The sequence below is a fragment of the Haliea sp. E17 genome (assembly GCF_048323675.1).
GTDB lineage: Bacteria > Pseudomonadota > Gammaproteobacteria > Pseudomonadales > Halieaceae > Mangrovimicrobium.
On record NZ_JBLWFK010000001.1, the window covers coordinates 1 to 230,686 of the forward strand.

At 62.4% G+C, this 230,686-nt stretch carries 188 protein-coding genes (1 of these 188 cut by a window edge); 91 read left to right on the forward strand and 97 right to left on the reverse strand.

The features are described 5' to 3' along the window. Nucleotides 1-666 (forward strand): pyridoxal phosphate-dependent aminotransferase (locus ACNKU3_RS00005; protein WP_418257341.1); only part of this gene is annotated, 666 nt, incomplete at its 5' end. Nucleotides 667-774: 108 nt separating this feature from the next. On the opposite strand, the gene ACNKU3_RS00010 is transcribed toward ACNKU3_RS00005, so the two are convergent. From ACNKU3_RS00010 to ACNKU3_RS00030, 5 genes are all read right to left on the reverse strand, one after another. Further along, the gene (locus ACNKU3_RS00010; RefSeq protein ID WP_418257342.1) at nt 775-2,154 is read right to left on the reverse strand and encodes an NAD-dependent succinate-semialdehyde dehydrogenase; all 1,380 of its coding nucleotides are present in this window, start codon (nt 2,152-2,154) and stop codon (nt 775-777) included. A 3-nt stretch (nt 2,155-2,157) separates the two neighbouring features. Beyond that, nucleotides 2,158-3,423, reverse strand: a complete 1,266-nt coding sequence (gene doeA / locus ACNKU3_RS00015; RefSeq protein WP_418257343.1) for an ectoine hydrolase — start codon at nt 3,421-3,423, stop codon at nt 2,158-2,160. Continuing rightward, nucleotides 3,420-4,664: an aspartate aminotransferase family protein gene (locus ACNKU3_RS00020; protein ID WP_418257344.1), complete on the reverse strand. Its 1,245-nt coding sequence runs from the start codon at nt 4,662-4,664 to the stop codon at nt 3,420-3,422. Before ACNKU3_RS00020 ends, doeA begins: the two co-directional genes overlap by 4 nt. 145 nt (nt 4,665-4,809) lie before the next feature. Then, the gene (gene doeB2 / locus ACNKU3_RS00025) at nt 4,810-5,985 is read right to left on the reverse strand and encodes a N(2)-acetyl-L-2,4-diaminobutanoate deacetylase DoeB2 (protein WP_418257345.1); all 1,176 of its coding nucleotides are present in this window, start codon (nt 5,983-5,985) and stop codon (nt 4,810-4,812) included. Between the two features lie 148 nt (nt 5,986-6,133). After that, a complete protein-coding gene (locus ACNKU3_RS00030) occupies nt 6,134-6,898 on the reverse strand; it encodes a lipase family alpha/beta hydrolase (RefSeq protein ID WP_418257346.1) in 765 nt (254 codons plus the stop codon). Nucleotides 6,899-7,187: 289 nt separating this feature from the next. On the opposite strand from ACNKU3_RS00030, the gene ACNKU3_RS00035 reads away from it, so the two are divergent. The 4 genes from ACNKU3_RS00035 to ACNKU3_RS00050 all read left to right on the forward strand — a co-directional run bounded on the left by ACNKU3_RS00035 (nt 7,188) and on the right by ACNKU3_RS00050 (nt 13,945). Next, a complete protein-coding gene (locus tag ACNKU3_RS00035) occupies nt 7,188-9,623 on the forward strand; it encodes a TonB-dependent receptor (RefSeq protein WP_418257347.1) in 2,436 nt (811 codons plus the stop codon). Nucleotides 9,624-9,640: 17 nt separating this feature from the next. Then, complete coding sequence (locus tag ACNKU3_RS00040) at nt 9,641-11,260, forward strand: AMP-binding protein (RefSeq protein ID WP_418257348.1); 1,620 nt, start codon at nt 9,641-9,643, stop codon at nt 11,258-11,260. A gap of 348 nt (nt 11,261-11,608) precedes the next feature. Further along, nucleotides 11,609-12,796, forward strand: coding sequence for an acyl-CoA dehydrogenase family protein (locus ACNKU3_RS00045; protein WP_418257349.1), 1,188 nt, complete (start codon nt 11,609-11,611; stop codon nt 12,794-12,796). A 27-nt stretch (nt 12,797-12,823) separates the two neighbouring features. Beyond that, nucleotides 12,824-13,945, forward strand: a complete 1,122-nt coding sequence (locus ACNKU3_RS00050; protein WP_418257350.1) for an acyl-CoA dehydrogenase family protein — start codon at nt 12,824-12,826, stop codon at nt 13,943-13,945. A 136-nt stretch (nt 13,946-14,081) separates the two neighbouring features. Here ACNKU3_RS00050 and ACNKU3_RS00055 read toward each other — a convergent pair whose 3' ends face one another. Genes ACNKU3_RS00055 through ACNKU3_RS00095 form a run of 9 tightly spaced genes read right to left on the reverse strand, consistent with a single transcriptional unit; the run spans nt 14,082 to nt 23,688 of the window. Then, a complete protein-coding gene (locus ACNKU3_RS00055; RefSeq protein ID WP_418257351.1) occupies nt 14,082-14,840 on the reverse strand; it encodes an SDR family NAD(P)-dependent oxidoreductase in 759 nt (252 codons plus the stop codon). A 43-nt stretch (nt 14,841-14,883) separates the two neighbouring features. Beyond that, entirely contained in the window at nt 14,884-15,696 is an 813-nt protein-coding gene (locus ACNKU3_RS00060; protein WP_418257352.1) for a ThuA domain-containing protein, read from the reverse strand. A gap of 20 nt (nt 15,697-15,716) precedes the next feature. Beyond that, nucleotides 15,717-17,105 carry an aromatic ring-hydroxylating oxygenase subunit alpha gene (locus tag ACNKU3_RS00065; RefSeq protein WP_418257353.1) on the reverse strand — a complete coding sequence of 463 codons (1,389 nt, stop codon included), beginning with the start codon at nt 17,103-17,105 and terminating at the stop codon, nt 15,717-15,719. Nucleotides 17,106-17,148: 43 nt separating this feature from the next. After that, entirely contained in the window at nt 17,149-18,291 is a 1,143-nt protein-coding gene (locus ACNKU3_RS00070) for a thiolase family protein (protein WP_418257354.1), read from the reverse strand. 1 nt (nt 18,292) lies between these two features. Then, a complete protein-coding gene (locus ACNKU3_RS00075; protein WP_418257355.1) occupies nt 18,293-18,727 on the reverse strand; it encodes a Zn-ribbon domain-containing OB-fold protein in 435 nt (144 codons plus the stop codon). Nucleotides 18,728-18,736: 9 nt separating this feature from the next. Next, nucleotides 18,737-20,131, reverse strand: a complete 1,395-nt coding sequence (gene lpdA, locus ACNKU3_RS00080) for a dihydrolipoyl dehydrogenase (RefSeq protein WP_418257356.1) — start codon at nt 20,129-20,131, stop codon at nt 18,737-18,739. A gap of 9 nt (nt 20,132-20,140) precedes the next feature. Further along, nucleotides 20,141-21,652 (reverse strand): 2-oxo acid dehydrogenase subunit E2, encoded by a 1,512-nt coding sequence (locus ACNKU3_RS00085; protein ID WP_418257357.1) that lies wholly within the window; start codon nt 21,650-21,652, stop codon nt 20,141-20,143. Nucleotides 21,653-21,654: 2 nt separating this feature from the next. Continuing rightward, a complete protein-coding gene (locus tag ACNKU3_RS00090; RefSeq protein WP_418257358.1) occupies nt 21,655-22,707 on the reverse strand; it encodes an alpha-ketoacid dehydrogenase subunit beta in 1,053 nt (350 codons plus the stop codon). 12 nt (nt 22,708-22,719) lie between these two features. Beyond that, nucleotides 22,720-23,688: a thiamine pyrophosphate-dependent dehydrogenase E1 component subunit alpha gene (locus ACNKU3_RS00095; RefSeq protein WP_418257359.1), complete on the reverse strand. Its 969-nt coding sequence runs from the start codon at nt 23,686-23,688 to the stop codon at nt 22,720-22,722. A gap of 172 nt (nt 23,689-23,860) precedes the next feature. Between ACNKU3_RS00095 and ACNKU3_RS00100 the strand changes: the two genes are divergently transcribed. From ACNKU3_RS00100 to ACNKU3_RS00110, 3 genes are all read left to right on the forward strand, one after another. Continuing rightward, nucleotides 23,861-24,541: a TetR/AcrR family transcriptional regulator gene (locus tag ACNKU3_RS00100; protein WP_418257360.1), complete on the forward strand. Its 681-nt coding sequence runs from the start codon at nt 23,861-23,863 to the stop codon at nt 24,539-24,541. A gap of 541 nt (nt 24,542-25,082) precedes the next feature. Then, nucleotides 25,083-25,883: an SDR family NAD(P)-dependent oxidoreductase gene (locus ACNKU3_RS00105; RefSeq protein WP_418257361.1), complete on the forward strand. Its 801-nt coding sequence runs from the start codon at nt 25,083-25,085 to the stop codon at nt 25,881-25,883. A 55-nt stretch (nt 25,884-25,938) separates the two neighbouring features. Continuing rightward, nucleotides 25,939-26,700, forward strand: coding sequence for an SDR family NAD(P)-dependent oxidoreductase (locus tag ACNKU3_RS00110; RefSeq protein ID WP_418257362.1), 762 nt, complete (start codon nt 25,939-25,941; stop codon nt 26,698-26,700). A gap of 306 nt (nt 26,701-27,006) precedes the next feature. On the opposite strand, the gene ACNKU3_RS00115 is transcribed toward ACNKU3_RS00110, so the two are convergent. Beyond that, nucleotides 27,007-27,468 carry a VOC family protein gene (locus ACNKU3_RS00115; RefSeq protein WP_418257363.1) on the reverse strand — a complete coding sequence of 154 codons (462 nt, stop codon included), beginning with the start codon at nt 27,466-27,468 and terminating at the stop codon, nt 27,007-27,009. Beyond that, the gene (locus ACNKU3_RS00120; protein ID WP_418257364.1) at nt 27,465-28,880 is read right to left on the reverse strand and encodes an aromatic ring-hydroxylating oxygenase subunit alpha; all 1,416 of its coding nucleotides are present in this window, start codon (nt 28,878-28,880) and stop codon (nt 27,465-27,467) included. The genes ACNKU3_RS00115 and ACNKU3_RS00120 overlap by 4 nt, the downstream gene beginning before the upstream one ends. Nucleotides 28,881-29,058: 178 nt before the next feature. On the opposite strand from ACNKU3_RS00120, the gene ACNKU3_RS00125 reads away from it, so the two are divergent. Then, nucleotides 29,059-29,466, forward strand: a complete 408-nt coding sequence (locus ACNKU3_RS00125; RefSeq protein ID WP_418257365.1) for a nuclear transport factor 2 family protein — start codon at nt 29,059-29,061, stop codon at nt 29,464-29,466. A 273-nt stretch (nt 29,467-29,739) separates the two neighbouring features. On the opposite strand, the gene ACNKU3_RS00130 is transcribed toward ACNKU3_RS00125, so the two are convergent. Next, nucleotides 29,740-30,519, reverse strand: coding sequence for an SDR family oxidoreductase (locus ACNKU3_RS00130; protein ID WP_418257366.1), 780 nt, complete (start codon nt 30,517-30,519; stop codon nt 29,740-29,742). A 247-nt stretch (nt 30,520-30,766) separates the two neighbouring features. Between ACNKU3_RS00130 and ACNKU3_RS00135 the strand changes: the two genes are divergently transcribed. From ACNKU3_RS00135 to ACNKU3_RS00150, 4 genes are read left to right on the forward strand one after another with little or no spacing between them, the layout of a single operon-like run. Beyond that, nucleotides 30,767-31,210 (forward strand): SRPBCC family protein, encoded by a 444-nt coding sequence (locus tag ACNKU3_RS00135; protein WP_418257367.1) that lies wholly within the window; start codon nt 30,767-30,769, stop codon nt 31,208-31,210. Between the two features lie 47 nt (nt 31,211-31,257). Beyond that, nucleotides 31,258-31,569 carry a putative quinol monooxygenase gene (locus ACNKU3_RS00140; protein WP_418257368.1) on the forward strand — a complete coding sequence of 104 codons (312 nt, stop codon included), beginning with the start codon at nt 31,258-31,260 and terminating at the stop codon, nt 31,567-31,569. A gap of 49 nt (nt 31,570-31,618) precedes the next feature. Next, entirely contained in the window at nt 31,619-32,791 is a 1,173-nt protein-coding gene (locus ACNKU3_RS00145; RefSeq protein ID WP_418257369.1) for an aromatic ring-hydroxylating oxygenase subunit alpha, read from the forward strand. A 53-nt stretch (nt 32,792-32,844) separates the two neighbouring features. Beyond that, nucleotides 32,845-33,156: a Rieske (2Fe-2S) protein gene (locus tag ACNKU3_RS00150; RefSeq protein WP_418257370.1), complete on the forward strand. Its 312-nt coding sequence runs from the start codon at nt 32,845-32,847 to the stop codon at nt 33,154-33,156. Between the two features lie 195 nt (nt 33,157-33,351). Here ACNKU3_RS00150 and ACNKU3_RS00155 read toward each other — a convergent pair whose 3' ends face one another. Next, nucleotides 33,352-33,981 carry a TetR/AcrR family transcriptional regulator gene (locus tag ACNKU3_RS00155; protein ID WP_418257371.1) on the reverse strand — a complete coding sequence of 210 codons (630 nt, stop codon included), beginning with the start codon at nt 33,979-33,981 and terminating at the stop codon, nt 33,352-33,354. 206 nt (nt 33,982-34,187) lie between these two features. Between ACNKU3_RS00155 and ACNKU3_RS00160 the strand changes: the two genes are divergently transcribed. Together ACNKU3_RS00160 and ACNKU3_RS00165 are read left to right on the forward strand one after the other, a co-directional pair. After that, complete coding sequence (locus ACNKU3_RS00160) at nt 34,188-36,437, forward strand: TonB-dependent receptor (RefSeq protein WP_418257372.1); 2,250 nt, start codon at nt 34,188-34,190, stop codon at nt 36,435-36,437. A gap of 183 nt (nt 36,438-36,620) precedes the next feature. Then, nucleotides 36,621-38,948: a sulfatase-like hydrolase/transferase gene (locus ACNKU3_RS00165; RefSeq protein ID WP_418257373.1), complete on the forward strand. Its 2,328-nt coding sequence runs from the start codon at nt 36,621-36,623 to the stop codon at nt 38,946-38,948. A 218-nt stretch (nt 38,949-39,166) separates the two neighbouring features. Here the strand turns inward: ACNKU3_RS00165 and ACNKU3_RS00170 are convergent, their stop codons facing one another. The 5 genes from ACNKU3_RS00170 to ACNKU3_RS00190 all read right to left on the reverse strand — a co-directional run bounded on the left by ACNKU3_RS00170 (nt 39,167) and on the right by ACNKU3_RS00190 (nt 45,515). Further along, nucleotides 39,167-40,900: an FAD-dependent oxidoreductase gene (locus tag ACNKU3_RS00170; RefSeq protein WP_418257374.1), complete on the reverse strand. Its 1,734-nt coding sequence runs from the start codon at nt 40,898-40,900 to the stop codon at nt 39,167-39,169. Between the two features lie 124 nt (nt 40,901-41,024). Then, complete coding sequence (locus ACNKU3_RS00175; RefSeq protein WP_418257375.1) at nt 41,025-42,473, reverse strand: FAD-dependent oxidoreductase; 1,449 nt, start codon at nt 42,471-42,473, stop codon at nt 41,025-41,027. 20 nt (nt 42,474-42,493) lie between these two features. Further along, nucleotides 42,494-42,937 carry a nuclear transport factor 2 family protein gene (locus ACNKU3_RS00180; RefSeq protein WP_418257376.1) on the reverse strand — a complete coding sequence of 148 codons (444 nt, stop codon included), beginning with the start codon at nt 42,935-42,937 and terminating at the stop codon, nt 42,494-42,496. Nucleotides 42,938-42,972: 35 nt separating this feature from the next. Then, on the reverse strand, nt 42,973-43,566 hold the full coding sequence (locus ACNKU3_RS00185) for a carboxymuconolactone decarboxylase family protein (protein ID WP_418257377.1): 594 nt from the start codon (nt 43,564-43,566) through the stop codon (nt 42,973-42,975). After that, nucleotides 43,563-45,515, reverse strand: coding sequence for a PQQ-binding-like beta-propeller repeat protein (locus ACNKU3_RS00190; protein WP_418257378.1), 1,953 nt, complete (start codon nt 45,513-45,515; stop codon nt 43,563-43,565). The genes ACNKU3_RS00185 and ACNKU3_RS00190 overlap by 4 nt, the downstream gene beginning before the upstream one ends. Nucleotides 45,516-46,179: 664 nt before the next feature. Here ACNKU3_RS00190 and ACNKU3_RS00195 point away from each other — a divergent pair. The 3 genes from ACNKU3_RS00195 to ACNKU3_RS00205 are packed head-to-tail and all read left to right on the forward strand — an operon-like array spanning nt 46,180 to nt 48,348. Continuing rightward, nucleotides 46,180-46,950, forward strand: a complete 771-nt coding sequence (locus ACNKU3_RS00195) for an SDR family NAD(P)-dependent oxidoreductase (protein ID WP_418257379.1) — start codon at nt 46,180-46,182, stop codon at nt 46,948-46,950. A gap of 12 nt (nt 46,951-46,962) precedes the next feature. Beyond that, complete coding sequence (locus ACNKU3_RS00200; protein ID WP_418257380.1) at nt 46,963-47,328, forward strand: EthD domain-containing protein; 366 nt, start codon at nt 46,963-46,965, stop codon at nt 47,326-47,328. A gap of 6 nt (nt 47,329-47,334) precedes the next feature. After that, on the forward strand, nt 47,335-48,348 hold the full coding sequence (locus tag ACNKU3_RS00205) for an NADP-dependent oxidoreductase (protein ID WP_418257381.1): 1,014 nt from the start codon (nt 47,335-47,337) through the stop codon (nt 48,346-48,348). A gap of 117 nt (nt 48,349-48,465) precedes the next feature. On the opposite strand, the gene ACNKU3_RS00210 is transcribed toward ACNKU3_RS00205, so the two are convergent. From ACNKU3_RS00210 to ACNKU3_RS00225, 4 genes are all read right to left on the reverse strand, one after another. Then, nucleotides 48,466-49,917, reverse strand: a complete 1,452-nt coding sequence (locus ACNKU3_RS00210; protein WP_418257382.1) for a WS/DGAT/MGAT family O-acyltransferase — start codon at nt 49,915-49,917, stop codon at nt 48,466-48,468. Nucleotides 49,918-49,936: 19 nt separating this feature from the next. Further along, nucleotides 49,937-50,356: a nuclear transport factor 2 family protein gene (locus tag ACNKU3_RS00215; RefSeq protein ID WP_418257383.1), complete on the reverse strand. Its 420-nt coding sequence runs from the start codon at nt 50,354-50,356 to the stop codon at nt 49,937-49,939. A gap of 52 nt (nt 50,357-50,408) precedes the next feature. After that, nucleotides 50,409-51,740 carry an aromatic ring-hydroxylating oxygenase subunit alpha gene (locus tag ACNKU3_RS00220; RefSeq protein ID WP_418257384.1) on the reverse strand — a complete coding sequence of 444 codons (1,332 nt, stop codon included), beginning with the start codon at nt 51,738-51,740 and terminating at the stop codon, nt 50,409-50,411. Between the two features lie 185 nt (nt 51,741-51,925). Continuing rightward, nucleotides 51,926-52,693 carry an SDR family NAD(P)-dependent oxidoreductase gene (locus ACNKU3_RS00225; protein ID WP_418257385.1) on the reverse strand — a complete coding sequence of 256 codons (768 nt, stop codon included), beginning with the start codon at nt 52,691-52,693 and terminating at the stop codon, nt 51,926-51,928. Between the two features lie 143 nt (nt 52,694-52,836). Here ACNKU3_RS00225 and ACNKU3_RS00230 point away from each other — a divergent pair, with 143 nt between their 5' ends. After that, nucleotides 52,837-55,026, forward strand: coding sequence for a TonB-dependent receptor (locus ACNKU3_RS00230; RefSeq protein WP_418257386.1), 2,190 nt, complete (start codon nt 52,837-52,839; stop codon nt 55,024-55,026). 108 nt (nt 55,027-55,134) lie between these two features. Here the strand turns inward: ACNKU3_RS00230 and ACNKU3_RS00235 are convergent, their stop codons facing one another. The 3 genes from ACNKU3_RS00235 to ACNKU3_RS00245 all read right to left on the reverse strand — a co-directional run bounded on the left by ACNKU3_RS00235 (nt 55,135) and on the right by ACNKU3_RS00245 (nt 60,342). Beyond that, nucleotides 55,135-56,544 carry a DUF1254 domain-containing protein gene (locus ACNKU3_RS00235; protein WP_418257387.1) on the reverse strand — a complete coding sequence of 470 codons (1,410 nt, stop codon included), beginning with the start codon at nt 56,542-56,544 and terminating at the stop codon, nt 55,135-55,137. After that, a complete protein-coding gene (locus ACNKU3_RS00240; protein ID WP_418257388.1) occupies nt 56,535-57,995 on the reverse strand; it encodes a DUF1254 domain-containing protein in 1,461 nt (486 codons plus the stop codon). Before ACNKU3_RS00240 ends, ACNKU3_RS00235 begins: the two co-directional genes overlap by 10 nt. 82 nt (nt 57,996-58,077) lie before the next feature. Beyond that, nucleotides 58,078-60,342 carry a TonB-dependent receptor gene (locus tag ACNKU3_RS00245; RefSeq protein WP_418257389.1) on the reverse strand — a complete coding sequence of 755 codons (2,265 nt, stop codon included), beginning with the start codon at nt 60,340-60,342 and terminating at the stop codon, nt 58,078-58,080. A 228-nt stretch (nt 60,343-60,570) separates the two neighbouring features. On the opposite strand from ACNKU3_RS00245, the gene ACNKU3_RS00250 reads away from it, so the two are divergent. Beyond that, nucleotides 60,571-61,182 (forward strand): TetR/AcrR family transcriptional regulator, encoded by a 612-nt coding sequence (locus ACNKU3_RS00250; RefSeq protein WP_418257390.1) that lies wholly within the window; start codon nt 60,571-60,573, stop codon nt 61,180-61,182. Between the two features lie 14 nt (nt 61,183-61,196). Here the strand turns inward: ACNKU3_RS00250 and ACNKU3_RS00255 are convergent, their stop codons facing one another. Both ACNKU3_RS00255 and ACNKU3_RS00260 read right to left on the reverse strand, forming a co-directional pair. Beyond that, nucleotides 61,197-62,546 carry an aromatic ring-hydroxylating oxygenase subunit alpha gene (locus ACNKU3_RS00255; RefSeq protein ID WP_418257391.1) on the reverse strand — a complete coding sequence of 450 codons (1,350 nt, stop codon included), beginning with the start codon at nt 62,544-62,546 and terminating at the stop codon, nt 61,197-61,199. A 39-nt stretch (nt 62,547-62,585) separates the two neighbouring features. Next, nucleotides 62,586-63,032 (reverse strand): nuclear transport factor 2 family protein, encoded by a 447-nt coding sequence (locus ACNKU3_RS00260; RefSeq protein WP_418257392.1) that lies wholly within the window; start codon nt 63,030-63,032, stop codon nt 62,586-62,588. 249 nt (nt 63,033-63,281) lie between these two features. On the opposite strand from ACNKU3_RS00260, the gene ACNKU3_RS00265 reads away from it, so the two are divergent. From ACNKU3_RS00265 to ACNKU3_RS00285, 5 genes are all read left to right on the forward strand, one after another. Next, nucleotides 63,282-64,133, forward strand: a complete 852-nt coding sequence (locus tag ACNKU3_RS00265; protein ID WP_418257393.1) for a hypothetical protein — start codon at nt 63,282-63,284, stop codon at nt 64,131-64,133. Then, complete coding sequence (locus ACNKU3_RS00270; protein WP_418257394.1) at nt 64,130-65,314, forward strand: hypothetical protein; 1,185 nt, start codon at nt 64,130-64,132, stop codon at nt 65,312-65,314. The genes ACNKU3_RS00265 and ACNKU3_RS00270 overlap by 4 nt, the downstream gene beginning before the upstream one ends. 222 nt (nt 65,315-65,536) lie before the next feature. Further along, a complete protein-coding gene (locus tag ACNKU3_RS00275; protein WP_418257395.1) occupies nt 65,537-68,035 on the forward strand; it encodes a TonB-dependent receptor in 2,499 nt (832 codons plus the stop codon). Nucleotides 68,036-68,184: 149 nt separating this feature from the next. Continuing rightward, complete coding sequence (locus ACNKU3_RS00280) at nt 68,185-68,712, forward strand: tyrosine-protein phosphatase (protein ID WP_418257396.1); 528 nt, start codon at nt 68,185-68,187, stop codon at nt 68,710-68,712. A 103-nt stretch (nt 68,713-68,815) separates the two neighbouring features. Beyond that, complete coding sequence (locus tag ACNKU3_RS00285) at nt 68,816-69,703, forward strand: tyrosine-protein phosphatase (RefSeq protein ID WP_418257397.1); 888 nt, start codon at nt 68,816-68,818, stop codon at nt 69,701-69,703. Between the two features lie 101 nt (nt 69,704-69,804). On the opposite strand, the gene ACNKU3_RS00290 is transcribed toward ACNKU3_RS00285, so the two are convergent. The 4 genes from ACNKU3_RS00290 to ACNKU3_RS00305 all read right to left on the reverse strand — a co-directional run bounded on the left by ACNKU3_RS00290 (nt 69,805) and on the right by ACNKU3_RS00305 (nt 75,295). Beyond that, nucleotides 69,805-71,013 (reverse strand): cytochrome P450, encoded by a 1,209-nt coding sequence (locus tag ACNKU3_RS00290; protein WP_418257398.1) that lies wholly within the window; start codon nt 71,011-71,013, stop codon nt 69,805-69,807. 151 nt (nt 71,014-71,164) lie between these two features. Continuing rightward, entirely contained in the window at nt 71,165-73,372 is a 2,208-nt protein-coding gene (locus ACNKU3_RS00295) for a TonB-dependent receptor (RefSeq protein WP_418257399.1), read from the reverse strand. Between the two features lie 144 nt (nt 73,373-73,516). Then, entirely contained in the window at nt 73,517-74,740 is a 1,224-nt protein-coding gene (locus tag ACNKU3_RS00300) for a cytochrome P450 (RefSeq protein WP_418257400.1), read from the reverse strand. A 6-nt stretch (nt 74,741-74,746) separates the two neighbouring features. Beyond that, on the reverse strand, nt 74,747-75,295 hold the full coding sequence (locus ACNKU3_RS00305; protein WP_418257401.1) for a nuclear transport factor 2 family protein: 549 nt from the start codon (nt 75,293-75,295) through the stop codon (nt 74,747-74,749). Between the two features lie 140 nt (nt 75,296-75,435). On the opposite strand from ACNKU3_RS00305, the gene ACNKU3_RS00310 reads away from it, so the two are divergent. The 5 genes from ACNKU3_RS00310 to ACNKU3_RS00330 all read left to right on the forward strand — a co-directional run bounded on the left by ACNKU3_RS00310 (nt 75,436) and on the right by ACNKU3_RS00330 (nt 80,214). After that, a complete protein-coding gene (locus ACNKU3_RS00310) occupies nt 75,436-76,503 on the forward strand; it encodes a helix-turn-helix domain-containing protein (protein ID WP_418257402.1) in 1,068 nt (355 codons plus the stop codon). A gap of 238 nt (nt 76,504-76,741) precedes the next feature. Further along, nucleotides 76,742-77,959 carry a cytochrome P450 gene (locus ACNKU3_RS00315; RefSeq protein ID WP_418257403.1) on the forward strand — a complete coding sequence of 406 codons (1,218 nt, stop codon included), beginning with the start codon at nt 76,742-76,744 and terminating at the stop codon, nt 77,957-77,959. Between the two features lie 26 nt (nt 77,960-77,985). Further along, nucleotides 77,986-78,822, forward strand: a complete 837-nt coding sequence (locus ACNKU3_RS00320) for a sugar phosphate isomerase/epimerase family protein (protein ID WP_418257404.1) — start codon at nt 77,986-77,988, stop codon at nt 78,820-78,822. 1 nt (nt 78,823) lies between these two features. Next, a complete protein-coding gene (locus ACNKU3_RS00325; protein ID WP_418257405.1) occupies nt 78,824-79,693 on the forward strand; it encodes an SDR family NAD(P)-dependent oxidoreductase in 870 nt (289 codons plus the stop codon). After that, complete coding sequence (locus ACNKU3_RS00330; protein WP_418257406.1) at nt 79,690-80,214, forward strand: VOC family protein; 525 nt, start codon at nt 79,690-79,692, stop codon at nt 80,212-80,214. The genes ACNKU3_RS00325 and ACNKU3_RS00330 overlap by 4 nt, the downstream gene beginning before the upstream one ends. 57 nt (nt 80,215-80,271) lie before the next feature. Here ACNKU3_RS00330 and ACNKU3_RS00335 read toward each other — a convergent pair whose 3' ends face one another. Continuing rightward, on the reverse strand, nt 80,272-81,084 hold the full coding sequence (locus ACNKU3_RS00335; protein WP_418257407.1) for an SDR family oxidoreductase: 813 nt from the start codon (nt 81,082-81,084) through the stop codon (nt 80,272-80,274). A gap of 42 nt (nt 81,085-81,126) precedes the next feature. Beyond that, nucleotides 81,127-82,380 (reverse strand): UDP-N-acetylglucosamine 1-carboxyvinyltransferase, encoded by a 1,254-nt coding sequence (gene murA, locus ACNKU3_RS00340; protein WP_418257408.1) that lies wholly within the window; start codon nt 82,378-82,380, stop codon nt 81,127-81,129. A 170-nt stretch (nt 82,381-82,550) separates the two neighbouring features. Here murA and ACNKU3_RS00345 point away from each other — a divergent pair, with 170 nt between their 5' ends. Beyond that, on the forward strand, nt 82,551-84,257 hold the full coding sequence (locus ACNKU3_RS00345; protein WP_418257409.1) for a glycoside hydrolase family 3 protein: 1,707 nt from the start codon (nt 82,551-82,553) through the stop codon (nt 84,255-84,257). Between the two features lie 7 nt (nt 84,258-84,264). Here the strand turns inward: ACNKU3_RS00345 and ACNKU3_RS00350 are convergent, their stop codons facing one another. Beyond that, complete coding sequence (locus ACNKU3_RS00350; protein ID WP_418257410.1) at nt 84,265-85,200, reverse strand: diacylglycerol/lipid kinase family protein; 936 nt, start codon at nt 85,198-85,200, stop codon at nt 84,265-84,267. Nucleotides 85,201-85,258: 58 nt separating this feature from the next. Continuing rightward, nucleotides 85,259-85,876 carry a DUF4136 domain-containing protein gene (locus ACNKU3_RS00355; protein WP_418257411.1) on the reverse strand — a complete coding sequence of 206 codons (618 nt, stop codon included), beginning with the start codon at nt 85,874-85,876 and terminating at the stop codon, nt 85,259-85,261. Nucleotides 85,877-86,071: 195 nt separating this feature from the next. Here ACNKU3_RS00355 and ACNKU3_RS00360 point away from each other — a divergent pair, with 195 nt between their 5' ends. The 5 genes from ACNKU3_RS00360 to ACNKU3_RS00380 are packed head-to-tail and all read left to right on the forward strand — an operon-like array spanning nt 86,072 to nt 91,276. Continuing rightward, complete coding sequence (locus ACNKU3_RS00360) at nt 86,072-86,857, forward strand: outer membrane lipoprotein-sorting protein (RefSeq protein ID WP_418257412.1); 786 nt, start codon at nt 86,072-86,074, stop codon at nt 86,855-86,857. Further along, nucleotides 86,854-88,086 carry an ABC transporter permease gene (locus ACNKU3_RS00365; RefSeq protein WP_418257413.1) on the forward strand — a complete coding sequence of 411 codons (1,233 nt, stop codon included), beginning with the start codon at nt 86,854-86,856 and terminating at the stop codon, nt 88,084-88,086. The genes ACNKU3_RS00360 and ACNKU3_RS00365 overlap by 4 nt, the downstream gene beginning before the upstream one ends. Next, on the forward strand, nt 88,083-89,315 hold the full coding sequence (locus ACNKU3_RS00370) for an ABC transporter permease (protein ID WP_418257414.1): 1,233 nt from the start codon (nt 88,083-88,085) through the stop codon (nt 89,313-89,315). The genes ACNKU3_RS00365 and ACNKU3_RS00370 overlap by 4 nt, the downstream gene beginning before the upstream one ends. Nucleotides 89,316-89,327: 12 nt before the next feature. Then, complete coding sequence (locus ACNKU3_RS00375; protein WP_418257415.1) at nt 89,328-90,035, forward strand: ABC transporter ATP-binding protein; 708 nt, start codon at nt 89,328-89,330, stop codon at nt 90,033-90,035. Continuing rightward, a complete protein-coding gene (locus tag ACNKU3_RS00380) occupies nt 90,035-91,276 on the forward strand; it encodes a hypothetical protein (RefSeq protein ID WP_418257416.1) in 1,242 nt (413 codons plus the stop codon). The genes ACNKU3_RS00375 and ACNKU3_RS00380 overlap by 1 nt, the downstream gene beginning before the upstream one ends. A gap of 18 nt (nt 91,277-91,294) precedes the next feature. On the opposite strand, the gene ACNKU3_RS00385 is transcribed toward ACNKU3_RS00380, so the two are convergent. Then, nucleotides 91,295-91,927, reverse strand: a complete 633-nt coding sequence (locus tag ACNKU3_RS00385) for a glutathione S-transferase family protein (protein ID WP_418257417.1) — start codon at nt 91,925-91,927, stop codon at nt 91,295-91,297. Nucleotides 91,928-92,113: 186 nt separating this feature from the next. On the opposite strand from ACNKU3_RS00385, the gene ACNKU3_RS00390 reads away from it, so the two are divergent. From ACNKU3_RS00390 to ACNKU3_RS00400, 3 genes are all read left to right on the forward strand, one after another. Beyond that, nucleotides 92,114-92,536, forward strand: a complete 423-nt coding sequence (locus ACNKU3_RS00390; protein ID WP_418257418.1) for a c-type cytochrome — start codon at nt 92,114-92,116, stop codon at nt 92,534-92,536. A 119-nt stretch (nt 92,537-92,655) separates the two neighbouring features. Further along, nucleotides 92,656-93,774, forward strand: a complete 1,119-nt coding sequence (locus tag ACNKU3_RS00395) for an efflux RND transporter periplasmic adaptor subunit (protein WP_418257419.1) — start codon at nt 92,656-92,658, stop codon at nt 93,772-93,774. A 13-nt stretch (nt 93,775-93,787) separates the two neighbouring features. Next, nucleotides 93,788-96,937, forward strand: a complete 3,150-nt coding sequence (locus ACNKU3_RS00400) for an efflux RND transporter permease subunit (RefSeq protein ID WP_418257420.1) — start codon at nt 93,788-93,790, stop codon at nt 96,935-96,937. Nucleotides 96,938-97,427: 490 nt separating this feature from the next. Here the strand turns inward: ACNKU3_RS00400 and rep are convergent, their stop codons facing one another. Beyond that, a complete protein-coding gene (gene rep / locus ACNKU3_RS00405) occupies nt 97,428-99,425 on the reverse strand; it encodes a DNA helicase Rep (RefSeq protein WP_418257421.1) in 1,998 nt (665 codons plus the stop codon). A 277-nt stretch (nt 99,426-99,702) separates the two neighbouring features. Here rep and ACNKU3_RS00410 point away from each other — a divergent pair, with 277 nt between their 5' ends. The 3 genes from ACNKU3_RS00410 (at nt 99,703) to ACNKU3_RS00420 (ending at nt 103,183) form a co-directional block, all read left to right on the forward strand. Continuing rightward, on the forward strand, nt 99,703-101,052 hold the full coding sequence (locus tag ACNKU3_RS00410; protein ID WP_418257422.1) for a malonyl-CoA decarboxylase: 1,350 nt from the start codon (nt 99,703-99,705) through the stop codon (nt 101,050-101,052). A gap of 76 nt (nt 101,053-101,128) precedes the next feature. Continuing rightward, nucleotides 101,129-101,674 carry a PadR family transcriptional regulator gene (locus tag ACNKU3_RS00415; RefSeq protein ID WP_418257423.1) on the forward strand — a complete coding sequence of 182 codons (546 nt, stop codon included), beginning with the start codon at nt 101,129-101,131 and terminating at the stop codon, nt 101,672-101,674. A gap of 216 nt (nt 101,675-101,890) precedes the next feature. Then, nucleotides 101,891-103,183, forward strand: coding sequence for a UDP-glucose dehydrogenase family protein (locus tag ACNKU3_RS00420; protein WP_418257950.1), 1,293 nt, complete (start codon nt 101,891-101,893; stop codon nt 103,181-103,183). Between the two features lie 19 nt (nt 103,184-103,202). On the opposite strand, the gene ACNKU3_RS00425 is transcribed toward ACNKU3_RS00420, so the two are convergent. Beyond that, on the reverse strand, nt 103,203-103,847 hold the full coding sequence (locus ACNKU3_RS00425) for a cistern family PEP-CTERM protein (protein ID WP_418257424.1): 645 nt from the start codon (nt 103,845-103,847) through the stop codon (nt 103,203-103,205). Between the two features lie 357 nt (nt 103,848-104,204). Here ACNKU3_RS00425 and ACNKU3_RS00430 point away from each other — a divergent pair, with 357 nt between their 5' ends. From ACNKU3_RS00430 to ACNKU3_RS00490, 13 genes are all read left to right on the forward strand, one after another. Further along, entirely contained in the window at nt 104,205-104,483 is a 279-nt protein-coding gene (locus tag ACNKU3_RS00430; RefSeq protein ID WP_418257425.1) for a hypothetical protein, read from the forward strand. Nucleotides 104,484-104,588: 105 nt separating this feature from the next. Continuing rightward, nucleotides 104,589-106,679, forward strand: a complete 2,091-nt coding sequence (gene prsK, locus ACNKU3_RS00435) for an XrtA/PEP-CTERM system histidine kinase PrsK (protein WP_418257426.1) — start codon at nt 104,589-104,591, stop codon at nt 106,677-106,679. Then, nucleotides 106,669-108,024: a PEP-CTERM-box response regulator transcription factor gene (gene prsR / locus ACNKU3_RS00440; protein ID WP_418257427.1), complete on the forward strand. Its 1,356-nt coding sequence runs from the start codon at nt 106,669-106,671 to the stop codon at nt 108,022-108,024. Before prsK ends, prsR begins: the two co-directional genes overlap by 11 nt. A gap of 426 nt (nt 108,025-108,450) precedes the next feature. Further along, on the forward strand, nt 108,451-109,017 hold the full coding sequence (locus ACNKU3_RS00445; protein ID WP_418257428.1) for a polysaccharide biosynthesis/export family protein: 567 nt from the start codon (nt 108,451-108,453) through the stop codon (nt 109,015-109,017). A gap of 5 nt (nt 109,018-109,022) precedes the next feature. Beyond that, nucleotides 109,023-110,279 carry a hypothetical protein gene (locus ACNKU3_RS00450; RefSeq protein WP_418257429.1) on the forward strand — a complete coding sequence of 419 codons (1,257 nt, stop codon included), beginning with the start codon at nt 109,023-109,025 and terminating at the stop codon, nt 110,277-110,279. A 76-nt stretch (nt 110,280-110,355) separates the two neighbouring features. Then, nucleotides 110,356-112,128 (forward strand): GumC family protein, encoded by a 1,773-nt coding sequence (locus ACNKU3_RS00455; protein ID WP_418257430.1) that lies wholly within the window; start codon nt 110,356-110,358, stop codon nt 112,126-112,128. 20 nt (nt 112,129-112,148) lie between these two features. After that, complete coding sequence (locus ACNKU3_RS00460; protein WP_418257431.1) at nt 112,149-112,952, forward strand: CpsD/CapB family tyrosine-protein kinase; 804 nt, start codon at nt 112,149-112,151, stop codon at nt 112,950-112,952. 17 nt (nt 112,953-112,969) lie between these two features. Next, a complete protein-coding gene (locus ACNKU3_RS00465) occupies nt 112,970-113,890 on the forward strand; it encodes an ExeA family protein (protein ID WP_418257432.1) in 921 nt (306 codons plus the stop codon). Then, nucleotides 113,887-114,636 (forward strand): WecB/TagA/CpsF family glycosyltransferase, encoded by a 750-nt coding sequence (locus ACNKU3_RS00470; RefSeq protein ID WP_418257433.1) that lies wholly within the window; start codon nt 113,887-113,889, stop codon nt 114,634-114,636. Before ACNKU3_RS00465 ends, ACNKU3_RS00470 begins: the two co-directional genes overlap by 4 nt. 452 nt (nt 114,637-115,088) lie before the next feature. Beyond that, nucleotides 115,089-116,324: an O-antigen ligase family protein gene (locus ACNKU3_RS00475; protein WP_418257434.1), complete on the forward strand. Its 1,236-nt coding sequence runs from the start codon at nt 115,089-115,091 to the stop codon at nt 116,322-116,324. Continuing rightward, a complete protein-coding gene (locus ACNKU3_RS00480) occupies nt 116,321-117,970 on the forward strand; it encodes a hypothetical protein (protein ID WP_418257435.1) in 1,650 nt (549 codons plus the stop codon). The genes ACNKU3_RS00475 and ACNKU3_RS00480 overlap by 4 nt, the downstream gene beginning before the upstream one ends. After that, a complete protein-coding gene (locus tag ACNKU3_RS00485) occupies nt 117,967-119,070 on the forward strand; it encodes a glycosyltransferase family 4 protein (protein WP_418257436.1) in 1,104 nt (367 codons plus the stop codon). Before ACNKU3_RS00480 ends, ACNKU3_RS00485 begins: the two co-directional genes overlap by 4 nt. Continuing rightward, complete coding sequence (locus tag ACNKU3_RS00490; RefSeq protein WP_418257437.1) at nt 119,067-119,993, forward strand: sulfotransferase family protein; 927 nt, start codon at nt 119,067-119,069, stop codon at nt 119,991-119,993. The genes ACNKU3_RS00485 and ACNKU3_RS00490 overlap by 4 nt, the downstream gene beginning before the upstream one ends. An 87-nt stretch (nt 119,994-120,080) precedes the next feature. On the opposite strand, the gene ACNKU3_RS00495 is transcribed toward ACNKU3_RS00490, so the two are convergent. The 4 genes from ACNKU3_RS00495 to ACNKU3_RS00510 are packed head-to-tail and all read right to left on the reverse strand — an operon-like array spanning nt 120,081 to nt 124,379. After that, a complete protein-coding gene (locus ACNKU3_RS00495; RefSeq protein WP_418257438.1) occupies nt 120,081-121,061 on the reverse strand; it encodes a sulfotransferase family protein in 981 nt (326 codons plus the stop codon). Beyond that, on the reverse strand, nt 121,058-122,392 hold the full coding sequence (locus ACNKU3_RS00500) for a lipopolysaccharide biosynthesis protein (RefSeq protein ID WP_418257439.1): 1,335 nt from the start codon (nt 122,390-122,392) through the stop codon (nt 121,058-121,060). The genes ACNKU3_RS00495 and ACNKU3_RS00500 overlap by 4 nt, the downstream gene beginning before the upstream one ends. A 27-nt stretch (nt 122,393-122,419) precedes the next feature. Then, nucleotides 122,420-123,157 (reverse strand): glycosyltransferase family 2 protein, encoded by a 738-nt coding sequence (locus ACNKU3_RS00505; RefSeq protein ID WP_418257440.1) that lies wholly within the window; start codon nt 123,155-123,157, stop codon nt 122,420-122,422. Nucleotides 123,158-123,203: 46 nt separating this feature from the next. After that, nucleotides 123,204-124,379 (reverse strand): glycosyltransferase family 4 protein, encoded by a 1,176-nt coding sequence (locus ACNKU3_RS00510; RefSeq protein WP_418257441.1) that lies wholly within the window; start codon nt 124,377-124,379, stop codon nt 123,204-123,206. A gap of 244 nt (nt 124,380-124,623) precedes the next feature. On the opposite strand from ACNKU3_RS00510, the gene gmd reads away from it, so the two are divergent. From gmd to ACNKU3_RS00550, 8 genes are all read left to right on the forward strand, one after another. Next, a complete protein-coding gene (gmd, locus tag ACNKU3_RS00515) occupies nt 124,624-125,754 on the forward strand; it encodes a GDP-mannose 4,6-dehydratase (protein ID WP_418257442.1) in 1,131 nt (376 codons plus the stop codon). A gap of 4 nt (nt 125,755-125,758) precedes the next feature. Next, nucleotides 125,759-126,721 carry a GDP-L-fucose synthase gene (gene fcl, locus ACNKU3_RS00520; RefSeq protein WP_418257443.1) on the forward strand — a complete coding sequence of 321 codons (963 nt, stop codon included), beginning with the start codon at nt 125,759-125,761 and terminating at the stop codon, nt 126,719-126,721. Nucleotides 126,722-126,911: 190 nt separating this feature from the next. After that, a complete protein-coding gene (xrtD, locus tag ACNKU3_RS00525; RefSeq protein ID WP_418257444.1) occupies nt 126,912-128,552 on the forward strand; it encodes a VPLPA-CTERM-specific exosortase XrtD in 1,641 nt (546 codons plus the stop codon). Nucleotides 128,553-128,554: 2 nt separating this feature from the next. Continuing rightward, nucleotides 128,555-130,174 (forward strand): glycosyltransferase family 4 protein, encoded by a 1,620-nt coding sequence (locus ACNKU3_RS00530; protein WP_418257445.1) that lies wholly within the window; start codon nt 128,555-128,557, stop codon nt 130,172-130,174. A 30-nt stretch (nt 130,175-130,204) separates the two neighbouring features. Further along, nucleotides 130,205-132,586 (forward strand): tetratricopeptide repeat protein, encoded by a 2,382-nt coding sequence (locus tag ACNKU3_RS00535; RefSeq protein ID WP_418257446.1) that lies wholly within the window; start codon nt 130,205-130,207, stop codon nt 132,584-132,586. Between the two features lie 691 nt (nt 132,587-133,277). Next, nucleotides 133,278-133,826 (forward strand): VPLPA-CTERM sorting domain-containing protein, encoded by a 549-nt coding sequence (locus tag ACNKU3_RS00540; RefSeq protein WP_418257447.1) that lies wholly within the window; start codon nt 133,278-133,280, stop codon nt 133,824-133,826. Between the two features lie 325 nt (nt 133,827-134,151). After that, nucleotides 134,152-135,177: a class I SAM-dependent methyltransferase gene (locus ACNKU3_RS00545; RefSeq protein ID WP_418257448.1), complete on the forward strand. Its 1,026-nt coding sequence runs from the start codon at nt 134,152-134,154 to the stop codon at nt 135,175-135,177. A gap of 6 nt (nt 135,178-135,183) precedes the next feature. Further along, nucleotides 135,184-136,773 (forward strand): tetratricopeptide repeat-containing sulfotransferase family protein, encoded by a 1,590-nt coding sequence (locus tag ACNKU3_RS00550; protein ID WP_418257449.1) that lies wholly within the window; start codon nt 135,184-135,186, stop codon nt 136,771-136,773. 167 nt (nt 136,774-136,940) lie between these two features. Here ACNKU3_RS00550 and ACNKU3_RS00555 read toward each other — a convergent pair whose 3' ends face one another. After that, entirely contained in the window at nt 136,941-137,534 is a 594-nt protein-coding gene (locus ACNKU3_RS00555) for a hypothetical protein (RefSeq protein WP_418257450.1), read from the reverse strand. 335 nt (nt 137,535-137,869) lie between these two features. Next, entirely contained in the window at nt 137,870-139,105 is a 1,236-nt protein-coding gene (locus ACNKU3_RS00560) for an HD-GYP domain-containing protein (RefSeq protein ID WP_418257451.1), read from the reverse strand. A 303-nt stretch (nt 139,106-139,408) separates the two neighbouring features. Here ACNKU3_RS00560 and ACNKU3_RS00565 point away from each other — a divergent pair, with 303 nt between their 5' ends. Next, nucleotides 139,409-141,223, forward strand: a complete 1,815-nt coding sequence (locus tag ACNKU3_RS00565; RefSeq protein ID WP_418257452.1) for an AAA family ATPase — start codon at nt 139,409-139,411, stop codon at nt 141,221-141,223. Then, the gene (locus tag ACNKU3_RS00570; RefSeq protein WP_418257453.1) at nt 141,223-142,110 is read left to right on the forward strand and encodes a general secretion pathway protein GspB; all 888 of its coding nucleotides are present in this window, start codon (nt 141,223-141,225) and stop codon (nt 142,108-142,110) included. Before ACNKU3_RS00565 ends, ACNKU3_RS00570 begins: the two co-directional genes overlap by 1 nt. Nucleotides 142,111-142,188: 78 nt before the next feature. On the opposite strand, the gene ppx is transcribed toward ACNKU3_RS00570, so the two are convergent. Further along, a complete protein-coding gene (gene ppx / locus ACNKU3_RS00575) occupies nt 142,189-143,694 on the reverse strand; it encodes an exopolyphosphatase (protein WP_418257454.1) in 1,506 nt (501 codons plus the stop codon). A 222-nt stretch (nt 143,695-143,916) separates the two neighbouring features. Between ppx and ACNKU3_RS00580 the strand changes: the two genes are divergently transcribed. Continuing rightward, nucleotides 143,917-145,071, forward strand: coding sequence for an acyl-CoA dehydrogenase family protein (locus tag ACNKU3_RS00580; protein WP_418257455.1), 1,155 nt, complete (start codon nt 143,917-143,919; stop codon nt 145,069-145,071). A 442-nt stretch (nt 145,072-145,513) separates the two neighbouring features. Here ACNKU3_RS00580 and alr read toward each other — a convergent pair whose 3' ends face one another. The 7 genes from alr to ACNKU3_RS00615 form a co-directional block, all read right to left on the reverse strand. Then, nucleotides 145,514-146,599, reverse strand: coding sequence for an alanine racemase (gene alr, locus ACNKU3_RS00585; protein ID WP_418257456.1), 1,086 nt, complete (start codon nt 146,597-146,599; stop codon nt 145,514-145,516). An 11-nt stretch (nt 146,600-146,610) separates the two neighbouring features. Next, complete coding sequence (locus ACNKU3_RS00590) at nt 146,611-147,468, reverse strand: aminotransferase class IV (protein WP_418257457.1); 858 nt, start codon at nt 147,466-147,468, stop codon at nt 146,611-146,613. 76 nt (nt 147,469-147,544) lie between these two features. Then, nucleotides 147,545-148,378 carry a DUF4392 domain-containing protein gene (locus tag ACNKU3_RS00595; protein WP_418257458.1) on the reverse strand — a complete coding sequence of 278 codons (834 nt, stop codon included), beginning with the start codon at nt 148,376-148,378 and terminating at the stop codon, nt 147,545-147,547. Next, on the reverse strand, nt 148,375-149,313 hold the full coding sequence (locus tag ACNKU3_RS00600; RefSeq protein WP_418257459.1) for a biotin-dependent carboxyltransferase family protein: 939 nt from the start codon (nt 149,311-149,313) through the stop codon (nt 148,375-148,377). The genes ACNKU3_RS00595 and ACNKU3_RS00600 overlap by 4 nt, the downstream gene beginning before the upstream one ends. Next, complete coding sequence (pxpB, locus tag ACNKU3_RS00605) at nt 149,310-149,987, reverse strand: 5-oxoprolinase subunit PxpB (RefSeq protein WP_418257460.1); 678 nt, start codon at nt 149,985-149,987, stop codon at nt 149,310-149,312. The genes ACNKU3_RS00600 and pxpB overlap by 4 nt, the downstream gene beginning before the upstream one ends. 6 nt (nt 149,988-149,993) lie before the next feature. Beyond that, nucleotides 149,994-150,725, reverse strand: coding sequence for a 5-oxoprolinase subunit PxpA (locus ACNKU3_RS00610; RefSeq protein WP_418257461.1), 732 nt, complete (start codon nt 150,723-150,725; stop codon nt 149,994-149,996). A gap of 24 nt (nt 150,726-150,749) precedes the next feature. Next, complete coding sequence (locus tag ACNKU3_RS00615) at nt 150,750-151,535, reverse strand: putative hydro-lyase (RefSeq protein WP_418257462.1); 786 nt, start codon at nt 151,533-151,535, stop codon at nt 150,750-150,752. Between the two features lie 197 nt (nt 151,536-151,732). Here ACNKU3_RS00615 and ACNKU3_RS00620 point away from each other — a divergent pair, with 197 nt between their 5' ends. Next, on the forward strand, nt 151,733-153,226 hold the full coding sequence (locus ACNKU3_RS00620; RefSeq protein WP_418257463.1) for an AMP-binding protein: 1,494 nt from the start codon (nt 151,733-151,735) through the stop codon (nt 153,224-153,226). Between the two features lie 60 nt (nt 153,227-153,286). On the opposite strand, the gene ACNKU3_RS00625 is transcribed toward ACNKU3_RS00620, so the two are convergent. The 3 genes from ACNKU3_RS00625 to ACNKU3_RS00635 all read right to left on the reverse strand — a co-directional run bounded on the left by ACNKU3_RS00625 (nt 153,287) and on the right by ACNKU3_RS00635 (nt 158,552). After that, nucleotides 153,287-154,315 carry a ketopantoate reductase family protein gene (locus ACNKU3_RS00625; RefSeq protein WP_418257464.1) on the reverse strand — a complete coding sequence of 343 codons (1,029 nt, stop codon included), beginning with the start codon at nt 154,313-154,315 and terminating at the stop codon, nt 153,287-153,289. A 93-nt stretch (nt 154,316-154,408) separates the two neighbouring features. Continuing rightward, nucleotides 154,409-157,465, reverse strand: coding sequence for an efflux RND transporter permease subunit (locus ACNKU3_RS00630; protein ID WP_418257465.1), 3,057 nt, complete (start codon nt 157,463-157,465; stop codon nt 154,409-154,411). A gap of 13 nt (nt 157,466-157,478) precedes the next feature. Continuing rightward, complete coding sequence (locus ACNKU3_RS00635) at nt 157,479-158,552, reverse strand: efflux RND transporter periplasmic adaptor subunit (RefSeq protein WP_418257466.1); 1,074 nt, start codon at nt 158,550-158,552, stop codon at nt 157,479-157,481. Nucleotides 158,553-158,825: 273 nt separating this feature from the next. Here ACNKU3_RS00635 and ACNKU3_RS00640 point away from each other — a divergent pair, with 273 nt between their 5' ends. From ACNKU3_RS00640 to ACNKU3_RS00650, 3 genes are read left to right on the forward strand one after another with little or no spacing between them, the layout of a single operon-like run. Next, nucleotides 158,826-160,556, forward strand: coding sequence for a DUF3336 domain-containing protein (locus ACNKU3_RS00640; protein WP_418257467.1), 1,731 nt, complete (start codon nt 158,826-158,828; stop codon nt 160,554-160,556). A 40-nt stretch (nt 160,557-160,596) separates the two neighbouring features. Beyond that, on the forward strand, nt 160,597-161,025 hold the full coding sequence (locus ACNKU3_RS00645) for a CBS domain-containing protein (protein WP_418257468.1): 429 nt from the start codon (nt 160,597-160,599) through the stop codon (nt 161,023-161,025). A gap of 31 nt (nt 161,026-161,056) precedes the next feature. Next, nucleotides 161,057-161,791 carry a pteridine reductase gene (locus tag ACNKU3_RS00650; protein WP_418257469.1) on the forward strand — a complete coding sequence of 245 codons (735 nt, stop codon included), beginning with the start codon at nt 161,057-161,059 and terminating at the stop codon, nt 161,789-161,791. Between the two features lie 38 nt (nt 161,792-161,829). Here ACNKU3_RS00650 and ACNKU3_RS00655 read toward each other — a convergent pair whose 3' ends face one another. Further along, the gene (locus tag ACNKU3_RS00655) at nt 161,830-162,639 is read right to left on the reverse strand and encodes a hypothetical protein (RefSeq protein ID WP_418257470.1); all 810 of its coding nucleotides are present in this window, start codon (nt 162,637-162,639) and stop codon (nt 161,830-161,832) included. 215 nt (nt 162,640-162,854) lie between these two features. Next, nucleotides 162,855-163,874, reverse strand: a complete 1,020-nt coding sequence (locus ACNKU3_RS00660; protein WP_418257471.1) for a phosphotransferase — start codon at nt 163,872-163,874, stop codon at nt 162,855-162,857. Nucleotides 163,875-164,065: 191 nt separating this feature from the next. Here ACNKU3_RS00660 and ACNKU3_RS00665 point away from each other — a divergent pair, with 191 nt between their 5' ends. Further along, nucleotides 164,066-164,590 carry a SprT-like domain-containing protein gene (locus ACNKU3_RS00665; RefSeq protein ID WP_418257472.1) on the forward strand — a complete coding sequence of 175 codons (525 nt, stop codon included), beginning with the start codon at nt 164,066-164,068 and terminating at the stop codon, nt 164,588-164,590. Between the two features lie 69 nt (nt 164,591-164,659). Here ACNKU3_RS00665 and ACNKU3_RS00670 read toward each other — a convergent pair whose 3' ends face one another. The 3 genes from ACNKU3_RS00670 to ACNKU3_RS00680 form a co-directional block, all read right to left on the reverse strand. Then, complete coding sequence (locus ACNKU3_RS00670; RefSeq protein ID WP_418257473.1) at nt 164,660-167,524, reverse strand: DUF748 domain-containing protein; 2,865 nt, start codon at nt 167,522-167,524, stop codon at nt 164,660-164,662. 874 nt (nt 167,525-168,398) lie between these two features. Next, a complete protein-coding gene (locus ACNKU3_RS00675; RefSeq protein ID WP_418257474.1) occupies nt 168,399-169,400 on the reverse strand; it encodes an AraC family transcriptional regulator in 1,002 nt (333 codons plus the stop codon). 2 nt (nt 169,401-169,402) lie between these two features. Beyond that, the gene (locus tag ACNKU3_RS00680) at nt 169,403-170,569 is read right to left on the reverse strand and encodes a GGDEF domain-containing protein (RefSeq protein WP_418257475.1); all 1,167 of its coding nucleotides are present in this window, start codon (nt 170,567-170,569) and stop codon (nt 169,403-169,405) included. Between the two features lie 294 nt (nt 170,570-170,863). On the opposite strand from ACNKU3_RS00680, the gene ACNKU3_RS00685 reads away from it, so the two are divergent. From ACNKU3_RS00685 to ACNKU3_RS00705, 5 genes are all read left to right on the forward strand, one after another. Beyond that, nucleotides 170,864-171,637, forward strand: a complete 774-nt coding sequence (locus ACNKU3_RS00685) for an SDR family NAD(P)-dependent oxidoreductase (protein ID WP_418257476.1) — start codon at nt 170,864-170,866, stop codon at nt 171,635-171,637. Nucleotides 171,638-171,647: 10 nt separating this feature from the next. Further along, the gene (locus ACNKU3_RS00690; RefSeq protein WP_418257477.1) at nt 171,648-172,781 is read left to right on the forward strand and encodes a CaiB/BaiF CoA transferase family protein; all 1,134 of its coding nucleotides are present in this window, start codon (nt 171,648-171,650) and stop codon (nt 172,779-172,781) included. Nucleotides 172,782-172,793: 12 nt separating this feature from the next. After that, nucleotides 172,794-173,582: an enoyl-CoA hydratase/isomerase family protein gene (locus ACNKU3_RS00695; RefSeq protein WP_418257478.1), complete on the forward strand. Its 789-nt coding sequence runs from the start codon at nt 172,794-172,796 to the stop codon at nt 173,580-173,582. Nucleotides 173,583-173,775: 193 nt separating this feature from the next. Further along, nucleotides 173,776-174,546: an alpha/beta fold hydrolase gene (locus ACNKU3_RS00700; protein WP_418257479.1), complete on the forward strand. Its 771-nt coding sequence runs from the start codon at nt 173,776-173,778 to the stop codon at nt 174,544-174,546. Then, complete coding sequence (locus tag ACNKU3_RS00705; RefSeq protein ID WP_418257480.1) at nt 174,543-175,220, forward strand: hypothetical protein; 678 nt, start codon at nt 174,543-174,545, stop codon at nt 175,218-175,220. The genes ACNKU3_RS00700 and ACNKU3_RS00705 overlap by 4 nt, the downstream gene beginning before the upstream one ends. 58 nt (nt 175,221-175,278) lie before the next feature. Here the strand turns inward: ACNKU3_RS00705 and rapA are convergent, their stop codons facing one another. From rapA to ACNKU3_RS00725, 4 genes are all read right to left on the reverse strand, one after another. Further along, on the reverse strand, nt 175,279-178,044 hold the full coding sequence (gene rapA, locus ACNKU3_RS00710; RefSeq protein WP_418257481.1) for an RNA polymerase-associated protein RapA: 2,766 nt from the start codon (nt 178,042-178,044) through the stop codon (nt 175,279-175,281). Further along, the gene (locus ACNKU3_RS00715) at nt 178,044-178,856 is read right to left on the reverse strand and encodes a TatD family hydrolase (protein WP_418257482.1); all 813 of its coding nucleotides are present in this window, start codon (nt 178,854-178,856) and stop codon (nt 178,044-178,046) included. Before ACNKU3_RS00715 ends, rapA begins: the two co-directional genes overlap by 1 nt. Nucleotides 178,857-178,876: 20 nt before the next feature. After that, the gene (locus tag ACNKU3_RS00720; RefSeq protein WP_418257483.1) at nt 178,877-179,848 is read right to left on the reverse strand and encodes a LysR family transcriptional regulator; all 972 of its coding nucleotides are present in this window, start codon (nt 179,846-179,848) and stop codon (nt 178,877-178,879) included. Nucleotides 179,849-180,100: 252 nt separating this feature from the next. Then, nucleotides 180,101-180,721: a class I SAM-dependent methyltransferase gene (locus ACNKU3_RS00725; protein WP_418257484.1), complete on the reverse strand. Its 621-nt coding sequence runs from the start codon at nt 180,719-180,721 to the stop codon at nt 180,101-180,103. Nucleotides 180,722-181,032: 311 nt separating this feature from the next. Between ACNKU3_RS00725 and ACNKU3_RS00730 the strand changes: the two genes are divergently transcribed. Beyond that, nucleotides 181,033-181,713 (forward strand): TetR/AcrR family transcriptional regulator, encoded by a 681-nt coding sequence (locus ACNKU3_RS00730; protein ID WP_418257485.1) that lies wholly within the window; start codon nt 181,033-181,035, stop codon nt 181,711-181,713. 71 nt (nt 181,714-181,784) lie between these two features. Here ACNKU3_RS00730 and ACNKU3_RS00735 read toward each other — a convergent pair whose 3' ends face one another. The 5 genes from ACNKU3_RS00735 to ACNKU3_RS00755 all read right to left on the reverse strand — a co-directional run bounded on the left by ACNKU3_RS00735 (nt 181,785) and on the right by ACNKU3_RS00755 (nt 188,094). Then, entirely contained in the window at nt 181,785-182,000 is a 216-nt protein-coding gene (locus tag ACNKU3_RS00735) for a cold-shock protein (protein WP_418257951.1), read from the reverse strand. Between the two features lie 437 nt (nt 182,001-182,437). Beyond that, the gene (locus tag ACNKU3_RS00740) at nt 182,438-182,650 is read right to left on the reverse strand and encodes a cold-shock protein (RefSeq protein ID WP_418257486.1); all 213 of its coding nucleotides are present in this window, start codon (nt 182,648-182,650) and stop codon (nt 182,438-182,440) included. Nucleotides 182,651-182,738: 88 nt separating this feature from the next. Continuing rightward, on the reverse strand, nt 182,739-185,507 hold the full coding sequence (locus ACNKU3_RS00745; RefSeq protein WP_418257952.1) for a valine--tRNA ligase: 2,769 nt from the start codon (nt 185,505-185,507) through the stop codon (nt 182,739-182,741). Between the two features lie 683 nt (nt 185,508-186,190). Then, the gene (locus ACNKU3_RS00750; RefSeq protein ID WP_418257487.1) at nt 186,191-186,610 is read right to left on the reverse strand and encodes a DNA polymerase III subunit chi; all 420 of its coding nucleotides are present in this window, start codon (nt 186,608-186,610) and stop codon (nt 186,191-186,193) included. Next, complete coding sequence (locus ACNKU3_RS00755; RefSeq protein ID WP_418257488.1) at nt 186,607-188,094, reverse strand: leucyl aminopeptidase; 1,488 nt, start codon at nt 188,092-188,094, stop codon at nt 186,607-186,609. Before ACNKU3_RS00755 ends, ACNKU3_RS00750 begins: the two co-directional genes overlap by 4 nt. Before the next feature lie 86 nt (nt 188,095-188,180). Between ACNKU3_RS00755 and lptF the strand changes: the two genes are divergently transcribed. Both lptF and lptG read left to right on the forward strand, forming a co-directional pair. Continuing rightward, complete coding sequence (lptF, locus tag ACNKU3_RS00760; RefSeq protein ID WP_418257489.1) at nt 188,181-189,290, forward strand: LPS export ABC transporter permease LptF; 1,110 nt, start codon at nt 188,181-188,183, stop codon at nt 189,288-189,290. Then, nucleotides 189,277-190,338, forward strand: a complete 1,062-nt coding sequence (lptG, locus tag ACNKU3_RS00765; RefSeq protein WP_418257490.1) for an LPS export ABC transporter permease LptG — start codon at nt 189,277-189,279, stop codon at nt 190,336-190,338. Before lptF ends, lptG begins: the two co-directional genes overlap by 14 nt. A gap of 441 nt (nt 190,339-190,779) precedes the next feature. On the opposite strand, the gene ACNKU3_RS00770 is transcribed toward lptG, so the two are convergent. Then, nucleotides 190,780-191,247, reverse strand: a complete 468-nt coding sequence (locus tag ACNKU3_RS00770) for an RDD family protein (protein WP_418257491.1) — start codon at nt 191,245-191,247, stop codon at nt 190,780-190,782. 81 nt (nt 191,248-191,328) lie between these two features. Here ACNKU3_RS00770 and ACNKU3_RS00775 point away from each other — a divergent pair, with 81 nt between their 5' ends. Both ACNKU3_RS00775 and ACNKU3_RS00780 read left to right on the forward strand, forming a co-directional pair. Next, the gene (locus ACNKU3_RS00775) at nt 191,329-192,012 is read left to right on the forward strand and encodes a response regulator transcription factor (RefSeq protein ID WP_418257492.1); all 684 of its coding nucleotides are present in this window, start codon (nt 191,329-191,331) and stop codon (nt 192,010-192,012) included. Beyond that, nucleotides 192,009-193,421 (forward strand): ATP-binding protein, encoded by a 1,413-nt coding sequence (locus ACNKU3_RS00780; RefSeq protein WP_418257493.1) that lies wholly within the window; start codon nt 192,009-192,011, stop codon nt 193,419-193,421. The genes ACNKU3_RS00775 and ACNKU3_RS00780 overlap by 4 nt, the downstream gene beginning before the upstream one ends. Here the strand turns inward: ACNKU3_RS00780 and ACNKU3_RS00785 are convergent. Continuing rightward, nucleotides 193,400-194,224, reverse strand: coding sequence for a hypothetical protein (locus tag ACNKU3_RS00785; protein ID WP_418257494.1), 825 nt, complete (start codon nt 194,222-194,224; stop codon nt 193,400-193,402). The two genes, ACNKU3_RS00780 and ACNKU3_RS00785, sit on opposite strands and share 22 nt — an antisense overlap. 123 nt (nt 194,225-194,347) lie before the next feature. On the opposite strand from ACNKU3_RS00785, the gene ACNKU3_RS00790 reads away from it, so the two are divergent. Together ACNKU3_RS00790 and ACNKU3_RS00795 are read left to right on the forward strand one after the other, a co-directional pair. Then, complete coding sequence (locus ACNKU3_RS00790; protein ID WP_418257495.1) at nt 194,348-194,680, forward strand: BolA family protein; 333 nt, start codon at nt 194,348-194,350, stop codon at nt 194,678-194,680. Beyond that, nucleotides 194,673-195,632, forward strand: coding sequence for a rhodanese-related sulfurtransferase (locus tag ACNKU3_RS00795; RefSeq protein WP_418257496.1), 960 nt, complete (start codon nt 194,673-194,675; stop codon nt 195,630-195,632). Before ACNKU3_RS00790 ends, ACNKU3_RS00795 begins: the two co-directional genes overlap by 8 nt. Here ACNKU3_RS00795 and ACNKU3_RS00800 read toward each other — a convergent pair. Further along, nucleotides 195,613-196,356, reverse strand: a complete 744-nt coding sequence (locus ACNKU3_RS00800; protein ID WP_418257497.1) for a trypsin-like serine peptidase — start codon at nt 196,354-196,356, stop codon at nt 195,613-195,615. The two genes, ACNKU3_RS00795 and ACNKU3_RS00800, sit on opposite strands and share 20 nt — an antisense overlap. Nucleotides 196,357-196,453: 97 nt before the next feature. On the opposite strand from ACNKU3_RS00800, the gene ACNKU3_RS00805 reads away from it, so the two are divergent. Next, on the forward strand, nt 196,454-197,182 hold the full coding sequence (locus ACNKU3_RS00805) for a sulfite exporter TauE/SafE family protein (RefSeq protein ID WP_418257498.1): 729 nt from the start codon (nt 196,454-196,456) through the stop codon (nt 197,180-197,182). Nucleotides 197,183-197,211: 29 nt separating this feature from the next. Beyond that, nucleotides 197,212-197,880 carry an MliC family protein gene (locus ACNKU3_RS00810; RefSeq protein WP_418257499.1) on the forward strand — a complete coding sequence of 223 codons (669 nt, stop codon included), beginning with the start codon at nt 197,212-197,214 and terminating at the stop codon, nt 197,878-197,880. Between the two features lie 89 nt (nt 197,881-197,969). Here the strand turns inward: ACNKU3_RS00810 and ACNKU3_RS00815 are convergent, their stop codons facing one another. From ACNKU3_RS00815 to ACNKU3_RS00875, 13 genes are all read right to left on the reverse strand, one after another. Beyond that, a complete protein-coding gene (locus ACNKU3_RS00815; RefSeq protein WP_418257500.1) occupies nt 197,970-200,399 on the reverse strand; it encodes a TonB-dependent receptor in 2,430 nt (809 codons plus the stop codon). Nucleotides 200,400-200,714: 315 nt separating this feature from the next. After that, nucleotides 200,715-203,141 (reverse strand): TonB-dependent receptor, encoded by a 2,427-nt coding sequence (locus tag ACNKU3_RS00820; protein WP_418257501.1) that lies wholly within the window; start codon nt 203,139-203,141, stop codon nt 200,715-200,717. Nucleotides 203,142-203,427: 286 nt separating this feature from the next. Next, a complete protein-coding gene (locus ACNKU3_RS00825; protein WP_418257502.1) occupies nt 203,428-204,129 on the reverse strand; it encodes a sulfite exporter TauE/SafE family protein in 702 nt (233 codons plus the stop codon). Beyond that, a complete protein-coding gene (gene ccoS, locus ACNKU3_RS00830; RefSeq protein ID WP_418257503.1) occupies nt 204,122-204,298 on the reverse strand; it encodes a cbb3-type cytochrome oxidase assembly protein CcoS in 177 nt (58 codons plus the stop codon). The genes ACNKU3_RS00825 and ccoS overlap by 8 nt, the downstream gene beginning before the upstream one ends. Nucleotides 204,299-204,304: 6 nt before the next feature. Beyond that, a complete protein-coding gene (locus tag ACNKU3_RS00835) occupies nt 204,305-206,731 on the reverse strand; it encodes a heavy metal translocating P-type ATPase (protein ID WP_418257504.1) in 2,427 nt (808 codons plus the stop codon). Beyond that, nucleotides 206,724-207,221, reverse strand: a complete 498-nt coding sequence (locus tag ACNKU3_RS00840) for a FixH family protein (protein WP_418257505.1) — start codon at nt 207,219-207,221, stop codon at nt 206,724-206,726. Before ACNKU3_RS00840 ends, ACNKU3_RS00835 begins: the two co-directional genes overlap by 8 nt. A 3-nt stretch (nt 207,222-207,224) precedes the next feature. Beyond that, a complete protein-coding gene (gene ccoG, locus ACNKU3_RS00845) occupies nt 207,225-208,643 on the reverse strand; it encodes a cytochrome c oxidase accessory protein CcoG (RefSeq protein WP_418257506.1) in 1,419 nt (472 codons plus the stop codon). Between the two features lie 58 nt (nt 208,644-208,701). After that, nucleotides 208,702-209,580 carry a cytochrome-c oxidase, cbb3-type subunit III gene (ccoP, locus tag ACNKU3_RS00850; protein ID WP_418257507.1) on the reverse strand — a complete coding sequence of 293 codons (879 nt, stop codon included), beginning with the start codon at nt 209,578-209,580 and terminating at the stop codon, nt 208,702-208,704. Beyond that, nucleotides 209,573-209,752 (reverse strand): cbb3-type cytochrome oxidase subunit 3, encoded by a 180-nt coding sequence (locus ACNKU3_RS00855; protein ID WP_418257508.1) that lies wholly within the window; start codon nt 209,750-209,752, stop codon nt 209,573-209,575. Before ACNKU3_RS00855 ends, ccoP begins: the two co-directional genes overlap by 8 nt. A 12-nt stretch (nt 209,753-209,764) precedes the next feature. Beyond that, the gene (gene ccoO, locus ACNKU3_RS00860; RefSeq protein ID WP_418257509.1) at nt 209,765-210,373 is read right to left on the reverse strand and encodes a cytochrome-c oxidase, cbb3-type subunit II; all 609 of its coding nucleotides are present in this window, start codon (nt 210,371-210,373) and stop codon (nt 209,765-209,767) included. Nucleotides 210,374-210,394: 21 nt separating this feature from the next. Then, entirely contained in the window at nt 210,395-211,831 is a 1,437-nt protein-coding gene (gene ccoN / locus ACNKU3_RS00865) for a cytochrome-c oxidase, cbb3-type subunit I (RefSeq protein WP_418257510.1), read from the reverse strand. Nucleotides 211,832-211,874: 43 nt separating this feature from the next. After that, complete coding sequence (locus ACNKU3_RS00870) at nt 211,875-212,483, reverse strand: Yip1 family protein (protein WP_418257511.1); 609 nt, start codon at nt 212,481-212,483, stop codon at nt 211,875-211,877. Nucleotides 212,484-212,845: 362 nt separating this feature from the next. Next, nucleotides 212,846-216,772 carry a DUF1631 family protein gene (locus ACNKU3_RS00875; protein ID WP_418257512.1) on the reverse strand — a complete coding sequence of 1,309 codons (3,927 nt, stop codon included), beginning with the start codon at nt 216,770-216,772 and terminating at the stop codon, nt 212,846-212,848. A 187-nt stretch (nt 216,773-216,959) separates the two neighbouring features. Here ACNKU3_RS00875 and npdG point away from each other — a divergent pair, with 187 nt between their 5' ends. Genes npdG through cofH form a run of 4 tightly spaced genes read left to right on the forward strand, consistent with a single transcriptional unit; the run spans nt 216,960 to nt 222,550 of the window. Next, nucleotides 216,960-217,643, forward strand: coding sequence for an NADPH-dependent F420 reductase (gene npdG, locus ACNKU3_RS00880; RefSeq protein WP_418257513.1), 684 nt, complete (start codon nt 216,960-216,962; stop codon nt 217,641-217,643). Nucleotides 217,644-217,659: 16 nt separating this feature from the next. After that, nucleotides 217,660-218,427: a coenzyme F420-0:L-glutamate ligase gene (cofE, locus tag ACNKU3_RS00885; protein WP_418257514.1), complete on the forward strand. Its 768-nt coding sequence runs from the start codon at nt 217,660-217,662 to the stop codon at nt 218,425-218,427. Then, nucleotides 218,427-219,389, forward strand: coding sequence for a 2-phospho-L-lactate transferase (cofD, locus tag ACNKU3_RS00890; RefSeq protein WP_418257515.1), 963 nt, complete (start codon nt 218,427-218,429; stop codon nt 219,387-219,389). The genes cofE and cofD overlap by 1 nt, the downstream gene beginning before the upstream one ends. Then, the gene (cofH, locus tag ACNKU3_RS00895) at nt 219,389-222,550 is read left to right on the forward strand and encodes a 5-amino-6-(D-ribitylamino)uracil--L-tyrosine 4-hydroxyphenyl transferase CofH (RefSeq protein ID WP_418257516.1); all 3,162 of its coding nucleotides are present in this window, start codon (nt 219,389-219,391) and stop codon (nt 222,548-222,550) included. The genes cofD and cofH overlap by 1 nt, the downstream gene beginning before the upstream one ends. Nucleotides 222,551-222,908: 358 nt before the next feature. Here cofH and ACNKU3_RS00900 read toward each other — a convergent pair whose 3' ends face one another. After that, nucleotides 222,909-223,463, reverse strand: a complete 555-nt coding sequence (locus tag ACNKU3_RS00900) for a TMEM165/GDT1 family protein (RefSeq protein WP_418257517.1) — start codon at nt 223,461-223,463, stop codon at nt 222,909-222,911. Between the two features lie 112 nt (nt 223,464-223,575). Here ACNKU3_RS00900 and ung point away from each other — a divergent pair, with 112 nt between their 5' ends. Together ung and ACNKU3_RS00910 are read left to right on the forward strand one after the other, a co-directional pair. Continuing rightward, nucleotides 223,576-224,280, forward strand: a complete 705-nt coding sequence (ung, locus tag ACNKU3_RS00905; RefSeq protein ID WP_418257518.1) for a uracil-DNA glycosylase — start codon at nt 223,576-223,578, stop codon at nt 224,278-224,280. 107 nt (nt 224,281-224,387) lie between these two features. Continuing rightward, nucleotides 224,388-224,756 carry a VOC family protein gene (locus ACNKU3_RS00910; protein ID WP_418257519.1) on the forward strand — a complete coding sequence of 123 codons (369 nt, stop codon included), beginning with the start codon at nt 224,388-224,390 and terminating at the stop codon, nt 224,754-224,756. 13 nt (nt 224,757-224,769) lie between these two features. On the opposite strand, the gene ACNKU3_RS00915 is transcribed toward ACNKU3_RS00910, so the two are convergent. The 6 genes from ACNKU3_RS00915 to ACNKU3_RS00940 all read right to left on the reverse strand — a co-directional run. Continuing rightward, nucleotides 224,770-226,110, reverse strand: coding sequence for an NCS2 family permease (locus ACNKU3_RS00915; protein WP_418257520.1), 1,341 nt, complete (start codon nt 226,108-226,110; stop codon nt 224,770-224,772). Further along, nucleotides 226,101-227,465: an amidohydrolase family protein gene (locus tag ACNKU3_RS00920; RefSeq protein ID WP_418257521.1), complete on the reverse strand. Its 1,365-nt coding sequence runs from the start codon at nt 227,463-227,465 to the stop codon at nt 226,101-226,103. The genes ACNKU3_RS00915 and ACNKU3_RS00920 overlap by 10 nt, the downstream gene beginning before the upstream one ends. Next, nucleotides 227,462-228,469: an ABC transporter substrate-binding protein gene (locus tag ACNKU3_RS00925; protein WP_418257522.1), complete on the reverse strand. Its 1,008-nt coding sequence runs from the start codon at nt 228,467-228,469 to the stop codon at nt 227,462-227,464. The genes ACNKU3_RS00920 and ACNKU3_RS00925 overlap by 4 nt, the downstream gene beginning before the upstream one ends. After that, the gene (locus ACNKU3_RS00930) at nt 228,469-229,272 is read right to left on the reverse strand and encodes an ABC transporter permease (protein WP_418257523.1); all 804 of its coding nucleotides are present in this window, start codon (nt 229,270-229,272) and stop codon (nt 228,469-228,471) included. Before ACNKU3_RS00930 ends, ACNKU3_RS00925 begins: the two co-directional genes overlap by 1 nt. Beyond that, the gene (locus ACNKU3_RS00935; protein WP_418257524.1) at nt 229,269-230,066 is read right to left on the reverse strand and encodes an ABC transporter ATP-binding protein; all 798 of its coding nucleotides are present in this window, start codon (nt 230,064-230,066) and stop codon (nt 229,269-229,271) included. The genes ACNKU3_RS00930 and ACNKU3_RS00935 overlap by 4 nt, the downstream gene beginning before the upstream one ends. An 82-nt stretch (nt 230,067-230,148) precedes the next feature. Then, nucleotides 230,149-230,686 carry the 3' portion of a TonB-dependent siderophore receptor gene (locus ACNKU3_RS00940; protein WP_418257525.1) on the reverse strand. 1,955 nt of this gene lie beyond the right edge of the window, so 538 of the gene's 2,493 nt are visible here — the last part of the coding sequence; its start codon lies beyond the right edge, outside the window; the stop codon is at nt 230,149-230,151.

Consider the following 230,686-nt stretch of genomic DNA (forward strand, 5'->3'; position numbering starts at 1 on the left):
ATGTACGCCGCCATCGACGACTCCATTTCGATGGTCCAGATCACCAACCCCAACAACCCCACGGGGCTGCTGGTGGACCCGGTGAAGATGCGCGACTTCTGCCTCAAGGCCTCGAAGAAAGCCATCGTGCTGGCGGACGAGGCCTACAACGAGCTGACCGACATGCCGGAAGCCAACAGCATGGTTTCGCTGGTCAAGGAAGGGCACAACGTGATCGTCGCCCGCACCTTCTCCAAGATCTACGGCATGGCCGGCCTGCGGGTGGGTTACCTGATCGCGCCGCCGCAACTGATCGAGGCGATGAGCGTCTACAGCATGGGCTGGTACGGCCTGAACCAGGCGGGCCTGGCGGCGGCGATCGCCAGCTACGAGGACACGGCCTTCATGGACATGTCCCGCGGCAAGGTGCGCGAGGCGCGCGAAATGGTGGCCGACGCGGTGAAGGCCAACGGCCTGACCGCACTGCCGTCACAGACCAACTTCATGTTTGTCGACCTGGGCGACATCAACGCGGAGGATTTTCGTGCCGCGATGGCCGAACACAAGGTGCATATTCGCGGCATCTACCGCGACTACACCAACTGGTCGCGGGTGAGCATGGGCAAGCTGGAAGACGTGCAGATGTACGTCGATGCACTGCCCAAGGTGCTCGACAAAGTATCCTGATGCGGGATATTCCGGTGCCGACAGCCATGTCGGCACCGGCTTTTTAAGTTGTTTTCCGCGTAGCTTTAGCTCTAACGAACTGCTGCGATTATTGCCACCGCAGCTGGCTCAGGTTTTCGGTCCTACCCACACCTGCTGGGCATTGACGAATTCCAGTATCCCGTGAGGGCCGAGTTCGCGACCAAGGCCAGAGCGCTTGATCCCGCCGCTGGGCAAGCGGGGATCGGTCTTGACGATGCCATTCACTGCCACCTGACCCGCCTCGATTTCCCGGGCGACCTCGCTCGCCAGTGACTCTGCCCGCTCCGGCGCGCACCACAGTGCGGCGGCCAGGCCGTACTCGGTGTCGTTGGCAATGGCCAGCGCTGCGTCCAGGCTGGCCGCTTTCATCACGACAGCTACGGGTCCAAAGGTTTCCTCGCAGGCGGCAGCCATGCTGGTGTCTACATCCGCCAGCAGGGTTACGGGATAGTAGTAGCCATCGCCAGAGAGCGCTTCGCCACCCATCAGGCAGCGGGCACCGGAGGCGATGGTCCTTTCCACCTGCCGGGCGAGGTTGTCGCGCAGGTCGGGGCGCGCGATGGGGCCGACCTGGTTCTGCTCGTCGCGGGGGTTGCCTACCGTAAGTGCCGCCAGGCGTTCGCCAAGTTTTTCTACCATGCTTTCGTAGACGGGCGCTTCGACGATGATTCGCTTGGCGGCGATACAGGACTGGCCGGCGTTGATAGTGCGCGAGAGCACCAGGGTGTCCGCCGCCTCGTCCAGGTTTGCATCCGCCAGCACGATGGCGGGGTCCGAACCGCCCAGTTCGAGTACCACGGGCTTGATTTCCGCGGCCGCAATGGCCGCCACCCTGGCGCCGGCTGCGCTGGAACCGGTGAATGACACCGCGCGCACCTTCGGGTGGCGAATGGCCGCCTCCACGTCGGGGTTTTCCAGCGGCAGGTTCTGGAAGATATTTGCCGGCGCCCCGGCTTCGATGAATAACCCGGCGATGGCCGCGGCGCAGGCGGGTACGTGGGGATCGTGTTTCATCAGGCAGGTGTTGCCCGCCATCAGCGCCGGGGCGCAGAAGCGGAAGGCCAGCCAGAAGGGCGCGTTCCAGGGCAGGATGCCGAGCACCGGCCCCAGCGGCAGGTGCTGCACGTAGCTGTGGGTGGCATCGGAGGGGAGGTCGATAGGCGCGAGGTACTGCTCGGCGTGCTCCGCGTAATGGCGGGCGCACCAGGCGGCTTTCTGCACTTCGGCGCGGGCTTCCTTTATCGGTTTGCCCATTTCATCGGTCATCAGCAGGGCGAGGCGTTCCTCGTCCTTGTCCATGCGCGCCGCCACCGCCTCGAGCACCGCGGCGCGCTGCGCGAATCCCTGTTTGCGCCAGTCCCTGAAGGCTTCTGCAGCCGCTTCCACGCGCGTTGCCAGTTCATCTGTGCTGATCGACGGGAATGCCTCCAGCGGCTGTCCTGTGCTCGGGTTTATTGCCTGTAACACGGTTCAGGCCTCCTGTTGTTCCAGTTTGTTTTTGCCCGGCTTTTTACCTTCCTTGTCGGAACCGCCAACCGAGACCAGTCCGGGCCGGGTGGTCGCGCCGCTGTCGTTTTTGACCACAAAGTCCTGGTCCACATCCGCAAAGAAGGAGCCGCAGCCGCTTTCGGTGATGTAAAAGGTATCGGAGATGCCGCAGGTCTTGTCGCCTTCCACCGCCCACATCCAGGGGATCACGTGGAAGGTATTGCCCGGTTGCAATACCCGGCTGTCGCCCTGCTTCAGGCTGATGATGTAGCCCTCGTCCCAGCTCGGCGGGAAGGCGATACCGATGGAGTAGCCGGAGCGGGTAATCAGGCGTGCGCCGACGTCGTTGTCGGTGATGATGGTTCGCACCAGGTTGTCCACGTCGGATACCGTGAGGCCCGGCCGCAGTTCCTCGCGCACCCGCAGCAGGGCGTGTTTCATGGTCTCCTGGGCACGGCCCATGGCCTCGTTCATCTCGCCGCAGATCGCCGTGCGCATCAGCGCGGTGTGGTAGCGCCGGTAGCAGCCGCCGACCTCCAGGAAGACATGCTCGCCGGGCTGTACCGTGCGCCCCTCCCAGGTGGCGTGGCCGATCAGGGTACGCGGGCCGGAAGTCACGTAGGGCATTACTGCGGGGACCTCGCCGCCCGCCTTGAACATGGCCTCGCAAATGGCGGCGCCGATTTCATTCTCGGTGACGCCGGGCTGAACTGCATCCAGGCCCGCCAGCATGCCCGCTTTTGCAGCAAGCGCGGACTTGCGCATGATGTCGATCTCGACGGCAGACTTGGTGGCGCGCCCCTCCTCTACAATGCCGAAGCAGTCCATCAGGCGGCCGTCGGTAAAGGTGGTATGAATCTGGTCCTGGTGGTAGGCGGGCAGGAAGTAACTGTTCCGCTCGTAGCCCAGCACCTTGTTGGACAGGCCGAACTCGCGCAGGGATTCCACCAGCATCTGTACCGCGTCGCCGGTATCCGGGTAGGGGCGGGTGCGCTCCACCCAGGTGCGGGCGTGGATATTGGACTCCTCCAGTTTGCGGGTAATCATGAAGGGTTCGTCTTCCAGCGGTACCACCAGTGCCTGGAAGAAAGAGTAACCGGTGGTCTGGTAGTCGGTCAGGTACATCAGGTTTTCCGGGTCGGTGATGATCACCGCGTCCATCAGCCGCTTCGCCATGCGCTCGCGCAATTCACCGATCCGCCGCTGGTACTCGGCGAAGGGGAAGGTCATGTCATCGCGTTCAATCATGCTGCGGCCTCCAGGGATACGTTGACGGCCGCGGAGAATATCTCCAGGCCCTGCGCCAGTTCAGCCTCGCCGATGGTGAGCGGGGGAATGAGCTTCAATACGCCGCCGCTGACCCCGCAGGGGCCGACAATCAGGCCATTGTCGAAGCACTCGCGGGCGATGGCTTTCGACAGGGCGCCGTCGCCCACGTCCAGGCCGTGGATAAGGCCCTTGCCGCGGCTGCTGAAACCCTTGCCGGCAGCCACTTTCGCAAGGAATTCGCCGACCCTGGACTCGCGGGCGCGGGTCCGGCTGTTGAGTTCGTCGTTGTCGAAATAGCGCAGGCCTTCGCGCCCGGCGACAAAGGAGAGGTTCTGGCCGCGGAAGGTCCCGGTGTGTTCCCCGGGCAGCCAGCGGGCATCGTGTTCGGGTTTTACCAGGTTCATCGCCATCGGTGTGCCGAAGCCGCCGATCCCCTTGGCCAGGGTGACGATGTCCGGTTCCAGTCCCATGCCGTCGAAACTGAAATAACTGCCGGTGCGGCCGCAGCCGACCTGGATGTCGTCGATGATGAACAGGGCGCCGAGGTCCCGGGCGAGGTCCTGCACGCCCTTCAGCCATTCGGCGCTGGCGATGCGCACACCGCCCTCGGCCTGGATGGTTTCCACCAGGAAGGCGGCGGGCGGGTCGATGCCACTGGAGGGGTTCTCGAAGTCGGCGCGCAGGGCTGCCAGTGACGCCCTGGTGTCCGCACCTTCGTAGTGGGCGTGGGTGACGTTGTTCAGCGGCACCCCGGCGGCGTTGCGGAAGACCTTGTTTGCCGTGCAGGCCAGCGAGCCCAGGGTCATGCCGTGGAAGCCCTGGGTAAAGGCGGCGATGTTGGTGCGCCCGGTGACCCGCCGCGCCAGTTTCAGCGCGGCTTCCACCGCATTGGTGCCGGTGGGCCCCATGAACTGCATTTTGTAGTGCATGTTTCGCGGTTTGAGGATGGTATCGGCGAAGGCCTGCAGGAATTCTTCTTTCGCGGTACTCGCCATATCGAGGGTGTGGGTTATACCGTCGCGCTCTATGTAGCGGATGATGGCCGCTTTCATCTGCGGGTTGTTGTGGCCGAAGTTGAGAACCCCGGCACCGGCGAAAAAGTCGATGTAGGACCGACCCTGCCTGTCCACCATGGTGGCGTTGGAGGCGGAATCGAATACCGTTGGATAGCTGCGGCAGTAGCCGCGGATTTCAGATTCCCACTGTTCGAAAACGTCCATTCACTGCTCCTTACACGTTGCGTGTATCTGTGGCCCGATATTGCGAGGCGGGCATGAGGCCGGAATTCTCGGTGTTTTCCGCGGGAAAACAGAACCGGCGTATGTAATCGGCGCAACGGTGCTGACCGGATTGCGCCGCGAATGTTCAACCGGGCGGCCCGCACTCCTGTGGCTCGAGGCCGGCCAGTCGGCAGAAGGTGCGCACCATCGGCGCAATCAGCGCGTCATTGAACTGGTAGCGCGGGCTGTGGCAGGGAATCGCGAAACGCTCTTCCTGTGCCATGCCCACCAGCGCGAAGGCGCCGGGAATGTTGTCGAGGTAATAGCTGAAATCTTCCGAGGCCATGATTGGCAGCGGCAGGTTTTCCATGTTCCAGTGCTCACCCATTTCCCCGGCCAGCGCCTCGCGGTATACCCTGGCGGCGCAGGCGTGGTTTATCGTGGCCTCGTAGCGGGGAACGATCTCCACCTGTGCCACGACACCGTAACTGTGCGCGATGTTCTCGCTGATTTGCCGGATCAGCGCGTTGATCGGTTCGCGCAGGCCAGGGCGGCCCAGGCGGATGCTGCCGCCGAGCTTTGCCGTATCGGGAAAGGTGGTCGAACCGCTGGGGGCGTCGATACTGGTGACCGCCACTACGGCCGCGTCCTGGGGTGCCAGTCGCTGGGCGACGATCTGCTGCAGGTTCACCGCGATGGCGCCGACGGCAACGACCGGGTTGCGGCACAGTTCGGGCTGGCTGGCGTGGCCGCCCTTGCCGGTCAGGGTAATCTCGAAGGTGCCGTTGCCGGACATGACCGGTCCATCCGGACAGGCGGCCTTACCGAGGGGAATCGCCGGCCAGTTGTGCCAGCCAAAAATGCGGTCGATGCCGTCCAATGCGCCCTCCGCGATCATTTCGCGGGCGCCGTGCCCGCCTTCCTCCGCAGGCTGGAACAGCAGGGTGACCGGGCCGGGCAGTTCTGCTTCCCGGCGCTTCAGTAATGCTGCCGCCCCCCAGAGCACGGCGGTGTGGCCATCGTGGCCACAGGCGTGCATGCAGCCGCGGTTTTCGGACTGGTAGTCCAGCCCGGTGGCCTCGGTAATGGGCAGGGCGTCGATATCCGCGCGCAGGGCGATGTGGTCGCCGCCGGCAGTGGGGGCCAGCGTGGCCAGCGTGCCGTGGCGGGCGCAGGCGCGCCAGGGGATGTGCAGTCGGTCGAGTGCGTTGCGGATAAGCTCAGCGGTATTGTGCTCCTGCCAGGTAAGCTCCGGCAGGCGGTGAAGTAGGTGGCGTAATGTCAGGGTTTCGTCGAGCAGCCTCGACCAACTCGCCTGCATGAAATCGCGTTCTCCGTGCAGTTTAACCGGCGGTGAGTCTTCACCCTAGTGCCTCTGCCAGAGGATTACAACCTTGAATCCCGGGGAAACCCGATCTGCTGCCATACCTGTCCGGGTCCGCGCGGAAAATTTACCGGGGGTGTAAGGTTCAGGCGAAGCCGAATTTACGTGAGAGAGTGCGCCAGTAGGCGCCGCTGTAGCTGAAGCGGCGCCACTCGCCCTCGGGCTGGGCGAGGCGGTCGGCGACGATAAAAAACACATTGGGGTTGTAGCCCAGTCCCAGGTGGCTGCCGTAGACGCGGATATTTTCCGCCTGCGCTGATTCGTCGGTCAGGCAGGCCTGCCAGTTGACGATGCCGTCGAGACGGGAATAGATGGCAGTGGCTGGTACGGCCGGGGGGCTGGCGATGGTCTGCAGGAATTCCGGGTGTTCGAGTTGTCCGCTCATGCGTTGGTACAGGCGGTCCGCGGTCGAGCGGTGGGGGAAACGCACCGGCGAACCCATGGTGATGACCGAGCGCAGTTTGTCGGGCACTTCGTGGGCGAGGACCCGGGCGTATACCCCGCCGAGGCTCCAGCCCAGCAGGGTGGGTTTGCGGCCGTTGCGCTGGGTAATTTCATCGATGCGGCGGATGATGACTTTTTCCATGTGGCCCACCGGGCCGACGTTAACCCCCTGTTTCCAGTCGTAGACCTTGTAGCCGAGCATGGCGACCAGCCAGCGCAGGTGGAGGGTAGAGGCCTTGTCCGCCATGAAGCCGGGCAGCACCAGCACCGGGTGGCCGTCGCCCCTGGGCATACAGCGGGCAAAGGGCAGGGAGGAAAAGCCAATGTAGCATTCCGGTACTGCACGCAATTCCATCAGGACCTTGAGGAGTCCGGGCGGAGCATGGGCGTGGCGGGGCGTGGACATGGGCGTAATGCCGGCAACATGCGCCGGTCTCATGGAATACAGCACGAATATAAGCAGCAGTTGCGGGCAAGGTCAATAAAAACAGTCTAGAATGTATGTAAATAGTTGCGGCGGGGGTTGGTGTGCTCGCGCGGCCCGGTTGGTAGAGGACAGCGGCGGCTTTTCCTGCCAAATAATTAACAAACAGGTGTGCTTGTTTATTTGATAATGAGGTGGTAGTCTGCGGCAAATACGTCAGGGGCCGCCCCCCGGAGCGGCTCTAAATAATAATCAGCAAGAGTATCCAGTCATGTCCAAATTAAAGCCTTTGTATCTGTCCCTCGCGGCCCTCGGTAGTGCTGTGGTGTTCTCCCCCCTGGCGTCTGACGCCCTGGCCCAGGAGTCGGCATCCGCCCCCGCCGGCGGTCTCGAGGAAGTCATGGTGACCGCGCGCAAACGCGAGGAAAGCATGCAGGATTCACCGGTGACGGTGAACGCGATCTCCCAGGACCGGATTGAAAAATTCGATGTCACCAGCCTGGAGAAAATCGCCGCGCTGACCCCGCAATTCTTCGTCGGGCGTTCTTCCAACGGCTCCGGCGCACAGATGACCATGCGCGGTATCGGCTCCAGCTCCACCAGTATCGGTATCGAGCAGTCGGTGGCGGTGATTGTCGACGGCGTCTACTACGGCCAGGGCCGGGTGCTCAATGAGGGCATGTTCGACATGGCCCAGATCGAGCTGCTCAAGGGGCCGCAGTCACTGTTTTTCGGCAAGAACGCCACCGCGGGCGTAGTTTCCCTGACCACCCGCAAGCCGACCAGCGAGTTCGAGGCGGAAGGCAAGGTTGGCTATGAGTTCGAATCCGAGCAGATGCGCTACGAAGGCTTCGTATCCGGACCGCTGACCGACACTGTCGGCGCCCGCTTCGCCGCCCGCTACACCGACCAGGATGGCGGCTGGTTCGAGAACAAGTCAAAGCAGCAGCCCTACAACGCCTATGATGTCGCCACCGATACGGTGATTCCGGACATCTCGCCCGCGGATAACCGCGATGCGCCGGGCGAGGAGGAAGTGGTAGCCCGCCTGACCCTGGACTGGGATCCCACCGATGCACTTGCGCTGACCTTTACCGGCTCGACTACCGACGCCGAAGTGCGCCAGTCCTCCTGGAACTATGTGGCCTTCAATTGCCCCGGTGGCGTCGGCGGCCTGAACCCGGACCTCAAGTGTGGCGACCATTTCGTTATCACCCAGAACCGCATGCCCTCCCTGCTGGCGGACACCCTGCCTCACGCGAAGAGCAACGGCGATCTCTACAACAAGTACGAGTCCTACTCGCTGACCCTGAACGCCGAGTACGAGATGGACAAGTTCACCCTGACCTCGATCACCAACTACCAGGACAACTCCAACACGTTTGGCCTCTCCGGTGACTTCCAGTCCATCCCCACGGCCACTTTTGCCACCGAGGAAAACGCCTGGAACGCGTTCTCCGAGGAGCTGCGCCTGTCTTCGCAGTTTGACGGCTCCCTGAACTTCATGATCGGCGTGCTTTACCAGGAAACCGAACGCACTTTTGACCAATGGGTGTCGACCGCCGGGCTGGCCAATTCCGCGGCGCCGGATCCGAGCCTGGTGTATGTCGCCTCGCAGAAGAAGAGCTTCACCGATGGCGAAACCCTGTCGCCCTTCTTTGAAATCAACTGGGAGCTGACCGACACCCTGACCCTGAGCGGCGGCGCCCGCTACACCGACGAAAGCAAGGATTCCGAGTTCGTCCATCCCTACAACAACCCGGGCCTGGGCGGTATCTGGCGCACCAACGAGGTCGCCAAGGGCGACCAGAACTTCGACGAATGGTCGCCCGAAGCGACCCTGAGCTGGCAGGCCACAGACGATATCATGGCCTATGTCGCCTACAAGACGGCGTACAAGTCCGGTGGTTTCTCCAACAGCGGCATTTACTCCGCTGACTTCATGGGCGGCTCCGAGTCCGACTTCACCTTCGATCCGGAAACCGCCGAAGGTTTCGAGGTCGGGGTCAAGTCCACCCTGTTCGACAACCAGATGCGCCTGAACTTCGCCGCCTACAGCTACGAGTACGACGACCTGCAGGTGGATTTCTTCAACTCGCCGACCTTCGCGTTCATTACCCTGAACGCCGGTAAGGCGAAAACCGAAGGCTTCGAGTTCGACGCGGAATACGCCCCCTTCAGCTGGGGCGGCCTGACTCTGCGCGGTTCACTGGCTTACAACAAGGCCGAGTACGAGGACTTCATTGCCCCCTGCTGGGCCGGACAGACCGCGGCCCTGGGCTGTAACTCGGTCGTGCCCGGCACCAACGGCACCCCGGGACAGGATATCAGCGGCGAGAGCACCGCCATGGCGCCGGAGTGGTCGGCCTCTTTCGGCCTTAACTACGACGGTTATTTCGGTGATGGCTGGGGTTATGGTTTCGCCTTCGACGGCCTGTACAGCGACGACTACAACGCCTCGGCCTTTGCCAACCCGCATGCCAGTCGCGATGCCTATACCACGCTCAATGCCAACGTCTATCTCTCCGGCGATGACGGCTTCTGGCAGGTGGACCTGATGGCGAAGAACCTGACTGACGAACTGGTCGTCTCCGGCGTGGTCGACGGCCCGAGCACTCCGGCTCCGGGCGGCGCCTACGCCGACCAGATGGGCTTTACCTCACTGCCGCGCACGGTGGTGCTGCAGTTTACCCTGCGATTCGACTGAGAGAGGCACTAGCGGCAATGAGCAGCAGCGCACAAGGCACCCCTGCGGGCGACGCGATCTACCGCAACAGCACGCTCGCGGCAGTTGCTCGGGACAAGGCGCAGGCCGCGCCCGAGTCAGTTGCCGTCTTCCTCGAGGACGGCGCACACCTGACCTTCGGCGCGGCCTGGGCGGAGGCGCAGCAGCTCGCTGCCGCGCTCGCGGCGCGGGGTTTGCAGGCGGGCGATGTGGTGAGCTTCCAGCTGCCCAACTGGCGCGAGGCGGTGATAATCGATATCGCCGCCTCACTGCTGGGCCTGGTGGTGAACCCGATCATCCCGATCTACCGCGACCGCGAGGTGGCCTTTATCCTCGCGGATACCGGTGCCAGGGCCCTGTTCATTCCGGAGACATACCGCGGCTTTGATTTTGTCGCCATGGTGGACGGCCTGCGCGCCGACCTGCCCGCGCTGGAAGCAGTGGTCGTGGTGCGCGGCAGCGGTGAGCGCGAGGGCACCGTGGCCTGGGATGACCTGCTGCAGGCGGGAGCAACGGCGGAGGTGGCGCCGGCTGTGGTAGACCCGGACAGCGTCAAAATTGTCATGTACACCTCGGGCACCACCGGTCGCCCCAAGGCGGTGCGCCACAGCCACAATACCCTGACCCGGGCCCTGGACAATGAACTGGAGGCCTGGAGCCTGGGGGAGGGCGATGTCATGCTGATGCCCTCGCCGGTGACGCACATCACGGGTTTCGTCAACGGTATTGAAATGCCGTTCTTCTCCGCGGCCAAAACCGCCTTCATGGAGCGTTGGGAGGCAGGGCTGGCCATCGACCTGATCCAGCGCTGGAACGCCACGGCCTGCATCAGCGCCACGCCCTTCCTGCAGGAACTGGTGGAAAAGGCCCATGAGCTGAATCTCGGCCTGCCGACCCTGCGCTTCTTCGCCTGCGGCGGGGCGTCGGTGCCCCCGGAACTGATCCGCCGCACCCACCGGGTCCTCGACAATTGTCGCGCGTTCCGCGTGTACGGCAGCACCGAGGCCCCCCTGGTCAGTGTCGGCTTTCTCGCGCCCGAGGAGGAAGACCTCGCGGCGGAGACCGACGGCCGCCGTTTCAACTGGGAGGTCCGGGTGGTGGACGACGACGGCACCGTGCTGCCCCAGGGCAGCGACGGCGAGCTGCAGGTGTCCGGCCCGGCGATGATGCTGGGCTACGGCGATCCCGCGCAGACTGCCGAGGTCATGACCAGCGACGGCTTTTTCTGCACCGGTGATATCGGCCACGTGACCCCGGAGCAGGCGATAGTCATTACCGATCGCAAGAAGGACATCATCATCCGCGGCGGGGAAAACCTCAGTGCGCGGGAAATCGAGGAAGTGCTCTACGCGCACCCGGCGATCGCCGAGGCGGCCGCGGTGGCCATGCCCCACCCGCGGCTCGGTGAGGGCGTGTGCGCCTGCCTGGTGCTGGCGCCGGGCAGCAGTGAATTCAGCCTCGAGGACCTGAAGCCCTTCCTCGCCGAGTGCAAACTGGCCAAGCAGAAATGGCCCGAGCGCCTGGAATTTGTCGACGAGCTGCCGAAGACGGCATCCGGCAAGGTGCGCAAGGACGTACTGCGCAACCAGGTGCGGGAAAAGGTCGCGGCGGACGCTTAACCCGTCGCTGGCGGAGTCCCCCGTCTACCCTCGGTATCCGCCTGCGTGCCCTGCCAGGTGGGGCGGGCGGCTAACCGTGACGCCCTGGAGACAATTCCGCGGCGGCGGGAATGCGACCAGCGCCTTGCCGGCTATTGAATGCCCGCCAGTGCCCTGTTTCAGGGCGCCCCCCCGGCCGGGCACGGCTATACTGACAGGATGATCGACCGGTAGCACAAAAGCGAGATTGCATTGTGCGGATGCCGGCACTAAAATAATCAATCGTGATTGTTTGTGGGTTTTGCGTTCAGTGAGCTCACAGGATTTTATTCAGCCCCGGCGAGATCACCGGGATGACGAGACAGCGATATGGATAATGAAAAATTTCGCGAGGAAGTGCGCGCCTTTCTGCAGGCCTCACTGACCCCGGAACTGCGCCGCGCGGGCCGGCTGATGACCAGTGTGTTCGCGGACTTCGAGGCGACCATGCAGTGGCACCGGATTCTCCATGCCAAAGGCTGGGTCGCCGCCGACTGGCCGGAGGAATACGGCGGTACCGGCTGGGACATCAACCAGCGCTACATTTTCCAGGAAGAATGCAAACTGGCGGGGGCGCCGAGCCTGCTGCCTATGGGCCTGCAGATGCTTGGGCCGATGCTGATGGGCTATGGGACCGACGAACAGAAATCCTATTACCTGCCGCGCCTGCTCTCCGGCGAGCACGTCTGGTGCCAGGGGTATTCGGAGCCGGGCGCCGGTTCCGACCTCGCCTCGCTGAAAACCACCGCAGTGGCGGATGGCGATGACTACGTGATCAACGGCTCCAAGATCTGGACCAGCTACGCCCAGTTCGCCAACCACATCTTCTGCCTGGTGCGGACCTCGAAGGAGGGCAAGCCCCAGCGCGGGATCAGTTTCGTGCTGGTGGAGATGAATACCCCCGGGATCACCGTTGAGCCGATCATCGGTCTCGACGGGCGCCCCGAGCAATGCCAGGTCTTTTTCGACGACGTCCGCGTGCCGATCGCCAACCGCGTCGGCGAGGAAAACCAGGGCTGGACGGTGGCCAAGTACCTGCTGGAGTTCGAGCGCGGTGGCCACAACTTCACCACCGACCTGAAAAAGCAGCTCGCCCGCCTGCGCCAGCAGGGTGAGTCGGAAATCGGTCCCGGTGGCAGCGCGATGCTGCAGGACGCCGCGACCCGCCAGCGGCTCGCCGAACTCGAGGTGGAAGCGCTGGCGCTGGAATGCACGGAACTGCGGATCAAGGGCGCACTGACCACGGGCGCCAATCCCGGAGCGCTGTCGTCGATGGTCAAGGTTGTCGGCACCGAACTGGGCCAGCGCCTGAGCGAACTGGGCCTGGACCTGCTCGGCCCGGAAGTGGCGCGTTACCAGCCAGCGGCGATGGAACCGGATTTCGATGGCGAAGTGATTGGCCCGGACTACGCGCTCACCAGCATGGCCGAGTACATCAACCACCGGGCCACCACCATTTACGGCGGTACCGCCGAGATCCAGCGCGACATCATCGCCAAGCATGTCCTCGATCTCTGATACCGCGACTACAGGAGTGAACGGCTGATGCATATCGAATTCAGCGATGAACAGAACATGCTGCGCGAAAGCGTGGCCCGCTATCTCGTGGATAACTACGACTTCGAGGAGCGCCGGAAAACCGCCAGCGAGGCGCCGGGCTTCAGCCCCGCGCACTGGCAGCAGTTCGCGGAGATGGGCTGGCTGGCCATGCCCCTGCCGGAAGACCATGGCGGCTTTGGATTCGGCGCGGTGGAACTGATGCTGCTGGCCGGGGAAATGGGCCGTCACCTGGTGCTGGAGCCCTACCTGGAAACTGTCGTGGTGGCCGCGGGCCTGTTGCAGCGCGGGGCACAACCGGAAGTGCTCGAGCGCTGCCTGCCGGCGATCGCCGAGGGTACCATGCAGGGAGCACTGGCCCACGCCGAGCCGGGGCGCCATGCCTCCGCGGGGAACGTGCAGTGCCGCGCCGTACAGGCGGTGGACGGCGGTTACCTGCTGAGCGGTGAAAAGGCGGTGGTCTGCAATGGCCCCAACGCGGACTTTTTCCTGGTCAGCGCCCGCCTCGCCGACGAGCCGGGATTGTCGCTGTTCTTTGTCGAGGCGGACATGGCCGGGATCGAGCGTCGCGACTACGCCACCTGGGACGGTCGCCGCGCCTGTGACCTGGTCCTGCAAGAGGTCTCGGTGCCCGCCTGCGCGCTGGTCGGCACTGCCGGTGGCGCCGAGGCGCTGATCGAGACCGTGAACGATGTGGCGGTTGTCTACGCCTGTGCGGAAAGCGTCGGCGCGATGGGTTCCCTGCTCGATCGCACCCGGGACTACACCGCCCAGCGTATCCAGTTCGGCAAATCCCTGTCCAGTTTCCAGGTACTGCGCCACCGCATGGCGGACATGTACATCGAGATGGAGCTCTGCCGTTCCCTGTTGCAGGCCGCGGCCCAGCGCCTCGACCAGCAAGCCCTCGACGCCCGGCGCCTGGTATCCGCCCTGAAAGTGCGGACCATCAAGGCCGCCCGCTATGTCAGCCAGAACGCGATCCAGTTGCACGGCGGTATTGCGATGACCGACGAATTGCCGGTGGGGCACTACTTCAAGCGCCTCGCCCTGCTCGAACACCAGTTCGGCTCCCGCGACGATCACCTGCGGCGGTTTTGCGACGCGGCCTGATACACGGCGCAAACAGCACAAGGGGCGGACGTTACCGCCCCTTTTTTTTGCGCGCGGGGTCATCCGCCGGGCTAAAAAAAAGCCGCGGCAGGGTGCCGCGGCAAGATCTTCCCGTATTTGGGGAGGGAAGTTTCGCTTAGAACTGGACCCGCTTGGTGTAGCCGCCGTCGATGACGAGGTTGGCGCCGGTGGTGTACTTCGAGGCCGGGCTGGCCAGGAACACCACGGAGGGGGCGACCTCGTCGGGGGTGCCGAAACGGCCGAGGGCGAAGCTGCCCAGGGTGGCCTCGTAGAGCTCCGGCATGGCTTCCTCGATCACCGACCAGTTGCCGCCGGGGAACTTGATCGGACCCGGGGATACGGTGTTGACGCGAATGCCCAGTGGGCCCCAGGCCTGGCTCAACTGTGAGCCGTAGGTGATCAGTGCCGCTTTCAGCGCGTTGAAGGCCTGCGGTACCAGGAAGGTTTCCACTGCCGCGGTGCTGGACATCAGGATGACCGAGGCCGCGTCGGATTTTTCCAGGAAGGGCTGCAGGGCCTCGCAGCCGGCGACACAGCACTTCACGTCGACGTTGTAGGTCAGGTCCCAGTCGCCGGTGCCGCCGGAACCGGAGGAACTGATGTTGTGGACGAAGATGTCCACGCCGCCGAGCTGGTCCGCGGCCTTGGTCAGCCAGGCTGCGTAGCCTTCGGCGTCGGTAACCTCGAAGGCCTCGGCGACCACCTTGCCGCCGTGTTTGGCCAGCGCGGCGCGGGTCTCCTCGACCTGTTGCGGGTTGCGCGAGAAGAAGGCGACGTCGGCGCCTTCCTGGGCGAACAGTTCCAGCGCCGCGCGGCCGAGGCCGCGGCTGCCGCCGGTGAGTATGACTTTCTTGCCTTTCAGTCCGAGATCCATGGTTATTCCTCCGGTGATTTGGTTCTTGTCAGTAAATAAATAGTCAGGCGTTTTCCGCCGCGGCTTTCGCCGCGTCGCGGGCGGCGGCGGTGGCGGCGTCCACGGGCTCGAGGGCCCAGCGGATGCCGCGGCGCAGCAGGTCGTAAAATACCGGCTGGTCCCAGGCGCAGCGGTCCACCGTCGGCCAGTAGTCCAGCAGCGGCTGCATGTCATAGTGGTGCCGGCAGTGCCCGAGGGTCAGGTAGAGCACGGCGCCCTCACCGACGTCGTGGATGTAGAACACCGGGTGGCGGGCCTTTTCCCACTGGTTCTCGACGAAGCCGGGCGCGTCGCCGCCGAACTCGGTGTCGAGCAGTACGTGCAGGTCGCCGTAGGTGCGCATCAGGTACTGTTCGTCGGTGCTGTCAAAGGGTTCGATGCCCTGCACCAGGGGGTGCTCCGGGTCCGCCACTTCCACCCGGTAGGGAGCGATGGGCGGGTGGGAGCGGAACATGGAACCGAGGGTCTCCATGAACAGCGGCGCCCAGTCCGGGGTGCCGTACTGGCCGTCCGCCATCAGGCGGATCACCGAGTTGGTGCCGTGCAGCGCGTACCAGCGACCGCCGTTCCTGACCCAGTTGCGCAGGGCTTCCTGCACTTCCAGTGGCGGCACCACGTTGCAGGTGTAGGTGATGAGGAAATCCGCCGCCTCGATCGCAGCGAGGTTGCTGTAGTCCTCGAACACCCGCACCCGGATCCGGTCGTCCTCCGCCAGCAGCTTGAGCAGTTCCAGCCGGGCAAAGTCGATGTCGTGCCAGACGCCGCCGGCGATCAGTACGCAGTCGATGCGCCCGGCGCGGTTGTCGTGCTTGCTCATCCCGTTCTCTCCAGCCCCGTTCACGCCTGCAGGTACTTGTCGAGGGTCTGGTGCAGGTGGCGGATACGGCTTTCCTGGTAGCTGCCGAGACTGACCGTGCCCTTGGTCGACGCTTTCATACCCCGTTGCACCGCGCCCATGTTGCTGTCGTCCTGGTCGAACACCGGGCCCAGTGCGCCGAGTTCCTCGGCGCTGGCGAAGGGCTGGTCGGCGGGTACGACATGCACCGGCACCGCCGGCGGGCGCTCGCTGCCTTTCGGGTAGCGAAACAGCAGCATGATGTCGAAGATGCAGCTGTCCGGGTCGTCGCCGTTGGGAATGAAGCGGTAGACGATGTTGCCGTGGTAGCCGACCCAGATCTGGAAGTTGGGGAACAGGCTGTAGAGGATCGCGTCCTCCAGTTCCGCCATGGTGGCGTCGGAGAAGTCCTCGCCGGCAGTCTGTTCGAAGATTTCCCGGTTCATGTTCGCCACGTACTTGCGCGCGGTGAGGTCGTCGGGCATTTCGACGCCCTCGTCGCTGTCCTTGGCCATGCGCCCGGACAGTTTGAGAATGTCACGCATGACGTCCTCCTCGGTGATTTCCGACAGGTGCGGGCTGGGCACGCCCATCGGCGTCACCGAGCGGCTGATGTTGTCGCCGAAGGTGTCGTACTGGGAATTGGCGTCGCCGGTGAAGGTGAGGATCTGGCGGTGGGTTTCCACGGTGTGGAAGGATTCCATGAAGGCTTCCGCGCCGACCTTCCAGTTACACTGCACCACCCGCTGGACGTGGATACCCTTGTAGTAATCCTGCAGCGGGAAGCGCGCGAAGTGCTCCGGCAGCACGCCGAGGTACTCCTCGAAGGGCTGCGCGTGCTTGTCGAAGTTGATGAACACGAAACCGCCCCAGGTGGCGACCTGGACCTCGGGCAGGTTCATGTCCTGCTTTTCCGTGAGGTGGGTGAAGTCCCAGGCGCAGGGAATGCCCTTGAAGCCGCCGTCCAGGCCCCAGGTGGCGCCGTGGAAGGGGCAGCGGAATTCGCTGACGCTGCCGCCCTCGTCGCGCAGCAGGCGGCCGCGGTGCAGGCAGGAGTTGATCAGGCCGCGGATTTCGTTTTCCGCGCTGCGCACGATGATCACCGACTGGTCGATGATGTCGTAGACGTGGTGGTCGCCGACCTCGGGGATGTCCTCCTCGCGGCAGACCATCTGCCAGGCCTTCGGCCACAGCTTGGCTTTCTCCGCGTTGTGGAATTCACGCGCGATGTAGCGCTCCACGGGCAGGTCTTCGTCGCCCATGTCCGGGTTGGTGTTTTCCCGCAGGTAGGCGGGGACCGGTACCTCTTCCAGATCGAGGAGATCCTGGAAGGAGGTGCCGGGACAGCGCGCGTCGCCGCCCTGCTGGCGTGGTTTTGCTGCTTCGTTCATCGTGCTCACCTCTTTAGTTATGTCTCGCGCGAGCCCTGTGGAATCACGCGGTTATGATGTTCACTCCACTGATGCCCGGCGCCCCGTAGACGTGGGTATAGCCGACCTGCGGCTTGCCCGGCACCTGGCGCGCGCCGCCTTCGCCGCGCAGTTGTATGCAGACCTCATAGACCTGGCGCAGGCCGGAGGCGCCCACCGGCTCGCCGTTGGCCAGGCAGCCGCCGTCGGTGTTGACCGGCAGGGGGCCGTCGATGCGGGTAGCGCCCTCGCGCAGCAGTTTTTCCTGCTCGCCGTGTTCACAGAAGCCGTTTTCCGCCATGTGGATGATCTCCGTGCCGCTGTCGGTGTCCTGCAGCTGCAGGACGTCGACGTCCCCGGGGCCGACCCCGGCCAGTTCGAAAGCCGCGCGGGACGCTGTCACCGTGGGCGAGTCGTTGACCTGGGGCGCCTGCGAGGGGCTGAAGACCTCGAAGCTGCCGTAGTGGCGCGAACGCACCGCGGCGGCCTTGATATACAGGGGCTTGCTGGTGAACTGCTTCGCCACTTTCGCATTGCACAGCACCAGCGCGGCGCCGCCTTCAGCGGGGCTGCAGAACATGTACTTGCGCAGCGGGTCGCTGACCATCATCGAGTTGGCGATCTCCTCGTAGGAGAGCGCAGTGGTGCGCCAGGCCGTGGGGGTCAGGGAGCCGTTGTAGAAGGCCTTTTCCGCCACCCGTACCAGCGCGTCGTTGCTGATGCCGTAGTCGTGCATGTAGCGCTGGATCTTCATGGCGAAGAACTGGGTGGTGAGCATCATGCCGGTCTCGCCGTACCAGTCGCCGAGGCCCCAGTCCTTCGGCTGGGGGTTGAAGGCGCCGCGGGGGTGCTTGTCGAAACCCACCACCACGCCCATGTCGTACTCGCCGGACTTGATCGCGGTATAGGCGGCGTGCAGGGAGCTGCCGCCGGTGGCGCAGCCATTCCAGATGTTGGTGAACTGCAGGCCGGTGAGGCCGAGTTCATTGACCAGGGCGTCGGCGTTGCCGGCGTCCTGGCTGCCGCCGAAGGCGAATTGCATCTGCTTCCAGTCCACGCCGGCGTCCGCCAGCGCCGAGCGCACGGCGGCGGCGCCCTGCTGCTGGCCGGTCATGCCCTCGCTGCGGCCGAAACGGTGCAGGCCGATACCAATGATTGCTACATCCATCTCAGTGGGCCTCCCCGGCGGCTTTGAAGCTGAAGGTCATCAGCTGGTTTCCCGACGCGTCGGTGCGGAAGGGTTCGATGACCAGTTGCATGGGCATGCCGATGCGCAGTTCCTCCGGCGTATTTTCGTGCAGGCGGGTTTCGACCCGCAGGCCGCCAGGCATTTCCACGTAGCCGACGCCGTAGGGCCGGAAGGTTTCCGGGGATTCGTCGCTGGCGTAGGGGGTCTTGGGCATGAAACTCTGGATGGTCCAGGTCCACAGGGTGCCGCGGTCGCCCAGTTCCACGATCTCGGTGTCCTGGCCACTGCAGCTGCGGCAGTCGGGTTGGGCAGGAAAGGCGTACTCGCCGCAGTTGCGGCAGCGGCTGCCGAGCAGCTGGGGCTTTTCCGCGGGCCAGGTGAACAGGCCTTCCTTGATTGGCAGTTGTTCCGCCATCGATCGCTCCTAGTGGTTCAGCGCCTCGCCCCAGGCATCGAGCACGGACTCGTGCATCGCCTCGGACAGGGTCGGGTGCGGGAATATCGCGTGTTTCAGTTCCGCCTCGGTGGCCTCCATGCCCCGGGCCAGTGCAAAGCCCTGGATCTGCTCGGTGACTTCCGGGCCGGTCATGTGCGCGCCGAGCAGCTCTCCGGTCGACGCGTCGAATACGGTCTTGACGAAGCCAGAAGCCTCGCCGATGGCCAGCGCCTTGCCGTTGGCGGCGAGGTCGAAGCGGCCGACGCGAATCTCGCGGCCGCTCTCGCGGGCGGCGCTCTCGGTCAGGCCGACACTGGCTACCTGGGGCCGGCAGTAGGTGCAGCCGGGCACGTGGCTCTTTTCCAGCGGTTTCACCCCGGCCACGCCGGCGATTTTCTCCACACAGATGACTGCCTCGTGGCTGGCCTTGTGCGCCAGCCAGGGCGGGCCGGCGATGTCGCCGATGGCGTACAGGCCGACCACGTTGGTGCGGCAGTAGTCGTCGGTGGCGATAAAGCCCCGGTCGAGTTTCACCCCGAGGGCCTCTAGGCCGAGGCCGTCGAGGTTGCCGCCGATGCCGACGGCGAGGATGACCCGGTCGAACTGCAGTTCCCGGGTTTCACCGCCGCTGTATACGCTCGCGGTGACACCGTTGCCCGCGGGGCGTACGCCCTCGACCTTCGCCCCGGTGTGGATGGTGATACCGCGGGCACGAAAAGCCTTGTCGACAAAGGCGGAGATGTCGGCGTCTTCCACCGGCAGGATGCGCGGCAGCGCCTCCACCAGGGTGACTTCGCTGCCGAGGTCGTTGTAGAGACTGGCGAATTCGACGCCGATGGCGCCGGCGCCGATAATCAAAAGCTTCTGCGGCAGGGCTTTCGGTGTCATCGCCTCGCGGGCGCTCCACACCAGTTCGCCGTCGAAGGGAATGCCGGGCAGGTCGCGGGCGTGGGCGCCAGTGGCGAGTACAATGTGTGGCGCGTCAATGGTCGTCGTGCCCTGGCCGGTGTCGACTTCCAGCCGGCATTTGCCGGTGACGCGGGCGTTGCCCTCGATCACGGTGACATTGTGCTTGCGCATCAGCCAGGCGATACCGCCGGACAGCTTGTCCGCAACGCCGCGGCTGTGGCCGACCAGTTTCGCCAGGTCGACACTGCTGTTTTCCACCTGGATGCCGAACTGTTCACCGAGCTTGAGCTGGTGCAGCAGTTCAGCGCCGCGTAACAGCGCCTTGGTGGGTATGCAGCCCCAGTTCAGGCAGACACCGCCGAGGCGCTCGCGCTCGACGATGGCGGTGCGAAAGCCCAGCTGCGAGGCGCGCACCGCGGCGATGTAACCGCCGGGGCCGCTGCCTACCACTACCAGGTCGAAGTTTTCAGCCATGATCGCGCCCTAACCCAGCATGGTGCCGGGCTCCTCGAGGAAGCCCTTGAGCGCGGCCATGAAGCGGGCGGCCACGGCGCCGTCGATGATGCGGTGGTCGCTGGACAGTGACAGGCTGACTACCGTCGCTGCCTGCCAGCTGCCGTCGCGCCACACCGGGCGCGGTTCCCCGGCGCCCACTGCGAGGATGGCACACTGCGGCGGGTTGATAATGGCGTCGAACTGCTTGACCCCGAACATGCCGAGGTTGGAGACACTGAATGTGCCGCCCTGGAATTCCTCCGCCTGCAGCCGGCCGAGTTTGGCACGGGTGGCGAGGTCGCGTACTTCGTTGGAGACCGCCACCAGGCCTTTTTTGTTGGCGCCGCGCACGATGGGGGTGATCAGGCCGTCGTCCAGGGCCACCGCGACGGCGATGTCGGCGTCGGCGAAATAGCGGACCTGCTCGCCGTCGAACTGCACATTGACCTCGGGCACGCGAACCAGCGCGCTGGCGCAGGCCTTGATGATGAAGTCGTTGACCGAAATCTTCGCCTCGCTGTGGGCGGCGTTGAGGGCCGTGCGCAGGGCCAGCAGGGCATCCAGTTGCGCGTCCACCTGCACCCGGAAGTGGGGGGCGGTCTGCTTGGACTGCTGCAGGCGCGCGGCGATGGTCTTGCGCATACCGGAGAGGGGACGCTCCTCGAATGCCGGTGCGGGGGCGGCCTCGGTCACTGCGGTGACCGGCAGGGTCGCCCGCCCGTTCAGCGCAGCGCGGGCCTCGACATCGGCCTTGCAGACCCGGCCGCGGTCGCCGCTGCTGCGGCAGTCGTTCAGGTTGATGCCCAGTTCCGCGGCCAGCCGGCGCGCCACCGGGGTGGCGGCGACCGCGCTGTCGTCCTGCGCCGCGGTATTGCCGCTGGCGGGGGAGGGGGTGAGCAGGGTACCGCCGGCGGCGGCGACCGCGGCCTCCAGGTCGGCCTTGCTGACCCGGCCGTGGGGGCCGCTGGCGGGGATATTGTTCAGGTTGACGCCAAAGTGGGCAGCCAGCCTGCGGGCCACCGGGGAGGCGGCCACGGCGCTGTCATCGGGACCGTCAGCGAGGGCAGAGAGATTGCCCTTTGCCGCGGGTGCTGGCGCGGGCGCCGGAACCGGTTCGGGGACCGCCTGCAGCACCGGTGCGGCGGCAGAGGCGGGCACTTCAGGTGCCGGGGCAGGCGCTGGCGCGGGTTCCGCCGCGGGAGCGGCGCCAGCGAACTGGCTGACGAAGGCTTCGATATCGGTTTCGGCGGTACCCGCCGGGGCGAGCACCCCGAGTACAGCGCCCACCGGCAGGTTTTCACCCGGGTTGGCGATGATGCGCTGCAGGACGCCGGAGGCCGTCGCTGTCACTGTATTGACGATCTTGCTGGTCTCGACGTCGACCAGGTCATCGCCCTCGGTGACCTCGGCGCCGACGGCGACATACCAGTCGCCGACCAGGCCCTCGGTCATTTCCATGCCCCACTTGGGCATCGTGATTGTCTGGATCTGGCCGCTCATGGTTACGCTCCCAGTACGTCGCGCAGGGCCTGTTCGATGCGCGCTTCGCTGGGGATGTAGGCATCTTCCAGGGAGGGTGCGAAGGGCACCGGCGTATGCGGGGCGGTGACCTTGCGGATCGGCGCGCGCAGGCTGCCGAAAGCGCGTTCCGCGACAATCGAGGAGATATCGGCGGCGAGGCTGCAGCGTTCGTTGGCCTCGTCCACGATCACCAGCCGGCCGCTCAGCTCGACGCTTTCCAGTATGGCCTCGTCATCCATCGGCGACACGGTGCGCGGATCGATGACATCGATATGGATACCTTCCTTCGCCAGCTTGTCGGCCACGGCGATGGCCTTGGGCACCATGGCGGAGATGGCGACGATGGTGGCGTCGGAGCCCTGGCGGGGGAAGGCCGCCTCGCCGAAGGGGATGGTGTAGGGGGCGTCGGGCACCTCGCACTTGGCGTCGTAGAGGCACTTGTGCTCGAGGAAGATCACCGGGTCGTCGTCGCGGATGGCGCTGATCATCAGGCCCTTGGCGTCGTAGGCGTTGCTCGGCATCACTACCTTGAGGCCGGCGATGTGGACCACCACCGGATGCAGCATGTTGGAGTGCTGGGCCCCGGCGCGCATGCCGGCGCCGACCGTGGCGCGGATCACCATGGGGGTCCTGGCCTTGCCGCCGAACATGTAGCGAAACTTGGCGGCCTGGTTGAAGATCTGGTCGAAACACACGCCGATGAAGTCGAAGAACATCAGTTCGGCGACCGGGCGCAGGCCGGTGTTGGCAGCGCCGGCGGCGGCGCCGATGATGGCGGATTCGCTGATCGGGGTGTCGATGACGCGCTCGCGACCAAACCTGGGCATCAGGCCCTTGGTCACGCCGAAGACGCCGCCGTAGGCGTCGTCCTGGCCGGAGCAACCGGCGCCGCCGGAGACTTCCTCACCGAGCACGATCACGGTGGGATCGCGCTCCATTTCCTGGTACAGGGCTTCGTTGATGGCCTCGCGGTAGGTTTTCACCGACGATGTTGCCGTGGCTTCAGTATTCACGGCCTTTTGCGGCTGGTTCATGGCGGGCCTCCCTTAATATGAACAGTAGACGTCGGTGGTGAGTTCGGAGACCGCGGGCAGCGGCGACGCCAGCCCTTCCTCCACAGCGCGCTCGATCAGGGCCGCGACCTCGTCGTCGATGCTGTCGAGCTGGGCGGCCTGCAGCCAGCCCTCGCCGGTGACCCGCTCGCGGAAGAATTTCAGGCAATCGCGATCCTTGCGCAGCTGGGCGATTTCGCCCTTGGCGCGGTACAGCTGCGGGTCGCCGATGAAGTGCCCGCTGAAACGGATGATGTCCGCTTCCAGGGCGCTCGGGCCGCCGCCCTCACGGGCGCGCTGTACGGCTTTTGCAGTGGCTTCATAGACCGCGAAGAAGTCGGCGCCGTCCACTTTCTCGGCGGGCATGCCGAAGGCCGCGGTGCGGCTCGTGATATCGCGGCTGCCCACGGCGTAGTCGGCGCCGGTGCCTTCGCCGTAGCCGTTGTTCTCGAAGACGAAGAGGTGCGGCAACTGCAGCACCACGGCCAGGTTGAGCGCTTCCATGACGGTGCCCTGGTTGGAGGAGCCGTCGCCGTTGAAGGAGACCGCGACCTTGCCGGTCTTCAGGGTCTTGGCGGACAGGGCGGCGCCGTTACACAGGGGCGGCCCACCGCCGACGATGGCGTTGGCGCCGAGCATGCCCTTGTCGATATCGGCGATGTGCATGGAACCGCCCTTGCCTTTGCACAGGCCGTCGGCCTTGCCCATGATCTCTTTCATCATGCCGATCACGTCACAGCCCTTGGCGATGCAGTGGCCGTGGCCACGGTGGGTGCTGCCGATGATGTCGGCATCATCGAGGTTCATGCAGACACCGATGGCGATCGCTTCCTGGCCGTCGTAGGCGTGGACAAAGCCGGGGATATTCCCGGCTTCAAATTCGCGGGTGACCCGCTCCTCGAACAGGCGGATGGTTTTCATGCCGCGATAGGCTCGCAGGAGGAATTCGGGGCTGTAGGACATTGCTGCCTCCGGACTTGGGGTTATCGTTTTAGATCCGGACTGACTATAGTGACTGGGTATAAAAAAAGCAAGCATGTTTGTTTAGATACAAGATGGTTTTTTTGCGTTATGATTCGTCCCAGCCCCATTCGGGGAGCGGTGACCGTCGGTGAGTTTCAGGAGTGAACAGGCAATGGCAGTGGCTAAAAAGACAACAAAAGGGAAGGGAACCCGCAGCACGCAACGCCGGGGCGATGGCTGGCAGGCCGAGAAGAGCGCGCTGACCCGCAAGGCCATCCTCGACGCGGCGATCGAGTGCCTGGTCGAGCGCGGCTACAGCCAGACCACCACAGCGATGATCGCCGACCAGGCCGGGGTGTCCCGCGGCGCCATGATGCATCACTTCCCCTCCCGCTTCCTGGTTATCCGGGCGGTGATCGACTACCTGCACGAGCGGCGCCTGGAAGAGTACAAGACCCTGATGGCGGGTATCGACACCCCGGAATCCAGCCTCACCCGGGACGCCATCAGGAAATCGGTGGAATCCGCATGGCGCTACGTCAACCTGCCGACTTTCGTCGCCTACCAGGAACTGCTGTTCGCCTCGCGCACGGACCCGGAGCTGAATACCGAACTGCAGCGCACGGAAAAGGACGTAGAGAAACTCTTCCTGGAGACGGTCAAGCAGACCTTCCCCCACTGGGAGAAACTCAATGTCCTGGAACTGGCCAACGACCTCGTCCAGTTCACCATGCGCGGCATGGCGCTCAGCCACATGGCAACCCGCAAGCAGGCGCGGGCAACCCGCATGATCGAGCAGATCACCGACCAGCTCGAGTCACTTTATACCCGGGCGGCGGAAGGCAGGCTTTAATACCTTTCGCGTTTCACCAGGTAACCTCACTTTAGGGTTCCGGGCTTTTGAGGTTCGGAATTCCTTGCGGTTTTTTTGAACTTCTGCGGCCTGGCGGCCGCGGCATTGGCGCCGGATGGTGCATGTCTTTTGCTCCATTGCGGGCGCTTGCGGCGCGTAGGCCTGTTGGTGCCCGGAATTGCCGCGTGGCTGTCAGGTTTTGAATGAGTCTTGAGATTACATGCTACTTCACTGCACGGTAGCTATTGTGGTGGGCTGGCGCATCGCGGGGGTGAGGCGGATCCGCTGCAAGATCGAGTTCGCACCGACGCCCTCCAAGTCCGCAAAGGACATGCACCACCCGACGCCAATGCGGGTGCCAAACGACGACTGAAGGAACTACGCACTTACTTGCTTGCGGGGTTACCCCCGCCCGCAGGCCACGCAGCGGCCGCCAGGCCGCCCCACGCAGCCCCCACTCCACCCACTTGCGATAAATAAAAACATTCTGTACTGTTTGCAAAAACATAACGCTGCCCCAGGCAGCCAGCGAGGTACAGTTATGGGTCGTCTGGACGGCAAAATCGCTTCCATCATCGGTGCCGCCGGCGCCGGCAACATGGGCCAGGTGATCGCCCGCCGCTTCGCCCAGGAAGGGGCCAGAGTGGTCGTCTCGGGACGCCACGCGGAACCCCTGAAGGCACTGGCGGAGGAGATTGGCGGCGACTGGGTCGAGTGCGACCTGTGCAGCCGCGAATCGGTGAACGCCATGTTCGATAGCATCGTGGCGCGCCACGGGCGCGTCGATATCGCCGTCAATGCCACCGGCTGGGGCCTGCTCAAGGCCACCGAGGATACCACCGAAGAGGAACTCGACCGGATCGTCGACCTGCAGTTCAAGGGCCCGTTCTACTGGTTGCAGAAGCTGATTCGGGTGATGTCGGAAACCGGTGGCTCGATCATCCAGATATCCTCCGCCACGGCGAAAATCATGCTCGACAACCACGCGGCCTATATGGGCACCAAGGCGGGTATTGACCACATCATACGCACCGTCGCCAACGAATACGGCGAGCGCGGAATTCGCGCCAACTCTATCTCTCCGGGCCTCACCGACACGCCGATGACTGCCGATGCGGTGCAGAGCGAATCCCTGCGCGAGAGCTTCCGCCGCTGCTATCCGCTGGGCCGCTACGGCACCAGCGAGGACATCGCGGCCGCTGCGGTGTTCCTGGCCTCGGACGAATGTTTCATGACCGGCGAGAACCTGCAGGTCAACGGCGGGCTGTGCCTGCGCCGCAACCCGCGCGCCCATGAGTTGATCGAGGCGGCAATCGCCGCCGGTGAAATTTCCGCTACATAAGCTCGGGACTCTGCCCTGTGGGCAACCCTAACCAATAATTCAGGAGAATAAGACAATGGCTCGACTCGAAGGAAAAGTGTGCCTGGTAACCGGCGCGGCCTCCAATCCCGGCCTGGGATACGCCGCGGTACAGCTGTTTGCCCGGGAAGGGGCGAAGCTCGCCATCAGCGATATCGACGAAGCCGGCCTGGAAGCCTGTGCCGCGGCGGCGCGGGCGGCTGGTGCGGAGGTCCTAGCCTTTCGCCAGGATGTAACCAGCGAGGAGGGCTGGACCCACGCGATGGATGCCATCAAGGATAAATTCGGGCGCCTGGACGTGCTGGTCAACAACGCCGGCATCGCCATGCTCAAGCCGCTCGCCGAGTTCACCCTGGCGGAGTACCACCGCCAGATGGACGTCAACATGACCAGCGTGTTCCTCGGCAGCAGGGCCGCGGCGGAACTGATGCGCGAAGGCGGTGGCGGTTCCATTGTCAACATGTCGTCGATCGCCGGACTCGTCGGCGTGCCGGGCGTGTCCGCCTACGGCGCCAGCAAGGGCGGGGTACGCCTGTTCAGCAAGACTGTCGCGCTGGAGTACGCGACAGCCGGAGTCCGCTGCAACACGGTCCACCCCGGCGTCATCGATACCAACATGCAGCAGGTGTCCATTCGCGACAATCCGGAAGTGTTCGAACAGCTCAAGCGGGAAATTCCCATGGGCCGCATGGGGCGGCCGGAGGAGGTCGCCCAGTGCGTGCTGTTCCTGGCGTCGGATGATTCTTCCTACGTGACCGGTTCGGAACTGGTGGTGGATGGCGGGCAGTTTGCCCAGTAGCATTAATTCAAATAAGCGTAGTGGGTGTGCGGGGTTGAATCTCGTGCCACAGCGAGAGTGTGGGCCGGGAGTGCCCTGCTGGAACCGTGTGGCGACATGGATGTCGCCACCCGAGCCTGCACATGGATGTGCGCTTTTTGGCGTGTTCCAGCAGGGCACTCCCGGTTCACGCTCGGTGGTCGGAGTCCGCTACCGGAATCTAGCTCCCGGCGGAAATTACACGGCTGGCGAACCAGGTCGCTGGGCAACCTGGAAAAAGCTCTTCATCCGTATTGATGGGCGTGCCTGCAACGCTCCAGAGTCGGTCTAACTGATAACCTGGGCGGGGTCGTCTCTGTCCAGCAACTCCTGAATCTCGAACACATTGCCATCCGGGTCCCGCCCGTATGTCGCCCGCACATTGCCGAATTCCTGCGGCGGGGCGTGGAAGCGGGTGCCGGCGGCCACCAGACGCTCGTAGACCGACTGGATGTCCGTTACGTCCAGGCACAGGTGGGTGTGCCCGTGGTTGCAGACCGGTCGCTGCGGGTCCATGGCAACGGGTTCCGGGGTCTTGAACTCGAACATCTCCAGGCACAGGTTGCCCAGCTTCAGCATTACCTGCCGCGCGGAACTGTCCTTCAGGCCCATGACCGCGTCGATCTGTGCGGTGCCCACCGGCCACTCGACCAGGCCGAGCTGCTCGAAGCCGATCAGGTCGCGGTAGAAGGCCAGCATCGGTTCCAGGTGTGGCGTGGAAATCGCCACATGGTGGACGCCGCGGATCATCCCGCGAGTTCCCCCTTACCGAGGTACTTGTCCAGGGTCTGGTGCAACTGGCGCACCCGGGATTCCTGGTAGTTGCCGAGGGTCTCGCCGGGCTTCACGCTGGATTTGAAACCGCGCTGCTGGGCGATCAGGTTGCCGGTGTCCTGGTCGTAGATGGTGGCCAGGCCGGGGTCGAAGCCGGGGACCGCGTGGAAGGACTGGTCGAAGTCCAGGTCCACCGGCTCCGCCGGGTCGGGGCGCTCGCCGGAGGCGGGCAGTGGTTGCAGGTAGAGCAGGTCGAAAAGGGTGGTATCCGGGTCGCTGCCGATGGGACGGAAACGGTAAACCATGGGGAACAGCAGGCTCGGAAACAGGCAGGTGTTGGGGAACAGGCTGTACTCGATGGCGTCGATGGTCTCGGTCACCGTCAGGGCGGAAAAGTCGCGCTGGTAGGCCGTGCCGAGGGTTTCCTTGAGGTAGTCGGCAAAGACTTCCCGGGCCCGGCCACCCTCGGGTACCCGAAGGCCGCTGTCCGCGCCGTGCACGCCCTCGACCACGCCCTCGGCCATCAGGGCGTCCAGGGTCTGCTGTTCGCTCTGCGGTTCGCGGATATGCGGGCTGGGAAAACCCACCAGGTGCACGAATCGCGAGACATGGTCGCCGTAGGTGTCGTACTGGGTATTGGCGTCGCCGACGGTAGGCACGCCCTGGGGGTGGGTTTCCAGCACGTGGTAGGACTCCAGAAAGGCCTCCAGGCAGGCTTTCCAGTTGGCCGGCAGCTTTTTGCGCACGTGCAGGGCGACGTACTTGTCGGACAGGTCCCAGTTGGCGAAATGCTTGGGAAGGACGCCGAGGAACTCCTTGAGCGGCCCCGCTTCGCGGTCGAAGTTGATAAAGACGAATCCGCCCCAGGTCTCGACCAGCAGTTCCGGCAGGCGGAAACTGGCGTCCTCCACATGGGGGAAATCCCAGCGGCAGGGCACGTCCACCAGTTCGCCTTCCAGGGACCAGGTAAAGCCGTGGAACGGGCAGCGCAGTTGCTGGCTGCTGCCGGTGCTGCCCTCGGGCTTGAGCTGGGTGCCGCGGTGCAGGCAGGCGTTGGGGTAGGCCTTGATCGCGCCGCTGTCGGTGCGCACCAGCAGCACCGAGTGCTCGCAGATCTCGTAGGTGATGTAGTCGCCGGGCTCGGGGATATCCTCTTCGCGGCAGGCCCACTGCCAGGTTTTCAGCCACATGTGCTCGACTTCCCGCTGGAAGAAGTCCCCGGAAGTGTAGCGGGAAAAGGCAATGTCGGCATCGCCAAGAAATCCCGTTGATTCCTCCAGTATGTGTGCGGGTGCACCGCCGCGGTCGGCGGCGATAATGTCGCGGGTGCTGGGGCCGGGGCAGCGGGCTGCGCCGGGCTGCTCTGCGGGTGACGGGCTGGCACTCATTATTGGAAGTCCTCGTCCGGGTAGTTTTTACTGCATTCGCCATAGGGCATTAGCCGGCGAATACGCACTGAAGCCAGAATGGAAACTAGCACCGGTTAAAAATAAAAACAAGCGTGTCTGAGTTTTTGTGGTAGAGTTCGGGGGCCGGCCAATAATCCCATAACAGGAGGAACACCCTATGCCGCACACCGGACCACTGGAAGACCGCGAACTGATTCGCGAACTGCTCGAACGTTACTGCGACGCCGTCAACCAGCGCGACGCAGAGGCCTGGGGCGCTACCTGGGCTGAAGACGCCGACTGGGAACTGCCCCATCTCGAGGTCAATATCTCCGGCCGCGCCGCCATCGTCGACGCCTGGAAGGAGGCGATGGAGATGTTTCCCTTCGTCAACATGATGTCCCAGGTGGGCAGCATTGAGATCGACGGCGACCGCGCCGTCATGCGTAGCTATACCGCCGAGGTGGCGGTGCTGCAGGATGGCAAGGAAATCCGCCCGCGGGGTGAATACCGGGATGTCTGTGTAAAGCAGAACGGGGAGTGGTTGTTCGCCCAGCGCAGGTTCAGCGTCCTGCACGGCGAGTAGGCCGCGGTTTCAGGGCCTTTTCTCTTGACCGGAGCACTTTTGGTATCTTGCGCCGCGGGTAGAGCGTGAGCCAGAACTGCCCCGCTGGAACCGTGTGGCGACAGGACGTCGCCACCCGAGCCTGCACAGGGATGTGCGCTTTTTGGCGTATTACAGCGGGGCAGTTCTGGATCGCGCTCGGCGAGCGAAGCACCCGGGGAGACGCAGAATCTTCAGAGAAAAAGTTCCGTGAGAGGCAAAGCGGCACTGGTAAATGTGCCGCGAGGAAAGCCCTCAGACCCCTGGCAGACCGGCAGTCGCTCCACCATCGATGACCAGTTCCGCGCCAGTCACGAACTGGGCGTTATCCGAGGCGAGATAAACCAGCAGTGCCACGACCTCTTCGCAGCGGCCCAGTCGCCCCACCGCGGCGACATTTTCCAGCATCGCACGCGCCGCGTCCGGGTCCGGGGCGCCGGCAATGGCGCCCTGGATCAATGGGGTCTCGATGACACCGGGATGAATCGAGTTGCAGCGGATATTCAGTTTCTTGTGTGCACAGTGCACCGCCACCGACTTGGCCAGCAGGCGCAGCGCGCCCTTGGTCGTGGAGTAGGTGACATCCCCGGCCAGGGCGAGAATCCCGTTCATGGAACTGTTCAGTATGATGGAACCGCCGGAACCCTCGGGATTGTCCTTCATCAGGGCGATGGCGTGTTTGCAGGTGAGCATGCTGCCGGTCAGGTTGACGTCGACGATCCGCTTCCAGGCGTCCAGTTCGACGCTTTCGATGTCGCTGTCGCCGTCGTTGATACCGGCGTTGGCAAAGGCGATATCCAGGCGTCCCATCCGGGAGCGGATGGTATCGCTGACTTCCTGCCAGCCCTCGGCGTCCTGGACCCGGTGGCGGACGAACAGCGCGCCGGTGTCTGCGCAGATCCTGTCCGCGGCTTCGGCGTTGCCGCCGGTGAATACCACCCGGGCGCCCTCGGCGACCAGTCCGCGCACGGCTGCAGCGCCGATGCCATTGGTCCCGCCGGTGACCAGCGCGACCTTGTTATCCAATTGACCCATGTTGACTCCTTCGCCCTGTCTGCTTTGCGGTAGCCGAACTGCTCGCGCAGGGCTTTGCGTATTGTTGTAACGCAGAAGCTTAACCACTCGGATATAAAAAAGCAAACAGGCTTGACTTTTATTTTCGCGGCACATACTCTTTTGTGAAATCGAGGCTTCCATTGCCATAACAAAAGCCGGCCCGATGGCATCCCGAGCGGTTCCTGCCGCCATGCCATACAGGCCTGAGAAGAGGATCTGCGGTTTCATGCCTACTATCGACGTCCACCACGACTGCACCGCGGATCCGCAGGCCATCTGGGACCTGATCGCGGATTTCGCCGATATCGAGGCCTGGTGGCCCGCTGACGGTGTGGTGCGTATCGAGCGGGTGGAAATCGAAGGGGAAGGCATTGGCCTCACCCGGCACATCTACAACGAAGGCATGCCAGCGCCGGTGAGCGAGCGGCTGGAATTCCTCGACCCGGAAACCTATACCTGGCGCCTGTCCATCGTCGGCGACCGCCCCGCGGGCATTCGCCGCTACCACGCACGGGGCCGCCTGTCGCCCCTGCCCGGGCAGGCCTGCCGGATCAGTTACCTCGGCGAATTCGAGGCTGAACCCGGCCGTGAAATGGAGGCCCGGCAGTTCCTGCTGGGCGCATACCAACTGATGTTCAACGGCCTGGAACAGGCCGCGACGCGCAACTGACCCGCGCGCCAGACAGATCCCCCCAACCGCTTCAGGAGACAGATAACATGATTGCGATTATTGCCCGTGTGGAAATCAACCCAAGGGACGCCGACCGCTACGTCGAGCTGGCCCAGGCGCTGGTGGAACCCACTCGCGCGGAGAAGGGCTGCGAGGTGTACGGCATGTCCCGGGACATCTGTGAGCCCAACGTGGTCTGGATCAGCGAGCAGTGGGAAACCCAGGAGGACCTGGACAACCACCTGCAAATGCCGCATATCAAGGATTTCCTGGAAAAGACCCACGACCTCGATGTGTTGTCCATGGACGACCGCCAGTACCTGTACACCTCCTGGGCGCCGGTGGTGCTGCCGGAATAACACGCAGTACACTGTGGCGAAAATAATATAAGGGAGTAGCGATATGGGAATGGCCAATCGGTACAACAGGCTGGTCGGACAGATGCTCGAACACGTCGAGCACAAGGGTACCGATGAAGCCGAGGGCGTAATGCGAGTGCCCTCCAGCAACTACACCGACCCCGCGCGCTGGCAGCGGGAAATGGACCTGGTGTTCAAGCGCCTGCCGGTGCTGGCGGGCCTGTCGGTTGAAATTCCCCAGCCCGGGGATTTCAAGACCATCGACATGCTCGGGATGCCCCTGCTGGTGACTCGGGCGCGCGACGGCAGTGTGCGGGTGATGCTGAACGTCTGCAGCCACCGCGCCATGACCCTGACCACGGAGCCCTGCGGGCACCGCAAGCTGTTCACCTGTCCCTACCACAGCTGGTCCTTCGACGGCGAGGGCAACCTGCGCGGTATCGCCGACGCGGAGAAGTTTGGCGATGTCGACAAGTCGCAACTGGGCCTGACCCAGTTGCCCGCCTACGAGCGCGGCGGCCTGATTTTCACGGTGCTGGACCCCGCCGCGCAGGATGTGGATTTCGACGCCTTCCTCGGCGGCATGATCGAGGACATCGAGGAAAAGCACTTCGACAAGTGGTATTACTGCGGCCAGCGGACGATGGCTGGCGCCAACTGGAAGGTCGCCTACGACGGTTACCTGGAAGGCTACCATTTCGCCGCGGCGCACCCGGAGACCATCCATCCGCGCAGCTACTCCAACATCATGCAGTTCGAGGCCTTCGGCCCCCACGTCATGATCGGTTTCCCCCAGCGCAGTATCGACAAGCTGCGCGAGGTGCCCGAGGAGCAGTGGTGGCAGCATGAAAACGACGGCTACGATTTTGTGCGCACCATCTTCCCCAACGTGTCGATTTTCGTGGCGCCGGAGATTACCTCGGTATCGCAGCTGATTCCCGGCCCCACCGTGAACGAGAACCGCACCATCGTGTATTTCCTGCACAAGGAGCACCCCGCCGACGAACAGGGCGCCGCCGAACTGACGCAGATGGTGGACTGGCTGGCCGGCGTGATAGACCGGGAGGACTACCAGGTCGGCCTGCAGGTGCAGCGGGGGCTGGAATCCGGCGCCCACCGCGAGGTGGTGTTCGGTCGCAACGAGCGCGGCAACCAGTACTTCCACCGCTGGCTGGAGTATTACCTGGCCGACGATCCCGACGCCCCGGTGCCGCAGCTGTGAACCTGCTGTGGCAGGGCGGTGCGGCGCAAGAAATCCCCACGCAGGAGCATGTGATGACCAATTTTCAACGGCTTTTCCCGGCGGAGGAGCTGGCCAGCAACAAGAATATCGCGGTGGATGTGAACGGCGTCAGCGTCCTGGTCTGTAACGCGGGGGGCGAATTCTACGCAGTGAAAAACCTCTGCACCCACCAGGCCTCGCCGCTGGAAGGCGGGCGCATCCGCAACTGCTATATTTCCTGCCCCCTGCACGGGGCGCGTTTCAACCTGAAGGATGGCTCCACCGTTGGCCAGCTGACCCAGACCCCGCTCACCACCTACCCGGTGCGAGTGGTCGACGGCCATCTGGAAGTCGCGGTGGACTAGGTGTCGGAATCACCCCGGTAACACCCCAGGCGCCTGCTCCCGGGCGGCGCCGACCACGATCCGGTATTTTCCAGGTACGGGCAGTCATGCGCTGCCCGGGGCCGCGCCGTCGCAGGGCGTCCGTTACTATAGCTGAAGGTCAGCGCCGCAGGCGCTCCGGGTTGGAAACCTGCGGAAACGTACCCTCAGGGGCGCTTACGGTTTGGCGTCGATCAGCCAGCCATAGATAAACAGCTCGATATCCTGCTGGAAAAACTTCTTTTTCTCTGCGGGAGAGAGTTTCACGTTATACAGGTGACGAAATCCTCCGGAGATCACGATGCCAAAGGTTGCGGCAGCGTGTTGCGGGTCTATCTTGCGCATTTTTCCCTGTTTGATCAGCTCGCTGAAATAGGGGGCTAGACGGTTTTGAAAAGCCGCGGTCAGGGTGTTGCGCGCCTCGAGGACGAGCTCGGGATAGCGGGAGGCTTCCGCGAGCATCAGACGGCGAATCTCCGTGTGGCGGGCTGTCGAGGCGTGGGCTTGCATGACACGCGCTGCTTCGCGAATGCTGGCGACAGGATCGTCCACCGCCAGCTGGAAGTCTTCAAGGCCCTCCTGCAGTTGCTTTGCCTCCCGGATCAGGACTTCCGCAAACAGGGCCTCCTTGTCACTGTAGCGTCGGTAGAGGGTTGCCTTGCTGATACCGGCACGCCGGGCGATGAGCTCGGTGGTGGCATTGCCGAGCCCATACTCGACAAAAATACTGCGAGCCGCCTCGATTATTTCTATCTCGCGGTCCGGGGAAAGTTGATTGGGTGCCCGGCGTTTTTCGTTGGATGGCATGGCCCTGGTTTCACGTCTCTACGTTAGTGGGGAATAGAATAATCCTTTATACCAGTTTCGTATAACGATTACCCAACAGTGTGTTGACAACTGGTTGGCTGATGACCCATAGTACACCAAACTAAACAAAACAGTTCAGTTTGTTTAAAGCCATATCGTTGGTTTGTATATGGAAACAATAATTCACTAACCACACAGGTCACGTAATGAAAAACTCACTCCCTATGCTTTATGGCTTCCGTGGCGCCAGTACTGCCGCGATGCTTGCTGGTGTCCTCGCAGCCAATGCCGTCCTTGCCCAACAACTCGAAGAGGTGATGGTCACCGCCCAGAAGCGGACCGAGAGCATGCAGGATGTCCCCATTGCCATTGCAACAGTGACGGGAGATTCGCTGGAAACGTTTAATGTCGTGAACCTGGAGCAACTGCGGGGCAGCATCCCCAATGTCCAGATCAACCACTTTGGCAACGCCCCCAATACTGCGGTTTTCAGTATCCGCGGTATTGGTGTGATAGAACCCGATCCCTATGCCGGCAATACAGTTTCAATCGTCATGGACGGTGTCCCACAGTATTTCAACCAGGTCGCCCTTCTGGACCTGTTCGATATCCAGCGCGTCGAGGTACTGAAAGGCCCCCAGGGCACTTTGTTCGGGGCGAACTCGACAGGTGGTGTCATCAATATCGCTACCGAACAGCCTACAGGGGAGTTCGGGGGCAAGGCGCGTTTGACGCTGGGCAACTGGAATCGCATTGATTCCAGCATTGCCGCAGATTTCCCGATTATCGAAAACGTGCTGGCAGGCAAGGTGACGTTCATGCAGCACAGTCGCGATGGCTGGATCAGGAATATCGTTGACGGGAAAGACATGGGCAGCCGGAATGTCACTGCCGGCCGGGGTTACCTGAAGTGGACGCCGACAGACGATTTCGACGCGACCCTGATTGCGGAAGTGGTCCGGGGCAGGGACGGTTCGCCAGTGATAGCAAACGGCGCGGTACCCACCGACCGCCTGTATATCCCCAACCTGGGATACGAGCGTCCTTGCAGTGACCAGCAGAGCGCTTGCGAGGCTCCGGACAAGTATCGCTCCGCCAACGACTCTACTCCCGACATGAATGATCTCGATTCCTATTCCGGCACGCTGACCATGAACTGGTTCAACACGGCTATTGGCGATGTCGTCTCCATCAGCAACTACAAGCAATACGCCCTGGAGAACTACACGGACCAGGACGCCAGCGCCGACTGGATAATGGATGTGTACCGGGACACCGAGGGTTGGCAGTTATCGCAGGAATTACGCACCACATTCAATCCGTCAGATCGACTCGAGATGATGATTGGCGGCTTTTTCATGCAGACCAACTACGAGCAGTTTCAAAGCGTGAGGCTCCAGGGCGTGGTTCCCGGCCTGACCCAGACCTATCCGCAGGAGCAGGACAACTGGTCGGCGTCGGTGTTCATGCAAAACTACCTGGACCTGACGGATTCCCTGGTTCTCCAGTTCGGTTTGCGCTACAGCGTGGAAGAAACCGAGATGGACGCGTCGACCTACAACTATGTCAGCCCCGACGGAATTGCCCAATGGTTTCCGGACTTCAACCCGCAAGGCGCCGTCGAAGCCGAGGGTGACGACACCTGGGAAAACCTTGGTGGGAAAATTGGCCTCGACTGGGCTGTCAACGAGGACCTGATGCTTTACGGGTACTATGCGCGCGGCTTCAAGTCGGGTGGTTTCGTTGGGCGGATAGGCATACCGGAAGATATTGGTCCCTTCGATCCAGAGACGGTCGATACCTTTGAAGTCGGGATGAAAGGAGACTTTCTCGACGGGCTCCTGCGCGCCAATCTGGCGTTGTTCTACAACGATTACAAGGACATGCAGCTCGCCCAGATTTACAACGTGGATCGCCCGGATGGCATTCGTATCCAGGGTAATTCGATCGTTAACGCGGCGGGTTCCACGATCAGCGGATTGGAACTGGACCTCACCGCCATTCCTACCGACCAACTGACACTGCGCGCGTCTTTCGCTTACCTGGATGCGGAGTATGACGACTTTGAACCAATTGACCCGGCTACCCAGCTCAGGGTGGATATGTCGGGACAGCCGCTACAGAACTCTCCCGAATGGACGGCCAGTGCGAGCGCGCGTTATGACATTCCCGTCGCCTCGGGCCTGGCGACAGCCGTGCTGGAGTACTCCTATACGGACGAAAAATACCTGACCAATTTGTTCAATCGGCCGCGCTCGCTGGTCCAGGAAACCCACCTGGTGAATGCGAGTTTGCAGTGGGCGCCGGATTCGGATGAGTGGTCAGTCTCGGTATGGGCACGGAATCTCCTGGACGAGCGCTATATCACCAGCGGCTTCGAGACGACAGGCTTCCAGGGATTTGTCAGCTATGCACCGCCCCGCGAAGCGGGAGTCAGCTTCAACTATCGCTGGTAGCGCAACGGAAGTACGCATCCCGCTTTTTTGAATACAAGGTACGAACGTCAAATGAAAACTGTTGCAGCTACAGAACATAATCCTGTTGCCTTCCCAGCGTTGTTCGCAGCGCCTGCCACTTCCACCGAGCTGTCGTGGAAGAGTGGCGCGGGTGCACTGGGCAGAGAGCCCGGTGGCAGGGGTATGCGACCTTCCCTGGGGCGCCACTTGCTCCTCGGATTGTTACTTGTCCCCAGCCTGCTGGTTAACGCCTCTGATCGCGTTGGCCGGACGGTGCAGGAAACCCATGAGCCGCGTTGGCCGGCCGCGATCAAGGCGCCTGCCGGGGCGCCCAACGTACTGGTCATCATGACCGACGATGTTGGTTTCGGAGCGACTTCTGCCTTCGGTGGCCCGGTCCCGACGCCCACTTTCGATGAACTGGCGGAGCAGGGGCTGCGTTACAACCGCTTCAACACCACGGCGCTGTGTTCACCGACGCGTGCCTCTCTGTTGACGGGTCGCTACCCGCACAATGTGAACATGGGAAATGTCACCAACCTGGCCACGGGTTACGACGGCTATACCACGGTCATTCCCAAATCCGCGGGTACCCTGGCGGAGATTCTCAAGCAGAGCGGTTACAACACCGCCATGTTTGGCAAGGGCCATCTCACCCCGGAATGGGAGATGAGCATGGCGGGCCCCTACGATCGCTGGCCGACGGGCCTGGGCTTTGAGTATTTCTATGGGTTTCTTTCCGCGGATACGTCCATGTGGAATCCCGGGCTGGTCGAGAATACCCGGCCCGTTGAGGCGCCAACGGATCAGCCGGGCTATCACTTCGACAGGGATATGGCGGACAAGGCCATCGCCTGGATCCAGGAGCAGCAAGCGGTCGCCCCGGACAAGCCATTTTTTATCTATTACGCCCCGGGCACGGCCCATACGCCGCATCATGCGCCGAGGGAGTGGCTGGAGAAGTTTCGCGGGAAATTCGACCAGGGCTGGGACGCGACACGCGAACAGACCTACGAGCGGCAAAAGGCGATTGGGGTAATCCCTGCTGACGCCGGGCTTTCACCGCGTGTCGACGAACTGCCGGCCTGGTCTTCCCTGTCGAAGGATCAGCGGCGGCTGTATGCCAGGCTGATGGAAGCCTATGCGGCGTCGCTGGCCTATACGGATTTCCAGGCCGGACGGGTGATCGATGCCATCCGGCAGACTGGCGAATTCGATAATACCCTGGTGATCTACATCCAGGGAGATAACGGCGCCAGTGCTGAAGGTGGCATGAATGGCCTGCTCTATGAGCAATCGACGATTACTGGCCGATCTGAAGATTTTTCCGAGTTGCTGGATAACATCGATGAAATCGGCGGCCCCAATGCCTACAACCATATTCCCGCGGCCTGGGCCTGGGCATTGAATTCGCCGTTTCCCTGGTGGAAGCAGGTGGCCTCCCAGGCGGGCGGAGTGCGCAATGGCGTGGTTGTTTCCTGGCCCGGGGTAATTGGCGACAGGGGTGGCATGCGGGGGCAGTATGCGCATGTCTCGGATGTAATGCCCACCGTGCTGGAGGCTGCCGGTGTCAAGGTGCCGGAGACCCTGAACGGCGTCGAACAGCAGAAGGTCGACGGCGTCAGCCTGCTCTACAGCTTCAACCACCCCGACGCGACGTCACGGCGCAACATGCAGGTATACGAGATGATGGAGAATTTCGGTATCTACCACGATGGCTGGATTGCCGGCACCCTGCCCAAGCGTGCTGCCTGGGAGGCCGGCGCGGCCGGAGAACGCCGGCTGGATGTGGGGGTCGATGAACGCAAGTGGTCTCTCTTCAACCTCGATGAGGATTTTTCATCGGCGGTCGATCTGGCGGAATCGGAACCGGTAAAACTGGCGGAAATGCAGAAGCTGTTCTGGGTCGAGGCCGGGAAGAACAACATTCTGCCGATACACGATTACAGCCAGGGCAGCGAAGGACGCCCCTCCATGGGCGCCGGGCGCAGCAGCTTCGAATATCCGGCGGGGATAAGCCGGATCAATGAGGATGCGGCACCGCACACCATCGGTCGTTCATTCACGATTGACGCTGATATTGTACTGCCCGAATCGACTGCCCATGGGGTAATCATTACCCAGGGCGGGCGGTTCGGCGGCTATGCCCTTTACCTCGATGATGGCCGGCCGGTGTTTCACTACAACGCGGTGGGGCTGGACCAGTATTCCATCCGCGCCAAACAGCGGCTCGTCGCGGGCAGGCAGCGGCTGACTGCCACATTCGTCGCCGACGACGCTACCCCCGGCACGCCGGGGACCCTCACGCTGTCCCTCGATGGCCGGGAGATCGCCAGCGGTCGGATCGAAAGGACCGTTGCCGGCTGGATGTCCCATACCGAGGGGCTGGATATTGGCCGTGACACGATCACGCCTGTCAATGACGACTACAGCATCGCTGGGAGTGTATTCACAGGCAGTATCGACAAGGTGACAGTACGGGTGCTAACGCTATCAGGGGAGGCCCCGTGACACCGGCTCTCGCTCCGCGGGCCTGCGGGGCGGCCGATCCGGAGATTCGTTTCCAGACCTCATAAGACCTTGGCCAGCCGGTGTTCAAAGGCCATCGGCTGGCCCTTTTTATTTGTGCCCGGGTGAGTGGTCGTGGACGCCAGAGGGGAAATTGCAGTGATGGAGCCCCGCTCTGTCGGCCATGTTGCCGATACCCCGGAGCCCCTGCGGTGAACCTGTCAGGACTGCCCTGTCACATGGCGCCCGGCAATGTAGCCGAAGGTCAGTGCCGGGCCAATGGTGCCGCCGGCGCCGGCATAGGCCTGGCGGGTCGGGCTGGCAATGCAGTTGCCGGCGCCGTAGAGGCCGGGAATCGGTTCGCCGTGCACGTCGAGTACCTGGGCGTGGTGATTGATCTGCGGTCCGCCGCAGGTATCCAGGGCGCCGGCGGCGAGGATGATGGCGTAGTAGGGCCCTTCCTCGGCGAAGGGGTGCATGACCAGGCTGGGGTAGGGGTTCTCCGGGTATGCGGTGCCGGCCCGGCGCGCTGAAAACAGTTTGTGCCAGTCGGCATCGTAGGCGTGGCTGCCGCGCTGGAATTCCTTGTCCACACCGGTTTTCGCATAGCCGTTGAAGCGCTCACGGCTTGCCTGCAATTCTGCCGCGAAGTTTTCATCGAGTTTGACGCCACCGCTGTGTTCCGCCACGTTTTCCAGGTGTTTCCCGATATTCGCGACCAGTTCATCCCAGGTTTCACCGCGGATGAGCGACCGGGATTCCCGCGGGCTGGTGGGCAAGGGGTAGGCGCCGCCGAAGGCGTCCAGGCTGCGCTGGTCGAACACCATGAACTGCAGGTGATTGGTGTACTCCTCGCGGGTCGGGTCCCAGTAGAAGTGGGTCCGGGTGCGGTCGTTGTAGTTGCGTTTCTCGTTGGTGACGCGACGACCGTATTTGTTGACCACGATCATCGAATCGCCGGGGAGGACGAAGCAGCACAGACCGCGGAAGCGGTTGGTGACAGCCTCCTCGAACTGGACCTGGGAGCGCCAGGCCATGTGCAGTCCGCCCATGGCGGCGCCCGCCGCGCCGGCAATGGCGATAAAATCTCCAGTGGCGCCGGGCATGGCGCAACTGCCGTAGAGGGCGGTCTGGTGCTCGCTGATCAGGCCGGCATTGTGAGCGTAGCCGCCGGTGCCGAAGATCACCCCCCTGCGGGCCTTGATTCGCAGGGTTTCGCCGAGCCTGTCGACCTCGACCCCGACAACCCGCTTGCCTTCCTTGACCAGGCCGGTGACGCGATGGTCGGTATGTGCCGGCACGCCATGGTTTTCGAGCCAGGCGACAAGGGTCGTTGCCAGCGGGCCTCCGCCCGCGCTGGAGCTGGCGGGTTCCATTGCGCGACCCCGGGGAACCTTGTTTTCCGGCAGGTGATCGGCGTAGTCCGGGGCGTAGGTGTCGAGCCCCCACATGGTGAATTCCTGGAACTGGATGACAGCGCTGTCCTGCAGGAATTCGACCATTTTCGAGCCGTTGTCGTAAAAGGCTTCCAGCAGCCTGTAGTTTGACTCGCTCAGGCCCAGGGTGGGGCTTTCCGCTGTGTAATGCTGGGGATAGGCGTATCGGGCGAGGTACCTGAGGCAGTCTTCTTTCCTGTCCTCGATGCCCCGCGCGCGCAGGTAGGGGTGGTTGGGAATCCAGGCGACGCCGCTGGACTTGAGGGTAGTGCCACCGGTCAGCGGCATTTTTTCCAGCAGGATGACCTCGGCGCCCGCCTGGCGCGCTGTTATCGCCGCGGCGCAGGCGGCAGCGCCGCTGCCGACGCAGACGACGTCGGTCTCGCGGTCCCACTTGACCTGTTCTGCTGTAGCAGCAACCGGGCCGGAGTGTGCACTGGATGCGCCGATGCCGGCCAGTGCGCCGGCGCTCGCAAGGAGTTGGCGGCGACGAAACCCGCGCCTGTTTTCGTTGCTCATGGTTGCTGCATACTCCTGCGATCGTGGTCACTGCGAACAAGCGCGTGGCCCCCGAATACGTTGGAGAGCTGGCCAGAATTCCTGCACTGGCAGCACTGGTTCCACACTCGTCGCGTTACTTCCTTCAACCGCTCATTGCGCAGCGGCCCGCCACCCGGCCGAAATAGGAGCCGGGCCCCAGGCTCATGCCGCTGGCATAGCTCTTGCCGCTTTTCGGAATGTGCGTCGTACAGGCGCCCGCGGCGAAGAGGCCGGGAATGACCTGGCCTCGGGCATCGACCACCCGGGCCTCGCAGTCGATTTTCAGGCCGCCCAGGGTGATGAACAGGTAGCTGGAGCGATCGAAGGAAATGTCGAAGGCCGCCCAGGGGCCCTGGTCCAGTGGTTTCAGCCAGTCGGCGTGCTTCTGGAACTGGGGGTCGCTGGCCTCCCTCGCGTGGCGGTTGTACTCGGCCATGGTCGTTTGCAGCGCCCCCGCCGGCATCTCCAGTCGCTGTTCCATTTCCTCGACAGTCTCGAAGCCATCGACCAGCTGGTGACGAGCGGTTTCGATTTCCGGGTAGGCAAAAATCTCCGCGTCGACAATCAGGTAGGCGCGCTGCTCCGGCTGTTCGGCAATAAAACCGCCGAGGCGGCCGTGGTAGCTGTCCTCGGCGACGAAGCGGTGGCCGTTGCGATTGACCACGATGCCCTTGATGAGTTGCCCCGGCGGGTAGATCGAGGCCGTGGCGATGACGCCGTCCATGGCCTCGGTGCGCCCGCCCGCCGCGCTGCCGAGCTCGATACCGGAACCGTCGCTGTAGGCGCCGCCGAGGGGCTCGCAGGTCTCGCTGTACTGGGGCCAGTGCGCACGCACCATGGTCTCGTTCATGGAGAAGCCGCCGGTGGCCATGACCACGCCGCGGTCGGCCCTGAAATAGCGGTCCTGGCCCTGCTGGCGGGCGCGAACGCCACAGATGCGACCTTCGCCATCGCGTATCAATGCGTTGACCTGGGTATCACAGGCACTGCGTACACCGGCTTCGGCGCAGCGGGCGATCAGTGCCTCCATGGCGGCGGAGCCGGGGCTTTCCCCTTCCTGCGCCACCTGGTGGCCGCGCGGCACCGGTCGCGCGATCTCCCGGTAGGGCCAGACTTTTTCGTTGCCGGTGCTCAGGAGACCCTCCGTGGTCAGCAGGAAGACAGCCTTGTCCTTGTGATAGCTGCGTTCGAAGGGAATCCCCTGGGTTTCCAGCCAGTCGAAGTGGGCGACATTGTCCGCGCAGTAGCGCTGTACCAGCTCGGCATCTTCGCTGCCCATGCTGGCGGTCATGAAGCGGTACATGTTGTCGGCGCTGTCCTCGAAGCCACAGGCTTCCTGTACCGCGGTACCACCACCGAGGTAGAAGATTCCGGAGGAAAGCGCACTCGCGCCACCGCCGGCACTCGAGCGTTCCAGTACCAGCACATCGCCCCCCGCCCGTGCGGCCTCCAGGGCAGCGCAGGCGCCGGCGATGCCATAGCCGATGACCAGCAGGTCACACTGGTCGTGAAACTCGGGGACTGCTTCGATACTGATGACTTTATCCTGCACGTTGCAATTGCCTCCTGTGGTTAGTCCAGTTGCAGGCCGATGTCGCCCTCGGCGTGAATACCTGCGAGTTCCCGGTGGGTGATGCGCCAGCCCTGTGGCGTGCGCTGCAGCCGGTCGCGGTACTCGCCCCAGACTGTGTGCAGGTTGCTCGCGTAGTCGCCCCTGCCCACATGAATGGCCTGCAGGTAACAGCTCGCCTGGGCCGTGTCGCCGTCGACCTCGACGCGCACCGTACCCAGCAGGTGCTGGGTGGGTCCGCACTGGTCCAGCACTTTCGACATCAGGCCCTTGATGGCCGCTATGCCATCGAAGTTGCCGACGCCCTCGTAGTGTGTGGTCGCGTCGGCGGTGAATACCGCGTCGAGCCCGTCGTAGTCGCGCCGGTCCAGTAACTCGGCGTAGAGTGTGAGTACCCGGTGGATGTCGGACTCGTCAGTCAATCGTTGCAGTGCGTCAGCGGCCATGCTCGGGCCTCCTGTTTTTGCTGGGTGTCGGGTAATCAGCGCACCACCGTGGGTTGTCCGCTCCAGGGGGTAACGGGTCCCGCGGATTTGTCGCGATAGGCGTCAGGCAGTTCCTCGACCATGTCCCAGACGGCGCCGAGGCGGCCGAAGCCGACGCAAAAGGCGACCCAGGCACCGAGCTCCACCAGCTGTGGCTCAGTAAAATAGCGGCGCAGGTTGGCGAAGTCCCGGTCGTCAATGGACAGGTGGTTGTTGGCGAATTTGTCCGCGTAGTCGAGGGCGGCTTTCTCCGCATCGCTGAGTTCGCCGGTGGCCGGCGGGTTTTCCAGTGAGCAGACAAGGTCTTCGGTAACCCCTGCGTCGACCGCGTCCCGGTAGCGAATGGCCATGCAACTGCGGCACTGGTTGTGAAAGGCCACCCGCAGCCGCACCAGTTCGATCAGCCGCTCCGACAGGCTGCGGTCGGCCTTGATGCCGGCGCCGAGGGCGATGATCCCGGCGGCGATCTCCGGGCAGTGCGCGAACATGCGCATGGTGCCGAGTTCCAGCGCGCTCGCCTCATCGGCGGCGAAACGTTCGCGCAGCCAGGCCGGCCATTGCTCGGGGGGAAGTTTCTCGATCCTGCTCATGGTGTCGGGGCCTCGTTGGCGACTTTGAATGCCAGCAGCACGTTGCCGGGCATGTGCTGGTTGAACATGTATCCGGAGTTCACGAACAGCATGCCGTTATCCAGCAGCGCAGCGGCGCCGCCTTCCAGGGCGCCACCCCTGCCGGGGAGCCCGGTGAGGGTTTCCGGGTAATCCCGGGCGGTATCGAAATCCCAGAGGATCTCGCCGTTGCGCACGTCGTGGATGCGCAGGTGTCCGTCGAGACTGCCGGCGATGGCGAGTTCCGGAGTCGCGGTGGGAACCGCGCTGTTACCGGGCATGCAGTAGGGGCGTCCCTCGCAGACGTCGACCGCGTCCCAGCGCCAGCGAATCTTGCCGGTGGCGATATCCAGCGCAACGACGCCGGGCATCGGTTGGCCGGTGTAATTGTTGCGGTAGGTCGGGTCGGCTATGGCGTCGGCGACCGGAACGATCAGGGCGTCGCCGGAGACGGCGACACCGAAATGCACGCCGCCAATCACGCCGCCGCGACCGGCCCGCTGTTTCCATACCAGGCCGCCATCCTCCGGATTGAGCGCCCAGACCATGCCGGATTTCTGGCCGGCGAGTACCAGTTCGCGGCCGTCCGCGCCGCTGGCGAGCAGGGCTGCGCCACCGAAGTCGAAGTCGGGGCCGTCTTCGGCGGGACAGTTGGTGGTATCTTCCAGAATACAGGCGCTATTCCAGGCATCGCCGCTGGTGGCCTGGAACACCCAGCGGGTGGCGCCGGTTTCCAGGTCCATGGCGATAATCGCGTCGCTGCTGCCGTTGGCCGGGGATGAGTAGTTTTCCCCGGTGCCAACGTAGAGTTGGCCGCGTTTGGCGTCGATTGCAGGCGAGTTCCAGATGGGGGCGCCGGAGGGTCCGTACTGCATGACGCCCGCGGCGTTTTCCTTCTGGGCGGCCGGCGGGTTTTCAATGGTGTAGGTTTTCCACAGCTGTTTGCCACTGGCCGCGTCGTAGGCGACGACGGAGCCGCGGAAGGAGCAGCAGCCGTAGGCCGGATCCGCCGCGGAGGTGACCTCGAGCGAGGAGACCGGGACATAGAGCTTGCCGCCAAACAGCGTCGGGGAACCGGTGATGGTCGCATTGGGATGGTCGTCCGGCCGTGCGCTCCAGACCAGCTCGCCGGTCTTCGCCGCGAGCGCGTAGACATTGCCGAGGAAATCACCGAAATAGAGCAGGGGGTTTACGGCGTCGCCAGGAGCCACCCATGGCGCAACCACGATAGCGGTACGCACTTCGCTGCGCGCCCTGAAATGCCAGCGGACACAGCCGCTCTCGCGGTCGAGGGCGTAGACGGTGCCATCCTGGCTGCCCACGTAGATAGCGCCTCCCGCGGCGGCGGGGTGCGAGCGGGCGCGCACTGCGTCGGGGAAGGCGAATACCCACTGCAGCTCCAGCCGGGACACGTTGTCGCGGTCAATGCCCGCCACTGCCGGGGGGATTTCCCGGCGATTGTCCGGGGTAAAACCCCAGCCGACCAGTTGCGGGGGCCGGCTGGCATCAAACTTGTCTGCCTGTCCGCTACACATCGGCAGCCGGGCTTCGCTGGCGCTGGCATCCGGGTCGCGCCCGGTCAGGTAGCGGACGACATCCCGTTTCTGCTGGTCGCTCAGGTGGCTCGCCTGGGCCTGCATGATACCGCTGGTAATCGCCGTATGGATGGTGCCGGGCGCCATGAATCCCAGCATGGAACGGCTGGGCGCCTTGGATACACCGGCTTCGTGGCAGACCGCACAAACTTGCTTGTAGGTGGCTTCTCCGGGCTGGCCGCTAGCGCTCTCTGTGGCGGGAGCCGGCGCACCGTGGGCCGGTATCCCGAGCAGGGCGGCGGAAGCTATCGCCGCACCGAGGTAGTGTTTGAAGAGCCGCCTGGAAAGGCTGGAAGAAAATTTTTCAGCAGTCCATGGGCTGGTAATACGTGACATAGAGTGTGCTCCGCCGGTGTTTGAATGTGTTATCGGGCTGAGATTTCCGGACAGGCAGGTGAGGCAGTACCGCAGCTTTCCAATGTTCGGATGTCCGCAGTTTAGGTCTGCAAATAAAAAACGTCAATGATGGTTTTAAATTGCAGGGAAGTGTGCCACACTGCCTTTCACTGATCGATTTATAACCAGAGAGCGATTGCATGCAGATTCAGTTAAGGACTGGACCTAACCGGCTTGATGGTTTCGACGCAGTCACAACGCCCTGTCGGCCGCGACCGGAGTGCCGGGCCGCTGGCGACAGCCTGGCGACAAAGCGCAATGCCTCCCATCTTTCCATGGTTTCCAGCAACTGACTTATCAGGCGAGGCGGGGTTTCGCCCCGCAGTGCGTTTGCCCCGCCCCCAAGGCGGGGCTTTTTTTTGCTGCGCGGGTGCCCGATCAAACAAAACCGACTATATTGTTTGTTTAATGGCTGCGCATGTGCCAGAATGCCTGTTCGCAACGCATACCGACCAGCCTTGACTGGAGAATAAGAGATGGATGCTACCGCCGGTTTCACACCACGCAGTTTTCGTGACAACGCAGGTTACCCCTTCTTTCAGGCAATGCGGCCGGCGGCGTAGCCGGCTTCCCACTACTCACCCAATACAAACAGGAGAAGAACATGGCTGGCAGACTGGAAGGCAAGTCCATCGTCATACTCGGCGCCTCGGATGAGCGCAGCATGGGCGCTGCGACCGCGCGGCGCTTTGCCCAGGAGGGCGCCAACCTGGTGCTCGCGGCGCGCCGGCTGGACCGGGTCGCGGAGGTCGCCGAGGCGCTCGGCGCGAAGGCCGTGGCCTGCGACATCAGCGATGAAGAGCAGCTCTCGGCGCTTGCGGATACCGCAGTGGAAGCCTACGGCAAACTGGACGCTGCGCTGAATTTTTCCGGCGTCGACGCCCAGACCAGTGTGGCTGAGTGCACCCGCGAAATCCTGCAGCAGGCCTGCGACGTACACCTGATCGGCACGGCGCTGTTTATCAAGCAGATGGCCGCGCGGATGAAAGACGGCGGGTCCATCGTCACGACCTCGTCACAGGCCACCATACTGGCGCCGCCCGGGCTCGCCATCTATTCCGGGACCAAGAAAGGTGCCGACCAGATCGTGCGGGTAGCCGCCGTGGAATACGGCCCGCAGAATATCCGTATCAATTCCCTGTCGCCCGGTTTTACCCCCAGTGCGATGACTGCCGCCTACCTTGATATCCCCAGCCTGAAAGCCGCCTTCCTCAAGGAAATTCCCCTGGGCCGCCTGCCGCAGCCCGAGGACATGGCCAATGCGGCCCTGTGGCTGGCGTCGGACGAGGCGTTTATTACCGGGCAGCTGATCGATATCTCGGGCGGGCAGACCCTGTGCCGGATACCGACCGCCGAAGAGATGATGGGCGGCTAGGGCGCGACACAGATGCTCAAGCTTGTCTCCCTGATGAAGCGCAAGCCGGGCCTGTCGATGGCCGAGTTCATCGACGCCTACGAGTCCTTGCGCGACGGCCACCGCCTGCTCGGCGAACGTTACCTGCGGCCGCACGCGGTGCGCTATGTGCGGCGGTTCCTCACGCCGGTGGCGACGGCGGCCCACGCCGCCGTGGAAAACGACTACGACGTGCTGATGGAAATCTGGTTTCCCGACCGCTACACCTTCGACGCGGTGATGGCGCGCCTGGCGCAACCGGACATCGCAGCGGAGATCGCCGAGGACGAAGCGCGGCTGTTCGACCGGGACAGCATTCGCTCGTTCTTTGTCGAAGAATATGAATCCAACATGGACTGACCGCTGATGAACCGCAGTATCGTACTGGCCCGCTATCCCGACGGTGAAATTGTCGAGGGGGACTTTGCCCTGCGCGAGGGAGCGCGCCCGCAGGTGGTCGAAGGGACCTTTGTGACCCGCAATCGCTACTTTTCCATGGACGCGGGCTTTCGCCAGTGGATGAATGCCGACTCCGGCGATAACTACCTGCCGGGAATGCCGCTGGATGAAGCGGTCCAGAGCATCGTCCTGGGCGAGGTAATCGAAAGCCGGCACCCGGATTTCCCGGAAGGCGCCATCGTCAGCGCACGCACCGCCTGGGAGGAGTACAGCCTGCTCGATGGCAGCGACCTGTGCAGCATTCTCGAGGTCGATCCGCGGGTGCCCCTGCACGAATACATGTCCACCCTGGGCCCCACCGGAATGACCGCGTGGTTCGGCTTGCAGGATATCGGCCGTCCGCAGCAGGGCGACGTGCTGCTGGTCAGCGCAGCCGGCGGCGCCGTGGGTACCGTGGTCGGGCAACTCGGGCGCATCGCCGGATGCCACTGCATCGGCCTGACCAGCAGTGAGGCCAAGGCACGGTGGCTGCGCGATGAGGTGGGTTATCACATCGCGATCAGTCGCGAGCGCTACCCGGACCTGCCCGCGGCGCTGGCCGAGTTCGCGCCGCAAGGCATCGACATCATGTTCGACAATGTCGGCGGTACGGTGCTCGATGCCGCCCTCGGCAACCTGCGCGAGGGCGCGCGTATCGTCCTCTGTGGGGCCATCGCCCAGTATGAAGCGGAACAACCGCAGCCGGTGTACAACACCTGGGAACTGATTACCAAGCGGGCCAACGCGCAGGGCTTCATGTTCTCAGACTACGCCGCGCAGTTTCCCGCGGCCATCAGCGAGCTCGGCCGCTACCTGCAGCAGGGTTCACTGAAGAGTTTCAACCAGGTCTACGACGGGCTGGAAGCAGCGCCGCGGGCCTTCTGCGACATGATGCACGGCCGTTCGCGCGGCAAGTGCCTGGTGCGCCTGGCCGCGGATTGATTGGCTGGGGCTCGCTGACTGGTACAGCGGGCGCAGGGCCGCGATCAACACAGCAATTGACTTGCACTAGCCGGCAGCGCGGCGGCCGCAGGGCCGCCCGCCGTAACCCGGTGGCCGTCAGCTGCTGGCGGTGCTTCTCTCGCGCTTCGGCACCACCGCACTGAGCGTTTTTGCCTTGCCCCCGGACTTGTTGGCGCGACTGAAAACCTGCTCCAGTTCCTCCAGTGCCTCGCCCGTATATACCGCCAGTCGCTGCATGTGGGGCAGGGTGTCGCGGCAACCGGCGAAACCGAAGGTAAGCGTGCCGGCGTAGCTGTAGCAGGTGATGTTGAGCGCCTGGCCGTGGGTGACCGCGGAGACCGGGTACATCGCCTCCAGCCGGGAGCCGCGAAAATACAGGGGCTCCGTCGGCCCGGGGACATTGGATATCGTCACGTTGAACACCGGCCGCGTGCGGCCCTCGAGGCCGGCGAGCATCTGCAGGCTGTAGGGGGTCATCACCGCGGCGGTGTAGCGCTCGATAGTGTCCCGTGGCATGTCGCTCATCAGCGCCTTGGCGCGCCGGGTCGAGGAGGAAATGGACTTCAGCCGGCGCTGGGGATCGGCGATATTGGTGGCGAGGTCGGCGATGATGAAACTGACCGCGGAGCCCGCGCCCTCGTCGTCCTTGGCGCGCAGGGAGACCGGGATACCCGCGGTCAGGGCGCGTCCCGGCAGGGCGCCGAGTTCCTTGAGGAAGCGCCGCAGTGCGCCGCTGCACAGGGCCAGGATGATATCGTTGACCGTGCAGCCAGCCTGCTTGGACAGTTTGCGGATGCGCTCGAATTCGTATTGCTGGGTAGCGAACCGCCGCTGGCTGTGAATCCGGTGATTGAGTATGGACACTGGCGTCTGGAAGGGCAGCTTGGCCGGGTCGTCGCGGTCGCGCGCCGCGCGCACGATGCTCAGCAGGCCCCTGCCCACACCGACCACGGAACCGACGGTGTGCGCGGCGGTGCGCAGCAGCGCCAGCGGCGAGTGGCTGGCGCGGGCGTGTTCCTCGACCGGCGGGTGGGCGCTCCACAGTGCCGGGGTGCCGGTTTCCTCCGGGTCGGCGGACATGGAGCGTTGCAGCATACGGATACCGGCGATGCCGTCCACCATCGAGTGGTGCATCTTGAAGTAGACCGCCCAGCGATTGTCATCCAGCCCCTCGATCACGTGGTACTCCCACAGCGGACGACTGAAGTCCATCGGGTTGCTGTGCAGGCGCGAGATCAGCATGCCCAGTTCGCGCTCACCGCCGGGTTGCGGGAGTGCCTGGTGGCGCACGTGGAACTCCATGTCGAGGTCGTAATCCCGCGTCCACATGGGGGTCATCAGGCGCAGGCTGTTATCCACCAGCCTGCGGTTAAAGGGGTCGGCGAACTCGGTCGAACCGCGCAGGTCGCGCACCAGGTTGCCGAGGTAATCGTCGCCGGCATTGTCCGGCAGGGAGTAGATCAGCAGGGTGGCGACGTGCATCGGCCGTTCCCGGCTCTCCATCAGCAGCCAGGAGGCGTCGGACAGGCTGACTCTTTCATAGGGCATGGTTGTTTGCCTTCGTCCCTCAGGACGGATCTGTGCGCAGGGTTTTATACAGCCGTGAAGTGAACAGCCAGCGCCCGTGGTACTTGCGCAGCTTGTCGTTGTACTGGCCACGCACGCGCAGGGTGCCGCCGTCCGGGCCGGGGAATATTTCCGAGGTGTAGGTGCGTGCGGTGGCCTCGTCGCCATCGACATTGATGGCGCCGGGCGTGGCGATATAGATCAGGCCCGGGTAGTCACCCATGGAGGCCTTCCAGCCCTCGACGATGGCGTGCTTGCCCTCGAACCATTCCAGGCCCTCGAATTCCGGCAGCGACCAGGTGGCGTCCTCCGCCCAAACCTCGCTCCAGGATGCGGCGTCCCGCTGCATGACTGCATCGGCATAGTGCTCCATCAGTTCGCGGATGGCGAAGCGGTCTTCGAAGGGGCCGGTGAACGACATGGGAGAATCCTCGGGGTAATCGCTGCGTACGGTAGCTTGGTAATGGCGGATGTTATTCCGCCATGTACTTGTCGAGTACCTCGTGGAAACGCTGCACCCGTCGCTCCTGGTTGGCCAGGTAGAAGTTCTCCTGGTAACCGGCCGAGGTCAGCCCGCGCTGCTGGGCCTTGCCGATGCTGAGATCCTGGTCGGCGGTTCTGCCGAGGGTTTTCTCACCGTAGCGGATATGCTCGTGTTCGGCGTCTTCCACCGGCAGGTCGGGGCCGCCCGCGGGGGAGGGGGTGAACTCCTGCCCCTCGATCCGGTTCACCAGCCACCAGTGGTCGAACAGGTGCTGTGCCGGGTCCGTGGGGTGCGGGCGTGGCCGCAGCAGTTGCACGCCGTCCGGACCCACGGTGATGACGTTGTTGGGGAAGATGTTGTAGATCACGTAGTCGGTGAGCTGGTAGTCCGCCAGCCACTCGTAGTGCTTGAAGCCTTTTTCCTCCCCCAGCTCGCGCTTTTTCTTCTGCACGTCCAGGCGCAGCTGCTTCCAGCTGTCGCGGCCCACGTACTGGCTGCTGTCGATGTCCCAGGCGGCGGCAAGGCTGACCAGGGGTTCACCGATGGTCTCCTTGTCCCAGACCTTCGAGGGCATGAACGAGGGGAACCAGCCGCGGTTGTGGCCGCCGGGCAGCAGGTCGTACTGGCAGTCGTCGTAGTCCGCCGCGATATAGGGCACCAGTTCCGGGTGCAGCACGGTCACGTGGTAGGACTCGTTGAAGTTGTCGGTGAGGATCTTCCAGTTGCACTCCGCCTCGGCGGTGATGTCCAGCACCCGCACCATCTCCTCCATGCGGTGTGACTCGAGTTCCCGCACCACGGTTTCGCCGAGAAACTCGGCCAGGCCCGGCGCACTGTCGTCCATGTTGAACCAGACCATGCCGAAGCGCTCCTCGCAGCGGACCTCCTTGAGGCGCTGGGTGCCGCAGGGGTTGCCCTGGGGGAAGTCCTCCGGGCTGGGCACGTCGACCACCACGCCGGCGCGGTCGAACTGCCAACCGTGGTAGGGGCACTGGAAACGCTGCACGTGGCCCTCGGCCGCCTCGGTGATGCGCGCGGCGCGGTGGGCGCAGGCGTTGTGGTAGGCGCGCACGCTGCCGTCGTCCTGGCGGGTCATGATGATCGAGTCGGGACCCAGTTCGGCGGTGAGGTAGTCGCCGGGCTCCGGCATCTGGTAGCTGACACCGCCGATGTTCCATACCCGGCGCCAGACCCGCTCGAATTCGCGCTGCAGGTAGTCGGCCGAGGTATAGCGAGTGGCGCTGACCAGGTTGCCCTCGAGGGCGGCTTCGGTTTGCTTGGGTGGCCGCTGCAGTTCGCGCGGCAGGGACGTATCGGTCATTATTATCCTCCTGGCACGGTGCCAGCTTGGTTCCGGGGGCGTATGGCACTGCCGATTCAGGGGCGGTGCCGTCTCCGCGTTTATGGTATTGGACTAAACTAGCAGTATATCCATAAAAAAACAAGGGTGATTGTATTTAATTGGCGGCGATTCCCGCGCAGGCGAGGGGCCAGCCGCTGGTACACTCAGGCCGTCAGGCCGCCACTGATGGTCAGTGTCTCCCCGTGACAGTAGGGCGCCTCGTCGCTCAGCGCCCAGACCGCCATCGAGGCGATCTCCTCCGCCGTGCCATAGCGGCCCAGGGCGTTGCCCGCCGCCATCATGTTGTGCATGTCCCTGGCATCGATACCCGAGGCTGCGCCCATGGTCTCTTCCAGCGAATGCATCATGCGGGTATCGATGGTGCCCGGGCAGATCATATTGACCCGGATACCCTTGCTGCCGACTTCCAGCGCCAGGCTTTTGCCGAGGCCGATGACCGCGTGCTTGGATGCATTATAGATCGCTGTGTTGGGACTGCCCTGCAGGCCGGCAATCGAGGCCATCAGCAACAGGGCGCCGGGCTTGTCGCTGTCCAGCAGGTGCCGGACGACGGCCTGGGCGCAGAGGAAAATGCCGCGCACATTGACGTCGAAAACCCGCTCGTATTCGCGTTCGCTGAAATCCACCACGGGTGCGGCGCGGCATTCGACGCCGGCATTGAGGAAGGCGAGGTCGAGCCCGCCAAACTGTTCGATTGCGGCGTCTACCGCGGCGGCCACCGCCTGTGGGTCGCTGACGCTACCCGCTACCTTGACCACCCGGGCATCGAGATGGGTGTCCAGCGCCGACTGGTTCAGGTCCAGTCCAATGACGTTGGCGCCCTCCGCCAGCAGGCGGGCGCAGGCGGCGCGACCGATTTCGCCGGAGGCGCCAGTGACGAGTGCGGTTTTACCTTCCAGACCTTTGAGCATTGTGATTATTCTCCCGAGTTAGGCTGAACCGGATAAGCACATGATAACCCGGTATCCAAATAAACAAAACAGTCAGTATTGATTTTTAATGGGGCTGTTGCTACCTTTGGCTTGTCCAATAACACCAGAAGAGTGACATACCCATGAAAACACTAAACCCCAAAGTACGTTTACCCTGGCTGATTGCCGGCAGTGTACTGGCCTCCAACGGTGCTTTTGCACAGCTTGAAGAGGTCGTGGTAACTGCGCAGAAACGCCAGGAAAGCATGCAGGAAGTGCCCATTGCGGTGACTGCGATCACTGGCGATGCCATCGCCGCGCAGAACATCACCAACATCGAGGGACTGAACAACTCCCTGCCCAACGTGCAGATGAACCACTTCTCCAACTCCCCGGACTCGGCGGTGTTCACCATCCGCGGTATCGGGGTAAACGATGCCGACCCCTACGTGGGTACCACGGTATCCGTGGTCGTCGACGGCGTGGTGGTGGGCGTCAACACCGCTGCACTGCTGTCCCTGTTCGATATCGAGCGCATCGAAATCCTGCGCGGCCCCCAGGGAACCCTGTTCGGCGCCAATACCACCGGCGGCGTGGTCAACGTGGTGACCAAGCAGCCCACCGGCGAATTCGGTGGTGAACTGCAGGCTACCGTGGGCAACTACGACCGACTGGACCTCAACGGTGCGGTGAACTTCCCGATTACCGACAGCCTGGCGGGCAAGGTGAGCGTCCTGCACACGGAGAACGAGGGCTACTTCAAGAACTACCGCAACGGCAACAACCTGGGTTCGGTGGACCTCACTTCCTTCCGCGGCTACCTGAAGTACGATGCGGACAACTACGACGCCACCCTGATCGGCGAGTACACGCTGCAACGCAACGGTTCGCAGACCAACCGCAACTCCGCCGATGAGTCCATCGTGCTTTACGTGCCGGGCCAGACCAGCCTGGAGCCGATCTACCGGCGCGGCCAGAGCGCCGGCCTGCCCGACCAGAACGACAAGGATTCCTATTCCCTGACACTGACCCAGAACTGGAGCGCGGACTCGGGCGACTGGGTGTCGATCACCAACTACCGGGAATACGATCACGACCTCTACAGTGACGACGACGCCACCACCCTGCAGCTCCTGCAGACCCACCGGCAGATCGACCACCAGCAGTTCTCCCAGGAAATCCGCGACAGTTTCGAGATCGGCGACCGCTTCCGCATGACCGCTGGCGCGTTCTACTTCCAGCAGGAATACCAGCTCGACCAGGAGGGCGTACTGGACGGCTTCGCTCCCGGCCTCGGCCAGCCGCAGCAGCAGAAGCAGGAAAACTGGTCCGCCTCGCTGTTCGCCCAGGGTTATTACGACCTGACCGACAGCCTGACCCTGCAGGCAGGCCTGCGCTATTCCCACGAGGAGACCGAGGCCTTCTCCCTGACCTCGCTGACCTTCAGCCCCGACGGCGGCCCGGCCTCCTTCAAGGACCCGGTGATCCCGGGCTCGGTGGTCACCGCCGATGGCGATGAGTCCTGGGACGAGGTGGGCTACAAGGTCGGTGTCGATTACCAGTTCGCCGATTCGATGATGGTCTACGGTTACTACGCCCACGGCTTCAAGTCCGGCGGCTTTACCGGGCGCATTGTGGTCGCAGCGGATATTGGCCCCTTCGATCCGGAGTACCTGGACACCATCGAGGTGGGCTACAAGGCTGACCTGTTCGACGACCGGGTGCGCACCAACCTGGCGGTGTTCTACAACGAGTACGAGGACATGCAGGTTACCCAGAACATCACCTACCCCAGCGGTGCCAACAGCGCCAGCGTGCAGAACGCCGGTAAAGCGCACTCCTCCGGGGCCGAACTGGAGGTCACCGCCTACGCTACCCCAGACCTGGTATTCAACCTGGCGGCTGCCTACCTGAGCTCCCAGTACGACGAGTACGATACCGAGGCGCTGGACCCGGTGACCGGCCAGCTGGAAACCGTCAGCTTCAAGGGCAACCCGCTGATGAACGCGCCGCGCTGGAGCGGCAACGCCAGCGTCAACTACACCCTGGGCCTGTTCGGCGGCGAGACCAATTTCTTCGCCCAGGTTACCCACAGCGCGCCCAAGGTGAGCAACTACACCAACTTCCCCGAGGAGCGCATCGGCGATATCACCCTGGTCAACGCCAAGATCAGCTGGCGGCCGGAGAGCGACCGCTGGGGTGTCGGCGTGTACGGTCGTAACCTGACCGACAAGGAATATATCGCGCAGAGCCTGTGGGGGCCGCCGGCCTTCGCCTCGGTCTCCCTCGGGGCGCCGCGGGAGTACGGGGTGGATCTTACCTACAACTTCTGACCTCGATAGCCGCAACCGAAGCCCGCCGGTTCTCCCGGCGGGCTTTTTTTGTTTCGGCGCAATGCCCTTCGGCATTTTCGCGGCAGAGGCGGTACAGGTCACGGGCGCTTACTCGCTGCCCAGCCTGGCGACTGGCGGCGGCACCCAGGCGCCGGACAGGATCGCGTCGCGCGGGATGTACAGGCGCATCATCAGGTAGAACGGGCCCTCGGGAGCGGGCAGCCAGTTCACCTGCTGCCCGGCGGGCGGCGCGGTGGTCGCCAGTTCGATGACGATACTGCCGTCGTCGCGGTAGACCAGGTCGTTGCTGCGGTCGCCGATGGAGTAGCGCCCGATCGGGTTGTGCACCATGTAGCCGGCGTCGTCGTAGAGGGTAATGGACCAGAAGGCATCCACGGGCGGCAGCGCGTTGGCGTCCAGCACGATGCGGTAGCGTGAGGCGCCGTCCAGCGGCTCGCCGGCGGCATCCACCCGCGCGATCGGGTAGATCGCCTCCTCGGGAATGGCCACGTAGATCTGGTCCTTGGCCACCGCGGCGCGCAGCAGGATGTCATCGCCGAAGCGCGGGCCGCGATAGTTGACGGTCCAGCCGTTGACCTCGGTGCCGAGCTGCAGTGATTTTTCCGCCACCGCCGCGCGTCCGGCGGCGTAGCCGCGGCGCAGCGCCGCGCGCTGTGCGGCATCCAGTGCCGCGGGGTCGAAACCGGCTTGCGGCGTCAGGTGCAGCGTCGCCATGTCGGCCAGCAGGCGCCGGTCATCTTCACTGAATGACCAGTCGCGCATCACGTTGCCCAGCTCCGCATAGAAGGCGAGTTCCTCCGGCAACTGCTGTTGCGTGTCCGTTAGCAGTGGGCGCTGCGCCGGCGCGGGGGCCGGTCCGGGCTGGCCGGCGCGGTACTGCGCCCAGGAGCGCAGGCGCAACTGGTCCTGCAGGGCGTTGACCAGGGGGTACTCACTGGCGTCCCGCACCAGGATGCGGCCCGCAATCAGCAGGTAGCGGGTGCTACTGGCCACTTCCACCATGCCCTCGGGGACAGCGCCAGTGAATTCGGGTCCGTGCAGGAACACCGGCGGCAGCTGCCCGCCGTGGGTGCGCTGGCCCAGTGACTGCTGCGCCGAGGAGTCGGCGAGGTTCATGGAAAAGGTGTAGTAGCGCGCGCCGAAATCCGGCGCCTCGAACACGATCGGCCCTGCACCCAGGTCCACCCAGGCCAGGCTGTAGACGGTGTCGTTGTTGGGGCCGACACCGATGCGGTAGTCCGGGTCCGCCAGTTCCCGCTTGTGGGTGAACTGGTTCAGCGGCGCCAGCATGGCGTTGCTGCCACCGGTATAGGCCGGGTCGGTGACCCGCAGGCGGATTTTCGCCGCCTCCACCAGCGGATAGCCCCAGATATAGGCCTGTTCGGCGACGTTTTCCAGGGGACTGGTTACGCCGGTATCCGCCCGTGCTGCCTGCAGGGGCAGCAGCAGGCACAGCGCAGTACCCATGGCGGCGACGGCCATTCTGCTCAAAGACATGGTGTCCTCCTGATGTCGTCGGGTTTCCAGTCGCCGTTGCGAATCGCCGGCCCCGGGCCCTGGGCGCGAAGGCCGATGTAGAAGGGGCCGGCTGGCGTCGGCAGCCAGTTCAGGCTGTCCGCTTGCGCCGGTCGTGTGTGCTGGAAGTGGATAGTGACCGCGCCATTCGCCGCGCGGACCAGGTCCGGGACGCGGTCGTTGACGAGGTAGCGATTTTCCGCGTTCGGGTACAGCTCGCGGGTCTGCGCGTCATACAGGGTTACCGACCAGAAAAACTGTACCGGCGGTGGCGGGGCGAGTTGTAACTGGTAGCAGGTCTCGCTGCCGTCCAGCGCTGCGCCGCTGCCATCGAAAAAGGTGACGAAGGGGTGGTTCTCGTCGGTCACATTGGCCCCGGTGCCCAGCGTATTCAGTGACGCGCGGTAGAGGTAATTGAAACCATAGCGGCCGAGGTCCAGCGCCTCGGTCCAGTTGCCGGTCTTCTTCCCGGTCTGGGCCGTGCTGCGTTCGATGACCTGGTCCGCATCGGCGAAGCCGGCCTCGATACCGCGTCGCCGGGCGGGGTCCTGCCACACGCTTTCGGGCGACTCGTCGCCGCCCACACCCAGGCCGCGGTAGCGGTAGACCAGTGCCTCCTCGCTGGCCGGATAGCCGACCTCGCGCACCACGAAGTCCATGATGGCGAGGAAATCCTCCGGATTTTGCCAGTCGGGCGAGGGGAAGTGGCTGGCGGCCGGAGCGGGGCGCGCACCCACTGCTTCGATGGTGAAGCGGTCCTGCAGGCGCCGGACCTCCGGCAGTTCGGCGCTGTTGTCGACCAGTACGCGCATCAGGATCCAGGCGTAGGGCGTCGTGACGCGAAACAGCGTGAGGCCCTCCGGTACCGGGCCTTCCCAGTTGGCGTCGGCCACCAGGTAGCGACCGCCGCGGGTACCCTGGATGCGCGCGCTGATATTCGACGCGCTGCCGTAGAAGTCGAGGAAGTTGAGCGTGAAATAGCGTCCGTCGGTATCCGGCACGGTGATCAGCACGGGGCCGTTGCTCAGGTCCAGCCAGGCGTTGGAGTACAGGGTATCGGCGTTCGGGCTCTTGAACGGCTGGTAGCCCGGGCCGGCCAGGTCGCGACCGTGGGCGAAACGATTGAAGCCGGTGTAGAGCGGGTCGGATTTGTCCACGGCCTGGCGGTACATCTGGTCGTACTCGAGCGCCGCGACCCGGCCGTAAACGGCGAGGTCGAAGGCCAGCGCCCGGGCCCAGGTTTCCCGCGCCTCCTCGTCGGCGGGCAGGATGTCCGGCAGTCGCTGCATCTGGAACTGGTCCACGCCGGCGGTGTGGTAGCTTGCGGCCGAGGCCGTGCCGGGCATGAACGCCGTTCCCAGGGTGAGGGCTGCGCCGAGCAGGCTGCTGTTGAGTGCGGCGCGCGGGCGCCGCCTGGGATTCAATTCGAACATGGTCGTTGTCGCTCCATCCGGGTCCGCAGTCACCCGGTCTGGTGATGAGAGCAGGAGGTGCCCCCGGAGGGGCACCAGGCGGTCAGAAGTTCCAGCGCAGTTGTACGGCCAGCGTGCGGGTGCGGTCGTAGTGGGCGAAGTAGCTGCCCGGCGCCAGCGGCACGTCGTTGCCGAAGTTGAAGGTCTCTTCGTCGGTCAGGTTCTTGCCCAGCAGGGCGACCTCCCACCGATCGTCCAGCGGCGACAGCGCCACGCGCATGTCGAACTTGGTGAAGCTGTCCTGGCGCAGTTCCGGGTCCAGGTCGTTGGCGACGTAGTACTTGTCCGAGTAGTTGAGGTCGCCGGACACCGCCAGGTAGAGGTTGTCGGCGATCGCCCGCTCCCAGGTCAGGTTCCAGTGCGCCGACCACGGCGGGGCGTACTGCAGGTCCTCGCCGGACAGGTCGTTGACGCAGGTTTCACCGGCGGGTGTGGCCGCCGTCTGGGGATAGGAACACTGGGCGCCGGGGAAACTGTCGTAGGTGGCGTCCAGGTAGCTGACGCTGAACGCGGTGCGCCAGGACTCGGTGATCGCCCAGTTGAGGTCGAGGTCCACGCCCTGGGAAATTGCCTCCGCCGCGTTGCCGACGTTGAAGCCGACGAAGCCGTCGAAGGTGCTCACCTGCAGGTCCTTGTACTCGTTGCGGTACACGGCCACATTGAGGGTCATGGCACCGTCCAGGAGCGTGCTCTTGGAACCGATCTCGTAGGAATCGACCTCCTCCGGCTCGAATTCGAAGGTGGCCGGGTCGCCGCTCAGGCTCTGCAGGTCGAAGCCGCCGGACTTGTAGCCCTGGCTGACCTTTGCGTAGAGCATGTGTTCGATGGTCGGCGACCACTCCAGGGTGACCGAGGGTGAGAAGTTGTCATCCGAGCGGTTCTGCTTCAGGTGATAGGGGGCGCCGAAGCAGGATGCCGCGCCACTGGGGATGGAGGTCTTGAACTCGCCGCAGTAGTTGAGGGCGTCCACTTCCTTCTCGTCCACCGAGTAGCGCGCGCCGACGGTCAGCTTGAGGGTATCGGTGAAATCCCAGCCCAGTTGGCCGAATGCCGCGTAGGTTTTGGTGTCCTGCACGTCGTCCACCACCCGCGACAGGGCGTAGGGGGTGCCGGTGGAGGGTTCCGCGTTATAGGACAGGACCTGGTTGTACTCCAGTTCGTTGGACTCGTAGTACACACCGGCGATGTAGTCCATGCGCTCGCCGAGGTCGCCGACCACGCGCAGCTCCTGGCTGAAGGAGTTGAACTTCTCGTCGCGCGACGCGTCCAGGGTATCCAGGTGGGTGTAGTCGCTGTCCAGGTACAGGTCGTCGTCGTGGCCGGTGTAGCCGGTGACCGAGGTCAGGGTGCCGGCGCCGAAGTCCCAGTTAACGGTCAATCCGGCGCTCCAGGCCTCGATCTCCTCGGAGCCGTGGCCGCCGTCCGGATCGTAGGCGGTTACCGTGGTCTTGTCGTCGAAGCGGCAGTCGTCGACGCCGGCTACCAGCGCCTGCAGCTGCGGCGCGCAGTGGATGAGTTCCGCGGGCTTCTCGCTCTGCTCCAGTGTCGAGTACTGCAGCTTGCCGATGACTTCCACGCTGTCGGCGGCGTCCCACACCGCTGTCAGGCGGGAGATCCACTCCTCTTCGCCGCCGATGTCCTCGCCGGTGAAGGTGTTCCTCATCCAGCCATCGCTGTCGGAGTAGCGCGCCGCGAAGCGCAGGCCGAGGGTGTCGGTTACCGGCCCGCCATAGGCGCCCTCGTAACTCTGCTCCTCGGTCTCGAACTCGTAGGAGGCCTGGGCGTAGCCCTCGGCCTCCTGCCCGGGATTGCGGGTGGTCAGGTTGAAGGCGCCGGCGATGGTGTTCTTGCCAAAGAGGACCCCCTGGGGGCCCTTGAGGATTTCGGCGCGCTCCATGTCGAACATGCCGACACGGGTGCTGCGGCCCCGGCCGAAGTAGATGCCGTCGACGTAGGTGCCCACGGACTGCTCAAAGCCCTTGTTGAGACCGCTGCCGACGCCGCGGATGAACAACTGGGCACCGGAGGCGCCCTCGGTGACTGTGACACCGGGGGTGTACAGGGTCAGTTCCTCGATACTCTCGATGCCCATGGCGTCGAGGCGCTCCCCGGACATGGCGGCGACCGAGATAGGTACGTCCTGCAGGCTCTCGGGGCGCTTCTGGGCAGTGACCATCACCTCTTCCAGCATGGGCTGGGCGGCGAGGGTGGCGGCCTGCAGGAGGCCGGCTGCACCGAGGGCGAAAGCGGGGAATCGGGCGGCGGTTGTGACACCGCGTGTGGGGAACGCTGCTGTCTTGGGTTTCATGGCTGCTCTCTGCTGTAGTCACTGTTATTGGAATTCGTTAAGGCTTCGTCACCGCGGCTCGGGTGTCCCGCATGTCCATCGCCAGGAGCCGTTTTCGGCCCCCTGGCGGTTTTGCGCAGGGGGTGATCCGTGTTATTCTTCGAAACGAAAACGTTTTCGTTTTTTCAGAGTATGACTCTTGCGCGCATTTGTCAAACAGTTAAGAATGTTTTTTTATCTGGAGTTAACATGAAGGCAAACAGGCAAATGGCGCCGGACCGGCTTGCGCACCTGATTGCAGTTGCGCGCCTGGTGTTCGAGGAGGAGGGGGTCGGCAAAGCCACCATCGATACGATTGCGCAGCGTGCCGGTATCAGCAAGGCCACCATCTATCGCCAGTTCGACAACAAGGAAGTGCTGTTTGGGGAAGTCGTTCTCCACGTCAGCGAGGATATGTCCGCGGAACTGGCCCGTTTCGACCTGGGTTTCGACGACCCCGCGGGTGTGCTCCTGCAGGCGGCGAAATCCATCCGGTCAGTGCACCTGTCGATCCGGGAAATTGTGCGCCTGATCATCGCGGAAATGCCGCGCCACGAGGAGATTTGCGCCCAGGCGCGCGATGCCCTGAGCCGTTCCATGTTCGAGCGGCTGCAGCAATACTTTGCGGCCCTGCTGCAGCGCGGACAAATGGATTATGCGGATGTGGACAGCGCAACCCGCCTGTTCACACTGATCGCCATGGGCGGGTTCCGGCCCCTGCTGGGCGATACAGGCATGGGCCGGGATGACGAAGAGAGACTATTCCGGGAGGTGCAGGTGTTCCTCACCGGGTGTGGTATCCGGGCTCCCGCGACTGGCTGAAGGGAGCCCGTTTTTCAGCGGTCGCCGTTGAGGTAGTCGTTGAGTACCTCGTGGAAGCGCCGCACCCGGGTTTCCTGCCCGGAGAGGTAGCAGTCGCCAAAGGCCATGGAACGCAGGCCGCGCTGCTGTGTCACTGCCAGCGACAGGTCCTGGCTGAGGAAGTCGCCCTGGTCGATGGTCGCCTCGTAGTTGGCGAAATCGCCTTCCTCGTGCTCCGCTTCCTCGTAGGGGCGCATGCCGTACAGGGTCGCCACTTCGCTGGCTTTCTCGACCTCGGGCACCAGGTACCAGTAGTCGAAGGTGGACCAGTTGGGATCGTCCGCGTCGGGTTCGGTGCGGAACACGTGGAGCCCTTCCGGGGTGCCGGTCAGGGTGAGGTTGGGGAAGCAGGTGTGGTGAATCTGGTCGGTCAGTTCATCGTCGGTAAATTTCGCGAAGTACTGGAAACCACGCTCGGGGCCGAGTTTGCGCCGTGCCTGTTGCAGGGCGACACGTGCCTCCTGGGCGCGGCCGCGGAACTCTTCGGGGTCGATATCCCACTCTTTCAGCACGTCCGCCCACAGCGGCATGATGTCCGCGTCGATCGGCAGCCGGGAGGAGGGCTGCAGTTTCTCGATCATGCGGTTGTGGCCGGAGGGATACATCTCGAAGACCGTGGTGGAGTAGTGGTCGTCGATCATCGGCATGAACTGGGGGTGCACCGAGGGGATGTGGTAGGCCTCGTTGAAATTGTCCGAGGCGAACTTCCAGTTGGTGTTGACCCGCAGGGTGCGCCACACCACCCGGGTGTGGTTCTCCAGGTCGCGGTTGGCCAGCAGGGCGGGGATCGGGTCCAGGTATTCGAGCAGGGGTTTTACCTCGGGGTCGAAACTCCAGAAGATGAAACCGCCCCAGGTGTCGCAGGGCAGTTCCTTCAGGCGCAACTTGCCGCAGGGGTTGCCCTGGGGGAAGTCCTCCGCGTCCTGCACCCACGTGAGTTCGCCGTCCAGCCCCCACTGCCAGCCGTGGTAGGGGCAGGTGAAGCTGCCGTTGACCCCGCCTTCCTCCACCGCCAGCAACTGGTTGCCGCGGTGCATGCAGACGTTGAAGAAGGCCTTGATGGAGCCGTCCTCCTGTTTCACCATGAGGATCGATTCATGGCGGAAGTTGTGCACCACGAAGTCGCCGGGTTCCTGTAACTGGGCGGTGCGGCCACCCACGTGCCAGATGCGCTTCCACATGTGCTCCCACTCGCGATCGGCGAAATCCTTGGACCAGTAGCGGTCGCCGGTGATGGCGTCGCCGCGGGCCGCGGGTACCTGTGCGTCCGGGTGGGTGGGGTAGCTCTTGTCCTGCTGTAACTGTCCTGAAGTATCGGTTCCCATGTTCGCTGTCCTCGTCGTGGGCCTTGCGCGGTGGTTAACTCAGCGGTCGCCGTGAATTTCGTCCAGGGACGCCGGCAGGGGCATGCCCGGGTAGATGTTGTATTTCCGGCATTTCCACTGGTCGCCCTCGCGGACAAAATCCATGGTGTAGCGTACGTGCACCAGCACTTCGTTGCCGTCGTTTGCCCGTCCCATGCCCTGTACGTAGGCGCGGGTGGATGCGCTGTCGCCATCGTAGGCATCGATCCGGAAGTTGGTGAGGTAGTGGGTATGGTGCGACATATTCTCGAAAACCTCGGAATAGAACTTCCGGTAGTCGGCCCTGCCGTTCATGAAGGGCAGGCCGATCGCGGAAAAGTCGAGCACGGCGTCCTCGGTAAAGTAGTCCAGCAGAGGGTCGAGTTCACCGATGTTATCGACCAGGTAGCAGTACTCGGTCATCTGGTCCTGGAGTGCTACGCGGGTTTCGAGGGGGATTGACGGCATTTTTGTATCTCCTGCACCTGCAATGAGTGTGGTTATTCGAATCGTGCCCCGATACTATTACCTTGCAAGAATACAATCAAGAATGTTTTTAATATGGCGGGAAAAAACTGCCAGCCGGTTCCGCGCGGTCGCGCTTCGGCTGGCAGTTGGCGCCGGGCTTTGCGCCCGGGAGCCGGGCCGAAGCTTAACGAAAGTGTCACGAAGCGGCGTTACCCTCCCCGGATTATCGTCACCGGACCGCGAGACGTCTTGCAAACACTCAGCCCGCTGGATACCCGCTCCCTGTATTACGCCGCGGTAGCCGTGCTGGCGGCCGGCTGTGTGGCCGGGTGCCTGTTGCTGTCACGGCCGGTGCCGGAGGCCATACAGCTGGGTGATTACCGCGCCTACAGCTGCAATACCCCGGCATCCCGGGTGACCCAGCGCCTCCAGGTGCTCACCCTGACCTCGCTGTTTTCGCGGGAACTGGCCGATGGCCTGTGCAGCGAGCCGCGGGTGCAGGCGCTGTTTTCCGGCGTCGATGTCTACTGGCGCCCGCGCGGACACCTCACCGCCCAGCATGTCATGGAGGGCCGCTACGACGTGTTCTGGAACCGGCGCCACCTGGTGATGGGTTTGCTGCCGGAGTTTTACGAGTTCTATGCACCCTTGCTGGACACACCGCCCTCCGAGGTGTACTGGTTGAGCCGCGCGGGGCAGCCCCGCCTGAGTCGCGACTTTTTCCGCGACAAGACCCTCGGCCTGCTGGCAGATGCCCACAGCCACACCTATTACCAGCAACCGGTCAATGCGCTGCACCGGGCCGGTATCGAACTCGGTGACCGGCAAAAGCGTTTCTATCCCGATACCAGTTCGCTTTACCGCGCATTCCGCGAAGGCGAAGTCGATCTGATCAGCAGTCCCATGATCAGCGAGGAACAACTGCTTGAGCAGGGGGTCACCTACCTGCTGATCGATGGCGAGGTGGTCACCGGCACCTGGTTTATCAGTCGCCGCTGGTTGCAGTCCGGTGTCGATTGCGCCCTGGTGGATGCCCTGGATGTGTTCTGGCCACTGTTCGATGGCGCGGGCACGGTGGCGCCGGGGATCGACTGCCCGTGAGGTCTTCGCGCCGCTTGGTCGCGCTGTTCGGTCTGCTGGCCTGGCTGGGGATGGTGGGCCTCTCCGCCTGGTATGCACCGCGCCATTATATTGCGCTGCTCGAACAGCAACTCGACGGCTCTCTGGTGGACGCCCTGATCAATGCCAGGGTCAGCCAGGTCAGCCTGCTGGAGGGCTGGGAACACCTGGCGGCGCAGGTCAACAGCGATCTTGGCCACCTTCCGGCGGCAGGCCGCTGGAGCGCCCTGCGTGAATGCCGTGGCCGGGTGCTGCGTGTACAGCAACAGGAGTTTGCGCCGCCGGGTAAGGCGCGGGTGATGGTGCTGGGCCGGGATATCGGCGCCGCCTCCATGGAACTGGCGCTGGGCATCTCCTGCAGCAGGAACTGGACGCATATCCTGCTGGGCCAGGGGCTGCTGGCGCTGGCTGGCATGAGCGTGCTGCTGTGCCTGCCGCGGCCGCTCAGCACCACCCAGCGGCAGTGGCTGGCGCGCCTGGTGGAGGGGGGGTGTCCGCGCCGCCGTGCCCTGGTGCTGGCGCGCAGTGTCGATTCCTTCTCGCCAACCCAGCATGCACTGCTGGGAATATTGCTGGAGGCCGACGCAATGCAGGCTCGCTGTGATCCCGAAGCGGCGGTCGAGTTCGCGCTGGATGCCGCGGACTGTGCGCTTTCCGCAGGGCAGTTGGCGTGGTTCAGGTGTGCGCTGCGCCTGCACCCGGGCGACTGGCAGCAGGCGCTGGGGGTGGCCCAGTCCCGTCCCGACCTCACTTTTTTCCCCGCCGAGCGCGCCGTACGTATCCATGGCATCGAATTGAAGCTGCCATCGACCCCGTTCTTCTATTACTACTGGTACGCCAACCGCCGGGCCGCCGGCACCGAGGAGGGCTGGTTTCTCAATCCCTCCTCCAATCGCCCCGACCTCGAAAGCGCTGCCGGCCTGGTTCACCTGATGGAGGCGGAATCCGGGCATGCCCGCGCGATCAACGAACTGGCCGACAAGGGCCTGCGCGCCAAGGTCCTCGACCAGAACCGCAGCAAGGTGAAAGACAACCTGACCGCGTTGCTGGGCGAGGAGTTGTCCGCCGCCTACCTGTTCGAGGACAGCCGCGACACGCGCACCGGGCGCTCCCGCTACCGGCTGGCCCTCGAGCCCGACAAAATCGTTCTCAGCGCCGCCTGAGGGCGGGCTGGCGGGCTGGCGGGCTTGCGTGCGGCGCATCCGGCCCCGGAGATGTCGCTAACATATATGCCAAGTCGTTGATAAATAATGTCTTCAAAGTTAGAGACATCTCAGCGCGCGTATTCGCCGCCCGCGTAACAAAACTTTCATCGCCCCTGCCGATACTGCCGCCCACCACACGCAAACGCGCCTTCGAGCGCTTGATATCCAGGAGCAAAAGAGATGTCCATGTCCCGATTTACCGCCTATCCCCTGGCGGCCGCCGTCAGCGCCGCCCTCGGCCTGGCCGCCACCGCGCAGGCCCAGGAAGCGACCGTCAACCCCCAGGACGCGGTTGCGCCGATGGAGGAGGTGTACATCATCGGCACCTATATCCGCGACAGCAACCAGGCGGCGATCGACGCCAAGCGCCTGGCCGACAACTACGTGGATATCGTGTCTGCAGATACTATCGGCCAGTTCCCGGACCAGAACCTGGCCGACTCCCTCGGCCGCCTGCCCGGCCTCGCCATCGAGCGCGACCAGGGCCAGGCGCGCTATATCAACCTGCGCGGTGCGCCCTTTCGCTACACCAGTATCGCCTTTGACGGCATCGATGTACCGGGTGCGGAAAACGGCCGCATCCCGCGCTTCGACAGCTTTCCCTCGGTGATCACCAGCCGGGTGGAAGCGAACAAGGCGATTCTGCCCAGCATGCCGGGCGAGTCGGTCGCCGGTTTTATCAACATCCACACCTTCAATCCCTTCGACCAGGAGGGCTTCTCCTTCGCCAGCGACATCGGCTCTGGCGAACAGGACCTCGGCGGCGGCGATGTATCCAAGTACGCCCTGCGCGGCTCCTGGTCCAACGACAATGTTGGCCTGATGCTGTTCGGCTCGCAGAACAGTCGCGAGCAGATCACCGACAACCGCGAGTACTCGCTGGACCGCAACGAAGCCGGCGAGCTGCTGGTCGATGAGCTGGACTTCCGCAGCTATAAGGTCACCCGCGAGGACGAGGCCTACGGCGGCCACCTTGAGTTCCGCGGCGACGGCGCCCTGGAGCGACTCTTCGTCAGCACCCTGTACAGCGAGTTCGTCGACCGCGAGGAGCGCAACCAGTTCGTGTTCAGCGCGCTCGAAGAGCAGGTGGGCACCACCGGCGAGGACGTGCTGTGGGCGGTATCCCGGGCGCTGGAAGCGGGCAAATACGAAAACTCCACCGACACCTCTACCCTGGGCGCCGACTTCGCGGCGGCTGGCTGGGACCTGGAGGCGCGAATCAACTACACCGAGACCACCTTCGGCATGAACCTGCCGCTGCCGCGCAGCGTGGGTGCGGTGGTGCAGGGCGACTACGACCTTAGCGACCTCGAAGACCCCCTGCTGTACCTCGACCAGGACCTGTCCAGCCTGCAATACTCGCGCGATCTCGGCATTCACTATGTGCAGAAGCTGGATATCGAGGCCACCAAGTACAAGCTGGACGCGACCCGTGAATCCGAGTGGTTCGGGCAACCCGCAACCTTCGCCCTGGGCCTCGCCTGGGACAGCCGCGATGCCGACGGCTACGTGGCGACCCCGCTGGTCGGCGCCTTCCCCTCGAGCATCAATGTCGATGACTACAACACCGGCAAGGGCTGGGACAGCAATACCACCAACAGCATCGGCGGCACCTACTACGACAACAAGGGTCTGCGCAACGCCTGGGCAACCGATGGCGACCTGTCGATCGCCGGCAAGATCAGCCCCGACGATATGATCGTGCTGGAGGAAGACATTCTGGCGGCCTACGTCCAGGCCAAAACCGGGTTCGACTGGGGTAACCTGATTGCCGGCGTGCGCGTCGAGCAGACCGACTACACCAGCGAGGGCACCCTGGGGGACGAGCCGATCTCTGTCGAGGAGAAGTTCACCAACTGGCTGCCCAGCCTGCACCTGAACGTGGACCTCGCCGACGATCTCAAATGGCGTACCTCGTTCTCCAGCGGGATCAACCGCCCGACCTACAGCGAGTGGCGCGCGGCCGCGTCGATCGACGTGATCCAGCAAACCGTCACCGGCGGCAACCCGACCCTCGACCCGGAAGAGGCCATGGGTGTGGATACCGCGCTGGAGTGGTACTTCGCCCCCGCCAGCCTGGTGTCGGTGGGCGCCTTCTACCGGCAGATCGAGAACGTGATCTACACCGACGTCTCCGCCATCGACGGCGGCACCTACCTGCCCTCGGCAGCCGGTGAGCAGTGGGAGTTCTACGGCGCGGTAAATGGCAACGACGGCGAGATGCAGGGCCTGGAACTCAACCTGATTGCCCACGCCGACCACTACCTGCCGGAGATATTCAGCGGCTTCGGCGTCAGCGCCAACGTCACCTTCCTCGATTCCGAGTTCGAGACCCTGGAGGGCGACAACCTGCGCCTGCCGGGCACCTCGGACATGATCTACAACGCCTCCCTGTTCTACGAGAACTTCGGGCTGTCGGCGCGCCTAAACTACCAGTGGCGCGACGAGTGGATCTCGCCGATCGAGGACCCCACCGAGTACTGGGGTGAACAGGAGCGCCTGGACCTGTCGCTGGTCTACACCCTGCCGCTGGACTGGGAAGGCTTCGCGGTGTCGGTCTATGCCAACGCCAACAACCTCACCGATGAAACCGATGTCCGCTACGACGGCAACGGCACCATCAACCAGGCAGAGAGCTACGGCCGCCGCTACCTGCTCGGCTTCCGGGTGAACTACTGAACCCGCTCTTCCTGACCCAGTGTCGCGTGCCGGGCTTAGCCCGGCACGCGTTCCAGGCCCCGCAACGGAATACCTTATGAACTACCTGAAATACCTTGTGATCCTCGCCGCGTTCCTCGCCCCCGGCGGCAGGTATCGATTACGTAGCGGTGGATTACCATATCACCGACATGCTGAACGCGTCCCAGGCGACCGATTTCAGTTCGGCGCAGGACCATCCCTACCGGCAGATGCCCTATTTCCTCAAGCCCCAGCTCAAGGCCTATTTTTCCCGGGCCATCGAGGGCAGGGTGCCCATGGTCGTGAACTGCTCCGCCGGCAAGGATCGCACCGGAATCACCGCGGCCCTGATGCTGACCGCGCTGGGCGTGCCGCGCTCCCAGGTCATGCAGGACTATGTCCTGTCGACCGAGTACCGCCGCCCAGTGATCGAACGGGGCGATGTGGACCTGGCCGCCGTGGCAAAGAGCAATGCATTTGCGGCCATGATGCTGCACTATAGCGACCGGCAATCGACACAGGCCGCGCCGCTGATCACGGAGGAGGGGATTCCCTACCTGTACTATGCACTGGCGCAGATCGAGGCCGACTACGGCTCGGTCCCGGCGTTCCTGGACAGGGAACTGGGTGTCAGCGCCGCGGATATCGACACGCTGAAAACGCTCTACCTGCAGTAGGGCTCCGTGTTACCAATGTTTAACCGTCGTGGCCGGTTGCCGTATATGGAATCCTCGCCGGTTCCGTTATCCTGCCTGACATGACTGATAAAAGGACAAAGTAATGACCATCAGGAATCTTGTCGCCCTGGCCTGCGTAGTGCTGGCCGGCACCGGGATGGAGGCTTTCGCGGCGGGAACAGCTGGCGTGCCGGTCGGGAACCCGCGCCTGCTGCCGCTCGAAGGGGGACGCAATTTTCGCGACGTGGGCGGCTATCCCGCCGGCGAGGGCATGCAGGTGAAGTGGGGCAAACTCTACCGCTCCGGGACGCTGTATGCCTTGACCGATAACGACTTTGCGCTGCTGGACGAGCGCGATATCGCGGTGATCGCCGACCTGCGCAGCAACGAGGAGCGGGCGGGGGAGCCCACCATGTGGCGCGTCGACGAGCCGGAGATTCTCAGCTGGGCCTACTCCCAGGGCGACACCCTGGGCGGCATGCGCGAATTGTTTTCGCAGGAGGGCCTGACACCGGCGGACGTTACCCAGGTCATGGCCGGCCTATACCGGGAGATGCCCGGCCAGCAGGCCTCGCACTACCGCGATATTTTCGACCAGCTGGCGGATAACCGGCTGCCGCTGGTGGTGCATTGTTCCGCCGGCAAGGACCGCACCGGCGTCGGCATCGGCCTGATCCTCACCGCGCTGGGCGTACCGCGCGAAGTCATTCTCGAGGACTACGCGATGTCGGAAAAATACCAGCAAATACCGGTACTGAAGGGAAAGGATTACCAGTTCGAGGAAGGCGATCCCCTGGCGTTGATGGCCGCGCTGCCGCAGGAACTGGTGGCGCCGCTGATGGGTTCCAACCCGGTTTACCTGGAGTCCGCATTTGCCGCCATCGAGGAGCAGCACGGCTCGGTGATGGCGTATATCCAGGGTGAACTGGAAGTCAGTGACGAGGAACTGGCACAGTTGCGGGCCAATTTGCTGGAGCCATTATCCAACTGATCGAACTGCGGTTCCTTTGACCGCCTTGCTTCGACAGTCCGGGGCCTGCCGGTGAATTCTTGTCCGGTGAGGCTGTTGGCCAGGGCAGGGCGCCTTGCTGTTCAAGCCTCGAATTTGATCGGCAGGGAATTCAGCCCCCAGGCTCCCAGGAACGGCCGCCAGGTCACCTCGCCGGCAAGTTTCGGAGCGTGAATACGCTGCGCCACAAGGTGCAGGCCTTCCTCCAGCTGCGCCCGCGCCAGGTACTGGCCGAGGCAGATATGGGTGCCGCGGCCGAAGGCCAGGTGGCGGGGCTTCTGCTCCCGTTCCGGGTCGAAGTCCAGCGGATTCGGGTAGGCCTGCGCGTCGCGGCCGGTCAGGGAGAGGGCAAAGCTGATGTAGGTGCCCGTGGGAAAGTGAATCCCTGCGTAATCTACCGGGCTGAACAGGGTGCGCGAGGGAGACACCACCGAGGTATGGCGCAGCATTTCTTCGATGACCTTGCCGCAGTAGTCTACTTCCTCCGCGCAGCGGCGGTACATGTCCGGGTGCTCCAGGAGCGTGTAAAGGGCCATCGTAAGCATGTTCTTGGACGTGTCGTAGCCCGCCAGCCACAGGGATATCACCAGGTCGCTGAGTTCGTTGGCATCCATGCCGTCGGATTTTTTGGAGGCAATCAGGGCGTCGAGCAGTGAGTCCTCGTCAAATTTGCCGCTGCTCTCGCGCTCCTCGATGACCGAGGCTGCGAAGTCGCGGAGCACCTGGTAGGCGTCGAGGATATCCGGCAGGAGGTCCCGGTTGAGGGTCATGCAGGACATCTGCGTATCCAGGGCCTTGCGAATGCCATGGACCGGTTCGGCGGACATGCCCAGCAAGCCGCACATGACCGTGATCGGGAACAGCGAGGCGAATTCGCAGAAGTCGAATTCGCCCTTTGGCGCCCACTCGTCGAGCAGCTTGCCGATCACCTCTCGCATCAGTGGCCGGGTCGCGTTGGCGCGGCGTGGGGTGAATGCCAGTGCGACATTGGCGCGCAGTCGATCGTGTCTTTCGCCGGAAATGGTTGCGAGCTGGTCGCCCATAAAGCGCGCCCACTCGGTGTTTTCCGCACCGAAGTGCTCTACCAGGCCCTTGAAGTGCGGACCCATTTGCTGGTCCATGTAGAGCAGGTCCCGGGCCGGTTGCAGGCCGTAAACCACATAGCCCTTGGAGAATTTGGCCAGCCAGGGGTGTTTCTCCTTGGCGGCCTCAAGATAGGGTACGGGGTTGTCGGCAAAAGCCTGGGTTTCCACCGGCAGGGTGGCAAGGTCGAGTTCGGAAACGGCTTGCATAGCTTTAGTGCTCTTTCGGGCTGTACCTGTCCATAATCCACCCATGTTACTGCAGGAACGTGCGCCGCTGTCTCGATACACCGCGTCACTCCATCGACCCAGCCTGCCGCAGGGCCGGCTTGCTGGATGACGTGCGACCGCGGTGTCGCCGCTAGAAGCTGTAATTGACCCTTATACCGTAGGTGCGCGGTGCGCCTGGAGCCTCAAAATAGGAGAATGCGCTCGATGATTGTACGTAGAACAATTCATCGGAAAGGTTGCGGCCCCACAGCTCGATTCCCAGGTCCGGTTTTGGGTAGTACGCTACGAGGGCGTTCCACAAGCCAAACGATGATTGCTCGTTGAAATTGTCCGGTTCGAAGAAATAGCCATCGTTGTAGTTATAGTGCACGGACAGTTTGAGCTCACCGGCGGATGACAGTTGGGTGGTATAGATCGCGCCGAGAGTGGCGGTAATTTCCGGTGACCACGGGGTTTTGTTGCCTGCCGCGTCCCCCACGCACTCCAGCTTGCCGCCCACCGGAGCGCCAATGATTTCGCCGGCGTTCGGGCCTTCAGGTGTACAGACTGCAGGTTTCGGATATGCATACGAGGCATTTGGGAACTTCGAAAACTCCGAGTTCAGAAAGGTCGCCGAACCTACCAGCCGCAATTCCTCGGATACCACCGCTTCGAAATCGAATTCAAAGCCTTCGACCTCGACTTCCGCAGCGTTCATCAGGCGTGAAGTGACCGACTGGTTGGCGGATGCACGGGTCTGGTAATCGCTGATCTCGTAGTAGAAGCCGGAAAGGTTCAGGCGCAGGCGGTGTTCGAAGAGCTCTGACTTCAGGCCGATTTCATAGGCATCGGTGTCCTGGGGTTCCACTGGCGGGTCGAAAATCGCAGGCGTGGAGAATGTGCCCGATTTGTAGCCCCGGTTGTAGGATGCGTAGAGCATCAACGAATCACTGAAATCGTGTTGCAATGCCAGCCGGTAAGTTTCACCGTCCCAGGATTCTGAATTCCGGTTGGTCAGGATACTGGCGGAAGAGCCTACCGGGACAATGCGTCCGTCTATATCCAGATCGTCCGCGGTGTAGCGGAGACCCGCTGTGATATGGGTATCGTTGGTGACGTGCCAGGTCAGCTCGCCGAACCCGGCATAGGACTGGGTATCCATTGTCGAGAAGATGTCAGAGCCGGCGTCCAGTCCGCCGAAGGCGAGTCCCCTGGCGCTTTGAGGTTCCAGGCTGACTTCCGCGTCCATGTAAAACACGCCGACTTGCCAGCTCAGGGAGTCGGCGGAATTGGAAGCGAGGCGAAGCTCTTGCTGGATTGCCTCGGTGGTGTTGTTGATGGTGATGATGCCCAGCGGGGCGGGTTCGGTGTCGATGTCGAGATCGGTGTGGGTTTTGTTGTCGCGCCAGCCGGTAATGCTTGTCAGCGTGACCGGCCCGAGGTCCCAGTCCAGGTTGAGCGCCAGGCCGCGGTCGCGCTGCCTGTTGCCGTCGTCGCTGCCCGAGATCGAGTCGTAGGGGTTTTTCGCCGGCCGTGAACCGGCGACACCGACGGAATGTTGGGACAGTCGAAAGGAGGTGACAAAGTCATCCTCCTGCTTACCGTAATCGGCGCTGAATACCAGTTTGAACGTGTCGGCAGGTATCCAGACCCATTTGCTGCGCAATGCCCAGTCCCACCCGAGTGAGACTTCATCGCCGGTAGTCAGGTTATCACCCCACCCGTCGCGCTGGTCGGTCCCGGTGAATGCGATATCGGCGCTGAGTGTTTCCGTCAAGGGGCCACCGAGGTAGCCCTGACCGGAGTAGGTGTCATAGTTGCCGTAGCCGGCGCTGAATTTGCCCTCGAACTCTTCGCCAGGCTCCCGGGTAATGACGTTGATCAGGCCCCCGGAGGAGTTGCGGCCGAACAGGGTGCCCTGCGGCCCTTTCAAAACCTCCACGCGCTCCACGCTGTTAAACTTCATCGCGGCCTGGGCCTTGTTGTACAGGTAAACGCCATCCAGGTACATGGCGTTGGCGGATTCCTCGCCGGTATTGCCACTGATGTTGCCGACACCGCGCACAAAGAACATCGACGATGGGCCGGAGCGCAATAACTGGACACTGGAAACCAGCTGTGGAATATCCGCAGTGGATACCGCCCCGAAGTTTTCCATGGTCTCCGCAGAGAGTGCCACCACGGCGATCGGTACCTCCTGGAGGTTTTCTTCCCTTCGCTGTGCTGTTACCACGACTTCTTCCAGTACCGCGCTGCCTGGCTGTGCGTTCAGGCTGGCGGGAATGGCGGCGAGGGAGAGGCCGACCAGGTGATTCAGGATTACAACCGTTGGGATGCGGGTGCGTGATTCCACGGGCATAGCGCTATTCTCGTTTTTGTTCCCCAGGGAATTGCCAGACTAGCATTAGCCCCGCGAGCAAATATCAACAGTTCCGGACACTATTTTGTACCGCGCTTGCCACCCGATAAGCGGCGCCTTGGCGGCATTGCCGATGTGGGAGATTCAGGGGGACTGGGTCAGGTCAAAGCGGACAGGAAGGCTTTGCATGCCCCAGATTCCCGCCCTGAAAGGCCGCCATTCGGCCTGCCCGTCAAGGCGAACGTTGTCAACGCGCTGGGCGAGCAGATGAATTCCCTCTTCCAGCTGTGCCGTTGCCAGGAACTGCCCGAGACAGATATGGGTGCCGCGGCCGAATGCGAGATGGCGTGATGTCTGCTCTCGTCCGGGACTGAACTCTGTCGGACGGCTATAGGCCTCGGGGTCGCGGCCCGAAATTGCCAGGGCGAAACACAAATGGGTTCCCTTCGGGAAATGGATGCCGGCGTATTCGACGTCCCCATAGAGCGTGCGGCTGGGCGTGGCGACGGAGGTGTGGCGCAGGGCCTCCTGGATGACGCTCTGGCAGTAAGCGAGGTCCTCTGCACAGCGCTGCCATACTGCGTGCCGTCCGATCAGGTTGTACAGGACGAATGCGAATTCGTTTTTGGTTGTGTCGTATCCGGCCAGGATCAGTGTAATCACCAGGTCCCGCAACTCATCCTCACTCAGGTGGCCGTCCTGTTTGACCGCGATGAGGGTGTCGAGCAAGTAGAGACAATCCGCATCGGCTGCATTTTCTCTTTTAGCGATCAGGCCCGCGGTGAACTCGCGCAGGATTTCATAGCCTTCGTTGATGCTGGGGAACAGGTCGCGATTCATGGTGAGGCAGAGAATTTGTGCCTCGATTGCCCTGTGGATATCCCGAACCGGCCCCGCGGGCACCCCGAGAATGCCGCACATGACGGTGATGGGAAAGTGGGATGCGAACTCGACGAAATCAAAGCTTCCCCTCGGTGCCCATTCATCGAGCAGCTTGCTTATCGTCTGGCGCATCAGGGGTCGCATGGTGTTCGCACTGCGCGGGGTAAAGGCCGCCGCCAGGCTTTTGCGCAGGCGAGCATGCCGTTCACCGGATGTGGTGGCGATCTGGTCGCTCATGAAACGCGCCCAGTCTGTTCCAGCCGCGCCGAAGTGATCGACGACACCAGAGAAATGCGGCCCCATTTTGTCGTCCATGTAGAGCAGGTCGCGACTGGCCTGCAATCCGTAGACGATGTAGCCATGGTCAAAGCGCGCCAGCCAGGGATGTTTCAGGCGCGCGGTCTCGATGTGGCGCTGGGGGTCCGCGTAGAAGTCGGGGTGCTCGATGGGCAGGTGAGCGAGATCCAGGTCGCCTAAGGTTTGCATCCGCTGCTACCGGTTCGCGGAATTGAATCGGGAGAAGAGTGCATAGCTGCGATCATCAGGGTTGCGGCTCCCGGTAATTGTCGCGGGCGAACCCATCGGTCCCTTTTCCCAGTCGACACAATCGGGGTATTCCCTGAACCAGTCGAACAGAATGGTCTTTTCCAGAATACGCCACTCGTCGTCGCGCAGTTCAAGAATATCGAGGTAGCGGCCAGCGATGATGAGATCGCCATAGTTCGCGGCAGCCGGTGCGGCGTGATAGCCGTAGAAATAGGCTTCCACGGCCGCCTGCTGACCCTGGATACGGGTAATGATGTTACTGATCATGTGGGTCATATTGTCGAAGAAGCCTTTGCCCTCTTCGGTGGAGTAGGCGACGAAGTCGTCGCGACCACCGGAGAACAGGCTGCCGTAAACCTGGGCATCGCCCCAGAATACCTCGCGCAACAGGGCTGAATCACAGCGATCGACGGCCCGTGTATACAGGTATAGGCAGTCTGCGATCGCGTCCCGGTCAGCTTGCTGTTCTTTGAATGTCCCGAGTTTACAGATCATATCCCGACTCCTTGTTTTTCATTTATGGTACTGCGGGTCAATGGCGAATAGTCTCGACACACAGTGTCAGCTAATCTACTCTTTCTGCCAATAACAGGCTGAATCGACAGGGCGACGCCCTGCAGGTAGAACACAATAAAATGCCGAATAGCCAGCTCGGAAATTTCAGGGTTGATGGACCCACCATCAAGGCGCCCTCACCGGGGACCATGGAAGGGGCGGGATTCATTCGTGGGATGGCCTCCGTAGTACGCGCTCGTGGCGCCAACTTCCGTTCCCTGGTTGAGGACTACGGCCTGTCCTGGGATACATGCCAATCGCCGGATTTCACGATTTCCTGCACCACCGCGGCGACGATGCTGGAAGATTGCAGTCGGCGATTCAATGATCATATGTTCGGCCTGCACGTGGGTAGCTCCCAGGATGGGGATGTATACGGGTGTATCAATACCTATGCGCGGGTCGCCCCTACCCTGGGCGATGCCATCAACGTGCTGTTGGAATACGTGCCGGTACTGCACAGCCCCGGCGCCGATGTGGAATTCGTCACCGGCGCGACAGTGGCGGAATTCCGCTGGCGGACCAACCAGGATTTTGAGGCGGAAGAACAGGCATGTTTTTACGGCCAGTTGCTGATCTGGAAGTTCTTGCGCAGCATCCTGGGTAACGAATTTTCCCCATCCGCGGTCTATATGCGCAATAAGCTCTGGCGGCATGATGCCGCCGAAATGGAGCGCTGTTTCGGCAGTCGCGTGAAGGGCGGAACTGTGAGCAACTCCATTCAGTTTCCCGTAAATCTGCTCAACCAGCGTTTGCAGAATGCCAACGAAATGTTGTTCGGCCTGCTCGGGAGTTATTTCGCTCAACTCAGTAAGGATGCTTCCTGCTCCTTCGTGGACCGGGTGGCGGGCTATGTGCGTGAATCGCTGGTTTCCGGCAATTGCAGTGTTGAAAATTGCGCCGCTGGACTGGGGATTTCTGCGCGTACCCTGCACCGGCGCCTGCGCGAAAACGACGCGCGTTTCTCTGAAATTGTGGATTGCCAGCGTGTGGAGGCAGCGAAGCACCTGCTGGCGCAGGCGGGTTGTGACCTGAGTGAACTGGCACACCGGCTGGGGTATTCGGAGCAAAGCAGCTTCGGCAGGGCGTTCAAGCGCTGGACGGGTACGACGCCGCAGTCCTATCGCCGGGCGATGAAACGAGCCTGACGGGGGTTTCGTCAGCCACTGTCCAAGATCTGGCGGTATTTGCCAAGACGGGGAGTGTACTGCCTGCCATAGAATTTGACCGGACACGAAGCGTGTAACCCCCTGTGGTGCCGCCGTAGACAGGACCAACAAAGGGCCGCGTGTAGTTATGCAATCCGATGATAGACAGGCTTCACCAGTATCAGGCTGTCCCGCGGGATTTTCCGCGTCGACGGCGAGTTTCACGGATTCGGCGGTTTTGCAGAATCCCTTTCCGTTTTACCAGTATTTGCGCGAGAACGCGCCGGTTCACTACGATCCCGTGCTCAAGGCCTGGCTGGTCTCGCGCTACGATGATATTCGCTCGGTGCTGCTGGATGCCGACACCTACTCCATGGAGTTGGGTTGGAAACTGAATTATGCCCACGGCTTTGCCGACGAGTTCCAGGCCATTCTTGAGCGCGACGGTGGCGGGTTTTTTCCCGATGTCATCATGACCGATCCGCCCTTGCACACCCGCATCCGCGGTCTGATGGACAAGGCCTTTACCCCGCATCGCATTCGGGCACTCGAGCCAGGTATCACCGCTCGGGTGGTGGGGTTTATCGAGCGCTTCCCGGGCAGCGGGGAGTTTGACGGCACCCGCGATTTCGCCCTGCCGCTCACGGTCGACATCCTCTGCGAACAGCTCGGTATGACCGATGTGGACTACGCCACGATCGAGCGCTGGTCACTGGCTATTTCCGCCCAGGTCGGACGGGTGCAGACGCGAGAAGAAATGGAGCAGAACGCGGCGCAAATTTGTGAGTTGCAGCGCTTCGTCATCGACCTGATCGAGCAGCGGCGCGGGAACCCCGGCAATGACCTGATCTCCGACCTGGTTCACGCCCGCAGCGAGGACGATGAAAACCCGGCACTGGATTTCCGCGAACTGGTAGCCTGCACCCGTGCGCTGCTGGTGGGCGGTAACGAGACCACCTCCAGCGCCATCGGCAACATGTTGCTGATACTCGCCACCCGCCCCGAAGTTCGCAGCTGGCTCGCCGAAAACGCAGACTCGGACCAGCAGGTGGCCCGTTTCGTCGAGGAAGTCATGCGTATCGCGCCGGCGACCCGGGCGCTTTCCCGGGTCACCACCCGCGAGGTGGAACTGGCCGGCCAGCACCTGCCGAAACACGCCCAGGTCATGATCATGTTCGCCTCCGGCAACCACGACCAGGCTCACTTTCCCGCCCCGGAACTTGTCGATACCAAGCGCGCCAACCTGGGCAGCCACCTGGCCTTTGGTGCGGGCATCCACCGCTGCGTGGGCATGGCGCTGGCGCGGATGGAAATGAAGGTCGTGGCGCGGGAGCTGGTCACCCGTTTGCGCGAGCTGGAACTGGCAGTGCCTCTGGCGGACATCCGCTACCTGCCGTCGGTGTCCAATCACACCATCGTAAACCTGCCGCTACGCTACGCGCGCAGCGGCAACTAGGCTGCCGCAGGGAGACACGCCGTTTTATGCCGAGATCACTGATACTGCACCAGTTGAACGCGCCCGATGTCGGCCCGGTGGGCCTGATCGAACTCGCCGCCAGGAATGACTGCGGGCTCGTCACCCTGTTTGCCTTTGACGGCGGGACGGTGTTGCCGCGTTCCAACAGCGGCCTGACCTACCCCACTGCGGTAAGCGCAGAGACCCGGGGCGAGGTGACTGCGGCGCTGGCCTCCAACGGCGTTGCGGTAGATGGCGTGGAATTCTTTCCGCTCACCGCGGAGGTCGACCTGGAGCGATATGTTCCGGCGCTGGCGCTCGGGGCTGCCATTGGCGCCCGGCGGGCGGTGACCCACGTATTCATTGATGACGATGCCCTGGTGGTCGACAAACTGGGGCGCTTCTGCGATCTGGCGGCGCGGGAAGGACTGGTGGTCTCCGCTGAATTTTGCCCGCTTACCCCGGGCCTGCCCTCCCTGCAACGGGGCGTGTGGCTGGTAGACCAGGTGGGCCGGGGCAGTTTTGGCCTCGGCTTCGATACCCTGCATATTGTGCGTAGCGGCGCTACGGCGGAGCAGATCGCAGCGCTCGACCCGCGTTATTTCGGTATTGTCCAGGTCAGCGATTCCCGCGGCAGCCAGGCCTCGAACGACTATATTGCCGATGTTCACCACCGGGAACCGCCGGGCCACGGGGAGCTGCCGCTGGCGTCCATCCTCAACGCCGTGCCCGCTGCCATGCCTATCGAGGCGGAAGTGCCCGCGGCTCACCGGCGCGCGGCGGGGGTGAGCGCTGCCGAACACGTACGGGATGTGCTCGAGGGCGCGCGGGCAGTGATCGCGACGCTGGAACCGTTGCGCTGAAATGGCAGCCGGAGACAGCGGGGAACTGGCGGGCAGGATCGCCATTGTTACCGGCGGGGCCACCGGAATCGGTCGAGCCATTACCGAGCTATTCTCGGAACAGGGCGCACGGGTGGTGATTGCCGATATCGACGGCGAGCATGGCGAAGCGCTGGCGGCGGAACTCGGTGAACGGGTGTGCTACCGGCCAACCGATGTCGGAGATCGCGCGGACCTCGACGCACTGTTCGCGTTCGTGGATTCGCAGTTTGGCGCAGTCGACGTCCTGGTGAATAATGCCGCCATTACCGGCGCCTTCAGCGCGCGTTTTCTCGACGACGACATGGCGGATTTCGAACGCGTCATGCAGGTCAACCTGGCGGGCCTGATGTATGCCAGCCAGCAGGCCGCCCGGCGGATGCGCGACCGTGGCGGCGGCTCCATCGTCAACCTGGCATCGATTGCCGCGCTCAATCCCGGCTATGCCATTGCCAGCTACCGGGCAGCCAAGGCGGGAGTGATCAATTTCACCCGCTCGCTGGCTATCGACCTCGGGGAATACGGGATTCGCGTCAACGCCATCGCGCCGGGATCCATACCCACCAGCATGGGCAGGGTTTCCACCGAGGGGCTGAATGAGGATCAGGCCGCGGCGATGCAGGCGGAACTGGACGAGGCCTGGCTGATCAGCCAGCCGATCAAGCGCCGCGGGACGCCCCGGGATGTGGCCCAGGCCGCGCTGTTCTTCGCCGGTGAGCGATCCGCCTACGTGACCGGGCAGGTGCTGGCTGTGGATGGCGGCGGTTCAGCCGGCGAGGCGATCAATCGCACGGCCCTGTTGGCCCGGGTGCGGGCAAAGTATTTTCCTGGCGAGGGGGAGGAGGGCGCGTGAAACTGCCGAGCCGAAACTATGTGCAGGTTTGCTGGGTGGTGCCGGATCTGCAGCAGGCGATGGAACACTGGGCTGCCCAGGCTGGCGTCGGACCCTTCTTCTATTTTGACGACGTGCACTACGACAATGCCATCTACCGCGGCGAACCCTGGCAGCCGGTGAAATTCCACGCCGCGATTGCCCAGGCGGGCAGCCTGCAGATCGAACTGGTGACGCAACTGGAGGAGGGCCCTTCCATGTTCAGCGAACTGGTCCCGCCGGGGAGCAGTGGCCTCCACCACATGTCCACCTACACCGAGGATTTCGAGGCCGATCTGGCCTACTACCGGGCCGCAGGCGCAGAGGTGGTCTTCAGCGGACTGATGAAAGGTGCGCCGGTGTGCTGGCTGGATACCGTCGCGAAATTGGGATTCATGACCGAGTTGATGACCGCCAACCCGCTCAAGGAGCAGGTGTTTGCGCAATTCCGCGCCGCCGCGGAGAGCTGGGACGGCAAGGACCTGGTGCGCCGGGTCGGCTGAACTGCCTCAGCGCCCGGCGAGGGCGCTGAATCTCCGGGTTGCGTCCCGTGCGCCGCGCTAGCGCCGGCCGGAGACCATGCCCCCGTCCACCAGGATATCGGTGCCGGTGAGGTAGCCGGCCTGGTCGCTGGCGCAGAACGCCAGCACCGCCGCGATTTCCTCCGGCTTGCCCGGTCGCTTGAGCGCCGCGTCGCGGAGCATCTCCATGGAACCGCTTTTTTCTTCCAGGCGGCCCATCTCGGTATCGAAGGTACCCGGCGACACCGAAAGTATCCGCGCGTTCTTCTGGCCGAACTGCGCCGCGCAGTGCTGGCTGTACCAGATCACGAACTGCTTGCTGATCGAGTAGGCCATGCCGTTGCGGTAGAGTTCCTTCGGCATCAGCCTGCAGCGTTTGCTGATTTTGCTGACGAATTTATCGGGCGCGCTGGCGGCCAGCGGGAAACTGCGGGTTGGCACCATGATCGAGGGCAGCAGGTGTGCCGCCATGGAGGCCACGTTGACCAGGGCAAAGTCTTCGGTCGCGACATCGAGGCAGGCTTCGGTGACATGCACGGTGCCCAGGGCGTTCACCCGCAGAATCACTTCCGGGCCCGCCATTTGCGGACTGACCCCGGCCGTATGCACGACGGCCCGCAAAGCGCCTGCGGCTTGTGCCTGCGCCAGCAGGTCCCGCACCGACTGCCGCCGGGTGACATCGCAGACCTGTGTTTCGCAGCTGATGCCGGACTCGCGCAGGCTCGCCGCCGCGTTCGCCAGTTTGTCCTCGCCGAGGTCGGCCAGGAGAATGTGATGGTCCCGGCCGAGGATGTGCGCGGTGGCCAGGCCCATGCCGCCGGCTCCGCCGGTAATGACAGCGACGTCACTCATGGAAGAATTCTCCCGGGGGTTTATTGTGCGGGACGCCAGGCGTCAGTGGGCGCGCTCGATATCCGCGCCGAGTCCCGCCAGCTTGCGCTCCAGGTGCTCGTAGCCCCGATCCAGGTGGTAGATGCGGCTGATGTGGGTCTCTCCGTCGGCGACCAGGCCGGCCAGCACCAGGCAGGCGCTGGCCCGCAGGTCGGTGGCCATCACCGGCGCGCCGTCCAGCTTGCCGCGCTTGCCGCGCACCACGGCGACCTGGGTCATCGGGGTGATATCGGCGCCCAGGCGCACCAGTTCCTGCACGTGCATGAAACGGTTCTCGAAGATGTGCTCGGTGACCACGGCGGTGCCCTTGGCCTGGGTCATCAGCGCCATGAACTGGGCCTGCAGGTCGGTGGGGAAGCCGGGGTAGGGCGCGGTGGCGATGTCCACGGCCTTCCAGCCGTCGTTGCCCTGCACGGTGATGCTGGTCTCGCCGGTGTCGATGCGGAAGCCGGCGTCGCGCATCTTGTCGATCATCGCCTGCAGGTGTACCGGGATGCAGTTCTCCACCGTGACTTGGCCGCCGGTAATGGCGCCGGCCAGCAGCAGGGTGCCGGCCTCGATGCGGTCGGGCACCACCCGGTGGCTGGCGGGTTGCAGCGAATCCACGCCCTCGATGGTAATGACGCTGGTGCCGGCGCCGCTGATTTTTGCACCCATGGCCTGCAGGTAGCGGGCGAGGTCCACCACCTCCGGCTCTTTGGCGGCGTTCTCGATCACCGTGGTGCCGTGGGCCAGGCTGGCCGCCATCAGGGCGTTCTCGGTGCCGCCGACGGTCACTTTCTCGAACAGGATGTTGGCGCCATGCAGGCGCTGGGCCCGGGCGGTGACATAGCCGCCGTCACTGGTGATCTCGGCACCGAGGCGGCGCATGGTCTCGATGTGCAGGTCGATGGGCCGCGAGCCGATGGCGCAGCCGCCGGGCAGGCTCACCCGCGCCTCGCCGTAGCGGGCCAGCAGGGGACCGAGGCAGAGAATGCTGGCGCGCATCTTGCGCACGGTCTCGTAGTCGGCCACGTGGGCGCCCGGCGCCCGGGTATTGACCACCAGGGTGTCGCCCTCGCGGCGGCTTTCCGCGCCCAGGGAGGCCAGCAGTTGCTGGGTGGAGTCGATGTCGCGCAGGTAGGGGACGTTGTCGAAACGGTGCTCACCGTCCGCCAGCAGTGAGGCGAACAGGATCGGCAGGGCGGCGTTTTTCGAGCCGCTGGTGGCAACGGTGCCACTGAGGCGGTGACCGCCACGAACGATGATGGAATCCAAATCTTGCTCCGGTCGGGGATTGGCCCGAGACAGGGCCTGGCCAGGAAAAGGGCGCTAGGGTAGCAGGTGGCGGGGGCCATAGGAATAGCAGCCCGCCGCCAGTTTCCCTCGTGCGCGGCAGCGGGTATTGTGTGCCATCCAGCAGTTTCGACGCGTTGCGCCGGCATATAATGACAGACCAGACTGACCTCAGCCTTGAACAGTGTATCGCCCGCCGCCTGATGGTGGATATTCGCCTGTACGCGGATACCGGCGATCCGCAGCCGGTGCAGCAATTACCCGCTGCACTGGCCCGGGCGCTGGTGGACTTGCAGCCCGGCGGGATCATCCTGTTCCGCGAGAATCTCTCCAGCCTTGCCCAGTGTCGGGCGCTGACCCGGGAGCTGCGCGAGTTGCTCTCGCCGCGCCTGCTGATCGCCGTCGACCAGGAGGGCGGCCTGGTCACCCGCCTGCCCCGTGAAGAGTTCACCAGTTTCAGTGGCAACATGGCCCTGGCGGCCTGTCCCGCCCAGGAGCGCGAGTCCCTGGCCCGGCAGATGGGCTCCGCCCAGGCGGAGGAATTGCGGGCGCTGGGGATCAACGTCAATTTCGTGCCCTGTGTGGACGTGAACAGCAATCCCGCCAACCCGGTGATCCACGTGCGCTCCTTCGGCGACGACCCGCAGCTGGTGGCCCAGCTGGGTGCGGCGGTCGTCCAGGGCGTGCAGCGCGAGGGCGTCGCGGCCTGCCTGAAACATTTTCCCGGCCACGGCGATACCGCGGTGGACAGTCACAGCGGCCTGCCGCGCGTGGACCGCAGCGCGGAGGAGGCGTGGCGAATCGATATCGCACCCTTCGCCCGGGTGATTGCCGAGGCGCGGCCGGCGCTGGTGATGACCGCGCATATCCAGTATCCCGCGCTGGACGCTGCCACCTTGCCGGGAGCCGACACCCTGCGCCCGGCCACCCTGTCGCGCGCGATGATCTCCGGCCTGTTGCGCAAGGACCTGGGTTTCGCCGGGGTGGTGATCTCCGATGCGCTGGATATGGGGGCCATCAGCCAACTGCTGTGCCCGGAAGAGGCGGTAATCGAATGTTTTCGCGCCGGGGTGGATATCGCCCTGATGCCCTTGTTGCTGCGCTCCCCGGAAAGTCTCGACGCCCTGCAGGCACTGGTCCATTCAGTGGCGGCCAGGGTGCGCGCGGGGGAACTGGACGAGTCCGAACTGCGCGCCGGTGCCGCCCGGGTCAGCGCCCTGCAGTCCGCCCTGCGGCTGGTGCCCGGGGAGCCCGAGGCGGGTTCGGCGGAGCTGGTGGGCAGCGCCGCGCACCGGACCCTGGAGCGGCGCATTGCCGTGGGCAGTATTACCTGCCTGAAAGGCGAGCCCGCGGCGCTGGGGGTGGGGCGCCGGGTGCACATCCTGATGCCCTGCGCGAGTACCGCTGCGGCGATGCGCACCGCGTTATTGTCGCTGGAACCCACGCTGGCGATCACCACCCAGCACCTGGGCGCGTTCGACAGTGCCCTGGAGCAGGCCTGGGTGGCGGCGGCCGAGGTCTACCTGGTGGGGGTGAGCGACCCGCCGCGCAGCGCGGTGGCGATCGGCGGTGCCGAGGACCTGGTGGACGCAGCGGAGTGCACTGATGCGCTCGCGGTGCAGCGGGCACTGTTATCCCGCGCCGGGGACCGGCAGCGTGTGGTTATCCTCTTGTGTTCGCCATTTCGCGCCGCGTACTTTATGCCGCTGGCGGAAGCCGTGTTCGCCAGCTATGACGGCGCGGCGGTGGGCGAGGGCGGAGCTCCGGGACCGGCGTTCCAGGCGCTGGCAGCGGTATTGCTGGGCCGCGATGTCGCCCGTGGGCAGTTGCCGGTAACCCTGGACAGGACCGCCGGCTGACCTGGCTTCAGGCACCCAGCCCAGGGTGCAGGATGCTGATGGCCGAGGGGATGATCGAAATACTCACCGGCGTCTGGCCGAGAAACTCACCGTCCGCCTCCACCGGCACCGGCGCGGCGAGGTGTTCGACCTCGATCTGCGCCGCGTGGTCGTAGTGGGCGGCGGGGTGATTGAGCAGTTCGCCCCGGCGCAGGTGGCCCAGGTTGCGCAGCAGGTCCGCGGAGTCGGCCTCGCCCACCAGGGTAATGGCGAGCTGGCCGTCGTCGAGGCGGGCGCCGGGGGCAATGCACAGGCCGGAGCCGACAAAGCGGCCGTTGGCGGCCGCCAGGGCCAGGCAGTCACCCTCCCAGTGCATCCCGCGGTCGGAGCGCACGCGGATCGGCTGGGGCCGGTAGGTGGCCAGGGTGGTCAGGATGGAGCGCAGGTAGTGCAGGTTGCTGCCCAGCAGGCGCGGCCGGCGGCCAAGGTGCTGGACCGACCTGGCGCCCAGCCCGAGGCCGGCGGCATTGAGGAAAAAGCGCTCCGCGTCCTCCCCCTCCGGCGTCTGGAAGCGGATGATCCCGGCATCGATAAGCGCACTGGAGCGATTGCGCAGCAGTTGCACGCATTCGGCGACGTCCCCGCGCAGGCCCAGTGAACGGCACAGGTCGTTGGCGCTGCCATAGGCGAGGATGCCGAGGGTGGGCAGTTGCAGCTGCGGCTCGTGCTGCTGCGCGCGCAGGCAGCCGTTGAGCACCTCGTTGATGGTGCCGTCGCCGCCGGCGATCAGCAGGTAGTCGGAGTCGTGGCAGGCGCGCCTGGCCAGTTCAACCGCCTGGCCCTCGCGGCGGGTTTCCAGTAGCGGGATGGCGGCAGTCGGGAGGGCGTTGCGCAGGGATTCGAGCGACTTCTCGAAGTGGCTCCTGCGGGTAATATTGCCTTTCAGGATCAGCGTGATTCTCACTGTTCCCCCTTTGCCCGTAGGCGGGTTGAAGTCGGTTCTGCTGGTTCCGCTGCCGGTGCTACGGGGCGCCGGTTTGCGGCGGAAAACCGCCCAGTACCAGTGCCGCGGCCCGGTCGTAGCGCTCCTGGCTCTCGTCCTGCTTGCTCTTGAGTTTGCTCTGGGTCACGCTGCGCCAGACGCTTTTCTTCATCGCGGGATCGATCATGTCGATGATGAATGTTCCCTCGGTATAGTCGCGAACCTGTACATCGGTATCGTAGCAGCTCCAGCAGTTGTACCTGGCGTAGGCGTTATAGCGCCCGTAGCCCACACCGTAGCCCATGCCGTAGCTGGGCGTGGTATAGGTCTGCACGTCCTGCTTGTTCTGGGTACCGAGGTGCCAGCTGATCAGCAGGTCGGCGTCCGCCGGGTCGTCCACCACGGTGAAGCCCTTGCTGGTCAGGATATTGCTCAGCGCCGTGTCGATGCGCTCGATTTGCATGTCGCTCAGCTGCATCGGGTTATCGCCCGAGATCTGGCCGGACTCGTCGTAGAAACCGATCTTTTTCACGCCGCTGAAATCGTAATCCTGCTTGTAGTCGAACACCGGTGTCGGCGTGGTGCTGCAGGCGCCCAGCAGGGCAGTGACGGCGGTGAAAACCACCGTGAACAACAGGCGGGCGGGGATACGGCTCATGGGTTTCTCCGGTAGGTCGACAAATCCAGTTTAGCCAACTTTTGTCCCCGGGGATACGCGCCGACCGGCCAGTCTTGCCCTTTGCTGTGGGTGAAACCGGCGCGCAGGGCTTGTGGAGTGCAGGTGGCCGGTGAAGTGGATGCGCGCCGCCGGTCGAGTCGCTACACTCAGGCCAGCACCCAACGGGACGAATCTATGCGCTGGATTGTCTGTGTTTTCCTGATTACGCCGCTGCTGGCCGCGGCCGGGCCGCCCGATGCCCGGGAAATCATTCGCAGCGCGATGGAGCATTACCGCGGCCAGACTTCCTATTCCGAGATGAGCATGACCATCCACCGGCCCGACTGGGAGCGCAGCATGAGCATGCGCGCCTGGAGCCGGGGCGACGACAGCACCCTGGTGCGGGTGATCGCCCCCGCCCGGGATGCGGGCAACGCCACGCTCACCCTCAATACCAACATGTGGACCTATACCCCGAAGATCAACCGGGTGATCAAGGTGCCCTCATCGATGATGGGGCAGAACTGGATGGGCTCGGATTTCTCCAATCGCGATATCAGCAAGGACACCACCATTATCGACGACTATGACCACAGCCTGCTGGAAACCCGGCAGCTGGACGGCCACACCGCCTGGGTCATCCAGTCCATACCCCACGAGGATGCCGCGGTGGTCTGGGGCCGCGAGGTGCTGGTGATCCGCGACGACTGGGTGCTGCTGGAGCAGCAGTTCTGGGACCAGGACGGGGTGCTGGTGAAGGCCCTGGAGACACAGGAAATCAGGACCATGGGCGGCCGTGAGGTCGCCAGCCGCATGCGCATGTCCCAGGCGGACAAACCGGAGGAGTGGACCGAGGTCCGCACCGAGACAGTGGCTTTCGACCTGGCCATCCCGGAGGGCATGTTCACCCTTTCAAGCCTGCGCAATCCGCGCAGCGCGCCCGCCGCCCCCGTCGCCAGTCCGGCCGATTCCGCCCGGTGAACCTCACCTGGGTTCTCGCCTGGCGCAACCTCTGGCGCCATCGCCGCCGGACCTGGCTGACCGTTGGGGCCATGGTGTTCTGCAATGTGCTGCTGGTTTTCATGATCTCGCTGCAGCTGGGTTCCTACCAGATGATGATCGACAACACCCTCGCCCTCAGCTCCGGCCACCTCCAGGTCCAGCACCGCGACTACCGGTCACAACAGCGCATGCGCGATACGGTGCCGCAGGTGGCGGCGCTCGCCGATACCCTGCGCGGGCAGCTCGCAGCGCACGCTGTAGCCGCCCGGGCGCAGGCCTTTGCGCTGGCGTCCAGCGAGGAACGCTCCTTCGGCGTGTTGCTCAGCGGCGTGCAGCCGGCGCGGGAACCCGCGGTATCCAGCCTGCCCGGGCTGGTGGGGGAGGGGCGCTACCTGCAGCCGGGGGACAGCGACGCCATCGTCGTCGGCGCGGTGCTGGCGCGCAACCTCAAGGTCGGTATCGGCGGTGAAGTCACCTTTATCGGCAGCGGCTGGGACGGCTCCATCGCGGCCGGGGTGGCGACCGTAGTCGGTATCCTCGACAGCGGGGTCAACGAGGTCGACCGCGGGCTGGCGCAGGTGCCGCTGCAATGGTTCCAGCAGGTGTTCGCCATGGGCGACGCCGGACACGCGGTGGTCGTCCGGCTGGAGCAACTGGACCAGGTGCCCGCGGCCCAGGCGCAGGCCCGCAGCCTGTTGCCGGCCGGCGAGGACCTGGTGGTGCTCGACTGGAATGCCCTGCAACCGGGCCTGAAGCAGGCCATCCAGTCGGACATGGCCAGTGCCTGGTTTATGTACGGGGTGCTGATCGTGCTGGTGGCCTTCAGCGTGCTCAACACCCAGTTGATGTCGGTGATGGAGCGCACCCACGAGTTCGGCGTGATGCTCGCGCTGGGCCTCGGTCCCGGGCGGCTGGCGCGGCTGGTGGGCATGGAAACACTGTTGCTTTCGCTGCTGGGGCTGGGGGTGGGCGTGGTCCTCGGCGCAGTGCTGGTGATCTACCTGAACATCGTCGGCTTTACCTATCCCGGGATGGAGGAGATGGCTGCGCAGTTCAACATCCCGGAGCGCATCCACCCGCAGGTCAGCCTGCTGTCCCTGACCTGGGGGCCGCTGACGGTTTTTGGTTTCAGCCTGCTGGCCGCGGTGTATCCCGCCCTGCGCCCCTACCGGCTGGCTCCCGTGGCGGCGATGAGGGCAGTGCAGTGAAGGGCGTACTGGCGGTGACCATGCGCCTGGCCTGGCGCAACCTCTGGCGCAACTACCGGCGCACCCTGGTCATGCTGCTGGCGATAACCATCGGGGTGTGGGCAATGATTTTCATGTCGGCCCTGATGCGCGGCATGACCGGCCAGCTGGTGCGCAACGGCCTGGAAAACCTGCCCGGCGAGGTACAGGTCCACAACCCGGCCTGGCGCGACGACCCCAGCGTGGTCAACAGCATGCCCGCGCCCGGGGGAGAACTGCTGGCGGCCCTGGGGCAGCCGCCGGTGCAGGGCTGGGCCGCGCGGGTGCGGGTGCCGGCGGTCGTCGCCAGCGAGCGCGAGAGCCGCGGAGTTACCCTGCTCGGTGTCGATCCGCTGCAGGAGGCGTCGATCGGTGCTGTTCCCCATGTCATCGCCGAGGGCCGTTTCCTGCAGGGCCCGGACGACGACGGCATCGTGCTCGGCGCCAGTCTCGCCGACAAGCTCGACACCGGCCTCGGCAAGCGCGTGGTGGTAATGTCGCAGGATCCCGAAAATAACGTCGCCGACCGCGGTATGCGCGTGGTCGGCATCTACCACGCGCGGCTGGAAGCCAGTGAGGAGCGCTTCGCCTACACCGGGCGGCAGGCCCTGCAGCGACTGCTCGGCATCGGCGGCGAGATTTCCGAGATCGCCGCGACCGCGCGGGACTACCGGCGTACGGCTCAGTGGCTACCCCAGATCGCTGCGGCGGCGGGCCCGGAGCTGGAGGTCCTGCCCTGGGTGCAGCTGGACCCCTACCTCGCCTCCATGCTGCAGGTGCAGGACGGCTTCAGCATGATTTTCATCGTGGTGATCTTCGCTGTGCTGTCCTTCGGGCTGGTCAATACCCTGGCCATGGCGGTATTCGAGCGGGTGCGCGAACTCGGCCTGATGCAGGCGCTGGGCATGCGGCCGGGCGGCATACTGCTGCTGGTGCAACTGGAGAGCCTCTACCTGTTGCTGCTGGGCCTGGTCGCCGGCAATCTGCTGGCCTGGCTGTCGATCCGGCCGCTGCAGGACGGGATCGACCTGTCCGCGGTGGCCGAGGGCATGGCGATGATGGGGCTCGGTACTACCCTTTACCCCGCCCTGGAGCTGCGGGATATGCTGTTTTCCACTGCCGTGGTCGTGGTGCTGGGCTGCCTCGCGACCGCGCTGCCGGCCTGGCGCGCCGCTCGCCTCGACCCGGTGCGGGCCATCAACAAGACCTGAGGATAGCTGGCTATGAGTGCAGTACAGTGCCGCGAGGTATCGCGAATCTTCCAGCAGGGCGAGACCCGGGTGCCCGGTCTCGACCGGGTCAGCGTGTCCATCGCGCCGGGGGAATTTGTCTGCCTGTCCGGGCCCTCGGGCTCGGGCAAGACCACCCTGCTCAATGTGATCGGCGCACTGGATACGCCGGACAGCGGCGAGGTCTGCGTGGCCGGCGAGCAGCTGGGCCGGCTGTCGAAAGCGCAACTGGCGGAACTGCGCCTGCGGCGGATCGGCTTCGTCTTCCAGGCCTACAACCTGATCCCGGTGCTCACCGCCCGGGAAAACGTGGAGTTCGTGATGCAGGTGCAGGGCGTGGCGGCGGCACAGCGCCACGCGATCGCCGACGAAGTCCTTCACGCGGTGGGCCTGCAGGGACTGGAGGAGCGGCGTCCCGCGCAACTCTCCGGTGGCCAGCAGCAGCGCGTGGCGGTGGCCAGGGCAATCGCCAGCAAGCCGGCCCTGGTGCTGGCGGACGAGCCCACCGCCAATCTCGACAGCCACAGCGCCGCCCGGCTGATGGACCTGTTCGAACAGCTCAACAGCGAACGCGGGGTGACCTTTGTGATCGCCACCCACGACACCCGGGTAATGGGCTACGCGCGGCGCCTGCTGCACCTGCGCGACGGGCAGGTGATCTCCGACCAGCCCCAGGAGCCGCGGCGCATGGCGGTGGAGTGATGCGCCGGATCGGCCTGCTCGGCCTGCTGCTGTCCTGTGGCGCCGCGGCGGGGGTACCCTTGCTGGACGGCGGCCATCTCAAGGGGCGTGCCCAGCTGGCGCAGTATCCCGATGACAGCCTGTTTCGCCAGCAACTGGGCGAATACGACGCCGGTGCAGCGGGGGTGGCCCGCCTGCGCTTTACCGGCGCCCGCGGCGGCTTCAGCTTCAATGCCGATTACCAGTTGATCGCCCAGTACGCGGAGCCGTTGGCGCTGCCTGTGAGCGGCGGGAGTTTCTACGACAGTGCCCGTGCCCCCGACGACCAGCGGCGCTGGTGGGACCTCACCGACGTGATCGAGCGCGACGAGGACTTCCTGCTGGAACAGCGCCTGGATCGCCTCAACCTTACCTGGACCTCGGACAAGGCTGTCGTGCGCTTTGGTCGCCAGGCGGTGAGCTGGGGCAACGGGCTGATCTACACGCCGATGGACTTCCTCAATCCCTTCGACCCGGCCGCCGTGGATACCGAATACAAAGCGGGTGACGACATGCTCTACGCCCAGTACTTGCTGGATTCCGGGGACGACCTGCAGTTCGTCAACGTGCAGCGCAGGGACGCGCAGGGCGATGTCAGCCAGGCGGTGAGTTCCACCGCCCTCAAGTTCCACGGTTTTGCCGCCACCCGCGAATACGACCTGCTGCTGGCGCAGCACTACGACGAGGCGGTCATCGGCGCCGGTGGCCTGTTGGATGTCGGCGAGGCGGTAGTGCGGGGCGACCTGGTGCTGAGCGACAGCGACGAGGGCTGGAAAGCCTCCCTGGTGCTGGACTGGACCTGGTCCTGGGCATGGCGCGGGCGCAATTTCAGTGCGGTGGCGGAGTACTTTTTCAACGGCTTCGGCCTGCGCGAGTCGGACTATGACCTCGCCGCGCTGGAGACTGACGATGAGCTGGCGAGGCGGCTGGCGCGCGGCGAGCTGTTCACCATCGGCCGGCACTATGCCGCCGGTTCACTGTTGCTGGAGTGGACCCCGCTGCTCAACCTCACCGGCAACCTGTTCTACAACCTCGGCGACGGCTCGGCGCTGGCGCAGGGTGTCGCCCAGTGGGATTTGGCGCAGAACTGGCAATTGCTGGGCGCGCTCAACCTGCCGCTGGGTCCCGAGGGCACGGAATACGGGGGACTGGAGACCGCTTACGAGGGACTTACCCTGGGTACAGGTCCCTCGCTGTTCCTGCAGCTGGCCTGGTATTTCTGACGCCGGCCGCGCCGCTGCTCAGGCTGCGGCGAGCCCGAGTTCGGCCTTCGCCCGGCTGAGGTAGGCCTGGAGGTTTGCCAGCGCCGGGTCGGGCTGCGCCTCGATCCAGCCGGAAAAACTCTCGCAGGCCACCATGTCGATATCGGCGAAGGTCAGCGAATCCCCGACCAGCCACTCGCGGTCGGCCAGCACCGCGTCCATGGCTTTCCACATTTCACCGAGCCGGAAGCGGCCGCGTTCGGCGAGGGCGGGAATCTGCTCGATGGGCACCGGTCCGGGCAGGGCGCGGTTGGCGAATACCGGGTTGGCATTGCGGAAGGTTTCGGCGATGGCGCCTAGCAGGTCGAGGTACAGCCGGTGATCCCAACTGATCACCTGGGCCCGCTCCAGCGCCGTTGTGCCCATCAGGGGCTTTTGCGGGAAGGTCTCCTCGAGGAAGGCGCAGATGCCGATGACCTCGGTGAGGATGACACCGTCTTCCAATACCAGTGCCGGCACGGTCATTGCGGGCACGATGGCGCGGTACTCGTCGCGCAGGTGCTCCGCTTTCATCAGGTTGACCTGGGTGGTGTCGAGGGAAACGCCCTTGTATTTCAGGAACAGGTCCAGGCGCATGGGATTGGGGGCGGGCTCGAAGGTATACAGTTTCATCGCTGGTGGCTCTCCTGAAGGCTGACCTGCAATACTAGCCGATTCGTACACCAGTGCCAGCGCGGCAGCCGGTGCTCGCGTAAACGGCGGATTTGCCGGGTTTGGCGCCAAGTTCCAGCCGGCCCTTTTTCCCTCGCCGGATTAGTGGCTATAATGCGCGCCAAACTTGCAAAAGGATCTTTCGCGATGACCCGTATTGCTATCACCCTCGGCGCACTGCTCGTGGCCTTTGCCGCCAGTGCAGTCGAGCTGTCCGATGCCCAGCGCGCCGATATCGAAGAGCGCATCAAACCGGTAGGCGAAGTTTGCATGCAGGGCGATTCCAGCTGTGGCGGCGCCGCTGCCGCGGCGGCCAGTGGTCCGCGTTCCGGCAAGGATGTCTTCGACAGCGCCTGCATGGCCTGCCACTCCACCGGCGCCGGCGGCGCACCCAAAATGGGTGACGTGGCAGCCTGGGTAGATCGCATCGCCAAGGGCATGGATACCCTGCACCAGCACGGCCTCCAGGGCGTGCCCGGTACCGGTATGATCGCCAAGGGCGGTTGCATGAGCTGTTCCGACGAAGAGGTGATGGCTGCCGTCGACTACATGGTGGAGAACAGCCAGTAATCCACCGGGCCCGCCCGTTCTGTCCCCCAAGCCGCGGCCTGTCGCGGCTTTTTTGTTTCTGCCCCCGCCCGGGGGCCTGCTGCTACACTCTGTAACCGGAAACTCAGGAGTACCCCGTCATGCTGCGGATTTGCCTCGCCGCCCCGCTGGCTTTATTGCTGTTGGCCTGCTCCGAAGATGCGCCACCGCCGATGCTGCCGGAGGTTTTCGTCGCCCCGGTTGTCGAGGAGCCCTACCAGCCCCGCCGTGAATACGTGGGACGCCTGCGCGCCCAGGACGATGTCGCCATCCAGGCCCGGGTTTCCGGCTACGTGCAGAGCCGCGACTTTACCGAGGGGCAGATTGTCCACGAGGGGGATGTGCTCTATACCCTGGATTCTTCCGAGTACGACGCCGCCCTCGCCCGGGCCCGGGCAGAGCTGGCTGCGGCGGAAGCGGCGAAAACCAACGCCGACCGCAACCAGGCGCGCGGGCTGGAACTGCTGCCCAAAGGCGCCATCTCCCAGTCGGAAATGGACAGCCTGACCGCGGCCAAGCTGGACGCCGATGCCCGGCTCAAGTCCGCCCAGGCCCAGGTCACCAGCGCCGAGGTGAATCTCGGCTTTACCACCATCCGCGCGCCGATCACCGGCCGCACCGGCCGCAGCGTGGTCAGTGTCGGCGACCTGGTGGGGCCGACCACCGGCGACCTTACCAGCCTGGTGAGCATCGACCCGATCCACGCGGTGTTCACGGTGAGCGAGGCGACCTACGTCAAGGCCCTCGCCCAGGACCTGCAGCAGGATATCCCCAGCGACGCCCTGAGCCAGCAGGAGGTGACCCTGGAGCTCGGCAACGGGCTGCTGTACCCGGAAGTGGGGCGCATCGACTACCGTTCCAATCGCGTCGACCCGGAAACCGGCACCCTGGAGGCGCGGGCGCTGATTCCCAATCCCCACGCGCTGCTGGTGCCGGGGCAGTACGTGCGGGTGATCCTGCGCAAACCCGACCTGGTCGATGGCCTGTTTGTGCCGCAGGCGGCGGTGCAGGCGGACCAACTCGGCAGTTTTGTCCTCGCGGTGAACGCGCAGGACACCGTGGAGCGGCGCAACGTGCAGCTTGGCATGCGCATGGATGACCTGGTCGCGGTGACCGGCGACATCAGGGAGGGTGAACGGGTTATCGTCCGCGGCCTGCAGCAGGTGCGCGCGGGGATGCCGGTGCAGGTCCACCTGCTCGAAGCGCCCGCCGAGGAATGAGGTCCCTTTTCCAATGAATGCCAGTTTCTTTATCCACCGCCCCAAGTTCGCCATGGTGGTGGCGATCGTCCTCAGCCTGGCCGGCCTGCTGGCGATGAAAGGCCTGCCGATCAACGAATACCCCGCGATTTCCCCGGTGAGCATCGTGGTCTCCGCGCACTACGCCGGCGCTTCGGCGGAAGTCGTCGAGGCCACCGTCGGCCAGCCGATCGAGGATGCGGTCAACGGCGTGGAAGACATGATCTACATGAGTTCCAAGAGCGCCAACGACGGCAGCTACAGCCTGACGGTGACCTTCAAGGTCGGTGCGGACCCGGATATGGCCCTGGTGCGGGTGCAGAACCGGGTCAAGCGCGCCGAGCCCTCGCTGCCCTCGGAGGTCACCGCGGTTGGCCTCACCGTGGTGGAGCGCTCGCCGGACATGCTGAAGATCATCAGTTTCCAGACCGCCGATGAATCGCTGGATTACAAGTTCATCTCCAACTACGTGAAGATCAACATCGCCGGTGCGCTGTCGCGAATCGACGGTGTTTCCTCGGTGTCGATCCTCGGCGCGGCGGATTACTCCATGCGCCTGTGGCTGGACCCGGACAAGATGGCCGCGCTGAAGTTGTCGGTGCAGGACATCGCGTCCGCGCTGCGCGAGCAGAACGTCCAGGTGGCGGCGGGCAAGATCGGCGCGCCGCCCTTCGAGGGCAGCCTGCAGACCGAGTACACCCTGCGCACCCAGGGGCGGCTGCAGGAAGAGGAGGAGTTCCGCAATATCGTCCTGCGCGCCCGTGCCGATGGCTCGGCGATCTACCTCAAGGACGTCGCCCGGGTCGAGTTGGGCCAGGCCAGCTACGACATTGTCGGTGAAACCGACGGCCGCCCGGCAGTCAACCTCGCCCTCTACCAGATGGCCAACGTCAACGCCCTCGAAGTGGGCGCGAAGGTCGACGAGGTGGTGGCCGCCCTGGCCCGGGACTTCCCCCAGGGCATGGAGTACAGCATCGGCTACGACACCACCCGCTATGTCTCCACCGCGGTCAACCAGGTGATCGAGGCGCTGTTCCAGGCGGTGGCGCTGGTGATTGCCGTCACCTTTATATTCCTCGGCAACTGGCGGGCGGCGCTGGTGCCGAGTATCGCCATACCGGTCTCCCTGATCTCCAGCTTCAGTGTGCTGATGCTGGCCGGCATGAGCATCAACACCATCACCCTGTTCGGCCTGATCCTCGCCATCGGTATCGTAGTGGACGACGCCATCCTGGTGGTGGAGAACTGCGACCGCCACATGCACGAGGACCCGACCATGTCCCCCGCGCGGGCCGCGGAAATCACCATGCGCGAAGTGGGCGGGGCGATTATCGCCACTACCCTGGTACTGCTGGCGGTGTTCGTGCCGGTGGCGCTGCTGCCCGGAATCACCGGGGTGATGTACCGCCAGTTTGCGGTGACCATCTGCGTCGCGGTGGTGTTTTCCTCCGTGGTGGCGCTGACCCTGAGCCCGGCGCTGTGCAGCCTGCTGTTGCGCGCCGGCGGCAAGAGCAAGGACGCCGCCTGGTACCAGCGCTTCAACAGTGGCTTCGGCGCCCTCACCAGCCGCTACGACGGCGCGGTGGGCGGGGTGCTGCGTCGGCTGCGCCTGGTGGTGCTGGTGTTTATCGCCTGGATGGGAGCGACCCTGTTCGGTTTCGCCACCACGCCCACCGGTTTTGTCCCCTCCGAGGACAAGGGCGTGATGTTCGTCAACGTGCAGCTGCCGGACGCCTCCTCCCTGACCCGGACCCGCTCCGCCATGGACAAGATGACCGCGATCCTGCGCGAGGACCCGGCGGTGGAATCGGTTACCGCGGTAACCGGGTTTTCCATCCTGTCCGGCGCCCACGCCAGCAATGCTGGCACCATGTTCGTGGTGCTGAAACCCTGGGACCAGCGCAAGCAGCCGGGGCTGAGCGTGTTCAGCCTGACCCAGCGGATCAATGTTGCCGCGCGCATGCAGGTGCCCGAGGCGTCGATATTCGCCATGGCGCCGCCCGCCATTCCCGGCGTCGGCGCCGTCGGCGGGCTGGAGATGATGCTGCAGGACACCCTGTCGCGTTCGCCCGCGGAAATGGCCGTGGCGCTCAACAACCTGGTTGTCGAGGCCAACCAGGACCCGGCGCTGACCGGGGTATTCAGTTCCTTCCGCGCCAACGTGCCGCAGTACTATATCGACGTGGACCGGGTGAAGGCGAAAAACCTCGGCGTGACCCTGACCGAGATTTTCGCCACCCTGCAGGCGCAGATGGGCTCCCTGTACATCAACGATTTCAACAAGTTCGGCCAGACCTACCAGGTGGTCATGCAGGCCGAATCCGCCTTCCGCTCCGACCTCGACGACCTCGACCGCTACTATGTGAAGTCCACCTCCGGCGAGATGGTCCCGCTGAGTGCGCTGGTGACGACCCGGCCTATCCTCGGACCCGACGTGCTGACCCGCTTCAACCTGTTCCGCGCGGCACCGGTGCAAATGACCGTCGCCCCCGGCCACAGCAGCGGCGAGGCCATGCAGGCTATGGAACGGGTCGCCGACCGGGTGCTGCCGCGGGGCTACGCCCACGAATGGACCGGCATGGCCTTCCAGGAGCGCGAGGCGGGCAATACCGCGGCCTACGCCTACCTGCTGGCGCTGGTCTTCGTCTACCTGTTCCTGGTGGCGCAGTACGAGAGCTGGTCCATTCCCTTCGCCATCATCCTGGTGGTGCCGATGGCGGTGGGCGGCGCCCTGCTGGCGCTGAACCTCGTCGGCGCGGCGCTCAACCTCTACGCGCAAATTGGCATCGTGCTGCTGATCAGCATGGCGGCGAAGAACGCGATTCTCATCGTCGAATTCGCCCGCCACCGGCGCGAGCAGGAGGGCGAGGGCATCCTCGAGGCCGCGCGCAACGCGGGCCGCCTGCGCTTCCGCGCGGTGAGCATGACCGCGCTGTCCTTCATCCTCGGCATCTTGCCGCTGGTGCTCGCCTCCGGCGCCGGCGCCTATGGCCAGCGCGCCCTCGGGGTGACGGTCTTCGGCGGCATGCTGGCGGCGCTGCTGGTGGGAACGCTGTTTATCCCGGGGTTCTACGCGATCATCCAGACCTGGCGGGAGCGGGTGAAAAGCCGGCTGGGGATGAAGGTGCCGGATTCGCCGCAGTAAGTTGACCTGGCGTTTGGCGGCTTGACGTTTGGCGGCCTGGCGGCCGCTGCGTGGCCTGTGGGTGGGAAGGCTCTTTTACTCCATTGCGGGCGCTTGCGGCGCGTTGGCCTTTGGGTGCCCGGAAGAGTCGCTTGGCTGCGAGGCTTTGAATGGGTCCTGGGATTACATGCTACATGGCTCCACGGTAGCTGGTGTGGTGGGCTGGCGCATCGCGGGGGTGAGGTGGTTCCGCTTGGGGATCGAGTTCGCACCGACGCCCTCCAAGTCCGTAAAAGAGCCTTCCCACCCACTGGCAACGCGGGAGTGAACCAGGGCATTAGCGCTCTGGTCTCGTTTCCGGTTTGCTGAATTGTGGATTCAGTCTCTGCACTTTACCATCGCCGATAAGCAAGTCAGACCGGGATTCCGTCAGCTGTCGTTTGGCACCCGGCGCCAATGCCGCGGCCGCAAGGCCGCCACCGACCGAGTAAAAACCAACTTCGCGGCCAGGTCAGCCGAACAGGTCCCGCAGCCCGGCCAGGGTTTCCTGTCCGCGCCGGGTGTTGTCCTCCGGGTCGTCGTCCTCGCGGCCCTGCCACTGCAGGTCCTCGGGCGGCAGTTCGTCGAGGAAGCGGCTCGGCTCGCAGGGGACGTTCTCGCCGAACTGGCGCCGCTTGCGGGCCATGGTCATGGTCAGGGTCTGGCGGGCGCGGGTGATGCCCACGTAGGCCAGGCGGCGCTCCTCCTCGACGTTGCCGTCGTCCACGCTGCTGCGGTGGGGCAGCAGGTTTTCTTCCATGCCGATGAGGAAGACGTGGGGGAATTCCAGACCCTTGGAGGCGTGGAGGGTCATCAGCTGTACGCTATCCGGGCCCTTGTCCTCCTCGTCCTGCTGCTCCAGCAGGTCGCGCAGTACCATGCGGGCGATGGCGTCCTCCAGCGGGACCTCGTCCTCGCCCATGACCCGCTGCAGGCCGTCGACGAGGAAGTCGACGTTGGCCATGCGCCGGTCGGCGACCTCGTCGCTGGAGGCCTGGGCGCGCAGCCAGTCGTGGTAGTCGATGTCCCGCAGCAGGCGGCGCACCGCGCTGATGCCGTCGCCGCCCTCCACGGCGCGGCGCAGGCCGTCGAGCCACTGGCGGAATTCCCGCAGGCGGTTCAGGCCGGCCTCGTTGATGCGCTCGGGGGTGATGCGGCCGATGGCTTCGAGCAGGCTGCAGTGGGCCTCGGTGGAGAACTCTCCGAGCGCTTCCAGGGTGGTGGTACCCAGTTTGCGCCGGGGCACGTTGGCGATACGCAGGAAGGCGTTGTCGTCGCCCTCGTTCAGCAGCAGGCGCAGGTAGGCCATGATGTCCTTGACCTCGTTGCGGGCGAAGAAGGAGGTGCCGCCGGAGAGGTGGTAGGGCACCTGCTGGCGTTGCAGTACCAGTTCCAGCAGCCGCGCCTGGTGGTTGCCGCGGTAGAGGATGGCGTAATCGCCGTAGCGGCCCGACTTGCGCAGCCGGTGGTCGAAGATTTCCGCCACCACCTGTTCCACCTCGTCCTGCTCGTCGGCGCACTGGATCATGCGCAGCTTTTCGCCGGGGCCGAGTTCGCTCCATAGCTGTTTGTCAAAGACGTGAGGGTTGTTGGCGATCAGCGTGTTGGCGGCGCGCAGGATGCGCCCGGTGGAGCGGTAGTTCTGCTCCAGCTTGACGATGCGCAGCCCCGGGAAGTCGGCCTGCAACTGGGCCAGGTTCTCCGGCCGCGCGCCGCGCCAGGCGTAGATCGACTGGTCGTCGTCGCCGACCACGGTGAGGCCGCCGCGCAGGCCCACCAGTTGCCGCACCAGCAGGTACTGGCTGGTGTTGGTGTCCTGGTACTCGTCCACCAGCAGGTAGTGGACCTGCTCCTGCCAGCGCTGCAGCACGTCCTCGCGCTCCTCGAAGAGCAGGGTGGGGAGCAGGATGAGGTCGTCGAAGTCCAGGGCGTTGTAGGCTTTCAACGCCCGCTGGTAGCGCAGGTAGGCCTGGGCGCAGAGCATGTCGGCGGGGCCGCTGGCCGCGGCCGCGGCCTCGTCCGGCAGCACGCGGTCGTTCTTCCACTGGGAGATGCGGTTGGCGATCTCCCCGGCCTTGTCGCCGTCGGAACCGTGTTCCTGGATCAGCAGGTCGCGAATCAGCGCCGCGCTGTCCTGGTTGTCGAAGATGGAGAACCCCGCCTTGAGTCCCAGTTCCTTGCGCTGGGAGCGGATGATCTTCAATCCCAGTTGGTGGAAGGTGCTGACGGTGAGGCCCTCGGCGTTGCCGGATCCCAGCAGTTTGCCCACCCGTTCCTTCATTTCCCGGGCAGCCTTGTTGGTGAAGGTGACAGCGGCGATGCGGCCGGAACTGATGCCGCACTGCTGCACCAGGTAGGCGATCTTGCGGGTGATCACGCTGGTCTTGCCGGAACCGGCGCCGGCCAGCACCAGCAGGGGGCCGTCGATGTAGCGCACGGCCTCGCGCTGTCGGGGATTTAACTCACTCACGGGGATACGTCAGGTGATGGAACAACAGCCGGGCAGTGTAGCGGAAAACGGGGCCCGGCGTCGCCGCAGGGGAGAAAAAAGTGGGGCCGCGGCGGGGGAGGTTCCCGGCTGTCCCGCACAGTCGGTCCGGTCCGGTCCGGTCGCTGTCGGCCGGAGCGCTCATCCGCGCAGGCCCAAACGGGGGAGTGGAATGCCCCGGTGGTTGACGGGGCAGGGTAGAAACAGGATGATCGGTAGCCCCCCGAGGTAGTCATCAACGTTCCGCAGAGGTTTCACCATGAGCAGTGAGCAGAGCCTGTCCGACAATCAGGAAGTCGCCCCCGCAGCCACCACGCGTCCCCTGGCACGTATACTGGGCTCGGTGATGGATGTGGGCCGGGTCATTCTCAACCGGCGTGGACTGATCAGCTCCCCCGGCATTGCTCCCGAAAAGGCCCTGCTGGAAGAGTGCCGCGAACTGCTCCACCACCGCGGTGAAGCGTCCGGGCTGGCGCTGGCGTTGGATATCCTCAACAAGTACCAGAAGGCGGGGGAGGAAGACCGCCTGGCGTTTTTCCGTGCGCTTGCCAAGGACTACGAACCGGACGCCCTGGAACTCCGCGAGGCCGCCAAGGCCTATGCCGGCGATCCCTCGCGCAAGCATTTCCAGAATCTCAGCAAGGCCATGGAGTCGCCGCGGCAGAAGCTGTTCCGCCGCCTCAACATGGCGCCGGGCGGCACCGGCATCCTGGTGAAGATGCGTGAGCAGATGCTCGACCTGGAAAACGATCACCCGGAACTCAAGCCTGTCTCCCACGACCTGCGCCAGCTGTTTGTCTCCTGGTTCAACAAGGGATTCCTGGAACTGCGCCATATCGACTGGAGTGCGCCGGCCCTGGAACTGGAGAAAATCATCGCCTACGAGGCGGTGCACGAGATCAACGGCTGGGACGACCTGCGCAGCCGCCTGCGCGATGACCGTCGCTGCTTTGCGTTCTTCCACCCGGCCATGGAACACGACCCCCTGGTTTTCGTGGAAGTGGCGCTCACCGATCAGGTGCCCGGGGCCATCGCGCCGCTGCTGGACCAGAACCGCGACATGCTCCCCAGCAACAAGGCCAACACGGTCGTCTTCTACTCCATCAGCAACTGCCACCGCGGCCTGGCCGGGGTTTCCTTCGGCAACTTCCTGATCAAGAGCGTGGTCGGCGAGCTGAAACAGGAAATGCCCTGGCTCAAGCAGTTCGTCACGCTGTCGCCCATTCCCGGATTCCGCCGCTGGCTGCAGAAAGCGGACATCAGCGAACTGGTCTCCGGGAACATGGAAGAAAAGGTGCGGGCCCCGATCGGCCGGGTTGTCGAATCCGAAATCAAGGAGGCGCTGATGAAACTCTGCGCCCACTACCTGGTAGAGGAAAAGGCCGGCACCCTGGCGAAGGACCCGGTGGCGCGTTTCCACCTCGGCAACGGCGCCCGCCTGCACCGGTTGCACTGGGGCGCGGACCTTACCAGCAAGGGCCGCGACCAGTCCGCGGGCATGATGGTCAACTACCTCTACGATCTCGACAGGATCGAAGAGAACCACGAAGCCTACTTCGACCAGGGTACGATTTCAGTCTCCAGGACGATTACCAGCCTGCTGAACTGATCTTTCCCCCCGGTGATTGTGCAGAACGGGCGCGCGACGTCTATGCTTTTGCTTCTGCTCGATTTCGGGAAGTTGCATGGCCCTGTCGCACGCCATCATGACGGCGCTACTGGACGCGGATTTATCCGGGTCCGAACTGTCGCGTGATTTCGAAACCTCGCTCGGCCTGTTCTGGCAGGCCACCCACCAGCAGATTTACCAGGAACTGCACAAACTCGCCGACAAGGGCTGGCTGAACCGTCGCGAGGTGCAGCAGTCCGGGCGGCCGAACAAGATTCTCTACGGACTGACCAAGGCGGGACGGGATGCCCTGGCGCAGTGGGTGCTCGGGGGAACCCGGGTGCAGGCGGCCAAGGACGAGTTGATGTTGAAGCTCTACAATCTCGATAAGAGTAACGCGGAGCATATCGCCGGCCAGATCGGCGAGCGGCGCGCCGATATGATGCGCCGCCTCTATCTCTACGAAAAAATCCGCCGAACCCATTACGACCAGCCAGCCGCGCTGCCGACCCGCCACAAGGGCGTCTATCTTGCGCTGTCGGCGGGGATCCGCCAGGGGGAGCAGTTCCTGGCCTGGTGTGACGAGGCGCTGGCTCTGCTGGCGACGGTTGAAGGCGTCTGACCTTCACTACCGCTTGAATAACAGTCGGGGGTTGCGGTGTCACATTTTTTTACAACCCTGTTTTTTTCCAATTGATGGTACAGGGCGGGCTATATGTAATATCGACTCACGTATAATCCAGTACTCAAATACGTGGTTGATGGGTTGCGTCCTCTTGGTTCGACCCTGAAAATTCGCAAGAAAAATTCAAGCTGGGGTGCAGATATGCGAGTGGTAATGATTGGGGCCGGTTACGTCGGCCTGGTATCCGGAGCCTGTTTTTCGGAGTTCGGTGCAAACGTCGTATGTGTCGACCTCAATCAGGAGCGGATTGCCGCGCTGGAAGCCGGCAAAATCCCAATCTACGAACCGGGCCTGACGACCCTGGTGACACGCAACCGGGAATCCGGTCGCTTGAAATTCACCACCGACCTGGCTTCCGCTGTCGGTGAAGCCGACCTGATCTTTATCGCAGTCGGTACCCCGACCCGTCGCGGCGACGGCCACGCCGACCTGGGCTATGTCTATGCGGCGGCCAAGGATATCGCTGCGCACCTGAGCGGCTATACGGTGATCGTCGACAAATCGACGGTACCGGTGGGAACTGCGGCACAGGTAAAGCGCATCATCGCCGAGAACAATCCGGAAGCGGATTTTGACGTCGCCTCCAACCCGGAATTCCTGCGTGAAGGTGCGGCCATCGGAGATTTCATGCGCCCGGACCGGGTGGTGCTCGGCGTGGAAAGCGAGCGGGCCGAACGCCTGTTGCGAGAGCTGTACCGGCCCCTGAACCTGATTGAAGCGCCGATCATGGTTACCGACCTGGAAAGCGCGGAATTGATCAAGTACGCGGCAAACGCCTTTCTTGCCACGAAAATCAGCTTTATCAACGAAATATCCCAGTTGTGTGAAGCGGTGGGCGCCGACGTGCACGCTGTGGCCAAGGGGATGGGGCTGGACGGACGGATAGGCAAGAAATTCCTGCATGCCGGGCCTGGATACGGCGGATCCTGCTTTCCAAAGGATACCCTTGCCCTGGTGCGGACCGCGCAGGAATACGGGGTTTCTTCGCGTATTGTGGAAGCCGTAGTCGAGGTAAACGCCGCACAGAAAGCGCGGATGGTAAAAAAGATTCGCCATGCCCTCGGTGGCAGCGAGGCGGGCAAGCGCATTGCGGTTCTGGGTCTCACCTTCAAGCCGGAAACCGACGACATGCGCGATGCCCCTTCGTTATCCATTCTGCCGCCACTGGTCGACAAGGGAGCGCACATCGTCGCCCACGATCCCCAGGGCATGCACGAAGCGAAACCGCTGCTGCCCGAATCCGTGGAGTATGCCAGTGATATCTACGCCGCCATCAAGGATGCCGACGCGCTGGTGCTGATGACCGAATGGAACGCCTATCGCGGGCTCAGCCTCTCCCGGGTTCGCAGTATGATGCGCGGCAACGCATTTATCGACCTGCGCAATGTGTATGAACCGGAAAGCATGAAAGCAGCCGGCTTCAATTACACCTGCGTCGGTCGCTGAGTCGAACCGCGCTCGATCATCACGTGCGCTTTCGGTTGCGCAATTTAGCTGCGCCCAGTCCGGTAATCGCGGAAAACATGAGCCAACCCGCCGCGGGAAGCGGCACAGGTGATGGCGCAAACTGCTCATATGCGACATACGCCATGTTGCCCGGGCAGGGTGCAGACTGGAAACGTACTGCGTAGTCACCTAGGTCCAGTACGCTCAGTGCATTGCTCAACTGGATCGTAAATGAAAACTGGAGAGGGTTGTCCGTATTCCATACCCCGGTACCGCCGCCGCCGGCGCAGTTGGCCCCGCCGGAATTCTTGAAGCAGATATCCACGGAGTCGCCTTTTGGCATTGCTCCGGCAGATACCCGATCAAATCCGCCACTGGCGCTACTACCGGTCAGGTCGACGAGTCCGGAAGTATTGAATCCGGCGATAGAAATTCTCGAAGATACGCTTGAAGTATTTTCCAGGGTCCCGCTGAAAACCCAGGTGGTACCCGCGTTTTCAATTGCGGTAAGCGTATAGACGGATTGGGCGCTGAGGCCGGGTGCATTGCCGGTGTAAAGAACCGAGACAGAATCGCCGACCGTGGAAAAGCCTGCCGAATGGGCAGCTACAGACACGCTGAGGCCTGTAGCCAGAATGATTTGCCTGTATAGGGGGGAACGCATTGCTACTACTCCTTTTTTTTAAGTGATCATATCCATGGGGGCACCGTAATGGCGCAAGTATTTTGCATCAGAACCACTCTTGCGCCCGACAAAACTGTGACCGGTGTCACATAAAGTCTAGTCTATAGCCTCGATTTACGGTGTATCCTCTGTTGACGCAGCCAGGAATTTGTGTCAGAAATTTTTACACTGCGAGGGCTGCGCTGGACCGGTTTGGGGTGCTGGTCTTCGGAAGCTGCGGGAAATTCGGGGTTTGGCCATTTCCGGCGTACTTTTTGCTTTAACATTTCTGTCGTAAAGCGCTACGTCGTTTCTCAGCCAGAATAAAAGCGTCAGACGAAAGGAAATTCAGGTTTCATGGATGCAGTTCTGATCATACTTTTACTGATGGGTGTGTGCTCGATCACCCTGGCGCTCTACATTCTGGCTGACGCAAAACGCACTTTTTCCCGCGGTAATATGAGAATTGATCCGCGCCTTGAAGGTAAGGGGGCAGGTTCCGTACGCTACATGGAGCGCAGTAATAGGGACCGTCGCAGTGGCCAGCAGGTCAGCTTTCCACTGCGAATTGATGGGATGATAATTTTCGAGGACCGGCGTAAACTCGGGGATCGGCGAAAGACCGTGGTCGCTTGAACGCACTTTGATATGTCGTTGCCGGTACGCCGGATGGTTTGATGACGCTAGCGTGATCCAATAAGAATTTTCACGCAGCCGAGGTATCCTCTCATCGATATTCTCATGCTCAGTTATGGCTCTGCATGGCTGGCTTATTCCGTTCTCGGACTCGGCCTGACCCTGCGCTGGCGCAATCGCGCCCTCAGCCTGTCCGCGCTGGTCTGTGTAGCCCTTACTGCAATCTGGGGGGCAGTCGTCGCCATTGGCTCCCAGTTTGAGTACCCCCCGGTCAAACTGATCGAAATCGCTGAAGCCGCACGCAACGGCGCGTGGATGTTCCTGTTATATAACCTTTATAGTCAGATGCTGGATGGCAAGGGGCGGTTTTTTGGCAACCGACAATGGCTGCCTTGGTTTTTCGCGGGTATTTGCCTGCTTCTCGTACACCTGTTCACTTCCGGTTGGTTACTGGAGCGGCTGGGTCTTCCCGCGGAACTGGAACGCACCTTTACGTTTCTGATGTGGCTGGGATTTACCCTCGGATCGCTGGTATTACTTGAGCAGGTGTTTCGACTGAGTTCACTGACGGAGCGGTGGCGCCTCAAGTACCTCTTTCTCGGCCTCGGTTCAATTTTCGTCTTCGACTTCCTGATGTATACCGAGGGGCTGATCCTGAGGCAGGTCAATCCGCTGCTGTGGGAGGCGCGCGGTTTTATTGTCGCTTTTACCGCACCCCTGTTGGGAATATCGATTCTACGCAGCCAGAAGCGCAGCCCGGAAGCCCAGGTGTCGCGCAATGTCGTATTTCATACGGTTACCCTGCTGTTAGCCGGGGTTTATCTGATATTCATTTCCTGCGTCGCCTTTGCCATCAATGTCTACGGCGGTACCTGGGGTGGTGTACTGCAAATTACCTTCCTGTCCGTTGCGGGAATTTTCTTTCTTACGGTTGTGCTTTCCTCCAGGGCGAGAGATGTACTGCGTGTCTGGATGAGCAAGCATTTCTTCAGTTATCGCTACGATTACCGGCGCGAATGGCTGGATTTCACCCAGACGCTTGCAGAAAGTGCCAACGCGACTCCGACGGCCATTACCCAGGCGATGACTAAATTGTGTGGCAGTCCTTCCGCGCTGTTATGGATGCGTGCGGACAACGGCGAGTTCAGCCTGATTGAAAACTGGCAGATGGAAGAGCCCGGTGATGTTGGAGATTTTCGACCGATGGTCGAATGGCTTGAGCGAACTGCCTGGATCATCGATTTCAATGAACGGCAATATCATCCCGAGGTGTATACGGATTTGAAACTGCCGGAAGGGTTGGAGAACTTTCAGAGGGTCTGGCTGATTGTTCCACTGATGTTTACCAACCGCCTGCAGGGTATCCTGCTAATGACCCGGCCGGACGTCTTGCCGCAAATGAACTGGGAGGACCGCGACCTGTTGAAGGTGGCGGGGCGCGCGGCTGCGACACACCTGGCTCGCTTCCAGGCCCATGCATCGCTGGTGGAATTGAGGCAGTTTGAAGCTTTTAACCGTCTGTCCGCTTACGTGGTACATGACCTGAAGAATATTCTTGCCCAGCAGTCCTTGATACTGTCCAACGCTTCCCGGCACCGGGAAAAGCCGGAATTTATTGACGACGTGTTTGAAACCATCGACAACTCCGTCCAGCGAATGACCCGTTTGATGGCCCAGATGCGCAGTGGATTGCGCGGATCGAGGAGGGAAACCGTCGAATTGGTACCCCTGCTGGAGCGCGTGATCAGCAATAAGAGCAATACCATGCCGGTTCCACGAATGGTTCGCGCGCGCCGTGAATATTTGGTGGAGGCAGACGCAGAGCAGTTAACTACAGTATTCGGGCATATTATCCAGAATGCCCAGGATGCGACTTCACCGGGTGGTACGGTGACCGTCAGTCTGCAGGAGGAGCAGGACCGGGTGAAAGTGCTGATCAAGGATAGCGGTGTCGGTATGGATGAAAACTTTATTAAAAACCGCCTTTTCACACCTTTTGATACTACCAAGGGTTTGACGGGAATGGGTATTGGAGTCGTAGAGAGCCGGGATTATATCCGCGGGCTTGGTGGAGAAGTCCAGGTAATGAGCAAACCCGGTGTGGGCAGTTGCTTTACTGTGGTGCTACCATGTGCCTCCCATTTACACCTGAACAAGAATAAAGCAGTAAGCGAGGAAGCCGTCGTTGGAAAATAATAACAGGAAACTGCTTGTGGTCGAGGACGACCGCGGTCTGCAAAATCAGTTGCGTTGGGCATTCGAGGACTATGAAGTTCTGCTGGCGGGTAACCGCTCAGAGGGCATGGCGTTCCTGCGACGGGACCAGCCTGGCGTAGTGCTCCTGGATCTCGGCTTGCCCCCTGACCCCGGTGGTGTAACCGAGGGAATGGCAACGCTGAAGGAAATTCTCACCCTGGCGCCGGAAACCAGGATCATAGTTATCACTGGCGATAACGATCGGAGCAATGCAGTAGAAGCAGTCACTGTTGGGGCCTACGATTTCTATCAAAAGCCGGTTGATGCGAGTGTGTTAAGTCTGATTGTCGAGCGCGCTTACCGGGTGCACGAATTGGAGGCAGAGAACAAGCGCCTCCAGCGCAACCAGCGCGATTCGCCCCTGGAAGGTGTCATTGCCAGCAGTTCACAAATGCTTGAAGCCTGCCGGCTGGTCGAACGTGTGGCTCCGACCAACGCCACCGTCCTATTATTGGGCGCCAGTGGCACAGGTAAAGAGCGCTTTGCCCAGGCAATTCACACCCTCAGTCCGCGTAGTGATAAGAAAATTGTCGCTATCAACTGTGCCGCAATTCCGGAAAATCTCCTTGAATCGGAACTGTTTGGCCATGAAAAAGGCGCTTTTACGGGAGCTACCTCCCAGCATATCGGCAAGATTGAGCGCGCAGATGGTGGAACACTGTTCCTGGACGAGATCGGTGACCTCCCCCAGGAATTGCAGGCAAAGTTGCTGCGTTTTCTTCAGGAAAGGGTGATCGAACGCGTTGGTGGACGGCAGGAGATTGCAGTAGATACGAGAATTATCTGTGCCACCCACCAGAACATCCAGCAAATGATCGAAACTGGCCAGTTCCGTGAGGATCTTTATTATCGAATTAGCGAGATTACGGTAAAAATTCCGCCGCTGAGAGAGCGGGAGGGTGACGCCGTGTTGCTTGCGAAGGCCTTTGTCGACCGGTTCAGCGAGGAAATAGGCGGCCCCCACAGAATTCTCAGCAAGGATGCGATATCGGCTATCGAAGTCTATGCCTGGCCAGGTAACGTCCGTGAACTGGAAAGCAAGGTGAAGCGGGCGATGATTCTCGCCGACGGCGGACAGATCACTGCTTCTGATCTCGAGCTTGCCGACGTGGAGGGAGATCCGTTACCCATAAACCTGCGCCATGTTCGCGAAGATGCGGAACGCAAGGTGGTGCGCAGGGCTCTGGTGCAGTGTGATTTCAATATCAGTGATACAGCCCAGGTGCTTGGCGTGACGCGGCCGACGCTGTATAAGCTGCTGGAAAAATATAACCTCAAGAAGTGAATACCCAGTTAATAAAATTTATAACAATACTTGGGGGTTTCTTCCGCTTTAGGCTCGATGAACATCGAAAAAAATTTCCTCATGGTGTAAAAAAAACGGACACCAGTTCCTCAGAAGGTAAATCCAAAGATACGGAAATCCCGAAAATTGCTGGGATTTCCGGCCTTTCTTCTTCATTTTAAATACCAGAATTCTCCTTTAATGATGTAAAGAAAACGAACATGAGTTCGTTGGAAGAAAAATTACGCTTTTCAAAAAATCCTGTAAATACAGATATTTCCGCCCATTTCCGCGATAGTTAAATCGAATATTTCCCGTGATGGTGTAAAGAAAACGAACATCACTTCATCGTGCCGTTGTATTGTGAGAGGGGATTGTTTACTGCACACTAGGTCATCCGTTGTTGTATAGATGGTTGAATAATAAATGTATAAAAAAAATATAACGGTCGCCTTCTTTGTCTTGATGATGAGCTGTTTTTTCCCCGTCGCTTTCGCGGATGCCGGTGGCTACAAAATTAATGCTGGAGATGTCCTCGAAATATTTGTCTGGAATGAGGAAGCCCTTAGCCGGGAGGTGAGAGTACGTCCTGATGGCTATATCAGCGTTCCCCTGGCAGGTGAGATACATGCGGGCGGTAAAACTCCCAGCGAGGTTACCGAGACAATTCGTGTTGCGTTGTCGACATACCTGAACGACGGTCCTGTTGTCACTGTTTCGCTTCGAGCCCTGGAAGGAAACATTGTTTATGTAATGGGAAAGGTAAACCGTCCGGGAGCATTCCCTGTTATTGCTCCCGTAGACGTGGCGCAGGCGCTGGCATGGGCGGGTGGCCTGAATTCATTTGCGGATGAAGATGATATCCAGGTGTTGCGCCGGAATGTGGATGGTACGCAAACCGCGATGCCTTTTGATTACGGCGCGATCGAGAACGGCGAGCATCTGGACACCAATATCATCTTGCAGAGCGGCGACCTGATTGTGGTTCCCTGAATATCATGGACGCGGTTCGACAGTCAGCGGTACTTGCGGTTATTGCGATATTTTTGTCGGCGCGCGCAATTTCGGCCGAGACGTCCATCAGTGGTAGCGCGGGGTTCGAGTACGAATACAACGACAATATCCGCATCACGCCGGAAAACCGCATTTCTCTTTCCGGCTGGCTGGCTAATGCTGGCGTGTCCGGCCGCTGGGCAACGCCGCGTTTCAGCGCGGAATCTACTTTGAGGCTGTATTCGGAGCATTACGACAGCGCTGACAGCAAAGATCTTTCGCCAAACTTTGCGGAACCAGATGCAGATGACTTTGACAGTGACAACCAGGATTTTTCCGCCAGTATCGCCTACGACTGGGAACGGCAAAGGCTCTCACTGTATGGCCAGTACCGACGTGACAGCACACTGAACACGCAGTTCCTGGATACGGGCCTGGGAGGTCTGGCGCAGATACAGGGCGCGACCCGTGAAGAGCGAATCGTCTTGCGGCCGGAATGGTCGTGGCAACTTACGGAACGGCAGCGCCTGCAGTCGACACTGCAATGGCAGGAAGTGGATTACGAGAGCGAGCTATTCCAGGACTACGACTACAGCCTGATGAATGTTGCCTGGAGCTACCTGTTGAACGAGCGCTTGTATCTGCAGATGGTGCCGAATTATGCGCTCTACAGGAATAGGGCGCTAAACAGCGTGGAGTCGACGACCTATGGGCTGCAGGCCGGCGTTATCTGGGCATTCTCGGAAAAACTGCGTTTCAACGTTCTTGTGGGTGCGACAGAAGTCAGTACAAAAATCGATGGTGGTTACTACACCTTTGATATTGAGAACTTCCGGATTGTATTCGTTGAGTTTGAGGATCAGGACAGTAACGGGTTTACCGGAAATATGTCCGTGGATTTCCAGGAAGAGCAGTACAGCCTGAATTTCACGATGTTTTCACGTTATTCACCCAGCGCCGATGGCGGCCTGCGTGAAGATTCCCAGGCCAGTTTTGTCTGGAACTGGGAGCCAGTGGAACGCCTGCGCCTGGATGTCGATACGCGCTACGGTTTGTCGAAACGCGCAAGTTCAGCGATCGCTCAGGAGCGCGAATACGGGGAAGTGGGCGTACGTATTGGATACCAGTTTGCCGAAAACTGGTGGGTTAGCGGGCGTTACCGATATCGCACACAACAATATAAAGCTGCAAGTGCGGGGGCGGGAGACAGCAATCTTGTATCGGCCGGTGTCTCTTACCGATTGCCAAGGGAAATATTGTAGCCCGTGCCATCGACCGTAATCGCTCGCGGCTTTGACTGTGGCTGATAGCGACACCACAAACAGAACAGGTGCTTAGATGACAATTGCTGAACAGCCCGTTGCATTTGCGAGTGAACCGATGCAGACCATGGGCATACAGGACTATATCGCGGGGTTCAGGCGGCGGCGTAAATCGATACTTCTGACTTTCGGCTGCCTGTTTGTGGTAGTGCTCCTGACAGCCTTGCTGTGGCCCGCGAGCTACAAGACTTCAGCCACTATTTTGATCGAAGAGCAGGAAATTCCCGAAGACATGGTGCGTTCGACCGTCACCAGTTTTGCCACCCAGCAGATCGAGGTGATACGTGCCAGGGTTTTGACCCTGGAGAACATCATGCAACTCGTTCGAAAAAATCAGTTGTACGATGATAAAGAACTGGCAAGTATGCCGCGCACGGAGGTCCTCGAGGAGTTTATTGACTCTGTGAGCCTTGACCTGCTCAACTCCCAGGTAGTCGATCCCCGCAGTGGTCGTCCAATGGAGGCAACCATCGCATTTACACTTTCGTTTGAAGCGGATGATCCCGCGAAGTCCCTGAAAATCACCAACGAATTGACCAGCCTGTTCCTCAACGAAAATCTCAGGAACCGTACGGAGAAAACGTCTTCTACCGCGGAGTTCCTGCGAGGTGAAGTAGAAAAGTCCTCAGATGAAATGCGAAACCTGGAGGCTGAACTCGCACAATTCAAAACCGCCAACCAGGCTGCCTTGCCCGAAGTCTACCGGCTGAATATGCAAAACATGGTGCGCTACCAGACCCAGCTTGTGGGGTTGGAGTCGCGGAACCAGGAATTGATCAAACGGGAGGGCGACCTTGTTGCCCGCCTCGCGACAACCAACAAATATTCTCCCGTTGTTTTGCCCACTGGAGAAGCGGTACTGGGCGATGTTGATCGCCTGAAAGCGCTTCAGTCTGAATACAGCCGAGTGGCCGCTCGCTATTCGCTAACCCACCCCGACGTTGTGCGTCTGCAACGCGAGATAGATTCGCTGCTCGCTTCTACAGGTGGTGCCGGTAACAGAGACGAATTGCTGAGACTGTTGGAGAGCAGACAGAGCGAATTGAATGCTCTTGAAGCGAAATATGCGGACACCTATCCCGATGTGGTGGCGCAGAGGAAGATTGTCGAGCAACTCCAGCGGCAGATCGAAAGTATGGATGACGTCGGCGCCGCACCACCGCCAGATAATCCCGCTTACCTGATGCTGGATAACCAGTTGCAGACTGTGCGTATTGAAAAGGGGAGTCTGGATGAGCAGATTTCACAGCTGGAAGAGCAAATTGATTCGCTATCCGTTGCGGCAGTTAACGCTCCGGTGATTGAGCGCCAGTACACCAATATGGTTCGAAATCTCGAGCTAATCAGTGCCAAAAACCTTGAACTCAGGGCAAAGCTGAAGGAAGCGGAACTTGCCGGTGAGTTGGAAGCCGGACGCAAGGGACAGCGCTTTACCATGGTGGAACCGCCCATCATGCCAGAGGAACCCTCCAGCCCGAATCGGCCAGCGATTCTGGTTCTTGGCATTGTATTCGCGGCGGGTGCGGGCATTGGAGTCGGCCTGTTGCTGGAAGCAATGGACGGCAGTATCCGCAGTCCGCAGCAGTTATCGCAGCTTATGGGAGTGGCGCCGCTGGTCACAATCCCCTACATAAATTCCCCCGAAGAGACTGCCGCCGCGGACCCCCAGCGCAAGCGTTACTGGCTGTTGGGGGGCGGAGTCGCTGGAACGCTAGTTGTTCTACTGGCGCTACATTTTTTTGTCAGGCCACTGGATGTGATGTGGTACGAAATTCTGGGCAAGCTTTGAGCGGGTGAGAGAAAAGTCTGATGGAATATGTAAAGGACGCGATAGACAAGGCGCGCAAGGAGCGGCGGGCAGAGGCAAAAAGTGCGCGCGCCGGTTATCGGGCCGGGATTAACCCGTCAGGTACTAAGGATGATTCGCCGGAATTGCGTCGTGGCGAAACCTGTACTCGGGTGGAAGCGCCTGACAAAGACACTCTGCTCAAAAGCCGTATTGTTGCCGCGTTTGAACATGATGAAAGGGCTGAGCCCTATCGCCAGTTGCGCACTCAGATACTGAAAAAATTCCGCGAGCAGGGCTGGCGTACACTGGCGATTACCAGTGCCCATGCTGATGCCGGTAAGTCACTGACTGCGTTGAATACTGCGATTGCCCTATCCAGGGATGTGAACCAGACCGTGCTGCTGGTAGACCTTGATTTCAAGGGGCCGGATCTACTGGGCATGTTGGGGCTGTCTACCGGAGCCGGGCTGGTCGAGTACCTGCAGGACGCAGTCGAACTGCAGGATATCCTGGTCAATCCGGGTATGGAGCGACTGACAATCCTGCCCGCAAACCCTGTCTCAGGGGCGACTTCGGAAATACTGTCTTCACCGCAAATGAAGCGGGCGCTTGACGAAATCGTATACCGCTATGACGACAGGATTATCGTATTCGACCTTCCACCCCTGTTGCGGGACGACGACGCCCTGGTGTTTGTGCCTTACGTCGATACGACACTATTGGTAGTGGAAAGCGGTGTGACAACGCCCGAGGAAATGGAGCGTTGCATACAACTGCTGGAAGGCGTTGACATCCTGGGGACGATTTTAAACAAATCATACTGACAAAACGGCAGTGCACTATGTACCTCGAGCATTATGGTCTTACAACCAGGCCCTTTGATCTGAATCCCGATCCGGCCTTTCTGTATCTCTCGTCACAACACGAGATTGCCTATTCGATGCTCGAGTACGGACTCCTGTCCCAGCGCGGAATTACTGTTATTACAGGTGAGGTTGGTTCAGGCAAGACGACACTGCTGCGCCACCTGCTTAACAACCATGACGCGGACGAGATACAGGTCGGATTGCTCGCGGATACCGACGAGGAAACCGCAGAGCAGTTGTACCAGTGGATTTCCATGTCCTTCAACCTCGACCACACCACGGACAAAATAACGCTGAAGAAAAATTTTCAGAATTTCCTCGTGCAAAATTATAGCAAGGGCAAGACCTGTGTTCTGATCGTGGACGAGGCCCAGAACCTGAGCTTGAAGGCTCTCGAAAAGCTTCGACTTCTGAATAATATAAACACCGGTGAGGATGAACTGCTGAAAATCATCCTGATGGGGCAGCCGGAGTTGGTCGAGAAACTTCGGAATCCTCATTTAAAGCAATTTGCGCAGCGCATTACTGTCGAATACCACCTCTATCCGCTGGCCGTGGAAGAGACGCCAAAGTATATCTCCCACCGGTTGAACCGGGCGGGATCAGGACGCGAGGTTTTTGACAAAAGCGCAATTTATTCCGTGTATTTCTTTTCCGGAGGCATTCCTCGCCTCATCAATATGCTCTGTGATTACGCACTGCTTTACGGTTATGCCAAAGGTGTTCGGACGCTCGATACCAAAGTAATACTGGAAGTCGTACGAGGCCGGCGGATTGGTGGTGTGGCGTTCATAGACGAGATTAGCGAGGACATGGAAATCGCCCGTGAATTTGTACTGGGCGAATCCGGACTGGACCTGCTTGATTCCCTGAAACGCGTAGAGAGTATCTCATGAACGACGATCGTGTTCGGCTGCTGGACAGCGATATATCAATCCTTGAAGCTGAAGGCCTGAAGGACCGGGTGCTGCGTGCTGTAAATAACCGCTACGGCGGATATGTTTGCTTTGCGAACGTACATACCGTGGTGGATTCGCGAACAAACGCGGATCTGCGCTGTGCGATTAACGGGTCGCTGGCGGCGGCTCCGGATGGGCGTCCACTGTCTGTAGTGGCCAAATGGCGCGGAGTCGCCGGTATCACCCAGGTAGCGGGTCCGGATTTCTTTACGTACCTTATGGAGGAGGCTCCCCACCTTTCCCATTTCTTTTTGGGTGGCACGGAACAAACGCTGGCTAAATTACTGGAGAAACTCAATGAGCGCTATCCGGATCTGCGACTTGCGGGGCACTATTCACCGCCGTTTGCACCGATGGAAGGTGCGGTGAATGCAGAAATTATTGAACGCATTGACCGGGTCAGGCCTGATATTGTCTGGGTGGGACTGGGAGCACCCAAACAGGAAATATGGATGTCTCGCAATTGGCACCAGCTACAACCGAGTATCCTGATGGGGGTAGGGGCTGCATTTGATTTTCATGCCGGGACGGTTCGAAGGGCCTCTCCTGTAATGAGGCGACTCGGTCTCGAATGGCTTCATCGCCTGGCTAGTGAGCCGCGGCGATTGTGGAAACGGTATCTAGTCACAAACTGTGTGTTCATGTGGGAAATGATGAAATCTCTATTGGTAGTCAGGGTGTAAAAGAAATTCAGTATTGTAGCGATATCGTGCGAGATAGAATGCACTTCTGGACTGGATTGGCTCCTCGATGTTTTGTAGCCAGGCCATATGCCTGCTTTGATTGAAACACATAAGAAATTTGAAGAAATACGTCACGTCCGAAACTATTAATATGAGTAAAGGAAGAGCCTACGAAGGAGCGAATTTTGATCTACAGGTTTTCGGTTACATACATTTTTATCCACGACTGACACACAACCCTATATTCTCTGGAACAGGCGATTTGCATAATATTCTTACTTAAGCTGGTTGATCAATTTTGGTTAAAAAAGGCTAGACGGGACAAAGGCAGATTGAGAAAAACGAGAAAGCGACGGGGCGACAGTTAACAATGAATTGGGCGTGTACAGTTTGAGATATATTTATTTTGGCTTTAAAAAGTCGGACCCAGATATTTACGCGTCGGCTACACCGTGATTCGTTTGCTGTCATTTATCTGGGTTGTGTCCCTGGCATTTTACCAGTTTGGAATTATTGGCTCGCTGTCAGTCGACAATATTCTTGGTCCGATACTATTTGTACTAGCACTATTCTTTTACGCAACTGGTTTAACGTCGCTCGGTCCGAAGCAAAAATCCCGATTACTAAGCGCGTTGGCTTGTGTATTCGTATATATGATATTTCACTCGATAAATCTTCTCGGGACCCAGAATGCCGTCTGGAATTCGATCTATTCTCTGGCCAAAGATATGCTCTATTTCATTTTGCCAGTTCTGTTTATAACCACAAAAAAGGACCTGCAAAGGACACTGGATGGTCTAATTATCGTAGCAGCAATAGGAGCGATAAGCGCCTTGTTCTCGGCATTGGGTATTCTTGACTTCAGTTTTGCAAGATCAGCAGAATCGCGCCTTGCGCTAGAATACCTTCCCAAATCTGTCGGTGTGATTACCTCTTACGGCGATATGGGACTGCTATTGTCTCTGGTGTTACTTTTAGCCGTAGCAAGTAGAAAAGGGACAATCTTATTTGGAAGGGGGGGGATTCTCAAGTTTGTCATACTATTGTCCGTTGTTCTGGTCGGATTAGCTGCATTGCAGTCGCGAAATATTGTCTTAACGATCCTGATTTCCTCTTGCGTATACTGGTTTGTGACGATATTGAGCAATCGCAGTAAGCGATGGAAGGGGGTTTTCTACGTTGCTACGCTCGGCGGAGGACTAATTACTGTCCTGGTTGTTTCCGCTTTTGGTTCGGAAATTCTTGGCTGGATAAAATCACTAGGTGGTACAAATGAAGCCGCCGCAACTGTTGATGATAGATTGGCGCAATACGATTTTGCTCTAAAAGTAGTCGCTAATCACTGGCTATTTGGCCCTCCTGCCCAGACGATTGAGAGTTATCAGTTGCAAATTTCTTTTATCCACAATATGTGGGTGAAAGAAATGGCACAAGGAGGAATTTTTGCGGTCGCTTCTTTCTTGATCATCTATATTCGTGCGTTGCGCTTACAGGTGAATGATTTCTATTTCTATGGAGAGCAATACACAAAGGTATTGATTTCAGTACTTATCGCAATGCTTGTTGCGACACAGTTCTATCCAGCTGGCACCGCGATATTCTGGGTATTACTCGGAGTTGCCAGTGCTGATCCTAGAATGAGTGTAGCTAACGTTCGAACTCGAGCCAGAATATCAAAAATTAAATGACTAAAAAATACAAAGCTATATGTGTTGTAGTTTTTAGCGCTTTGACGATTACGTGGATGCTAGATTCGAAGAGTCAGGCAATCGAAACGAAACTTCCTCAATATCAAAATATCATCGGATGCCTTTCTGCGGTCCAATCAGGCAGTCGTTCTACCAGCATCCGGAAGTTGGCCTGGGAGAATCTGGTTTATTTTAATTCTGAAATCATAGGGTTTAATCCGTCGTTTCGCGGAGGCAATTCCAGCAAACCGGGAAGTTTTACCAGGCTCTCCTACCGTGCCTATCTCGATTCATTTCCAGTTGGCGCATTGAGATTTCCCCCCGGGACTTACGCCAACTATTACGATTGGGACTCAATGACTTTAGATGCACACCTGGTTGATGAAAGCCCATTACTGTCTATGCATAAATCAATTGACCAACAAAAGATTGATAATAGTGGGTTTCTGATCCGAAGTGACTATCGCGAGTTTTTAAGCTTGGTAAAAGATGAGGGGATCCAACCATTTATTATTTTGAACCCGTATCTGAGAAGCATCGAATATAACCAGCAGGTAATTGAAACGATAAAGCATATTTATCCTGGTCGGATCTACTGGGAGATGGGAAATGAGATTTCGCAGAAGCAGTATCAGGAAATTTCACCAGATGGTAATTGGGGGTGGGTGAGTTATCTTTATAAAGCTCAAAGGCTATCGAAGTATATCAGGTCCAAATATTCGGATGATCGGATTGGATTTGTAGCTGCAGAGCCGTTGGTGCCACGAGGACACATAAATGTTCCGGAGAACATCACAAACTATGAATTGGGCTGGAATAGCTACCTGAATCACAGTGAAGTAGATTTTGATGCGGCAATTTTTCATCCTTATATTAATATTTATGATAAGGCGACGACACTGGAAGTAGGTAACCTTAGAAATAATTCCAACTGCCATTCACTGATCGATGCAGATCTGGAAAGGATGGCTAAATTTAAATGGGTTTTCTCTTCAGCACAACATGTCCCGCGTCAATACGCCGCCTACGTACAAAAATATTTTCCAAACAAGGACGTTTGGATTTCAGAAGTAGGTTTAATCGGTGGTAAGAAGGGATCTGTTCTGGGGTTTGGTGCGGAAGATCCAGCTCGAACAATATTCAACATTATGTACTTTGCTTATTGGGTCAGAGATGTTCCCGGTCTACGAACATATCAGGTTCATCTGCTGGCCAACGGCAGGGGTTTAATGTCGATCATGTATCCGGATAGTTCCCTAAATTCAAACTCAATTTCGTTTCTATTGTTGAATAAACTTTTTTATGGAGCGGACAAATTTGGAGTTGTAGAGCTTGAAAGCAATACTGCATTTTATGGGAGTGGAGTCTATTCCAGCGATCAAATTAAACCGGTAGTTGCAGTGCTGTCAAATGGCGCAAGCCGAAAGGCGATCGTATTAAACCTGAGTTTTGAGGAAGTAAATATAACTTTACCGTTCAAGGAGGCGAAAGTCCTGCAATTTGACGCTGAGACAATGAACCTTACAGAGGGCAATTACTTTAAGTTAGAGCAAGTACTACAATCTGGAGATATCACTAACGGGAGACTTCAGGTGCCTTCTCTTGGCCTTACGTATGTAGAAGAATATATTGAGGCGTACCAATGAAGGTAGCATTTGTCAGTACGTCCATCGCGCCATATACGATTCCCTCCAGAGTGATGATAAACAGTGATAAGCGTCTTGAGTGTATTCACTTGTTTGCCCGTAAAATTGAGCCTGGTCGTCAATGGTATATCGGGGATGTACCTGAAAACTTTTATGTAGTAAAGGGAGTAACACTGAGATTCTTCAGACGTTTTATTTACGTTCCTATCCAGTTGCCAGTAACGCTCAAAAAATATCGGCCCAAGGTTATCGTTAGTGAGCAGCTTGGATCATTGCTATTTTTTACTCTTTTGTACGCCTTATCTGCAGATATTCCTGTCTACCTCAGATGGGAAGGAACTCCTACCACTGAACGGCGATTTAACGGAAGGTTTCGTTTGGCGGTTCGAAAGTGGCTTGGACGAAATGTTAAGGGCTTTTTGTGCTATTCCAATGAGTCTATTCGATACCTTGAATCAATCGGCATGGACCAGCCGAAAAGAATGATTTCATATCCTGTAACGAGTAATATTTTCTACCCGCCGGAAAATATGAATCAACGTTCGTCAGAGGTATTTTTGTACGTCGGACAGCTGATTCCGCGAAAAGGTATAACGCAGTTAATTAAGGCTTTTCTACTGTTAGTTGAAAATTATCCTAAAGCCACATTATGGATAGTTGGTGACGGCGAATTGCGAGGATCGATTGAAGAACAGATTCCTGAGCAATATTCCAGGAATTTTGTACTACACGGATTTCGTAGCGAGTTAGAAGTAGCTGAACTAATGCGTAGTGCTGGGAACTTCGTGTGTCCGACACTCGAGGACCATGGTCCGGTAGTTCAGATAGAAGCAGCTATGACCGGGCTTCCTATACTGGGTAGCATTTACTCAGGAAATGCAAATCTTGTAATCAATGATGGCGAAAATGGCCTAATTATCGACCCTAACGACGAACAGCAGTTTTTTGATGGGCTGAAGTTACTTTGCGACACGAAGTGCCTCATAAAGCGAGATAGGATGTATCAGCTAAGTATCGAGAAGGCAGGAAAGCATGGTGTTCCTTCTGAGGTCGAATCTACAGTAAATGCTTTGCTGGAAATGGAAATTGCTGGATCGTGATTCAATCGACAACTGTTGGTCTAAGGTGGGACTTTCCAAACTTCCTTGTCGTTGGCGCAAGTAAGAGTGGCACTTCCTCACTTTACCATTATTTGAAGCAACATCCTGAGATAGGTCTTTCATCGGTAAAGGAGACCCAGTTTTTTAATTGTGATGAGATATTCGGTCTTGGAGTAGATAGATTTGTAGACCTCTATTTCGACTGCAGTTCATCCTGCAAAGCGATTGGAGATATCACTCCGTCCTACCTCGTGAGAGGAGAGAAGGTGCTCCCCAGAATTTTATCGGTCTATGGGGACAAACCGCCTAAGATCGTCGTAATCATGCGTGAGCCGGTGTCCAGGGCATGGTCACACTATCTGCATAAGGTCAGGTCAGGCGAAGAGAACTTGAGTTTTGAGGATGCAATCGCTAGGGAGGAAGAGCGAATTGAAGCCGATCCAGGAGGGTGGTGGGGATATCGCAATGAAGGAAACTATGAGCATTTTATTCAGAAATGGCTACAGGTAATACCACGTAAAAATTTCCTTTTTATTACAACAGAAGAGTTGGCCGATGATCCTGAAAATGTACTTTCAAGGCTTTATCGGCATGTTGGCGTCGACCCTTTCTTTCGTGCCCCTGATATGTCAAGGAAAAATGTAGGGGGGCAGATTCGTTCAAGATGGCTCTTGGGAATGATTGCTAGGCAAGGCGTGACGAAGAGGATAATTAAATCAATATTTCCCTACAGAATGCGTCAGAAAATGAAGTCCAGATTGATTGCATATAATACCAAAACGACTACTCCAGAAATCGAAATGACTACCGAGGTTCGTAAACAGCTCGCCGAGTTTTATATCGAGAGTAATAGTCGTTTGGCACAAACGATAGGAAGGGAGTTGGATGAGTGGCGGCAGCCGGACGAATCGGAGGTTCGTTAAACAGTATGCCCCATCGGAGAATGTGAGTGATTCAGTGAGATTATTCTGGATGTGTTGATTGCTCCTCATACTTCGTATGGGAAATTGCTATTTCAAGCTATATATACGTTCTGGACAACTTAACAAAGACAATTTTTTACGGATAAGGTTAGTATGAAGTACATTTAGCATTGAACCGTATCCTATCCTTATCGTGTCTGACATAACGTAGTTGGGTTTGCTGTTAATTGATTTCAGTTCGTTTGACAAGGTCATTATGTCATAACCTATTGCGAGCAGACGCTCTTCTCCTATCCAATCTAGATAACGCTTTGACCAACGTTTGCGTATTGGATTAGCGAGTGTTGTTTTCCACTTGTCGAGCGGATCAGAACTCAAGCTTGTGTATTTTTTTGTGCCAGTAGGGTCTCCTGCACCTCCTTCGAGTCTAACAGAAGCAAAATCGTTTATTAGTTTCACGTCGTAGTCCAGTTCCAGAAAAGCGAAAAGGTCTTCGTAAACTTTCTCGGGTTCAAGAATAAGATTTTCATAGTTTAGGGAAAAACTGGTGCTTTTTGCTCTCATATAGGAAGCATAAAGTTGTTCGAATCCGGTGTAAAAATCAACCTTATAATCATAGAGGCGCCACTTTCCATTTCCGAATGTATCCAGTGAAGAGGCGATTACAGACAATGGATTACGCCATAAAAATATACATTTCGCGTCAGGGAAAGTATCGACAATCTCATTGGAAATAAGGTGGTATCGAGGAGTTTTGTCCAGAAAGTAGGTGTCGCCCGGTTTTGAGCATTTTGAGTAGAGCTGACGTGCCATACTACCTATCGCATCGGTAAAATCCCGATCTTTTTTCGGTAGGCATTGTATAAAATCCTGCAATGCGGAATGCATGCTGAAATGGTTGTATTCCGAAAAAATTCCATCATCCCGTAACGAGTAAAAAAATGGTAGTAACATCCATGGTTCAGATGTAGTACTGACCTTCGGGTGCGCTCCAATAATCCTTTGTAGAAGCGTGGATCCACTTCTCGGAAGAGAAAAGATAAAAACTGGCTTAATATGCGAACTCATGTCAGTTTGAATTCCAGCAGTGATTTAAGGGTGTCTCCTGAACTTGTGATGTGAGTCCTCACGCCCAATGTTTTATATGCATAGATTGAAGCAAGTGTATTCTGGACCGCTATACCAAGCGATGCAGCAAAAGCGGCGCCTATTGCTCCGTACTGTGGCGTAAGCCATAGAGCAATCGGAATGCTTCCGGCTCCGGTCAGAACTGTAAGTATCATATTTTTCTTCTGATGGCCTGTCATTATAAGAACTACGCCGCAAGGTCCAGCTATGACGTTTATCAGATTCCCGATTGCGAGTATAAGGAGTACAGGAGCCCCGGCTCTATAGGAAGCCCCATACACAAATTCGAGTACCTGCGCCCCAAAGACAGCAATAAGTAAAACGACAGCGGCTGCGGGAATGAATGATACCGTCGCTACAGTTTGTAGAAGATTACTCAATCGAACTTTGTCGGATGAGGCGTTTAATTTGACTACCAGGTGAGGTATTGCGCTATTGATCACGATTAGTGGAAAAGAAACCAATATAACAAGTTGCATTGCAGTGCCAAAAAGAGCGACCTGAGTGGTATCAGATAATGCGCCCACTATCCAGGTGTTGGAGTGTGTAATCGCTATTTGAGCGGTTTCAGTTATCCAAATCGGAGTTGAAATTGCCAATATTGAGGTATACGTTGGAGTCTCGGATTTATCACCTCCGTGCCTGTCTTTTAATAGCAGAAGAATGCTGATCAAGCAGCTTATTAGGAGTCCTGATGTAGTGTACGTAACACAATCTTTCAGATCGATGGGAGAGATTTTAAATGCTATCGCTACAGCAAGGATGGATAGGCCAACACTATTACCTACAAGTCCGCCAAAGATTGAAGCCAGTTTTATATTGCCCAATCCTCTAAAAGACTCGGCGAGCAATTGACGTATCGATAGAAGAAACATCCAGACAACAATGAGCCACGTTATCTGGTATGTTTGCAACGAACTGAAAAGAGTGGAAAATATGTCTCTGGAAGTTGGCGTCATGAAAATTATGGCAGTTAATATTGCTCCCCCGATGGTCAGACAAATTGAGCTCGATAATATTCCAGAAATAGAGCCAGCTGATTGCTTTGTTTTCGCGAGAGCTATCAGTCTCGTGCAAGTCTTTGGTAGCCCAAGACCAGCCAATGTCGACAGTACGAGGGCTATTGCGTAAGCGAGGAAATATGATCCCACTTCATCGGTGGGCAGTGTTCGAGTGATAAGTGAGTAAAACAACAGGCCGACAACTACTCCGCCAACTCTCGCCAGCAAGACCCAACCGCTATCCTTTACCAATTGCCTGGCTAAACTCATAGTGCTGTTCGGATTTTTATTGGTTGTTTACCGATATAGTTTCAGGAAGCTGTTTTTGATAATTTCATAGCAATATATCAGGTAGGCTTTAGTGGGGGCCTGCCCGTGCAGAATGCTAGCGGCCATCGATTCCTTGTAACTGTTTAGAAACTGAGTGGTACTTATTCCGCCGATCCTCATTTTCACAATCACTTCAGGTATGAAGCCTATTTCAACTTTATCCCATACCCTTAACAAGAACTCCTGGTCTGCTGCAATTTTAAAACCTTCGCTAAATCGTCCGTGATTTTCATAGACACTCTTCCTCACGAAAGTGGCGGGATGTGCGACACGCATTTTGCGTAATAACTCAGGCTTTTTGATGTCTTTACCAACTTTTATGGTCTTTTCGCGATCGCTTGAAAATTGTTCGACCAGTCCGTGTCCAATGTCAAGGTTGTTGGCTGTCATGAATGCCACCATCGTCTGGATTGAGTTTGGGGAGGCATAAAAGTCGTCTGCATTGAGTATGTGAATAATATCACCCGTGGCATAGCGTACACCCCGGTTAAATGCGTCATATATTCCGGTATCTTTCTCTGATCTGTAGGAAACCGAATACTCTCGCACTATGTCCAGGGTGGAATCGTTAGAGCACCCGTCGATAACCAGGTGCTCGACATTGCCGTAACTTTGGGATCTGACTGATTCCAGGCATTCGGCTATGGTTTCTTCGCCGTTGAGGACGGGTGTAATTACTGTAACTTTAAGGTCATGTTTGTGCATTAACTGTCAATTATTGTCAGAAGGTAGTTGGCCAATAAGGTCTTTGTCAGTTTACTCCCTGCGACGTTACCTGGTTATAAATGTTAGCGAGTGACTGGTAGTTTTCTGCAGAAGTATAACTGGCTTCATAACGCCTACGAGCATTAGCGCCCAATTGTCGAACCCTGGCCATGTTATTAACACCATACTTTAGCGTAGAAGCGATATCCCGGGAGTCACCAGGTGAGAACAATAGTCCGGTAACATCCTGCTCAATCAGCTCGGCCAGCGCTCCGAGTTTGCTCGCAAAAACCGGCGTCCCACAAGCGTAGGCTTCTACAAGTGTTCTGGGCATGTTTTCGTACCAGATGCTGGGCATGAGCAGGAATGGTGCGTTGAGCAAAGTCTTCTGGAGGGATGTGGTTCCAAGTAAACCCAGGTAATTCGCTTGGGGGTGCGCAATCACCACATCTTTCAGTGGCCCATCACCAGCAAAGTCCACAATCATGCCTGGAGATTGGTCGAGTGCAGCCAATAGCTGGGTTACTCCTTTTTCGTCGCTAAGTCTCCCTACGAAAAGTGGGTTTCCTGTGCGTCTGTGCCCAGGATATACGTCAAGATCGACAAAATTGGGCTTAACAAAAATTTTATTTGGTGGTAGACCTCCTTCTATCAGCTTTTGCTTACAGAATTCGTTGAGGGCGATATACGCGGAGATTGTCTTAGAGTAGGTTCCCTTCCAACGGTGCATCGATAGCGCGGATCCTGCCACCAGGCTGGCACTTGTGGAACCGCGATAGCACTTCCTGAGTACACCGCGGATGGGTGATTTTCCAAGGCAGTCTTCGCAGACTTTTCCTTCTCTCAGAAACATTGCTTGTATACACATAAGCCGGAAATTATGGATTGTCTGTACGACTGGTATGCCTCGCGTCGCTGCGGTCCAATACAGGGATCCGGAGATCAACGGGAAAGTATTGTGGGCGTGTATGATGTCTGGTTTGTAATTGTCAATGAGTTGCTCGATCTCGTTGACTGTTTTCCGGGACCAGAATGTTTCGATAGCCAGTTTCGGCTTGCCGGTACTGATAATTTCGTCGTTGTGACGTGAGTATAATTGGACATCATGTCCGTGCTTTTCGAGTAATTGGGCCTCTGAGCGCACGACTGAATCTTCTCCGCCCGCGAATTGATAAAAATTGTGCGCAATGAGAATTCTCTGTGGGGTGTGGGGTAATGTCATGGATAATCGTTGTCGTTATTGGTGGCGCGGGAGAGAACAAGCGAATCTACAAGCCATTTTCCGCTACCGGGATTATTGTATATACATTATGCGTAGATTATGGGGCGATACCAGTGCCTGTCTACAGCTGAATGCTTTTGTTCAAGGCGTTCTTTCGATAAACTCGCTGCAATATCGCGCTGTCCAGGAATAAGCAATAATTGTAAAAAAATCTGACAGTGATTTTTTTCATTGGTGAATACATATGAGTCGAAAAATTGCGTTAATTACAGGTATTACCGGCCAGGACGGGTCCTATCTCGCGGAGTTACTGCTTGATAAGGGGTATGAAGTCCACGGTATCAAGCGTCGCGCCTCGTCTTTCAACACAGAAAGAATTGATCATATCTACCGCGACAGGCATGAAAATCCCGATCTGAAATTTTTCCTGCACTACGGTGATCTCTCCGATACCTCCAATCTGGTTCGTCTAGTCCAGCAAATACAGCCCGATGAAATCTATAACCTCGGGGCTATGAGCCATGTGGCTGTATCCTTCGAGTCGCCGGAATATGCGGCGGACGTAGACGCTATCGGTACTCTCCGCATCCTCGAAGCGATTCGACTGCTTGGGATGGAAAAGAAGGTGCGTTTTTACCAGGCATCAACGTCCGAACTCTACGGACTGGTACAGGAAATACCCCAGAAAGAGACGACACCCTTTTATCCGCGGTCTCCCTATGCCGCAGCCAAGTTGTACGCTTACTGGATCACTGTCAACTACCGTGAAGCGTATGGCATGTACGCCTGCAATGGCATCCTTTTTAATCATGAATCTCCGCGACGCGGGGAGACCTTTGTGACCCGCAAGGTTACCCGCGGCATAGCCAATATTGCGCTAGGTATGCAGGATTGTCTTTACATGGGCAACATGGATGCCCTGCGAGACTGGGGGCATGCAAAGGATTACGTGGAGATGCAGTGGCTGATGTTGCAACAGAACGAGGCCGAGGACTTTGTGATAGCGACCGGCGTACAGTACTCAGTGCGAGAATTCATCAATGCGAGCTGTGCTGAACTCGGTTTAACACTGGAGTGGTCAGGCCGCGGTGTCGATGAAACTGCCACTGTTACTTCGGTTGCGGAAAAGGGACTGAATCTCGATCCAAACCTCACAGGAAAAATCATTGTTCGTGTCGATCAGAGATATTTTCGACCCACAGAAGTCGAGACCTTGTTGGGTGACCCGACCAAAGCCAAGGAAAAGCTCGGTTGGTCTCCCCAAATTACCTTCGGGGAACTGGTGAAAGAGATGGTCGAGGCTGATCTGGAAAAGGCGCGCCGCTTCAAGTTGTTAAAGGACAACGGCTACGACGTCTCGCTGGTAGAGGAGTAGGTCCGTGGCGGGCAAAGTATTTGTCGCAGGTCACCGCGGAATGGTCGGGTCCGCGATTGTGCGTCAGCTGGAGACTCAAGGTCACCGGAGCCTCCTCACCGCCACACGTAATGAACTGAATCTTGTTGATCAGGTTGCGGTGAGGGAGTTCTTCAGGCAGGAGAGACCCGAACAGGTCTACCTTGCTGCTGCCAAGGTGGGCGGAATTCTCGCCAATAACAACTTCCCGGCTGATTTCATTTACCAGAACCTGATGATCGAGGCGAATATTATTCATGCAGCCTGGGAATCCGGTGTGAAGACGCTGCTTTTTCTCGGCAGTTCCTGCATTTATCCCAAGCTGGCCTCACAGCCAATGTCCGAATCCGCGTTGTTAACCGGTGAGTTGGAGCCTACCAACGAACCCTACGCGCTGGCCAAGATAGCGGGTATCAAACTTTGCGAATCCTATAACCGGCAGCACGGTACGGATTACCGTTCGGTTATGCCAACAAATCTCTACGGCCCTGGCGACAATTTTCATCTCGAAAACAGCCATGTTATCCCTGCGTTGATACGCAAATTCCATGAGGCCAAAGAAGCAGGAGACAGCGCGGTCACTGTGTGGGGTACTGGCAAGGCAATGCGGGAATTTCTTCATGTAGACGACATGGCGGCTGCCTGTGTGCACGTGATGGGATTGACGCGTGACGAGTACTGGTCCGAGGTCGAACCCATGCTGTCCCACATCAACGTGGGCACAGGTGAGGACGTGACCATTGCCGAACTCGCCACCACGATCGGCAAAGTCGTTGGCTACCAGGGAAACATCGTGTACGACAGCAGTAAACCGGACGGTACACCGCGTAAGTTACTTGACGTTTCCCGCCTCAAATCCCTGGGCTGGCGGCCAAACTACAATCTGGAATCCGGTCTGGAAGATTCCTATCAATGGTTCCTCGATAACAGCGAAATCCTGCGTGTTTAAGCCTGGGTTGTAAAATTTTCTGACAGCAAAAAAAGCTCTTCCAGCGCTCCAAACCACACCCGGTTCACTGGTCGCCAGGCCATCTACCTGCGTATAATTTTCAATCACTTCGAAGTGCCATGCGGCGCTGACAGTTGAAAATATAATAAAGATAGCGCTTCCGTTTAGGCGTGTTTTATCGAGGTAGCATATGTCTGAAGCCATTGCATTGGACGAGCGTTCAGCGTCGAGGCTTTCGCCATTTTTCTGGTTTACGTTGATTTTCGCCGGAGCCCTGGTCGCTTTCCTGTTCCGCTTCGGACTTCTCGATATGGAGGCAAACTGGTCCACAGCGGAAGAATACTCCCACGGATACATGATCCCGGTGGTCGCACTATTTCTTTTCTACCAAAGGCTACCGCAGTTACAGGGCATTGACTGGAACGCGAACTGGCTTGGTCCGCTGCTCATGGTCGGTGCCATATCAGCCTGGATTCTCGGCGAAATGAGTGCGATTTTTATGATCGTGCATTACGCATTCCTGCTTTCCCTTGTCGCGCTGGGTATAAGTATCTTTGGATGGCGTGGTTTCAGGTGTACCTGGGCAGCTTTTGCGTATCTGGTTTTCATGATTCCGCTGCCGAATTTCCTCTACAAGGGGCTGTCCGGACAACTCCAATTGATTTCAACTGAAATCGGGGTGGCGGTAATCCGCCTGTTTGATATCAGTGTTTTTGTATCCGGTAACGTAATTGATCTGGGAGTCTACCAACTGCAGGTTGTGGAAGCCTGCAGCGGTCTGCGCTACCTCTTTCCACTGATGAGTTTCGGCTTTCTGATCGCCTATGTATATAACGGGCCGCTGTGGCACAAATGGACGATATTCCTCAGCACTGTTCTGATAACCATTTTGATGAACAGCTTCCGCATAGGTGTCATTGGCGTAACCGTGGAATATTGGGGCATCGAAATGGCTGAAGGTTTTTTACATGACTTTGAAGGCTGGTTCGTTTTCATGGCTTGCCTGGGTGTGCTCTTCCTCCTGATTCTCCTTCTGAATGCTATCAGCGGCCGCAAGGCATCACCGCTGGACCTCATGGACTTGTCCTATCCCACGATGGCCGACATCCAGGCTGTTAATCCAGGCTTGCGCAAGTCGATGTCAAGTTTACTGGCGAGCACTCTCATACTGCTGCTGGCCGTACCAGCCAGCATCGCGATATCCGATCGCGAGGAGCTGATTCCACAGCGAACACAATTTATCAATTTCCCCCTCCTCAAAGGGGAGTGGGTTGGACAGGAAACCGCACTGGAGCCTGACATTCTTGAAGCACTGGATTATCCGGACTACATCCAGGCCAATTACTTTCGCCCAGGCGACCCGATCCCCGTCAACCTGTACATCGCCTACTACCAATCGCAACGTACCGGTTCATCGATTCACTCCCCACGCTCCTGCATTCCCGGTGGTGGCTGGAAGATCTCTGACCTGACACAGGAGAATATCGGCGCTGAACTTGGCATTTCCGGCCTGGAGGTAAATCGGCTACTCATTTCCCAGGGAGATGTACAGAATCTTGTTTACTACTGGTTTGAACAGCGTGGCAGGACGCTGACGAACGAATATCTCGCCAAGTGGTATCTCTTTCAGGACGGCTTGACCATGCAACGCTCAGATGGCGCCCTGGTGCGCCTCGTGGTTCCTGTTCCCTCCGGAGGCAAGGTCGAAGACGCGGACGTGCAAATGCGCGAATTCCTGCGCGAATTCTATCCAATCCTGCCGGATTACCTGCCAGGGAAGGCAATTGAGGTCAGGGAAGTCAGTCGGAGTCTGCAAAACCGGGTGAACTGATCGTGGAATACCTATATAGCTGGACCGTCGCCCTTTTCCTGACAATTGCGCTAATACCGCTTTTGATCAGGCTGTCGGTACAACTCGGTTTGGTTGACGATCCATCCGCTGAACGCAAGGTGCATTCTGTCCTCATGCCGCGAACAGGCGGGCTCGGGATTATCATCGGCGCGGCTCTGCCATTGCTTTTTCTGCTGCCTATGGAGGGCTATCTTCTTTATCTCTTTGTTGGCTGCGCCATTATTGTCATATTTGGCCTGTTCGATGACCGGTTAGAACTGAGCTACAAGTGGAAACTGTTCGGCCAGTCTCTGGCGGCAATCGTGGTAATGAGCGGGGGCATTGTCGCTTATAAATTGCCTTTTCTTGGCCTGGAAAATGCGCCGCTTTGGTTGAGCTACCCGATAACTTTTTTCTTCCTTGTCGGCGTCGTCAACGGTGTGAATTTCTCCGACGGCCTGGATGGACTGGCCGCCGGCACATCCGTCATGGCTCTTCTGCTGATTTTTCTGCTGGCGCTGCATGCCGAAAATACAAACGTCGCGTTAATTTCGCTGACTGTCGTTGGTGGGGTGTTGGGCTTTCTTCGCTACAACACGTTTCCGGCAAATATATTCATGGGAGATGCCGGCAGCCAGTTTCTGGGCTTTGTCATCGCCTGTCTGGCGATCCTTGTAACACAGAAGGGTATCGCACCCTATAGCGCGTTTCTTCCGATATTGATTCTGGGTATCCCTATTATGGATATTCTCCAGGTCGTACCTGTGCGCATAAAGAAAAATCTGCCCCTGCCCGGACCGGACAAGGAACATTTTCACCACCAGATTGCCAAGCTGGGTTTTCGGCATACGGACGTGGTGGCACTGGTCTACGTGTTGCAGGCAATTCTTCTCTCAGGGGCATTTTTGCTGCGCTACCATTCCGACCTGGCGGTGGCCACGTTTTACGTGACCTATGTGGTGCTGATACTCGGTTTACTGTTGCTGGCGAACTTCACTGGCTGGCACTTCCGCGGCAAGGACCGCGAGGCCCAGTTTGAAAGCCGGCGCGCCTGGGTCAAGCGGCGACTCGCCTGGTATGCTGCGAATTGTCCGCGCCTCATTGCACTGTTGGTATCGGCGTTTTTCGTTCTGTCCGGCTGGTACCTCTCCCCCGGGGGAAATAGTTTCTCGCTGGCCCTGGTCATGTGTGTTAGCTGCGCAACCTGCTGGCTGCTCGCCAAATCGACAGTTTCTCGCCAGATATTTCGTGTGGTGCTGTATCTCGCCAGTGTGGCTATCGCCTATTTTCTGCTTTTCCCCGCTAATCTCGGCCTGGTAGAGACCTCATCTCTACTGGCATTTGCCGTGTTGATGGTCGCCTTCCTTACCCTGGGCATCTATCTCACCGGACAGCAGGATTTTCGCTTGACGACCCAGGACCTGTTGATCCTGCTGGTAGTGCTGTTACTTCCCCTGCTGCCGATTGAGGTGGTCGACCGTTACGCCCTGGGTCGGGTGGTCCTGCTCGTGGCCTTGTTGATGTACGCCAGCGAGTTTGTTTTGTTGCGCACCACCCGGATGGTGGCCATATGTGTTGGTTGCGCGCTCGCTTCCGTAGCGGTGGTTTTGGGTTTGCCGTAGCGGTATTTCAGATAAAAACGGAGTTTGATTATGTTCTGCAGTAAACGTTTGATTGTGGCACTTGGTTTGACGGCAACTCTGGCCCTGGCCGGGTGTGGTGGCAGCTCGGAGCGGCAGGCCAAGTATCTGGAGAAAGCGCGGGATCATCTTGCGATCGAGGATTACGACAAGGCGGCGATAGACAGCAAGAATGTACTCAAGATCAATCCAAATAATGTAGAGGCGCGTTTTATTCTGGCTCAGGTGGCAGAGCACAATGAAGACGTGCGACGGATGCTGGGAGACCTCACCGCGGTAGTTGATCTCGAGCCCAAACACGTTGAAGCCAATCTCAAGCTTGCCAATTTTATGCTTGCTGCCAGCCAGCTGGAAGACGCCGAAAAGCACGCTCAAAATGTGTTGAGCGTGGATCAGGGCAATGCAGAGGCGACGTCGGTTCTCGCCGCCATTGCACAGCGCCAGGGTGACCTGGACAAGGCCCGGGAGCTTGCTAAGCGAGCCGTCAGCTCGGATGCTTCGCAACAGATGGCAGTTTCTGTACTGGTTTCTCAGTTGGAGGACGAAGCGCCGGAGGAAGCCCTGCGCTACATCGATGAAGGGCTGGCAGCCGACCCGGACAACGCTATCCTTGCAGGATTGAGAATTAACCTGCTCGACAAAATGGGACGCACCGATGAGGCGCTCGCCCAGTTTGAGGAGCTGGCGGCGACCGATCCCGAGAATCTCAAACTGACCGCTGAACTCGCTCGGTATTATACGGCCCGCTTCCGGGTGGATGACGCAGAGGCGTTGTTGCGCAGCAGGGTGAAGGACTATCCGGAGGAGGTCGAATACAAGGTACTGTTGTCCAGGTTCCTGCAGGAAACCTCCGGCGTGGACGCTGCCCGTGCAGTACTGGAGGAAATGCTGGCGGCGCAGCCCGAGGAATTTGGACTACGCGATGCCCTTGCAGTTCTACTGGTCAAAATGGGTGATACGGAAGCTGCAACCCAGGTCTACAAGGATACCTTCGACAATAGCGAGGACCAGCAGGACCAGCAGCTGGCGCGCAGCCAGCTCGCCAGGCTGGCACTTTCCACAGGTGACAGGGAAACCGCCCGACGTTGGTATACCGAGGCCCTGGATATCGAGCCTGGCAACCCCAATGCGCTGCTTACCAAGGCCAAGATCGACCTGCTGGAGGGCGAAAATAATGAGGCCATTACCGACCTGCGGACAGTAATGCGCGCCGATCCGGACAGCGTCGAAGCGCAACTGCTGTTGGCGGACGCCTATACCAAAACCGGTTCCCCGGAGTTGGCTCTGGATGGTTACCGCAAAGTACTGGAGGTACAGCCTGATAATCAAGTCGCACTTTTGATGAGTTCTGTGTTGCTGGTACGTAACAATTCGCTGGACGAAGCGGCGAGGAATCTCGAGACACTTTTGAAGACAAATCCCGACAATGTCTCAGCTGTAAACCTGCTGACAGATGTCTACGCCAGGCAGAAGCGCTGGGAAGAGGCGGAAGGCCTGGTAGAGCAATTAAGCCAGAATGAAAACGCTCCCGGTGTGTCCGAACTGATGTCTGCGGGCCTCGCAGTTCGCCAGGGTGAAGAGGAAAAGGCGATACCCCTCGCCCAGGCCGCCCTGGAGAAAAACCCGAAACTTGAAGGGGTCTATCCACTGTTGGCAGGTGCCTACCTGACGGAGGGCAGGACCGAAGAGGGCATTGCCTGGTTTGACAAGTGGGTCTCACAGCAACCGGAGAACGCCGCTGCGTTGTACTCCCTCGCGGGTCTGTACCTGGCAGCAGGTGACGCGGCGAAGGCGGAAGAAATTTACCTGGGAGTATTGGAGGACGCGCCAAGGAATACCAACACGTATCTCAGCCTCGCCAAAATTTACGCGGACCAGGGTGCAATGGATAAAGTCCTCGCGATCTACCAGCGTGGCTTGCAGGCGAATCCGGACGACGTGCTACTCAGCGCTGAACTGGCAAACCGCTACATGCAGGTCGGTCAGATTGACAAGGCGATTACGACCCTGGAGTCCGCTTATGCAATACATCCGGAAAATGTCATGATTCGCAATAACCTGGCTTCACTGTTACTCGAGTACTACCCGACCGAGGACAACCTGAGTCGGGTACAGAAAATCACCCGGGGTTTCGAGTCCGCCAAGGCTCCCGCCTTGCTGGATACCGCAGGCTGGTTGCAGTACCGCCTGGGTAATTATACCCAGGCCGTGAGCCTGTTGGCCGCAGCGCAGCGTGCCGGTGGTGAGGGTGTCGAGTACTGGTACCATCTCGGCATGGCCTACGCCTCGGATGGAAAGGTGCCGCAGGCGAAAAAAGTGCTTGGCAAGGCACTGGATTCCGACGTTTCCTATCCCGGCCGGGCGGAAGCGGAAGAGACCTTTGGCCGGCTGTAAGGGGCAGTTGCGGGACCAGTCTTCGGGTTACAAAGAAGACTGATCCCGCTTCCCCGGGGTTTGGCTTGCCGCTGATTTCACTTTCCGCTGATTCCACAAATCCACGATTTCTCGCTTCCCCGATTTCCCGTTTTGTTAAGAAATACTGACGACGCCACACCTCGTTTTTACCCCGGATTAGGTCAGTTTGTCAGTAAAATTTACTACTGATGTGGCGTGTTTTGGTAGCGTTGGTGTGCAAATACATTCGCGTAACATTATGAAAAATATAGTAAAAAAATGATTTCAAGAACGGATTTCCCCTCTTCCGGAGCGACTTTTATCAGTGCTTTTAACTAAATTTTTGTGCTTACTGTCGCGCGAATTTACAAATAATTACGCAACGGGCTGTTTTGCCTTTCAATGCCGATAAAAATTCCCGAAAAAGCGTTGTTAATCCTTTTAAAACAGCAGCTTATGTTATCTGGCACAGCGCTTGCTCTATATTCCTCGAGGGTAAGTGATTGCTAATTCCACGAGGTGCCGGAGTGATTACCCTCAATTTATAAAGTGATGAAAAAAGGGCCAAAACGGGGTGCGAACCCGGCATGGAACGCAACGGATCTTGATCTCTGTAGAGCCCCTGAAAGCTCTCGCAGTGTAGGAAGAAAGCCGAGCAGCCCTTGATAAAACTATCTACGAGGAAACTCAAATGAATAAAGTGAAGACTTTTGCCTCTGCTGCGGTTCTGGCCCTGGCTGCCGGTCAGGCGAGCGCGGCTGTTATCGATGTTACCGCGGTAATTACCGGTATTGCCTCCGGTGGCGGCGCCTACAGCGAAACCACTGGTTCAGCGATTGGTACCTATGACGACGTCAGCCAGATCCTGACCCTGAACTACACCCAGCAGCAGGACACTTCTGCACCGGTATACGCAGTAGGTGTCATGGAGCTGTCCGGCCAGGTGATTGTTGACTTCAGCGGCGTAACTCCGTCAGCGCAAATCTCCGTGACCGACTGTAATGGCATCTCAGGGTTCGATGCCTGTTTCGCCTCCGGTTCAGGCACTGGCCTGCACCCGACCGACACCGCTTACGGCACCTGGACTTCGTTCACCACAGAGACCCTGTCCTCTGGCGCTAATGCAGTTATCAACTATGCCGTAACCCCTTCGGCAGTTCCGCTGCCCGCAGCTGCGTGGCTGTTCGGCTCCGGCCTGCTTGGCCTGGCGGGCGTCGCCCGTCGCCGCAAGGCAGCCTGATCCCGGTTCTGGCCAACCAGGCCAGAACATCATGGGAAGTGGTATTAAAAAACAGCCCGCTTGGACAAGCGGGCTGTTTTCATTCTGATCCCCCGATTTACTGACGCGGTGAGTTTTGGTCTTCCTCCCGTACAACTCATCTCTTTTGGCGAGCATATTTTCTCGCCTTGTTTGCAGCAGGTGGATTTCCTGCTTGAAATCTCCTTCCCGGGCTTGTGCCGCCTAACTATGGCGATTACATTTTACGGTTCAAAAAAATGCGGCTGGCTACCCTGGACGGCGTGTAGTGTGGTCCACGAACAGCACATGAACAGGTTACACCCCGATGAGCCAACTTGATCCACGGAACTGGGACAATTTTTGGAAACGCGCGAATGTCACTTCCATGGAAGGCGCAGATTTCCGTGGTAATTACGATCTTGAAATTCTCGATTTCTGGAAAAATCAGTTCAGCAAAGGGGCCGATCACGTTGTAGATCTCGCTACCGGCAACGGCGCCCTGGTGTGGATTGTCAATGACCTGTTGAATAGTCCCGAACCCCGCAGCCGGATCACCGGCGTCGACCTTGCCAGCACCAGTCCATTCGAAACGCTCAAGCGAAGGCCTGCTGATTATCCGTTGGTGAAGTTCGTACAGAATACCAGTATCGAGGCACTGCCATTTAAGGACGACTCAATCGACTTCATCATCAGCCAATGGGGGCTTGAATATTCCACCCTGTGCAATACTATTCCTGAAGCCTCGAGGGTGTTGAAGCCAAAGGCAAGGATGGCCTTTATCTGCCATTACGAAGGGTCCAGCATCCTCAAGGACACCACCATGAAGCTGGAAAAATTCACGGTGCTCCTGGAAAAGGAAGTAGTCTTCGAGCGCTATCTCGAACTCGATGCCTTGTACAACTCACACACTAGCCAGAAGGGAGTACAGTCAGACCCACGTCACAGTCGAATTGTCGGATCACTGAACCAGGCGCTCTACAGTATCCAGCACTACATCGGGCGATCCACGGACCCGTCCATCAATGTGCTGCCGAAAATCCTTAACAACCTGTCGGAACTGTTTGCTCCGCGCCAGCCTCTGAAGCAGCCCCGCCGCGCGAAGGATATCCTGAAACTCAAGGACAATGTGCTGGCTTCGGTGGCACGAATAGAAGACCTGCGAGCCGCGGCACTTTCCTACGATGAATGTGATGAACTTGAGGCGCTTATCACCGAAGCCGGCTTTGCCATGGTAGAGCGCAAACCCATTGTGCATTCCAGGCTCGGGAATGTGGGCATGGCATTCGCTGCCGCTCGGGGGGGCGCCGATCTGAACGGATCGAAAATTCGGGGTCACTCCGCTGGCAGATAAAGGTCTATGAAGAAAAACAAGCCAAAAAAAAATTTCAGGAAAAGTCAGGGTATCGGCCCGCAGGTCTCGATCCAGGAGACGTTCAGTTCCCCGGTCAGGCAAATGGCGTTTGCGGCGGCCATGCGCCTTGCAGAAGAGCGGGAACAGCGCGGTGAGCGTCGCGTCGCCGAGTCCATTTATTCGCAGCTTCTGGATCAGTGCCCGGGACGAAACGAGCCGGCGATCCGCTTGCTCAACAGTTTTATCCTGCGCGGCGAATTCGAAACCGCCCGCGTCCAGGCCTATCGCGTGGCGGCCCTGTTCAGGAACGACGCGGAAGTACTCGTGGAGGTTGCAAGGTTCTTCCAGCAGGCGGGAGAGCCGGAAAAGGCCCTGGAATTGCTCGACGAGACACTGCAAAGGCCCGATTTCAAGGATCGCCACATTATGCTGCGCGCCACCGCCAATGCCTATCTGGAGCAGGGCAGGACCGAGCAGGCAGTCGGCTTGTTCAAACAGGCGCTGGAACTGTGTGACAGTGATGTGTCCATCCTCTTCGGACTCGCCAGGGCCGATCGGAAAAATTCCGGGGCTGACGTCCTGGAACGTCTTCTGGCTCTGTGCAAGGCGGATACAGCCAGGCCTGAAGAAGTGCCCGTAATGCATTTTGCCCTCGCCTACCTCTACGAGGGGCGGGATAACGACCGCTATTTCCATCACCTGAAGCTCGGCAACGAGGGACTCGCCCTGGATCACAGGCAAGAGATCGAGCGCCTGCAAAAGAGGCGCGAAATGATATGTGCGCACGCCACGGCGGAATTTTTTCAATCGTTTGCTCCGCGCAGCCCGGATTGTCCTTCGCCTGTTTTTATCGTCGGTCCTCCCCGTTCCGGTACGACCCTGGTTGAGCAGATCCTCAACGCTCATCCGGAGACCCGCGGGGTGGGCGAGAGTATCGCGTTCGTGGCAGCTATCAACCGGGTTCTTCAGGAAGAGCGAGAAGCAGCGGATATATTGTCCTGGAGTCCTGCGCGGATCGAGCCCTGCCTGGAGAGGCTGGAGCGTTATTTTTTCGATCACCGTCGAATACCGGAAGAAGCCCGGAACTTTACCGTCATCGACAAGGGAATTGAAAATCTGGATTTCGTCGGCCTGATCCTCCTGACCTGGCCGGATGCACGGATTGTGCGCATGAAGCGACATCCGCTGGATACCATTCTGTCTTGCTACCACCAGTATTTTGTCAACGGGCGCAACACGTTTTTCAATCTTGAAGCGCTCGCCCATTTTTTCGTGAACTACCACCAGACAATGGACTATTGGGAACAGCTGTTTCCCGATCGGGTACTAGCCGTGGAGTACGAGCAACTGGTCCAGGATCAGGAAGCAGTCACAAGGAGATTGCTGGAGTTTTGCCGGCTGCCATGGAACGATGCCTGTCTGCAGTTCCACCGGCAGGTATCAACCGTGCTAACTGCTAGCAATCTCCAGGTACGGAAACCGCTTTATGCCAGGTCAGTTGCCCGTTGGGCTCCTTTCGAGAAGGAATTGGCACCAGCGATACGGATTCTTGAACGTGATCTCGACCTTTCTTTTACAACTTCTGCGCAAACCTGACAATTTTACCTGCTGATTGTGAAGCAGTGTTGAGCCCGGAAGTTCAAGCCTCGGCGGGTTGAAGAAGATGCGGCCAACAAAAAAGGCGGGAATCAATCCCGCCTTTGGCGACTGCTACTATTGCGGTGTCCGGATTCTACCGGGCTTGTGGTGGACGGGCGCTCAGTCTACTTGCGCAGACGGCGGAGCCCGATGCCGAGCAAGCCTATTCCGAGAGCAATCAGTCCCGGAACCGGTATCGCAGGTATGCCTGTTGTGGAACCGGGTGCAGCGATCCCCGGACTGGTAGGCGGAGCGCTGGAATTTGCAGTGACGGTATAATTCAGGGTTGCGGTGGCTCCCGCAACAGTTTTAACCGTAGTGAAACTATTCCAGGTCCCCGATATTGCATCGACTGCTACAGGACCGTCACCTGCTCCTGAGGCAAAGCAGGCATCAAACCCCGAGATGGAACTGCAAGTGGTGACGGCGTTTGTCGCGGAAGGTGTTCCGCCACTGAAGTCGGCAACCACCTGGCCGCCGACTTCCATGACACCAATAGCATAGGCAGGTGCAGAAGTGTCCTGTTGCTGGGCGTAGTTGAGTGTGAGGATCCCGCTGACGTCATCATAGGTACCGGTTGCAGAACCCGTGGTAACACTGGTGCCGGCACCGGTGGCGCCGCCAGTAATCACGGCGGTGACATCGACAACCGTCGCGCCAGCCTGACTTGCCGCGAGGGTTAGAACAGCGGCGGAGGCGAATGTCTTTAGTTTAGGCATTATTGGTTCCCCTTGGAGGCGTTAAAATTAGGTGTTTTCCACTACCAGTTGGAAGAATCGCAGCAGTACATATCTGTAGCCCGGAGCGGGGCAGGCGCTTGCGGGCCTCTTCTGTTTTGTTATTTCGTCCCCGGGTGAATCGCTGCTATGCGAACACAGGGCCGCGGACAACCCCGGCTTTATTGGAGTCAGTCGGCTGCAGTGTATCAATTGGGTAAGAAGAGGCCAGCAAAATCCGCCGTCAGAATTTTTTACACTGCTGGCTCAAAGTGCTTAAAAATCAGTACTTCCGGCGATTGTTAAGTCAGAACTGGATGGCGTTGAAACGATGCAACTCAGGAGAACTGATAACGTCCGATGTCGATCCCGTAGGCGCCATCCTCCAGGCTCCTGGAAATCGAAACCGCTCCGCCGTTACTGGCCACCTGGGCTTCCTGCAGATCGACAATCTGCGGCTGCGCGTATTCCTTCTTGCCGCGGTCCAGTACCAGGATGATTTTCGGCAGCAGGCGGCGGGTGCGGCTCTCGGCGATGACGATACCGACTTCACCGGAGGTGAGTTCAACGATCGAACCGGGTGGATAGATACCGATCGCCTGGATAAAGGCTTCGACCAGTTCCGCCTGGAACAGTTTATCGCGCTGGCTGTAGAGGAACTTGATGGCTTCCGCCGGCGACATCGCCTCCGCGTAGGAACGCCGCGAGGTAATCGCATCGTAGGTATCGACGATCGCAGCGATGCGGGCGAAGGGGGGAATTTGCTCGCCGGCCAGGCCGCGGGGATAGCCGCTGCCGTTGTGGCGTTCGTGGTGGAAAGCGACGATATCGACGACATCCTGGTTGATGATGCCGCTTTTCTTTACCAGGTGAACACCGTGGGCCACGTGATGGCGCATTTCGCGGGTTTCTTCCTCGGTCAGTTCCCGGTCTGCCTGCAGCAGTTCCGGGTCGACCAGCAGTTTACCCACGTCCATCAGTACCGCGCCGATGGCGAGGGAGCGCAGGTCGCGTTTGTGCAGTCCGATCTGGCGTCCGAGGGAGACCGCCCAGATAGCGGTGCTGAGGGAGTGCTGGTAGCTGTATTCGTCGTGCTGCTTGAGGCGGCCCAGCCACAGGCAGGCATCCGGATTGCGGCTGATGCTGCCGACAATCGGGTCGGCGGACTTGCGCAGGCGCATGGTATCCACCTTGCCTTTTTCCGCCACCGACTGGAAGAGATCGGTAATGTCATCGAGCAGGGTGTCGAGTGCCTTGCCGGCGCGCGGGTGTTCGTCTTTCCAGGTGACTTCGTCCGCGTAGCGGGCGATATCGCGGCCGTGGAAAATTTCGCGCATGGTCTTGCGCGGGCGATCCCCCTGGGCACGCCTGGCCAGGGCCTCGCTCACGTAGACGCACTTGTGCACGTCCACCCAGACGTACTCGCAGAACTCGCGTACGCGCTCGATGTCGTCGTCAGTGCGGATCAGGAATCCCTGGGTCAGGAATGGTGTACCCAACCAGGGACGGTCCAGGTTACTGACGAACATTCCTTTGCCGAGATCCTTGGTGGGCACCTTGACTGTCTGGAGCATGAACTTACCCTCTAAAAATAAAGCTGGCCCACTTGCTAAATTAACTCCTTTTGAGCAAAACGTCGGGAAATATCTGAACATTTCGGTAGAAATCCCCCAAGCCGTGATGCGGTTCACGGTTTGGTTGTTATTTGAGCAGGTGGTCCGGGTTTCCAGGCGGCGGTTCAGGGGATGTCCCGGTCAGTTCCGAAGGGTTGCCGGACAAGAAAACAAGACCGTCCCGCAGGGGAAATCCCGCTCCGGGCGTCGCTGGCTCCCAGCCGCGGATAGACCGCGTAATCCGCCCCGTGCATAATGCGCCGCATGTATCACCAGTACTTTGGCCTCTCCGAAGCCCCGTTCTCGATAGCGGTAAATCCGCGCTACCTGTACATGAGCGCGCGACACCGGGATGCACTGGCGCACCTGCTCTACGGGGTGGGCGCCGGAGGTGGCTTTATCCTGCTCACCGGGGAGGTAGGCACCGGCAAGACCACGGTCAATCGCTGCCTGCTCGAACAACTGCCCGATGACACCGACGTTGCCATCATCCTCAACCCGGCGCTCAATGCCATCGAATTGCTGGCCTCGGTCTGCGACGAACTGGGTATCGCGTATCCGGAAGGTGATTGCACGCTCAAGTCCCTGACCGACCGCCTGCACCGCTTCCTGCTCGACAATCACGCCCGCGGGCGTAAAACGGTGCTGATGATCGACGAGGCCCAGCACCTTGATTTCGCGGTACTGGAACAGATTCGCCTGCTCACCAACCTCGAGACCAACAGCGAGAAACTGCTGCAGATCATCCTGATCGGCCAGCCCGAACTGGCCCAGTTGCTGGCGCGTCCCGAGTTGCGCCAGCTCAACCAGCGGATAACTGCCCGCTATGACCTCGGGCCGCTGAACCTCGCCGAAACCCGCGCCTACATCCAGCACCGCCTGCAGGTGGCCGGCATGGCTGCGGACCGCGAACTGTTCCCGCCGCGTGTCGTACGCGGGATTTTCCAGCGCACCCGCGGCATTCCCCGGCTGATCAACGTACTTTGCGACCGGATCCTGCTCGGCGCCTACGGGCGCAACAAGGGGCGCGCCGACATGGCGACCCTGCAGCAGGCGGCGCGGGAGGTCATGGGCGACCAGGGCCAGCAGCGCAAGCACTGGCCCTGGGTGTTGGCGGCGTTGCTGCTTGCGCTGGCGGGCCTCGCGGGCTGGGCGTATTACGCCGGCATGCTCCCACCACCAGTGGCGAGCGCCGTTGCGCCGGCAGCGGACACCGCGGTCGCAGCCCCGGCAGCGGATTTGCAACCGGTGCAGGTACCGCCGAATCCGCCGCTGGCGGAGGGCGCCGTGCAACCCGATATACCGCCGCCGACGACCGCCGCCGCAACCGGGGCTATGCCTGCAGTAAGTCCGGCAGGCCTGCCGGGCAATGGCCCGGCGCTGGCCGGCGGCGAGATGGGCGGCGAGATGGGCGGCCCTTCCACAGTGGCGCCATCCAGTTCCGTGCAGTGGCTGTTGCCGCCCGGAGACGCCCAGGCCCTGCTGTGGTCGCTCACCTCCGCTGAGCCCTATCCCGGTGATCCCTGTGGCGGAGAGGACATCGCCTGCGCCGAGGGCGAGGCGCGAACCTGGGCGGAGCTTGCGGTGCTGCATCGGCCGCTGTTGCTGGAGATGGTGACCCCGGAGCGCTTTGCCGCCGCAACCCTGCTGCTGGATATCGAGGGCCGCCAGGCGTGGGTGGCGACTGCCAGCGGCGTACAGTTGGTGGACCTGGCCCTGCTCGCCCCGCTGTGGCAGGGGCGTTACCACTACGTGTGGCATACCCCCTACGGTTTCCAGCAGGCGGTGGCCCTGGGTGATAGCGGTCCGGTGGTGGCCCAGATAGCCGAGTTGTTTGCACAGCTCGATGGCCAGGCAGAACCGCTGGCGAACACCCGGTTCAATACGGCACTGCAGCAGCGGGTCAAGCTGTTCCAGCGCAGTAAAGGCCTCGAGGATGACGGCGTGGTCGGGCTGCGAACACTCCTGGTATTGAACCGCGCACTGGGTATCGATCCGACCGCCGAACAGGCGCGCATGGCCCTGGCCGCAACCGGGCAACAGGCCGGCGCGGCGCCGGCGGCAGGGAGCGAATTGTAATGTCGTTGATTCTGGATGCCCTGAACCGCTCCCGCCAGGATACCGGCGAGGTGCCGGGCCTGCATTCCCAGCCGCCCGAGGCCCCGGCGGCGGCGCGTTTGCCGCTGGTCCTGTCACTTGCGGCGCTGTTGCTGGCCCTGGTCGTCATCGGCTGGTTGGTGCTGGGCCCTGACCGGGACACCGGCGACCCGGTGGCCGCCGCGCCAAATTCGGTCGCGTCCCCAGCGCAGGCGCTAGCGCCAGCGGCAGTGGAGCCGCGCACCCCGCTGCCAGCAGGTGCCGTGCAGGAAGTGGCCGCTCCACAGCCAACCCGGGAGTCACCGTCGCAGGCGCAGCCCCGGGTGGAGCCCGCGGCGGCCACGGAGCCCCCCCGCGAGAGCGCACCGGCCCCCGCAATTTCTTCCCGTCCGCAGTCGGAACCGGCCAGCCAGGATCCCGCGGTGGCGGCCCTCTACCAGCACCCGCCGCAAGTGCAGCAGGCTGCCGATGCAACTGCCCCCAACCCGGCGCCTTCCCCGTCATCTGCCCGGCCGCAGCAGCCGGCCAGGGCGGCTGCGGAAAGCGAGCAGGCGATAGATATCGACGCCCTCGTACGCCAGGCCGAAAACCAGCTGGCCGACGGCGACCTGGGCGCGCACCCCGCGCCGCTCCTGAGCCAGCTGTCCCAGCAGACCAAGGATGCGATTCCCACCCTGCTGTACTCCGCCCACGGCTATTCCGGCAAGCCGGGCCAGTCCACGGTGGTATTGAATGGCAAGCAGTTGAAGGTCGGCGGCAGTCCCGCCGCGGGGGTGAAAATCGAGGAAATCCTTCCGGATTCCGTGGTGCTGAGCTTCCGCGGCGAGAAATTTCGCCTGCGCGCCCTGAACAGCTGGGTCAATCTCTAGCACAGCGCCGCTGCGGACTGTTCCCCGGGAGGATACGGCAGCGGTCCCCGAGGAATGTCGCGGCCTGCCAGCCGTCGCTCAGCTGAAGGTGAATTGCAGCCCGAGCTTGCTCAGGTAGCCCTGCTCCTGTTCCAGTTCGCTGACGGTCAGCGGGTGCGCGTCCATCCAGCCCTCCGGAAAGGCCAGGGCGAGGCTGCTGTCACCCGCCTCCACATTGAGGTCCGGCAGCTGCTCCAGTGCCTCCACGTACTTGAAGCGGCCCGCCAGCCGCAGGATTGCCAGCAGGTAGACCAGCCGCTTGTGGCGGGCGGCGGCAATCGCGTCCAGCAACAGGGTGTCCACCTTGCCCCGCTGGCCCTGGGTGATGATGGCGAGCAGTTCCTGCTCCTCCTGGGAAAAACCCGGCAGGTCCGCGTTGCGCAGCAGGTAGGCCGTATGGCGGTTGAAATGCTTGTGGGAAATCGCCATGCCGATTTCATGGCTGCGCGCCGACCAGTGCAGCAATTCCCAGTCCGCGGCCTCCAGCTTCCACGCGCTGAGCGTGGCGTCATAGAGCAATTTGCAGCGCCGCTCGACGATCGTCGCAATGGCCTCATCCGCGCCGTAGCGCTGGATCAGGGCGTTGACCGTCCGCTCGCGCACATCTTCGTGGCTCAGCCGGCCCATCAGGTCGTAGATCACACCCTCGCGCAGTGCGCCGCGGGAGGTGCGCATCTTGGAAATACCCAGGATATCGAACAGCGCCGCGGCCACCGCGACCCCGGCGACGATGACGTTGCGCCGGCTTTCCGACAGGCCGTTGAGATTGATCTGCTCGAAGTTCTTGAACTTGAGGAGCTTTTTCTCCAGCTTGTCGAGGGCCTTGCGGGTAATGACCCCCTTGGTCCAGCCATTCGCAGCGACGATGGCCGAGATGGCGTTGAGGGTGCCCGATGAGCCCACCGCTTCCGTCCAGTGCCGGGCGCTGAAGTGGCTGGCGATGTGGGAGGTCTCCAGCCGGGCGCGGTTGTAGGCGCGCCGGTAATTTTCCGGGCTGATGATGCCATCGGGAAAATAGTCACTGGTGAAGGTGACACAGCCCATCTGCATGCTTTCCAGCCGTTTCGGCTCAAAGCGCTTGCCGACAATAAATTCCGTGCTGCCGCCGCCAATATCCACCACCAGCCGGGCGCGGGCGTCATCCGCCAGGGTGTGGGCCACCCCGAGATACACCAGGCGGGCTTCCTCGCTGCCGTAGATCACGTCTATCCGGGTGCCGAGGATTTCCGCGGCGGGAACCGTGAAGTCACGCCGGTTATGCGCCTGGCGCAGGGCGTTGGTGCCGACCACGCGGACCCGCTCGGGCTCCACGCTGGAAAGCAGCTGGGCAAAGCGCGCGAGGCATTCCAGGCCGCGCTGGATCGCCTCCTCGCTGAGCTGGTCGTCGACCACCCCGGCGCCCAGCTGGACCTTTTCCGACAGGACTTCGACCGGGCGCATCTCGCCGTGCTCGACACGGGCGATAATCAGGTGAAAAGAGTTGCTGCCCAGGTCGATGGCCGCGAGCAGGCTGCCATCGGTAAGGGGCTTTACGTCATCTGCCAAGGTGGAAGTGTCCCGCAATGTGTATCGGATTCATGGTAAAGCATTTGCCGGGGCCGGCGTAACCCGTATCCAGACCGGTGGTCGCGCTCCCGCAGGGACGTATTCCCGTGGGTCGGGCCGGCTGTGCGCCAGCCAGTAGTGCCGCTCCTCTCGCAGACAGGCCCCGACAGGGTTAAAATTCCCGGCCTCGCACTAATCAGAGAATCGACAAAGGACACCAGCATGGATATTACCCTCACCGAAGAACAGGCCATGATCCAGGACATGGCGCGCAAGTTCGCCGAGGGCGAACTGGCCCCGGTTGCCGCGCAGCTGGACGCCAGTAAGGACTACGTGCTGCTGCAGGAAAAACTGCAGCAGCTTGCGGAACTGGGTTTTATGGGCCTCAACATCAGGGCCGAATACGGCGGCACCGAGGCTGGCGTCGTCGCTTTCAGCGTCGCCATGACCGAGATCGCCCGGGCCTGTGCCTCCACCGCGGTGAGCATGTCCGTGACCAACATGGTGGCGGAAGTCATCCAGGCCATCGGCAGCGAAGAGCAGAAGGCCAAATACCTGCCGAAAATCTGCTCCGGTGAATATCCCGCCGGATCCTTCTGCCTGTCGGAAGCCGGCGCCGGTTCCGATCCCGCCGGTATGCGTACCCGAGCCGTCCGCGATGGCGACTACTGGATTCTCAACGGCACCAAGATGTGGATCACCAGTGCCGCGTATGCAGGCGTATTCGTGGTCTGGGCGATCACCGATCCCGAGCGGCCCAAGGGCAAGGGCATCTCCTGCTTCCTGGTCGAAGCGGGCACACCGGGCATCACTATCGGCAAGGCCGAGCACAAGATGGGCCAGCACGCCTCGGCCACCAACCCGGTGATCTTCGAGGACTGTGCGGTGCCGGCGAATGCACTGATCGGCGAGTTGAACGACGGTTACCGCATCGCGGTAGAGGAACTGGCGGGTGGGCGTATCGGCATCGGCTCCCTGGCGCTGGGCGTGGGCCTGGCCGCGATGGACTACGCGCGCCAGTACATGACCGAGCGCGAGCAGTTCGGCCAGACCATCAGCCGCATGCAGGGCCCCCAGTGGATGATGGCGGATGCCTATACCGAACTGGAAGCCGCGCGCTTGCTGCTGATGAACGCCGCCTGCCTGAAAGAGGCTGGCAAGCCCTTCATGAAACAGGCGGCCATGGCCAAGCTGTACGCCACCGAATCCGCCAACCGGGCCTGTTACACCGGCCTGCAACTGCTCGGCGGTGTCGGCTATACCCAGGAGTGCCCCCTGGAGCGCAATACCCGCGATGCGCGGGTGACTTCGATCTATGAGGGCACCAGCGAGATCCAGCGCCTGATCATCGCGCGGGAGTTGCTGCGGGAGGTCTAGTCCTGGTCCGGGCAGGAAAAAAGCCGCCCCGAGTCGGGGCGGAGAGTGTTGCTGCTGGCTATGTTTCAGGAGATGCAACAAGCCAGCAGGCCCGCAATCGGTGCATGCACAATCGAGCGAGTGGACCAGGGGCATGAACTGCAGCAGGTAATTGGAACGTCAAACCCGCTGCGCAACTGGCCACTGTCAGGGAGTTAGCACTGATCGCGCCAGAAGTAGAAAAGCGTAGTTACAACAAGGGGTTATTGGCGGCAGTTGTGTGACGCTAACCTCGGGGTGAGCGCAAGTGTAAAACTGAATGACAACCACGCCAGCATTCCAGAGAGGTCTAGCAATAGCAGATTCTGATCCACAAGTGGAGTTTAGCTGCCGCAACAATGTCTTGGTAAATTTGCAGAGGAGCCCAAGAACTGGAGGTGTAGAAAAGCTAACGCTGGAAAGGTCAGTGACCCACCGCCAGCCGCGGTGTGCGCGCCGGCATACGGGTCAGCAACTCATATCCGATCGTGCCGGCGTGACGCGCGATCTCGCCTACCGGCAGGCCCTCGCCCCAGAGAACCGCTTCGTCGCCGATAGCGACCAAGGCAATGTCGGTGACGTCCACGGTGATCATGTCCATGGACACGCGCCCCGCCAGGGCGGCCCGCTGGCCCCTGACCAGCACCGGCGTGCCGTTCGCGGCGGTGCGCGGGTAGCCGTCGCCGTAGCCCACGGTAACGGTGGCGATCCGCGAATCGCGTGCGGCGCGCCAGGTGGCGCCGTAGCCCACCGTCTCACCCGCGGGCACATCGCGCAGGGCGATGATCTCCGAGCGCAGGGTCATGACCGGGCGCAGCTGGTCCGCATTGGCCTGGGGTACCGCGAAGGGGGAATCGCCGTAGAGCATGTAACCGGGGCGAATCCAGTCGTAATGCGCGGCAGGCCAGGCCAGCACCGCGGGGGAGTTGGCGGTGCTGCGCGGCCCCGGCAGTGTCGCCGTGACTCGCTCGAACAGTGCCAGTTGCTCGCGGGTTTGCCCGCCATCCAGTTCATCGGCACTGGCGAAGTGGGTGCAGCTGACGACCTCATCCGCCACGTTGGGGCAGTCGCGCAGGCGGCGGTGAAAATCCCCCGCCAGTTCCGGCGCGACGCCGAGCCGGTGCATGCCGGTATCGATTTTCATCCAGGCGGTGACCGGGACGGGCAGGGTGGCGGCTTCGAGCCAGAGCAGCTGCTGTTCGCTGGCGACCACCACGGCGAAGTTGTGCACCGCGCACAGGGTCAGTTCGTCCGCGCTGAAGGGGCCTTCCAGCAGCAGTATCCGGGCTGCCACGCCCGCCTCGCGCAGGGCCAGCGCCTCCTCGATGGCGGCGACGGCCAGGGCATCGACCATCGGTTCCAGCGCCCGGGCGATGGTCAGCGCACCGTGGCCGTAGGCGTTGGCCTTCACCACGGCCATTACCTGCGTATTGGGGGCCGCGGCCCGCGCCACGCCGAGGTTGTGGCGCAGTGCGTCCAGGTTGAGTATTGCCCGGGTTGGTCGTGCCATGGATACCGCCGTCAGAAATCGAATTTGTGCGCGCTGTACAGGGTTTGCGCCGCCAGCCAGACGTTACCCACCTGGCCGTCGCCGACCGCCTGGCCGTCTATCTCCACCACCGGGGCGATCTCCTTGGTGGAACTGGTCAGCCAGACTTCGTCGGCGGCGCGCAGGTCCTCCAGGCTTATGACGGTTTCCTCCACCGGGATACTGCCGTCCCGGCGCAGGATTTCCAGCAACATCAGGCGGGTAATGCCGGGCAGTTTCTGGTGGTCCAGCGGCGGTGTCCTGACCACGCCGTCCTTCACCACGAATACGTTGCAGGCGGATGCCTCGGTCAGTTCGCCCTGCTGGTTGTAAAGCAGGGTCTCGGTATGTCCGCCGGTGTAACCCTGCTGGAAGTGCATGACGTTGCCGAGCAGGGCCGTGGACTTGATATTGCAGCGCCGCCAGCGCAGGTCTTCCGTGGTGACCACGGAGTAGGTCGGCGCGGCCGACTTGTCCGCGCGCGGTGCCGCGGGAATTTCAAAAGCGAAGGCAAACACTGTCGGAGTGATGCCGACCGGGTAGGCGTGGTGGCGGCGGCTGTCGGCGCCGCGACTGACGTGGATATAGATGCCGAGATTGCCGCTGCCGTTGCGCTGGATCAGTTCCTCCACAATGCTCCGCCAGTCCTCCAGCGTCGTGTCCAGCTTGATCTCGATGGCGGCCAGGCCCTCGCCCATGCGCCGCATGTGGGGCTCAAAGCCCACCAGGCGGCCACCGTAGGAGGGAATGACCTCGTAGATGCCGTCGCCGAACAGGAAACCGCGGTCCATGGGCGAGATGCGCGCTTCGTCTATCGGCAGGAAAGTGCCATCCAGGTATACGATGCTCATGATCGCTCCTTTAGTAGTGTGGGTGTGATCGCACAATGCGCTTGCACGGACAGTGGGGCTCCCGCGGGAACCGGATTCAGTTTCGGCATAGCTGTCGCAGCTCCTCGATAACGGCGGCGCCCTCGCTCGCCGGCAGGCCGTCTTCGGTGAGGGTGTTTTCCCGGGTCACGCCGTCCACGCTGCCGCGCTGGGACAGGTAGTGCAGGATGTTCAGGGGCGCGATATCCGCCAGCAGGTCGATACCGCGCCAGTGGCCGAGCAGGGCGATCAGGCCGTAGGCCGCCCAGTTGGAGACGTCGGCCACCAGCAGTTCGTCGCAACTGGTCATGGCCGGCTTGATGTCGAGCTGGGAGATGGTGTCGTGAATCTTGCCCATGCCGATCTCGTTGCCGCCGTCGCCGATGGCGATGGTCGGACACTCCGCCAGGGTCAGGTAGTGGTCGAAGCAGGCGGTGTGCTCGCTGATATCCTCGCCGCGCATGTTGTAGTAGCGCTCGTCCGCGGCCAGCCCCGGGCGTTCGATGGAAATTACCGCGGAGGGGCACAGCTCGGCGAGGTGTGCGCGCGTCTTTTCGCGGGCGCTGGGTATGTCCCAGGTTTCCAGGTTGAGCACCCGGTGCTTGTCGTCGATACACTGTGACAGGGGGGCCGCGCAGGCAATGATCGGGCTGGCGCCAAGGGTTTCCAGCGCCTCGTAGAGGGCGATGGCGCCCACCGGTCCGTCGGTCTCGAAGGTGCCGACGACAGGGAAGCCGGTGCCGATCAGCACCGTGCCCTGGATATCCCGCAGGAGCTCCGCCGCGCGCAGGAAATATCCAGGCTCGAGGGCCGCCCGGGCTTTTTGCATGTGTCGCGGATTGCGGGCTACCAGTGCCGCTTCAATCGCGAGGCTCAGTTCGTAGTCGTTCATATCCGGCGCTCCGCCAGTCGCAGGTTTTTATGGTAGTAGGAGGCGAGCAGCAGCGCATTGTGCGCGCCGTGCTGGCTGATGGGGGTGAAATGTACCGTGCCACCCGGCGCCGTTTGCGCCAGTTGCGCGCAGTCCAGCGACAGGGCGGAGCCGATCTTGGGGTAGCCGCCGATGGTCTGGCGGTCGTTGAGCAGCACGATGGGCTGGCCGTCGGCGGGAATCTGTATGGCGCCCTGGCAGATGCCCTCGGAGAGAATTCCCTTGATATCGCAGTCGATGGCGGGGCCTTCGAGTCGGTAGCCCATGCGATCGCTTTTCTGCGATACCGCGTAGGCGTGGCTGAACAGGCGGCGTTGTTGCAGGCGCTTGAAATGCCTTTCCTGGTAGCCCGGGATCACCCGCAGGGTAACGCTTTTCCCGTAGCGCGGCCGCTGCGCCTCGGGCAGGTACAGCCGCTGGCGCTGGCTGACCGGCGCGCAGGGCAGCGCGTCGCCCGCCTGCAGCTTTTCTCCGCGCAGTCCGCCGAGGTGTTCGCGCACCACGGTGGCGGTACTGCCAAAACTGGGCGCGACGGTGAAACCGCCGGCGACGCCGAGATAGGCGCGGCAGCCGGATTCGGCGAAGCCGAGGGCGATCTGGTCGCCCGCCCGGACCGGCAGGACCTCCCAGCCGGCTTGCGCTGCGCCATTGATGGTCAGCGGCATGGCCGCGCCGGTCACGCAGATGAAGGTATCGACGGTCGCTTCCAGCTGCAGGCCGCCGAAGCTGATTTCCACCGCGGTGGTGTTGGCGTCGTTCTGCAGCAGCCGGTTGCCGTAATCGAACGCTACCGGGTCCAGCGGGCCGCCGGTGGTGAGTCCCAGCCGGTGGCGGCCGAAGCGGCCGCGGTCCTGCAGCAGGCTCAGCATGCCGGGCTGGATGACACGCAGGCTCACAGTTCGCCCCCCAGTTCCAGGAAGCGCGCGCGGTCGATGGGCTGGAAACGCACCCGGTCGCCCACACTCACGGGCATCGGCGGTTCCGCCGCGGGGTCGAACATGCGCACCGGGCAGCGCCCGATGAGGTTCCAGCCGCCCGGAGAGGGTGCCGGGTACACCGCGGTCTGGCGGTCGGCGATGGCCACGGCGCCGCGCGGCACCCGCTGCCGCGGGGTGGCCAGCCGCGGCGCGGCAATGCGTTCGTCCACCTCGCCGAGGTAGGCAAAGCCCGGGGCGAAGCCGATGGCGTAGACGCGGTATTCACAGCCGCTGTGCAGTTCGATGACCTGGTCGACAGTGAGTCCGGCATTGGCGGCCAGCGTTGACAGGTCCTCGCCGGCTTCGGGGTGGTAATATACCGGCAGCACCCGTGTTTCGCCCTCAGTGGCCAGGCTGGCATCGAGACCGGCGAGGCAGCCGCGCAGGCGCTGGCCGACGCTGAAATGGTCGGTGCGCAGGGGGTCGTAGATCACCAGCAGGGACGCGTAGGAGGGCACAAGGTCCACCAGGTCCTCGCCCAGCGCGATCTCCGCCGCGGCAGCGGCCGCCTGTACCCGCGCGGAGACGGCGGGGCTGGTCTCCTCGCCGAGGTAGAGAATCAGGGCGTTTTCGCCCGCGGCATGCAGTTCCATGGAACGTCAGCGCTGGTCGACGAGGGCGCGGATATCGCGAATGGCCGACACACCCTCCTGGTTGTCACCGTGCACGCAGAGGCTGTCCGCCGCCAGCGGCAGGCGCATCCCGCTGTAGGTAATGACCACGCCCTCGTGCAGCAGCAGGGAGACCTGCTCGAGCATTTTTTCCCGGCTGTGCACGGCGCCGGGCAGGCGCCGCGAGCGCAGGCTGCCGTCGTCTTCGTAGCAGCGGTCGGCGAAGGCCTCGAACAGCACGCCGACGCCGAGCAGTTCCGCCTCTGCACGGTGCTCCGCGGCGGCGGCGGTGGCCTGCAGCATCAGCGGCAGCGGCCGGTAATAGCTGGCGATCGCCTTGAGGATCGCACTGCGCACCTCGGCCCGGGCCATCATGTCGTTGTAGAGGGCGCCGTGGGGTTTGACGTAAGCCAACTGTAATCCCGCGGATTGCGCCATGCCGTCGAGGGCCGCGACCTGGAACTGCAGGTCGGCGATGATCTCCGCCTCGCTGAGGGCCATGGAGCGGCGGCCGAATCCCACGAGGTCCGGGTAGGCCGGGTGGGCGCCCACGCTGACCCCGTGCTCGGCTGCGAGCGCCAGGGTATTGCGCATGGTCAGCGGGTCGCCGGCGTGAAAGCCGCAGGCGATGTTGGCCTGGTCGATCCAGGGCATGACCTGGGCGTCCATGCCCATTACCCAGTTGCCGTGGCTTTCCCCGAGGTCGCAGTTCAGCAGCATGTCCTTCTCACTTCTCCGTTGGTCCTACAGCACGGCCAGTTGGCTGTTGCGCAGGTCCGTGACCAGCATATGACCCGGCGCGTGGGTAATGGCGAAGGGCGGTTTCGCCGCCTCCAGCGCTACCTGCGGGGTAACGCCGCAGGCCCAGAACACCGGCATCTCCCCCGGGTGGATCGAGACCGGGTCGCCGAAGTCGGGTCGGGAGATATCCGCAATACCGATCTCCGCCGGGTCGCCAAGGTGGACCGGCGCTCCGTGTACCGCGGGGAATCGGGTGCAGATCTGGATTGCCCGAATGGCGTCGGCGGCGCGAAAGGGGCGCATGCTGACAACCATTTTGCCGGCAAAGGGACCGGCGGGGTCGCAGTCGATGTTGGTGCGGTACATCGGGACGTTGACGCCCTGGCTGATGTTGCGAACTTCCAGCCCGTCCGCGATCAGGGCCTCCTCAAACGAGAAGGAGCAGCCCAGCGCGAAGCTCACCAGGTCATCGCGCCAGAGTTCGCCGAGGTCGGTGACCTCGCCCTTGAATTCGCCGTACTCGAATAGCCGGTAGCGTGGCACATCGCTGCGCAGGTCGATATTACCCAATCGTGTTAAGCCGGTGTCACCCGGTGCCGCGGACATCGCCAGCAGCGGGCAGGGGCGCGGATTGAGTTGGCAAAAACGCAGGAAATCCGCCGCCCAGTCGGCGGGCAGGATGGCGAGGTTACACTGGACGAATCCCGGGCAGTAACCGGAGGTATTGCCGCTGAAATCGCCACGGCGAATGGCCTGGCGGAGTTCCTGCGGGCTCTGTGTCTGTGGCATGGCGTTACAGCTTCCCTTGGCGGTGAATGAAAGTGTGGCACAGATTCTGGCGGGAGCACTATCGCTGTGTCCGCGGGCGCCGGCAACCAGATCCGTGGCGGTTGTATTTAGCGGTGCCAACGGGCTTGCACCGCAGCGCAGTTCAAGGCAGCGTAGGCTATAGTTTGCAGAACCTTTCGCAGTCACAGGGTAATACCATGCCGCATCCCTCCCGCACCGCCGTCACCTATCCACACAAACCCGCCATTGTCATGGGATCGGGGGAGGACGCGGTGCTCACCTATGCCGAACTGGATCGCCACTCCTGCCAGGGGGCGCGACTGTTGCGCGCCCTGGGACTGGACCGCGGCGACCGGGTGGCAGTGCTGGCAGGCAACAGTCCCGGCTATCTCGAATTCTGCTGGGCGGCGCAGCGTGCCGGCCTGGTGTTCGTGCCGGTACCGCTGCACGCACGGCGCGAGGAAGTCGCCGCGATACTGGAAGACAGCGGGGCCCGTTTTTTACTGGTTGCGGCCAGCCTCAGCGCCGAAGCGCTGGCGTTGCCGCTGGATGCCCCGGGGGTGGATCACTTTTACATGCTCGGCGGTATAGCCGAGGGCTTCGAGTCCTGGGAGGAAGGCATCGACCGGCAGGACGCCGTGCCGCCGGACGATGAGGCCGGCGGGGTGCCGATGTTCTACGCCGCCGGCGCCGGCGAGCCCCTGCGCGGTGCGCTGCCAACCCCCCTCAGTGACGATGTCGATACCCCTCCGGCACTCGCGGGAGGCGTCGGGGTAGCCTTCGGCTTCAGTGAGGAAACGGTATTTCTCTCCCCCGCGCCGCTCTATACGCCCGCCTCCCTGCTCTACAACATGATGGCCCTCTACCAGGGCGGCACCTGCGTGCTGATGGAGTCCTTCGAGCCGGAGGCCGCGCTGGCCCTGATTGAAGAGCACCGGGTTACCCACAGTCTCTGGGTGCCGAGCATGTTCGGGCAGCTGCTGCGGCTGCCCCAGTCGGTGCGCCAGCGCTACGATCTCGGTTCGATGCAATACGCGCTGCACGCCGGCGCGCCCTGCCCGGTTGCCATCAAGCAGCAGATGATCGACTGGTGGGGGCCGGTGCTGGTGGAGTACTACGCCGCTGGCGCCAGCGAGGGGGCGACGGTGATCGACTCGGCGGACTGGCTGGCGCACCCCGGGTCGGTGGGCCGGGCCTTTCTCGGCCAGCTGGAGATTGTCGACGCCGATGGGGCATTGCTGCCCCCGGGGCAGATCGGCCAGATCCGCTTTGCCGGCGATGAAATCGGCACCGGCGACAGCGGCTACCTCGATGCGGAGGGTTACCTCTACGTGACCGACCGCTCCAGCGACAGCGTCACCAGCGACGGGGTCACGGTCTATCCGCAGGACCTGGAAAGCCTGCTGATGACCCATGCCAAGGTCGCCGACGTCGCGGTGTTCGGCCTGCCCGACGAGGGCGAGGGAGAGCAACTGCAGGCACTGGTGGAACCGGTCAACTGGGCCGACGCCACCGACGAGACCGCCTTCGAGATCATGGCCTGGCTGCGCGAGCGCCTGGAAGACCTGGTCATGCCGCACAAACTGGATTTCCGCGAGCGCCTGCCCCGGGAAGAGGACGGGCGGGTCTACCGCCAGCGCCTGAAGGAAGAGTTCCGCGGCGGCAGTCGCGACGATACCCCGCCGGAATAGCGCGGGGCCGGCTCGCCGGCGGCCAGCGACTGGCCCGGCACCGGAGCTGCAACCCTGTTGTCAGCCCGTCGCGTGTTGCCGCTGCCAGCGCTGCACCAGTTCGCGGGTGGCGGGCATTTGCTGGCCGGCGGATTCGCCCTCCGCCAGGCAGCGTTCCAGGATGCCGACATTCTGCGCCACGACCTTGCCACCGTGATGGCAGCGGTTGAATTCGGTCAAACCCATCGGCGCGGCTTCCCGGTCGGATTTGCGCATGGTGTCGGCAATGCGCTTGTCGCTCATCAGCCAGGCCATCAACCTGCCCATGAACCCGTTGCGCCGCAGCCGGAGCATTTCCCGCTGTGACTCGCAGCACAGCGGCCACAGCTGCGGATCCGCGACCAGGCTTTCGGTGCCCGCCCAGCCGTTCAGTTCGCTGGCGATGGTGAAGGCGGAGAAAATGTTGGTGGACATGCGGTACAGGCGGGTGGGAATGGTCTTGCAGGTGGCCACCCCGCTGGCGCTGAAAAGTTCGGCAAAAGCCCTGGCGGGAGCCTTTGGCGCGGTCGTCACGAAGAACCCCACGTGGTCCGGGAAGTTGATATAGGCGACGTCGGCGCCATCGTGTTCGGCGCGGTCTTGCGGCGCGGGCTGCGGCGCGTTGGCCGCGCCGACCATGTAGGCGAACATCTTCATGGTGCCTTCCAGCAGGCGCGCTTCGGGGAGCCCGGTGGTGCGCCGGATGTGGTCGTAGAGTCCGAGGCCGACACCGTTGATGATCAGCACTGCCCTGCCGCCGCGGAAAATTTCACCGAGGATGCTGAGTGTCATGGTGCCCTGTTCACTGAAACAGGTGGCGCCGTCGAGGGTCAGCAGGATGAAATCGTAGTCCGTGCCGCGCAGTTGCTCCGGGTCGCCGACAACCTCGAAATTCTCGAGCAGGTTGCAGTGCTGTTCGTCATAACTGTACAGGCGTTGCGGGCGGGCCAGCGCAGCCAGCCGATGGGGGCGAACCAGGAAGGTAATGTCGGCGCCGGCCCGCTGCAGGTGGTAGCCGGTGGTCAGGCCCAGCGCTCCCGCGCCGACGATCAGGACACGTGCTGCACTCATGCGAAATTCCCGTCTAATGCTGTTATTGGCTTGGCCGGCAGCTTAACACAGAGCGGGCCAGCCCCGGCGGCGCCGGCCCGCCGCGGGCCGGGCTCAGGACCCGCTGCCCGCCGCGGGCGCCGGCGCCGCTGCCGCGCGGCGTTTGCCGCGCTGGCTGAAGGGCAGGTAGAAAACCGGTACCACGAAGAGCGTGAACAGGGTGCCCACCAGCATGCCGCAGGTGATCATCAGGCCGATGCTGAAACGGCTGTTGGCGCCGGCGCCGGAGGCCACCAGCAGCGGCCAGACGCCGAGCACGGTGGCGAAGGTGGTCATCAGGATCGGCCGCAGGCGCAGGGAGGCGGCCTGCAGGATGGCGTCGCGCCGGTCCATGCCGCCCTCGTAGAGTTTGTTGGCAAACTCGACGATCAGGATGCCGTGCTTGCTGATCAGGCCGATCAGGGTCAACAGGCCCACCTGGGTGTAGATATTCAGGGTGGCGAAGCCCAGCGCCAGCGGCACCACGGCGCCGAAGATCGACAGCGGCACCGTAACCAGCACCACCAGTGGATCGCGGAAGCTGTTGAACTGCGCCGCCAGCATCAGGAAGATCAGGATCAGCGACAGCCCGAAGAGGATGGGGAAGGAGGCGGTTTCCTGCACGAACTGCCGCGAGGCCCCGGTGTAGCCGGCGCGGAAACCGCTGGGGGCGATCTCCTTCAGTTTGGTTTCGAGGAACGCCAGGGTGGTGCCCAGGCTGTTCGGCGGCATCATCAGGCCCTGGATGATCGTACTGTTCAACTGCTGGTACTGGGCCAGTTCATTGGGCTGCACGCTGGTGCTCAGGGTGATGACGCTGGACATCGGCACCAGTTCCCCGCCCTCGGTGCGCAGGTAGTATTTTTCCAGTTCCTCGGGGGTGAGGCGGAAATCCCGTTCCGCCTGCGGTATGACCTTGTAGCTGCGGCCGGAAAGGGTGAAACGGTTGACCTCCGCCTCGCCGAGCATGGTGGCCAGGGTCTGGCCGATCTCCTGCATGGAGATTCCGAGGCGTGCGGCGAGCTCGCGGTCGATCTTCACGGCGATTTCCGGGCGGTTGAAATCCAGGGTCTGGGTCACGAAGGCGAACAGGCCGGACTCCCGGGCCGCCTGCAGCAGCTCCTCGCCGACCTGGTACACGTCCTCGTAACTGGCGGTGGAGGCCACCACGAAGCTCACCGGCAGGCCCGACTCGGCCCCGGGCAGGGAGGCGCCGATAAAGGAAAACATTTCCATCCCGGCGACCTTGTCGAGTTTGTCCTGCAACTCGATCTGCAACTCCTGCGCCGAGCGCTGCCGTTCGCTCCAGGGGACCGCGACCACACCGCCGAAATTCTGCCCGTGGTTGATCACCCGCCAGGAGCCGCGGAACTCGGGAATGGTTTTCCAGATATCGTCGATTTCCAGCAGGTAGTGGGTCAGGTATTCCATATTCGCCTGGGGCGGCGCATTGCCGATCACCATGACGCCGCCGTTGTCTTCCTCCGGCGCCAGTTCCTGCTGGGCCAGCGAAAACAGTAGCGGCAGGCTGCCGAGCAGGGCGGCGGCCAGCACCAGGACCGCGCCGCGGTTGGCCAGGCAGGCGGTGAGCAGGCGCTGGTAGGCGGCGATCAGGTGTTCGAAGCGGCGGTCCAGCCAGTCGGCGAAGCGGCCCTGGTGGGCGGCATCCTTGAGGACCCGCGAGCACATCATCGGGCTCAGGGTCAGCGCGACCACGCCGGACACCATGACTGCACCGGCCAGGGTCAGGGCGAACTCGCTGAACAGGGCGCCGGTCAGGCCGCCGATGAAGCTGATCGGCGCGTAGACCGCGACCAGGGTCAGGGTCATCAGCACCACCGGCAGGGCGACTTCCCGGGCGCCCCTGATGGCGGCGTCCAGCGGGGTGGCCCCGTTCTCGATATGGCGGTGGACGTTCTCCACGACCACGATGGCGTCATCCACCACCAGGCCGATGGCGATCACCATGGCCAGCAGGGTCAGCAGGTTGAGGGAAAAGCCCAGCGCCATGATCATGAACACGACGCCGATCAGGGACAGGGGAATCGCCACCAGCGGTATCAGTACCACCCGCATTGAACCGAGGAACAGGTAGATCACGAGGATAACGATGAGCACCGCTTCCAGCAGCGTCGTGGCCACCTCGGTCAGCGCCTCCTCGATGAAGACGCTGCCGTCCCAGTCCAGCAGCACTTCCATGTCCGCGGGCAGGTCCGCCGCGATGCGCGGCAGGGCCTTGTGCACTTCCTGTGACACCTGCAGCGGATTGGCGCCCGGTGCGGGGGAGATCGCCATGAATACCGTCTCCCGTCCGCTGGACAGGGACTTCATCTGGGAATCCTCGGAGTCGAGTTCGATATCGGCGATATCGCCGAGGCGCACCCGCTCGTCGCCGGCCTGGCGGACCACCAGGGCGGCAAATTCATCGGTGGTCTGCAGGCTGGTGTTGGCGTCCACGGTGACCCGCACCAGGTTGCCCTCGGTCGCCCCGGCGGCGGCGATGTAGTTGTCGCGCTGGATCGCCGCGCGTACATCGTTGGCGGTCACCCCGCGCGCCGCCATCCGCACAGGGTCCAGCCAGATGCGCATGGCCAGCTTGCGCTTGAAAATCTGTGCCTGGCCGACGCCGGGCAGGGTCGCGAGTTCCGGCTGCACCGCGCGGGTGATGTAATCGGTGACCTCGTAGGGGGTCATCTGCCCGCTGTAGAAGGCGATGTACATCATCGCGTCGCCGCCGAAGGAGTTGTAGACCACCGGGTCCTCGATGTCCCGCGGCAGTTCGTAGCGGGCCTCGTTGACCTTGGCGATCACCTCGTTGAGCACTGCGGTACTGTCCTCGCCGAGGCGCACATGCACGGTGATTTCCGAGGAGCCCGGGTTGCTGGAGGACGTGATGTAATCGATGCCCTTGGCGGTAACGATGCGCTCCTGCAGCGGCGTGGTGACAAAACCCTGTACCGTGCTGGCGCTGGCGCCGGGGTAGGCGGTGGAGACGTAGACCACGCTGGTCTCCACCTCCGGGAATTCGCGCACGCTCACCCGGAAGATCGAGGCGATCCCGAGCACCAGCAGCAGGGCGCTGACGACAATGGCCAGGACCGGGCGGCGGATGAATATGTCGGTAAAGTTCATGGCGTCGCGGGGCTCACTGGGTAAACTCGGCAGGGTCTTTTTCCAGCACCACCCTGGCGCCCTTGTAGAGCTTGTTCTGGCCCACGCTGACCAGCCGCTCGCCGGCCTTGAGCCCGCCGGTCACGGCGACCCGGCCACGCATGATCTGCCCGGTCTGGACCACGCGGGGTTCGACCTCGAGACCGTCCCCCGCCTTGTTGACCACCCAGACGGTATTGCCCTGCAGTGAATAGGTCACCGCGATCTCGGGTATGGTCACTACCTTGCGGGGCTGTTCGAGGTCGACGGTAATGCGGGCGAACATCCCGGGCAGCAGCCCCTCACTGGAATCCAGCCGGGCCCGCAGCGCGAGATTGCGGGTGCTGGAGTCCACCGCGGCATCCAGGGCGATCAGGCGGCCGTCGTAGGACATTTTGCTGGCACTGGTGCGCAGGCTGACCGGCAGCCCCGGGCGCAGGCCGGGAAAATAGCGCTCGGGGACCGAGAAGTCGACCTCCAGGGTCGAGAGGTCCTGCAGCGTGGTGATCGGGGTGCCGGATTCGGTGTAGTCGCCGGTTTTCACCCTGATGATCCCGATGGTGCCGCTGAAGGGCGCGATGATGCGCTTGTTTTTCAGTTGGGCCTCGATTTCCGCCAGCGAGGCGGTAGCGGCTGTGAGATCCGCCAGGGAGCGGTCGTACTGGCTCTGGGGAATGGATTTCTGTTTCACCAGGCTGGCATCGCGCTCGTAGAGTTGCCGCGCCAGTACCAGGTTGGCCTGGGCCCGCTCGCGGGCCGCCTGTTCCACGCTGTCGTTGAGGGTCAGCAGCAACTGTCCGGCCTCCACCCGCTGGCCGGATTCGACGGCGATGTCGATGATTTCGCCGCTGGTCTCGGTGGCGAGGTTGACGCCGCGGGCCGCACGCAGGGTGCCCACGGCCTCCAGCGTGGTGGGCCAGGATTCCTCCCGTGCAGTGGTCACAGCCACGGTGATCGGCGGTGGCGTGTGGTCCTGCGCGGCGAGGGCGCTGAATTTCATATAGAGGTAACCGGCGATGGAGCCGAATATTAGCAGCAGTAACGCGGCGACGATCAGATAGGCGCGCAAGGAAAGCCCCTGTTTTTCTGGTTTTGTTTTTTGATCGGCTAATTCTAGGCGCTAAACCCGCGGCCCGCATGACTAATCCGGGTAATTTGCCACCGCTGGCCGCCGGCGGAAAGCCCTGTCAGCCTGCCGGAATGTGCTATATGCTATTAGTACCTGTGCGTACCCGGTGGCAGCGGCTGCCAGAGTGGGGGGGGTTGCCCGTCCAATTGCGACTGCGAGTCGGTGCGCCATACCTTATTATTTCCCGAATCGAGCGGTACCACGGGGGTCACGGTGATCAAGTCGAGAAAAATCAAGTCGCTGGAAAAGCAGATGGATGCGGCTGCCAGCTATGCCGAGTGGAAGGAGTCGGCGCTGGCCCACGATGAAGTGACGGGGGCGGCGCGCTGGCGCAAGATCGACCAGACCAGCCAGTACGACTACACCCAGATTCGCCTGCGTCTCGACCGCCTGCGCAGCCTGCGGGCGCGCCAGGATGACCAGGGCCTGCTGTTCGCGCTCAACGAGGGTATTCACGGCAACATGGGGGGTATGGGGCGCTCCACCCTCTACCGGCGCGCGCGCTTTGGTACCAAGCACCTGATCGAGCAGTATATCGACGAAATCGACGACGCCCTGCGCTACCTGGCCGAACTGCCCAGGGACCGTATTGCGGTGCAGGACAAGCTGGATTTCTTCTACCGGGCCAACCTCTGTTTCGGCCGTTCCGGCCTGATGCTCAGTGGCGGCGGCGTCCTGGGTTTTTATCACCTCGGGGTGATCAAGGTCATGCTGGAGCAGGGGCTCCTGCCGCGGGTGATCTCCGGCTCCTCCGCCGGTGCGCTGGTGTCCGGGGTGCTCGGCACCCACACCGACGAGGAACTGATACGCTTTCTCGACCCGCAGAGCCTGCATTTCGAGGCCAAGCGCGAGGCCAGCGCGTTTTCCCGGATGTTCTTCGGTTCCAGCCCCTCTATCGACGTCGGCGACCTGCAGCGGCTGGTGGAGCGCATGATCCCGGACATGACCTTCCAGGAAGCCTATGAAAAAACCGGGCGCCAGATCAGCATCACCGTGGCCCCGGCGGAACCCCACCAGCGCTCTCGCCTGCTCAACGCAATTACCTCGCCCAATGTCTATATGCGCTCGGCGGCCATGGCATCCTGCGCGGTGCCGGGAGTGTTTCCGCCGGTGGTGCTGATGGCCAAAAACGTGCACGGCGAACCACAGCCCTACCTGCCGACCCGCAAATGGGTGGACGGTTCCATCGCCGACGACCTGCCGGCCAAGCGGCTGTCGCGCCTCTACAGCACCAACCACTATATCGTCAGCATGGTGAACCCGGTGGTGACGCCGTTCATCGAGAACGAGAAAAAAAGCCGCAGCCCGGCTTCCCGGGCGCTGCGCGCCTTCGGTGTCGGCATGGGCAGGGAGGTGCTCAACCTCTACCGCGGCATGGTGCAAAAACAGGGTGACAACTGGCCGCGCATGAACATGGCGATCAACACCCTGCACGCCCTGATGGACCAGAACTACAGCGGCGACATCAACATCGTCCCCGGCTTCCGCTGGTACAACCCGCTGAAACTTCTTTCCCAAATCACCGAGGAAGACCTGGTGGCGCTGATGGAAGAGGGCGAGCGGTCCACATTCCCCAGGGTGGAAACCATACGCCTGTGCACCAAGATCAGCCGGACGATGGAAGAACTGCTGCGCCGCTTCGAATACGGGGACCTGCGCCCTGATTCCAGCGATTACCAGCGACCGCGCTCCTCCCGGCGCCGGCCAACACCCACCCGTGCCGACCGCGAAGCGATGCGGGAGCACGGGGTGGAGTTCGAGGGTAAATCCGGCTCGACTGTTGTCCAGCCGGCAGCAGCAAAGAAAACCGCCGCCAGTAAAAAGTCCCCCGCGAAGAAGGCGCCGGCCGGGGAGCGGCCTGCTGCCGGGAAAGCGGCTGTGAAAAAGCGCGCTCCCCGCGCGGCTGCGAAAAGCACCAAGGCCAGCGGAGACAAGGCCGCCTGAATGACCGGCCCGTAAGAGGCCCCGATACAAGGAGATAACAATGCCAGGTCCAAGCACAGTCAATGAATGCATGCGGCGCAATCCGCTGACCATCAAACAGGGCGCCAACCTCGTGGAGGCCATCGAGACCATCGTCAACAACAAGTTGACCGGACTGACCGTGGTCGACGACGGCGGCCTGGTTGTCGGGGTCCTCTCGGAACTCGATTGCATCCGGGCGGTACTGACCTCGCTGTACAACGACGGCGATCCGGAGCACGCCCTGGTGTCCGAGGTCATGACCCGGGCGGTCAACTCCTGCAAACCCGGCGACGGGATCGTCGAGGTGGCCCAGTCCATGCTCGACACCCGCCAGCGCCGGCGCCCGGTGATCGAGGACGGCAAGCTGGTGGGGCAGGTCAGTTCCGCGAATATCCTCTGGGCGTTGATGGAGCACTCCCGGCGCAAGACCTTCGCACCGAAAGCCTGACGCCCCCGATTCGCCACATGCTGTAACCCCCATGCCACAAGTTGCCCTGATTACCGGCGGCGCGCGCCGTATCGGCCGCGCCATCACGCTCTGCCTGCACGCCGCAGGTTACGACATCGCCCTGCATTACCGCAGTTCAGCGGCGGATGCCGAAGCCCTGGCCGCGCAGCTCAATGCCCGGCGCAGCGCCAGCTGCGATCTGTTTGCCGCTGACCTCGCCGACCACAGCCAGGTACAGGCGCTCGGTGACGCGGTAAGCGCGCGCTACGCTGCGCTCGACCTGCTGGTCAACAACGCCTCCGGCTTCGAACCGACGCCATTGGAAAACTGCACGCCGGCGGCCTTCGACGCCATGCTGGACTCGAACCTGCGCGGCGCCTATTTCCTGACCCAGGCCCTGCTCGCTCCCCTGCGCAGTGCGGGTGGCTGTATCGTCAATGTCATCGATACCCATGTGCAGCGCCCGCTGCCGCAGTTCAATGCCTACGGCGCCGCCAAGGCCGGGCTGGCCTCGCTGACCCGCAGTTTCGCGGTGGAGCTGGGGCCGCAGATTCGCGTCAACGGCGTATCACCCGGCGCCATTCTCTGGCCGGAGGACGATGCCGCCTACGATGCGGAGACCCGCAAGGCGACCATCGAGGCCACCCCCCTGAAACGGCTGGGAGCGCCGGAGGATATCGCCCGCACCGTGCTGTTCCTGGCCCGCGAGGCACCGTTTATCACCGGACAGGTCATCGCCGTGGACGGCGGGCGCGGGCTGACCTGACACCATTGCCGCCAGGCTGTGCACGCCGCGGGGTAGGGCTACTCCGGGGCTGTTGGCGGCTGCGGTTGACGGTCCGCGAGGGGGATCAACGCTTCGAGGCTCTCCCTGTTCCCCGCCGCCAGGGCCTGGCGGATGGCTTGCGCCGTACTTTCGGACGACTCCAGCTGCGCATCCCCGGCGTAGTACTGGATGTACGCGCGAATGGCATCGGGGGTGCAAATGTCCGACCTGGTCTCGCATAGCGCGAGTTGCCAGGTGTAATAGTCGGACTCCTCATAGGCTGAATAGTGGGCCAGGTAGCTGGTAACCTGGGACAGCGCCGCCAGGTCGGTGCCAGGCGCTTCCAGTGCCGCGTCGATGATGTGCTGCCGCACAGTGCTGCCCTCGAAGGCCTCCGGGTGAATACTCGCCATCCACACCACAGCGTCGCGATTGCCCGCGTCGGCGGCTTTCTCCAGCCAGGCATAATGGGTTTCCCAGCGTGAAAGGTCATCGCCAATGATCACTGCCAGTGCGTCACAGCGTTCAGCACGAGCTTTCATCGTTGCAATGAACTGCTCGGGCAGTGTGTTTTGCTGCTCCAGCCGCTGGATGACGTCGGTTTTGCTCACACCGAGGCATTCCTTCAGGGCCCTGGCGACCTGGAATTGGGATTTCGGGTCACCGCTTTCAGCGGCCTCGATATTTTCCCGGTACAGGTCCTCCGGAGTACGGAGATAAATACTGGATAACCCGGAGCCTTCTACTACGGAAAGGAATGGGGTGACACGCGTTGCAGCGAGATCGCGCCAGTTATAACCGAAGTACATGCCTGCATCCGCATCGGCGCTGGCGGGCTCCCGGGACATCTCCTGTGGGCTCCGCACCGTCGGGGCTGGGTTGCCGCTACTTTTTTCCGCGGCACCCGCGGGTGCCGCCGGTGCGGTTGCCGGTGCCGGCAGCGGCCCGGGCAGCCCGGGAGAGGGCTGCCGCGGCCAGTAGTGGTAGAGCAGGACAAACGCGAGAAGCGTGGATACTGCGAGCGTCGGGTAGCGTGGTTTCAGGGTTGATCAGGCCTCCTGCCTCAATCGATCAGCGCCACCGCCATTTTCGCCAGCGGTTCCACCATGGCGCCGCGTGATTTTGCCTCGCTGCTGGACGCGTTGCCCTGCTCGGCGCGCTTGGCCACGCCCTGCAGGATGGCGGCCAGGCGGAACAGGGAAAAGATCAGGTAGAAGTTCCAGTTGGCGATGCCGTCGCGGCCGGTGCGTTCGCAGTAGCGGGCCACGTATTCCTCGTCGCTGGGAATGCCCAGGGATTTGCGGTCGATCCCGGCGAGACCGGCGATAGAGCCGTCGCCGGGCAGCATCCAGGCCATGCACTGGTTGGCGAGATCCGCCAGCGGGTTGCCGAGGGTGGATAACTCCCAGTCCAGCACCGCGATCACCTCGGGTTTCTCGGGGTGGAACATCAGGTTGTCGAGGCGGAAGTCGCCGTGCACCAGGCTGACCCGGCCGTCGTCCTCGGGCATATTGGCGTCGAGGTATTCCATCAGGCGGTCCATCTCCGGGATGGGTTTCAGCTCCGATGCCCGGTACTGCTTGCTCCAGCGACCCAACTGGCGCTCGAAGTAATTGCCGGGCTTGCCGTAATCGCCGAGCCCGACCGCGTCGATATCCACATTGTGCAGGGCGGCGAGGGTGGCGTTCATGGAATCGTAGTAGGCTGCCCGCTCCGCATTGTCGCGGGCCTCGGGCAGGGCCGGTTTCCACAGGATGCGGCCCTCGAGGAATTCCATGACGTAGAACATCGATCCGATGACCGATTCGTCGTCGCACAGGACGAAGGTTCGCGGCACCGGCACGTCTGTGGCCTGCAGGGCGCTGATCACCCGGTATTCTCGGTCCACCGCATGGGCGGACTTGAGCAGTTCCCCCGGCGGCTTGCGCCGCAGAACATAGGTGCCGCCCGGCGAAGTGAGCTTGAAGGTGGGGTTGGACTGTCCACCGGCAAACTTCTCGGCTTGCAGCGGGCCGGTGAAACCCGGCATGTGCGCGGCGAGGTACTCTTCCAGGCGCGCGGTATCGAGATCGAGTGTGGTCATTAGTGTCACTTTTCTGCTATCGAATCGGCCCTGCGGGCAGGCCGGCCGATCATACCCCACGATGAATTGCAGGGCCAATTGGGCAAGCGGCCGACCGATGCCCCCGATGTGCGGGCTGTCCGGCGCGCTACTCGCCTGATTCGAACCGGGCGCCGGCAAAGCTCTGGTACACTGCCCGGGTGAGCCAGCAGATGTATGACAGTATCGAACCCATCGGGGAAACCGCGCGCCAACAGGTCCGTGCGGCGACCCTGGCCTGTATCCGCGATGCGGAGATCGCCCTCGGCCGGCAGTTGCCGAGGCTGGAAATCTGTTTCGATCTCAGCGGGGGTACGGCGGGGATGTTCCGGGCGCGGGATGCCCTGCGCCAGATCCGCTACAACCCCTGGATATTCGCCAAGCACTGGGAGGACAACCTGGCCAATACCGTGCCCCACGAAGTCGCGCATTTCCTGGTGCACGAAACCCGCGGCCGCCGGCGAGTCCGTCCCCACGGTCCGGAGTGGCGCCTGTGGATGGACTTCTTCGGAGCCGATCCGGCAGTCACCTTCGACCTCGACATTTCCGGCGTACCCCGGCGGCGGCAGCGCACCCACGCCTATACCTGCGCCTGCCGTACCCACGACCTGTCCTCTACCCGGCATAACCGCGTCCAGCGCGGCAGCCGCTATCTCTGTCGCTACTGCCACGGAGCGCTGGTTTACGCCGGGCGCTAGTCGCCTTTTTTCAGCGGGTGTTGGCGCGGCTGGATGGCGTGGGGCGGCCGGGCGACTGCTCCGCCCGCATCAGCCGTCCAGGTCCAGTTCCACGCCGCTGAACATTTCCTCCTCGGGCTTGAGCCTGGAGGACTGGTCGATGACCGCGCGATCGGCGGGCAATCCCAGGGTGTTGACCACGTGGGCCTTGGTGGCGGTCGCCCGCTGCTGGGCGAGGTCGAGCAGGGTGTCGTCGCCGATCGGGATGCCTTCCAGTACCCGGGCGTAGCGCTCGCGGAAGTTGGGTAGTTCCTCTTCCCCGGCGGCGAGCGCCTTGTAGCGCGCGTCGATCGCCTTGAGGTAGGCGTCGCTGCGATCGCTGATGTCGTCCCCGGAGAGGCCCGCCTCGAGCAACTGCTCGCGCAGGGCCGCCTCGCGCAGTTTGGCGCGGTCTGCCGCGAGATTCAGGCGGCCCTTGATCACCAGGGTAAGCTGCGGCCTTTGCTGCAGGGCTTCGGTCAGCTGGGCCAGGCGATCCGCGGTGACCGGCGAGATTTCCGCGCTGCCCACCGGGAAGGGCATGCGCTGCAGGTCCTCCTCACTGCCGACGAGATTGGCCAGCAGGTTGAAGGGGGCGGTGACCGCCTTGGTCAGCAGGTTGACGAAGGCGCCGACAATCACGCTGCTGAGGTCGAACTCGGGGCTGTCCACGTCGCCCTCCACCGGCACCTGCAGGTCGATGACCCCGCTGGCATCGGTGAGCAGGGCGAGGCCCAGTTTCAGCGGCAGGTCCAGGGCCTTGTCGCTGTCGATTTTCTCGCCCAGCCGCAACTGGTCGATCAGGACCTTGTTGTCGCCTTTCAGGCGCTCGTTTTCGAGGCTGTAGTGCAGGTTGAGGGTCAGCAGGCCGCGTTCGATGGCGTAGCCGGCGTAGGTGCCGGAGTAGGGTGTCAGGGTGGCCATGTCGACACCGGTGAAATCCAGTTCGAGGTCCAGTGCCGGGCTCGCTGCAAAGGGCGCCGCGGTGCCGCCCAGGCTGACCGGGGCGTAGCCGTCCACGCTGCCCTTCAGGTCGATGGTCGCGCTGGCTCCGGGGCTGGAATCGATACCGGCGATCTCGCCATTGAGGTCGCCGATTACCGTGCGGAAATGAATCGGCAGGGATTCATCCTGGAAATCCAGCTCACTTCCGGTGATCAGAATCTGCGGCAGCTGCACCCGCCAGGGGGTCGAATCGGCGCTGGTATCCTCGATCACCGCCTGGGCCTGGGTGTCGGACAACTGTTCACGCCAGACATTGGACGCGTTGACCGTACCGTCCTCGGCGATATGCAGGCGCCCGCGATAATCCTTGATGACCAGGCGGGCCAGCACGACCTCCTGCCCGGGGAGGTCCACGGCGAGTTGCTCCCAGCGCACACTGTCCCAGGAGGTGAGGGATTCCTCGGTATCCACGATGCGCCCGGAAAAACCGCTGATCTCGCCATCCATGGCGATCCGGGTCGGCAGGAAATCGGCGAGGGTGACCTTGCCCTCCACGCCGAGTTCGCCGCCGGTGATGCGGGCGTGCAGGGGCGCCGGCAGGTTCGGGTTGAACCAGTCCAGTGGCAGCCCGCTGAGGCTGTAGTCGATGTCGCCGCTGCCCGGCTCCAGTTGCAGGGCGCCGTCCACGCTGACGCTGGCTGCACCGTTTACCGTGAGTGCGAGTTGCAACGGGGAGTTGCCGCCCAGCGGCCAGTTGAGGTTTTCGATATTGGCGGTAAGCGGCTGGACCTGCATGAGGGCCGGCTCGGTGTATTCCGAGCGCCAGCCAATCCGGCCGTCCTGCAGGCGCACGCTGGCGATGTTCGCCGTCCAGGCGGTGTCGCTGCCGGACGCGGCGGTAGCGGCAGCTGCCGGCTGGTTGGGGTCGGGCAGAGCGGGCTGGTTGGGATCGGCCGCAGCGCTGACCGGTGCCAGCATGTCCGCGAGACTGGCCCGCGGGCCTTCGCTCCAGCCGTCCACGGCAAGGCCGTCCAGCAGGATGCCCCCGATACTCGCTCGCTGCTGGCGGGTGTCCACCGCGATGTCGCTGATCAGCAGTTGGCCCAGTTGCAGTCCGGTATCGGGCAGGGCGTTGGGGTCCTGGGGTACGAGCGACAGCTCCTTGAGTTCGAATTCGCCCTTGCTGATCGCGGCAGTAAAACCTGCGGACCAGTCCAGCCGGTAATCGCCGCTGATATGCACTTCACCGCGCTGCAGTTCAAAATTCAGCCAGGGTTTCGCGAAGCGCCAGACGGGCCTCAATTGCAGGTGGGATATATCCAGTTTGCCCGCGCTGGTCTGTTCGGGAAGGGAAACATCGCCGGTCCAGCGAAGCAGGCCCCCATCCTCGCCGCTCAGCTCGATGCTATAGGGGTCGTGCTCGTCATCGTGCACCGTGGTGAGGTCGGTCACGTGGAGATCGAGGTGCTCCCAGTAAGTGCTGTACACATCCTCGCGGGCTTCGTCCGTGTAGTCGATGCGTTCGGCCTCGAAATCCACCTTGTTGATGGTAATCGCCGGCAAGCCCGTATCCTCAGCTGGCGGGGCCTCTTCGCCGGAATCCGGCGGGAACATATCGGAAAAGTTGAAGTTGCCATCGGCGAGTCGCCGCACATCCACGCGCAGTCCCTGCACGGCCACTGCATCCAGCACCAGACCCTTTTCGACCAGGCTCTCGAGCGAAAGATCCACCACAGCGCTGTGCAGCGAGAGGAATTCATCCCCGTCCGGCTCCAGCAGGCGCACGCCGCGCACCTGTGCAGCGAGGGTGAAGGGATTGAACAGGATTGCGTCGGACTGCAGTTCCCGGTTCAGGTACTGCTCCACCAGGCGTGGCGCGAGGAAGTTTGCCGCGGGGATGATTACCAGCACTACCAGTGCCAGATAGGCAATATAAGCAGCCGCCAGCACCTTGAGTGTGGTCTTCAGCACGTCGTGTTTCCGGAATTCATGTACAGCCTACTATAGCCCGAATGGCCGGTGCTTTCCCGGAAACCTGCCCTTGCTTTGTTCGCCGGGCGCGCTTTTGCTGGTTTTTTTTTGGGGCGCGAGGTTGATAGTGTTTTCGCACCGGGGGCGGGCGGCCTGGCGGCCGCTGCATTGGCGCCGGATGGTGCATGTCTTTTGCTCCATTGCGGGTGCTTGCGGCGCGTTGGCCTGTTGGTGCCCGGAATTGCCGCGTGGCTGCCGGGTTTTGAATGGGTCTTGAGATTACATGCTACCTGGCTGCACGGTAGCTGGTGTGGTGGCATGGCGCATCGCGTTGCGGTGGCGGATCCGCTGCAAGATCGAGTTCGCACCGACGCCCTCCAAGTCCGCAAAAGACATGCACCACCCGACGCCAATGCGGGTGCCAAACGACAGCTGACGGAACTCCGGGCTGGCTTGCTCCTCGAAGCGGGTGAAATGCGAAGGCTAAAACCAAGCTTTAGTAAACCGCAAACCGCAAACCGCAAACCGGACCAGTGTACGAAAGCCTGGGGTTACCCCCGCGTTGCCAGTGGGTGGGAAGGCGCTTTTACGGACTTGGAGGGCGTCGGTGCGAGCTCGATCCCCAAGCGGAACCACCTCACCACCGCGATGCGCCAGCCCACCCCACCAGCTACCGTGCAGCCAGGTAGCATGTAATCTCAAGCCTCATTCAAAACCCGGCAGCCACGCGGCAATTCCGGGCACCTAAAAGCTAACGCGCCGCAAGCGCCCGGAATGGAGTAAAAGCGCCTTCCCGCCCGCAGGCCACGCAGCGGCCGCCAGGCCGCCCCACGCAGCAAAGAAAGAAGGGCACAGCAGGCATCGAAGCCCAGTACTACAGCCCCTTGCGATAGGTATAGGGCGTAACCCCGGTCCAGCCCTTGAAGGCACGGATAAAAGCCGAGGATTCCGAGAAACCCGCACGCAGCGCGATTTCCTCGATGGACAGGCCCTGTTTGCCGAGGAAATGCAGGGCTGTATCCCGCCGCACCTGGCTTTTGACCTCCTTGAAGGTCGTGCCCTCGGCGGAGAGCCGGCGCCGCAGGGTCTGGGGGTGGATGTCGAGCATGGCGGCGACGTCGCCCAGCTCCGGCATATCGACCAGGTTCTGGTGTACCGCTTCCCGCACCCGCGCGGTCCAGCTGCTCTGGGCGTAGGTCTGGGTGAGCATGATCAGCACCGGGTGGCGCAGGAAGTGGCGCAGGGAATGCTCGGTCTGCGAGACACGGCGCTCCAGCAGGCTGCTGGAGAAGACCAGCTCCGAGTGGGCCTGCTCGAACTCCACCGGGTTGCCGAGAAAAACCGCGCGGTATTCGCTGGCCTCGGTGGCCGGCCCGTAGGCCAGGTTGACCACCTGCAGGGGCAGGTGCTCCTGGATCAGCCAGCTGGCGAAACGGTGGGCGTTGAACAGCAGCAATTCGATCATGTAGGGGTCGGGTATGCGGTCGCTCTCCACCAGCACGACGCGGATGCGCGCCTGTTCACCCTCGACGATGAGGTGGGGATGCACGCCGAATTCGAAGAGCTGGTAGAACCGGCAGTAGCGGGCGAGGGCCTGGCCGAGGGAGTCGCAGCCAATCACCGCGTGGCACATCATCGACCAGCAACCGAGCGGCATGCGCCGCGACACGAATCCGAGGGCCTCGTCCTCCATGGCGATCATGGTGCCGACCTGGAGGTCGGCGAAGCGCTCGGCCGAGATGCGCGCATTTTCCTCGCGCAGCAGGCGCGGGGAGATCCTGGCCTGGCGCAGCAGTGCCGCGGGATCCAGCCCCGCGGCGACAGCGTTCCTGAGGACGGCGCGGGCGAAGTAGACGGAGATGGATATGTCGCGCATGCCTAGCCGCCGCCGTTACTCAGGTGTATCGGGTTTTTGTCGATCCAGGCCACGCGATTGCGCCCGTTGCGCTTGGCGAGGTACATGGCGCGATCGGCTTCCTGCTGCAACTGGTCGAGGTTGACCTCGCCGCGGCTGCCGGCAACGCCCAGGCTGAGGGTGATCGGGATCCGCTGCCGGTCCACCCACAGGGGGTGTTCGCCGATCGCCTCGCGCAGGCGCTCCGCGACCCTGCGGGCGAATTCGAGCCCGGTGTCGGGCATCACCAGCAGGAACTCCTCGCCGCCGATACGGGCGACGACATCGGTGCCCCGGCAGGTTTTGGCGATGATGCCGGCCACTATGCGTATGACATTATCACCGGTCTCATGACCAAAACTGTCGTTGATGTTCTTGAAATGATCGATGTCTATCGCGATGGCCGAGGTATACAGGTCCTGGCGTGAGGCCCTGGCGAGGCTGATCTGCAGGCTGGTCTCCAGGCCGCGGCGGTTGAGCAGCTGGGTCAGCGGGTCGATGGTAGCGAGGTGCGACAGGTGCTGCTGGTATTCCACCAGCACACTGGCGAGGAAGCCGACAACCACCAGCACATAGGCCCAGCTGTAGGCGCCGAAACTGACCAGTTGGGCATCCGAGTAATTGCTCCGGAAGAAGAGCTGGTAAAGGCCGATCAGGTTGCCGGCGACCATCAGCACCGTGGCCACGCACATGATGGCGTCGCCGACATTGTGCTGCTGGGTGCCGCGGCGGGCAAATATAACGCCAGAGGCAGCAAAACACAGGCCGGAAATCACGGCGCACAGCGCAAACAGTTGCCGGTCGTCGAGAAACAGGGCACCGAGGCTACCCAGCACGCACATTACGCCGAGGCTGGCCCGGCCGCGGGTCAGGCCCGCGCGCTGGCCGGCGGCGATGAACAGCAGGTAACCATTGATGACCCAGGCCACGGAGGGAACGCCGATGCCGAGGGGGGATTCAATACCCTGGTGCAGGGTGAACAGCATCCAGCCGAGCATGGTGGCCAGGGCGTACACCGTAAACATGCCAAGGCCCTTGGGGGGTGCGCTGGCTGCGCTGAGGTCGTAAACCACCAGCATCTGGGCCAGCGTGATACTGAGGATCAGCCCCAGGTAGAGAGTAGACCAGTAATCGGGAAAGAAGTGTTCCATGCCGGGCTGGGCCGCTGTTAGTTCCAGTCAATTATTTTGTCGGGGGTGGTCATTGTTGCCCGGCAGGCCGCTCACCATACTGTCCGCCGTATCAGTGGCGGTTGCCGGGTGATTCCCTGGTCGGCCCTAGCCGTGGCCCCGGTTTTCCGGGCGCCTTTGCATTGCCGAGCCAAGCGATTGTGCCACAGTTGTGACTGTGGTGTGAGGGCTCGCAAGCCGTTGTCTGCTTTTATCTACAATCCCTGAACCATCCCGACCCAGTGCCTGGGACGCTACCTCGAGAGGAGAAAAAATATGGATCTGCAAGGTAAAGTTGCAATTGTCACCGGTGGAGCTTCCGGTCTTGGCCAGGCCACGGTGGAGGCCTATGTCGCCAAGGGCGCCAAGGTCGCCATCTTCGACATGAACGCGGAGCGCGGCAACCAGCTGGTCGAGGCACTGGGTGCCGACAACGCGGCCTTCTTCAGCGTCAACGTGGCGGATGAAGACTCGGTCAAGGCAGCGGTCCAGGGTGTGGTCGAGAAATTCGGCGCACTGCATATCTGCAACAACTTCGCCGGTATCGCCAGTGCCGCGAAAACCCTCGGTAAGGACGGTCCCTTCCCCTTCGCGGAATTTACCAAGGTCATCAATGTGAACCTGGTGGGTACCTTCAACGTATCCCGTTTTGCCGCCGAGCAGATGGCGAAGAACGAGCCGATCAACGAAGACGGCGGCCGCGGCGTGATCATCAACACCGCCTCTATTGCCGCGTTTGAAGGCCAGATGGGCCAGCTCGCGTACTCCGCTTCCAAGGGCGGCGTGGTCGGCATGACCCTGCCGATGGCCCGCGACCTCGCCGCCTACGGCATCCGCGTCAACACTATCGCTCCCGGCCTGATTCACACCCCGCTGTTCGAATCCCTGCCGGAGAAAGCCTACCAGGCGCTGTGCGAGGCACCGCTGTATCCCAAGCGCCTCGGCAATCCGAAGGAGATCGCCCACCTGTCCGTGTTCATCGCCGAGAACGATTACGTCAACGGTGAGGTCGTGCGCATCGATGCGGGCATCCGCATGCAGCCGCGGTAAGGACACTGCCATGGGACCCCTGAACGGTTACACCGTACTGGAGCTCGCCGGCATCGGCCCCGCCCCCATGGGCGGCATGATGCTGGCGGACATGGGCGCCGAAGTGATCCGTATCGAGCGGGCGATCGGCGCCAGCGCCCTGCACCAGAAGGATGTGAGCAGCCGCGGCAAGAAATCGGTGACCATCAACCTGAAATCGGCGGAGGGCGTCGAGACCCTGCTGCGCATGGTGGAGAACGCCGACGTCATCATCGACCCCTTCCGCCCCGGCGTCTGTGAAAAGCTCGGCATTGGCCCGGAAGCCTGCATGGCGCGCAACCCCAGGCTGATCTTTGCCCGCATGACCGGATGGGGTCAGGACGGCCCGCTGGCCCACACCGCGGGCCACGATATAAACTACATCGCCCTCACCGGCGCACTGTATGCAATGGGGCGCAAGGGGCAGAAGCCCAGCCCGCCCCTCAACCTGGTCGGTGACATGGGCGGCGGCGGCATGCTGCTGGCCATGGGCATACTCGCTGCCCTGCTGGAGACCTCGGGTTCCGGCAAGGGCCAGGTGATCGATGCCGCAATGGTCGACGGTACCGCCCAGCTGATGTGGATGTTCCACGGCTGGCAGCACACCGGCGACTACGATGCCACCGCCCGCGAGGGCAACATGCTCGACGGCGGCGCCCACTACTACGATACCTACGAGTGTGCGGATGGAGAATTCGTCTGTATCGGCGCCATCGAACCGCAGTTCTACGCCCTGTTGAAAGCGAAAATGGGCCTGTCCGAGGAGGAGTTCGGCGACCAGGACAACCCGGCGGAATGGCCGCGGATGAAAGCCCGGTTGACTGAAATCTTCAAACAGAAGACCCGCGACCAGTGGTGTGAACTGCTGGAGGGAACCGACGCTTGTTTTGCGCCGGTGCTGAGCCTGCTCGAAGCGCCCGCGTACCCGGCCAATGTGGCCCGCAACACCTATATCGAAATCGATGGCATGGTACAGCCGGCGCCGGCACCGCGTTTTTCCCGCACGCCCTCCAGCGTGCGCAACGCCGGTTCGGTACCGGGCGCGGATACCGGCAGCGTGCTCACGGCAATGGGCTTCGCGGAACAGGAGCTGGCCGAACTCATGGCTGCCGGCGCCATCGCCTGAAGGAGAACCAACATGAGTACATATCAAACTGTAATGGTCGAGCGCCACGACGCAGTGGCGCTGGTATCGCTGAACCGTCCGGAGGCGCTGAACTCCTTTGACGCCGAATTGCGCCGCGAACTGCTGCTGGCAGCGCGCGAAGTCAATAACGACGACAGTGTGCGTGTCGTGGTCCTGACCGGTGCCGGCCGCGGTTTCAGTGCCGGGGCCGATCTCAAGGAAATGCCACTCGACGACGCTACCTGGCGGGTGGACGACCAGATCAACCTGGAATACAAACCCATCCTGATGGAGATCGACAACGCGCCGAAGCCCTGGATCAGCGCCGTGCGCGGGCCCGCGGCCGGTATCGGCAGCGCGCTGGCGATGGCCTGTGACCTCACCGTGATGTCCGAGGACGCCTATATTTTCCAGGCCTTTTCGGCGATCGGCCTGGTACCCGACGGCGGCGCGACCTGGCAGCTGGTGCGGGTACTGGGCCGCAAGCGCGCCTACGAGATCATCGCCACCGGTGAAAAGCTGAGCGCCCAGAAATGCCTCGAGTGGGGCCTGTGCAACCGTGTGGTCGGCACCGAGAGCCTGCTCGACGAAACCCTGGAATGGGCCGGCCAACTGGCCGCCCGCGCGCCGCTGTCGCTGCGCTATGCCAAGCGCTCCGTGGCCCGCGCCTGCGAAGGCGGATTTGCCGAAACCATCTCCGACGAAGCCGAGTGGCAGCGCCTGTGCGTCGCCAGCGAGGATGCCCTGGAAGGCGCCAGCGCCTTCCTGGAAAAACGCAAGCCGGTCTGGAAAGGCCGCTAGTCCCTCCTGTGGTAGTCGGGGCAGCCGCCGAAGCGGCGGCAGCCCCGTAGTTTCGCAGCCTCTGCCGGGGTGCCAACCCCGGCAATTTCTCCCGACAAGGCACGCCGTACAGGGTGTGCGATGACAACGGTGGGACCCTGGTACTGCCTGCGTTATGCTATCGCCCGACCGATTTTTTTCAGGGGAAAGCACCATGGCCGAGGCCACCTTGCAGCGCAGTGATGGCGAGCGCCTGGCGTATGTCCATCATCCGGGCAAAACGCCCGGTGTCGTATTTTTTGCCGGTTTCAACTCCAATATGCAGGGCGATAAGGCCCTCGCCCTCGACGCCTGGTGCCGTGAGCAGGGGCGCCAGTTCACCCGTTTCGATTACTTTGGCCACGGCGCGTCCAGCGGCGACTTCGAGGCCGGCACGGTCGGCCGCTGGATCGGCGATGCCATCGCGGTACTCGATGAACTGACTGCGGGCCCGCAGGTCCTGGTGGGCTCCTCTATGGGCGGCTGGATCATGTTGCAAGTGGCGCTGGCCCGTCCCGGGCGGGTCTCGGCCCTGCTGGGAATTGCCCCCGCCCCCGATTTTACCGCGACCCTGCGCGGCGGACGCCTGTCGCCGGAGCAGATGTTGCAGCTCGAACTGTCGGGCGCCTGCGATATCGAGAACTGCTACGACGACGGCCAGCCCTACACCATTAGCCGGCAACTGCTCGACGAGGGCGCCGACCATTGCCTGCTGCAGGGCGAGGAAATTGCCATCGATTGCCCGGTCCGCATTCTGCACGGGCAGCGCGACCCCGACGTGCCCTGGGAGCGCTCGCTGCTGCTGGCGGAAAAGCTGGCATCGGTGGACGTGGTGGTGAGTTTCATCAAGGACGGCGATCACCGCCTGTCGCGACCGCAGGACCTGCAGCGCCTGCTGCGAACCCTCGACAGCCTGCTGCAGCAGGTGGAGGGGGCTGCGGTTTGAGCGTCGGGCGATGGTTGTGGCCGCTTCTGCTGGCGTGTGCGCTGACCGCTTGTGCCGGATACGAATTCAAGAATCTGGCAAAGTCCGATGTCGACCTTGTCGCCGATGAGTTCATCGACGAATCGAGGCGCCTGGTCCGCGAACTGACGGTCAAGCTCTACGCCCGCAATCCCGCCGAGCTGGCGAAGATTCCCGGGATGAAAGTCGAGTGGCGCCTGGCCCAGCTGCGCGCGACCGAGGGGCCGCTGGTGTTTGAGGAACTGGGGGGGCGCCAGGAGACCGAGGCGCTGGAACTGGTGTTCGATCCCGCTTTCAGGGGCGACAGGGTATTCGCGCTGGTGGTCGGCCTCGGCGGCATGCTGCGCCACGCCTACGGCTACAACGACGAGGTGTTTATCTTCGACGCGCTCAACCCGGAAGACCTCGCCACCAGCGCCCACAACGTGGAAGTGCTGTCCTGGCGCCTGCGCAGCAATTACCGGCCGGACGGCTCCCCCTGGCTGATCACCGGGGAGTATCACGGGGTCACCGACAACACCAGCTTCGAGCGCCTGTTCGGCAAACTCATTGTCCTGCAGGAAATGATGGCGCGGATCGCCGACGACGCCGACTACCGCCGGGTCACCAAGGTGCTGCATACGGCGGGTTCGGTGTTCATCCCGCTGCCGATTTAAAGACCGGGTGCAGGGCGTCTGGGCCGCCGCTGGACGATTGGCGCACCAGCGCGCCCGGTCAGGTAGTGATAATCAGGCGCAGCGCCTGCATCTGCAGGTTGGCGTGCTGGATGTGCAGGGCGCACTCCTCGATGCGGTAGCGCAGGTGGTCGAGTTCCTCGCTGCGAATCGCGGGGTTGATCGCCTGCAGTGCCTCCAGGCGCGCCAGTTCGGATCCCAGTTCGGCGCGCATCCGCGACTCGGCTTGCGCCAGCACTTCCCGGACGCGGGTTTCGGCGTGGGCGTTGGCCAGGGCCATCTTCGCATCGACTTCCTGGTGCACCTGCTTGATGATCGCCAGGGCGGTGGGTTTCTTGACCCGTTCGATCAGGTTGTTGAGGCGCTCGTGGGGCACCAGTCCGGCGAGCTGTTTGCCGCGCGCGTCCACCAGCAGGCGAAGCGGCGTCACCGGCAGGAAGCGGTCGACCTGCAGCGACTTCGGCGCCACGCAGTTCACCGTGTACAGGGCTTCCAGCAGCATGGTGCCGGCGGGCACGCCCTTGAGCTTGATGGTGCCGATAGCGGCGTTGCCGAGCTCGGTGGAATGCACCATGTCCATCGCTTCCTGGATGATCGGGTGTTCCCAGCTGATGAACTCGATATCCTCGCGGGCCAGCGCCTTGTCGCGGCTGAAGGTCACCGTGGTGCCCTCGTCGGTGACGCCGGGGAAGTGGCCGGTGAGCATGTGTTCCGAGGGGCGCAGGACCAGACTGCGCTCGGAGTGGAACTCGGTGTCGACGCCATAGGCCTCGCACAGCGCCTCGAGATACTGCTCCAGTGAATCGTCCGCCTCCATCGCCTCGATATCCGCGATCAGCGCGTCGGCGATCTCCCGGCGACAGGAGTTGCGCTCCAGCAGGCGGTCGCGGCCCTCGCGCAGTTCCGCGCGGGTCTGCAGGGTGAACTCCGCGGTGTCGGTGAGCAGGGCGTCGAAACCTGCATCGCGCTTTTCCAGCTGCGGCAGCAGGCGGTCCTCGAAACGGCTGAAAATCATGTGCCCGGCGGAACAGCTGTCGCGGAACAGGTCCATGCCCCGGTCATACCATTCCACCAGGGTCTGCTGGGCGCTGTCCTCGAGGTAGGGCAGGTGAATCTGCACGTCCTCGCGCTGGCCGATGCGGTCGAGGCGGCCGATGCGCTGTTCCACCAGGTCGGGGTTCAGTGGCAGGTCGAAGAGGATCAGGTGGTGGGCGAACTGGAAGTTGCGCCCCTCGCTGCCGATTTCCGAGCAGACCAGGGTCTGCGCGCCGCCGGTTTCGTCGGCGAAGTAGGCAGCGGCGCGATCGCGCTCGAGGATCGACAGCCCCTCGTAGAATGCGGTGGAGCGGATGCCGGCGCGCAGGTGCAGGTGGTGCTCCAGGGCGACCGCGGTTTCCGCGCGGGCGCAGATCACCAGGGCCTTCGCCGGTTGCAGTTCCTTCAGCTTGCGCACCAGCCAGTCGACCCGCGGGTCGAACTTGAGCCAGCTGTCGTCCAGCCAGGGCGACTCCGGGTAGAGGCGCTCTTCCAGGGGCAGCTCGGCGTGGGCGTATTCCTCCGGTTGCGGCAGGGGGTAGCGGTGCAATACGCGTGCGGGAAAGCCCTGTACCGCCGCCCGGGTATTGCGGAACAGTACCCGGCCAGTGCCGTGGCGGTCGAGCAACTGGGTGACCAGTACATCCGCGGGCTGGTCGGGGTCCATGCCCTCGGGCAGGTTGTCGGGAATCTCCCCGGCCTCGATGGCGTCGGCCATGTCGCTCAGCGCGCGGTAGTCCTGCTCTTCGGCGAGGAAGGCGTCGAGGTCGTGGAAGCGCGCCGGGTCGAGCAGGCGCAGGCGGGCGAAGTGGCTGGCCCGGCCCACCTGTTCCGGGGTCGCGGTCAGCAGCAGCAGTCCGGCGCTGCTGCCCGCCAGGGTTTCCACGAAGCGGTAGTCATCGCCTGCGGATTCCGGCGACCAGTGCAGGTGATGCGCCTCGTCGACCACGACCAGGTCCCAGGGAACGCCGGTCGCCAGCGCCTGCAGATCCGGCTGCTCGAGGAACAGTTCGGTACTGCAGAGGATTTGCTGCTCGCTCTCGAAGGGGTTGCCCGATGCGCCGCTCTCCGCCACCCGTTCGGCGTCGAACAGGGCAAAGTGCAGGTTGAAGCGGCGCAGCATTTCCACCAGCCACTGGTGCAGCAGGGAGGGCGGAACCAGGATCAGCACCCGGCTGGCGCGACCGGTGAGCAGTTGCTGCTGGATGATCATCCCCGCCTCGATGGTCTTGCCCAGGCCGACCTCGTCCGCCAGCAGGACCCGGGGCGCGTGGCGTCCACCGACTTCGCCGGCGATATAGACCTGGTGCGGCAGCAGGCTGGTGCGGGAGCCGAGCAGGCCGCGCGCGGGGCTGGTCTGCAGGCGCTGCAGGTGGCTGAAGGTGGCCACGCGCAGGGCGAAGTCGGCGTTCTTGTCGAAGTGGCCGTTGAGCAGGCGCTGCTGGGGCGTGGTCAGCTGGACGAAGGCGTCCAGTTCCAGTTCGGAAACGGTCACTTCCTGCTCGTGATGGTCGAGGCCGGTGTACATCAGCAGGCCCTGGCGCTCGATCACCGCAGTGACGACCAGTTCCACAGCTTCCACGGTGCTGATGTGGTCGCCCGCCTTGAAGCGCAGGCGGGTCAGCGGGGCGTTGTCGGTGGCGTAGGTGCGCTCTTCGCCGACTGCGGGAAAGCTCAGGGTTACCCGGCGGCCCTCTGTCGCGACGACCACGCCGAGACCGAGTTGTGCGTCGGCGTGGCTGACCCAGCGCTGTCCGATCTGGTATTCCATCAGGTATCTCCGAAAAACAACCGGTGACTGTTGCGCCAGGCGTGATCGAGCAGTTCCTCCACCGGCAGGTTCAGGCAACTGGCGACCTGCTCGGCAACAAAGGGCAGGTAGCAGGGCGCGTTGGGGCGGCCGCGGTAGGGCACCGGGGTCAGGTAGGGCGAGTCGGTCTCCAGCAGGGCCTGTTGCGGCGGTGTGGCCGCGATCACTTCGCGTACATTGTCGGCGGCCTTGAAGGTGGCGATGCCGTTGAAGCCCAGGGAAAAGCCCTCGCCCAGGCAATATTCGGCCAGCGCCAGCGACGAGGTAAAGCTGTGGATCACGCCCTTGCGCGACAGGCGATCGCTGAAATTGGCGAGGATGGCGCGGGTGTCGTCGTCCGCCTCGCGGGTGTGGATGACCACCGGCAGGTCGAGGTCGACGGCAATTTGCAGCTGGCGCTCGAAGACCTCCCGCTGTACCGCCCGGTCGGCGTGGTCGTAGTAGTAATCGAGGCCGATCTCGCCTACCGCGAGCAGGCGCTCGTCGGCCAGCGCATCGCGGATACGGGAATCCACGGCATCGTCATAGTGCGCCGCCTCGTGGGGGTGAATGCCCTGGGTACCCCAGATATGCCCGGCCTGGCGGGTGAGCTGCCGGACCCGGTCGAGGTTGCCGGGCGATACCGCGATGGTAATGATTTTTTCCACGCCCACGTCGCTGGCGCGCTGCAGGGTCTCGCCCAGGGCGTCCTCGTCGAGATAATCCAGGTGGCAGTGGGTCTCGAAAATCGGTGTCTCGAAACGGGGGATTTCGCGGCGCTGCTGCTTGCTCATGGTGACGGTGGTTGGCTCGTTTACCTCGTTGCTGGAACGCGCTGGCGCAATTTGCGCGGCGGTGCCGGCCGCAGGTCGCGGATGGTATCGCTGATCTGCTCCCATAGCCAGTTATGCAGCGGGGAATTTTCCGTGCGCTGGTGGGCGACGAGCGAATATTCCACGGAATATTGCTCGTCCGTCGGCAGGGGCAGCGCGGTGATTCCCTGGCTCAGCTTCTCGTTCTGGGTCAGGTAGGAGGGGCCGAACATATAGTAGTTGGTGCTGCGCAGCACCTCGATCGCGGTCATCAGGTGGGAGATCTCCAGCGCGCCCTGGCCCGGGTGGGACATGCGGTCGACGATCTCCAGCACGCTGCGCTCCTCGGCGTGCTCGCGGTCCGAGACATACAGGCGGATACAGGGGTAATCCGCCAGGTCCTCGATGCCGAAAGCGCTGTTGCACAGCGGGTGGTTTTCCCGCACCAGGATAGCCGGTGGGCTGCCGCCCAGTGGCAGCAGGCGGTAGGCGGGGCCGTAGTGGGACTGGTTGATGTGCAGGGCGAAATCGAGATTGCCCAGGGCCAGTTGCTCCAGCTGGTTTTCCACCCGGGTGACGATACGCAGCCGCAGGCGCGGCGCCTGGCGTTGCAGGCGCTCGGCGAGGGTCGGCAGCAGTGTCACACCGATATATTCGCTGAGCGCGATGGTGATTTCCGTGTTGACGCTGGCGGGGTCGAACTTTTCCCCGGCCACCAGCTGGCGGATGTTGCCGAGGATGTCGCTGAGGCTGCGGGCCAGTTCCTGGGCCCGCGGCGTGGGCTGCATGCCGTGGCTACTGCGGGTAAACAGGGGGTCGTTGAACAGGGAGCGCAGCCGCGTCAGGGTTTTACTCATGGCGGGCTGGGTGATGTACAGCCGCTCCGCGGCCCTGGAGACGCTGCCTTCCTCCAGTAAAACCTGTAATGCAATCAACAGGTTAAGATCTATACGTGCGAGGTCTCGGGTATCCATTGGCTATACATGAATCTCATTCATGTTGAGTATGATAAAAATGCATTGGAAGCATATCAAGTTCGGCATTACTATTTACCCTGACTCGATACCCCAACCCCGGCGCCGGGGAGCACGCCGCAAGGCGAGCGCTGAGGCGCCCCTATCCAGGTCCAATTGAGTTTTCTTTTTCGACCCGCCGCAAGGCGGGTTTTTTATGCCCGGTCGAAAAGTGGTGCGCCAGCGCGCAACCTGTGGCGCAGCGGGCGGGGCTCAGGCGTTTTCCAGCACCATGATGGCGCCGCTGGCTTCCACTGACCCCCGGGTGCGCCACTCGACGACCTCGGCGCAGTGTTTCTGCGCGCAGCGTTCGGCGATCTCGAAAAACGGCGGCCGCTCGGGATCTGCAATCAGGATCTGCTTGACGCCCGCCTTGACCGCGCGGTTGACCAGGTTGGTCACCGGATTTACCAGTTCGTCCCAGAAGCACACATCGGCCGCTATCATCAGGTCGAATTTGGCCAGTTGCTTCGTGCTCAGCTTTTCAAAGCGCGACACCAGGTGGGTGGTCTCGACGCCGTTGAGGTCGGCGGCGGCCTGCAGGTAGGGAAACACGTCCGGGTCCGCATCCACCGAAGTCACTTTGGCGCCCAGTTTTTTCGCGCACCAGATCCCCGCGATCCCCCAGCCACAGCCGACGTCGAGGACCCGGCGGCAGTCCGGCGGCGGGTTCTGCTTCAGGTAATCGATGATCAGCGCACTGGACTTCCACAGTTTGTTGCCGTGAATCGAGGGCTCGTAGCCCTGGCGTTTCAGGCGGCGGATGGCGGGGTGGGACGCTGTGGGCATCCGCACGCCGCGAAAGCGGTGTTCGGTGCGGCTTGAATTGGCCAAATCAGTTTCCTTCGTGTCGCGTGAAACCCGTCCAATTCCCGCTGGTCGCTGCGGTTGCGCCGCGTGGTGGGGAGTTGTTGCGGGTTGTCAGAGTGGAGTGGCCTTGCGCGGCAAACAGCGCGAAAACCGTAACGGGATTGTAGTCCTTTCCCGTTGCCGATGTCAGGCGTGTCATCGAATTGTCATATTTCGGGGCTAAAAACGGATTTATTACAGCCCATTTCACGCGCTAGAGCGTTCCCGGTTCGCTGGGGTATGATTCGCGGACCACATCGATGCCGGTCCCGTGGGCCGGGCTGGCGGGGGATCGAATGGAACAGCAGGAGATTCGGGAAATAGAACTGGTCGCCAAGCAGCTGCCACGGCAGGCGCGCGCCAAGAAGACCTACGAGACGATTCTCGCCTCGGCGGCCGAATTGCTGGTAGAGGTCGGCGTCGAGCGGATTTCGACCAACCTGATTGCCGAGCGCGCCGGTGTCACGGTGCCCGCCCTGTATCGTTACTTCCCCAACAAGTACGCGGTGATCCATGCGCTGGGCGTAGACCTTATGCAGCGCCAGAACAGCGCTTTCCAGTGCTGGATGTCCGGCGTGGTCTCGGAGCACGGCCTGGGGGGGCTGCTGCCCAGGGTCGGGGAAGGACTGGGCGTGATCTACCAGACTACCCGCGAGGACCCCGCGGGCATCGAGGTATTCAACGCCCTGAGGGCCATGGCGCCACTGCGCGAACACCGCGCATCGTCGCGCCGCAATGCCGCGCGGTACCTGGTGCAGATGATGGCGCAGTGGCTGGCGATCGACGTCACGCCTCAGCTGGAAGTGCAGGCGCGCCTTACCGTGGACATGGCCTGCGGGATCGTCGAGTCAGCGCTGGAGAGCGATCCGCGCGAAGCGCAGGCGATCCTGCAAGAGGGCGCTGTAATGATCGCTGCCTACTGGCAGCAGAATTACGCCCAGAGCACAGGCAACCCGGCCCGCGCGACCACGACCTGAGGTTCTCGCGGTCCGTTCCCCGGCACCCCTCGCTGCCGACGGCCAGGCAACTGGCCTACTCCTGCTGTTTCCTAGAGTGGAATCACATCCTCTGCCTGAGGGCCCTTGTCGGTCTGGGCTTCGATAAAACTGACGCGCTGCCCGTCGCGCAGCGAACGGTGGCCATCGCCGCGAATCGAGCGGAAGTGGACAAATATTTCTTCCCCGCTGTCCTTGGTGATAAACCCGAAACCCTTGGAGACATTGAACCATTTGACGGCGCCTTCCTCGCGCGGGCCATCCGCTATGGGCGCTGGCGCTGGCGCGGCTGCGGGAGCGCCGCTGGCGCGGTCGCTGCTTGCAGGGGGGGGGTTGAACGAGGTTAACAGGGCGGTAAGGATGGTTGCGGCAAACAGGGCGGCGACGGGCGGGATGCCGGGTACCAGGCTGATCGCGGCCCAGGCGAGGGCGGCGACGGCAAGGCTGATCAACAGGCGAACGATAATGTGCATGGGGTCCTCTTTATTATGGCGAAGCCGGGCAAGTCAGATTTCCGGCGGGTGGTGGCGAAGCCGGGACAGGATTGAATGCCCGGCGTTTTGGCCTGGTGGCTACTGGTGCACAGTCTGCGCATAAAAACACGGGCGACAGACATACCGGACACCTCCAGCCTGTCGTTGGAAAACCGGATTTTTTTCTCGAGGTGCGGTGGCGTCAGTGGACGGGCCGCACCTCCTGGCGAGAACTACAGCTTGAGGACGTTTTCCGCCTGCAGGCCCTTGGGGCCTTCCACCAGGTTGAATTCCACTTGCTGGCCTTCGTTCAGGGTGCGATACCCATCGCCCTGTATGGAACGAAAATGAACGAAGATATCTGCATCGCCTTCTTCACGGGTGATAAAACCAAAGCCCTTGGCGTTGTTAAACCATTTTACCGTGCCGTTTACACGATCACTCATACCACTTTCCTCGGTATTGCCTATTGCTTTTATTATGCCCGGACGCCGGTGAGGACAGCCGGGCTTGAAACTTTTTCTGCCGAGGCGGCTACAGCGACTGGATGCGTTGGAGTTGTTCCTGCAGTTTCTGCATTGCCAGTTCCTGTGCCTGCAACTTCTCCCGCTCTTTTTCCACCACGTCAGCGGGAGCTTTTCCGACGAACGACTCGTTGTTCAACTTGCCTGCAAGACGCGCCAGGTCTTTTTCCAGCTTCGTCATTTCCTTTGCAAGGCGCGCCACTTCGGCGTCTTTGTCGATCAGGCCAGCCATGGGAACCAGAATTTCCAGTTCGCCGACCAGAGCCGTAGCGGCGGCCGGAGCCGCCTCGCCAGATTCCAGCCAGCTGATTTCTTCCAGCTTGGCCAGTTTCCTCAGGAACGGGGCGTTTTCTTGCAATCTGCGTTTATCTTCGTCGCCGCCGTTCCGCAGCAGGGCGTTGAGTGCTTTACCCGGAGCAATGTTCATTTCCCCACGAATGTTCCGGATGCCCACAATTACACCCTTGAGCCATTCTATATCCGCGTTTGCGGCAGTGTCCATAGCGTCCTTGTTGCTCGCCGGGTAGGGCTGCAGCATGATGGTCGCGCCGGATTTGCCGGCGAGTGGTGCCACGGTATGCCAGATTTCCTCGGTGATAAACGGCATCAGCGGGTGCAGCAGGCGCAACCAGGTCTCCAGTACCCGGATCAGGGTGCGCCGGGTGCCGCGTTTGGCCGCCTCGCTGGCATGGTCGTCCCAGAGCACCGGCTTGGACAGTTCCAGGTACCAGTCGCAGTATTCGTTCCAGATGAATTCGTAGATCGCCTGCGAGGCGAGGTCGAAGCGGTAATTGTCGATACAGCGGGCGACTTCCGCTTCGGCTTCCTGCAGCTTGCCGATGATCCAGCGGTCAGCGAGGCTCAGTTCGCAGGGCAGCGACGCATCCTGGCCGCAATCTTCACCCTCGCAGTTCATCAACACGTAGCGGGCGGCATTCCAGATCTTGTTGCAAAAATTGCGGTAGCCCTCGATCCGGCCGATGTCGAACTTGATGTCCCGTCCGGTGGAGGCCAGCGAGTAAAAGGTAAAGCGCAGGGCGTCGGTGCCGTAGGCGGCGATACCCTCCGGGAACTGCTTGCGCGTGGCCTTTTCGATCTTCGCTGCCAGTTGCGGTTGCATCATGCCGGCGGTGCGCTTGCTCACCAGGCTTTCGAGGTCGATGCCGTCGATCAGGTCGATGGGGTCCAGTACGTTGCCCTTGGACTTGGACATCTTCTGGCCTTCCTCGTCGCGGATCAGGCCGGTGACGTAGACCGTCTCGAAGGGAACTTCCTTGCGGAAATGCAGGGTCATCATGATCATCCGGGCGACCCAGAAAAAGATGATGTCGAAGCCGGTGACCAGCACCGAGGTCGGGTGGAAGATTTCCAGTTCCTTCGTTTCCTCCGGCCAGCCCAGGGTGGAGAATGTCCACAGGGCCGAGGAGAACCAGGTATCGAGCACGTCTTCGTCCTGGCGCAGGGCGGCATCGGCGGCGATGCCGTGCTCCGCGCGAACCGCCGCCTCGGAGGCGCCGACGTAGAAATTGCCGGCCTCGTCGTACCACGCGGGAATGCGGTGTCCCCACCACAACTGGCGGCTGATGCACCAGTCCTGGATGTCGCGCATCCAGCTGAAATACATGTTCTCGTAGTTTTTCGGCACGAATTTGACCGAGCCGTTTTCCACCGCCTCGATGGCCGGGCCGGCGAGGGCGCGGGCGTCCACGTACCACTGGTTGGTAAGGTAGGGCTCGATCACTACACCGGAGCGGTCGCCGCGCGGCACCTTCAGTTTGTGGTCGTCGATTTTCTCCAGCAGGCCCAGCGCGTCGAGGTCGGCGACGATCTGCTTGCGCGCCGCGAACCGGTCCATGCCGACATAGGCTGCCGGCGCCTCGCCGCCGATGGCCGCATCGTCGTCGAGGATGTTGATCATCGGCAGGCCGTGGCGCTTGCCCATCTCGTAGTCGTTGAAATCGTGGGCCGGGGTGATTTTCACGCAGCCGGTGCCGAACTCGCGGTCCACATAATCGTCGGCGATTACCGGAATCTCCCGGCCGGTGAGCGGCAGCTCGACCATGCGCCCGATCAGGTGGGCGTAGCGCTCGTCCTCCGGGTGCACCGCCACCGCCGAGTCGCCGAGCATGGTCTCCGGGCGGGTGGTGGCGACAGTCAGGTGACCCTCGCCGCCGGCGAGCGGATAGCGGAAATGCCACAGGTGGCCGTTCTCCTCCTCGGATACCACCTCGAGGTCGGAGATGGCGGTGTGCAGCACCGGATCCCAGTTCACCAGGCGTTTGCCGCGGTAGATCAGTCCCTCCCGGTACAGCCGGATAAACACTTCCTGCACGGCGGCGCTCAGGCCCTCGTCCATCGTAAAACGCTCGCGGGACCAGTCCGGCGAGGCGCCGAGGCGGCGCAGCTGGCGGGTGATGGTGCCGCCGGATTGCGCCTTCCACTCCCAGACCTTCTCGGTAAATTTCTCCCGGCCGAGATCGTGGCGGCTGACGCCCTGCGCTTCCAGCTGGCGCTCCACCACCATCTGGGTGGCGATGCCGGCATGGTCGGTACCCGGCTGCCACAGGGTGTTGTCGCCGCGCATGCGGTGATAGCGGATCAGGGCGTCCATGATCGCGTTCTGGAAGCCGTGGCCCATGTGCAGGCTGCCGGTGACGTTGGGCGGCGGGATCATGATGCTGAAGGCGTTGTCACCGCCCTGGGGCGCGAAATAGCCTTTGCTTTCCCACTCCTGGTACCAGCGGGTCTCGATGTCGGCGGGCTGGAAGGTCTTGTCCATGGTCTGGGTGTCTGACGGTTTCTTGAAAGGGGCGCGATTATAAGCCATGCGGCGGGGGCTTTGTAGCGACGGGTTGTTCTCTGGAATTCGTAGCTCCGAGCGTCTTTCCATTGTGCTTTGGGGATTGTGCTGTATAACCCGCGCTATCTGGTCCGCCGCCTCTTCCGGGATGGTGCTTTGTAAGCCGGGCCATCGGCCTCACTGCCTTCTACGGGAAGGAGCTTCGTAGGCCGGGCCCTCGACTCGCCTACGCCTCCCCGGGACCGCCAAAAAGCGCACATCCATGTGCAGGCTCGGCCTCGGACATCCATGTCCTCGGACGCCCCGGTGAGGCGTAGGCGAGCCGATGTCCCTGATCCCTTGCCAGCGAATACCTTCCGGCCATTATCGTAGAGGTGTGATTTCCTGGTCTGCTGCAGCTATTCGTATGGCACGGAGCAGGTATGGACGCGGGGTGTGGCCTCACGAAAACGTCTGAGGCCATGGAGGGCCCGGCCGGCGCTCCGGGAAGCCGAGCTGCCATGGATGGCGCTTTTGCGTTTTTCGGGAGGCCACACCCCGTGGCCGTGCCGGTATCGAAACTACCAACTACCACTGTGGTTTCAAAGAGGCACCGATCTACAAGGTGTGTTGGCGTATTGAAATGTGGGAATGATACGTCCCCACTGGAGAGGCAGAAAAAATCAGAGATCGTGCTTTTCCAGCTGGTAGCCGCGCTCGCGGTACATCTTCCACGACGCCCGCATCGCCGGCAGCGATTCCGCATCCTGGGTGACGACCTCCGCCACCCGGCCAAAGCGCGAGAACCACGGCGGCGGTTGCAGCTGCAGGTTGATCAGCAGGTCGTTGTGGTTGGCGGGTTCCTGGCCCCAGCCGATGAGGATTGGTTCGCCGGTGTCCTCGCCGAGCAGGGCGTGGGGCAGGAAACTGGCGGGGCGGAAGCTCCAGAGCAGGGAGTCCAGCGCCTGGGCCTGGTCGCGGTCCGCCGCGTTGATGAAGATGCGGTGGCCCTGGGCGAAGGCCTTGTCGGCGAGCCGGGCGGCGACATTCAGGCGCTGGCCGGGGCCAGCCGCCTGGATGACGTAGAAGCCGACCCGGGTCACTTGCCGGCGCGGTCGATCAGGTAGCGGGTCAGCAGGCCGACCGGGCGGCCGGTGGCCCACTTGGGTGCGGCATCCCAGGCGGTGCCGGCGATGTCGAGGTGGGCCCAGGAATAGTTCTTGGTGAACTCGGAGAGGAAGCAGGCCGCGGTGACGCTGCCGCCGCCGGCGCTGCCGATGTTGCCGAGATCGGCAAAGTTGCTTTGCAGCTGCTTGGTGTAGTCGTCCCACAGGGGCATGCGCCAGGCCCGGTCGTGGGCCTCGGTGCCTGCGGCCAGCAGGGCGTCGGCGAGTTCATCGGTATTGCTGTAGAGGCCGCTGGCGTGTGAGCCGAGGGCGACCACGCAGGCGCCGGTAAGGGTGGCGATGTCGATGACCGCTTCGGGCTTGAAGCGCTCGACGTAGGTGAGGGTGTCGCAGAGCACCAGCCGGCCCTCGGCGTCGGTGTTGAGGATCTCGATGGTCTTGCCGGACATGCTCCTGACCACGTCGCCGGGCTTGGTGGCGGTGCCGCTGGGCATGTTTTCCGCGGCGGCGATGACACCGATGACGTTTAGCGGCAGGGCCATTTCGGTGACGGCGGTCATGGTGCCGAGGACACTGGCGGCGCCGCCCATGTCGAATTTCATCTCGTCCATTTTCAGGGCGGGCTTGATGGAGATGCCGCCGCTGTCGAAGGTGATGCCCTTGCCGACCAGCACGTAGGGCTTGTCCGACTTGCGGCCGCCGCTGTAGTTCATGATGATAAGGCGCGCCGGCTCCGCAGTGCCCGCGGTGACCGAGAGAAACGAATGCATGCCCAGCTCGCGCATCTGCTTTTCATCGACGACCTGCACGGTCAGTTTGCTGTTGCCGCGGGCCAGTTTGCGCGCCTGCTGGGCGAGGTAGCTGGGGGTGCAGATGTTCGCGGGCAGGTTGGCGAGGTTGCGCGCGGTGTTGATGCCGGAGGCGGTGGCGGCGCCCGCGTCCAGTGCGGTCTGCGCCGGCCCCTTGCCGAGCACGGAGCTCACGGTCACCTTGCTGACCGTCAGTGCGGGCTGGGGTTCGGATACTGTCTCGGTGTAGCGGTAGGCGCCGGTCGCCAGCGAACGGGCAAGGGTTTCCAGCAGCCATTCGGCGGTGGCGTCGTGCACGCTGAGGTCGTCGAGCAGGACCAGCGCGTCCTTCGCGGTGGTCCCGTTGAGTGCGCTGTATACGGTGCGGGCAAATTCGCGCGCAGCGACGCGGTCGAAATCGCCGCGCTTGCCGCAGCCGACCAGCAGGATGCGCTGGGCTTTGGCGGCGCCCGGCAGCAGTGTGCTCTGGCCGCGCTTGGCGCTGAAATCTTCCAGTTTCAGGGTCGCCGACAGCGACCCGCCGCCGGCGCTGTCGAGTGCCTTGGCGGCACCCTGCAGGGCTTCGCCGGAGAACACGGGAACTACGGCGCACTGGGTGCGGACGGTGGTGGCGTCGCTTACGGCGCGCGCAGTAAGGGTCAGGCCGCTCATTCGGGAATTCCTCACGGTAAATGTTGGCGTAGTGTATGATGTTGCGCCCATAAACTGAACCGCAACCCTGCTTTCTCCTCCCGGCAATGAAAATTCTTCGCTACCTGGCACGCGATGTACTCACCCACACCGTAGCGGTGAGTTTCGTGTTGCTGGTGATTATCTTCAGCGGCCGTTTCGTCAAGTACCTTGCGGAGGCCGCCACCGGCGACCTGGCCTCGGACATCCTGCTGCCGGTCATGCTCTACCGCCTGCCGGGATTCCTCGAGCTGATCCTGCCGCTGGGCCTGTTTATCGGCATTCTGATGGCCTACGGCCGGCTCTACGTGGAAAGTGAAATGGTGGTCCTGAGTGCCTGCGGTGTCAGTCCCTCCCGCCTCGCGCTCTACACCCTGCTGCCCGCCGCGCTGGTCCTCGTCGTCGTCGGCAGCTTCAGCCTGTGGGTCACGCCAATGGGCGCCAGGCACTCGGAGGCCCTGTTGCACGCACCGGAATCCTCCCAGGGCCTGAACGCGGTGGCGGCGGGACGTTTCCAGTCGCGGCGCGGCAGCAACCTGGTGACCTATGCCCAGGGCGTGGATGCCGACGGCCTCATGCACGACGTCTTCCTCTCCGAGGGCGGCCCCGATGAGCGCGGCAGGCTGCGCATGCAGGTGACGGTCGCCCGCGAGGGTGAGGTGCGTTTCGATCCCGAGACCGGCGCGCGCTACCTGGAGTTGCGCGACGGCGTCCGCTACAGCGGATACCCCGGCGACCTCGACTACCGGGTGTCCAGCTTCGATCGCTACGGCGAGTTGATCCCCGATCCCGAGGACGGCATCCGCGCCGCCGACCCGGTGGACGGACGTTCCACCGCGGCCCTGCTGCGCTCCGCCACGCCCGAGGATGTGGCCGCCCTGCACTGGCGGCTCTCCATCCCGGTGATGGTGCCCATTGTCGCCGTCATCGCCTTTTGCATGAGCCGTACCGATCACCGCCGCGGCCGCTATATCAAGATGGTCCCGGCCTTCCTGATCTACCTGGGCTACCTGGTGCTGCTGACCCGCATGCGCAGCGCGGTCGCCGAAGATGGCGCTGAACCGCTGCGACTGTGGCTGGTGCACGCGGCCTTCCTGCTACTGGCGCTGGGCCTGCTCTACGGCGGCCGCCTGCGCAGCGCCTGGCGGCAAAGGAGCGCGTTGCGTGCGCGGGCTTGATCGCTATATAGGCTGGACCGTGCTGGCCGCCATCGGCCTGGTGTTGGCGGTGATCGTCGGGCTGGACGCCATCGCCGCCTTCATCGACGAGGCCGATGACGCCTCCGCCACCTACGGCTTCGCGCAGATTGCCGCGTATATCGCCCTGACCCTGCCCGGGCGCTGCTACGAGTACATCCCCTTCGCCGCCCTGATCGGCTGCCTGCTGGGACTGGGACAACTGGCCAGCTCCAGCGAACTGGCCGTCATGCGGGCGGCCGGTGTCTCCACCGGCAGGCTGGTCTGGATGGCCCTGAAGCCCGCCCTGCTGGTCGCGCTGGTCGGCTTCGTCCTCGGCGACCTGGTGGCGCCGAAAACCGACCAGATCGGCGAGACCCGGCGCGCCCTCGCGCAAAACCCCGGCGAAGCCTTCTCCGGCCGCCACGGCATCTGGAATCGCGAGGGCAATACCTTCCTGCATTTCAACGCCCTCGAACCCCGGGGCGTCGTCCACGGCATCGTGCTCCTGCAGTTCGACGGGCAGCGGCGTATGGCCAGCGCGCTGCGCGCCCGCCGGGCCACTTTCCACGGGGATTACTGGCGCATGGAAGACGTCGTGCGCACCCATTTCAGCAGCTGGGAAACCACCCGCGAGCGCTACGACCAACTGCAGTGGGAGACCGGCATCACTCCCGACCTGCTGGCCCTGGTGGTGGTGGAACCGGAGCAGCTCTCCCTCGCCGACCTCTACCGCTACAGCCTCTACCTGCAGAGTCAGGGCATGGAATCGGAAGACTACCAGCTCGCCCTCTGGCGCAAGGTGCTGCAGCCGCTGGCGATCAGCGCGCTGGTACTGGTGGCGATCTCGTTTATCTTCGGCCCCCTGCGCGACGGCACCGTGGGCTTCCGCATCTTCGCCGGCGTGATCGTCGCCATTGCCTTCCGCACCAGCCAGGACCTGCTCGGCCCCGCCAGCCTGGTGTTCGGCTTCCACCCCTTGTATGCGGCCCTTGTGCCGATTGTGGTTTGCCTGGTGGCGGGACTGGTTCTTTTGCGCCGGGCTCGTTGAAGAGTTTTTTTGGTTAACGTGAATTCGGTTACGACAGTTTCGATCCGGACTTCGATCCCGCACTGCCCCCACGGCTCGAGAGCGCTTTAACTCGCCGTGGGTGCAGTGCGGGATGGAAACCCTCGTTGCGCGTGAGGTCGAGCCATGGGAAAACCGGCGAAAAGCAGATTCCGGAAATCCCGGGATGACTGCGCTGAGAGCCTGTCTTGTCCAACTTGCCGCAGCGTGTGGGTTTGGAAAATGCGCGAAAGGTAGAGTGTGAGCCGGTACATGCCCGCTGGAACCGTGCGGCGACAGGACGTCGCCGCCCGAGCCTGCACAGGGATGTGCGCTTTTTGGCGTGTTCCAGCGGGCATGTACCGGGTCGCGCTCGGCAATCTGCCCCGGACCCCATATTCACCAAAAGCCTGGGCTCCCCGATAAAGTGCAGGTAACTGCGATCTAACTATCAGACTCTTTACGCGAGTCGCGGCTCGACTTCGGCAACAACACCAGCTGTGTGCCGGACAGGTAGTCATGCCAGTAGCGGCCATTGCGGTCCACCAGCTTCCACAGGTAGCCCAGGCCGAGGAACACGAAGGACACAGCCGCCCCCGCACAGCGCAGCAGCAGCTGGCCGACGCGCAGCCTGCCGCCGTCGCTGCTGACCAGTTTTATGCGCCAGGTCTGCATGCCCAGCGTCTGTCCGCTGCGCCACCAGAAAGCGCAGTAGAAACCCGTGGTGCATACGACGAAGAGGATGCGCCCGACCACCGGCGACAATACCTCCTGTTTGCCGTCTGTCAGCGCCACCTGGATGCCCAGTGCCAGCGCGTAGACCACGAAAACCAGGGCGATGACCAACAGGGCGTCATAGACCATGGCCAGCAGGTGCCGCAGCAGCGAGGGAGAGGGCGGTGGCGTATTCATGGGCGGCATTCTACCCCAGTCCGCAGATTTTGTCGGAGTGCTGCGGCGTGCTAAATTGCCGACCAGCAAGTGGAAGCGGATATGCATGTACTACTGATAGAAGACGACCAGTCGACCGCCGAGTTCATCCGCAGCGAACTGGAAAAAGCCAATTTCGACTGCACCCACTGCGGTGACGGCGACAGCGGCTACAGCGCGGCGATGGAGGGCGATTTCGACCTCTGGGTGATCGACCGCATGCTGCCGGGTCGCGGCGGCCTCGACCTGCTGCAGGAACTGCGGCGGTGCGGCAAGGATACGCCGGCACTGGTGCTCAGCGCCCTCGGCGATGTCGACGAGCGGGTGCGCGGCCTGCAGGTGGGGGCGGACGACTACCTGGTCAAACCCTTCTCCATCGACGAGTTGCTGGCGCGGCTGGAAGTGCTCATGCGCCGGCGCAGCGCGCCGGCGGATACCCCGACCAAACTCCAGGTGCAGGACCTGCACATGGACCTGCTGCAGCAGCAGGTGACCCGCCAGGGCCAGGTCATCCCGCTGCAGCCCCGGGAATTCCGCCTGCTCGAATACCTGATGCGCCACGCCGGCCAGGTGGTAACCCGGACCATGCTGCTGGAGCAGGTCTGGGGTTACAACTTCGATCCGCAAACCAACGTCATCGACGTGCATATCTCGCGGCTGCGGCAGAAGATCGACCGCGAGTTCGACGAGGCGCTGTTGCAGACCGTCCGCGGAGCTGGATACCGGCTCGGTCCGGAGGGCCGGTGAGCGAATTACAGGCCGGGCAATTCCGCCAGGTACTGCGCAGTCTCACCTTCCGCTACGGGGTGAAGTACCTGCTGGTGCTCACCGCCACGGTGCTGGTGCTCACCCTGCTGCTCTACGGGCTCTACAGTTACCGCTACTTCAACGAGCTCTCCAGCAGTATCGTCGATGAACAGGAAACCCTGCAGCTGGTCTATAACGGGGAGGGTCTCGCGGGTGTGTTCCAGTACATGAAGGACCAGCGCGACGCCCACCTGCTCGACCGCTTCCACTACCTGATCGTCGACGGGGCGGGCAAGCGGGTCGGCGGCGACCTGCCGGAAGCGACCAATTACCGCATGTTCGACGACGGCTGGTTCTACCTGGAGCTCGGTTTGCTGCAGTGGGGGGAATCCGTCGACGTGGACTTTCTCGCGCGCATGGCCGATCTCGGCGACGGCAACCGCGCCATCGTCGCCCGCGACTACCAGTCGGTGGTCTTCAGCGGCCGGCTGGTATTCGTGACGCTGGCCCAGGCCATGCTGATGACCATTGTGCTCGGCCTGATTGGCGGTTACCTCGCGGCAAAACGCAGTATGGAGCGGGTGGAATGGCTGGGCCGGGAAATGTCCCGGATCATTCGCGGCGATCCCTCCCAGCGCCTCGACGCCAGTGCCGAGTCCGGGGAAGTCGTGACCCTGGCGCGGCTGATGAACGGCATGCTGGACCAGACCGAATCACTCATGCAGGGTATCCGCGGGATTTCCGACAATATCGCCCACGACCTGCGCACGCCGCTGGGACGCCTGCGCAACCAGCTGGTGCGGCTGCGCGACAGCCTGCCGGGCGATCGCCAGCAGGAGGTCGATGGCCTGATCGGCGAATGCGACCACCTGCTGCAATCATTCAACGCGGTGCTGCGCATCTCCAGCCTGGAATCCGGCAGTTTTTACAGTGGCAAGCGGCAGGTGAACCTCGGCCGCGTCCTGCGCGATGCCGTGGAGCTCTACGAACCCCTGGCGCAGGAAAAGAACATCAACCTCAACCTGGTCCAGCCCGAGCAGGAAGCGCTTACCCGGGGCGATGTCGACCTGCTGTTCCAGCTGTTCGCCAATGTCATCGACAACGCTATCAAGTACACGCCCAGGGAGGGGTCGGTGGAAGTTTCGCTGGCGGTCAGCCATGCCGAGGACCGGCCCCACAGCGTCGTCATTGCGGATACCGGCCCGGGGATATCCGCCGAGCACTGGAAGGATGTATTCCGGCGTTTCTACCGCGTGGACCCGAGCCGCTCGGCGCAGCCCGGCCACGGCCTCGGCCTCAGCATGGCCCAGGCGGTGGCGCACTACCACGGCGGTTCAGTCGATCTCAGGGATAACCAGCCCGGCCTGCGAGTGGTGATTAACCTGCCCTATTCCTCCACCGAGAGGTGATCTGTCGCCGGCGGCGCGACTGCCCGCTGCTGCCGGTATTGCGCTTCCAGCATGTCGCTGCCCTCGGCTGCGAGGTCGATCCCGGAGAGGTCCAGCTCCGGGATTTCCGCATCCGGCAGGGCGCAGTCGGAAAAATCCGTGCCCTCCGGTGACAGCGCCAGGGCGCTGATATCCGGCGACAGCGGGGCGTGTTGGGGAGGCAGGGTCGGGATGGTTTCGCCGACTTCGCCCATCGACAGGTGGGCGGTAGCCGGCGGCGGTGGCGGCGGCGGTGCGACAGCCGCGAGGCGGCCGTAGTTACCCTCGGCGGAGAGGGCGGAAATGTCGATCGCCACCGCTTCGGGCTGGCTGCGCTCACTGGGCCGGAGCAGTTCTCCGCCGGTGGGCAGCGCGCGGAGCCCATCACCTCCGTCGCCTGCGGGGGCCGGTTCTGTCGCCCGGGCGGCTTCCCGCGCGGGGGCCGGCGCTGCAGCGGCGCTGACATCCGGGGCATTGGCGAGCGCCGCGATGCGCTCGGCCGCGCTCAGTGCACGCGGCGCGGGGGCGGGCTCGGCGGCCGGCTCCGCGGCGGGTTTGGCACTGGAGATCAGGGGTTTGGCGCCGGCCTGTTCCATGGCCTTCTTGTATTTCAGTGCGGTGTCCTTGTCGCAGTCGCGCTTGACCAGCTGTGGCTTGCCACTGAACAGCTTGTCCAGCGCGGCGTCGTTGGCCTTGAACAACGTGGCCAGCCGGGCGCGTACCGTGGACCTGTCCTGTCCCTCCAGTACCTCGCCCGCAAAATAGATGTTATAGAGCGGTTCCATGGCTGTTTTCCCCTGCTTGCTGGGTCCAGTATAGCCCTATCGGCGGTTCCGGGTCTGCAACGCGGGCACAGGCAGCGCGGCGGCGGCTCGGGTATAATGGCGGCCCCGAAAACGAGGTACCCCATGAACGTCCAGCAGACTATCGAAGACAAGCTGTCCGCGGCACTCCAGCCCCAGTTGCTGGAAGTGGTCAACGAGAGCCACATGCACAGTGTCCCGCCCAACTCGGAGACCCATTTCAAGGTCACCCTGGTCAGCGCGCAGTTCGACGGCAAGCGCAGTGTGGCCCGCCACCAGGCGGTCTACGGCGCGCTCGCCGAAGAGATCGCGGGGCCGGTTCACGCCCTGGCCCTGCACACCTACACGCCGGAGGAGTGGCAGCAGCGCGGCGGCGACTCGCCGGCCTCGCCCCAATGCCTGGGCGGTTCCAAGGGTGAGGGCGGCAAGCATGACTGAAGTCGTCGTCGCCGCACTGTACCGTTTCGTCGCCCTCGAGGATTTCCACGAGCTGCGCGAACCCCTGCTGGAAGAGTGCCTGGCGGCGGGTACCAAAGGCACCCTGCTGCTGGCCCGCGAAGGCATCAATGGCACCATCGCCGGCAGCCGCGAGGCCATCGACCGGGTGCTGGCCTACCTGCGCGCGGATCCGCGCCTGGCGGCCCTCGACCACAAGGAATCCTACGATATCGAGATGCCCTTCTACCGCATGAAGGTCAAGCTCAAGCGCGAGATCGTCACCATGGGCGTTGAGGGTATCGATCCCAACCGGGTGGTCGGCACCTACGTCAAGCCCGAGAACTGGAACGCGCTGGTCAATGACCCGGAGGTCCTGTTACTCGACACCCGCAACGACTACGAGTACGCCATCGGTTCCTTCCGCGGCGCCGTCGACCCGCACCTGACCACCTTCCGCGAATTTCCCGACTACGTGAAAGCCCATCTCGACCCGGGCAAGCAGCGCAAGGTGGCGATGTTCTGCACTGGCGGCATCCGCTGCGAAAAAGCCAGCGCCTTCATGCTCGAGCAGGGTTTCGAGGAGGTCTATCACCTGGAGGGCGGCATCCTCAAGTACCTCGAGGAAGTTCCTGCGGAGGAAAGCACCTGGGAGGGCGAGTGTTTCGTCTTTGACAACCGGGTGGCGGTCAACCAGCAGCTGGAAAAGGGTATTTACGACCAGTGCTACGCCTGCCGGCGGCCGATCACCGAGGAAGACAAGTTGTCCGAGCACTACGTCAAGGGCGTGAGCTGCCCCCACTGCCACAGCAGCCTCACCGCGGACCGTGCGGAGCGCTTCAGCGAACGCCAGCGGCAGGTGGAACTGGCCGCCCTGCGCGGTGAAAGCCACGTCGGTGCGCCGCCCCCCGAACGCCAGCGCAAGTCAGCCGGATCTAGTCCAGGAAACGATTGAGTTCGCTGCGGAAGCGCTGCAGTGGAACGAAGTAACTCACCGAGGCGCTGTCGCCACGGGAGATGACGCCGCAAATCCGCGCGGCGCCGTCCCCGTCCAGCTGGATGACCGCGCCCCCGGAGGCGCCCTTGAAAGCGCGGCAGTCGCTTTCGCTCTCGCGTCGTTCCTGCCGGGTGATGCGGCAATCGGGGTCGTAGGTGAGAATCTCGCCGCCCGCGCCGAGACCCGCGTCCGCGGAGAAACCGGCCATGGTGACCGGCAGTGCCTGGTCGGCGAGGTCGAGGTGAACCGGCAGGGGGGCGACTTCGCTGCGCTCCACCGCCTGGAGCAGTTTCAGGACGGCCCAGTCGGCGTACATGCCGCCGCCGTCGGCTACCCGCCGGGCTTCCCGGGTAATCGCTGCGCCGCTACTGCTGCGCAGGGTGACGGTGATGGGGCGGCTCAGGTCGCGATAATCCTCCAGGCAATGCCACGCGGTGACCAGGGTATCCGCCCGTCGGCTGCCGGGAGTCCCCACCAGCGTCGCGCTGCAGTTTTCCCGCCGGTGGCTGCCGTAGCCATCCCGGTAACGCACGCCGGGTACCACCAGTTTGCCCACCGCCCGCAACCATTCCGGGGAGGTCGCGTCGTAGACCAGGCGCGGGTCCTCGCCGGCGGGCGCCGGGCGCGGCAACAACGCCGCCAGCAACAGCAGGGCCGGTAGCAGTGGGGATGGTGTGCGCAATGTCGCTTTCCCGCCGGTGTGATTGGTCGGGCAGCTTGCCACAATTGGCGGGTACTGTAGAGTCCTGTCCTGGTGTTAGAGGAGATCCGGCAACCCGATGCTGAGCGAGGCGCAAACCATCCTGCTGGCCTTCGCCTTCCTGACCTCGACGCTCGCGGCGACGGTCGGTATGGGCGGGGGCATGCTGCTGCTGGCCTGCATGCCGGGCCTGCTGCCCGCCAGCGCGCTGTTGCCGGTGCACGCCGTAACCCAACTGGTGAGCAATGCCAGCCGGGTGCTGTTCGACTGGCGGCACATCGAGTGGCGCCTGGTGCCGCCGATGCTGCTGGGGGCATTTGCCGGGGCCGCCCTGGGCAGTGGTGTTTACCGCGTCCTGGCGGGGGACCTGCTGACCGGGCTGATCGGCCTGTTCATACTGGTCATGACCTGGGTGCCACTGCCCCATATGCGTGCCAGCGGCCGCGGCAGCCTGTTCCTGCTGGGCTTCTACCAGACCGGACTGGGGATGGTGGTGGGGGCCACCGGGCCGCTGGGCGCTACCGTGTTGTCGCGGATCAGGCGCGAGCGCGACTGGCTGGTGGTCAATACCGGGGTGTCCATGTGCATCAACCACGCCTTCCGCACGGCGGCCTTTGTCCTGCTGGGCTTCAGTTTCCAGGGCCTGCTGCCGCTGCTGGCGGGCCTCGCGCTGGCGGTTTCCGCCGGCTCCTGGCTGGGCACCCGCCTGCGCTGGCGTATTCCAGCGTACGATTTCAGCCGCTGGTTCAGGTGGCTTATGACACTGCTGGCCCTGCGCATGATAGTCTTGGCCATTCCCTGGCCCTGATGCAAGCGCCCCTTCGGAGAGACTGGCCCATGCTCAAACCCCTGTCGATAATCCTGTCACTTGCCCTGGTCACCGCCTGCGCGTCCTCGGCTGAAGAGGAGTCGGGTGCGGCGAGCGAGGTCACCCGCACCACCGGCAGGACCCTGGTCTACGAGTGCGATCGCGGCGACTTCATCGCCCGCACCGGTCCGGGGGAGATTGCGCTGTGGGTGGAGGATCGCTATGCGGTGCTGTCCCAGGCGCGCAGCGGCTCCGGAGCCCGCTACGAGGAGGGGGATATGGTCTTCTGGAGCAAGGGCGACGAGGCCACCCTGGACCTCGGCGATGAACGCTACCGGGCCTGCAAACTGAATCCGCGGCGTGTGCCCTGGGAGGACGCGCGCCGGCGGATGATCGATTTTCGCGCCATCGGCAATGAGCCGGGCTGGCACGTGGAGGTGCGCGAAGGGGACAGCCTGCTCTTTGTCGCCGATTACGGCGCGACAAAATTTCTGTTCCGCGACTTCACCAGCAGCCACACGGGTGGTCAGCGGGTGTATTCCGCCCAGCGGGACGACCAGCACCTGACAGTCACCGCCAGCGAATCGGAGTGTGCCGACAGCATGAGCGGTGAGCGCTTCCCGCTGCAGGTGGAGGCGGACCTGGACGGACGCCGCTACCAGGGTTGCGGCATGACCCTCGACCATCCCTGGGAATAGGCCGGTCCCGGGTCGCGGGAGCGCCAGGGCAGATAAAAAAAAACGGCGCAGGGATCAGCTGCACCGTAACAATGGACCCGGAGTTCCGCTTACATCCAGGCGGAGGGCCGGATGGTCACTTTCAGCCAGAGTTCGCGGCCGCGCTCGGCGATACAGGTCAACTCGTCGACGCCGCCGATACCTACCTCGCCAGTCGGGCTGCCGGTGATCACCGTGCCGGGCAGGTTGTTGTACTGGCCGTTGTAGTTGGTGCAGTTACCCGAGGTGATCTCGTCGTTCAGGTTCTTGCCGATCAACTGGACTTCCCAGGCGCCGGTTGCGGCGCGCAGGCCGACACTGGCGCTGGCCTTGAAATAGGCGTCCTGGTACATGTCGTCGCGCAACAGGGTGTTGGTGGCGTACTCATCCGACCACAGGGTCGTGGCGCCCACTGACAGCACCATGTTGTCCGCTACCTCGTTCTCCCAGGTGAAGCCGAAGGTGGCGCCCCACTCGGGCGCGCGCAGCAGGTCGCGGCCGGAGAGGTCCTGGGAAGTGTACAGGCCGGTATTCGGGTCCAGGTTGCGGTCGCAACCCTGGGCGGCGGTCTGGCCGCCCCAGCACAGCGCGTTGTCGAAGTTGTCGTACTCGGCGTTGTTGTAGTTGACCACGGCGAACAGCTCCAGGCCGTCGACCGCCGGCGGCGCCCAGGTCACGTCCATGTCCACGCCCCATACCGTGGCGGTAGCCGCGTTCAGGGTCCGGATCAGGAAGCCGTCGGGGGTGGATTCGTTGGCGCCCACCTGCAGGTTGTCGTACTCGTAGTAGTAGGCGGAGCTGTTGAGGGCGACGGTGCTGTCGGCGAGCATGGTCTTCATGCCACCCTCGTAGCCTTCCACTTCCTCGTCCTCGAAGGACAGGTCAAAGCCGCGGGGGTTGGACACCGTATCCCAGGAGCCGGACTTGAAGGCCTTGCGGTAACTGCCAAAGAAGGTCAGCGTATCGGTCGGCGTGTAGGTGATGGAAAACTCCGGTGACACGTTGTCCGCATCCAGCTTGTCGGTGACATAGGACTCGATGGGGAAGTCCTCGCCGGTGGCCAGGTTGACCGGGTTGAACTCGCGCTCCTCGTTGGTCCAGCGCGCGCCGGCGGCCAACTCGACATTTTCCAGCGCCTGCCACATCACCTGGCCAAAAAGGGCCTGGGTTTCGATATCGATCGGCAGGTAGCCCTTGTCCCGCGGGCCGAAGAAGAACAGGCCGGTGCGGTTGGCCATCTCGCCGTCCTGGTAGTAGGCGCCAGCCATGAAGTTCCAGTCGCCGCTGTAGTTCGAGGTCAGGCGGAATTCCTGGGTGAAATCCTCGCGGGAGAAGTTGGTGTCCGCCACGATCAGCGGGCCGGCGTAACCGGACTGGCCGCCGTTGATCATCACGTTGTGCTCGGCGTCGGCGTAGGCGGTCACCGAGGCGAGGCTCAGGTTCTCGGTAATCTCCCAGTCCAGCTGCAGGCTGCCGAAGTACTGCTCGAGGTCGTAGAAGGGTACGCCGTTGTTGCGGATACCGGTGTACAGCGGGTTGTCCGGGTTCATGTCGACTACCGCAAGGCTTTCATCCAGCTTGCAGTCCTCCGAGTCCGTAAACCACTGCACGTCGGTGGTACCGTAGAAATAGCCGACGGTGCCGACGATGGTCGGGTCCATCGGCGGGCTGGCGATGTTGGTGCCGAAGCCGTCCGGACAGGAGATCATCTGGCCGGCGCCGCCGTTGCCGTCGATATCAGTCTTGTTGTAGTTGGCCTTCAGCTTGGCGCTGAAGCTGTTGGTCGGCTCCCATACCAGGGTGCCGCGCAGAAACAGTTCCTCCTTGTTCGGGGTCTGCGGGTATTTGGGATCGAAGCTGGAGACGCCGTCGCCCACGCCGTCGTTGTCGAAGAAACCTTCCATCTCGGTGAACTGGGCCGCGACCCGCATGCCGAGGGTGTCGGTGATGGGACCGGAGGCGATGGCGGAGTAGAGCCACTCTTCCGCTTCGGGTTCATAGCCGGTGGTAAATTCGAGTTCCAGTTCGTCGCCCGGGTCCATGGTATTGATGGAGATGACGCCGGCGGTGCTGTTCTTGCCGTAGAACAGGGACTGCGGGCCGCGCAGGACTTCCATGGAAGCCATGTCGAAAACCGCGGAGCTGAAGGCCAGCGCCTGGGTGAAGCCCTGGCCGTCGACGTTGAGGGAGACCGACTGGTCGAGGGTCGGGTTGAGGGTACCGGAACCGATCCCGCGCAGCGAGGGGGTGGGGCCGATGGAACCGACCTGGGTACCCATGACGAAGCCGGGCACCCGCTCGGTCAGGCTGTACATGTTGTCGGTGCCGAACTGGGTCAACTGGTCCCCGGAGAAGGCGGTAACGGCCACAGGGACGTTGAGCACGGACTCCTCGCGCTTGCGGGCGGTGACAATGACTTCCTCGAGTTGCGACCACGAGGGGATTGCGGGCAGCATCAGGCTCGATGCAATGACGCCGGGGAGTACCTTTCTGGAGAACATGGATTTACCTCTCGAATCTATTTCGCTTTCTTTTTAGTGGAGTTGTTACTGCGGTAATCGCGAGCCTGGTTCGGAAAGCCGGAATACTATTGTTCTGCTGGTGGCTTTCGAGGCTCCGCGGACATTGTCACGAAGGGTAACGACTGGTCAATCGCTCAGGGGTTCCATTACAGAATCGGGCAAGAGTGATCGCCCGGCGAGACAATTGGTAACAGAAAGCCGGGGGAAGTGTGTTACAGACTGAACCGCATCTGCGGCCCAAAAAAAAGGGAGGACGCTGTATACGCCCTCCCAATACCCACTGGAGAAAGTCTTCTAGAAGCGCACGGACGGCCGGATGGTGACCTTCAGCCACAGTTCCCGGCCGCGCTCGGCGATACAGACCGCTTCATCGACGCCGCCGATACCCCGCTCACCGGTCGGGCTGCCGGTAATGATGGTGCCGGGCACGTTGCCGTACTGGCCGTTGAAGTTGGTGCAGTTACCGGCAGTGATCTCGTCGTTGAGGTTCTTGCCGATCAGGTTGACTTCCCAGGCCCCGTCCGCCGCACGCAGGCCGATGCTGGCGCTGGTCTTGAAGTAGGAGTCCTGGTAGAAGTCGTCGCGCAGCAGGGTGTTGGCAGCGTACTCGTCAGACCACAGAGTTGAAGAGCCCAGGGTCAGGATCGTATCGCCAAACGACTTCTCGTAAGTGAAACCGAAGGTGGCGCCGAACTCCGGTGCCCGCAGCAGGTCACCGCCGGACAGGTCCTGGGCCTGGTAGAGACCGGTGACCTCGTCAAAGTCCTGGTCACAGCCCTCCGCGGAGGTCTGGCCGCCCCAGCACAGCGCGTTGTCGAACTTGTCGTACTCCGCATTGTTGTAGTTGGCCACGGCGAACAGTTCCAGGCCGTCGATGGAGGGAACCGCCCAGGCTACGTCCATGTCAATACCCCAGATCGTCGCGGAAGCCGCGTTGAGCGTGCGGATCAGGAAGCCATCGGGGGTGGATTCGTTGGCACCCACCTGCAGGTTGTCGTACTCGTAAAAGTAGCCGGACACGTTGAGTGCGATCGTGCTGTCCAGCATGAGGGTTTTCATGCCGCCCTCGTAACCTTCGACATCCTCGTCATCGAAGGAGAGGTCGAAACCGCGGGGGTTGGACACGGTGTCCCAGGAGCCGGACTTGAAGGCCTTGCGATAGCCACCGAAGAAAGTCAGGGTCTCCGTGGGCGTCCAGGTCACGGAGAATTCCGGCGACACGTCGTCGGTCTGCAGTTCGTCAGTGAAGTAGGTTTCAATCGGGAAGGGCTCGCCGGTTGCGAGGTTCACCGGTTTGAACTTGCGGGTCTCGTCGGTGTAGCGCGCACCGGCGGCGAGTTCCACGTCGGGCACGATACGCCACAGCAACTGGCCGAAGATCGCCTGGGTTTCGATGTCGATCGGCAGCTTGCCCTTGTCGCGGGGGCCGAAGAAGTACAGCCCGGTGCGGTTGACCATCTCACCGTCCTGGTAATACGCGCCGATCATGTAGTTCCAGGCGCCGTCATAGTTCGAGGTCAGGCGCAGTTCCTGGGTGAAGTCCTCGCGGGAGAAGTTGGTGTCGGCGACGATGATCGGGCCGGCAAGGCCGGTGTTCAAGCCATTGATCATCACGTTGTGCTCGCTGTTCGCGTACCCGGTGACCGAGGACAGCGTCAGGTCTTCACTGATCTCCCAGTCCAGCAGCAGGCTGCCGTAGTACTGCTCGAGGTCGAAGAAAGGCACACCGCCGTTGCGGATTCCCGTGTACAACGGGTTGCTGGGGTCCATGCTGACGATGGCGACCTTGTCATCCAGCTTGCAGTCCTCGTTTTCCGGCCACCAGCGCACGTCGGTGGTGCCGTAGTAATATCCGAGTGCGCCAACAATTCCAGGATCCAGTGGCGGTGCGGTGAAATTGGTGTCCAACCCGTCGGGACAGGAGGAGAGCTGTCCGTTGCCGCCGTAGCCGGGGATGTCTACCGTGTTGTAGGTCGCCTTGAGCTTGGCGGTGAAGGCCGAGGTCGGCTCCCAGACCGCGGTGCCGCGCACGGTGAGCTCTTCCGATTCCGGAATCTTCGGTGTCGACGGGGCGAGACTGCTGATGCCATCGCTGACGCCGTTGTTGTCGAAGTAGCCGTCCATGCTGGTTTGCTGCACCGCCAGCCGCACGCCGAAGGTGTCGGTGATCGGACCGGAGAGGATCCCGGAGATCTGCCATTCCTCGGCGTCGGCCTCGTAACCGACGCCGACTTCGGCCTCGAACTCATCGGCGGGATCGCGGGTATTGATCGAGATTACGCCCGCAGTACTGTTTTTACCGTAAAACAGCGACTGGGGGCCGCGCAGGACTTCCATCGAGGCCATGTCGAACATGCCGGAGGAAAAGGCCAGTGCCTGGGAGAAGCCGAGGCCGTCGATGTTGAGTGACACCGACTGGTCGATTGTGGGGTTCAGGGTCCCGGTACCGATACCGCGCAGCGACGGGGTCGGCCCGATCGAGGCGACCTGGGTGCCCATGACAAAGCCGGGGACCCGCTCGGTCAGGGTGTACATGTCGTCGGTGCCGAACTGCTCGAGTTGCTGGCCGGAAAACGCGGTGACCGCGACCGGCACATTGAGCACCGATTCCTCGCGTTTACGCGCTGTGACGATCACTTCTTCCAGCTGTGACCACGACGGGATTGCCGGCAGCATCAAACTGGACGCAATGACGCCGGGCAGGATCTTCCTGGTTACCATAGTGCAGACCTCTCACTTCTTTATTATCTTGTTGGTGACGGTGCTTGTTGTTGGCGCCGGAGCCAGGTGCAGCTGCTGTTCTTGTTAATGCTCGCTGGCTGGTTTCCGGAGTGTCAAAAAGACTGTCACGCTTTTCGACCGCCGGTCAAGATGCCAGTCCGGATATTTACTTGCAGGGGCAAAGATCATCGCCTGAATGGACAAGCCGTAAGGGAGGCCCGAGCAAGCGCCCGGGCAGGCTCGCAGCAGCATTTCACTGGGTGATACGCGGGCGGCAGATACCGCACTAGTGGTGGTGCATGGTGCCGTGGCTGGCCGGTTGTGCCGCGCTGAAGTGGCCGCCGTGTGCCAGCGCCACATACAGGGTCCAGAGCCCCGAGGCGATCACCAGCACCCCGAGGAGCCGGCGCAGCTGTCGGCGGCGCAGGAACGTTTGCAGGCGCTGTGCGCCGAGGCTGGTCGCGAGCATCGCCGGCAGGGTGCCGATACCGAAGCAGAACATCAACAGTGCGGCGGTGCCGGCGCTCTGCGCTGTTGCCGCCCAGGCCAGGCTGGAGTAAATCAACCCGCAGGGCATCAGTCCCCAGCACAGTCCCAGTCCCGCCGCCTGCCAGGGGTACTGCAGTGGCAACAGGCGCGAGGAAAAGCGCTGTACCGGCCGCCACAGGTAGCTGCCGGCCTGTTCCAGTGGCAGCATGCCGCGGGTCCAGCCGCAGATGGACAGTCCCATGCCTACCAGCAGCAGGCCGGCGAGGATGCGCAGGCCCAGGGTCCACAGGCCGAGGTCGATACTGCCCGCGGCGAGGCCGAACAGGGCGCCGAGCAGGGTGTAACTGGCGATGCGCCCGCCGTGGTAGGCGAAGGTCATCAGGGGCCGCGCGTTTGCGCCCAGGTTGAGTGCCGCGGCAATGCCGCCACACATCCCCAGGCAGTGTCCCGCACCGGCAAGCCCCAGGCCGAAGGCGGTAAACAGTGCGCTCTCAGTCACGCCGGGACGCATCCTCGTTGCCGTCGGCTTCCCGCTCGTCCTGCAGGATGCGCCAGGATTCCTTGTCGAGGTCGTCGTACTGGCCGTCGTCGATCGCCCACAGCAACAGCTTGATGCCCAGTGCAACGAACACCAGGGCGACGGGAATCAGCAGGTAGAGACTGTCCATGCCGGATCATGCCTTCGCGCGCCGGTACAGGCGCAGGGAGTTCAATACTACCAGCAATGAACTGGCGGACATGCCGATGGCTGCGGCCCAGGGCGGCACTTGGCCACTGGCGGCCAGCGGGATGGCGAGCAGGTTGTAGCCCAGCGCCCACAGCAGGTTCTGCCGCATGACCCGGCGGCAGCGCTGCGCCATACGCCGACTGGCCGCCAGTCCGTCGAGCTTGCCGGCAAGGGTGAAGTCCGCCTGCGCATTGGTATAGTCAGCGGCGCCGGCAACCGCGTAGGAGACATCGGCGGCGCCCAGTACCGGGGCATCGTTGAGGCCGTCGCCGACCATGGCGACCACGGCGCCGGCGCGCTGCAGTGTGCGCAGCGTCTCCAGTTTCTGCTCGGCGGAAAGACCGGTTCCGGCGATATCCATACCCAGTTCCCGCGCCAGTTCCGCCGCGCGGGGCGAACTGTCGCCGCTGAGCAGCGCCACCGTGAGCCCTTCCCGCTGCGCCTGTGCCACCGCCTTCCCGGCTTCGGGGCGCAGGGCGTCGCGCAGGCCGATCCAGCCCAGCGCCCGCTGCCGGCTGCAAAGTGCTACCCAGTAGAGGGGAGTGGCGGGGGGCGGGGGCAGGCCGGGACACCACTCGCGGCAGAATGCCTCGCTGCCCATGCGGTAGCCGGTGCCGCCGATGTCGCCCTGCATGCCCGCACCGATTACCTGCTCCGCCCGCTCGCAGGTGAGCGTCGCCGGCAGTTCGGCAAAGGCCGGGGCGACCGGGTGGTTCGACCACTGCTGCAGTGCCGCGGCGATGGCGAGCACCTGTGCCTGATTGCTGTCCCCCGCTGCCGCGACCTCGGCAATGGATAATTGCCCCTGGGTCAGGGTGCCGGTCTTGTCGAACAACAGGTGGCTGCAGCGCGGCAGGGTTTCCAGTGCATTTTCCCCCCGCACCAGGATGCCGCCGGCGCGCAGCGCACCGGCGGCGGCGGCCAGTGCCGCGGGTGTCGCCAGGGCGAGGGCGCAGGGGCAGGCGATGACCAGCACCGACAGGCTGACCCAGAGCGCCCGCTGCGGGTCCACCTGCCACCAGAACAGCGCGGTGGCGCCGGTCAGCAGCAGGATCCCCGCGACGAAATAGCCCGCGATGCGGTCCGCCAGTCGCGCCAGCCGGGGTTTTTCCCGCTGCGCGCCGGCGGTGGAGGATTGCAGCGCCGCCAGCCGGCTGTGGGTGAAATCCACCAGTACCTCGACTTCCAGGGGGCCCTCCACGTTCAGCGTACCGGCAAACACCTCGTCGCCCGGAGCCACGGGACGCGGCAGGTGTTCGCCGTTGATGCTCTCTTCGCGCACCGCACTGCGGCCGGCCACGACCCGCGCGTCGGCGGGCACGGCCTGGCCCGGCTTTAGCCGCACCCGGTCGCCGGGCAGCAACTGGCGGCGGCTGAGCGTGGCCCAGTCGCCCGCGCGCAGCGCGCTGACGGCTTCGGGGAGAGTGGCTTCCACGTCGGCCCAGTCCGGCAGGAAGCGCTGGCGTGCGCGGGCTTCGAGAAAGCGCCCCAGCAGCAGGAAAAAGGTGAACATCACCACCGAATCGAAATAGACCTGGCCGCCGCCACTGACTGTCGCCCAGGCGCTGGCCAGCCAGGCCAGGCCGATTGCCAGCGCTACCGGCAGGTCCATGACCAGGGCCCCCGCGCGCAGGTGGCGCCAGGCGGTGCGGAAGAAAATACCCCCGGCGTAGTACACGACAAAGCCCGAGACCAGCAGGCTCACCGTGCGCAGCAGGGACTGGTACTGGCCCTCGATACCCTGCAGGTCGCCCGCGTGCAGGGCGATGGCGAACATGCCCACCTGCATCATGCCGAAGCCGGCTACCCCGAGGCGGCGCAGGTCGGCGTGATATTCCTGCTCCTGCTGTTGCTTGCGGGTCCCGGCGAGGAAGGGGCGCGGCGTGTAACCCAGCGCCTGCAGGCGGGTGAAGATTGCGCTGAGGGAAATCCGTCCCGGTAGAAAACGCACATCGAGGCGCGCCTGCTGCAGGTTGACGTCGGCGAACTGTATGCCGGGCAGTTGCCGCAGGGCGTGTTCGATCAGCCAGGTACAGGCAGCACAGGTGATGCCGCCGAGCAGGATCTGCGCCGCCACGCTGCCGTCCGCCTGAGGCGGGGCAAAACTGGCGGCGACATCGGGGTCATCGTAGATGCGGAATTCATCCGCGCTGTCGAGGCTGTCCTCCTGCGGCCGCTGGCTGTAGGCGCTGCGGTTGCGGTAGAAATCCTGCAGGCCCTGGCCGGCGATCATGCCGGCCACCGCCTGGCAGCCGGGACAGCACATCGGCCGCGCTATGCCCGCAATCCGGACACTGAGGTCGAGACCGGCGGGAACAGTTTCGCCGCAGTGGTAGCAGCTGACAGGGGCGCTTGCGGTCGCGGACTCAGCCACCGCCACCCCGGGTGAAATCGGCCGCGGAGAAGACGCCGCTGAGCCGCCAGTCGCTGCCAGCCTCCGGCGCCAGGGTCCAGTGCCAGCGGGGTGCGACGCTGGCCGGCAGCCTGCCCCGGTAGATGCCCGGGGTGCTCTCCACCAACGGCAGGCTGAAATCGCGATCCGCTTCCATCGGGTGCGAGAGGGCCAGCTGCAGGCGCTGCGCCCTGGCCGGACCGGTCGTCGCGACGGTGATCTCCTCGCCATCGATACGCAGCTGCGCACTGATCCCCAGGCGCTGGGCTGCCTCTTCCTGTGCCAGCTGGCGATTGATGGCCAGCCCGCGTTTGTAGTACTCGTCGACTACCAGGTCATCGGCGCCGCTGGCGGCGATAAACACCATCGTAATGCCGGCGACCACGACCGTGGCGGGCAGCAGGATCAGGAACCACGGCCAGAACTGGCGATACCAGGGCAGCTCGTCTTCGTTGCGGGAGAGGGTGTTCATGGTTTACTCGACGGGCTTGATAAAGCGCGACTCATGCCGGGTGTAAAGGCCTTCGCGGTCGGTCGCGCGGACCGTGAAATTGAACTCGCTGCTGGGTTTGTCGAGGGCCTGCGGTAACTGCCGCAGGCGCAGGCTGAAGCTGCGTACCTCACCCCCGTTCAGGGTGTAGACCGTTTCACCGATGATCTCAGCGCCGGGCAGGCCCTCGACGCCAATCACGAATTCGTGCATTTCCGGGTCCATGTTCGCCAGCCGCAGGGTGTAGATATTATCCAGTGCGCCGCTGTCGGTGGTGACATACAACTGGTTGCGGTCGCGGATGACCGACAGTTCCAGCGGCATCCGCGTCAGCATCTGCCAGCAGAATACCGCGATCATTACCGTCAGCACCAGCACGTAGCCGACAATCCGCGGTCGCAACCAGTGGGTCCTGTCGCCGGCCAGTTCGCGTTCGCTGGTGTAGCGGATCAGCCCGCGCGGGTAGGCCATCTTGTCCATCACCGAGTTGCAGGCGTCCACGCACATGGCGCAGTCGATGCACTCGTACTGCAGTCCCTTGCGGATATCGATGCCGGTGGGGCAGACCTGCACGCACAGTTCGCAGTCGATGCAGTGGCCGAGGTCCAGGGTGGCCGGGTCGACATTGCGCTTGCGGCTGCCGCGGGGTTCGCCGCGCTTTTCGTCGTAGGACACGATCAGGGTGTTGTGGTCGAACATCACCGACTGGAAACGGGCGTAGGGGCACATGTACTTGCACACCTGCTCGCGCATCCAGCCGGCGTTGAGGTAGGTGAGCAGGGTGAAGAAACCGGTCCAGAACACCGCCGGTAGCGGCGCGGAAAATTGCGCCAGTTCCGCGACCAGCGTGCGGATGGGATAGAAATAGCCGACGAAAGTCAGCCCGGTCATGAAGGCCACGAACAGCCAGGAGCCGTGCTTGAGGGTCTTCCGGGTGAGCTTTTCCAGGCTCCATGGCGCCTGGTCCAGTTTGATCCGCTGGTTGCGGCTGCCCTCTGCGTGCTGCTCAAGCCACATGAAGATACTTGTCCAGACCGTCTGCGGGCAGGTGTAGCCGCACCACAGGCGGCCGGCAAAGGTGGTCACGGCAAACAGCGAAAAGGCCGCGATAATCAGCAGGAAGGCCAGCATCGGGAAATCCTGCGGCCAGAAGGTCAGGCCGAGGATGTGGAACTTGCGCTCGGGCAGGTCGAAAAGCACCGACTGGCGCCCCTCCCAGTTCAGCCAGGGCAGCAGGAAATAACCCAGGAGCAGCGGCCAGCCGGTGTACAGGCGGATGCGCTGGTAGTAACCCTCGACCTTGCGGGTATAGATGCGCTCGCGGCGCTGGTACAGGTCGATCTCCCCGACCTCAGCCGGGGCAATCTCCTGCAGGTCGATCTGTTCGGGGTCGTTCTGGGACATACGTCGTCCTGTTACCGCGGGGAATGCGGCGGGCGCCTCCTGCGCCCACCTGTGCGGTTCAGTGACTCAGGCTGTAGACATAAGCCGTGAGTATGTGGATTTTGTCCTCGTCGAGCATATCCTTGTGCGCGGGCATCTTGCCGTTGCGACCGGCGCGGATCGAGTGGGCTATCTGGTCGGCGCGGCCGCCGTAGAGCCAGATGCCGTTGGTCAGGTTGGGCGCGCCCAGCATCGGGTTGCCGGTGCCCTCGGCGCCGTGGCAGGCCGAGCAGTAGGTCTGGAAGTGAGTGGCGCCCGCTGCGGCCAGGGCCGGGTCTGCGTCGCGCCCGTTGAGGGAGAGCACGTAAGCCGCGGCCTCTTCCACGCCCTTGTCGCCGAGGATGCTGCCCCAGGCGGGCATGGCGGCCTGGCGGCCGTTGGTAATGCTGGCCTGGATGGCTTCCGGCGTGCCGCCGTAGATCCAGTCGTCGTCGGTCAGGTTGGGAAAGCCGTAGGCACCGCGCGCGTCGGAGCCGTGGCACTGGGCGCAGTTGTTGCTGAACATGCGACCGCCCATGCGCATGGCGGCGGGGTCCTGGGCGATGTCTTCCACCGCCATGGCGAGATAGCGGTCGCGCATTTCGCGGTAGGTCGCATCGGCCTTTGCCACTTCGCGCTGGTACTGGCCCTCCTTGGTCCAGCCGAGCATGCCGCTGAAATTGCCGAGGCCGGGGTAGAGCGCCAGGTAGCCGACACCGAACACCATGGTCAGCACGAACATGCCGAACCACCACGCGGGCAGCGGGTTTTCCAGTTCCTCGATACCGTCGTAGACATGGCCGGTGGTCTTCTCCGTGCCGCCGGGTTCACCCTTGCGATTGGCGAAGAGTATCCACGCCAGGCCGACAAAGGTGGCAACGGTCAGGACGATGATCCACCAACTCCAGAAACTAGCCATCCCGTTTCTCCTCTTGCTGGGTGCGACGGTTGATTTCCTCATCCGCGAAGGGCAGTAGCGCAGCCTCCTCGAATGACCGTTTGCGTTTGCGGCTGAAGGCCCAGAAGCACATCCCGATGAATCCCACCATCAGGAGCGCCGTGCTGAGGCCGCGCAAATCGTTGATATCCATCGGGGCCTCCCTCTAGCGCCGCGACTGCAGCAGCGTGCCCAGTTGTTGCAGGTAGGCCACCAGCGCATCGACTTCGCGTTTGCCGGCAACGGCGTCCCCGGCACCGGCGATGTCGTCGTCGGTGTAGGGCACGCCGACCGCGCGCAGGGCGGCCATCTTGGCGCCGGTGTGCTCGCCACTCAGTTCTTTCTGGAACAGCCAGGGGAAGGCGGGCATGTTGGACTCGGGTACCACGTCCTGGGGCCGGAACAGGTGGGCGCGGTGCCAGTCGTCGGAATAGCGGCCGCCGACCCGGGCGAGGTCCGGCCCGGTGCGCTTGGAACCCCACAGGAAGGGGTGGTCGTAGACGAATTCGCCGGCGACGGAATAGTGGCCGTAGCGCTCGGTTTCCGCGCGCAGCGGGCGGATCATCTGCGAGTGACAGTTGTTGCAGCCTTCGCGGATATAGATATCACGGCCTTCCAGTTCCAGGGCGGGCAGCGGTTTCAGGCCGGCGATGGGTTCGTTGGTTTCCTTGATGAACATCAGGGGTACCAGTTCCACCAGGGTGCCGAAGCTGAGCGCAACGATGGTCAGGATGATCATCAGGCCGACGTTGGTTTCTACACGTTCGTGTTTCATCGTCTCTCGGGCTCCTCTGGCTCAGGCCGCGCTGCTGGCGGCAACCGCTTGCGCTGCGCTTTCCCGCCGGGTGGTCATGTATACGTTGTACGCCATGACCAGCATTCCCCCGAGGAAAATGCCGCCGCCGAGGACCCGCACGATGTAACCCGGGTGGCTGGCGGCTACCGATTCCACAAAGCTGTAGGTCAGGGTGCCGTCCTGGTTGTAGGCGCGCCACATCAGGCCCTGCATGATGCCGTTCACCCACATGGAGGCGATGTACAGCACGGTGCCGATGGTGGACATCCAGAAGTGCACGTTGATCAGGCCCACGCTGTACATCTGCTGCTTGTTGAACAGGATCGGGATCAGGTGGTAGATGGCGCCGATGGAAATCATTGCCACCCAGCCCAGGGCGCCGGAGTGCACGTGGCCGATAGTCCAGTCGGTGTAGTGGGACAGCGCGTTGACGGTCTTGATCGACATCATCGGCCCCTCGAAGGTGGACATGCCGTAGAAGGACAGGCTGACCACCAGGAAACGCAGGATCGGGTCGGTGCGCAGTTTGTGCCACGCGCCCGAGAGGGTCATGATGCCGTTGATCATGCCGCCCCAGGAGGGCGCCAGCAGGATCAGGGACATCACCATGCCGAGGCTCTGCGCCCAGTCGGGCAGGGCGGTGTAGTGCAGGTGGTGGGGGCCAGCCCAGATATAGACGGCGACCAGCGCCCAGAAGTGCACGATGGACAGCCGGTAGGAGTACACCGGGCGCTCTGCCTGCTTGGGCACGAAGTAGTACATCATGCCGAGGAAACCTGCGGTGAGGAAAAAGCCCACCGCGTTGTGGCCGTACCACCACTGCATCATCGCGTCCACGGTGCCGGCATAGGCGGAGTAGGACTTGGTCAGGGTAACCGGCATCTCCATGCTGTTGAGGATGTGCAGCAGGGCGACGGCGATGATGAAAGCGCCGTAGAACCAGTTGGCCACGTAGATATGGTGGATCGTGCGTTTGGCGACGGTGCCGAAGAACACGATGGCGTAGGCCACCCAGACCACCGCGATCAGGATGTCGATGGGCCACTCCAGTTCCGCGTATTCCTTGCTGGTGGTAAAGCCCATGGGCAGGGTAATCGCGGCCAGCACGATGACCAGTTGCCAGCCCCAGAACGTAAAGGCGGCCAGCTTGTCGGAAATCAGGCGGGTCTGGCAGGTGCGCTGCACCACGTAGTAGGAGGTGGCGAACAGGGCGCAGCCGCCGAAGGCGAAAATTACCGCGTTGGTATGCAGGGGGCGCAGCCGGCCGAAGTGAAACCACTCCAGTCCGGGGTTGAGTTGCGGCCACGCCAGCTGGGCCGCGATCACCACGCCGACCAGCATGCCCACCACGCCCCAGACGACCGTCATGACGGCGAATTGCCTGACCACCTTGTAGTTGTAGGTGGGGTGTTCCAGTGCTGCGTTGAGCTCACTCATGATTCGGTTCCGCTTGCTGAATCTGGATTACAGTTGGGTCCGCTCAGGGGACCTGGTCGGTAAAGGCCGGGGCGGCGCCGAAGTCCCAGAGCAGGACAGTGCCGACCATCAGGCAGATCATCATCACCAGGGCCACGCCCATTACCGCGCTGGAGAACAGGAAGCCGCGCTCCTCGGGAATCTGCATGATGATGGGTATGCCGAGGTAGATCAGGTACACCGCCCAGCACACCGCGATGATGCCGACCAGCAGGTCGAGCCAGAGCACCGGGTAAAAACCGACCGCGCCAGCCAGGAACATCGGCGTGGCCGAGAGGGCGGCGATGATGATGCCCTTGATGGTGCTGGAGGGGGCGCCGTAAGTGTCGGACATCCAGTGGATGAAGTAGCCGATCGCGGCGACGCCGGCGAGCTGCACCAGGTAAAACAGGATGCAGATCGTGCGCGCACTCTCCCGGGTGAGGAACTGCGGCTCGCCGTTACCGACAGTCCAGCCGACCTGGGTGGTCCCGTAAAACCATGCCACCGCCGGGATGAGGGCGAGCAGGCAGGGATACAGGAGCAAGGTACGGAATGAGCTTTCGGGCAGCTCGGCAATCTGCCGCCACTGAGAGCCGGGTCTTACCATCAGGCCGAAGGCATGTTGGATCATCTGCTTGTGATCTCCCCTGTGCTGATGTTGTTGTAATGAAGTTTTAGTCTGCCATCCGGCTGTTGTAAACCGCTCTCCTTCCAATGGCTAGCGCTGCCCGCTCAGGGCGATTTCTTCCCAGCTGAAGCCTGGCTCCGCTTTCTGCTGTGTGACAGGCTGCAGCGATGGTGGAGCGTGTTCCCCGCACGATCCGGCTGGTCAGGGCAGGCGCTTACGGGGTACCCCGTATTCAAACGCCGTTGAAAAAGAAGTATAGACGAAATTCTACAGCGCCCGGAATGGGTCGGAGCCCGCCACGGGCCGGCAATGCCGCATTCCTTGATCTGGATCAAATCCCGTCGCGCCCCCGGGGAAAAACCGCCTTACTTCACGATGCTGGAGAGTTCCTCGGCGATCTCGGGTAGCGGTCGCGGCATGGCGACGCCCCAGCCCTGCAGGTAGTCGACACCGATCTCCTCGAGCTTGACGATGATCTCGTCATTCTCCACGGATTCGGCGATGGTCTCCTGGCCGAGGAAGTGGGCGAGGTCGTTGATGGAGCGGGCCATGGCGTAGTCGGCGCGGTTGAGGTGGATGCCGGTAATGAAGGTGCCGTCGATCTTCACGTAATCCACCGGTAGTTCGCGCAGGTAATTGTGGCTGGCGAGTCCGGTGCCGAAATCGTCGATGGAGAACTTGCAGCCGATGTTGCGGAAGGCGCGTACGAAGTCGGCGGCCTTGATCAGGTTGGTGATGGTGCCGGTCTCGGTGATCTCGAAACAGATGCGGCTGGTGCCTACACCGAACTCGGAAATCTGCTCCAGCAGGTATTCGAGGAACTGGTCGTCGGTGACGCTGCTGCCGGAGAGGTTGATGGCGAGGAAGGGCACTTCCTTCTGCGCGTCCATCAGTTTGCTGACCCAGCTGAAGGCCTCGCGCACCACCCAGCGATCCACCAGGTTCATGAAGCCGTAGCGCTCGGCGCTCTGGATGAATTCCTCGGGCGAACTGATCGAACCGTCCGGGTTGGTCAGGCCCAGCAGCAGTTCGTAGTGCCGCCCCACCGGTTGCTGGCCGTTGACGGCAACCTGCACGATCGGCTGCGCCCGCAGCACGAAGCGGTCGGTGGCCAGTGCCTGTTCGAGGTCGCTGCGGGTGCGGCTCCGGTCTTTGCGGAAGTCCGTGGCCAGTGCCTGGTCGGCGACGAAGCGCTGCACCTGGTTGCGGCCGCTCTCCTTGGCGCGGCGCATCGCCTGGCGGGCGCTGTCGAGCACGTCGTCCACCGAGGGGCTGTACTCGAGCACCGGGGCCACGCCGATGGAAACGGTGAAGGTGACCTGCTCGCCCTCGATATCCACGCTGCTGTTTTCGATGTCCGTGCGAATCTTTTCCGCGTACTCCGCAGCGGCATCAAGATCGCGATCGAGCAGGAGAACGGCGAACTGGTCGCCCTCGATCCGCGCGGACGATGCCTTCTTGCCGTGCAACTGGGCGAGCAGGCGGCTGAACTCCGCCAGCACGTGGTCGCCGTTGATCCGGTCGAAGACCTCGTTGACCAGGGCGAAATTGTCGATGTCCAGGTAGAGCACCGCGTGCTGGGCGTTCTTGACCCGGGCGTGGCGCAGGGCGCGATCGATCTGGTTGAGGAAGGTGTCGCGGTTGATCAGGCGCGTCAGGCTGTCGTGGTTGCGGCTGAAGCTGAGGGTTTCCTGCACGTGCTCCAGGGTGTGGTACATGCTCTTGTCGACCACCGGCAGGTGATCGGTCGGCGCCGGTGGTTTTACACCCTGGCTGAGCTTGCGCGCCAGCTGGACGGCGCTGAGGTCGGCGACTTTCTGCCCGCGCTCGTTGACGAAGATAAAGCGGTCGCGGTCGGCGCTGATCCAGGCCAGCTGCATGCGGCGCTTCTTGCGGTCGTCGCCGAGGTAGGTCAGCCAGGTGTCGCGCTTCATCTGTTCCACGCGTTTCACCCAGCGGCGCAGCCGCGGCAGTTCCTCGACCCGGGCGCGCAGGCGCCGCGGCGCATCGGCCTCTGCCCTGTCCTCTTCGGATATCGCGGTGGCGATCACGTCGCGGCTGCCGGAGAGAATGCCGCGCAGCTCGGCAAGCACCGGCTGGTACTGCACGTTGGTGGGCAGCGCGGCTGACAACTGCTGCTCCACCAGTTCGATCAGGGTCTCCGCCTCCAGCGAGCGCTGCATCAGCACGTCTTCGTCGTTGTCGCAGGACTGGCGCACTTCCAGCCAGCTGCCCAGCTGGTCGAGGGTTTTCAGGTGCTCGGCCCAGGCGCTGCTCTCGGGGCCGTCGCGTACGTGGGTGAGGACCAGCAGGTCGCGCCAGCCGGATTCCACCAGGTCGAGCAGCACCCGCGGCGCCGCCGGCGGCCGGATGCGGTCATTGATGGCGGTACTGACCGCCACTCGCGCCTGCTGGACCTTCTCCTGGCCTTCCTGGATGCGCACCACGCGTTCGACGTTACGCGACAGGGCCCGCTCCTGCTGTTCGCTGAGCTTGTCGATCTCTTCCAGCGCCTGAGCGAAGACCGATTCGTCCTGCTCGTAGTTGTCCGCCACCTGGTCGACGATACGGTTGATGCGCATCTCCAGGGCCCGGTTGGGAAAGTTGGCGGAACTGGCGAGGTTGGCCAGGCGGTCGACGACGGCGCGGGCGGGGTGCTGGGCCTCGACGAAGAAGCGCGGGTCGAGCAGCGCCAGCCGGGTCAGCGGGATTTTGAGGTTGGACAGGGAGGGCTGCAGTTCCTCGGCGAGGTCGATGTGCGAGCGGATGGTGTCAAACAGGTTGTCCACCATGTCCAGCTGGTTGAGGCTCTCCAGGGTGAGTCCGCTGCTGTTGCGCAGGGCACTGATTTCTTCGCGGTGGGCGGCCAGGAACTCGCGCACCGATTCGGCATCGTGCAGGGCCTGCCGGCTACCCTGGCTGTGTTGCAGGCTGAGCAGGGCGGCTGCGATGGTGTTGGCGTCTGCCAGACGCGTCTGGTCCACGTCTTCTGTGGGAACGGTACCGCCTTCCCAGGTGCCACTCAGCGGGATGCCGGAGGCGATGTCCTCCCCCCTGGCCAGTCCCCGAGCCTCGCGGTGGAAATTCAGCGCGTCCACCACCGACTTATAGATATTGAAATTGCGGATACCGGCACCGAGCCGCGCGGCGAAGCCACTGGGGGCCGGCTCTCCGGAAGCCGCTGGCACCGCGGCCGGTGGTTCGGGTTGCGGCGGTTCGGGCTTCGCGGGCTCATCCGCCGCCGGCTTGTGCGTCGGGCGCTGCCCCCGCTTCAGCAGGGAGCCCTTGGCGCGGATCCGGGTTTCCAGGTCCGGTTCGATATGGGCGTCGGCCAATACCTGGTTGAGGTCCGCGTAGTAGCGGGCCAGCGGGCGGATCAGGTGCTGGGAAAAATATTCGTAGACCACCGGCGCCGCCTCCGGCGCTATCTCCACCGGCTCGATAGCCAGCTGGAACGCCCGGCACAGCTGGCGGGCGTGAATCGGCAGCCGCACCTTCAGCGGGTCGGCGTCGATCAACCGGGCCAGGCGGATCGTCAGGGCTTCCAGCTCGACCCGGTAAAGCTCCTCGGCCAGGGCCACGGTGCGATTGAAGGCCAGGTGACCTTCGAATTCGTCGAGGTCGACGAGGTCGAGCTCCTCGGGTTTGTCGATCTCCTCCTGCCAGAACTCGTCGTCGCCGGAGCCGGGTGTCAGCACCTGGAAGTATTGCTGGATGTGGTCCAGCATCATCTCGCTGATGGCTTCGCGATTGCCGCCGATGCCCACAGCGGCGTTGAAGACGTTGTTCTTGCCCTGGCTGGCGGACTTGATACGCTGGCTGAGAACCTGCAGGTCGTCGTGGATGGCGTCGATGGCTCCGGGCAGAAGTGCCTCGAATTGCTGCAGCGCCTTCTGGTGGAAATCCCGCAGCAGGCGGGTGTATTCGACCGAGCTGGTACTGAGGCTGGAGGGCCGCACTGGCGGCAGCGGGCGCTGCATCAGCAGTTCCCGCCAGGTGTCGGCGATCTCGCTGTCGGGCTGACTGCTGTGCAGTTCTAGCCGTCCCTCGACAATGTTCTGGATAGTGACCGGCAGGGAGGGCAGATTCTGCTGCCGGGTCAGGGTGAGTTCCGCCTGCATGCCCTGGTGCAGGCGCACCCGGCCGCTGGAACTGGTGCCGGCAAGCAGCTTGACCCGCGCCAGCTGGAACTGCAACTCACCGATCAGGTTGCAGTCTCCCGCCAGTTTGGCGCCGTCACCTAGCACCAGCAGTGCTGGCTGTTCCTCAAGCTTGAACTGGGGGCGGGACATTGATGAGATGCTGCACTTCCTCTCGGCCAGCGGAATTGCCGGACGCCGGTAAACGCAGCGAGTATATCCTTATTAAGAGTAGTGGAAAACGTCCGTTCGCGCCGGCTGCTTGTAGCCGGCAGTGGATTTTCCTAAGATGCCGGGCGAAGCTCAACGTGGGCAATACCCCAAATAAGGACAAGCCAGCATGACGACAGACAACAAGCCTACCCTTGCCATTCTCGGTGGTACCGGCGATCTCGGCACCGGACTGGCCCAGCGCTGGGCCCAGGCTGGCTACCGGGTCATCATCGGTTCGCGCAGCCTGGAGAAAGCCCAGGCGGCGGTCGACGACCTGCATGAAGTGATGGCCGAGCGCGGTGTCGGCGGCGTCGAGGTGGCGGCAATGGACAATCTCGCCGCGGCCGAGACTGCCGAAATCGTCACCCTGACCGTGCCCTTCAGCCACCAGGCCAGCACCCTGGAAGCGGTGAAGCCCGCGTTGCAGGGCAAGATCCTGATCGACGTGACCGTACCGTTGATGCCGCCGAAAGTCGGCCGGGTCCAGTTGCCTGAAGCCGGCAGCGCCGGCCAGATCGCCCAGGACCTGCTGGGCGAGGATGTCCACGTGGTCTCCGCCTTCCAGAATGTGCCCGCCACGGCCCTGCAACAGGCAGCGCCCCCGGACTGTGACGTGCTGGTCTGCGGCAACAGCCGCGAGGCCCGCGAGGCGGTGATCGAACTGGTGGAGGCGGCCGGCATGCGTGGTTTCCACGCCGGGATGATCGACAATGCCGCCGCCGCTGAGGCCCTGACCTCGGTGCTGATCGTGATCAACAAGCAGTACAAGTGCCACGCCGGCATCCGCATTACCGGCACCGACGAACACTGATACCCGGTTTCCCGGCATGCGCGGTACCCTGCAACTCATTCCCCTGGGGGATTTCCCGCTGGTGCAGCCGGGGGATGATCTCGCCGCCCTGCTGGCGGATGGCCTGCGGCGCAATGGCCTGGCGCTCGAGTCCGGCGATGTGCTGGTGATCGCCCAGAAGGTTGTCTCCAAGGCCGAGAACCGCTACGCCCGCCTGGCGGAGGTCGAGCCCGGCGAGCGCGCCCGGGAGATCGCCGCCCGCGCCGACAAGGACCCGCGCCTGGTCCAGCTGATCCTCGACGAGAGCCGCGAGGTATTGCGGGTGCGGCCGGGGGTGATCATCGTCGAGCACCGCAACGGCTATGTACATGCCAATGCCGGCATCGACCGCTCCAATATCCACAGCGACCCGCAGGACCCGCAGGTACTGCTGCTGCCGGAGGACCCGGACCACTCCGCTGCCACCCTGCGCGAGGCCCTGCAGCGGCACTGCGGGGTCGCCCCCCAGGTGATCATCAACGACAGCGCCGGCCGCGCCTGGCGGGTCGGCACCGTGGGTATGGCCATCGGCACGGCCGGGCTGGCGCCGGTGTGGGACCAGGTCGGCGACCACGACCTCTTCGGCAACCGCCTCGAGGTCACCATGCCGGCGGTGGCCGACGAACTCGCCGCGGCGGCGTCGCTGGTAATGGGGCAGGCCGCCCAGGGCAGTCCGGTGGTGCTGGCCCGCGGGGCCAACCTGCCGCAATCCACGGAAGGGTCGCGGGCGCTGATCCGCGAGCGCGCGATGGACCTGTTCCGCTGATGCCGGGAGGCGTTGGGCAACAGGTGCTGGCGATCTCCGGCGGTGTCGGTGGCGCCAAGCTGGCCCTCGGACTGGATCGCGTTCTGCCGCCGGGACAGCTCCAGGTGCTGGCGAATACCGCCGACGATTTCGAACACCTCGGCCTGACCATCTGCCCGGATATCGATACGCTTCTGTATACCCTGTCGGGCCGCGCCAACCGCGCCCAGGGCTGGGGGCTGGAAGGCGAGAGCTGGAACGTCATGGGCGCCCTCGAAGCACTGGGCGGGGAGACCTGGTTTCGCCTGGGCGATCGCGATATCGCCACCCACCTGTGGCGCAGTACCCGGCTGGCGGCCGGCAGGCCGCTGTCGCAGGTGACCGCGGAACTGGCGCGAAGGATGGGCATTCACAGCGCTATCCATCCGATGAGCGAGCAGTCCGTGCGCACTGTGGTGGAAACCGATGAAGGCCCGCTGCCCTTCCAGCAGTATTTCGTGAAGCGCCAGTGCGAGCCGGCGGTAAGCGGTTTTCACTTCGCCGGTATGGATACCGCGCAGGCCAACCCGGCAGTGCTGGACGTCCTGCGCCAGCCGCTTTCGCATATCGTCATCTGCCCCTCCAACCCCTTTGTCAGCGTCGACCCGATCCTGCGCCTGCCCGGCATGTGGCAGGCCCTGCGGGATGCCCCGGCGCCGGTGATCGCGGTATCGCCCATCGTCGGCGGCATGGCGATCAAGGGTCCCGCGGCCAAGATGATGCGCGAACTGGCCATGCCGGTGACTGCCCTGGGGGTGGCGGAACACTACCAGCGCAGCTATCCGGGCCTGCTTGATTATTTCGTGATCGATGAAACTGACGCTACACTGGCTGCTGATATAGAACGGCTCGGCCTGTCCTGTCGGGTAACCGCGACCGTAATGCACACTCAAAACGATAAACAATCGCTGGCGCGATACTGTCTCTCGCTGGAGGGAAATTGATGCAAACGCATGCGCTGGTGGCGCTGAAAACCATTGCCGAAGGCAAGACCCGCCTGTCGGGCGCGCTCAGCAGGCCACAGCGCCAGGCACTGGTGACCGCCATGGCGGGCGACGTGCTGGCCTGCCTGGTTACGCACCCCGCCATCGACAGCGTGACCCTGCTGTCCAGCGGAACCGCAACACGGCAACTGGCGGAGGAACACGGCGCCGGTTTTCTCGATGAAACCACCCTCGACGCCAGCGAACTAAACGGCCTGCTGGCCGCCGCTGTGGCGCAGCGTTTTGGCGCGGGCGAGCGCGTGCTGGTCCTGCATGCCGACCTGCCGGCACTGCAGCACGCTGACATCGACGCGGTTCTCGCCCAGCCACAGGATGTCCTGGTGATCGGCGCCGACCGGGCCGGTCGCGGGACCAACCTGCTGGCTTTCGCCGGCGACCGGCCACCGGCATTTCGCTTCGGCGCCGAGAGTTGCAGCCAGCACCAGCAGTGGGCCGTGGACGCGGGCATCGCTGCATTGCAACTCGATTCACCCGGTCTCGCCGCGGACGTGGACGACGCCCGCGACCTGCAGGTGCTGGCCACGCAGCCCGGCCTCGGCCCGCGCACCCGGACCTTGCTGGATAGCCTCGGCCCGGATAGCGAAGCGCAGGACCGCAGCCTCGATGCCCTGCGGGAAATCCTGCTTGAACGGGGGGAACTGCCCGGCGACGCCGACTGCCTGGCGCTGGCCGACAACGGCGATGTCGCCACCCTGGTGGCTCTCGCCGGCGAACTGCGCGACCGCGGTCACGGCGAGGTAATCACCTACTCGCGCAAGGTGTTCATCCCGCTGACCCACCTGTGCCGGGACGTCTGCCACTACTGCACCTTCGCGCGCACCCCCAAACGTATCGAACAGCCCTTCATGCCGGTGGAGGAAGTGCTGGAACTGTGCCGCCAGGGGGCCGCCCAGGGCTGCCAGGAGGCCCTGTTCACCCTCGGCGAAAAGCCCGAGCTGCGCTATTCCACTGCCCGCAAGGCGCTGGAGGCGATGGGCTACGCCAGCACCCTGGAATACGTGCGCGACGTGGCGCGACGGGTGCTGGAGGAGACCGGCCTGCTGCCGCACATCAATGCCGGCTGTATGAGCGAGGCAGAGATCGCCATGCTGCGCCCGGTGAGCGCCTCCATGGGCATCATGCTGGAATCCGCCGCCGAACGCCTGTGCGAAAAGGGCATGCCGCACTACGGCTCGCCGGACAAACAGCCCGCAGTGCGCCTGGCGACCATCGAGCGCGCCGGCAGCGCCGCTGTGCCCTTTACCTCCGGCATTCTCATCGGCATCGGCGAGACCCGCCGCGAGCGCATCGAATCGCTGCTGGCCCTGCGCGAGTTGCACCTGCGCCACGGCCACCTGCAGGAAATTATCGTGCAGAACTTCCGCGCCAAGCCCGGCACCCTGATGGCCAGCGCCCCCGAGCCGGACCTGGAGGAGTTGCTCTGGAGCATCGCCGTGGCGCGGGTCATTTTCGGCCCGGCCATGAATATCCAGGCCCCGCCCAACCTGAGCCCTGGTGTACTTGAACGCCTGGTCGCCGCCGGCATCAACGACTGGGGCGGCGTTTCGCCACTGACGCCGGACCACGTCAATCCCGAAGCGCCCTGGCCGCACCTCGAACAACTGGCGCGGGAAACCGCCGCCGCCGGCAAGTTCCTCGACCAGCGCCTGACCATCTACCCGGCCTACGCCAACCACCCGCAACGCTGGCTCGACCCGGCGGTGCAGGGCGCCGTGCTCGCCCACAGCGACGCCAGTGGCTTCGCCCGCCGCGACTCCTGGGTGCCCGGTGAAGGCTTCCCCGTGCCGGCGCTGGAGGCGGCGCTGCTGGGCGAAGCCGCCGCGAACGACAGCGTGGCCGACGACCTGCGCGCCATCGTCGCGCGCTGCGAACAGGGCAGTGCGCCGCGCGCCGGTGAGATAGAACGCCTGTTCAGCGTGCGCGGCGCCGAGTTCAGCTGGCTGGCCGCCCAGGCCGACCGCCTGCGCCGGCAGGTATCCGGTGAGCGCGTCAGCTACGTGGTCAACCGCAACATCAACTACACCAATGTCTGCTACTTCAAGTGCCAGTTCTGCGCCTTCTCCAAGGGCAAAGCCAGCGAAAACCTGCGCGGCCGCCCCTACGACATCAGCGGCGAGGAAATCGCCCGCCGCTGCCGCGAGGCCTGGGAGCGGGGCGCGACGGAAGTGTGCATGCAGGGCGGCATCCACCCCGACTACACCGGGCAGACCTACATCGATATCCTGCGCACCGTGCGCAGCGCCACCCCGGACATGCACATCCACGCCTTCTCGCCGCTGGAAGTCTGGCAGGGCGCCCAGACCCTCGGCATTTCCCTCGACGAATTCCTCGCGCGCCTGAAGACCGCCGGCCTCGACACCCTGCCCGGCACCGCCGCCGAAGTGCTGGACGACGAGGTCCGCAGCACCCTGTGTCCCGACAAGCTCGACACCGCCCAGTGGCTGGAGGTCATGGCGGCGGCCCACCGCGCCGGCTTCAAAACCACCGCCACGATCATGTACGGCCACATCGACGCCCCGCGCCACTGGGCGCGCCACCTGCTGCGACTGCGCGAACTGCAGCAGCGCAGCGGCGGCTTCACCGAATTCGTGCCGCTGCCCTTCGTGCACATGGAAGCACCCATGTACCTCAAGGGCCGCGCCCGCCGGGGACCGACATTCCGCGAAGCTGTGCTGATGCACGCGGTGGCGCGCCTGGTCTTCCACGGCCTGATCGACAACATCCAGACATCCTGGGTGAAGATGGGCGAGGGTGGCGTAGAAGCCTGCCTGAACGCGGGCGCCAACGATCTCGGCGGTACCCTGATGAACGAATCCATCACCCGGGCGGCGGGTTCGGAACACGGCCAGGAATGGCCGCCAGCACACATGGAGGAGGTGATCCGCAAGCTCGGCCGCGTCCCCCGCATGCGCAACACCCGCTACGGCGACGTCGTACCGGAACGCCGCATGGCGGCTTTCAATGCGGCGCCGTTAGCGGAGCCGGAGAACCAGTCAGCGGGGAAACTCCAGCGGGACAAACTGATTCCTGCGGTTACCCTGGAAACAGTGATTCCCCGGGAGTTCTTTAATCAGGTATTTCCGCTAGCAGCGTGCGATTAAGGAACTTGCTCCGAAAGAGGACCGAATAGCGGGTTATCCCTCACCGGGGCGTCCGAGGACATGGATGTCCGAGGCCGAGCCTGCACATGGATGTGCGCTTTTTGGCGGTCCCGGTGAGGGATAACCCGCTATTCGGGCCGGGTACCGGAGTGCCATTGCGGTGGTTTTGGGAGCGACGAACCCGGCCTGAATACGCCAAATGGCTGCCCGAAAACCGCAAAAGCGCCATCCATGGCAGCTCGGCCTCGGCCATCCATGGCCTCGGACGTTTTCGCGCAGCCATTTGGCGTATTCAGTCCTCTCTCAGAGCGAGATCCAGGTTCGGACCCTGAAACAGGCGGGCTAAAATCCGGGCGTATTACGCAACGATCTGCCAGATTCCCACGATAACGAAAGCCACAGCAGCGAGGACGTGCGCGAGCTTGAGCGGGATGCGTTGCATCAGGTAGTCGCCGGCGAAGACCACCGGGACGTTGGCCGCGAGCATGCCCAGGGTGGTGCCAATGGTGACCCAGAGAATGTCGTTGAACTGCGCGCCCAGCAGCACCGTCGCGATCTGCGTCTTGTCGCCGATCTCCGCGAGGAAGAACAGGACGGTGGTTGCCACAAACGCACCGTAGCGCTCGATGGCCGAGTCGTCACTGTCGTCCTTGTCCGGGATCAGCAGCCACAGGCCCAGGGCGATAAAGCTGCCGCCGATCAGCCACTGGCCCATCTGGCTCTGCAGGTACTGGCCGATCCAATCGCCCAGCCAGGCGGAGACACCGTGGTTGAACAGGGTGGCGACCAGGATGCCGGCGATGATCGCCCACTTGTTGCGAAAGCGGGTGGCGAGGAACAGCGAGAGCAGCTGGGTCTTGTCACCGATCTCCGCGAGCGCGACGGTCAGTGTGGAGGTAATAAAAGCGTCCATGGTTTCCCGATGTGATTGCCGCGCGGTGTATCGTCGCCCGCGCTGCGGTTATAGTGTCCCGGTGCCGGTGAGCCTGCCCGGCGCCGGTAAATCGAGAACACTGGAGTCTGTCATGAGCGAAGCCGCGCAATCGGCGCAGATCAAACTGGAGCCGAGCTGGCTGGCGAAGCTCGCCCCCGAATTCGAACAGCCCTACATGCGCGAGCTGCGCGCCTTCCTGCAGGCGGAGAAACAACAGGGGAAGCGCATTTTCCCTGCCGGGAGCGAGTATTTCAATGCCCTTGATCACACGCCGCTGGACGCGGTAAAGGTGGTCATCCTCGGCCAGGACCCCTACCACGGCCCCGGCCAGGCCCACGGCCTTTGCTTTTCCGTGCGCCCCGGTGTTCCCACGCCGCCCTCGCTGCAGAACATCTACAAGGAAATCAACGCCGAACTCGGCCTGCCGATTCCCGGCCACGGCTGCCTGACCAGTTGGGCGGACCAGGGCGTGCTGTTGCTCAACAGCGTGCTCACCGTGCTGGCCGGCCAGGCCGCCTCCCACCAGGGCAAGGGCTGGGAAACGTTTACCGACCGGGTGATCGACATCATCAACCGCGAGCGCGAGGGGGTGGTGTTCATGCTCTGGGGCGCCTACGCCCAGCGCAAGGGCGCGATCATCGACACCCAGCGCCACTGCGTATTGAAGGCCCCGCACCCTTCGCCGCTGTCCGCGCACCGCGGCTTTTTTGGCTGTGGCCATTTCCAACGTGCCAACGAATACCTGGTGGGTCGCGGCGAACTGCCGATCGACTGGGCGGTGCCGGAGCTGCCCTGAACTCCCCTGGCTGGCGCAAGTGCCCGCATTGCAACAGTGGAGATTTTGGTCGCTTTGATGGACGATAACCTTCCCCGTCCAGAAATACCAATAAAGGAGAATCCCGAATGATCATCAACGTCTGCTTCGGCACCAACGACCTGGAAAAGGCCGGCAAGTTCTACGATGCCATCACGGCTGAACTGGGTTGTGGCCGCACCAACACCACTGAAAAAGCCATCTACTGGTCCAATCCCGGCGTGGGCGTCGGCTTTGCCGTCACCACGCCTTACGATGGCAATCCGGCGCGCTACGGCAATGGCGTAATGGCCACTATCGGCGCCAGGGACCGGGAGCAGGTCGACCGCATCCACGCGGCCGCCCTGGCCAACGGCGGTTCCGACGAGGGTGCCCCCGGTGAACGGGCCAATGGCTTTTACTGCGCCTACTGGCGCGACCCCGACGGTAACAAGATGAACGCGGTGGCGCTGGGCTGAGGTATCGGCGTAATCAGAGGAAGGCGAACTTCAGACCGAAGATAATCGCCACCACATACACTGCCAGTGGGCATTCGCGGGTGCGTCCGGCAATCAGGGCGGTCACCGCATAGCAGATAAAGCCGATACCGATGCCGTCGGCGATGGAATAGGTCAGCGGCATCGCCATGGCGGTCACCAGTGCCGGGGCGCTCTCGGTGATGTCGTTCCAGTCCAGCTTTTCCAATGCCCGGGCCATCAGGCAGGCGACGAACAGCAGCGCCGCGCCGGAGGCGTAGGCGGGGATGCTCTGGGCCAGCGGGGCGATGAACAGGCAGAGGATAAACAGCGCTGCCGTGGTGATCGCGGCCAGGCCGGTACGCGCGCCGGTGGCGACCCCCGCGGCGCTCTCGATGTAACTGGTGGTGGATGAGGTGCCGAACACGGCGCCGATGGTGGTGGCGCCGGAATCTGCCAGCAGGGCCTTGCGCAGGCGCGGCAGGTGGCCCTTCTCGTCGAGCATGTTGGCCCGGGTGGCGACGCCGACCAGGGTCCCCGCGGTGTCGAAGACATCCACCAGCAGCAGGGTCAGCACCACGGTGATCATCGACCACTCGAATACGCTGCTGAGGTCCATCTGCATGAACACCGGCGCGATTGAGGGCGGCATGGAGGTGAGGCCCTTGAACTCCGCGACGCCGAATACCCAGCCCACCGCAGTCACCGCCAGCATGCCGATGACCACCGCGCCGATCATGCCGCGGTGGCTGAGCGCGGCGATCAGCACGAAGCCGAGCAGCAGCAGGATGGCCGGCGGCTCGGTGAGGTCGCCGAGGCTGACCAGGGTCGCCGGGTCGTCCACCACCACGCCACCGCCGGCGAGCGCGATGATGGCGAGGAAGAAGCCGATGCCGGCGGAGATGCCGAGCTTCAGCGAGCGCGGTATGGCGTTGATCAGCCATTCCCGGATCGGCAACACGCTGAGGATGATGAAGATGATACCGGAGACAAATACCGCCCCCAGCGCGCTCTGCCAGCTGGTGCCCATGCCGAGCACGATGCCGAAGGTAAAGTAGGCGTTCTGGCCCATGCCGGGCGCCTGGGCGATGGGGTAGTTGGCGAGGGCGCCCATGATGAAGGAACCCACCGCCGCGGCGAGGCAGGTGGCGACGAACACCGCGCCAAAGTCCATGCCGGTCTCGGAGAGGATGGCCGGGTTCACCACCGTGATGTAGGCCATGGCCATGAAGGTGGTAAGGCCCCCGAGCAATTCCCTCTGGATGTTGGTGCCGTGTTCGGTCAGGCCGAACCAGCTATCCAGCTTGCGAGCCAGTGTGCCGTTGGGTGGGCTGACTTCCTGCGCTTCTATCGACATGCGTTCACCAGGTTGGCTGTGTGTAGTTGGGCGTCACGGAAGAGGGCGCCCTCGTCGAGCCCGAGGATAGCGCCGTCGCGCACCCGCCATTCGCCGTTGATCATAACGTGGCGGGCGGTGATCGGCTCGCCGCAGATGACCGGCGCCCAGCGCGGCTCCCAGAGGCCGGCGAAGCGCGGCGCCTCGATATCGTAGAGCACGATATCCGCCAGTTTGCCCGGGGCGAGTTCCCCGAGCTCATGGTAACCCAGAATGTGCGCGCCGCCGCGGGTGGCCCAGTCGGCAATCTGTTCGACGCTGGTCACATCCGGGCCGCCGACCGCGCGGTGGATCATCCAGGCCAGCAGCATCTCGGAAACCATGCTGCCGCTCTCGGCGGAAGCGGAGCCGTCCACCCCGAGGGAGACCGGCATCTTCGCTGCGTCCATCGCCGGCGCCCGGGCCACACCGGAGCCGAGTCGCGCGTTGGACGTGGGGCAGTGGGCAATGCCGGTACGGGTGGCGCGCAGCTTTTCCAGGCCCGCGTCGTCTACATGGACGAGGTGGGCGAACCAGACATCTTCCCCCAGCCAGCCGACGTCTTCCATGTAATCGATGGCCGCCATGCCGTATTTGGCCATCGCCATTTCCTGGTCGAAGGGGACCTCGAGCAGGTGGCTGTGGCGGCGCAGGCCGTACTCGCGGGCGAACTCCCCCAGCAGCCGCAGTTCGGTGGGAGTGGAGGCGTGGATGACCGAGGTAGGCGCCACGGCGATTTTTACCATGGCGTCAGCCGCCGGGTCGTGGCAATCGCTCACCAGTTGCTGCATGCGCTGGATGCGCAGGTCGATGCCCTCCGGCGCCAGGCTGGCAGCGGCGCCGCCCTGCTGGTTGCCCTCGCGGGTGCCGCCGCCGCGGCACAGGACCAGGCGCATGCCGAGGTCCTTTGCCGCCTGCAGGATGGCCTGCTCGATCTCCGGGCTGGTGTCCGCGTGGTAGAGGTAGTGGTGGTCGGCGCAGGTGGTGCAGCCGCTGCGCAGCAGTTCGCTGAGGCCGACTTTGGCGGCGCTGTACATGTTCTCCGGGGTCACGTGCGGCCAGGCCTGGTAGGGCACTTCCACCAGCCAGGCGCCGAGGGCCTTGTCGATGCCCGCGGGCACGCCCTTCAGCAGGCTCTGGAAGAGGTGGTGGTGGGTATTGACCAGGCCGGGAAAGGCAACGCAGCCGCTGGCGTCAATGCGCTCGGCATCGCCAGCGGCCTGCAGGTTTGTGCCGATTTCCACGATGCGGTTGCCGGCGATGCGAATATCGCCCCGCCCGCCGGTGTACAGGAGTGCGCCGGTTATCAGTACTTCCCGGCTCGCGCTATTGCTCAAGGTGTTTCCTTTACGACAAGTTCAGGCGGCAGCAGGTCGAAGGCGATGCTGTCGCGTAATTCCACCGGCCCGTCGAGCAGGCCGAGTTGTTGCAGTTGTTCCAGTACTTTGCCCAGCCGTGCGACGTTGTACTGTCCCAGGGTTTCACCCTGGTCGGTGTTGCCATCGGTGAGGCTGTAGGCCTGCATCTGCGCCAGTATCTCACGCATCAGCGATTCCTCCTGCTGCGGGTTGCTGGCGATGATCAGTTCGAAGGCCGGCGCCGGGTCGCCGTGCATGAAATCGTCCCAGCCGCGCAGGGAGGCGCGGATAAAGCCTTTCACGACTTCCGGTTGTTCGGCGATCATCTTCGCGTTGGTATAGACGTGGCGGTAGGGGTCGAAGCCGGACTCCGACAGCGGGATTACCCCGGGCTCGATACCCTTGCGCCGCACGATCACCGGTTCGTTGGTGAGGAAGCACTGCTGCACGAACTGCTTGTCGGTCATGTAGCGGGCGAGGCTCCAGTCCATGGGCAGGACGTGAATGTCGAGGTGCATCGCCTTTTCGAGAAAGTCGACATAGACCAGCCCGGGATTGAACATCACCTCGCGGCCATCGAGGTCCTCGAGGGTCTTGATACCGGATTCGGGGTGGAACAGGACGCACTGCGGATCGTGCTGGAAATAGGGGAAAAGGCTGACCAGCGGGATGCCCCGGGAGCGGTAGATGAACATGGTTTCTATCGCGCCCACGGAAAACTGTACCCGGTTGCTGGCGACCAGTTGGGGAATCGCGCTGACATTGGCGCCGGGGCGGATTTCCACGTCCAGCCCCTCCTCGGCGTAGTAGCCCCTGGCCAGTGCCTGGTAAAAGCCGCCGTGCTCGGGCTGCGCGTACCAGTCGGTCTGCAGCACCACTTTCACCGGTGCGTCGCCGTTGTCGGTGCTGGTCCCGGGCGCGTCCCCGCCGCAGGCGGTCAGGCACAGTCCGGCGAAAAGCAGTGTTCCCAGTGTACGGAGCATTAGCGTCCCTCTTCCTGATAGGCGTCGTGCCAGCGGTGCAGTGCCCACCAGCTCAGTATATTGACCAGCCCGACGAAGGCGAAGCCGATGGCGCAGGCGGTAAAGGCTGCGGCGAACAGGGCGGGCACCTTCAGCTGCGAACTGAAAATCACCACTACGAAACCGAGGCCGGCGTCGGAGCCGGAACCCATGCCGGCCACGGTGTCGCCGTAGAGGGCGCCGATCGGGGTCAGCGCCGCGGCGATCTTCAGGCCGGTGAAAAAGTAGGGCAGTGCCGCGGGGATGCGCAGGTGCAGCATCTCCTGCCAGCGCGAGGCGGAGTACACCCGGAACAGGTCCACCAGCCCGCGGTCCGTGGAGCGCAGGCCCATGGTGGTGTTGGCGACAATCGGGAAAAAGCAGATCAGGAAGGTGATTACGGTGATGCTGCCGAGGCCCTGGCCGAACCAGATGATGATGATCGGCGCCAGCACGATGACCGGGGTCATCTTGAGAATCAGGATGTAGGGGTAGATGCCCTTGTAGGCGATATTGCTGAAGGCCAGCAGCACCGAGAGCACCACGCCGCCGACTACCGAGGTGAAAAAGCCCAGCACACAGGCCCAGGCGGTCTGCAGCAGCCCGGACCAGAGGGTGGGCGCCTCGTGAATACCCTCCTCGACGATGCGGTGGGGCAAGGGCAGCTGGTACTCGGGAATGTTGAACAGCTCGATGGCGGCGTACCACGCGGCGACAAACAGCAGGCCAACCACCAGCGGCCAACCGATGTTACCGGCGAGCGCGCTGGCGCGTGACAGTTTCATGCGGCGCCCTCCACGCTGTGCAGGCTGCGGGTGACTTCCGCCAGGTGCTGGTGATAGCGCTCCTCGGCGCGCAGGCTGGCGGTGCGAGGGTAGGGCAGGTCGATATCGATCATTTTGTGCACCCGGCCCGGGTTGGCGGACAGCACCATTACTTGCGACGCCAGGAACACGGCCTCCGCGACCGAGTGGGTGACGAATACCCCGGTCCAGCGCTGCAGTTCGCGCAGTCGCAAAAGTTCTTCATTGAGGGTGTCGCGGGTCATCTCATCGAGCGCGCCAAAAGGTTCATCGAGCAGCAGCAACTCCGGTTGCCGGGCCAGAGCCCGGGCGATGGAGACGCGCATTTTCATGCCGCCGGACAGCTCCCGCGGATAGCGGCCGGTGGCGTCGCCGAGGCCGACCAGTTGCAGCATTTCCGCGGCCCGGCGTTCGCGCTGGGGGCGCGGTACCCCGGCCAGCCTCAGGGGCAGTGCGACGTTGGCGGTGATGTCGAGCCAGGGCAGCAGGTTGGCGTCCTGGAAGACGAAGCCGAGCTTGTCCTCGGCCGCAGCCGGAGCGCCACCGCCGACGGTAAGCTTGCCGCCGCTGGGTTCGATCAGTCCCGCGATCAGTTTGAGTAAGGTGGATTTGCCACAGCCACTGGGTCCGATCAGGGCGAGGAACTCCCCGCGGGCCAGTGAAAGGTTGATGTCCTGCAGCACCGGTAGCCCCGGAGTGAATGCCTTGCCGAGTTCCTGAGCGAAAATCAGCGGGCGTCGTGCGTCTGGTGATTCTCTATCGATGGTGTCGCCCATGACCACCCTGTTTTTGAAGCTGGAAAAAAAGGAGCAGCGGCGAACCGCTGCTCTAATGCTCTGGCTGACGCCAGTTTCACACCTAGAACTTGTAAGCGATTTCCGCTGACCAGTTGAAAGGCAGTTCCGGCAGCACTGCGTTGTTGCCGTAGAGGCTCGGGAAGTTGCCGCGGTAGTAGTCCTCGTCGAGGATGTTGTTGAGGAACACACCGAAGCGGAACTTGTCGGTGTCGTAGACCACCGAGCCATTCAACAGGTAGTAATCCGGCAGTTCGATGCCGCCCAGTACCGAGGAGGCCACCGAGTCGACGTAGGTCAGGCTAAGGTTGGTCTTGACCTGCTCGAGCAACTTGTAGCTGGCGGAGAGACTCCAGGTCACTTCCGGGATACCACCGCGCAGGGGTTCGTTGCCGACATAGATATTGCCGCCGATGATGCCGCCGAACAGGCTGGAAGGGTCGATCTGCGGCATGTCAGCTGCGCCGATGTAGCTGAAGGTCACGCCGCCGGGGGTGGTTACCCGGGTCTCCTGGTTGGAGTAGGTGCCGATCAGGGAAAGCTTGTCGAAGGGCACATAGCGCATTTCCAGTTCATAACCTTCGGACTTGATCGCCTGGTTG

Bases quoted from the DNA above. Each gene is read 5' to 3' on its own strand.
- npdG (WP_418257513.1), top strand. From the start codon at position 216,960: ATGACGACAGACAACAAGCCTACCCTTGCCATTCTCGGTGGTACCGGC.
- ACNKU3_RS00105 (WP_418257361.1), top strand. From the start codon at position 25,083: ATGGGTCGTCTGGACGGCAAAATCGCTTCCATCATCGGTGCCGCCGGC.
- ACNKU3_RS00480 (WP_418257435.1), top strand. From the start codon at position 116,321: ATGACTAAAAAATACAAAGCTATATGTGTTGTAGTTTTTAGCGCTTTG.
- ACNKU3_RS00230 (WP_418257386.1), top strand. From the start codon at position 52,837: ATGAAAACACTAAACCCCAAAGTACGTTTACCCTGGCTGATTGCCGGC.
- ACNKU3_RS00380 (WP_418257416.1), top strand. From the start codon at position 90,035: ATGCGCCGGATCGGCCTGCTCGGCCTGCTGCTGTCCTGTGGCGCCGCG.
- ACNKU3_RS00820 (WP_418257501.1), bottom strand. From the start codon at position 203,141: ATGGTAACCAGGAAGATCCTGCCCGGCGTCATTGCGTCCAGTTTGATG.
- ACNKU3_RS00390 (WP_418257418.1), top strand. From the start codon at position 92,114: ATGACCCGTATTGCTATCACCCTCGGCGCACTGCTCGTGGCCTTTGCC.
- ACNKU3_RS00235 (WP_418257387.1), bottom strand. From the start codon at position 56,544: ATGTCTTTGAGCAGAATGGCCGTCGCCGCCATGGGTACTGCGCTGTGC.
- ACNKU3_RS00220 (WP_418257384.1), bottom strand. From the start codon at position 51,740: ATGACCGATACGTCCCTGCCGCGCGAACTGCAGCGGCCACCCAAGCAA.
- ACNKU3_RS00145 (WP_418257369.1), top strand. From the start codon at position 31,619: ATGGCCAATCGGTACAACAGGCTGGTCGGACAGATGCTCGAACACGTC.
- ACNKU3_RS00095 (WP_418257359.1), bottom strand. From the start codon at position 23,688: ATGTCCTACAGCCCCGAATTCCTCCTGCGAGCCTATCGCGGCATGAAA.
- ACNKU3_RS00245 (WP_418257389.1), bottom strand. From the start codon at position 60,342: ATGAAACCCAAGACAGCAGCGTTCCCCACACGCGGTGTCACAACCGCC.
- ACNKU3_RS00620 (WP_418257463.1), top strand. From the start codon at position 151,733: ATGCCGCATCCCTCCCGCACCGCCGTCACCTATCCACACAAACCCGCC.
- ACNKU3_RS00625 (WP_418257464.1), bottom strand. From the start codon at position 154,315: ATGAGTGCAGCACGTGTCCTGATCGTCGGCGCGGGAGCGCTGGGCCTG.
- pxpB (WP_418257460.1), bottom strand. From the start codon at position 149,987: ATGGAACTGCATGCCGCGGGCGAAAACGCCCTGATTCTCTACCTCGGC.
- ACNKU3_RS00075 (WP_418257355.1), bottom strand. From the start codon at position 18,727: ATGGCGGAACAACTGCCAATCAAGGAAGGCCTGTTCACCTGGCCCGCG.
- ACNKU3_RS00110 (WP_418257362.1), top strand. From the start codon at position 25,939: ATGGCTCGACTCGAAGGAAAAGTGTGCCTGGTAACCGGCGCGGCCTCC.
- ACNKU3_RS00755 (WP_418257488.1), bottom strand. From the start codon at position 188,094: ATGAGCGGCCTGACCCTTACTGCGCGCGCCGTAAGCGACGCCACCACC.
- ACNKU3_RS00815 (WP_418257500.1), bottom strand. From the start codon at position 200,399: ATGTTCTCCAGAAAGGTACTCCCCGGCGTCATTGCATCGAGCCTGATG.
- ACNKU3_RS00215 (WP_418257383.1), bottom strand. From the start codon at position 50,356: ATGTCGTTCACCGGCCCCTTCGAAGACCGCTTCGCCATCCGCGAACTG.
- ACNKU3_RS00185 (WP_418257377.1), bottom strand. From the start codon at position 43,566: ATGAGCAGGATCGAGAAACTTCCCCCCGAGCAATGGCCGGCCTGGCTG.
- doeA (WP_418257343.1), bottom strand. From the start codon at position 3,423: ATGATTGAACGCGATGACATGACCTTCCCCTTCGCCGAGTACCAGCGG.
- rapA (WP_418257481.1), bottom strand. From the start codon at position 178,044: ATGGAATACCAGATCGGACAGCGCTGGGTCAGCCACGCCGACGCACAA.
- ACNKU3_RS00775 (WP_418257492.1), top strand. From the start codon at position 191,329: ATGCATGTACTACTGATAGAAGACGACCAGTCGACCGCCGAGTTCATC.
- ccoS (WP_418257503.1), bottom strand. From the start codon at position 204,298: ATGGACAGTCTCTACCTGCTGATTCCCGTCGCCCTGGTGTTCGTTGCA.
- lptF (WP_418257489.1), top strand. From the start codon at position 188,181: ATGAAAATTCTTCGCTACCTGGCACGCGATGTACTCACCCACACCGTA.
- ACNKU3_RS00795 (WP_418257496.1), top strand. From the start codon at position 194,673: ATGACTGAAGTCGTCGTCGCCGCACTGTACCGTTTCGTCGCCCTCGAG.
- ACNKU3_RS00205 (WP_418257381.1), top strand. From the start codon at position 47,335: ATGAACCGCAGTATCGTACTGGCCCGCTATCCCGACGGTGAAATTGTC.
- ACNKU3_RS00570 (WP_418257453.1), top strand. From the start codon at position 141,223: ATGTCGTTGATTCTGGATGCCCTGAACCGCTCCCGCCAGGATACCGGC.
- cofH (WP_418257516.1), top strand. From the start codon at position 219,389: ATGCAAACGCATGCGCTGGTGGCGCTGAAAACCATTGCCGAAGGCAAG.
- gmd (WP_418257442.1), top strand. From the start codon at position 124,624: ATGAGTCGAAAAATTGCGTTAATTACAGGTATTACCGGCCAGGACGGG.
- ACNKU3_RS00630 (WP_418257465.1), bottom strand. From the start codon at position 157,465: ATGAACTTTACCGACATATTCATCCGCCGCCCGGTCCTGGCCATTGTC.
- ACNKU3_RS00255 (WP_418257391.1), bottom strand. From the start codon at position 62,546: ATGGGAACCGATACTTCAGGACAGTTACAGCAGGACAAGAGCTACCCC.
- ACNKU3_RS00140 (WP_418257368.1), top strand. From the start codon at position 31,258: ATGATTGCGATTATTGCCCGTGTGGAAATCAACCCAAGGGACGCCGAC.
- ACNKU3_RS00615 (WP_418257462.1), bottom strand. From the start codon at position 151,535: ATGCCACAGACACAGAGCCCGCAGGAACTCCGCCAGGCCATTCGCCGT.
- ACNKU3_RS00915 (WP_418257520.1), bottom strand. From the start codon at position 226,110: ATGTCGATAGAAGCGCAGGAAGTCAGCCCACCCAACGGCACACTGGCT.
- ACNKU3_RS00680 (WP_418257475.1), bottom strand. From the start codon at position 170,569: ATGGAACACTTCTTTCCCGATTACTGGTCTACTCTCTACCTGGGGCTG.
- ACNKU3_RS00810 (WP_418257499.1), top strand. From the start codon at position 197,212: ATGCTCAAACCCCTGTCGATAATCCTGTCACTTGCCCTGGTCACCGCC.
- ACNKU3_RS00900 (WP_418257517.1), bottom strand. From the start codon at position 223,463: ATGGACGCTTTTATTACCTCCACACTGACCGTCGCGCTCGCGGAGATC.
- ACNKU3_RS00260 (WP_418257392.1), bottom strand. From the start codon at position 63,032: ATGCCGTCAATCCCCCTCGAAACCCGCGTAGCACTCCAGGACCAGATG.
- ACNKU3_RS00250 (WP_418257390.1), top strand. From the start codon at position 60,571: ATGAAGGCAAACAGGCAAATGGCGCCGGACCGGCTTGCGCACCTGATT.
- ACNKU3_RS00285 (WP_418257397.1), top strand. From the start codon at position 68,816: ATGACCATCAGGAATCTTGTCGCCCTGGCCTGCGTAGTGCTGGCCGGC.
- ACNKU3_RS00505 (WP_418257440.1), bottom strand. From the start codon at position 123,157: ATGCACAAACATGACCTTAAAGTTACAGTAATTACACCCGTCCTCAAC.
- ACNKU3_RS00770 (WP_418257491.1), bottom strand. From the start codon at position 191,247: ATGAATACGCCACCGCCCTCTCCCTCGCTGCTGCGGCACCTGCTGGCC.
- ACNKU3_RS00925 (WP_418257522.1), bottom strand. From the start codon at position 228,469: ATGCTCCGTACACTGGGAACACTGCTTTTCGCCGGACTGTGCCTGACC.
- ACNKU3_RS00150 (WP_418257370.1), top strand. From the start codon at position 32,845: ATGACCAATTTTCAACGGCTTTTCCCGGCGGAGGAGCTGGCCAGCAAC.
- ACNKU3_RS00545 (WP_418257448.1), top strand. From the start codon at position 134,152: ATGAGCCAACTTGATCCACGGAACTGGGACAATTTTTGGAAACGCGCG.
- ACNKU3_RS00565 (WP_418257452.1), top strand. From the start codon at position 139,409: ATGTATCACCAGTACTTTGGCCTCTCCGAAGCCCCGTTCTCGATAGCG.
- ACNKU3_RS00665 (WP_418257472.1), top strand. From the start codon at position 164,066: ATGTATGACAGTATCGAACCCATCGGGGAAACCGCGCGCCAACAGGTC.
- ACNKU3_RS00360 (WP_418257412.1), top strand. From the start codon at position 86,072: ATGCGCTGGATTGTCTGTGTTTTCCTGATTACGCCGCTGCTGGCCGCG.
- ACNKU3_RS00395 (WP_418257419.1), top strand. From the start codon at position 92,656: ATGCTGCGGATTTGCCTCGCCGCCCCGCTGGCTTTATTGCTGTTGGCC.
- ACNKU3_RS00460 (WP_418257431.1), top strand. From the start codon at position 112,149: ATGGAATATGTAAAGGACGCGATAGACAAGGCGCGCAAGGAGCGGCGG.
- ACNKU3_RS00170 (WP_418257374.1), bottom strand. From the start codon at position 40,900: ATGAGCAACGAAAACAGGCGCGGGTTTCGTCGCCGCCAACTCCTTGCG.
- ACNKU3_RS00045 (WP_418257349.1), top strand. From the start codon at position 11,609: ATGGATAATGAAAAATTTCGCGAGGAAGTGCGCGCCTTTCTGCAGGCC.
- ACNKU3_RS00195 (WP_418257379.1), top strand. From the start codon at position 46,180: ATGGCTGGCAGACTGGAAGGCAAGTCCATCGTCATACTCGGCGCCTCG.
- ACNKU3_RS00300 (WP_418257400.1), bottom strand. From the start codon at position 74,740: ATGCAAACCTTAGGCGACCTGGATCTCGCTCACCTGCCCATCGAGCAC.
- ACNKU3_RS00225 (WP_418257385.1), bottom strand. From the start codon at position 52,693: ATGCTCAAAGGTCTGGAAGGTAAAACCGCACTCGTCACTGGCGCCTCC.
- ACNKU3_RS00560 (WP_418257451.1), bottom strand. From the start codon at position 139,105: ATGCTCCAGACAGTCAAGGTGCCCACCAAGGATCTCGGCAAAGGAATG.
- ACNKU3_RS00030 (WP_418257346.1), bottom strand. From the start codon at position 6,898: ATGTCCACGCCCCGCCACGCCCATGCTCCGCCCGGACTCCTCAAGGTC.
- ACNKU3_RS00685 (WP_418257476.1), top strand. From the start codon at position 170,864: ATGGATCTGCAAGGTAAAGTTGCAATTGTCACCGGTGGAGCTTCCGGT.
- ccoN (WP_418257510.1), bottom strand. From the start codon at position 211,831: ATGAGTGAGCTCAACGCAGCACTGGAACACCCCACCTACAACTACAAG.
- ACNKU3_RS00550 (WP_418257449.1), top strand. From the start codon at position 135,184: ATGAAGAAAAACAAGCCAAAAAAAAATTTCAGGAAAAGTCAGGGTATC.
- doeB2 (WP_418257345.1), bottom strand. From the start codon at position 5,985: ATGCAGGCGAGTTGGTCGAGGCTGCTCGACGAAACCCTGACATTACGC.
- ACNKU3_RS00155 (WP_418257371.1), bottom strand. From the start codon at position 33,981: ATGCCATCCAACGAAAAACGCCGGGCACCCAATCAACTTTCCCCGGAC.
- ACNKU3_RS00875 (WP_418257512.1), bottom strand. From the start codon at position 216,772: ATGTCCCGCCCCCAGTTCAAGCTTGAGGAACAGCCAGCACTGCTGGTG.
- ccoG (WP_418257506.1), bottom strand. From the start codon at position 208,643: ATGTCCCAGAACGACCCCGAACAGATCGACCTGCAGGAGATTGCCCCG.
- ACNKU3_RS00180 (WP_418257376.1), bottom strand. From the start codon at position 42,937: ATGGCCGCTGACGCACTGCAACGATTGACTGACGAGTCCGACATCCAC.
- ACNKU3_RS00060 (WP_418257352.1), bottom strand. From the start codon at position 15,696: ATGAGCAAGCACGACAACCGCGCCGGGCGCATCGACTGCGTACTGATC.
- ACNKU3_RS00695 (WP_418257478.1), top strand. From the start codon at position 172,794: ATGAGTACATATCAAACTGTAATGGTCGAGCGCCACGACGCAGTGGCG.
- ACNKU3_RS00305 (WP_418257401.1), bottom strand. From the start codon at position 75,295: ATGATCTGTAAACTCGGGACATTCAAAGAACAGCAAGCTGACCGGGAC.
- ACNKU3_RS00675 (WP_418257474.1), bottom strand. From the start codon at position 169,400: ATGCGCGACATATCCATCTCCGTCTACTTCGCCCGCGCCGTCCTCAGG.
- ACNKU3_RS00040 (WP_418257348.1), top strand. From the start codon at position 9,641: ATGAGCAGCAGCGCACAAGGCACCCCTGCGGGCGACGCGATCTACCGC.
- ACNKU3_RS00065 (WP_418257353.1), bottom strand. From the start codon at position 17,105: ATGAACGAAGCAGCAAAACCACGCCAGCAGGGCGGCGACGCGCGCTGT.
- cofE (WP_418257514.1), top strand. From the start codon at position 217,660: ATGCGCGGTACCCTGCAACTCATTCCCCTGGGGGATTTCCCGCTGGTG.
- ACNKU3_RS00055 (WP_418257351.1), bottom strand. From the start codon at position 14,840: ATGGATCTCGGACTGAAAGGCAAGAAAGTCATACTCACCGGCGGCAGC.
- ACNKU3_RS00020 (WP_418257344.1), bottom strand. From the start codon at position 4,664: ATGGACGTTTTCGAACAGTGGGAATCTGAAATCCGCGGCTACTGCCGC.
- ACNKU3_RS00325 (WP_418257405.1), top strand. From the start codon at position 78,824: ATGGCAGCCGGAGACAGCGGGGAACTGGCGGGCAGGATCGCCATTGTT.
- ACNKU3_RS00240 (WP_418257388.1), bottom strand. From the start codon at position 57,995: ATGTTCGAATTGAATCCCAGGCGGCGCCCGCGCGCCGCACTCAACAGC.
- ACNKU3_RS00425 (WP_418257424.1), bottom strand. From the start codon at position 103,847: ATGCGTTCCCCCCTATACAGGCAAATCATTCTGGCTACAGGCCTCAGC.
- ccoP (WP_418257507.1), bottom strand. From the start codon at position 209,580: ATGGCTAGTTTCTGGAGTTGGTGGATCATCGTCCTGACCGTTGCCACC.
- ACNKU3_RS00855 (WP_418257508.1), bottom strand. From the start codon at position 209,752: ATGGATATCAACGATTTGCGCGGCCTCAGCACGGCGCTCCTGATGGTG.
- cofD (WP_418257515.1), top strand. From the start codon at position 218,427: ATGCCGGGAGGCGTTGGGCAACAGGTGCTGGCGATCTCCGGCGGTGTC.
- ACNKU3_RS00320 (WP_418257404.1), top strand. From the start codon at position 77,986: ATGCCGAGATCACTGATACTGCACCAGTTGAACGCGCCCGATGTCGGC.
- ACNKU3_RS00120 (WP_418257364.1), bottom strand. From the start codon at position 28,880: ATGAGTGCCAGCCCGTCACCCGCAGAGCAGCCCGGCGCAGCCCGCTGC.
- ACNKU3_RS00375 (WP_418257415.1), top strand. From the start codon at position 89,328: ATGAGTGCAGTACAGTGCCGCGAGGTATCGCGAATCTTCCAGCAGGGC.
- ACNKU3_RS00445 (WP_418257428.1), top strand. From the start codon at position 108,451: ATGTATAAAAAAAATATAACGGTCGCCTTCTTTGTCTTGATGATGAGC.
- ACNKU3_RS00455 (WP_418257430.1), top strand. From the start codon at position 110,356: ATGACAATTGCTGAACAGCCCGTTGCATTTGCGAGTGAACCGATGCAG.
- ACNKU3_RS00430 (WP_418257425.1), top strand. From the start codon at position 104,205: ATGGATGCAGTTCTGATCATACTTTTACTGATGGGTGTGTGCTCGATC.
- ACNKU3_RS00500 (WP_418257439.1), bottom strand. From the start codon at position 122,392: ATGAGTTTAGCCAGGCAATTGGTAAAGGATAGCGGTTGGGTCTTGCTG.
- ACNKU3_RS00295 (WP_418257399.1), bottom strand. From the start codon at position 73,372: ATGCCCGTGGAATCACGCACCCGCATCCCAACGGTTGTAATCCTGAAT.
- ACNKU3_RS00785 (WP_418257494.1), bottom strand. From the start codon at position 194,224: ATGGAACCGCTCTATAACATCTATTTTGCGGGCGAGGTACTGGAGGGA.
- ACNKU3_RS00650 (WP_418257469.1), top strand. From the start codon at position 161,057: ATGCCACAAGTTGCCCTGATTACCGGCGGCGCGCGCCGTATCGGCCGC.
- ACNKU3_RS00870 (WP_418257511.1), bottom strand. From the start codon at position 212,483: ATGATCCAACATGCCTTCGGCCTGATGGTAAGACCCGGCTCTCAGTGG.
- ACNKU3_RS00470 (WP_418257433.1), top strand. From the start codon at position 113,887: ATGAACGACGATCGTGTTCGGCTGCTGGACAGCGATATATCAATCCTT.
- ACNKU3_RS00580 (WP_418257455.1), top strand. From the start codon at position 143,917: ATGGATATTACCCTCACCGAAGAACAGGCCATGATCCAGGACATGGCG.
- ACNKU3_RS00745 (WP_418257952.1), bottom strand. From the start codon at position 185,507: ATGGACAAGACCTTCCAGCCCGCCGACATCGAGACCCGCTGGTACCAG.
- ACNKU3_RS00495 (WP_418257438.1), bottom strand. From the start codon at position 121,061: ATGAGTTCGCATATTAAGCCAGTTTTTATCTTTTCTCTTCCGAGAAGT.
- ACNKU3_RS00465 (WP_418257432.1), top strand. From the start codon at position 112,970: ATGTACCTCGAGCATTATGGTCTTACAACCAGGCCCTTTGATCTGAAT.
- ACNKU3_RS00035 (WP_418257347.1), top strand. From the start codon at position 7,188: ATGTCCAAATTAAAGCCTTTGTATCTGTCCCTCGCGGCCCTCGGTAGT.
- ACNKU3_RS00715 (WP_418257482.1), bottom strand. From the start codon at position 178,856: ATGAGCAAGCAGCAGCGCCGCGAAATCCCCCGTTTCGAGACACCGATT.
- ACNKU3_RS00355 (WP_418257411.1), bottom strand. From the start codon at position 85,876: ATGAGCCGTATCCCCGCCCGCCTGTTGTTCACGGTGGTTTTCACCGCC.
- ACNKU3_RS00130 (WP_418257366.1), bottom strand. From the start codon at position 30,519: ATGGGTCAATTGGATAACAAGGTCGCGCTGGTCACCGGCGGGACCAAT.
- ACNKU3_RS00160 (WP_418257372.1), top strand. From the start codon at position 34,188: ATGAAAAACTCACTCCCTATGCTTTATGGCTTCCGTGGCGCCAGTACT.
- ACNKU3_RS00645 (WP_418257468.1), top strand. From the start codon at position 160,597: ATGCCAGGTCCAAGCACAGTCAATGAATGCATGCGGCGCAATCCGCTG.
- ACNKU3_RS00345 (WP_418257409.1), top strand. From the start codon at position 82,551: ATGACAGACCAGACTGACCTCAGCCTTGAACAGTGTATCGCCCGCCGC.
- ACNKU3_RS00415 (WP_418257423.1), top strand. From the start codon at position 101,129: ATGGCCCTGTCGCACGCCATCATGACGGCGCTACTGGACGCGGATTTA.
- ACNKU3_RS00410 (WP_418257422.1), top strand. From the start codon at position 99,703: ATGAGCAGTGAGCAGAGCCTGTCCGACAATCAGGAAGTCGCCCCCGCA.
- ACNKU3_RS00190 (WP_418257378.1), bottom strand. From the start codon at position 45,515: ATGTCACGTATTACCAGCCCATGGACTGCTGAAAAATTTTCTTCCAGC.
- ACNKU3_RS00100 (WP_418257360.1), top strand. From the start codon at position 23,861: ATGGCAGTGGCTAAAAAGACAACAAAAGGGAAGGGAACCCGCAGCACG.
- ccoO (WP_418257509.1), bottom strand. From the start codon at position 210,373: ATGAAACACGAACGTGTAGAAACCAACGTCGGCCTGATGATCATCCTG.
- ACNKU3_RS00400 (WP_418257420.1), top strand. From the start codon at position 93,788: ATGAATGCCAGTTTCTTTATCCACCGCCCCAAGTTCGCCATGGTGGTG.
- ACNKU3_RS00070 (WP_418257354.1), bottom strand. From the start codon at position 18,291: ATGGATGTAGCAATCATTGGTATCGGCCTGCACCGTTTCGGCCGCAGC.
- ACNKU3_RS00090 (WP_418257358.1), bottom strand. From the start codon at position 22,707: ATGAACCAGCCGCAAAAGGCCGTGAATACTGAAGCCACGGCAACATCG.
- ACNKU3_RS00690 (WP_418257477.1), top strand. From the start codon at position 171,648: ATGGGACCCCTGAACGGTTACACCGTACTGGAGCTCGCCGGCATCGGC.
- ACNKU3_RS00700 (WP_418257479.1), top strand. From the start codon at position 173,776: ATGGCCGAGGCCACCTTGCAGCGCAGTGATGGCGAGCGCCTGGCGTAT.
- ACNKU3_RS00125 (WP_418257365.1), top strand. From the start codon at position 29,059: ATGCCGCACACCGGACCACTGGAAGACCGCGAACTGATTCGCGAACTG.
- prsK (WP_418257426.1), top strand. From the start codon at position 104,589: ATGCTCAGTTATGGCTCTGCATGGCTGGCTTATTCCGTTCTCGGACTC.
- ACNKU3_RS00790 (WP_418257495.1), top strand. From the start codon at position 194,348: ATGAACGTCCAGCAGACTATCGAAGACAAGCTGTCCGCGGCACTCCAG.
- ACNKU3_RS00595 (WP_418257458.1), bottom strand. From the start codon at position 148,378: ATGAACGACTACGAACTGAGCCTCGCGATTGAAGCGGCACTGGTAGCC.
- ACNKU3_RS00420 (WP_418257950.1), top strand. From the start codon at position 101,891: ATGATTGGGGCCGGTTACGTCGGCCTGGTATCCGGAGCCTGTTTTTCG.
- ACNKU3_RS00930 (WP_418257523.1), bottom strand. From the start codon at position 229,272: ATGAAACTGTCACGCGCCAGCGCGCTCGCCGGTAACATCGGTTGGCCG.
- ung (WP_418257518.1), top strand. From the start codon at position 223,576: ATGAGCGAAGCCGCGCAATCGGCGCAGATCAAACTGGAGCCGAGCTGG.
- xrtD (WP_418257444.1), top strand. From the start codon at position 126,912: ATGTCTGAAGCCATTGCATTGGACGAGCGTTCAGCGTCGAGGCTTTCG.
- ACNKU3_RS00660 (WP_418257471.1), bottom strand. From the start codon at position 163,874: ATGACCACACTCGATCTCGATACCGCGCGCCTGGAAGAGTACCTCGCC.
- lpdA (WP_418257356.1), bottom strand. From the start codon at position 20,131: ATGGCTGAAAACTTCGACCTGGTAGTGGTAGGCAGCGGCCCCGGCGGT.
- ACNKU3_RS00610 (WP_418257461.1), bottom strand. From the start codon at position 150,725: ATGCTGCTGAACTGCGACCTCGGGGAAAGCCACGGCAACTGGGTAATG.
- alr (WP_418257456.1), bottom strand. From the start codon at position 146,599: ATGGCACGACCAACCCGGGCAATACTCAACCTGGACGCACTGCGCCAC.
- ACNKU3_RS00535 (WP_418257446.1), top strand. From the start codon at position 130,205: ATGTTCTGCAGTAAACGTTTGATTGTGGCACTTGGTTTGACGGCAACT.
- ACNKU3_RS00135 (WP_418257367.1), top strand. From the start codon at position 30,767: ATGCCTACTATCGACGTCCACCACGACTGCACCGCGGATCCGCAGGCC.
- ACNKU3_RS00335 (WP_418257407.1), bottom strand. From the start codon at position 81,084: ATGAGTGACGTCGCTGTCATTACCGGCGGAGCCGGCGGCATGGGCCTG.
- ACNKU3_RS00540 (WP_418257447.1), top strand. From the start codon at position 133,278: ATGAATAAAGTGAAGACTTTTGCCTCTGCTGCGGTTCTGGCCCTGGCT.
- ACNKU3_RS00310 (WP_418257402.1), top strand. From the start codon at position 75,436: ATGCCGAATAGCCAGCTCGGAAATTTCAGGGTTGATGGACCCACCATC.
- ACNKU3_RS00510 (WP_418257441.1), bottom strand. From the start codon at position 124,379: ATGACATTACCCCACACCCCACAGAGAATTCTCATTGCGCACAATTTT.
- ACNKU3_RS00275 (WP_418257395.1), top strand. From the start codon at position 65,537: ATGTCCATGTCCCGATTTACCGCCTATCCCCTGGCGGCCGCCGTCAGC.
- ACNKU3_RS00290 (WP_418257398.1), bottom strand. From the start codon at position 71,013: ATGCAAGCCGTTTCCGAACTCGACCTTGCCACCCTGCCGGTGGAAACC.
- ACNKU3_RS00720 (WP_418257483.1), bottom strand. From the start codon at position 179,848: ATGGATACCCGAGACCTCGCACGTATAGATCTTAACCTGTTGATTGCA.
- ACNKU3_RS00115 (WP_418257363.1), bottom strand. From the start codon at position 27,468: ATGATCCGCGGCGTCCACCATGTGGCGATTTCCACGCCACACCTGGAA.
- ACNKU3_RS00165 (WP_418257373.1), top strand. From the start codon at position 36,621: ATGCGACCTTCCCTGGGGCGCCACTTGCTCCTCGGATTGTTACTTGTC.
- ACNKU3_RS00385 (WP_418257417.1), bottom strand. From the start codon at position 91,927: ATGAAACTGTATACCTTCGAGCCCGCCCCCAATCCCATGCGCCTGGAC.
- ACNKU3_RS00740 (WP_418257486.1), bottom strand. From the start codon at position 182,650: ATGAGTGATCGTGTAAACGGCACGGTAAAATGGTTTAACAACGCCAAG.
- ACNKU3_RS00805 (WP_418257498.1), top strand. From the start codon at position 196,454: ATGCTGAGCGAGGCGCAAACCATCCTGCTGGCCTTCGCCTTCCTGACC.
- ACNKU3_RS00050 (WP_418257350.1), top strand. From the start codon at position 12,824: ATGCATATCGAATTCAGCGATGAACAGAACATGCTGCGCGAAAGCGTG.
- ACNKU3_RS00555 (WP_418257450.1), bottom strand. From the start codon at position 137,534: ATGCCTAAACTAAAGACATTCGCCTCCGCCGCTGTTCTAACCCTCGCG.
- ACNKU3_RS00655 (WP_418257470.1), bottom strand. From the start codon at position 162,639: ATGTCCCGGGAGCCCGCCAGCGCCGATGCGGATGCAGGCATGTACTTC.
- ACNKU3_RS00590 (WP_418257457.1), bottom strand. From the start codon at position 147,468: ATGAGCATCGTATACCTGGATGGCACTTTCCTGCCGATAGACGAAGCG.
- ACNKU3_RS00935 (WP_418257524.1), bottom strand. From the start codon at position 230,066: ATGGGCGACACCATCGATAGAGAATCACCAGACGCACGACGCCCGCTG.
- ACNKU3_RS00485 (WP_418257436.1), top strand. From the start codon at position 117,967: ATGAAGGTAGCATTTGTCAGTACGTCCATCGCGCCATATACGATTCCC.
- ACNKU3_RS00730 (WP_418257485.1), top strand. From the start codon at position 181,033: ATGGAACAGCAGGAGATTCGGGAAATAGAACTGGTCGCCAAGCAGCTG.
- ACNKU3_RS00910 (WP_418257519.1), top strand. From the start codon at position 224,388: ATGATCATCAACGTCTGCTTCGGCACCAACGACCTGGAAAAGGCCGGC.
- ACNKU3_RS00200 (WP_418257380.1), top strand. From the start codon at position 46,963: ATGCTCAAGCTTGTCTCCCTGATGAAGCGCAAGCCGGGCCTGTCGATG.
- ACNKU3_RS00840 (WP_418257505.1), bottom strand. From the start codon at position 207,221: ATGAACACCCTCTCCCGCAACGAAGACGAGCTGCCCTGGTATCGCCAG.
- ACNKU3_RS00210 (WP_418257382.1), bottom strand. From the start codon at position 49,917: ATGCCCTATGAAAGAGTCAGCCTGTCCGACGCCTCCTGGCTGCTGATG.
- ACNKU3_RS00085 (WP_418257357.1), bottom strand. From the start codon at position 21,652: ATGAGCGGCCAGATCCAGACAATCACGATGCCCAAGTGGGGCATGGAA.
- ACNKU3_RS00450 (WP_418257429.1), top strand. From the start codon at position 109,023: ATGGACGCGGTTCGACAGTCAGCGGTACTTGCGGTTATTGCGATATTT.